The following is a 230,686-nucleotide window of genomic DNA, read 5'->3' on the forward strand; positions in this document are numbered from 1 at the left end:
ACGCTTCCTGCTGATCCTGAACCAACCACAACATAGTCATATGCTGATTGTACTGTTCTTCCGTATATGTCGCGCATTTTAAACATCCATATCAATTAATTACGTTCTTTCTTCCATGTATCCCCAAGAGTAAAACCTTCCGGGAATGGATCACTTGCATCCAATACATGTTGATAAAAACCTGTAATCCAAGCGCTACCTGTGATTGATGGAGTAATACTCGTTTGGCCAGCAATAGAACCAATTTCTTCAATAATTCCAGTAAATTTACTGCCAATTACAGACTCATGAACAAACTTTTCATTTAAGCCAATTTGTCCTCTTGCATGCATTACAGCTAATCTAGCACTTGTCCCTGTACCACATGGTGAACGATCTAAACGTCCTGGTGATACAATCACTGCATTCTTTGCAGTTTTTAAACCTTCATTATTTGTCGAAATTGAACCGGCAAATAATGTCTGATTAATAGTATGAATTAACGGTTGCTCTGGATGAATAGCAGGAACTTGTTGTGCTGCCGCTTTTTTAATTCGCTCACCCACTTCAACTAAATCTGCAGCTTCGTCAGGAGTAAGGCTAAAGCCAACTGATTGTGCATCTACGATGGCATATATCATTCCACCATATGAAACATCAACTTTAACTGTGCCTAAACCTTCAACCTCAACGAATTTATCGAGACCAAAAACAAAGCATGGAACATTTTTAAATTTAACATCAATACATTTACCATTTTCACAACGAGCTTCGATTCCCACGAGCCCACCCGGTGCTTCCAAGGTAAACCTTGTAATTGGCTCAACCATCGGAATCATGCCAGTCTCAAGAAGCACTGTTACAGTACAAATGGTATTTGTGCCCGACATCGGAACGTAATATTCCGATTCCATAATCACAAAGCCAGCATCTGCATTAGGATGATTAGACGGTAAAACCAAATTAACGCACTGAGTTACATTACCACGAGGCTCTTGCAGAATGAGTTTACGAATTTCATCCTTCTGCTCTTGTAGGTATGTCATTTTGTCAAACATTGTTTGACCTGGTACGTCGAGCACACCACCAGTAATCACATCATTACGCTCACCGCCTGCATGAGCACCTACAACATTAATCATTCGTTTAAAGTTCATGTAATACCTGCTATCCCAGTTTTAAAGCAATGAACGTCCCTGTTCATTAAAACAATTACAATGTATTTGGTAAAACTGGTGTACGTACGCCAAGTTTAATAAATGTAGATTTTACTTCCATATATTCAAGTAAAGCGTCTACACCATTCTCACGACCATAACCACTTTGTTTATATCCACCAAATGGTAATTGTGCAGCTCCTTCTAAGTAAGTATTTACATACACAGTACCACTTTGAAGTTGCTTAGAAACATTGATAGCTTTATCAATATCTTTAGTCCAAAGACCATTACCTAAGCCATATTCAACATCATTAGCCAGATCAACAGCTTCTTCAATTGAATTAAAGGTTGTCACGGTAAGTACAGGTCCAAAAATTTCTTCTTGAAAAATACGATCTGTACGTTTTACATTGGTAAAAATTGTTGGCCCAACATAATAACCATCATTAAGATTTTCACCTTCAGGTTTAGAGCCATCCAATACAAGCTTAGCGCCTTCTTTTTTGCCAATTTCGATGTATTCAAGTACTTTGTTAAAGTGCTGTTGATGAATTAATGGGCCAATTTGAGTATTTTCATCAAGTGGATGACCAATGGTAAGTTTTTTCGCGCGTTCAACTAATTTTTCAACAAAAGAATCTGCGATAGATTCCTCAATAATTAGACGCGTACCAGCAACACATTCTTCACCTTGATTTAGCATTACACCAAATAAAACACCATCTAGAGCTGCATCAAAATCAGCATCCGCAAACACGACATTAGCCGCTTTCCCGCCTAGTTCAAGTGCTACACGAGTCATGTCATCTGCTGCCAAACGTGCGATTGTTTTACCAACACCAGTAGAGCCAGTAAATGAAATCATTTTTACATCTGGATGACGGGTTAAAGCATCGCCAATAATAGAACCACGACCACAAACAATATTAATCAAACCATCAGGCAAGCCTGCTTCTTTAGCAAGTTTTGCAACTTCTAAAGCTGTTCCCGATGTAAATTCAGAAGGTTTGATAACAACTGGACATCCTGCTGCTAATGCATATGGAAGTTTTTGAAAAAGGCATACTAATGGGAAGTTCCAAGGAACAATAAGACCTACTACACCACGAGCTTCACGTGTAACTAAACCTAGTTTGTTTTCACCTAAATGTGTGTGTGCCTCACCTGGAATTTGCCATGCTAAAGAAGCAGCGAACTTAACTAATTCAGCAGCCCATAGAATTTCGCCTCTGGCATAAAATATTGGCTTCCCTACTTCTTCAGCTTCAATTTTTGCCAAACTTTCAGAATTCTTTTCAATTAAATCTGCGAATTTATTAAGTAGTTTTGCGCGCTCTGAGGCTGCTAAATTTGACCATTGACCAGAAAGATGTAATTCCTGAGCTTTAGCTACTGCAATATCGACATCCTCTTGTCCACTACGTGGAAACTTAGCTAAAGCAGTACCATCTGCTGGAGAAGTTCTCACGATATATTCAGAAGTTGATGGCGCAGAAGATTGTCCATTAATCCAGTTTTGATACTCACGCATCTTGATACACTCCAAATGTAAACGTTTACATTAAGTACCAATCAAGATAAAAAGTCAATAAAAATTACATTCAGTATGGTGAAAAAATATACATATTATAACCTTTACGTTGATCCACCATAGTCGGATTAGACTCATGTTCGGTCTTATGGTGCATCACATTCTTAGACAAATTTAGTCTCTTCTTAAGAGCTTTTTTAGTAGGAAAATATGTACTCAGAGCTAGGTTCATGAACTAAATATTTTAAAGCTATCAATTTAGCACTCTAAGTTATTCAATTTAATTGATATAAATACATGAATTCTTATGAATCAAACTTTAGGTAAACATAAGTTAAATAGAAGATTTGGAAACCTATCATATATAAGGCTCTGGCTACTCTGCATTGTTACTACGCCGTTTATTCTTTACTACAGTAAATTCGCAGCTTAGTATCTGTTGCTCAAGCAACTTACTAGCCCTTAGTGCGCTTAACGATTTAAACTGACTAACCCTATTTCTAATCTTAGCCAGAAAAACACTCTAGGCAGCCTTCTACAAAATGTCATTACATTTTTAATTTGCCCTAGCTAGAACACGTAAGCTACTTATCACCTTTACGGGCTTCATTTTTCGCTACTGGTTACCGCTATACAGATTTCTTTCGTTAACTAGCCTTTTGAGCATTAAAGTTATTAATTTGCTTAGGCTAAATTTCAATACATAGAATAATTTATATCTTATTGAAATTTATAAATATATTTTAAAAATACCCTTTGCAGGCTTAGAAAAACTGATATAGTACGTGCGTACAACTATTCTTTAGATTTCTATCACATCAGCCAGTTTTGATAATTAGTTACAGCCGAATACGCTTCGAAATGTGTTTTCGCAATTCCTCTCATTTTCTAACTAGCTCAGGTTATAATAATGGACTCCAAAAATATTGTTGATCTATTATGAACGCCTCCAATGACCCTTTACACGGCAAAAAACTTGCTGACATTTTGGATGAATTATTGGATTACTATGGTGGATTTGAAGGCTTAAGTCGTAAAATTGAAATTAGATGTTTTTGCATAGATCCGAGTGTTAAATCATCATTGCGATTCTTACGTACCACACCATGGGCACGTGAAAAAGTAGAAAGCTTATATTTGTATGTCTTACGCCAAAAAGCCAAACAGAAATCATAGCTATCAAAACTCTAGCTTCAGTATTTTAATAAGTGGTGGGCTACCACCACTCTTCTAGATGCTTCTCTAGATAGCGTCCTAATAATTAAGCCCTATAAGTTGAATATCTAAACTATTTACTTAAGAAACATATACATCCTTTACATAAATTTTATTTTACCTTTACTATCAATCCCTAACTTCAAGTGATTACATATGACTAAAAGAACAATAAATATTTACGGAGCCAGACAAAATAACCTTAAAAATATTTCGTTAAAAATCCCAAAACATGAAATTGTTGTCTTTACTGGAGTCTCAGGTTCGGGCAAATCTTCTTTAGTTTTCGAAACTATTGGCGCAGAGGCTCAAAGGCAAATTAATGAAACTCAAGATAGTTTTGTGCGCAATCGTTTACAACATTTTGGGGTTGCTGATGTTGATAAAATTGAAAATTTAAATGTACCTGTCATTATTAATCAAAAGCCTTTAACAGGTAACATTCGCTCAACAGTGGCAACAATTACAGATATTTATGCCAATCTTCGCTTATTATTTTCACGCATGGGAGAACCGTTTGTTGGATATTCGAATGTTTTTTCTTTTAATCATCCAAATGGCATGTGTCCACAATGCGAAGGTATTGGTTTAGAACAAACAATTGATATTTATAAAATATTAGATTTAGATAAATCCTTAAATGAAGAAGGCGCTATCAATTTTCCTACCTATCAACCTACTGCATGGCGTTGGACCCGATATGCAGATTCAGGTTACTTTGATTTAGATAAAAAGTTAAAAGATTATAGTGAAAAAGAATGGGAATTATTGTTATATGCCCCTCAGCACAAGCCCTTAAATCCAACAAGTAAATGGAGAAAAACTGCACTTTATGAAGGACTAGTGACCAGATTTGAACGTAACTTTTTAAAAGGTGAAGCGCAAGAAAGAAATCGTTACCGGAATAAACTTGAGGATATTATTACCACCAAAGAATGTTCTTTATGTAAAGGTCAACGACTTAATCAAAAATCGTTATCTTGTAAGATTAACGGTAAAAATATTGCTGATTGTACAGCTCTATCTGTATCAACACTTTTAGAGTTTATAGAATCGATAAAAAGTGAAAAATTTGAAACTGTTCTGCATGAAATTATCAATAAGCTGAACAACTTAAATTTGGTTGGTCTCAGTTATTTAAGTCTTAATCGTGTAAGCAACACATTATCGGGTGGTGAATCGCAACGAATCAAGATGGTTAAACATTTGGGCAATAGTCTGGTTGACCTCCTCTATATTTTTGACGAGCCAAGTATTGGGCTGCATCCAAAAGATTTAGATAATATTATTAAAATTATTCAAAAGATTAGAGACAAGGGAAATAGCGTTTTACTCGTTGAACATGATCCCGATCTGATTAGAACAGCTGACCATGTCATTGATATGGGCCCTCTTTCTGGTATCAACGGCGGTCAAATTATTTACCAAGGAACTTTCGAAGAATTAAAAAATTCATCAGGTTTAACAGGTGAGTTTTTTAGAAGGCCAAATACCTATAAGAAAGAACCACGTATGGGTAATAAATGGATTTCAATTAAAAATGCTCATTTATTCAACCTAAAAAATATTGATGTCGACATTCCCAAGAATTGTCTAAGCGTTATTACAGGTGTTGCGGGCTCTGGAAAAAGTACGTTAATCAGTAAAGTCTTACCTCAACAATATCCTGAAACAAAAGTGATTGATCAATCAGCAATTACTGCAAGCATTCAGTCAAATTTACTGACCTATCTAGACCTTCTGGATCCGATTCGTCAACTATTTGCAAAAGCAAATAAAGTGAGTGCTAAGCTCTTTAGTTTTAACAGCGAAGGTGCTTGTCCTCAGTGTAAAGGATCAGGTATCGAGAAAATTGAACTTGCATTTTTAGATGATGTTGAAATGACATGTGACCTTTGTCACGGCTCAGGATATGCCCCAGAGGTGTTAAAGTATCATTATAAAGATAAAAATATTGCTGAAATTCTAAAAATGACTGTTGCAGAAGCGAGTCACTTTTTTGAAGATCGTAATTTGCAGCAGCAATTTAATTCATTGGTAAGCTTAGGGTTAGACTATATTGCAATTGGCCAACGCTTAAATACCTTCTCAGGTGGCGAGCGCCAAAGATTAAAACTCTCAAAAGAACTTAATGAAACGGATAATATTTTTGTATTAGATGAGCCGAGTACGGGCTTACACCCCTCTGATACTGAAAAATTGATTAGTTTATTAAATAGCTTAGTTGAAAAAGGTAATACGATCATCGTTATCGAACATAATTTAGACATCATTAGTCAAGCAGATTGGATTATTGATATTGGTCCATTAGCTGGTGACAAAGGTGGTGAATTGGTGTTCTCTGGAACAGTCGGCTCCCTACTCTCTGCAGAAAAATCTTTAACAGGTCAATATTTAAAAAAATATCTAGAGCTGTAACAATTTAATTGGCTAGCTTGACACAATCAAATTTTAAATGTGAAAGCCCTCTCGACTCTCACACCACCAATTGCTGTAAGGAATACTCAAGCAACCTCTCCGGTTCATTCATTTGTAAATAGCGTTATGATCGGTACTTAGCCTGAATCATCAGCATGATAATAACGAACAATGAAGGTATAGCCGCAATTACAAATAAATGGGTAATGACCAGAAATTGAGAAAGATAGCCGCCAAATAACGGCCCAATGACTGAACCTAAACGGGCAATCCCAATACTCCAGCCTACACCAGTAGTACGAAGTGAAACTGGGTAATAACTCGCAGATAGCGCATTAATGGCAGGTTGTCCGCCAACAATCGCAAAGCCAGCAATGAAAATAATGATAAATAATAAAACAATATGGCTAACAGCATAGCCAATTAAAGCAACGCTAATCACTGCAACCAAAAAAACAGGAATTAATACTTTATAAAATCCAGTCTTATCGATTTTAAGGCCCATCACAACACTACCAATCGTACCGCCTAATTGTAGAGTAGAGCCAATCATCAATGCCTGATTTAATGAGAGTCCTGACTCTTTAGACAAAGTCGGTAGCCAATTCGCCAGAAAATAGAGACTGATCATATTTAAAATACTAATGATCCAAATAGAATAGGTAAAAAATGCACGCTTATTTTTAAATAACTCAAGCGGTGACTTCTTAACCTGAACTTCAGTCGTATTGATGATTTTCATCTCTGAATTGAATGTTAATGCAGGATAAAATTTATTTAACCAAAACAAAATCTTAGGATTATTTTTACTATTTTCACTTAAAAAATATAAAGACTCTGGCAGCTTAAAGAACGTGATAAAGAAAATAATTAAAGGGACAATCCCGCCAAAATAGAAAATCGCCTGCCATCCTCCCCAAGGAACCAATAAGGCCGATATGCCTCCTCCCAACATTGCCCCGACTGTATAACCACAAGAAATGACCATCATGGTGAAAATACGAGATTTATATGGAACAATTTCGGAGCTATAGGCCATGACATTTGGCATGATACCTCCTAAAAAAATTCCTATAACAAAGCGGATTGCAGTCAATTGCTCAATATTGCCGACATGTGGTGTGACCAGCATCAATATGGAGAACATAAAGGTCGAGATCAGTAATATTGGACGGCGGCCAAAACGATCAGAAAGTAAACTTAATAAAAATGATCCAACAAACAAACCAAATAAGCTGGCGCTAAACACAACGCCTAACATGGTTTTATGAACGCCCCATTCTTCAATAATCATTGGGGCTGCGTAAGCCATAGACTGAATGTCATACCCATCCATAATCATCAGCAATAAACAGGTGAACAAAATAAATTTCTGATAGCGTCCAACTTTCTGTTGATTGATCAAATCACTTAATGCAACTTCTTTCATGGTCATCCTTTCTCCATGTTGCGCTTTAAATTATTCTCATTTTAATTACGATATTCATAATTAATTTACGAATAACGTAAAACAAAAATAACAATATTATTCCCACAAAGTCAAAAGATTATTTTTTGATTTATCGCACGGCGCTCATGGTCTACTCATCACACCATATTTTTAAATTATCCCTTTTCACTCAAATACTTGATTTAAAAAACTGCTCTAGCATGATATTCCTTTCTTTCAAACTTAAATTTCAATCAAGCATCATAGGAAATTGTGTATTTCCCCTGATGCATTTAACTTAAGATGAGATTTTTTTCTTCTTATAAGATAGCTTTTTCACTGCGCCCAAAATGAAGATAAAGAACACGGGAACAAAGAAAATAGCCAGAATCGTTGCCGAGATCATGCCTCCAAATACACCAGTACCTAAAGCATGTTGAGTCTCAGAACTTGCACCTGTTGCAATCACAAGAGGAATTACCCCGCATGTGAAAACAAGAGAAGTCATCAAGATTGGTCGTAAACGAAGTTTGGCTGCTGCAACCGTGGCTTCAATCGAACTCATTCCTTCCTCTTTGAGCATCTTTGCAAACTCAACAATCAAGATGGCGTTCTTTGCGGATAGACCAATAATCGTAATGAGTCCAATTTTGAAGAACACGTCATTCATTAGACCTCTCGACCTAATGGCAATAATTGCACCGAAAATACCAAAGGGTTTTTATAAGAGCTATTAAACTAAAGAATATTCATATTGTTGACATATCAACAATGTTGGTATTTAATGAGCTATCGGATGAAATTTAAACGCATAGGAGATGCTCATGATCGGTAAATACTTAGAAAAATAAAATTTAAGTTATTAAATTAATTAATTTTTATTTTCATCTTTCTAAAAGATGGATAAGGACCTTTATTGCTCTAAAAAAGCTAGATGACAGGATTATCTCCAAACATCGGACCGTTTGGATTGTACAAGGAACAAACAATGTATATTCACTTTAAATACCCTCCATTCATTGCGATAGCTAGCCTTTCATTAGTTATAGCATCAGGACAGACTTTGGCAGCGCCAAATGGTAACCCTACTCTGCCTGGCGGCACCACCCAATTTTTTATTGCTGAATTTCCTCCAATTACTGGAAATTATCTTCAAATTATTTCTAGTTATTCTACGGCGGATCAATTTAATGATCAGAATGGTGATAAAAAATATGATCAAGACCTTAAAGTGGCTGCACAAACTTTAAGACTTACAACTACTTGGGATAAGAAAATTTTAGGATCAGATATTACGATATCTGAGATTATCGGAACGTATGTAGATCTAAATAATAAAATTCAAACACCATATGGAGATGTCAAACTTAACGATGATGGACTCGCAGATGTTTTATTTGAGCCATTAATTCTTCAATGGAATAAAGGACAACAGAAACAATGGCAAATGGTTGCTGGTTTAGGTTTTGTTTTACCCATCGGTACTTATAGTAAAAGTCATGATGTGAATGTTGCAGGCCACTATTTCTCGATCGCACCACGCGTAGCTCTTAAATACAAGTTTGAAAATGGACTTGAAGCAGCCATAAGTCCGATGGTTAATTTTAACTGGAAAAATTCAGATTCTAATTACAAGACGGGTAATGAACTGACTATTGATTACTTACTTGCTTACCACAGCAATAACTGGCGCTTCGGAGCGACTGGTTATTATTACACTCAACTTGAAAATGACGAATTAGATGGCCAAGAAATTAAGGACTCAAAAACGAAATCATTTTCTATTGGGCCCGCTATCCAATATCAATTTATGAATGGAAAAGGTCCACTAGTCAGTGCGAGCTGGATTAAAGATCTGGAGTCTGAAAATAAAGCTGAAGGTCAAACTTTCTGGCTGAGTGCAGCAATCAAATTTTAAAAGAATTAATATTTTTTCAAAGGTACAAAATTATGGAAAATTTTCTTAAAGATCGAAAATATATTGATCTCTCCGTTACTTTAGAGAATAACCCATATACAGACCCTCCTCCTTTATTGCCAAAAATTGAATATATGGATCATCAAGAAGGTTGGCCTGAAATGGAAGCTATGTTTCCCGGTTTAGAGTTAAAAGATTTACCCGGAGAAGAAGCGTGGGCCGCAGAACGTTTAATTATTACCACACATAGTGGAACACACATGGATGCACCTTGGCATTACAGTTCTACAACTGATGGAGGAAAACCTGCTTATGGGATAGATGAGCTACCTTTAGATTGGTGTTTTCGACCAGGTGTAAAACTTGATTTTCGTAATAAACCAGATGGGCATGTAGTATCAGCATCTGAAGTGCAAGAAGAATTAAGCAGAATTGGATATACACTTAGTCCTTTAGATATTGTACTTATTAATACCTCAGCTGGGGCTTATTTTGGACAACCTGAATATTTAGGTAAAGGTTGTGGAATTGGTCGTGAAGCAACTTTATGGATGCTAGAACAAGGCGTTCGAGTAGTTGGTACAGATGCGTGGAGTTGGGATGCTCCCTTTAAATATACAAAAGAGAGATTTGCCGAAACAAAAGATGCTTCTATTATTTGGGAAGGACATAAAGCTGGTCGAGATATCGGTTATGGACAGATGGAAAAATTAGCAAATCTAGAAAGCCTACCTGACTATGGATTTTTAGTCTCATGTTTTCCTTATAAGATTAAACATGCTTCCGCAGGTTTTGTGCGTGCTGTTGCTATCTTATAAAGATTAAAAATAAGATAAATATTAAGGATATATTTTTCTACAAAGTTAAATATATCCTTAGTTTATTGATTCTGTATAATTTCATTCTCTCCTCTAATTACTACGATCATCGAATGCAAAAAATTAATATTGACCGTCATGCAACAGCACAAATCAACATGTTAGCAAACAAGCTTATGTTGAAATCAAGTACCGCTTATACACAAAAATTTGGTATCGGGATGACTGAATGGCGGATCATTTCAGTTTTATCCAGTGCTTCTGATTGTTCAGTACAGAAAATTAGCGATATTTTAGGATTAGATAAGGCAGCGGTAAGCCGCACAGTTAAAAAGCTTGAGGAAAAAAAATATATTGAAGTTAATGGACATTCTGAGGACAAACGCACCTATGTCATTAACTTAACTTCAACTGGACAAGAGCTTTATGACGTAGCTTCAGATTTTGCACTTGAGAGAGAGAAGCAACTTCTTGAAGAACTGGAAGAGTCTGAAAAAGACCAATTATTCAATTTATTGAAGAAACTTCGTAACAAAGTTGATCAAATGTAAAATATAAAAAAGCTTTGTAGATAGTTATTCTATAAAGCTTTTTTTATAAACTAAGCGACCATTATTTTTAATAGATACTATTTAAAATTTAAGCTAGTCATCATGAACAAGGAATAAATTTAGTTTTAATAGCTCCAAAAATTGATTTCTTACTTTTATCGAAGACATTAATTTCGATGGTTTCACCATATTGAATAAATTCACTTTTGGCAGCCCCATGTTCAATGACTTCCAAAGCAATTTTTTCGGCCAGACAAGCAGAACCGGTATGTTTTGCATCTTTATTTGATACAGTGCCTGAGCCAATAATGGTGCCCGCCTTAATATTACGGTTATAAACTAGGTGAGAAATAAGATCGCTAAAGGAATAATCCATCTCTTTTCCATTCGGTGCTCCAAACCAATGATCATTCCGTTTAACTTCAATATTTAAGGCAATTTTTTCATTTTCCCAAGCTTTTCCAAGCTCATCAGGTGTAACGGCGACTGGGGCAAAAATAGTGGCAGTTTTTGCTTGGATAAAACCAAATCCCATTTTTATTTCACGATTTAAAATACCCCGCATGCTGACATCATTTAAAATCATGACTAACTTGATGCTTGATTTAATTGTGTCTTTTGAGCTTCCCATTGGAATATCTGAAACAGCTACAGCGAATTCTGCTTCAAAATCGCACAGATCTCTTGTCGAAGGAAAAGCATAATCATCTACACCTGAGCGGAAATCATCACTTTGGCGTTGTATTAAAATCGGAATCCCTTCCGGTTCTTCATTTTTAATTTTGTAGGCTTCTTTCATAATTCGGCCATGATTTAAAAAAGCAGAGCCATCTACAAACTGATAGCAGCGTGGTAAGGGCGCTAAAGTTTTTTGTGTATCAAATACAAATCCATTTTGATCAGGGTTGTCATTAAATAATTCATAAGCTTCATATAGCTCATTTTCCCACTCATCCCATTGTTCTAATAGTTGCAGCATGGTTTGTGCAAATTCTGGAATAGGTCGAGCAAATTTTAGATCACGGCTTACAAAAACTAGTTGACCGTCACGAGTTCCATTTTTTAATGTGGCAAACTTCATGTTTCACCTCTATTCTTTCAAAAATTTAGCCCAAAGATCTTGCACTTCTTCGGGCCAGTTTTAAGTTTTAAGCCTTAAGCGGCTGTGTTAATGCTTCAAATGCTTTAGTTGCCAACTCTCGATGCTCAACAGGTGAGCCATTACTCATCTCAATTTCACCTAGACGAGTCGAGACACTAATAACCATTTTTGCTCGATCAAAATGTCGTTCTTGATAATGATTTAATGCATCTTCCAAAGGCTGATCTTTTGCTAACTCTTCACTTAAAAGAATCGCTCCTTCAATTGCAAGACCCGCTCCTGAAGCAAGATGTGGAGTAGTTGAATGCACTGCGTCACCCAATAGAACAACACGACCTTTATGCCAAGACTCTTCAACAAGTAAGGTGTGTAATGGACGATAAAGAATATCTTCTGCTTTAATTTTTCCTTGATCGATATCAGCTTTTACTTCCTGAACAACGCTACCAAATTCAGCTAATAAACCAGATAACTTTTCAGGCCATAGATGCTGTTCAATAAAATCATCACTTTCATGACGGTCTAATACGCACATATAGCTTTGTGAATCACTAATAGGACTAAAAGAAGCCTTAAGCGTTTTACCAATCAACATTGAAAAGTTATTAAAATATTTTGGCACTACAATTCGCCATGCCCCTTGGTGGGTAAAAGTACTTTCAGGTAATTCAGGAAAGACCAGATGGCGTATTTTTGAATGTATGCCATCAGCTCCGATCACTAAATCAAATTGTTGCTTCTGCCCATTGGTAAATAGAACCTTGACGGAATCTTTGTTATTTTCCAACTTGTCTACAGTTGTACCCAAAATAACGTTTACGCCTAACTCACGTAATTTATTTTCCAATACTTCAGCAAACTTGGTCCGCATCACCCCAATACTATTTGCAGCTAAATCTTCTGCACCAATAGCTGGCTTAATGGGCGCTTCGGCAATCTTATGACCATCTGATGTGTACATATCGAATTGTGAAAACTGACCAGATACTTTAAATAACTCTTGTACGACACCAATTTCTTTAAGTGCGCGAAGCGTTGCTGCATTTAAGGTAATACCAGCACCTATGGGCTTAAGCGTATCTTTAATTTCAATTAAAGATACGTTTTTTCCAAGCTTCTTAAGTTGGATGGCTGCGCACATGCCACCTATGCCACCACCGATAATGGCAATATCTACGATCCCTGTCATATTATTTCTCCAATTTACTTTGAGGTTCTACCGCCTAAATGTTCTGCCAACCAATCCGCAATATACGCACCGGCATTTAAGGGATTATCAATTGAACTGTGTTCAACGCCTCCCATCTCATCATCAATCACCAATAGCTCTTTATCTGGCGAATTAATCAATTGTTCATAAGTTTCGTAAGCATATTTCAATGGAATCTGGCGATCCTTTTCACCATGAGTCACTAAGAAAGGCACTTTAATTCGGTCAAGAACCCCATTGAGGTGCATATTCTCTGCTATCTCAAAAAATTCTTTCTGGTCTTTAGCCCCAAATACCCATTCCACATGTTTCCAATAATGAGGAACTGGGTTCTCGCCTTCACGTTTTAGACGAGCTTGTTGAACTGCTCGCCAATCATGATTTGCACCCCAAATTGCCGCACAACAAAAGCGAGGTTCAAAAGCAACAGCTCGAGGGCAATAATATCCACCTAAAGAAATACCAAAAGCAGCAATTCGATTTTGATCAATTTCTGGTTGTTCACATAACCAGTCAACAATTGGAGTAGCCCATATTTCAGAGTTATAGACAGCACGTAAATCTTGTAAGCGAATCGCCTCTCCTGTACCCGGTTGGTCAACCATAAGTACTGATATTCCACGCTCTACGAGTTCATCAGCTAAGGGACTGTAAGACATTAATTCTTTAGTAGAATCAAGCCCATTCATCATGACAACAATGGCCTGCTTTTCATCTGTCGTTTTTCCTTTTGCATAAATCGCGCTTAGATGGCTATTTTGATAAGGAATTTCTACACGCTTAACATCATCTTTTTTATATTTTCGGTATAGCTCAGCTAACTCTAAATAGCGTTTATATACTTTTAAACGCTCAGGATGACCTTGTTCTTGCATGCGCTCTGCAATTAAATAATATAAGGCAGCACGATAATATTTTTTCGCGGCAGACAATTCTCTGTTTTTCTCAAGATCTTGTTCAGCCATCTTAATCAGCTTATCTGCACCGCCAATCCACGCATGAAGAAACTCGACAGTGCCGACATCTGCATCATCAGAAGACTTTTCTAATAATGGACGGCAAAACTCATCAATTTCACCGATACTTCCACCATGTGTTGCAGCAATAACGGTGGACATACTCCAAACATAGTTTTTTGGAAAATAAACAAACATAAAAAACCTCTTAATCCTTAAGATTGATTAAACTTTTCGATTCAATATAAATCTCACCATCTATTACGTGATGCTGAATCTTTCTTAACTTTTTCCCTTTACATGGGCCTGCAAAACACTCTCCAGAAACTTTGTCAAAATGTGCAGAATGTGCATAACAAACAATATGTTTCCCATCAGCCGATAAAAACTTATCCTTTTGATATTCCAGTGGACGATGGTTATGTGGACAGTCATTTACCCATACCGCTACTTCTGTATCTGTCATAACCAAAAAAAGCTGATCATTTACTCCGTCTAGTGAAATTCCTTTCGCAGTGCTTTGACTAAGTTCCGAAGTTTTTGCGATAAAAATATTTTTATTTGACATTATTCTCCTGGTGACCATTTTTTACGTTGATCAAATAAGAAGACTTGTGAGGCGTCACTTCCCATTGGCATTGCACGCGGTGTCCAATTGTGATCATGCAAGTCCATATCTGCATCAAACTCCATCGTTCCACCAAATGGGCTATTGAAATACCAAAAGAAATTACTTCCCATAATGTGGCGGCCTGGTCCCCAGAAGCTCTTATATCCTTTCTGAGCAAATTCCCAACCATTTCTTAAAACCTCATAACCTGATCCGAAATGGAAAGTAAAATGGTTTACACCCACCATATGTGGATTAAAGCTTTGAATTAGAAATAAAGAATGGTGTTCATTTAAGCCAGCTGGACGCATAAAAGGTCCAATATTGATAAAACGATCAGTCGTGATGAAACCGAGTCGATCGGCATAAAAAGCTTCAGCCTTTTTATGATCTGGAACGAAATAAACGACATGGGAAAGAGATCGTGGTGTTTTACTATGACCTTCAAGCAATACGCCACATTCATTAATGGCACGCCCAGGTTCTTGACCCGGTACATTTATCCCTACATGAGGGGCGACTATTTTACGTTTACGTGTAATACGAAATGCGATTGCAAATCCACTATCATCAAAAGAATGGATTGTTCCTTCATCGTCAATATTCACTTCTCTATCTTTAGAAAGTTCTGCTGCAATAAGATCTAATTCATTTTGATCAGCAACGCCGTAGACTGTTTCACGGATATTAGGTGCTGGAGCATTCGCTTTTGGTAAAGATGGGTCTGTATCTAATTTAAAAACAACAGTACCACCATCTAAAGCTTCGTAAGTTCCCCCACGTTCATTTTTTTCAACAAGATTTAAACCGTAATCTAGCAAGTACTGGTGACACGCATCTAAGTCTAATACTCCAAAAACCAGACTTTCTAAACCAAGAATGTTCATGCATTCAACTCCATTTGAGAAACTTCAAACTAAAAACTCAAAAGCTTCTAATTCATCTGGAATTATTAAAATACAAATTTCGTTGATGTGTCAACAATTATTGTTGACACATCAACATATTTCATCTTATCTTTTATTTAGGATGTTTTTTGTCCACTCATACAATGTTGAATTAAGAAAAAAATCTAATCTTTAAAGGAATTATTTAAAGGAATAAGGATGATGCATAAAATCGAAAGTAAGCGAGGAATGCTTGCGCTCATGACGTCTCACTGTGCAGGTATGGTTGATTTGGTTGCCTTACCAATCTGGATAGGCACACTCATTGCGAATTACCATTTTGGTTTTCAACAAGCGGGGGGCCTAGTCACCCTGTTCTTATTAGGAGCAATGCTGGCAAGTTTAATATTTGCGCCTATTTTTAACCGTTTTAATCCTAAATGGCCCGTGTTTATTGGATTTCTTTCTGCTTGCTGTGCTTTTTACTTAGCCTCTAAAAATACTCATTTCTCAGTATTAGCAATATTACATCTCGTAGGTGGCTTTTCTGCAGGCCTTGCTTTGAGCTTTACGCATGGCACCATGGGAAGAAGTATAAATCCTCATAGAATATTTGGGTTTGCTGGGCTAGCCCTTGGCATTTTTGCTATTTTATTTTTAGCAGGTTCTTTAAATTTAATTAGGAATTTTGGCGGCTCTACACTATTTTTGATTCTTGCCTCAATTATGGCTGTTGCAGCGTTTATTGCTTTTTTATTCTATCCCCAAGTCAATAAAAAACAGGACAATATTCAATTTGAAGCGTACCATCGTCCTAAATTTTCAAAATACATTTGGTGCTGTATTTTTGGAATATCTTTATTAGCCATGACAAATTCTATGAATATCAGCTTTTATGAACGTATTGGAATTGCACGTGGTTTTGGAGAAAGTTCTGTTGCACTGACATTAATTATTTACGGTATTGTTTCTATTTTTCCAGCACCGATCGCGGCTTTCACCCAAAAGTATTTAAATCCACTCGCCGTTATTTGTATTGGTCCCATTTTTCAAGCCATATTTTCATTAGTGCTTACGCATAGTCATAACTATTTTCTTTATACGGTGGCTGGGTCATGTATGGTTTTCACTATTTTATTTACTCATACGTATGCTTTTGGATTACTCGCCAGACTTGAGCCAACAGGACGAGCTGTTGCCGGAACTCCTGCCATGTTAATGTTCGGTGCAGCCTTAGGACCAATTTTAGCGGGGACTTTAGTTCAATATATTAGCTTTGAAGCTATTGGGATCATGGGCTGTATTTTGGTGGTTGTTCAATTGATTTTATTTAATATAGTTAGAGCCTATTACACTAATCATGGTATAGCTCAAAATGCTTAATTTTTAAAATATTAAAGTAGCTCTTCTCGAATTTTTAAAAAGCTCTCTGTGAGGGCTTTATTTATAAATTACTAGTAATTCTTCCTAACTTATCTTCTTTGATATGTAAATACTCATATTTGGAATCATTGTTCTCGGCGCACCTGTTTGGTTTCTACTAATCGTTCGGCTTTTTTATTCCATCTGTTATGATGCATATAAGTTTTGGGGCCAATAGGTAGGCCTATAAATGTTTGCAGTTGACTCATCATGACTTGTCCTATGACGGTACTTCTATGTTTTTAATGTATAAAAAAACCACATTCGGAGAAAGGAATGTGGCAAAACAGAAAATTTAAATTTTTGCATAATTTGAATTTTTCTCACCGGTACTAACAAATATTCTTTAATTTTCAGCCAATGCTTGATTAAAAACGCCAGGATTTTGACCAGTAATATTTTTAAACATACGGCAAAAATTGGATGGAGATTGATATCCAAGATCATATGCAATATTCGTTAAAGTTTTATTTTCTGACATCTGTATTAAACTAATTTTAACTGCTAAATATTGCTTCCAAACAATAAACGTTACACCTAAATCTTTTAAAATCAACCTATTTAATGTTTTACTAGACATATAAAAATAGTCAGACCAATATCCTATTTTTTCTTTTAAAAGTAAATGATTGTTTGTTATCATATTTTCAATTTTTATCAACCTTTCTGCAGTGGGAGTCGGAATAGAATACCGTATTTCTTCTGCAATTTTTAATTCATGAATAATAATATCCATGATTTTCCCATCAACACTATTCATATCGTAATTAATAGGTATTAAAGTAGCTCTTTCTATAAGTTCTTTTAAGAAACTTCCAACTTTCAATAACTTAACATTCCCCCTGATAATATCATTACTTATTTCTTTTTTTATATAGAGTGTTCTTAAGCTAATATCAGTAATTGCCTGCATACTATGTAATGTATTCCCAGGAATAAACAAAGCTGTTTTAGGTGATAAAATCCATACTTGCTCGTTCACATAAACCTCCATGATACCGGAAATTCCATAAACTAGCTGAGCACGCTCATGATAATGAGGAGAATTAAAATATCCTTTAATAAACTCTTTGGGCATTGCTCCAATATTACTTTGAATATTTTGGTATTCTTCTCGGTCAGTACTTTTATTAGCTAAGAACATATAAATTTACTCAAGTTAAGAGATATTGACAGCTTCCTTTCCTTTCAATCCCAAAATTTGACGAGCTTCATCTGGTGTTGCAACTTCAAAACCTAGCTCTTCAATAATTTTTCTAATTTTTTTAACCTGACTAGCATTACTTTCAGCAAGCTGTCCTTTAGATAAGAATAGGCTATCTTCCAAACCAACTCGAACGTGCCCTCCAATTAAGGCTGAATGCGTTACCATCGGCATCTGGGTTTTCCCTGCAGAGAGTGTTGACCAGTTTAAATCATCACCAAATAGTTTTTGAGCAGTATTTTTCATAAATACAAGGTTATCAAGGCTAGCACCGATTCCACCAAGAATACCAAATACACCCTGTACAAATAGAATCTTGAAAGTACCCTTGGCTCCTAAAAAATGCCAAATTGTAAAGATGACTTAAATCATAACATTCATGCTCAAATTTTATATTTAGATTTTTCGTTAAATTATAATTCTTTTCAATATCATGAAAGGTATTTCTAAAGATAAATGCATCACTATTACGAATGTATTCCTCTTCCCAATCGAATTGCCAATCTTTAATTTTATTAGCTAAAGGATGAAAACTAAAATTCATTGATCCCATATTCAAAGAACACATTTCTGGCTGAAATTCTAAAACTGCGGCTAATCGTTCCTCTGGCGTCATATTAGGACTACCACCAGTAGTAATATTAATGACAGCATCAGTATTATTATAAATAGAACCTAGAAATTGTTTGTATATATTAATATCACCTGTTGGCTGGCCAGTTGCAGGATCACGCGCATGTAAATGTAAAATAGAAGCTCCTGCCTCTGCCGCTTCTATTGCCTGCTGCGCAATATCATCTGGTCTATAAGGGAGATATGGCGATAATGTCGGAGTATGAATACCTCCAGTAATTGCACACGTAATAATAACTTTATTTTTCATCTTCACATCCTTTATGAAAATACATAGAATTATTTGATATATATGCAAATTTTGTATATTTAAAACTACATATATACCAATCGCATTTATATTTATAACGGATTATTTAAATTTTATATTTCCACAAATGGACAAGATATATTCTTTTTAGGACAAGATTTTAGAGATTAAAATAAAAAAAACTCTAGGGAATGAAATTTCCTAGAGTTATACTAATAATATCTTTATTTAGGGTTGTGTCATATCACCTGGTCCACCATAGGCTGTCCATCCCCCATCTACACTTAAAATACTACCTGTAATATAACTAGCCATATCCGATATTAAAAATGCAGCAGCTTTAGCAATATCTTCTGGTTGACCTAAACGTCCTAAAGCAGTCCGCGCCGATAATTTTGCAATATCGACTTTGCCTTCTATATTAAGCTTCTCGATCATAGGGGTATTTACATAGCCTGGTGCTAGAGCATTCACACGAATACCTGAACGCCCCCATTCACAAGCCAAATCTCGAGTTAACATCACCACAGCAGCTTTAGCAGGACTATAGCCATATCGAAATGGTGTGCCCATAATACCCCAAATTGAAGCGAGATGAACAATCGAACCTTGCTTATTTCCTAGCCATACTCGCGCAGCTGCACGGGAAATAGCAAATGCTCCACGCAAATGGGTGTCAACAACTCGCTGCCAATCATTTAAATTAATATCTAATGCAGGACCAACTTTATCACTTATACCCGCACAATTAACTACAGCATCAATGGTATCACATACTGTAATGGTATCTGCGATCATACTATTACAGTCGTCTTCATTGGAAATGTCCCCCCTGCTAAAGCCTTTTGCACCAATCCGCTGGGCAATTTTTTCTACATCATTATTTAAATCTGAAATCACTACTTTCATACCCATCGCAACAAGTAATTGGGCTGTGCTTAAACCGATTCCACTAGCTCCTCCTGTAATTAACACAGATTTATTTTGAAGATTTAAGATATCTTGCATAGCTAAATTACTCCTTTTTATAAATAATATTCCTAATATGGCTGAATCAAGAATGCTGCTGTTGCAATAGAAAAAACCAATAGAAAAGCAATAAAGGTATAAGGTAATATTTTTTGAAACTTGAGTTTAAACGTAGCCAAAAATGCCAATGCCCAGAATGGTTGAATAAAATTTGCCATTTGAGAGCCAGTGCTATAAGCATTGATTACATGTTCAACAGGTACGCCTAGTTGCTGACCTGCTGGAATAATAAATGGAGCTTCAACGGCAAATTTAGATCCACCTGATGGAATAAAGAAATCCATAATCACTGTATAAACCATAACAATCCATGAATAGGTTTCAGGAGTAGAGATATATAAAAAAGCTTCAGTAATCGAATGAGAGAGTCCAGAGAAAGATATTATTCCAAAGATCCCTGCATATAATGGAAATTGAATCATCACCCCATAGGTAGTTCCAACGCCCTTTTTAACAGCAGACATAAAGTTCAAAGGAGTTTTTTGCAATAGTAAAGCTAGCGCAAAGAATAAATAGTTTAAAAAATTAATATCGACTTTTCCAAACCCTGAAACCCAAAGTGTTTTACCAACCCATACGAGTATTGCTATTGCAATTAAAGTTGGAAAAATACGTGAGCGTTCCCAACGCTCAGCTGGACGAAGTGACTTTACTTCATCGGCACTTTCTACATTTGAAATAGGCTGTGACAATGCTTTCCATGTTTCTTCATCAATTTCGACAGCTTTCTCTTTTTTCGGATGAATAACTAAAAAGAAAATAATCAATGCAATTAATTGAGTAACAACAAGTGTCAATAGGAATGGAGAAAGTGCTGTAGATGTTAAGGGAACTAAATGCCCTATTGTCTGTTCAAGAAAGTTTCCTGGGGTAGCAGCAATAAGAGGTGCTGATTGAGCAGGACCATTCGCTCCTACTAAAAATGTACAGTAACCCGCTGCAGCAAGTAAAGCATAGTCTAATCCTATCCCCTTTTTCCGGATAGCAATTTCCCGTCCCAACAGCATTGCGAGCATATAACCCATACCCCAATGCAACCAACTAAAAATAGCTACTATCAGGCAATATATTATTAACGTAGCAGTAACTGTTTTAGGTATATCTATTAATTTAATCAGATGGCCTTTGACAAATTCAGATTCAACAACAATAAAGCCAGTAATCATTAATAAACTTAATTGCATTGCGAAGGTTAATAGTACCCAAAATCCTTGGGCATAATCATCAATCAGCTCTAATGGACCTCTATCTGTTATGCCTAATGCCAACAGATATACGATAACTGTTAGGGCTAAAACAAATACCATGGAATCAGGTACCCATTTCATACTCCATTCTGTAAAACTATCAATAAAGCTGTATTTTTTTATATCATTTTCTTTATTAGACATAATATTCCCTATTATATAATCAACCGATCAGTTCCTAAAATTTCTTAGGGCTTCCTAAACTACATGTCCTGTTTTTAACAAAATATCTAGTTGTACTTTTAATACCTAAACCGATACTTCTGCTTTAACATGATTGATGAGTTCATCAAATTGACTTAGATAAGAAAAATTATTAACCCCTTTTCTGCGCTCGGCTGACTTAACTAATTCAATCACTTTGTCATTAAATGGAGTACTTATGCCTAAACTTTTTCCCACTTGAGAGACAACACCATTAATAAAATCTATTTCACAAGGTCGTTGTTTTTCTAGGTCTTGTAACATGCTAGCTTTAGATCGACGGTGTACGCCCCACACCTTTTGATAAATGGGTAATTTATTAACGATATCTTGATAAGAATATAGCTCTAACTGCCCCATATTTATGCCATTCATTTCAACCATGTCGTATCCTGCCGCATGGCATACTTTAACTGTCTCATCAGCAATGTATGAAAGGCAAATCATGGCACGATCATTATCCAACACCTCACCAAAGGTACACCCCAAAGCAGCAGACATACCGCTAAATGTTGCATTCATTAGAAGTTTAGACCAACGAATCCCCATCAAATTCGGTAAAATTGTTGTGTGTCCAATTAAACTTAATATCTGTTGGATTTTTTGAATGCGAGGAGTAATTTGTCCATCAATTTCACCTATTTCAAAAGCAAAATTCTCGACAACTTCGGCAGTCGACGTCAGTTCTGAAACACCTGGAGACAACCATGTGGCACCAAAGCCAACAACCCCTCCTACTGTTTTATTCTGTCCTATAATTTTTGCAATTGAGGGTTCAGGAATACCATTTTGCAAGCTACAAATTACACTGTTTTCATGTAGATAAGGTAATAACTTAGGTATTTCCTCTTGATTCGTCGTTTGTTTAGTAAGCAAAATAATTAAATCATAGCAATCAGTTAACTCATCTGGGGTAAAAGCCTTCACTGCAACATGAACATCCATATTACCTGTCACTCTTGCACCATTTTTTTTTAATGCTTCAACATTGATAGAGTATGGGTCAATTAAATCAACCTCATAGCCTTGCTTCGTCAATAATGCTCCAATAATTGTTCCTAACGACCCAATACCATAAATTGCTGTTTTCATCATGAACTCCTTTCATGAATTTGTTGGAAACCTTCACCAAGGCCTCAAGCATAAAACGATTCATATAATAAAAATTCATCTTTTATAGACAAGAAATATTCTTTTTTGGACAATATGGTCCTATACTCGTACCAATCCTTTCCTCTTTACTACGGTTGCGGAACAGCTATAGGGTCGTCAATAAAAAATATCTAAAAATTAGGAAGATATTAAGGAAGGTTTGTCTCTGCCAAGGAAATTTTGGTCATATAAATCTATAAATATCGGAGAAAAATTGGTTAAAAGTCAGACTTTGGCCTTCATCGAACAAATAAAAGTATATCTTTACTAATAATGTCCTAGAGATAGGTCAGAGCGGAGCTATGCTCCGCATGATTAAGGTGTGCCAGCGTGCTTAAGTCTCACTTAATGTTTATATGCTGGACTTTAATCTCCTTTTTTCTGCTATATGGATATTATCGCTCCCCCTACTATCGGCTTAATAACAACTCATACATCTTCCACAATCGGATTTTTTATAATATGCAAGCTTATGTAATCACTGCTTTGATTCCTGTAATCTTTGTTAAAGATCGTATGTATGACCCACAAAGTACATAATTTGAAAAACTATAAAATTTAAATAGAGATACATTAGTTTTTTAGGTTCATGAAGCTATAAAATTAAAGAATTCATTTTTTATAATTAAGTTTATGAAAATACTTAATTTTTAAACTTAAAATTATATGAATCAAACTTTAGGTAAACATAAGTTAAATGGAAGATTTGGTAACCTACCATATATAAGACTTCGCTTCGCTATGTTGTTGTTGCTTCACTACTACTTCTTTACTGTGATGAATACTTAGCTTGATTAACTGTATGTGTTGTTCTAGCAAATTACTAAACGCCTAAGCTGGTTCTATTGGATGCTTATGTATTAAACCCTATTTCTAATCTTAACCAGAATAATTTTCTAGACAACTTTCTGTAAATTGTCATTAAACTTTTATATTTACCCTAGTGAGCTGAGCTACTTACTAAATTCACAAGTTGTATTTGCAACTACTGTCTTCTATATAGATTTCTTTTTCTAAATCGCCTTTTAAGCCTCAAAACTTTTAGCCTGTTAAATTATAAACTGAAACCCAAACCATTATTTATATTATTGAAATTTAAATAAAATATTAAAAAATTCCCTTTGTATATGTGAAAAAAACGATATAGTACGTGTACACAGCTGTTATTTAATTTAGCTCACTGGTAGATCTCACTTCATATACAATATAGCCATACAATTAGAAAATAAGGTGCTAATTAAGGCTACCTTTTGACCTTTTCTCTTTAAATTCTTATTTAAATGTCATATCTAATCTATGCCAGATTTATAAAATCATTTTTATAATTTAAATAATGGATAATTAAATATGGATCGTTTTAAAACTATTTTACTTGTTGCAAGCACATGTTTAACAACAACTATTTATGCCAAACAACAAGTCGTTTGTGTGTATGACCCAATTGGTAAATCGGGAGATGCTTTCGCTTTAGCCAAAGATTATGCACTTGAAGCCAAAAATTGGGGAGCAGATCTATCTTTAAAAGCCTATGTTGATGAGCGCGTTGCGGCTGAAGACTTAAAAGTTGGAAAATGTGATGGGGCTATTATTAGTGGTTTACGTGGCCGTCAATTTAATAAATATACAGGATCTTTAGATGCGGTTGGCGCATTAACAAATATGAAAACGGCGATTAATGCCTATAAGCTGTTGTCCTCGCCTATGGCAGCAAAAAACATGGTTGTAGGCCCTTATGAAATTGCAGGTTTAGGCACAATTGGACCTGCCTATTTATTTGTAAATGATAGAAGCATCAATACACTCGCTAAAGCTGCCGGTAAAAAAATTGGGGTATTTAAATATGATGAAGCCCAACCAAAGCTTGTGCAACATGTTGGAGGTCAGGCTGTATCGGTAGACGTTACCAATGCTGGTGCAAAATTTAATAACCATGAAATTGATATTGTGCCCGCTCCTATTGTGGCATTTAAACCTTTTGAACTACACAAAGGTTTAGGTGAGAAAGGAGCAATCGTTCGTTTTCCTTTAACTCAAATTTCAGCAAACTTCATTATTCGTAAAGACCAGTTCCCAGCAGGTTTTGGGCAAAAGTCGCGGACTTGGGTAGCCAGCCAATTAAATAGAACCTTTGGCATTATTGCCAAATATGAAAGTGATATTCCTTCAAAATATTGGATGGATATTCCTAAAAATGAACAATTAAACTATATGAAAATGATGCGCGAGGCTCGTATACAGCTAACCAAAGCAGGTATCTACGACCCTAAAATGATGAACTTTTTGAAAAAAGTGAGATGTAAAGAAAACCCAAGTAATTTCGAATGCGCGTTAAACGATGAATGAACACTCAAAATATATGCACCTCTTAATTTAAAGGTTCTAACCTTAGTTATTCATTTCCTCTCGGGCTTGTTGTGGTGTTTTACCCGACCACTCTTTATAAGCCCGTGTAAATGGGCTGTGCTCGGCATAACCTAACAGCTAAACATATTACTTACTAATATCATTTCAATATTAAGATAAGTTAACTTAGTGCTATCTTTGACTTAAAGCTATTATGATGAAAAGTGCTGTGCTTTTAATACCTAATTTCTAATAGAGAAAGCGTTTTATGAATGTTTCGCCAATCATTGTACTTGATTTCGAGACCACAGGAGTCAGCCCTGAGGCAGGTGATCGTATTACAGAAGTCGCGGCTTTACGTATTGTAGAAGGTGAAATCACAGAACGTTTTGTTTCACTAATAAACTGTGGTGTAAATATTCCATACTACATCACAAAGTTGACTGGCATTACTCAAGATATGGTTAATCATGCTCCTTTAGTGGAAGAAGTCATTCCTTCTCTATTGGACTTTATTGGAACAGATCCTTTACTTGCTCACAATGCAGGATTTGACGAGAAATTCCTAAAAGCAGAAAGTATTCGACAGGAGTTAAGTCCATCACACAATGGACTGATTTGTTCTTTGAAACTTGCTCGCCGTATTTTACCTCATCAACCCAGTTATCGACTTGGGGCAATGGCAGACTTATTCAATATTAAGTTTAATGGCACAGCTCATCGTGCAGAAGCAGATGCTGAAGTTACGGCTCAATTATTTAACTATCTTTGTACGAATATTTGTCACACATATGGCTTCAATAGCATTGATCAAGATTTATTGTTAGCCATTAATAAACTTACTATATCGAGAGTACCGAAATACCTAAAAAATATCGCTGCCCAATCCTTACTTCTTAAATAACAATCCATAGGCGATATTCCCTGCTAATTTACAGGTGTCCTCATGACAAATTTCAGATCTTATTTTCTACGTAAATCATGAATAGAAAATTAATCAGTACTATTGTTCTCATTTCTGTATTTGGAGTTACTGCTTGTAGCAAGGCATCAAATGAACAAACAAAGGTAGATACTACTGAGAAAAGCAGCTCTCAAAACGTAAAAACGGAATTATCTGCAAGTGATAAAGCGATTTTGGATAGATATGACTCTATCACAAACGAAGTTGTGACCGCTGGTGAAGATGAAAAGATAAAACAATCTTTAGCGCCTTTAATACCTGAAATTAAGAAAGTTACTGCCAAGAAACAAAGAGAAATGGCATTGATGAATATTTATATGCTGTCTGGTATGTATAAAGAGGCTTATGAGTTAAATGAGCAACAAATCAAAGAGAAACCCTTGCCTCAACGGATAATGTTTAGATGTACATTGCTTGAAAAATTAAATGAGGCCAAAGTAAAAATTCAACAGTGTCACGAAGCTTCTGCCCAACTAATACAAACCGAATTGAGTAAATCATCTAGCAAAAATGATCCCCAGTACAGAGACGCCGAATTTGTATATTTAACTGAAATGTATAAAGCTGGTCACAATGACTATAAAGCTAAAATACAGAAATTTATTGATGAGACTAAAGATGTCGCATCAAAAGATAGATATAAGTCTTTGTATGATAGCGATATTGAGTCATTTTATGGTACTGATTCACCAAATTATGTACCAGAATCATTAAAGTAAAACTTAAATAAAAAAAGCCCCGAATATTCAGGGCTTTTTTTATTTTTTTACGTCAATAGAGACATTTACTTTACACCTCATTCCACTAAAAAATGCCTCTAAAACTATCTCATCAACTTCATCCAAGGTTGTGGGCCATCTTCTAAATTTCACTGTAGTTGTATATGCATTTGGATAGTTATTTATATTTTCAAACAAGCTTTTTATAATAAATCGCTGTACCATCATAGTTTCCATTTGAGCTTTATGATATTAGTTTTTCCTCATAATTAGTTTTTAACTCTGCTAAAGCATCCATCAACTCCTCTATTTTAGAAATATTATTTTTAATATTTCTAACTTCTTTATCTTCATCGGACTGGTCGCTATAAAATCTACCTAATAAATTTTCATAAGAATCTAGCTCTTCAAACTCTTTGATGAGATCAGAAATTTCTTTATTATCAGCTTCAGTTATAGCATATCCTTTGAGAATACAATTCCTTATCAAGAACCTTGATGCTTTATCAAGTTTGAGTGCATAACTATACCAATAATCTGGACTACTCTGATCTATAGTACTTTCTACATTTCTGAAATCTCTTAAACCTGAGTAGAAAGCATCATCATTATCTAAATTTAATTTCTGTAATGTTGAAATTAAAGATTCTGTATTTTTGAAACTACTATGGGAATAGGACTGCTGATAGCGAAATTCCCACAACTTAAAAATAGTATCTCTGATATCGACAGATGCTATATGCTTTTCTTCAGGAGAGGTAGATAGATCATACCGTTTAAATAATTCTGCTAAATAGTGAAGCATCCATTGAGATAATGTATCGGTTCTATCTTCTAACTTAAATTCTTCTACTAGTCTTTTCCCTAGTTCGATAAGATTTTCAGTAGACATACATATCTCCATTCTTTTTCATTAAATAAACTCTTTTACTACTTGGTAAATACTCATCCAGTCCTTTTGAATCTTGTTTTGATTGATAACTACCATATTTATATCTACGATCTATATCTACGGAAATAACCATATCCATGTTAATTTTATTAAGAAGATCGAAAATAAATTTTTTATTTACTTTTAGCTTATAACCATTTGAATACTCATAATTTTCATTTTTATATTCTCCCCAAATAGTGAGATTTATAACTTTTTCATTTTCACAAAACCAATTTTTACTCAAAGAATCAGAATGTAAATTCATTAAAGAGATAATCTCTTTTGATGGCTTAATTCCCTTATGTCTCAAGGAGGCTCCCCATAAATCATCATCAAAATTTGATAGATCAATTTCTATATCAGAAATCCATCCTTTTAATTGGAAATTATCTTCATCAAGTTCAAACTGTTCATCACCTGCACTAGGTAAATGATAAGAATGACTTGATTCAGCACTTTGTAAACTTCTCCAAAGCGCACTGGACGTTTCTGGGCTCACTAAGCTTGAGCGGATACGAATGTCTTTTGCCTGATCGAAATTATTTACTTCTGACCATCCTCCCCACAAACAAAGTTCTATATCGCTGAGATGAATTGCATCCTGATAGTCAACTAGGGAGCAACTGTAAGACCAATTTAAAGAATTCTTTGTATCTCTTTGAGGCCACTCTGTAGTTATTCGAGGACATGGATCCCTAAAATCACTTAGCCAATAGGGTTCTAGACAGGATAAATCATGTCTTTTAATCCATTCATCAAAATCTCTCCAGCAATCTTCACTTATAAGTAAGGGTCTTGTTTGCAGTAGCTTATCAGCTATAATCATCATTGCATGGTAAGACAGATAAAAATCTAAATCTTCGACTTTAGGGCTAGATCCATGATCATGATTTGTTTGCTTCCAGTTATAAATTTCCATTTTTTGACGCATATCATTGAGTCTACGATTCTTCTCAGCAAAACCAATGTCATTCATTAAAGTTTGTGTCGTCTCAAAATAAATATGTGAGGGATGTAGCCCAAACATTTCCCCTAATGGATTAAGCCAATAAGGACCAAAATCAATACCAAAAGAATCAACATTTTCTTGATTGATATTTGAGTAATTTGATAGATCCACAGTTTCTCTTTTGACTTTACTAAAAGTGGATTTACCAACTCCTTGATAGGCTTTAATTTCTTCTTCATTTAGGGTTATAAGCTTTAAACTAAATAGATTTAGAAGAATTTTTGAAGCAAGAAGTCGAATCATCAAATGTGGTCGATTTGGATCTACTAGCTGCTTAAATATTTCAACATATTCAGCCAAAAAGTTATTAGGGCTATATGACACTTTTAATAAAGCATTAAGTAACCATTGAGTAGCAGAGTATTGATAAAATTCAAATTTATGATCATAAAAACTTCGGTAATTTTTATCACTAATAAAATTAATTAAATTAGACAATAATTCTCTTTGCTCAAAATCACAAAGTAACTTAACAGTATGTGCCGCTTGCCATTTAACAGTATTGAAAGGAGATGCTAGGCCAGACCAAATATAACCTGATATAGATTTTATTATATTCCCTGGTGGTGCCAATTCCTCACGCCATTGCCCATCTGCGATATCTGATCCCAAATCACTTTCCAGTAATCCTAGACCATATTCCAAAACCTCACAGGATTGATTAGGTGCAATCATAGGTGTAAGTAAATGAGCTATCCTAAATAAGCTTTCACTTTCTAAAGTAATAGAGCTTTCACTCATACCTTCTAAGAGAGATCGAATATAATCAGTCTTAGGTTTCCCTGTTAACTCACTTAAAATATGTAATTTCAGATTGCTTCCATAAGTATCTATATAAAAATCAGAATGATGTGTTTTTAAAAATTGTTTTATGCTCGAATCTAAAACTGCTAAAAATGACATTCTCCTTTTAAAGCGAGATGGTATAGCTTTTAAAAGATCATCTAAGTCATACATTCCATTTCTAGGATTATCGAACCACCAATTGATCAATGATATTGCTTGTGACGGATTTATTTTTTGAAAAAGCTGTACATAAAAAGCTCTTTTAATCCAATGCTTATTTTCCAATTTCTGAAAATCATTAAAAGCTGAATTAAAATCGACACTTCGATTTGAGTCAGTATAACTTTCAAAAAACACATCCCAATCAAACTTTTCTTGGTCGTAGGTTGAAGAGTGAGGTTCTTCAACTTGAACATAAAACTCAGAATTACTGAGAGATATGAAAAAGTCTTGGACAGTTTGTTCTGTTATATGAAATGCCTCAACCAAATCTCTAAGGCCACTAATATGTTTTTCTGATGGATTTGGTACAACAATGTAAAGATAGAAGCTTTGTAAAATCTTTCTTTTTAATTCATCTTCTAAATTTAATGATTTAATGGAATTTAATAAATTATCTAAATCATATATACCTCCCATTGCTTTAAAAGCCAATGGTATCAAGGGTGAGATAAGTTGTTCTTTAAGCAACTTATCTACCAAGTTACCCAATATTCTATCTTCATCTCCAAATCTACGATCACGCCAACGACTAGCAATAGCAAATGCTGAATTAGGATCTAAATCATAAATTGCATCAACTGTGTAATCCCATGGAAAATGTTTATCTCTATGTACATATTTATATGTCAATTCAGCACATTGACTAAAACGATAGCATAGTTGTGGTTTTCTATTATTTTGCTCCTGTCCAGCTCTTACGCCATAGCAAAGTAATGCATTCCATCGTTGTAGATTTTCTTCGCCTAGTTTACTACTTACCTCTATTGCTTTACTTAATATTGCAGAAGCTTCTTCTTGATCTAGAGGAAAAATTGATTGTGCGATTGACATATAATCACTAACCAATATTTCTGCATGATCATCACTAGTTTCAAGAGTTTCTAAATTTTTTTCTATATTTTGATAACAATAATTTTCCAATCCATATTGTTTCTGCAAAGCCAAAATAAACGTGAAATGATTACGGGTTTGAGGATAAATTTTTTCTTTGAAATTGTTTTCTATCTGCGGGTAAGTTTCTTGGCTAAGATGATTATTTAAAATTAAAATATCAAACCAAATTTTTGCAATTTCATTCTCAAGATGATTTCCATATTCTCTGTAAGAATATCCTTGAGCCTTATTTGAATCTAATTTAGCTTGTTCAATCAATGAATCGATTTTTTCAGGCAACATTGGCTCAATGATTGAATGAGCATATAATTTATACCACGGTAAAACTGCTGCAACATCTCGTTTTAATGTAGTAATTTCCTCTGATGAGCTATAAGACGTATCCTTTAAAAATTCCTCTTTTAATCTTTCAGTTACTAAATCAATTAGTTCTAATGACTTATTATTCCATGCTTTATGTAAAGCATAAGCTTTCATGTAGGTGGCTCTATCTGAGTTTCCAAAACGATCTGTAATTTCATATGGTATTTGAGCAGGCAGATATTTTGATAAAATTTGATATGCTTCAGTTGAAGAACAAAGAGCTTTCTTAAAAACTACTTCTAAAAAACAAAGAATTGGAGATAGACCAATATCAAGCTTAACTTTATGGTAACTAAGCAAATTTAAAATTCGTAAAAAGTTTTTTGAATTGATATCACTATGATTAAAATTTAATATTTCGACAGTACCTAAAGTTAAAAATATATTATTACCTGATGTATCTAAGATTTGTTGTATAACATCTTTTTTATTAAGTTTAATTAAATCTTTAGTTATCAGTTTAGCTACATCATAACTTACACTTTTTGGATGCCATCTACGAAGCCAATTAATCGCATAGTCAACTCCCTCTAAAGTGATTAAGGTAATAAAGTAATCACTAATCTCTTTAGATTCTATTTCTTGATTATGTTTTTGATCTTCTGGAAGGTTAAACCAACTAGTTAACCATTCATTGGCTATACGAAGTTTACTGCGAGATTCTCCATGGAACTCTTCTCGATATGAGAGAAGTTTAGCCTCAGTAATGTATTTCGAGCCGTGCCATGAACCACCTTTAAATACTTTTTCAGAGATTAACTCTAAAATTTGATTATCACTAAAAGTTGTACCGACTAGGTCTATATTTTCTTCCAGTAATTGATGTTGCCTAGTCTCTGCGGCAACCTCTCCACCAGCTTTTAATGACAACTTAGCAACGTCTGTATATTTACCAAGTTTTAGGCCAGCTTTAATTGCAAATTGTAGGCGTTGCAATTCGACCTTTCTTTTTTCTAAGGTCGAATTAGTTGGCAACATTTCAGAATTCAAAGATAGTTCAACTAATTCCTCAAACTTACCTGCGTCCATCAAGATTTGAGGTAGTACAGAAGCAGCATATACAGAATTTACAGAGAGAGGTTTAAGCTTCTGAATAAATTCATTCAGTATACTAATATCTTTTGGCTTGTAAATTTCACGGAACCAAGATTCAGTTGGCTCATCAACAAATTGAATATTATTGTCGCTAAGACGAATTGGATGACCACCTATATCAGAGATAATACTTCTTATTTGATCAGCCCTGATATTAGTTAAATCAGATAAAATTTGCAGTGGAATTAATGGACGCAAAATAGCAATTGAAGTGAGCAGTAAATCAACTTCTTCTGATTCGGAGTAGTTTTGTTCTTTGAAAGTAGAAATTGCCTTGTCTAACAAATCTTTAATTGTATCTTCTACGCTTTTTGGGGTTCCTCCAAAGAATGAAAGAATTTCATTCAAAGTTAAGTTCTGTTCTAAAGCAATGCTTTGGACTCGTGGGTTTCCACTAGTAAGTCGATGAAATTCTATGGCGTCTTGTGTTGAAACCTCAGTGTAGTAGTTAATTAAATGTTGTTTAGTTTCATCTTCTGTAAAGCCTATTAGATCAAGAATTTCAACATCTTGTTTAGGCATCAGAAGATTAACTCTGTAAGGCCTTGATAAAGCAATTATTTTAATATTTTTTGGTAAAATTTCTTGCAAAAGGTCAGTTATGAAAGATCGACCATAATTGAATTCGTCTGCTGCCATTTGTGAATTATCAGCAGCATCAATCACTATAAATAACTGAGCTTTATCAAGAGAGATCCTTTCAGATACTTGTTTTAATCTAAACAAAAATGCTTTGATATATTCACTAGGACCTGCATTTGTAGTTGGTATTAATGGATGACATAAACCCAATCCAGCTAGCTCATTAGCAATTTGAACTAAAGCAACTTTATGAGAATGTCTAGCTGATGAAGATTGTCTGTAATCTCCATTACCAAAACAATCATAGATAATTGATAAAGATCCAGATGGGATATAGTTGTGAATTTGCGTACTTAATATTGATTTACCAACGCCACCTTCGGCTTGAATAATAAATTTTTGACTACGTGATTCAGTGATAGTATCTACTAACGTTTTTACAATAGGTCTATCTACAATTCTTTCTAACTGTTTTATTAAGTTCTTTACAGGAAACAAATCATCTGGGTTAGTTTTGAGTGCACGAAGTACATCGTATCGTGTAATTTCTGGTGTTTCTTGGTTTTCACTAAGGGCTTTACGAGTGATAAGTTCTTTTAATTCATTAGGAGCATTAATATCATCCCCTGATAAGTAACCCGAAACTTCCTGAGCTAGAATTTCACGCTGAGCTATATAATTTGGCTCTTGTGATGGGAATTTTATTAACTTAACAAATTCTTCTAAATCTTGACCATTTAACTCTGTATAATTTTCTAATTTTCTTAAATTTTCAATTTTATTAACTTGTCCAGTTTCTTGTAATTGTTTGATTGATTCATAGAAGTCAGTACTAATCGCTCTATTGGAAACAAAATGGAATTCAACTTTTTGAAGAACTATGTCTTTAGACGCTATAGTTAATAACTTACGAAATCTTTTTGAAAATCCTTCTATTGTATTTTTTAGACTACTAGGTGGAAAATTTTCATTTATTTGTACTGTTGAATGTTTAAGTTGGGAGTAAATAATTTTTGAGGCATCTATAAAACTGTTCGATCCATAATATTCACCCACATCGACAATTTCTTCACCTTCTTCAACCGCTTCAATAAATTCACATTTACTAGGACCTTCAATAGTCAGAGTATGTAGTCCAGATAAGGGATTTAAAAGTAGAAGAGCTTTTCTTGCTGCCCATAAGTAGTGAAACTGATCTCCATCTCTACTGGCTCTAACTAAATCCGCATTTCCCATAGCTGTACCTATTTTACTGAAGACTAAAATTTCTTAATTAATATATTTTTATAATTTTATCATAAGTTTAATTTTTATAAAGTTCTAAAAAATCTTACTTATTTACTCAGAAGAATAGGTCTCTAACTCTTACCTACCTAGTTAATGCGTCAACTTATGACGCAATACAGACCTTTCTATATAGATAAATTTTAACTTTTTTGTTTAGATAAAGACCCATTAATAAATTGGAGATTACATATGGAGTGGGTTAAACTAATTATTGAAGTATTATTAGGACTTGGCTTTTTAGGCACAGTTATTAAATGGTTTTTTTTACCAAGATTTCGTATTGAATTAAAAAAGAAAAATTTCAAAGAAGATAAGTTGGAATTGGATAATTACTTAGATGCATGTAATAAATTCAACCAAGATGACAATTCATTGCAACCTATACAATTTCAATATATCACTAATCAATTTTTGGGAACAAATAGATATCACTATAGTTTGTTTAATAAAAGAATTAATAATCTATGGAATTTTAATAAGATTTTTTCAGATTTAAATTTTAGTTATTTCTTTCTAAAGCAAACTATAGAAAATAATCAAGCACATTTAGAGTATATATTTAAAGAAAAAACGATCAAGAAAATTAGATCAATCTCAATAACTATACTTATTTGTGCTGCGATTATATATCTAGGTTTCGTAACATTTGAATTATTTTTCCTTAAAGAACTTATTTTAAATGAACGAATCGATAAGGATGTATATTCATATTATAAAGTTCTTTGTGGCTTAGTATATATTGTTCTTTTTATAGGAGCATCATACTTTGGTGGTAAAGCAAGTACGGCTCTATATTTGAAAGATATTTTTGATATTAGAGATAAAAATATCAAACTTGAAAATCAAAGATTAACTATAGGTTTAGATAGTAAAGTTCAATAGGTTTATAAACTTAAAAACAGTATTAATATTATTTATGACTTAAATTAACTATTGATCAAAATTAAATTGGGTCAATAGTTAATTTTAATAAAATTACAAACCCGAATTTTACTACTCACCCCATCCCCCTCAAAAACACCTCAACCACTCTCTCATCAACTTCACCTAAACTTAACCGCTGAATAATTACGCCTTCGATTAGATATAAAAATAGTTTGGCATCGGTAAAAGAAGCATCACTGTTAAGTGCTCTAAGCAAACTATATATTTCATTGATGAGCCATGTTCTATATCGCACGGCGGTTATGTACGCTTTTGGATGAGTCAGTTTTGTTTCAAAAATAGCTTTAAATAATAAGTAATACAGTCCGTCTAGGTCTGCATGCAAAAGATAGAGCTTTTTGAGTTTATGCATTGCGTTTGTGTTACGGTCATATTCAACCACTGAAACCACTTTTTCTTTTAGGCGTTCTTTTTGCACAATCAGGCAGATTTCAATCAACCGTTCTTTAGAGTGAAAGTAGTTATAAAAAGTCGCTTTGGTAACTTCACACTCTTTCACAAGTCTGTCGATGCCGACCAGATGAAATCCGTTGTAATGAAATAACTCAATTGATTTATTTACGACTTGTACTGCACGTGTTGGGAGAACTATTTTTGGCATATTTTTACCATTATAAAAAATTATTGTTGTATATAAATGAGATATAAAAACCGCTGCCTTTGGGAGAAAAAAGGCATAGCAAAGCCGTAAAGACTATGCGCAGCACATCTCAAGGTTTAATTGTCTAGGTTGTAAGTAATAACGAGCTAAAGCCTGAAAAAGCCTTACGGCGATCAAGCTGCGTTAAGTGTTTTAAGCTGTGTTGTTATAGCTTTTGGCAATGGCTGCCAAGAAATAATGGATGTACAAAGCCAACTCCTTATATATGGAGTTCTGCCAAAACATTAGAATTATGGTGGCAGAACGAAAGGGGTTCGCAGACTGGCTTCAAGACCCAGCACACCCGAAGGTGTCCCCCTCCGTTCCGCCATAGAGGGGGCACGAGGGTATACACACTAAAAGAATAATCTTTTAATGCTCTTGAAGAACGGTCTGCGACAACCGACTGGCAATGTAGGCCAGCCCGCAAATGGTAATCTCCAATATTTGAAGTGTCAATGTGAAATTGGCTAGAAATTATTTAAATAATTATTGTTTTTCATTTAATTACATAATTAAGGAAATTCTTAAGTAATATTTTTAATCTCCCCTTATATCATTAAGTTAAAATTTAAAATTTCAAAAACTTAAAGTCCGAATTGTCCTAACTCAACTAAAAATGAATACATAAAAAGAGACACTACTATTATTAAGAGATGTTTTTAAGAGTCGCTATCCAGTATAAAATTATGACTTAAGCGACCCATCTCACAAATTAGGCCGCGTCATATACTTAAAGTGATAAGAGCAAAAAATGACTCAAAATAAAATTGAATTAGCAGAGAAATTGTCAAAAGAATCGCATCAAGGTCAAAAGTATGGTCCTCATGATTACTTTGATTACCATATTAAAGGTGTGGTCAATTCATTAATTGAGCACCAATTTTCAGAAGTCTATATTATTACAGCTCTTCTCCACGATAGCGTTGAAGACACACCTCTTACCCTAGCCAAAATCGAAAATTTATTCGGTAAAGAAGTCCGTGATGCAGTAGATGCATTAACTAAACGGGAAAGTGAAACACGCGACGAATATTTAATTCGTTGTGGTTTGAATCCAATTGCTCGAGTCGTGAAACTTCATGATGCAGCCTTTAATGCGCATAACTCACATAAAGAAAATAATCAATCACGTGTAGATTATTATCTTCAAACCATGTTAGCTGTTTCAACGGCGCAAGATAGGTTGGAATGAAAAGACAACGAAATGAATCCGTTGCCTTTTTATTTTTAATATTGTGCAAATGCCCAAATATCTTTTGAGGCAACTGTGTCAGATACGAGTCTAAAACTCATAGGTTCTAAGTCTTCATCTACCACAACATAACCTTTTGAGTTGTTTTTTAGCGCATCACACTTGTTATCGGTCAGTTGATAATTTGCTGTGTTCGCTAATGCACTTTCAGTAATAACACCTGTAAACACACAATTTGGGTCTTTCGAGACAATTTTGCCTTGTGCATTCACTTCGGCATTTACCGTTGTTCCATCTGGAAACGATAAATCGTAGGTGCCGACCAATTGATTTAGCGTAATTTTCTGGTCATCAATTTTTTCATAATGTGCCAATTCAACGGTCATTGCTTGGTTAGACTGATTGCTTTGCCAAGCTTTGGTTTTTGTGTCATAGCTCATCACAACCTTGGCACGGTTCTCGTCATCATCTAAAACCAATAATTTAGAACCATCTGCGCCAGAATAGTATTTACCCGCCATCGGTAACTCTTGATCCGTTTCGGTACTAATAATATAAGTACCGACATCTAAGCTCGGCGCTAAGGCAGGTTTTTCAGTCGAGACTTGGTCATCATGATCATTGTCATTACAAGCTGCCAATCCAAGCCCAAGAAGTAAAACCAATAAACAACGTTTCATGGTCTTTCCCCTTACTTGTTAAATAAGCTTTTTAAACGAATTTTGAGCCATTGTTGAGCTGCTGGTCGCTGGTCATAAGCCACTTGCATTGCAGTTACAGCAATTTTGCTTTGCATGACGGCGCTTTCATCCGACATTTGCGCGGCTGTTGGAGCCGATGGTGCCGCATCAATTCCGAGGCCAAACTGGTTATTGCCTTTATTGTCTTTGGTTACTTGGAACTTTAATTTATATAAGTCATAAGTTCCAATTTTTGAAAAAGCAAACGGCGTGCTGGTTGTTAAATTTTTAGGGAAATTCACATTTAGGGTGATGCCTTTGGGCAACAATTGGCCCTTACCTGCCTTAGCTTGTAATTCTTTTAATAACACTACGGTTTGTTTTGCCACAATCGCAGAGTTAGGGTTGTTTAAAGTTTTGTCATCTACCGTGTTTGTATCGGCGCTTAAGGCAATAGATGGAATCCCACGTCCTGCCGAAAACTGTACATTGCCAATCGTGCCAGAGTGCACCACGACTTTTCCGACATTTTGACCTTCATTCGGGCCAGATAAAACTAAGTCTGGCGCTTTACCCCAGCGTTTTGGTGCAACCACGTCTAGCCCATAAACTGTTGCCATCACTGGTGTGCCATGCGTGTAGTTCCAGTCACCATTGGTATAACCCGCTTTGGTAAAGGTTCCAGCAGCAGGTGCGCCAATTGGTGCTGCACCATTGTGACAACCATTTTCAGCCGCAATTTGCTTATCATTATCCGCGGTAATCGTTGTTGAGCTGTACATCACGATTGCGCCACCGCGACCACTTTGTGGTGAACACGGTACAGACACAAGCACGTTATGACCATTTGCTTTTAATTCATCATAGAGTGCTTTGACATTGCTGGTTAGACCGTCATCGTTAACCAATAAAATATTTAGTGCAAAAGCTGGAGTTGTACATAAAGACAGAATAAGGCCACCCAATAAACTTTTTTTCATCACTTAACTACCATGTTAATAAATTTCGATTTGTATAGTAGTTGCGCTATATGTACGTTTAGTGACTACGCATCAATAAAAATTAAAATAATTTTCCATTAAAAATTAAATAATTATATTATAAATTATTGCTATATTTTCTTTTATAAACTGATCTTCAACTTCCTTGCTCGTATTCAAAATGACAAAACCCACTTCCGTGGGCTTCATTCAAAGTATCACTTCAAGCTTTAAATTAAATACGTCCAACCTCTAAGTATGGAATCAAGTTTTTATCAAAAAGTGGTCTTGGGTCGCTTTCATAACTAATAAAACCATGCATGCCTGTTAAGCGTTCACCTTTATAAAACTGATTTAACTGATAGCGCGGGTCTTTATGCGAAAGCGTAAAACTCACCACACCAACACCCTGCTGTTTTGACTTGTTATAGGCATCTTCAAGCATTTTATGATGCAAAGCTAAATCTTGTGGATGGCACATAAGCGTATGTAGCACATGGTACTGAATAGAGTCACCAAGTTTAGGCAAACGCATGCCCTTAGTAATTGGAATCAACAAGTTATAAATAGGTCTAAAAACTCCAATAACTGAACTGTAATGCAAAATTTTAGTTTGCTTAATACTGTGCTGATCCCATAAACCAAACATGCCCACCAGTTTTTCACCCTTAAAGTAAATTGAAAAGTCTGAGAGTTCTATACCTGAAAAATACTGATGCCCTTGAGCCAGTTCTTCAAAGTTATAGGCAGGAATAAAGTTATAAAACTCGGCCATGTCGCTAATAAACTGGTTCATTGCAGCTATGTGCTGAGCCTCTGCAACGCAAGTACGGATCTCTTGAAGATCACTCTGTTTATCAACTTGCTTTAAAAAAGCCGTGATTTTCCGTTTTGCGCCAGTACTCGTCAGGCTTAATGTCTCTATAAGCCCTTCGTCATAATAATCAGGCATTCCCGTTTTGCCCGTTTGAATGGCAGCGCGTGCGGCATGGTTATCATCAAAAATAATCATTTGGCTATAGTTCGGTTCATGCATGGTTTGTTTTACATGCTTCGCCAAAACCTTCACCAGAGATTTACCACGGTAGTTGTGATCTACTCGTAAATCACCCGCGTACCGTAAGTTTTGAATGTTTCGATCGACATAACATGGGCGGTAACCATTGCTATAACAAGCGACATTCTTTTGACTCTCTAGGTCTTCAATCACCACATGCAATTTATGTCGATAGACAATGTCAGACGCTCTAAAATAACTCGGTTCGCGCTGAAAGCTAATTTGTATGCCTTTGGTGGTCATCGGTACGGCAATTAAGTCTCTTAAAGCCTCGTCATCTGTCAGAGTTGCTTCTCGGGTAATGAGAGTATTATCAGCCAATGGTGGGTTTGTTTTATTCATTATTCACCTGTTGTACGGTCTGTGTGGGAACCAAACTGTTTAAACGCCCCATTTGGTCGAGTAGCTGATAGACAAACACCACTTCGTCTTGGTCATTCACGGTTTTTTGGGTTTGTACATCGAGTAGCTTTTGCTCGGTATTGAGCAAATCAAATGTAGTTTTGGTTCCAACATCAAACTCTTTACGTGTGTAGACAAAAGCAATAGACGCTGCCTCTATCGCATTTGCCAGTGCTTCTTTATTTTGTCGAATGGTCTGAAGCTGTGCATAGGTGGTACGGGTTCGCTTATTCAAATCTAGTTCAAGACTTCGCGTTTTTTGGTTAGCCAAATCGATATCGGCCTGTGCTTTTTTGACGTTGGCGCGATTTAAACCATCGTCATAGAGCGGTACATTAAGCTGCACCCCAACCATATAGTTATTGCTTTCAGAACCAATATAGCTTGCTTCATCTTGCTTTCCAGCACGGCTGGTGAGCATGACCGTTGGCCAGAGTTCGCGTTTGGTTAAAGCGTATTGTTTCTCGGCAGCCTGCTTTTCGTATTTGCTCCGCATCAAAGCGGGATGGTTCTTGGTTTGCGCCAAAATTTCATCTAAGCTCGCGGGAATAGAAGGTAGATGTTTAATGGCAGCAAGGTTTTCAGGCATTACACCCGTTACTTGATAAAACTGTGCTTCACTTACAGTTAAGTTAGATTGGGCCTGTGTAATATCAGCTTGACCTTGAGCAACTTGTGCCAAAACCTGAGCCAAGTCTGCACGGGTAATCATTCCCACGTCAAAACGGCGCTTAGATTCATATAAAGACCGTTGCAGATTTGCCATGGTCTTTTGTCTGAGTTCTAAAATGGCCTTCTTTTTTAATACGTCGGTATAGACCATGACCGTATTTAAAATGGTTTCCGACCGTTGATCTGATAAACCTTGGTTTTGTGCAGAAAGCTGACTTTCGGCAACATCAATTCCTAAACGGTGTCGACCAGAGGTATAAATCGGATAATCAGCTTGCAATTGCAAACTTCGACCTTTACGGTTTCCTTCGGTTGGAAACAAAACGTGTGAAGGCGTATTTATTCTTTCATAGTCCAGTTGCCCGACTAAATTGACTTTAAGTCCATTGCGCTGTTTGGCTTGTTCAAGCATAGCGGTAGACTGGTTTACGCTTAAACGGCTGACTTCAAGCTGACTTTCATGCCTTAAACTGGCAGACAACGCCTCGTCTAAAGTCATAGCGTGTGTATTGGACACAACCAACACGCCTAAATACAAGGCGTGTAGAAGTGTTAAAAACCGAGTATTAAATGACTTCATCCCTTTCATAGTTGTTCCAAACTATTCAGGGTGACTTTTTTGAGTGGCTCAGGTTTGATATTGCCTTCAATAATGCCATCAAACATGACCAGTTTTTTATAGGCATTCCAGCCATTATTGGCTTGGCGAATTTGAGGCTGGTCGAGCTGCCCCAAGTTTCGAGCAAGTTCGTAATGGAAGTTTTGACGCAAAATACTGTCGATATATTCATTGTTAATGCTGTGATGGATTTCGCCTTCAAAAAGCACGCAATAAAATGGTTTAACCTGTTGCTGAGTATCAATTGCGAGTAAAGAAATCGCTTTTGACTCGGTTTCATTCAACTGAGACAACAACTGTTGAGCAGTTTCAGGTGCTAACTTTTCACCGACCAGATCCACACCAAAACGGCGGCCTTGGAACTCAAAACACGGAATTTGCTCTATAAAGCCTGTTACCCGTAAGCAATCATCCAGACAGTAACGGAGCAAGCCATTACCCGAGGTAATTAGCGGGCTGACCAAATCACCTTGTTTAAGTTGCCACGATGGAACGATTTGACCTTGTTTATCGCCTTCTAAATATTCAAATTCATAGAAGTGACTTTGATATGCGAGTGGGTATTGGTCATTATAGGGAATAGTCACTACACCTTCCGTCGCCCATAGTCCTTTGCCTTCAAACTGAACACTGGGTAATTTCTCTTTTAATTTTTCTGCCCAAGCTTTTGAACCTGCGGTGTCCCAACTCGACACCAGACTTAACTTTGGCCAGAGCTTTTTAAAGTCGATCTGTGTGCCGTTTGAACTTGCAATTAAGGCTTGAGCACTTTCAGGGCTATGCGGTGCAGTGACTTCTTTTAAGGAAGCCTGACGGTTACCCCATGAACCACTTTGTAAAACCTCAAGCACGTCTTGTTGTAGCAACTCCAAACGTTCCAGCAATTGCAGCACAAACGTTGGGCTCCACACCGAAATCATGGCTAAGTTACGGTTTGCGACCAAATAACAAATGGTGGCAAAGAGTGCATCATCGGCATTGGCGGCAAAGGCAACATTACTTGGAACCGCTTGGGTAAACTTAGATAAAATGCGCTTACCTACACCAAGTAGCGCACTGTCATCATTTAGGTTTTTGTCTTTTAACACTTCACGCTGACTTTCAGGCAACCATGACACCGACCAATAATGTGTGCCCGAGCTGAGCTCTGGGCATTTGCGGTATAAACTCGCCATCCACGGCGCAATTGCATGGTCAAGCTCATCTAAAAATAACTTGGTGTATGGAATAAACTTGATTTGTTCACTCGAACCACTGGTCGGCTGGAAACGAACCAGTTTACTGCTCGAGAGTGAAAGCTTTTGTTCACGGTAACGCTGAATGTCTTCTCGCCAAGCGCCGTAACGTGTCGCAGGAAATGATTTTACAAACTGCTCATAGTTTTGAACCTTTTTATCTTGGGCAAAGGTCGAGGTCTGTAATATCGTATGCAAAATTTGACGTTGCGTGGTCTCTAAGGCATTAAATTGTTTTTGAAAATTATGGTCAGTTGCATCACACCATTTTTTTAAAATCAGATGCGAACCCAAAGTTAGCCATTCATTAGTTTTCATTGGATGGCCTCTCTACGTTTTGTTTTATGAGTTACGCATGCTTCAAACTTTCCTTTACTGGTCGGTTTAGTCATCAGCTTTACAGGGAAACGGGCTATGTCTTTCCAGCCAAGACGACCAATACACGGTAGTTCTGTGCCTGCTTTCCATGTTGGATTCATCTGCTCAAAGAAATGAATATTTGGGTTCTTTTCTCTCATTTCGGCAGTAATTGGTGCGACTTCACCTTTTAATGGTTGATAGTCATCACCAAAATTTAAAAGGCCTGCTTCACGGTCGTAGTATTCACCAAAGAATTTTTCACAGTAGTGCTCAACCACTTCCGAGAGATGCTGGTTTTCATCTTTAATATTTGGGTAATAGACATAGTAGTTATTCGCGAGCAGTAAGTAGGTTTTATAACCTTTAGAAATGAGGAGCCAATAGAGTTCGTTAAATGGATATTTGATTCGAAGCTTAATCATAAGCTTGAGCATAGTACTTTGTAGACTACGCGTACCCCAAAACTTCTTCAAAATGACCGTATCACCACTAAATAATACGGTGTAGTCCTTACCGTTTAAGTAGAAATGCTGCACCACAACGGTAGAGAAGCCTACAATCTCATTTGTTTGTGAATCAAAAATTAAGATTGCACCGCTTTTATTTTGAAAATCATCTACGAAAATAGAAAATCTCGTATTTTCATAATACTGTTCGTAAATGGAATACATCACTTTTAATCGCTCAGTATCGATTTGCTCTTTTTCAAAATATTGACCATAAGTCGTGTTTTTCAGGTTCAATTTTGAAATTAGTTTATACGTTGTATTAATCATAATCCTTTAACCTTCCACCTCTAATTTGCGAGTTCCCCGATCTCATCAACCGATTTTAGAAAACTCACCTCAATGTTCTTTTTCTATGAAGGGATACGTTTTGATATGCCCTATTGTTTTTCATTCTTTGAAAGCTGCCTTTATTTTTTAATATCTACATATTCATTTTCCTCCCCCGATCCATAAAGATGGTTAAAAATGCAGTCACAAACATGATGATTGCGAGCATGCGTAATAGATCATTAAAGCTAGAGGTCAGTGCCTGAAAATGAGTGTCGCGATAGATCACGCTGAGCGCGATTTGCTGTGCATTTGAGCCGACTTCTTGATATTGCGCCGTGAGCTGATCGAGTCTTTCTGTAAAAATCCAGTTTTGCGGTGTCATCCCCTGATTAATCTGCGTGACATGTAGCGCAGTGAGCCAATCTAAAGATGAGTTAATGAGAGCTAGTCCAACCGCGCCGCCAATATTACGCATCAGGTTATAAATACCGCTGGCATCGGCTACTTTACTGAGTGGCAATGTACTCATAGCCAAATGTGACACTACAATCAGGCAAATCATGAGGCCAATACCACGGTAAATTTGCGGCCAAAACATAAAGTCGTAATCGCTATGAATGCTGAGGTGCGAGTTGAGCCAGACACCAAAGCCAGCCAGAATCATTCCAACAAATACGGTTTTTCGGGTATCAAAATTGGGAATAAGCCATGCAAGGAACGGCGCGAAGCAGAACATGACAATGCCTGTCACCATCATGACGTGACCAATTTGGCTACTGTTCATTTCACGGACTTGCCCAAGAAACACCGGAATCATGTAACCCAAGCCATAGAGCGCCATGCCAATTACAAAAGTCGTGATAGCACTTAAGGTAAAATTTTTGTTTTTAAATACGGATAAATCGAGCAAAGGCTTAGGCTGGGTAAAACTTCTAGAAAAGAAAATCATGCCGCCCAAAACGCAGATCATAAAAGCAATCCGAACGCCTGTGTCTGCAAGCCAGTCATGCCGTGCACCTTCATCAAGGAAATATTCAAGCCCACCCAAAAACATCGCCATACCGACTAGGCTAAACCAGTCCATGCTTTTAATGAGTGAATAGTTGGCACGGTCGATATTTGGACCGGAATAAATGACCGTAGCAATAATAATTCCCGGAATAATATTGATCAGGAACATCCAGTGCCATGAGAAGTTATTGGTGAGCCAACCGCCAATGGTTGGGCCAATGGCCGGCCCCAAAGTACTGATCATGCCAAACATCACTAAAGGCAATGAACGTTTTGGTTCTGGAAAAAGTAAGTACAACGCCGTCATGGAGGTCGGAATCATACCGCCGCCCATAAAACCTTGTATGCCACGAAAAACCAATAAACTTTCTAAGTTCCATGCCAAGGCACAAAGTAAAGAACTCACCGTAAAACCAATTGCACAGATGGTGTAATACACCCGTGTTGAAAGCACCCGCGAGACAATACTCGACATGGGAATTGCAATAATCTCGGCAATTAAATAAACCGTTTGCACCCAAGTGACTTCATAACGACTTGCACTCATACCAGCTTGAACTTCGTTTAGAGAACTCGCCACAATCTGAATATCAAGAATCGCCATAAAGTTGCCAAAAATCATGGCAGCAAAAATTGCCCACGCCGTTTTTGCGGGAAATTTCCACTCGGCTTCAAGGTGCTTATTCATTTGTTATTACCTAAAATTTTATTATTAAGTTCTTAAATCAACGGTAGCGCTGACTGACATTCCAGGTTTTATCAAATCAATATGCGGGCTTGAATCTATGGCAATACGTACAGGAATACGCTGAACAACTTTGTTAAAGTTTCCAGTTGCATTGTCCGGTGGCATGAGTGAAAAAGTTGCGCCTGAAGCTGGTGAAAAACTCTCAATTTTTCCGCTATAGGTTAGGCTTGGATAGGCATCAAGTTTTAATTCAACTTTCTGACCAATGTGCATTTTTTCAATTTGGGTTTCTTTGAAGTTCGCTTGTACATACAAACTATTTTCAGGAATGATCGCCATTAAACGAGTTTGTGGAGAAACACGTGAGCCTTTCTGAATTGCAAGACTACCGATTTTGCCGTCTACAGGACTGACTACTTTTGATGAAGCCAGATCGACCTGATATAGGTTTAAGTTTGCATTGGCACTCTGAATATCTGCTAAAAGCTGCGCGCGACTCGCTTGCAAGCTCCCCAACTGAGCTTCTGCCGCATTGACGGCGGCATGTGCCTTACTGAGTTGTGCTTGAGCTGTTAAATATTGAGATTGAATGCCTTCAAAGTTTTGACGAGTAATCACCCCATCTTTTAATAAATCTTGATAACGTTCAAAATCTTTTCTTAAACGAGTTAAATCAGCTTGTGCTGCCACTACACCACTATGAGCTTCAATAATTGAAGACTTGGCAGACTTTTCATTTTGTTGTTGTACACCCAGTGCGGCCTCTTTTAAGCTGACCACAGAACGAGCCTGATCATAACGAGCTTGATAATCGCGGTGATCTAATACGGCTAAAGTTTCCCCTTTTTTTACCACCTGATTATCGTTAATTAATAGCTCAATCACTTCGCCTGAAATCTTTGGCATGACCCAAGTGACATCGGCTTGCACATAAGCATTATCAGTAGATTGATAAAATCGGTATACAAAAAAATAATATACGATACCAGCAATTAAAAGTAATAAAAGGACGCTAAAAACACCCCAAGTTATTTTCTTTCGACTTTGGAAATTAGTGTCAGTTTCTAGCTGAGCGACGTTATCCATATTCATTCCGTTTATTTGTAATATTCGATTTTTTATTTACACCAATAAACTATTAGCGTCTTTTTTACGTAACTTTTCACTTGGTTTATTTAATGAATCGTGACAGCGTAAAATTTGGTGCAAATTATGGTTCTTAAGCTAATTAAATATCATTGACCTCTTTGACATATATTTTTTCTATTTACGTCAATACGCGTATGCTATAAAAAATATGTTTAAAAATTATGTAATACGAATTTGTCTAAATTTTCGATATAAATTTACTTTAAAAAATCATACACAAATAATTGTTTTATAAATAAATTATCACATAGCACATATAGTTTTTTAAAGTTATTAAATAGCCTTTTATTGCAGTATTATTAAATATAATTTTAATTATGTAATATTTAATTATTATTAATTAAAATAATATGTAATTTAAAAATTGATTAACAATTTAAATTGTTATAGTTATACGAATAAGATATATAAGTTATAAATATTATATTTCTTTAAATTAACAATAGTAAAACTGACAGAATGTTTAATCTTATAAGTAATGATTGTTTAATAAATAAGCCGTTACAACAAGTAAAATAGCTTATTATTTTTAGATAAAACAATCTTACAAATAAGTTTAAACCTACTATTAAAAGGCGAACAAACCTTCAAAAATAGTGATTTAGGTGGTTTTTTTATTGATTTAAAACCTTAAAAATTTCTTCTAAAGTTATTCCAATCGCAAGTATTTCACTATCTTGCTGAGGTAAACCATCGATTTCTAATCTGACTGTATGCTCTTCTATAACATACCTATAGAAACTTTAAACAGTTTTTACAACAACAAATTTGAAGATTTAGAAATAAAATCGCTTGATGAAAAAACAAAAGTACTTTTTACAAAATATTATGTAGAAATAAAAAAGGACCCTAAAGTGCTTTTAAAAATTCTTTTTCTTATCAATAAATTTGAGAATTTAGAAGTTTAGCTTTTGCTATTTATTTCTTACAGACAAAATGAGCTAGGTCACTTTTACTTGAGCCTTCTACTAAGTCAAACCACTTGGTAGGATTAATTTTTATAGCTTTTATCGATCCCTCTCCAGTTCCAATTTCACGCATTTTCATAGTCTTACAGTTTGTCTCCAAGCGAGTATAATCTGTAGTTTCTACACCAATGCGTTTGTGAAGTGTAATAATAATATCGCCTTGTTTTTTCTTCTCAATTAAATAATATTTTCCTTTATCGCCTTGAACGCTTCTTGGAATAAGGGTATCTGCATTTGTAAAATTAGAAATGCCTAAACCCAATACTATAGTAAAAATAATCTTTTTCATAAATTAACTCCTTATTAATAATTAGTAGTTTCAATCTGCCATAACAATCAATAAAACAAATACCATCCAAATAAAGCTTATCCACCGAGCTGTACTAGAATAACCAGATCTTAAAGTAAACCATGCAAAGATGTACGGCATCCAAAAGATCCCAAAACCGAGTAGAAATGAAACACTTCTGTTTGGTGGCATTCGAGAAGTCGAAGTATTAATAAATGGTTGTGGTTGGTAGCTATTTAATGGAGGTGGTGCTTTTTTCTTATGGGAAATAAAATTACTATATGACAAACCTGTTCCAGGAATCCCCACAGTAGTGCGTGTTCCTTTCTTACTGAGATTTACACGAGCGCCCTTGCCACCAATAGAAACGCTAGAGATTCCTTTTTTGCCAACATTGAGCCGTAAACCCGGTGCAATCTTAAAACTCTTTCTAAAGTTAAATCCCATAGCCAAACCTATCTAGTACAAATTTTCTTGGAACCACTTATTGAGCCATCTTTACAGACGAATTTACTACCATCGCAGTGACTAACCCCTCCTTTACTACCTGAACATGGTTGGCGACCTCTACCAGCTTCTGTAATGCTTATAGAATTTAAAAATAATAGAGTTATTAATGTAATCTGTTTCATTATTTTTCACCGTTTGTTATAAATTAACTCACTGTAACAAACTGTTTACTAATTGTCACTTAGAAAATTTTAATGTAATTTTTAATAAATATTATATAAATTAATATTTTACGTCATCTAAGTTAGATTGGATTTATAACTTATACTTAAAGGCTTAAATCTATGGCTATAGAAACCACTTATTTTGGCTTAACAAATATTGATCTTTCTTTTTGGTCAATGATTGGTACTTGGTTAGCCTCTATTGGAACTTTAGCAGCAGTAATTACTTCACTATATTTAGCCCGTAAGAATGAAAAAGTAAATTTGATAGTTACTTCCAACTTAATTTTTTTGTTTAGCGCTAATCATGGATATAATGATGATGACCATTATATAAATATTGAGATTACAAATAATGGAAATCGACCCGTAACTATTCAAAGTGTAAGCTGGCGCATGGATAAGAAAAAAGCTTTTGTAGTTCCTATAAATCCTAACCTTATTAACACTCCTCTTCCTAAAATGCTTAATTATGGTGAAGTAGCTAGATGGGCAATTGAAGTAAATGCAGTCAAAAATATATGGGCACCTGATTTAATAAATCAAGGTATAAAAAGGAAAGCTATCAATAAGTGGAAAATAATTATAGCTCTTACCACAGGCGAAAGGATTTTAGTTAAACCTAATAAAAGAATTATTGAACTGATACAGAATTGTTTACCCAACTAAAAAAGCACCCTAGGATGCTTTTTATTTTAAGACGTTACTTTATTCTCATGATATCTAAGAATACTAGCAACCTTTTGAAACAGATAGCCCACCAAGAACCCATTAAAAACTATACCAATACCCGTAATAACCATAAGACTTGACCATACAGTCTCAGTTCCATAATAAGTTCGCGGCACTTCAACTCGACCAAACACAAGGATAAATATAAATCCAGATATAACACCTAGAACAATTAATCCCCATCCAATAGCATTACAAACATCACTTTCTTTCATGCCTTGATTTTCTGCATTCATCTCAATCAACCTTATTAAAGTTCTTCAAAACTTTGTAAGTGATATCTTGATTAGTAGCTTCAATTACTTCTAATAAAGCGCCTTTATATCCTATTTGCTTAGATTGGCTTAAATCATATTCAACATCATTATTAAATGCAGGACGCGCTTGATTACTTGAAAATTCACGGTAGCCTACATTAATTTTATTTCCAAATTTTCCACTATAAATTAATGTTTGTTGGAAGGAATTATCTGATGCAATTGCTACAGTCTTCATAGTAGCTTGATGTTTATCAGTACAGTTTTTTGCATTAAATACTGTTACTACACAGAGCTTACTTTCATTATCAAGCATAACTACTTTAAATGGGTCAGCTAAAGGGTTTTTCTGAACCATACCCCCACCGCTTACAGTATTGAATGACTGAAAATATTGCCCTTTTTCATTTTGGCCTGTTTTTAAGTAAATGCCCGAAGTAAGTGAATAGGCAAAGCTAATTTTAATATTTTCAGGTACATTTAGAACTTCACGATCAACCACTATACCTTGTTCAAGCATTTGATCCCCTACAAATGCTTTATTAACTGAGCCAATTGGTGGCTTGCTTATATTTTTAGGGACGGCTTGATAGTTGTAGGCTGGAGAAGCACAACCAACTATACCAATACTTAAAATTAGTAAACTAATATTCTTTTTCATGATTTAACCAGTTTTATAAAGTTCACATAATCTAACAAACTGGTTACTAATTGTCACACATAAAAATAAATAGTAATCTTAAGAATTGCTTAATTTAAAAAATTTATTTATTGAATCAAAATTTTATGCTTATTACTTCCTTTAATAAAAAATTTTTAATAACGATTTGTAGTTCATTAATTGTAGGATGCGCTGCAAATTCAGGTATTTTACCTATGGGAAATAATACTTATATGGTCTCACGACAAGCTGCTACTGGGTTTAGTGGAATGGGAACGCTTAAAGCAGAAGCAATGAGGGAAGCATATCAAGAATGTCAAAAAACAAATAAATTCGTTAATGTCCTAGAAACTATTGATGCAAAACCACCCTATATTTTGGGTAACTTTCCTAAAACTGAAATCAGATTTAAATGTATAAATGAAGAATAAATTGAGTCATAAAGAAGTCTCTTATCTTTTTGGACCACAATTGTTTCATGGGAAGGTAAAGAGATTACCAGAACCAAAAATGAAACCCACTCATTGAGTGGGTTTTTTATTGCTAACCGTTTTGCCTGAGGTGATCTTGGAACTCTTGGTCGTGTATTTTGTTGTAATTAACAGGGTCGTAGACACATCCAGTTAAAACAACAATTACAGTAAGTACAGCAACCAACTTTTTCATTGAAACAGCCTTTCTTTTAACGCAAAAGATTTGCTTTAAGTATACTCCTAGGTGATCACTTTGATTGGACATAATTAAGGCAAACGATTGTTATTTTTAAATTATCGCCGTGCTTTAGCATATCATTTGATTTTTTTAACAAGTTCAAATCAAGGACGTTATACAACTTAAGCCTCAGTCGCTAAATACCAATTTTTCCAAGAACTGGTTCCTCTCGTTTCAAGAGGCACCGTTGGAATCAGTTTCTCTTTTAATATTTCGGTTTGTTTAACCGCTTTGGCAAGTCTTGCTTTGACCGAATGAATACATTCACGGTCACCAAATTCACAGCGGTCTAAAGTTGTTCCACCGCAAGGACCATTGGCTAAGCCTTTTGGACATGTTTCAGGGCAAATATATAAAGTGTCACCTAAACGGCACTGACCACAGCTTTCACAGCCGACTAGGCTATGTTTACTCAATACTTCTGTTTTGAGTAATGCTTTAGCAACCACAGAATTTTCCCAAAAAGGCGCTTTAAAAATAAACCGCCCAACGCCTTTGGCAATTTTTGATCCAAACATTGCTTCATGCATAACATGTAGCTGACGATATTTAATGATTTGTTTAGATGTTGGCTGACGTGAAAAACGAGCAATTTCAGGAGTAAACTCTTTGCCTGTCTTGACTTGCCAAAGTGAACTCCAAAGCTCTTCTAAGGCCTTAAGGTTAAGATGTCTGTATTGCTCGATGTAACTTTCAAGCAGCATTTGCTCTTCTGGCTTATGACAAGCAGATAAATGAATACCCGCAAATCCTGAGTGTTTACATATTAAAATCTGTAAAGCGCAGCGCAAATAAACACGGTCTGTATGCCCTGCCTGTTTTTCCTCTGCCAAGACTTTTAGCATGTGTGGAGTAATCACAATACCCGCAACTTTATGCTTTACCATGTAGTTGGCACGGCCTAAAGTCAGTGGCATGACGCAAGCTAGTATTTGCTGCGAATAATTGTTCTTGGTTAAAAATGATTTGGCTTGTTTTAAGGCTTCAATGTCATAGCCCAATTGGGTAATGATAAAGTCAGCACCTGCTTTAATCTTCTTATGCAGTTTTAAATACTGTGCATCACGCTCAGCTTCGACATATTTAAATGGATTAAAGGCAACGCCAATACGAAAACCACCATGCTGCTTGGCAGCCATTACGGCGTTTACAGACTCTAGGTATCGGCTACGAAGCTGTCCGTCTCGACCATTATGATGCTCTTTAAGTTTGTCGCCTGTAAGCAATAACAAGTTTTGAACATTGGCAGACTTGGCTTGTTCTAAAAAGAACTCGAAGTCTTGTATGTCTCTCGCTTTACCTGAAAAGTGTAAGACTTTCTCTATTGAGTCAGGGTAACTTTTACTGGCTTCTAGCGGCGCGATATCATGATCTGAATGTACACGATCTGCCAATGTCATTGCAGCCGGATACCCTGCAAACTCACGTCTTACAGGATAAATTTCATGTAGTGAAGTGAGATACTCCACCAACACAAAAAACTGGTTTTGCTGGAAGCAGGGAGAAAGGTGTGACATAGGCAAAGTGCTGATCAAAACATGACATCAATCATAAGCGCGGCATTATAAATCAAAGTGTATCAAGATGCGCTAGTCAGAAAGCTCATTGTTTTGCTTATCTTCACCCTCTTTATTTCTAGGTAATTCGAGTGAACGAGGAAATATAAAATCAAAAGAATCGAGTGCATAGCGGTAAAGCTGAGCTGGTCGTTTGCCTACAATTTTACTCTGGTTGGTTTCTTCAACTGCGCCTGCTTCTATCATACGGCGTCTAAAAGCTTTTTTATCTAAGGATTGCCCAAGAATAATTTCATAAATAGTCTGTAGCTCGGTCAGTGTAAATAACTCGGGCATGAGACTGGCTGGCAAAGCGGTATAGCGAGTTTTATTGGTGAGACGCTCTAATGCCAAGTTAAGCAATTCATTATGATCAAACGCCAATGCTAAATCTTTTGCTTTTGCTACAGGCACCCATTCGCTGTATTCAGCCAAAGCTTGGTGTTGATAGGCATTAAAATCAATTAATGCAAAATACAAAATGGTTACGGCCCAACCACGCGGGTCACGTTTCGCGTTACCGACCGAGGCAACTTGTTCCAAGTAAGGTGATGCAATCCCTGTTTTTTCGACCAGCTTACGATAAGCCGTGGCCATCAAATCTTGATCGTGCTTTAAATCGGCAAAACCACCCGGTAAGGCCCATTGGTCTTTGGCTGGAAAGTTGGGGCGCTTAATCAGTAATACCTGCAACTGACCATTAAATACCGAGAAAATAGCCATATCGACAGTGAGTAAAGGTGCGTCATAATCTCGGCGATCATAACTGGCAAGGAATTCTTGTTCAGTTTGAATAGTCACGTTCAGTCTCTCAATAAAAATGATGAGCCGATACACACGCAACGGCTCATCTAAACTCAGTTATGCGATGGATAAACGCTCACGTATTTGATCCAAAGTACACTCATATTGAAGTCTACCATTTTCAAAGACGGTTTTTAGTGCTCCGCCTCGTTCTTGTTCCGCTGTTTGCTCATCAAACAAGGTAAAACCATTGTCATTTTCTTCGATACGTAATAGACCTTTCGCAGATTTTTTTATACCTGAGTCAGTAATTGGGTCTTTAAACAGCTCTCGACCTACACCATTCACCTGTCCCCAAGTTGCTTTCACAGCAAACCCAAAAGTATCGCGAGTTAAGTAGTTATAGGTAAAACTGCCTATACCAAATACCAAGTTGTTTGAAGCAAAACCTTTGGCTTCTAGTCCTTCCAAAATGCGCTGTGCACGGTCTAGGGTAATTGAGTCACCGTAAATTAAACCGACACGTTCATTAAGCACTTTATAGCCTTGGTCTGTGGTTGTACCACCAAACACTTCCCATAAACATTCAACTGCGCCGTTGTAGGCTGGGCTGCCGACTTCGGCATCTGGGTCACCACAAATAATTTTAACTGGGTCACCAGAGTCTGGACGGAAAACCAATTTGGCTAAGCCTAAAGCATTCGGTTGTCGCGCCAAAATTTCAGGTTTTAAAGCCACCGTAAATTCTGTAATGACTCGCCAAAAGTCCCAAGTATCAGACACAATACTGACAACACCCGACGGATAAAGCTCGCAAATTAAACGCTTAAATGTTTCTAGCTCACTGTCTTCAGTGCCCATACACATCACGCTGTGTTCGGTCGCTGGTACAGATACTCCAATCACACCTGTGGCATTGTAATATTCTTCTGCGTAGTCAATAGAAGCAACTGAGTCTGTTCCAATAAAACTGGTTAAATGCCCCACACCCGATTGTGCCGCATCATACATTCCACTCATGCCACGGCTACTAAAATCATGTCCTTGCACAGGTACAAAATCGAGTGGTGCGCCAGTTTTTACGGCATATTGAATTAATAAACGTTTGTACTCGTAGGCAATCGTTGCTGTAGTGCAGCTTTTCCAAAGTTCAGCACTTAACACGGTTTCAATATAGTTGGTGAGCCAAAAGAAACGCGGGTCGGTATTAATGACGGTAAGCACGGGTACACGCATATTGACGCGACTGCCTTCTGGCAATGCTTTAATCCGTAAAGGTAAATAGCCCAAGTCATGTAATGCTTCAATGTGATCGACTGGTACAGCACCTTCACCTAATGAACTATCCATACGGCGTTTATATGCAGCTACCACTTTGTCTTTAGGTTGCTTAAAAAAGCCTTCATTCCATGTATCGATTAAAAAGTGTTTGATAAAACCCTGAAGACCAAAGAACACAACTTTATCGTCAAAGTCAGGCAACATTTTAGCAAGTCGAGATGAACGCGGTGTAAAGTTTGCGTACACGTACTCTGTACCTGCTGGATACTGACGTCTGTGATCGGCTTTATAAAAATCGATAGCGTTTAATGGATTAAGTTTAATCGTCATCTTTGTTCTCTTTATTCTGCTGCAAAAGCAATTACTGAAATTTTGTCTGATGGTTGTTGTGGAAAGCTGTCTGAGGTAAATAGTTGATCTAACAGTCCATCAAAAACCTCTATTCCTTTACTAAAAATACCGTGGGTCACGTATAGAACGACCTTATGGCAATTGAGGCGACGCAGTTCTTTGGCAATACCAATAAAGGTTGCACCGCCGTCGCAAATATCATCGGTAATGACCGCTGTGAGGCCTGATAAATCAGTCGCATGTACATGCGTACCTAAAATTTTGCCAGTTACTGGGTCACGTTTTTTATCGCACTGAACAATAGTGATTGGTTTTTTGCGCTCAGAATTAAAAGCATCTGCAACCATTTGTGTACGTGCTTTCGCGCCTTTGTCTGGGCAAATCAGTACTGTTTTTTCATCTTTTAATAATGTGCTTAGCGCTTCACTCTTTTCGATGATGTCGACTGAACTCACATTCACAACTTCACTAAAAGAAGTATTGGCAGCAAGCAAGGCTGTTGTTACTTCACTATGACAGTCCCAAACAGTGATTTTGCCTTGTTTGCCCGCTTTTTTGTCGGCATTGATGTTAAGTAGCTTCGTCATCACATCAAGTGAAAATGCTTGGCCTACTGCACAAATACGATCCTGACGTGCATATGGAAAATACGGAATTTCTAGGTCAACGGTTAAGCCTTGAGTCAGCAATATATTTTCAAGTAACAAATAGTCCATCACATCGTGACTTGAGGTCATTTTGGCGCGAACCAATACGTTGCCAGATAGTGAGTTCAATGTTTTCTCATCAATTTGAACATGACGCTCTCCACCAGAAAACTGCGTGAATTTCACTGGAATTTCATTTCTTGCCGCATCTAAAAGCTGGATAGCCATATCATTCTCTTTTTGTCTGATGACCTTCGATGAATATATAGTGGCATAAAGCCACTATATATTGCAAGTCTAATTTTTAAACTTTTTCCAAAGCCATTTAAGACATAAAATTTGCAGTTTTAGAGCATTTTGAGATTCGATTTTTTAAGAGAGATTATTCTTCAATTAATTGAAATAAAAAATTAATTTACAAAAAGCATGACGAGTAAAACTATTATTAAAAGTAGCGGATATAACTTTGCCCGCCATAAATCAGGTAGTTTTGAAATAAATTTTTCTGAAAAATATAGTCCGATCCATGTTCCAGCAACCAAGAATAAAGCAGCTTCAAACCAGATTAGTCCGATAAATCCGTTGGGTGTAGATTGCCAAAGTGACAATACGCAATAGGTCAGCGTTGCAGTTAAAGACAAAGGCAACGTGAGGATGTTTGCAATAGCCGCAGCCTCTGCCATAGAACTACACCGCCGCCGTAATAAAGGAACCGTCATTACACTTCCTCCAACACCTAAAAGTGCTGCAACCCAACCAATAATGCCCCCTTTAATGAGTTCACTGTTTTGACCATAGTGTTGCTTTTGCCTTGAGGTCACTATAAACCCTGGTCGGTAATAACAATCTAGAATGGTTATGAATACATAACCCATAAATATCCAGCGAAGCCAATTTCCATTAAACAATGAGGCCATTACCGCACCGACAACTCCACCAAGTGCAATACCACCCCATAAAAAGCGGATTTTTTGCCAATCTATATGTCCAGACCGGAAGTGTCGAAAGGTTGCAAAACTTGCCGAGCAGAGCATGACAAAAGCTGATGTGGCAACTGCAATTTGCATCGCATGTATGCCGACACTGCTTTCATTGCCCCACTTTTGAATAATGACTGTATAAAGCAAAGGCACAGCAACAAAACCTCCGCCAAAGCCAAATAACCAAGTGGTTACGCCTGAAAGTAGTCCAAATAAAAATAGCTCATATAGCATCGTTATCTTCCTCACGTTTATAGAGGCATGATATAAAATAGCTCTGTGGCAAACTAACGTAGAAAAGCCATCTTTTTATTTGTTTCAGCCAAAAAATATGCGTAATATTCCAATTAACGAGGTAGACCATCTACCACAAGCAGTTCTAGCGTTAGGGTCAGATTATCCTGCTGATACCTTGTTAGATACGCATAGCCATCGCCGTGCTCAGTTCTTATATGCACCCGAAGGTCTCATGAAAGTTGAAACTGAAGATGGTCAATGGCTCGTTTTACCATACAGCGGTGTATGGATACCCGCAGGCAAACCACATCGGGTATGGCTATCTAAAGTCAGTACATATAGTTTGTATATAGAAGTGAGTAATGCCCCAAGACAAGCAAACTATTGCGAGGTTATCCAAGTCTCGCCTTTGTTACATCAACTGCTCATTCAGGCAAATCAGCTACCTGTTGACTACCAACGCGCAGGCCGTGATGGTTCTCTTATCGATTTATTGTTATATGAACTAGAAGCTGCACCAGCCCTGCCTCTGTTTATTCCGCTGCCTAACAACACATTACTCTCTAAACAGTGTGCTGAGTTTATGCAGCATCCTGATATTCATAGCAGCCCTAAAGATTGGGCACATGACCACAATAAAAGTGAACGAACTTTTCATCGTTGGTTTAAGTCTGAAACTGGCTTGTCCTTTCAGGCTTGGCGTAATCGAGTCTGCATTATTTATGCTTTAAATGCCTTAAAAGCGAATATCTCAATTACGGAAATTGCCTTTAGTTTGGGCTATGAACACTCGGCAGCTTTTACAGCAATGTTCAGTAAAATTATGGGTTATCCGCCTACCCATTTTCAAAAAAGATTTCATGCGCATGATAAAGCGCTATAAAGATTTACTCATATGAATGGTGTCATAGGTATCGATCCATTCCCGTTGAATAACCTCAAAACCTTGTAGAGTCCAAAACTCTTCAGCCGCCGGTAAAAATGGATGAGTATGCAAATACAAAGTGGTAATTTTATTCTTCTGTGCATGACTAAATAAAATGTTGCATAGCTGAGTTGCAATGCCATTACGGCGGTATTCAGGCAATACAAACAACTTAACGACCTCAACCGTATTAAGCGGCAGATTTAAATCAAAACGGTGGTCATACGCCCGATAAGCAATCGTACCAATAATACGATTTTGATCTTTTACAGTAATGAAGCAACCCAATGAGTCATGGACATAAAATTGTTCAAAATTTTTTAAATCTTTGGGAGTTTGCCCATGATAGATTTCTGGGAATAACAGTTGTCTTGTATAAAGTGCAAACTCTACCGCAGATGCATAGTCTGATTTGTCTACTAACTGATAATTCAACATATTCACAGCCAAGAATGATCAGGAATCACAATGGTTTTGTCTTGAATCATGGCTTCATGAAACTCAACATCATAGACACTTTTTAAAAACTTCGGATCGGTGATACGTGTTTGAGACTCAGGCTTAACCACTTCGTGTTGGCGCATAAAAAACAAATGGTCTGCAAATAAAAAAGCTAAATTAGGATCATGCATAATCGCAATCACCGTAAAATTTTGCCGCGACAACTGACGCAACTTTTTCATTAAATAAGATTGATAATAAACATCGAGATGGTTGGTTGGTTCATCAAGCAAAATGACTTTCGGTGCTTGCACTAAAATACGCGCAATCATAACTAATTGCCTTTCACCACCCGATAACTCAGTATAAGGACGGTCACGCAAATGCTCGATGTCTAAATCAAGTAAGGCTTGATCTACATGTTCCCAGTCTGACTTTGAAGGATGATATCGGCTAAAAGCAGCACGCCCCGTAATCACCACATCTTTAACCAAAAATGGAAATACTGTTTTATGAAACTGCGGTAAAAAGCCGAGTAAGGCTGCCCGATCTTTCCCTTTAAAGTCCGATAGTGGTTTTCCAGAGTAACGAATCAAGCCATCTTTTACAGGTTCTAGGCCAGCCATCAATTTAAACAGTGTCGATTTTCCGCAGCCATTACGCCCTAAAATCACTGAAAACTGATTTTCAGGAAACTCCAGATGAATGTTTTTGAGAACCTGTTTGTGCCCATAAGCATAATTTAACTGATCAATTTGAATCATGCCCAATGAGTCCTCTGTGTTTTCATTAATAATAAGAAAAATGGCGCACCAAGTAACATGGTAAAAATACCAATTGGTATTTCAAACGTCAGTAAAACCCGAGAAAAATTATCAATCAACAGTAGAAAACTGCCGCCCAACACCATATTGGCAGGAATACTGTAGCGATGGTCTGGCCCAACCAACATTCTCACAATATGCGGCATAAACAACCCATATAAACTAATAATGCCAGCAGCTGCCACAGAAGTTGATGTACATACGGTCACCAGTACAATTAAAAGAAGTTGTTCCCACCTTGGGTTAACACCAACCGCCTGCGCTTCTTCGGCACCGAGTGCCATTAAGTTTAATCGCCAACGTATCGCAAACAATCCGGCAAGACCAATACAAATCGGTAGCACGGCGTATTGAACTTTTTGCCAAGAAGCCTGATGTAAGTTGCCCATCGTCCATTGCACAATTGCTTGCAGTTTAAATGGATCACTTAAGTATTGAATAACTGTAAGTCCTGCCAAAAACAGCCCCGAAACAATCATGCCCGATAAAATTACCATCACTAACGACGTCTGGCTTTCATGTTTTTGATGTGCAAATAAATATGTTAAGCCAACAGCGCACACACCAAAAATAAAGGCTGATAGATTTGGCGAAAGCCAACTTAAAGAAAGTGCTAAAGCTGCACCAAACGCCGCACCAGATGAAATACCGAGTACATATGAGTCAACTAAAGGATTACGAAACAATGCCTGTAAACCATTTCCCGCCGTTGCTAGCGCAGCCCCCACCATAAAGGTCAGTAAAATTCTGGGTAATCTGACATTTACGAGAATGTTTTGCATCAGTGTAAATTGTTCCGCATCAAAATACGGTGTACCAAAAACTGCTTGCACACCCCACCGCAAATAATCCCATGCACTCAATGTCTGCGTTGGCCCAATAAGCAATGAGATAAAAATCATCACGAACGGTAACGGGTAAAACCAATAATATTTCAGCTTTTCCATATTCATTGCACCAACGCTTTGGCAAGGTGCTCACCATACAACTTAGTTAAAATACGCTGTTGTAAAGCACTTACAGGTAAATCGAAGTTTTCGGGATAAATACTGTGATTTAGATAAATCGCCGTAATAATGATTTTGATGGTGTGCGGGTTATATATAAATGCAGGACTCAAATTAAATACCTTTCGGTTTTGTACAGCGCTTAAGTCTTGTAATTCTTTTCGTTCATAAATCAGTTTAGGGTTGGTATTCCAAAGCACAATATTGTCAGGGTTCCATTCAATGAGGGTTTCGGGGTTTACGTTGGGTTGGTTAGCAGCGGTCTGAACAATATTGTACGCACCCGCTAGCTCAATAAAATCATTGGTAATCGACTGACGTCCCGAGGTAGAAAAAATACGCCCTCCTGACCATGCATAGTAAATCGATTGTTTATTTGGCTGACGAGCCGTTTTGGCTGCGACTTCTGCCACAATTTCATCAGAGAAATTTAAAATTTCCTGAGCTCGCTTTTGGGCTCCGCTCAGAATAGCAATTCCAGAAAGTTCTTCTTTCACTTGTTTGTAGGTGCCTGACTCCATGACATATACGGCAATGCCAAACTGCCGTAACAGTTCAATCGTTTGGGTCTGCCCGCTTCCTACGATTACCAGATCAGGTTTTAACAGCACCAGACTTTCAATATTGGTTGCATTTACCCCTTGTGAAGGCGTAGCAAGCTGTTTATTGGCAATACGTTGATCTATTTTTGAGTAGGCATTAAATAATAAAGGTTGGATGTATACTTCGGCTGGTATGCCAATCACTTTATGACCTTGCCCTAGCATATATAAGCCATCTAAACCTGACTCAAACAGAGAAACAATTCTTTGGGCAGGTTTGGCTACACAGACTTTTGTATTTGTACTATCAAAAACGCATATTGAATGAGAGGATGAGTTTTCTTGAGTTTTTCTATTTTGTTCAGATGAAGAACATCCACATAGAATGAGTAAAGTAAGTAATGAAGCGAATAACTTCATTATGGCACCTTTTGCACAAATAGAGTGCGTAATAAAAAGATGCGTTTATTTAGTGCACTTTTCATGTGAAAAACACACCATAAGAGAGCAAGATGGCTTGAAACATAAGCTATAGAATTATCAAATAAAGTTTGGTAGATAAGATCTTAAATACTAAGCAAAAAAAGCGCCAATTTTACCAAGCAATAAAAATTGTCTAATTATTAGGCTAAGCCCTCTACCTAAGCGCTATTCAAATAATTTAATAGCGCTTACAACTCAATCAACATCAATAGAAATAAATCGCTATAATCCGCCCCAACACCTGATAGACACTCTTTTCTGATGCTGACTCAATCATCCTTCTGGCGTAGTCTTTACCGTTTAATTCATATTTATGCTGGTATTTTTATTGCACCATTTATCTTGTTTGCTGCAATTACCGGTTTACTCTATGCAATTACGCCTCAACTAGAACAAGCCATTTATAAGGATGTTCTATACGTTGTTCAGCCGTTTGATCAACCACCACATAAGCTGAGCCAGCAAATTGAAGCCGCAAAGCAAGTAATGCCTAAGTCTGCTCAGGTGATTGAAGTTAGACCAGCACCAAGCGCTGATCAGACAACTCGTGTCATTTTCTCAGACCCTATCCACGATTTTACAAGTGAAGCCGTTTTTATTGATCCTTTTACACTTAAAGCTCAAGGCCATCTAGCGGTCTATGGTACGAGCGGGGTTCTACCGTTTCGAACTACGCTCGACCAGTTACATAGCAATTTATTATTAGGAAAATGGGGGCGCTTTTATAGTGAACTGGCAGCAAGCTGGTTAGCTATTTTGACTTTAACTGGACTGTATAATTGGTTGAAACGGCGTCAAAATCTTAAAATCAGACAGACACAAAAAAATAAATTACTAAGATGGCATAGCACGCTTGGTTTAGTTTTATTTCCACTTTTATTAATCATCGCCATTACGGGTCTTACATGGTCCGAGTGGGCTGGAGATAATATTCGAGTTGCTCGTCAGTGGCTCAACTGGCAAACCCCAACTTTAGCAACTTCTCTTCAAACAGATAATTTACCTACAGTGATGCACCATGAACATCACGAGATGCCTCATAGTGAAAACCTTAATTTAAATATTGTCTCAAGTGAGTACGATAGCGTTCTTGCAATAGCCAGAGCACATGGGATTGACGCGACACAAATACAAATCAAACCACCCACCAGCGGAAATCAAGCTTGGGAAGTAGCCGAGATTCAGCGTAAATGGCCAACTCAAGCAGACAGTATCGCCATTGATATAGAACAACATAAAGTTATCGATCAACTTGCGTTTAAAGACTACTCACTGGTGGCAAAGCTTACTCGTTGGGGAGTTGATGCGCATATTGGGGTTTTATTTGGCTGGATAAATCAATTGGTACTGGCACTTTATGCTTTCGCACTGTGCATTATGATTATTTATGCATATAGAGCTGCGTTTAAAAACTCAAATTTAACACTCATGACCACCCACTTTGTTGGTCAAAGCTTATTCATTTGGAACCATGCAACTGGGCCACAAAAAATAGGATTAATATTGGTGAGTCTCGTGTTAGGACTCAGCTTACCTATTTTTGGTTTTAGTATTTTGTTTACGCTATTTATCTTTGCTATGCGTAAATATATTCCTTCTAAATCATAACATCCGCATTTATTCTCACCTCATATGCTGTGCATACCGCTAACAGTATGCACAACCGCCGAAATAAGTTCTAAATTAATCTTCTGATAACGTTTTCATATCAATCACAAAACGATACTTCACGTCGCTCTTTAGCATACGTTCAAAAGCTCCGTTAATGTTTTGCATGTCAATCATCTCTACTTCAGACACAATATTATGCTCACCACAAAAATCGAGTAGCTCTTGTGTTTCTTTAATTCCACCAATGACCGACCCTGCAATTGATTTTCTTCCTAAAATCATAGGTACTGAATTTGCGCTAATTTCACCTAAATAACCAACTAACACAATGGTTCCATTTAAAGCTAAGGTTGGAATATAAGGCTTCAAGTCATGGTTATAAGGCACCGTATCAATAATCAAATCAAATTGATTTAACACTGATTTCATTTGAGCTTCATCTGTTGATAACACAACATGATGCGCTCCGAGTTGTTTTGCATCTTGTTCTTTGTTTGCTGAACGAGTAAATAGTGTCACTTCAGCGCCTAGAGCATAGGCAAGTTTAATCGCCATGTGCCCTAAACCACCTAAACCAACTACCGCGACTTTACTGCCTTTTCCAACATTCCAATGACGCAGCGGCGACCATGTGGTAATGCCAGCACAAAGTAGTGGTGGTACAGCTTGAGCATCCAGATTTTCAGGTACTTTTAATACGAAATCTTGGCTACAGGTAATGCTTTGTGAATATCCACCATAAGTTGGGCGTTGGTCATGGCGATCTACGCCGCCATAAGTCTGGATATTACCTTCTTCACAATATTGCTCGAGTCCTGAATGACAGGCAGAACATGTACGACATGAATCGACCATACAGCCAATGCCGACTAAATCACCAACTTTATATTTTGTGACTTTGGGGCCAATCGACGTTACACGACCTACAATTTCATGGCCCGGCACTATCGGATAAGCACTAAATCCCCAATCGTTTTTAGCTTGATGTAGATCGGAATGACAAACACCACAGTATTCAATTTGAATGACAACATCATCTTCACGTGGGGTTCTACGTTCAAACTTAAACGGAACTAAAGGAGTTTCTGATGACAGCGCGGCATAACCTAAAACTTCAATTGTCATATTTTTTCTCTCATGCTTAATGTAAATAAAGACGATTTTTTCGTTGAACACTCAGCGAGGGCTACAGGTTTTTAAACTCATAAACGTGTTTTAAAAGGTGTTGACTCAATAGGTTGCAACTCATCATCTTTTCGCCATGTTTCTCAGTATAAAAATGAAAGCTATAAGGTGTTGTTCTATTCCTCTTACAGATTTGCCTAATCCTCCGAACTGTTGCACTTCTCACTATTTTTCTTATTTGAAATGCCTACAATAAAAACACAGAGGGTAATCGGTGGAATCTGAATGGCGAATAGGTCTCTAGACAGTAATCAAGAATTAGCTCAACTTGTCGATCAATGGACCCGAGAAAAAGGTACATTCGAAACACCTATTACGGGACTGACTTTATATCGCGCAGAAACATTGACCCAACCAAGTAGCAGTATGATGGATGCAAGTCTATGTATGATTGCTCAAGGTAAAAAACAGGTGATTCTGAGTGAAGAAACCTATACGTACGACTCTAACCATTTCCTTTTTACTGCAATTGACCTGCCTGTCATTGCGCAAGTTCTGGAAGCTTCAGTTGAACGACCTTATCTTTCAATCGTCTTACGCCTAGACCCGTATGTACTCGCCCAAATCATGCTTGAAGCCCACATACCTTTTAAAGATGTAAATACTGAGAAAAAAGGAATGGCTGTTGGAGTAGTCAATTCAGAGCTGAATAATGCTTTTATACGGTTAATAAAACTACTGGATACACCACAAGACATCCCCGTCTTGTCTCCTCTTATTATTAAGGAAATTTTTTATCGTTTATTGATGAGTCCGCAAGGCGATCGACTTAAACGAATTGTAGCGGCAGGAACGACAGGCCATCGAATTGTGAAGGCAATTGAATGGCTAAAAACAAATTTTGCAAAATCTTTTAGCGTTGAAGAACTGGCAAGCACGATGGGGATGAGTGCATCAAGTTTTCATCAACATTTTAGGGATATAACCTCAATGAGTCCCTTACAATATCAAAAAAGAATGAGACTAACTGAAGCTCGCCGTTTATTAATGACCGAAGAATATGATATTTCATCTACCAGCATGCAAGTCGGCTATGAAAGTTTGTCGCAATTTTCCAGAGAATATAAACGTTTTTTTGGGGTGCCACCCTCGGTAGATATTAAGAATATATAAAAGCAATAAACGTGGACTATTAAAAAATTAGTACCATAAAAAAAACGGTACCTGATTATGTCTATTTATCAAGTACCGCTAAATTTAAAGCAATATTAAACTGGGTTCATTCGCTCAAGTTCACGAATTAAACCAGAATGGTCAAGTTCACCGTCTCCAGCAGCAAGCATATTTTCAAATAACTGACTCACTTGTTGGGCGACGGGTAAATTCAATTCAAGCGATTTTGCATAGCTAACGGCTGTATGAATATCTTTATGCTGATTTCGAGCAGTGCCACCCGGTTTAAAATCTCGATTTAACATACGCTCGCCATGCTGCTGTAAAATTGGAGAATCGGCAAAACCGCCTGTGAGTGCTTGTTTGAGCTTAATAGGGTCGGCTCCTGCTTTAGTCGCAAGCAATAAACCTTCACTCACTGTTGCAATGGTGGTTGCTACAATCATTTGATTTACCAGTTTTGCGAGCATTCCACAGCCAGCCCCGCCCACTAAAATTGGGCGCCCCATCGCACTTAAAATAGTTTCACCCTGTGAAAATGTTTTAGCGTCACCGCCCACCATAATAGCAAGACTTGCATTTTGGGCGCCTTTTTCTCCACCAGAAACAGGAGCATCTAAATATCTAAGTCCTCGTTCTCTACATTTGTCACCTTGTACTTTTGCAACTTCAACGGGTATCGAACTCATGACAATAACCGTACTTTCAGGTTTTAACTGAGAGATTGCACCCTGTTCTTTAAACAGGATTTCATCACAGGTTTTTCCATCGCTGAGCATACAAATCAGAAATTCTACATCTTTTCCGATTTGTTTAAGTTCAGAGCAAACTTGGGCACCAGCTTCTTTTAAACTATCTGCTTTAGATAAAGTTCTATTCCAAACCTTAATGTGATGGCCTGCTTTGAGTAAATTCATAGCCATCGGCATTCCCATAATGCCTGTACCGACAAATCCGATGGTCGCCATTATTTCATCTCCGCAGCTGTTCGAACTTTAAGTTGCTGTTGTTCTACTTTTAAGCTATTCGATTTTAACTTTGCTAATAGCAATAGTCCTAAGCCGCCCATCGCTACAAAGCCTGCAATAGCAAGGAATGCCACTGTATAGGTGCCTGTGGTGGTATATAAATATCCAGTTAAATATGGACCAGTAAAACCACTTAAATTACCTACCGAGTTAATCAATCCAATTCCGGCTGCGGCACCCACTCCCGTTAGAGTTTGCCCAGGGATAGTCCAGAAAATGTTAATTGCGCTAAATACACCAATCGCAAGAAGAATAAAGCCGACAATAATGGCCCAAGGCTGATTCACAATAAGTGCAATCGCAATTGCTAATGCAGCCATAAGTGCAGCGCAAGCACCGTGTTTATAACGTTCTTGTTTACGGTCAGAACGACGGCTCCATAAAACCATCCCAACAGCTGCAAATGCATATGGAATTGCGGTGAGTAAACCATTTTGAATAAGGCTAATTTGCATACCAAATGTGTTACGGAATGACTCTAAAACACTTGGTAAGAAGAAGAACATCGCATTTGAACCAGAGGTAATACCAAAATAAACAACCGCCATAATCCAAACCAAAGGATTTTTAAACACTTGTTTAATGAGTTCACCTTTAGTTAAAGCAGCATCGGCAGATTGCTCTTTTTCTTTTTCTTCACGCTCTAGTGTGGTCATTAACCATTGACGCTGCTCAGCTGTTAACCACTCTGCTTCTTTTGGGTTATTGGTTAAATATTTAAGGCAGATTAGTCCTAAAATAATGGATGGGATCCCTTCTAGCACATACATCAAACGCCAACCTTCATAGCCAATGGTATTACCCCATTGCATGAGCCCGACTGAAATTGGTGCTCCAATAATTTGAGCAATTGGCAATCCAAGATAAAACGTTGCAAAAACTCGGGCACGATATTTTGCAGGAAACCATAAGGTTAAATAAAAGATCACACCAGGAAAGAAACCTGCTTCAGCAATACCCAGTAAAAACCGTAAAACAATAAACTGCGTACCGCTATGAATAAAACCCATGAGTGCTGCAATAATGCCCCAAGTAATCATGATTCGGGCAATCCAGATCCGCGCTCCAAAACGATGAAGCAAGATATTACTTGGAACTTCTGCAATAAAATAACCTAGAAAAAATACACCCGCACCCAGACCAAAAATGGTTTGAGTAATTCCAAGTGCATCATTCATATGTAACGCAGCAAAACCAATATTGGTCCTGTCTAGAAATGCCATAATGAATAGAATAATGAGAAACGGGATAATTCGGTTCGAAATACGTTTAATTGTCTGCTCTTCGAGAGCAGTTACATTTTTGATATCTTCCATAATAACTCTCACATCAACTGGCGATCACTGCCATTAATTTTGGGTATCTTCTATATGTGCCTGAATCACGCTTTCAAAATTTTTATCTGCTTGGAAACCTAGAGATTCGGCATATTCAGCTTTCACCTGAACAGGCCAACTTTGAACAATACGTTGAATGGTTTTGTCTTCTTGCCATTGCACCAAATCAGTTGCTTGTTTGCCCGCAACTTTTTCAAGCGCCTCAAGCATTTCTTTAACCGTGACTGTTAATCCGGGTAACGGAATAATTCGGTTATCTTGAAGTACATCTGAAGAAATTGATGCCGCTTTAATCATTGATTCAACACAACGTCGCGGTGAAGTAACAAAGACTGGAGTATCTGACGGTACTGGGCAAATGGCCGTTTCGCCTTTTAATGGTTCTCGGATGATTGAGCTAAAAAATGTCGATGCCGCTTTATTAGGTTTACCAGGACGAACCACAATAGTCGGTAGTCTTAAAATACGGCCATCAATAAAGCCTTTTCTTGAATAATCCGAAACCAACAATTCTCCTACTGCTTTTTGCATGCCATAAGAAGACTTTGGTGTAACCACTGTTTCATCTGTCACAACTTCTGGTAATTGACCACCAAATACAGCACAGCCGCTAGCAAAAATGACTCGAGGCGTGGTTTGTTTCTTTCTTAATTCTTCTAATAAATTTAAGAGTCCATACAGATTAACATCCATACCTAAATCAAAATCAGCCTCCGCTGCCGAGCTCACCACAGCAGCCAAATGCCAAACGACATCAATATTTTCTGTAATATGAGCAACTGTAGTTTTATCGGTAATATCACCGACAATCACTTCAATTCTCGGGTCTTGCGGCAAATCATCGCCTGCAAATGCATCAAACAGAATAATTTTATCGATGGGTTCAGGTTTATTATCATCTAAACTCAAACTGCCAGATTTTAAGATCTCTTTAGCAATTTGTTTTCCAATAAAACCTGTTCCACCAGTGATTAGCACATTCATACAGAGGTCCTTTCCTAGTTTTTATTCACTTAAAAACTTTTGTAATTGTCGTGAATTAAACGATAAGGAGTCCCTGCAATAATTTCCAATGAATAATTTCTAAATATTGATAACTTTTTAATATCAGTTTTATGTTTATAAATTTACTCAATAAAGCAAGTTGTCTTTCAACTTGAAAATCTCAAACCGCTCCATGGCTTGAGGCTGAATACTTTATTTACGTTTCGCATTTTTAAGTAAGATATTAATAAATGCTGCTGCAATATCAGAAACTGGTTCATCCTTGCGCGTCAAAATTCCATAATCCTGCGCATCTAAAATCAAATCCGTTTCTAAAATCTGTAATTGCCCCTCTTTTACCTGATCGATCACCATGGCTTCGGGCAACATTCCTACCATAGGCGCACCTTTTAAGATCTGCAAAAAGGTCTGCATCGACATGGTATTGACTGTATTTAAGGGAATTTTAACTTTAGCTCGCGCAAATGCGCCTTCCATACGTTGACGAATTGGCGTGCCTTTAGGATAAAGTACCCACGGCCAATTTAATAATTCTTCTAATGTACAAAACTTTTTCTTGGCACATGGATGAGCATTATTTACAACAATACAAAACGGCTCTGGGCCTAAAGGTTGAAAATCAAAAAACTGACTTTGCGTCACATCTGTAAAACGGCCAATAGCTAAATCTAAAGTGTGTTCACTTAGCATTTCCATTAAATGGTCACTGGTCTGCTCAACAACATCAATAGAAAGTAGCGGCCATTGTTTCTTAATCTCAATAATTGAGTTTGGAATCACCACAGCGGTTGCGGCAAAGATACCTCCTACTTTTAAAAAACCGTGACCACCTAACCGTAAAATTTCAATGTCTTCGACAAAATGCTTTGCATCATTTAACACACGCTGGGCATAACGAATGACATGCTCACCCAATGCCGTTACGGGCATATTTCGGGGCAGTCGCTCAAAGACCTGAAACCCAAGCAGACCCTCAATTTCCTTTAGCATTTTACTCACCGCAGGCTGACTTAAATTCATCTGCTCGGCAGCTAAATGCATGTTATTGGTTCTCGCCAAAGTTTCTAATAGCACCAAATGTTTAAATTTCAACCAATTATTTAAGCTTGTGTAAGTCAAATCTGCCATTTATAAAAATCCTTTTCGATAACTTTTCGTTATTAATAATTAAATTATTACGATTGGTGTTTATTAAATAAGAAACATATCATGATTTCAAATAAAAGAAGGATGCTTTAAATGAACTTTACGTTAAATTCCCAGAACTCATTACCAGACGACGCTACCCAAGGATGTTTAATTGGTCGCGCGTGGATTCCAAATCAGATTTCTGGTCCATCTCCAATTCTTTTAAAAGATGATCAGGTTTTTGATATTTCTGAAAAGTTCCACACGATTTCTCAGTTACTTGAAAGTTCGGATCCTTTAAAAGCTTTAGCTGAAATTGAAGGAAGACTAGTTGGCTCAATTGATGAGTTGTTTGCCAACACAGTCGCTGAACCAGATACCAACAAGGCATATTTTTTAGCCCCTATTGACCTGCAAGTGATTAAAGCGGCAGGTGTTACTTTTGCCGCAAGCATGTTAGAACGAGTGATTGAAGAGCAAGCGGGCGGCGATGCACAAAAAGCCCAATCCATCCGTGAAGTTGTACAAGGGGTAATTGGCGATAATTTAAAAACAATTGAACCCGGTTCTGAAAAAGCGCTACAACTCAAAGAATATTTAATTGAACAAAAAATGTGGTCTCAATATCTTGAGGTGGGTATTGGTACCGACGCTGAAATTTTTACCAAAGCACCTGTTTTAGCAGCCGTAGGAACGGGTCAAAATATTGGTATTCACCCAAAGTCTGAGTGGAATAATCCAGAACCAGAAGTTGTATTGGTTGCAAATAGCCACGGTAAAATTTTAGGTGCGACTTTAGGTAATGATGTGAATTTACGGGACTTTGAAGGCCGTAGTGCCTTACTGTTGAGTAAAGCCAAAGATAACAATGCATCTTGTGCAATTGGACCGTTTATTCGCCTTTTTGATCATACTTTTACTTTAAATGATATCCGTGCTTGCGATGTTGAACTGAAAATTGAAGGGACAGATAACTTTGTGCTTAATGGTGTGAGTTCTATGTCTCAAATTAGCCGTGACCCGGAAGATTTAATTCAACAAACACTGAATGAAAATCACCAATATCCAGACGGTTTTGTTTTGTTCTTAGGTACTTTATTTGCACCTACTCAAGATCGAGAACAAGCTGGGGCTGGCTTTACCCATAAAGTTGGAGATGTGGTCCGTATTCATTCACCTAAACTCGGCACTCTATACAACACGGTCATGACCAGTGACAAAGCAACGCCGTGGAATTTTGGAATAAATGCTTTGATGCGTAACTTGAAGCAACGTGAATTACTATAATTTTCACGTATTATCGATCGTTTGAATTGCAAAATTCATCTCGTGAATAAACTAAATTTCAAAAAGTATGAGTGAAAGGATCAAAAAATGAATGATCAAAATAAACGGATTTTTTTACGTAGCCAAGAATGGTTTGATGATCCTGAACATGCCGACATGACAGCACTTTATGTTGAGCGTTATATGAATTATGGCCTGACCCGTGCCGAGCTACAATCCGGCCGCCCGATTATTGGGATTGCACAAACTGGCAGTGATTTAACTCCATGTAACCGTCACCACAAAGAACTTGCTGAACGGGTTAAAGCGGGTATTCGAGACGCGGGCGGTATTCCAATGGAATTTCCCGTCCACCCGATTGCGGAACAAACCCGCCGTCCAACTGCTGCACTTGACCGCAACTTAGCCTATTTAGGTTTAGTTGAAATCTTACATGGTTATCCACTTGATGGCGTGGTGCTGACTACTGGCTGTGACAAAACTACTCCTGCATGTTTAATGGCAGCCGCAACAACAGATTTACCAGCCATTGTTTTATCTGGCGGGCCAATGCTAGATGGTCATTTTAAAGGTGAGTTAATTGGTTCCGGTACTGTGCTTTGGCATGCAAGAAACTTACTTGCCACTGGTGAAATTGACTATGAAGGGTTCATGGAAATGACCACTTCTGCTTCACCTTCAGTCGGGCATTGCAACACCATGGGCACTGCACTTTCTATGAATGCTTTGGCAGAAGCTTTAGGTATGTCTTTACCGACATGTGCAAGTATTCCGGCGCCATATCGTGAACGTGGGCAAATGGCCTATATGACAGGCAAAAGAATTTGTGAAATGGTTTTAGAAGATTTACGCCCTTCTAAAATTATGAACAAACAATCATTTGAAAATGCTATAGCGGTAGCCTCAGCATTAGGTGCATCAAGTAATTGCCCTCCTCACCTCATTGCAATTGCTCGTCATATGGGGATTGAGCTGAGTTTAGAAGACTGGCAACGTGTTGGGGAAAGCATCCCGCTCATTGTGAACTGTATGCCGGCGGGTAAATATTTGGGTGAAGGTTTCCACCGTGCGGGTGGTGTTCCTGCCGTTTTACACGAATTACAAAAAGCTGGTGTATTACATGAAGACTGTGCATCAGTCAGCGGTAAAACAATAGGTGAAATTGCTAAAAATGCAAAAACCTCAAATGCCGATGTCATTTTTCCTTATGAACAACCTTTGAAACATGGCGCTGGTTTTATTGTGCTCAGTGGTAATTTCTTTGACAGTGCCATTATGAAAATGTCTGTAGTGGGCGAAGCATTTAAAAAAACCTATTTATCAGATCCAAACAATGAAAATAGCTTCGAAGCACGCGCAATCGTTTTTGAAGGTCCCGAAGACTATCACGCACGTATCAATGACCCTGCCTTAAACATTGATGAACATTGTATTTTAGTCATTCGTGGCGCAGGTACGGTGGGTTATCCGGGTAGTGCTGAAGTGGTAAACATGGCTCCTCCCGCAGAGTTAATTAAAAAAGGCATCGATTCACTGCCTTGCCTAGGAGATGGCCGCCAAAGCGGTACATCTGCCAGCCCTTCTATTTTAAATATGTCGCCCGAAGCGGCGGTAGGCGGCGGCATTGCTTTATTAAAAACCAATGATCGTTTGCGCATTGATCTCAATAAACGTTCTGTCAACGTGCTTATTTCTGACGAAGAGTTAGAACAACGCCGCCGTGAATGGAAACCGACGGTCTCTGCCTCTCAAACACCTTGGCAAGAAATGTATCGCAACATGGTGGGGCAATTATCAACAGGTGGCTGTTTAGAGCCTGCAACTTTATATATGCGAGTCGTAAATCAAGACAACCTTCCAAGACACTCTCATTAATTTCAGGATATTTGTTATGACCATTATCGGACACAACTTTATTGGTGGTTCACGCAGCGCACAAAGTTCCACTTTACTAAAAAGTGTGAATGCAACAACTGGCGAAACTTTGCCTTATGAGTTTTATCATGCAACCGAGCAAGAAATTAATCAGGCCTGTGAAGCGGCAAGTCAAGCGTTTAAGACTTACCGTCATACGTCTCCGGAACAGCGCGCTAGATTTTTAGAAAATATTGCCGATGAACTCGATGCTCTAGGTACAGATTTTCTTGAAATTGTCTCACAGGAAACTGCTTTGCCACTTGCACGTTTGCAAGGTGAACGTGGTCGTACCAGTGGACAAATGCGCCTGTTCGCTAAAGTGTTACGCCGTGGTGATTTTTTAGGTGCCCGTATTGATACCGCTTTACCTGAGCGTCAACCTTTACCACGCCCAGACCTGCGCCAGATTAAAATCGGTGTTGGCCCTGTGGCAGTCTTTGGGGCAAGTAACTTTCCTTTAGCATTCTCAACTGCGGGTGGTGACACTGCTTCTGCACTAGCGGCTGGTTGCTCTGTAGTGGTGAAAGCCCATAGTGGACATATGGCGACAGCAGACTTTGTAGCGCAGGCGATTGAACGTGCAGTCGAAAAATCCAATATGCCTAAAGGTGTATTTAACATGATCTACGGCAATGGCGTAGGTGAGCCTTTGGTGAAGCATCCCTTAATTCAGGCTGTGGGTTTTACCGGTTCACTACGTGGTGGTCGTGCTTTATGTGATATGGCCGCAGCCCGTCCACAACCGATTCCGGTATTTGCGGAAATGAGCAGTATTAACCCGATGCTGATGTTGCCAGAAGCATTAAAAAACCGTGGTGACAAAATTGCACAGGATTTGGCTGATTCAGTGGTTTTAGGCTGTGGCCAGTTCTGTACCAATCCGGGTTTAATCTTGGGAATTAAATCAGCTGAATTTAGTCAGCTCATTAGCAACCTGACTGAAATTATGGGGGCTAAGCCTGCGCAGACTATGCTCAATGCTGGCACCTTAAAAAGTTATACCGCTGGTCTTGAGCACTTGACCCAGCATCAAGGCATTAAGCATTTGGCAGGCCAAACTCAGCAAGGCAATCAGGCACAGCCACAACTGTTTAAAGCGGATGTTAAACTTTTATTAGCAGGCGACCAGCTTCTGCAAGAAGAAATCTTTGGGCCAACCACAGTCATCATTGAAGTTGAAGATAAAGCCCAACTCATTCAGGCCCTACAAAGCATGAATGGTCAGCTGACTGCGACTTTAATTGCTGATGAAGCAGACTTAACTGAGTTTGCAGATGTAGTTCCTGTATTAGAAGAAAAAGCTGGTCGATTACTTATAAACGGCTACCCAACGGGTGTGGAAGTATGTGATGCCATGGTACACGGCGGACCATACCCAGCAACTTCAGATGCCCGAGGTACTTCAGTCGGAACCTTGGCCATTGACCGTTACTTGAGACCTGTGTGTTACCAAAACTATCCACAGAGTTTATTGCCGGAAGCCTTAAAAGACAGCAATCCGTTGCAGATTTTAAGACTGGTCAATGGTGAGATGACCAGAGAAGCGATCTAAAAATAAAAAGAGACTACAAGTTGGTCTCTTTTTAAATTTCTGCATTAAGTTATTGTTGGTAAAACAAATAAAATCAACTCTGGCGATAATTTATATTTTTCAAAAATAATTCAACTGCATACCCTACCCAAGCACCAATTTCACTATCTGATATTATGTAATTAGGATGTGTAAGACACTTAAGATGCGCATCACTTCTTAAAAGCGATAAAAATATATTCGCTGCAATTTCCGAAGAAGAAGTTAATTCAATTTCTTTATTTTTTTGAGATTTTTCAAGATACCCCGCAATAATATTTGCAAGCTTTTGCGGGCCTACTTCAAAGAATTTTTCAGATAACTCGGGAAATCTAACTGCTTCTGCAATACAAACTCTAAAAAATGCCAATCCTGAATGCGACAATATAAAACACAGATAGGTTTTCCCCATCTCAGTTAAAGCCGAGCGTAAATTTTCAGCTTTTGTCTCGACTAAAATAATTTGCTCTTGCATGTTTCTGCATTGTCGTTCAATCACAGCTGCAAACATTGCTTCTTTATTTTTATAGCACCCATACATCGTTGCTTTTGAAACACCCGCTTCTTTTTGAATCATATCTGTCGTTGTGCCACTAAAACCATGAGTCAAAAAAAACTTAGTTGCCGCATCCAGAATTTTTTGATCTTTTTCATTGGTTTTAGTTGTAACAGACATATTGACCTTATAAAAATTTTAGCGATTTCGTTCTAAGTGTAACTCATCGAAAAGTTCAAAATCGAGAATTGACGGAAATTTAATTAAAGAGTAGAGTACCGATCGGTACAGTACAGTAAATATCTACTCCGTGCAATGAATTGATGTTTAAGATTTAAGGTAAAAGATGAATACAAAACCACTCATCGGTTTAGCAGGTGCAATATTTGCTGCAATGACTGTTGAATTTAACAACCGAATCACGAGCATTACCTTAGTCGACATTCGTGGCGCGATGGGAATTAGTGTCGACTCTGGTTATTGGGTCAGTAGCATTTACGCAAGTGCCATGATTATTGGCATGATTTTATCCACCAGTTGGGCCGTTATTTTTTCAATGCGCAGAGTCCTGCTTTTTGCGATCGGACTTTGCCTCTTCTCTAGCGTTTTAATTCCTTTTAGTCCAAATATCGAAATCTTTTATTTATTGCGTGGCTTACAAGGGCTCGCCAATGGTTTAACCATTCCTTTGCTCATGGCCTGTGCGCTTAGATTTTTAGGACCTGATATTCGACTATGGGGCTTAGCCTGCTATGCATTAACTGCGACGTTCTTTCCTAACTTAAGTGCTGCACTCTCAGCTTTTTACTTAGATGTAATTGGCTGGAAAATGATATTCTTCCAAACCATTCCTTTTTGTGCGCTAAGCGCTGCACTGGTGTATTTTGGTATTCCCCAAGACCCATTAAATTATTCAAGAATAAAAACTTACGATTGGATGGGTGCCATTTTAGCGATTATTAGCTTAGCCAGCCTGAGCACCATGTTATTGCATGGCAACCATTTAGATTGGTTCCATTCTCAATTAATTTGTGTATTAGCCTTAATTAGTGCAATTACTTTACCTTGGTTTTTTATACATGAATGGCGTTATCCATCGCCCTTAATTAAGCCGCAAATGCTCGAAATACGAAATTTTGCATATGCTGTTTTCGCTCTCTTTTGCTTTGTCATTATTGGTATGTCCACAAGCACATTACCACTCAATTACTTAAGTGCTGTACATGGCTATAAACCCACTCAGACCATGTGGATTGGCTTACAAATTGCGGCACTGCAATTTATCTATATTCCTATTGTTGTGAAGCTTTTAAATCAAGCTTGGGTGGATAGCCGATATGTACACGGATTTGGTTTACTTCTGGTCATTGCTGGTTGCCTAGGTGCAAGTCAACTTGATACCACATGGAATCAAGACCAATTTTATTTTTGGCATGCAATCTCATGTTTAGGGCAAACCTGTGTCGTGCTCTCGCTCTTAATGATGGGGACAAACAGTGTTCACCCAACTATGGCAATTTATGCATCCCCTATGATTAATACCCCGCGTGCTATTAGCGGTGTACTGGGTGTTTGTATTTTGGACTGGGTCAATCGAGTGCGCGGTGAATATCATTCAACCCGGCTGATTGAAAATACAGCCCAACATGTTTTTCAAAATATTCAAGGTCCTGTTATTAATCCTCTTACCCCGCCTGTGCTGAGTGCAGATGGTACCGAACGTGTTTCCGGTGGTTTATCTGCCTTAAATTCTGCGATTCAAGCGCAACAATCAGTTTTAGTTATTAGCGATCAATATCTGATTTTAGCTGGCCTTACCGCTATTTTGTTCATTGTGATGTTGATTTTGCCAGTTCGAACTTATCCGCCACGTATTGCTCTCATTAAGTTAATGAATAGTCATAACTCAGGAAAATCTTTATGAGTACTCTCGAAGCCCAAGATACCACCAACACCGAGCCACCCAAGTTAACCAAAGTGCAATTTCTCAAAAAGCATTGGGTTATGGCTATTGCATTTATTATTGTTTTAGCATCCATTTTATGGGTTTTAAAACTTATATTTTTACCCTCTTCAATTGTTGAAACAGACGATGCGCGTGTGGATGTCGAGTACTCAACCATTGCCCCTAAAGTATCTGGCAATATTGAAGAGATTTATATTAAAGATCATCAGACCGTAAAAAAAGGCCAACTTCTAGCGCGGATTGATGCACGCGATTATCAAGCTGCTTTGGCTGAAGCTGAATCTAATTATGCAAAAGCACAAGCTGACGTGAGTGAAGCGATGCTCGCAGTGGAGAGACAACCGACTGTTATTCGAGAAACAGAAGCACAGCTAAGAAAAGTAGAAGCTGGAATTAAACTCACAAAAGATAATACGGCGCGTTATGAGCAACTACAGGCACTTGGGGCCGAGTCTAGATTGATTACGCAACAGTCAAAAACCACATTGACTGAACAATATGCTGACTTAGACAGCAGTAAAGAAAAAGTGATTGATGCACAGTATCAGCTCAACCAATACAAGATTCAGGTACAAGCCAAACAAGCGGCTCTTAAACAAGCACAAGCGGCGCTTGATAAAGCAAAACTGAATTTGAGCTATACAGAAGTTCGTGCACCTATTGATGGCATGATTGGTCAAAAGTCAGCTAATGTAGGTAACTTTGTGAGTGCTGGGAATCCACTCATGGTGGTTGTTCCTTTAGATCAGGTTTATGTAGAAGCTAACTTCCGTGAAATTGAGTTAAAACAAATTAAGATCGGCCAGCCTGTCACTGTTTATGTCGACGCTTACAATGTTGAATTAAAAGGTGTGGTAGACAGCTTCTCTCCATCTACTGGCGCATTTTTCTCTCCGATCTCTGCAACCAATGCGACTGGTAACTTTACCAAGATCGTTCAACGCCTTCCTGTACGCATCAAGCTCATTGAAAATCAAAAAGATGTTAAATTATTACGTCCTGGTTTATCTGTTTTAGTATCAATAGATACGACTAAATAGTTAGTCTAAATCTTGGAACATGAGAGAAAAAAGAGACCATTTACGGTCTCTTTTTAATTAATCTAAATTCATGGCAACCGCTCTGGTTGCTTTACGCTTTCGCGTGACGAACAACCCACAAACCACCACAAGCGAAGTTACACCTAAAGATAAAGTGGTTTCATAACTATAGGCTGGTGAGAAGAACATATAAGCCAATACACTTAAAATAATAATAATCACAAACCAAGTAAGCCATGGGAATAACCACATTTTAAATGGTATTTCCGCTCCAGCTGCTTCTAACTTATGTCTTAAACGTAGTTGGGAGAAAGCAATAACCAAGTACACCAGTAAAGCAATTGACCCTGTGCTTGAAAGCAATAAACCAAATACTTTTCCAGGGAATACATAGTTAATAACACAACACACTAAACCAATAAAAGTTGAAGAAAATACTGCAATTGCAGGTACACCCGCATAATTGATTTTAGTTACGGCGTGTGGGGCTTCTCTACGGGTACCCAAACGAAATAACATACGAGAGGACGTATAAATCGCAGCATTCATACAACTCGCAACGGCGATAAACACGACCGTATCAATGATGAGTTTAGTGCCCGGTACGTTCAAGCTCATTAAAACGTATTGGAATGTCCCGTACTTCTGTAAATCTGGTGAACGCCAATCGACAAGTGAAACGGCAATGAACATTGAGACTACAAAGAAAAGAATAATGCGGTACAACACGAGGTTCGTTGCACGTCTAATTTTCTGTTTAGGATTTGATGATTCTGCTGCTGCAATCGAGACAATTTCTACGCCAAAAAATGAGAATGCAGTAATTAAAATTGCCGATAAAATGCCTCCCATACCGTGCGGCATAAAACCAGCATTGTTATATAAATTGGCAACACCGCTAACATTTTTAGCTAAAGGCCAAATACCTGAAATTGCCAAAATACCAATAATAATGAAACCAACAATGGCCACTACTTTGACTAAAGAAAACCAAAACTCAAACTCACCAAAACTTTTGGTACTAAAAAAGTTGGCCAAGCTTAAGAACACAATAAAACAGAACGCATAGATAGAAACTGAAACGTTCGGAAACCATGAATGTAAAATTTCAGCACCTGCAATGGCTTCAACTGGAATTGCAAGCACCCAAAACCACCAATATAACCAACCAATGGTAAAGCCTGCCCAAGGGCCAATCGCTTTACGGGCATATGTAGAAAATGAACCAGTGTCCGGCTCTAAAACGGCCATCTCACCCAACATTCGCATCACCAGAAATACCATAATGCTGGTAATCAGGTATGCAAGAATCACCGCTGGGCCTGCCTTGGCAATTGCAGAAGATGAGCCTACAAATAAACCTGCACCAATAACACCGCCAATACTAATCATTGTGATATGGCGATTTGAAAGTCCTTCGCCTAATTTTTTTGTTCTATCATTATTCATATTTCAATCCTTAAAAATATATCCATATAAAAATCTATTACATGTTTGAAAATCCTACGGTAATGAAAAAGGGAAAACTGATGTCTTCCCCTTGCTGCAATAATTAATTTAGAGTTGGCATTGAAAATTGTTTTGCTTCACGGACTTGTGCAGATGGCCAGCGTTGCGTAATGGTTTTACGGCGTGTGTAAAAACGGACACCATCTGGACCATAAGCATGTAAATCACCAAATAACGAACGTTTCCAACCCCCAAAACTATGATAAGCCACAGGTACAGGTAAAGGCACATTAATACCCACCATACCAACTTGAATATGACTGCTAAAATAACGTGCGGCTTCCCCATCACGAGTATAGATACAAGTACCATTGCCATATTCGTGATCATTAATGAGTTGCATTGCTTCTTGCATCGTGTCAACATGCATGACTTGTAGTACAGGCCCAAAAATCTCTTGCTGGTAACTGGTCATGTTTGGTGTGACTTGATCAATTAAAGTTGGTCCAACAAAGAAGCCTTTTTCATAGCCTGCTGGTTTCGCATCACGGCCATCTACCACAATTTTTGCGCCCTGCTGTTCTGCACTTTGAATATAGGCCTGCACTTTGTCTTTATGTGCTTGGGTAATCAGCGGACCAAAATCATTGCTTGCATCTGCATAGTTGCCGAACTTCAATTTTTTCATTTCTTGAGTTAGCTTATCAATCACGACATCAGCAACTTCGTCACCAATAGCAACTGCTACTGACAACGCCATACAACGTTCACCTGAAGAACCAAAAGCTGCACCTAACAATGAAGTCACCACGTTATCAATATCGGCATCTGGCATAATAATCGCGTGGTTTTTTGCCCCACCTAATGCTTGGCAACGTTTGCCCGTGGATGTTGCAGTACGGTAAATATATTCAGCAATTGGTGTTGAACCCACAAAGCTAACCGCCTGAATACGGGGATGATGCAATAAGGCATCTACCGCTTCTTTGTCACCATTCACCACGTTAAACACGCCGTCAGGTAAACCCGCCTGCTTTAATAATTCTGCAAGGTATAAAACCACAGAAGGTGCTTTTTCAGAAGGTTTTAAAATAAAACAATTACCGCAAACCAGTGCCATTGGGAACATCCATAACGCCACCATGGCTGGGAAGTTAAACGGTGTGATCCCAGCGACAACACCTAACGGTTGGAACTCGCTCCATGAGTCGATATCTGGACCGACATTTTTTGAATATTCCCCTTTTAAAAGCTCTGGTGCGCCACAAGCATATTCAACATTTTCAATACCACGTTGCAGCTCACCTTGAGCATCATGAGAAATTTTACCGTGTTCTTCTCCAATCAAAGCACAAATCTTTTCGGCATTTTGTTCTAATAATTGTTTGAACTTAAACATGACGCGCGCACGTTTAATGACTGGTGTATCTCGCCATGCAGGAAATGCTTGCTCGGCTACCTGAACTGCTTCATTTACCGTTTGAGCATCTGCAATTTCGACTTCTTTACTAATTTCACCCGTCGCAGGATTGTAAACTGGCTGTTTTCTTGCCGTTTTAGATACAATTCTTCCTTGAATGAAATGCCCTAGCATTTTTTTGGCTTGTTCACTATGCGTACTATTTTCAGTTGAAACTTCTTCATAGCTAAAATCTTCTAGGCCATTTGTCATTGTTGTTACTCCTTACTACAATTAGTTTTTAGATCAAACTGTATTTTTCATTTGGTTTTTAAAGAGCATCTATAGACTTTACCGATGCTCTTAAAATGTCTATAAGCCTTAATTCACTTGATAAAGTGCGTCGCCCACGGCATTCATTAAGCGGTCAATATCTGCTTCTGTACTGTTAAACATTGGGCCAAACTGAAGCGTGTCGCCTCCAAAGCGGACATAGAAACCTTCTTTCCAGAGTTTCATACCGAGTTCAAAGCCTCGAATGGTGGCGTCGCCATCACGCGGAGCTAACTGCAAAGCACCAATCAAGCCACAGTTACGAATATCTAAAATATGCGGTGCACCTTTTAAACCATGCAGCATTTTTTCAAAAGTTGGTGCTAACGCCGCCGATTGAGCTAACAAGTTTTTCTTTTCTAAAACTTCAAGCGCAGCTAAAGCGGCCGCACAAGCAACCGGATGTGCCGAATAGGTATAGCCGTGGGTAAATTCAATGGCATGTTCGGGTAGGTCTTGCTGCATAAAGGCAGAATAAATTTCATGACTTGCCACCACACCACCTAAAGGAATGGCACCATTGGTCACTTGTTTCGCAAAATTCAAAATATCTGGTGTTACCCCAAAGTATTCTGCCCCTGTCCACGTTCCTAAACGCCCAAAACCTGTAATCACCTCATCAAAAATTAACAAGATGTCATGCTGATCACAGATCTCTCTTAAACGTTCTAAATAGCCCGTTGGCGGTACAATACAACCTGCTGAACCAGAAATAGGCTCCACAATAACAGCTGCAATATTTGAAGCATCATGTAGCTCAATTAACTTAAGCATTTCATTGGCAAGTTCTACTCCACCTGTTTCTGCACAGCCTTTGGTAAAAGTTAAATTCGGCTGCAAGGTATGCGGTAAATGGTCTACATCCATCAGTTGACCAAACATTTTACGGTTGCCACCAATACCGCCTAAGCTTGTTCCCGCAACGTTTACCCCATGATAGCCACGTGCACGACCAATCAATTTGGTTTTGCTCGGTTTACCTTTAATACGCCAATATGCACGCGCCATTTTGATCGCGGTATCTGCCGACTCTGAACCCGAGTTGGTAAAGAAAACGTGTTGTAGTTTTTCAGGCATATGCTGAACAATTTTATCTGCCAACTTAAAAGACAATGGATGACCAAACTGAAAAGCTGGCGAGTAGTCGAGCTGACCTAATTGTGCACTTACCGCTTGTTGAATTTCGGGTAAAGTATGGCCTGCACCACATGTCCATAGGCCGGAGAGTGAGTCGTAAATTTCACGGCCCGAATCATCAATCAGATAAGATCCTTTGGCACCCACAATCATGCGCGGATCTTTAGCAAAGTTTCGATTTGCAGAGAAAGGCATCCAGTGTGCTTGATAATTTATGTGCATATTATTATTAGTTTGAACCGCATCCAAAGTATGCTCTGAGTCGCTGAATTTATCCGTATCAAACATAACCATTCCTGTTTATTCTCAAATTATGGTTTGAGTGTACATAGCGAGATAAGTTTGATAAATTCAAATTATCTTGAGTTTAGATTTAAAAAAACAAAACTAAATGAAACCTAAAAAATTAAATCAAGTCACTGATTTTGATATTAAATTACTTAAAATATTTAAAACGGTTTGCGATTGTCACAGCTTTACATCTGCCGAAAGTATTTTAGGTATTAGTCGTTCTGCAATTAGTTTGCATATGAGTGATTTAGAAAATCGTCTTGGCATTCGACTATGTCAACGTGGTCGTGCAGGCTTTGCCCTGACCGATGAAGGACGGGAAATTTTAGAATATATCGAAGTGCTCACAGCAGCGATTGAAGACTTCCGCTCTAAAGTTAACCAAATGCATAACCGTCTTAAGGGTGAGTTTAATATCGGCATTATTAACAATCTTGTGACTATGCCTAGAGGATATATCACCAATACGTTGACCCAACTTGCAGAGGAACATGCTGAGGTTATTATTAATATCAGTATGAGTACTCTGTCAGATATTGAATGCCGCGTACTCGATAACCGTTTACATGCAGGTGTTATTCCACTTGTTACGCCTTTGTCTGGTCTAGACTACTTCGATTTATATAGCGAAAGTTCATTTTTGTACTGCGGTAAAAATCATCCGTTGTTTAGCCAGTGCAGCAACATGAATCTAGATGAGTTAAAAACATGGCAAGCGGTTCTCCCTAATTATGCCATCACACCAGAAGCAGCAAAGTTGCACCAACTTTTAGACTGTAAAGCGACAGCAAGTGACCGCGAAGGCATCGCATTTCTGATTTTAACTGGAAAATTCTTGGGTTTTTTACCCGACCACTATGCAAAAAAATGGGTTGAAGATGGTTTTATGCAAGCTGTTTCAAAGGAGAAAATGCATTACAGCACACCTATTTGTTTAATTACTCATAAGGGCAAAAATCATAATATTATTTTAAAAACTTTTATGGAGATGCTTGAGAAGCGGATTGTTGCAGGTTAAAAATCTTTGTTTTTTAATTTATTGAGCTCAAACATTGCATTTTTATATTCAAGGTATGGCTTTTCGCTGATTAGAACTAAAGAGTCTTTCTCTCTCAACAGCAACCTCTTTCATTTATCAAAGTACTTAAAATATGAAGTATAGCCTCATTATTAGTATGCTTTACGACCAACAATGAGACCTATATTAATTTCAATCTTAAGCTTGTATTACGCTTCTATCTTTTTGTCTTTACTACTTGAATAGATAAAATATAAAGCAATCCCTAAGCAAATTAATGCACCTAATCGATACGGTGAAAAAGAAAGCATTTCATTACCAAACCAGCCAAAGTTATCAATCAAGATACTCATCAAAAGTTGCCCAAAAATTACAGCTACCGTAGCAACCGCAGCTCCAATTCTTTGCACGGCCAGTACCATAATAACAATATAAGGCACTCCACACATGGCACCTAACAACTGCCATTTGGGAACATCTAACAAGGTTAAGGTTTGTTTTGGTTCAAAGTAAAAAATAAGGAGTGCAGTAATTAGAGCACCGACTGAGAAAGTCAAAAAAGCACTACGAAATACGCCAACTTTTGCTCCAAGTTGACCATTAATTGCGGCCTGTATACTCAATAAAGCACCACCAATGACGGCGAGAATAATCATTAAAATTGTCATGCGGGTCTCCTATGCTTTTGCGACAAGTACCAGTGCAGCAACAATAAAGATGAGTGCCAAAATTCGTTTACGGTCTACCTTTCGGAGCGGAGTCCCCAACAAACCATAGTGGTCGATGATCAGACTTTTAGACACCTGACCCGCTAAAATGCCTATCATCGTCATGGTAATGCCAATAATTGGAGTGGTAATGGTCAAAATAATGACGTAAGCAGGGCCTAAAATACCACCGAGTAATTGCCAAGATGGAAGTGTAAAAAATGAAGGGCTATTGCGTGGGCTAAAAAACAACATGAGTAAAAAAGTAAGTGCTGCACCCACACCAAAAATACTAAACGTGGCCCACAACTCACCTACTTCCTTTCCTAACGGCCCTAAAAGCCCAGCTTCGACTGATAGCCCCATTCCCCCTAAAATGGTTAGGAGTAGTAATAGAATTTGCATCTACATTGCCTCATCTGTATCTAGGCAACGAATACTAAGGTAGCCAATTCATCAGAAAAACAGCATAATTCATGAATCACTTTTGCAGAAATTGCACAAATGGATTTAACAAATTCGATTGATATCCGCACGCTTCGCTTCTTTATTAGTGTTTACAAAGCTCAAAACTTCTCGAATGTAGCACGTAAAGAAGATGTGTCTGCCTCCATGATTTCTCGAACCATTCAACAACTTGAAGATGCGTTGGGGCAACAACTTTTCTACCGAAATACACGAGCAATCACACCCACCGAATCGGGCAAATTATTTTTTGAATATGCAAAAAGAATTACCGAACAATTTGATGAAGCTCAAAAGGCTTTACAAGATAAAACCATAGAGCCATCGGGACTCGTCCGCATTAATGCTCCTGTATTTTTTGGTCAACGGCATATTGCGCCGTGGTTGGCGGGTTTATCAGAACGTTATCCAAGGCTTTTAATAGAGCTAATTCAAACCGACGAATTTATAGATCCGTTACGCGAAAGCACCGATTTAATATTTCGCATTGGAACGCTAACTGATTCATCATTTCATGCACGTATTTTTGCTACACAAAAGTATCATTTGGCCGCCTCTCCTCAGTATGTTGCCAAATACGGTACGCTTGATCAGCCTAAAGATCTAAATCAGCACAAATGCCTAGTCTATAAAGGTTTTGAAGGTCCTAACCGTTGGTTAGTGAGAAAGCCTGATGAAGAATGGGTACATTACCCCCTTACTCCTTTACTTTCATCGAATAATGCCGAGAGCTTAATGACGGCTGCGCTTCATGGCATGGGGATTGTTTTATTTCCTGATTGGCTGATTGGCGAAGCTTTAAAACAAGGTGACTTAATAAAGCTTTTACCTGAATATGAAGTCGCGATTAAATCACAACTCCAACATATCGCAGCCATTTATCCCAATGTCCGCCATCCACCACTTAATATTAGAGCAGTGATCGATTATTTTGCTGAAATCTATGGTGAGCGGCCGTATTGGCAGAATTAGTTTTCTTATCAATGCCAGCAAAGTATTCCAATATCGACATACTTTGCTGGTATCTCACCATAGATAAAAATAAGATTAAAAACTTGAAATAAATAAGAATTTAATTTGCACTCAAACTTAAATTATCAACTTGTTCTGATTTTTCTTTTTTAATGAGATAACCCAATATCAATTGCAAAATCACGCCAATAAACGCACAACATGACATTAAGAGAAAACACCAGATATACCCCTGATGACTATGCCAACCACCAAAGCTCGTAAGCAAATATCCCATAATAATCGGTGCGACTGCCCCACCTATATACTGAGCAACTGTAATTAAACTATTTGCAGTTCCAATTGCTCCGGCTGGTGCATAATCTGATGCTGTCGCATAGAAAATAGGCCAAATTGCGTTGGCAGATAAACCAAAAAACAGTTGAATTGCAATGACAGAAACTACGCCTGAAGTTAAACAAAAACTTGCAATGCTGACCGCCATCCAACAACCACATAAAATCAATGTGAGTCGTCTGCCAATCTTATCGGACAAAGTCGGCCAAATAATTTGCCCCATCATGCCGGTAATTGTAAATACAGCGCTCAAGCCAGCCGATTTCGCCAGATCTAACCCGACAATATTGTATAAAAATGCAGGAAAGATAGTTAAAAAACCAATATAAACCACATGGGTAATTAAAGTACTGGCTGCGGTAAACACAATTCCTCGAGAACTTAGAGTTTGTTTTAAACGTTCCCATGTACTATGAGTACTTGTTTTCTCTTCTCCTTCATCGTGCACAAAATCTGTTGGTGGCGTGAATTGATTATCTACACAAGATTGGTGAAACTCTGAATAACGTTTACGAGTGGAATAAATCGCCCAAAACGTTAATGCCGGTACAGCAAATATAATTCCAAGAAAAAAGGCATAGCGCCAATTTTGCGGACCAAAATAGGTAATGATGGTAGCCATTGCAACACCGCTAAGTAGTGCGCCAACCGGATAACCTGAGTGATGAGCACCTATGGCAAAACCGCGATGTTCCTTAGGCCACCATTCTGCGGTATTACTCACCCCAACTGGCTCTGCCACCCCACAACCCAAAGAAACCATAATACGTAAGGTTACAAACTTATAGAAACTTGAACTTAAAGATGTAATGCCTGAAAGCAACGAAATAAAAGTAAATCCGATTACTAAGGGCCACTGAAAAATTCCTCGCTTCCAACCGGACGCATGTTTATCACTTAAAGCAGCAACCGGAATACTAAGAACGGCCAAAGAAAGTGTAATTGCAGCAATGGTATATCCCCATTGCGTTGGAGATAAATTAAATTCATTACAAATCATATTGGCTGCGCGGAAAATCAACTCTCGGTCATATGCAACAACCACCCAGATAATCCAGCAAATCACTAATGATACCCAAGAGTGGCGATGAACTTTTTTTAGGCTCATTTCTAATTCCTTTTTAATTAAAATGCATCCACATGCTTTTACGTATAACGTTATGTCATTTGTTCACTCTTAAACTATCAAGTCGATTTAGAATTACTAATGATATTTCTACACCACGCAATAACTTATATTTATCAATTTAGTTTTTAGCTATTTATTTCCATACATTTTTAATTCTCAGGACCAATAACAATCCTTTATTAGATAAAGAAAAATTTTCATTGGTTTTTATATTTAGCTTTCATTAATTTAGTTTCATCGATGAGTGACTGAATAAAAGGACTAAAAAAGGAATTATGGAAATTAAAGTACTGGTAGATGTAAAAACAAAACTTGGAGAATGCCCAACTTGGGATGCTGTTCGCCAACGCCTATTTTGGGTAGATATTGTTGATGGACGATTATTCTGTTGTGATGAATTCGGTGGAAATATACAGGCGTGGGAAGTTCATAAAAAAATAGGTTCTTTTGCTTTACAAGAAAATTATAACGGCGCAATTGTTGCGCTCGAAGACGGGTTATATCAACTCGACTTTGAAACAGGCAATTTAAAATTTATTTGTAACCCTGAACCAGACCTACCCCAAAATAGATTAAATGATGGTCGTGTTGATCGGCAAGGTCGATTCGTTTTTGGCTCTATGAATCGCCTCGAAGATGGAAATACCGCATCTCTTTATCGATTAGATGCAGATTATAAAATAGAAAAATTAGAAAATAATATTAATACTTCAAATAGTATTTGCTGGAGTCCTGATGGTACTAAGCTCTATTTTGCAGACACATGGCAAGGTGAAATCTGGTCTTATGATTATGATCTTGAAACAGGCCAAATCTCAAATAAAACTATTTTTTGTAAGATAGATACATCAGACGGTGGTTCAGCAGACGGCTCGACAGTAGATCGTGAAGGTTATTTATGGAATGCAAAAGTATATTCCGGTCAGTTAGTACGTTATCATCCTGATGGACAAATCGATCGTATTATTGAAATGCCTGTAAAAAAAATTACCAGTGCAGTTTTTGGTGGAAAAAATCTTGATGTCTTGTTTGTTACATCTATGTCGCAACCGCCTCTTCCGAGATTCCCTGATGACAACCAATTGCGAGGCAGTGTTTTTGCCATTTATGGGCTAGGCATCCAAGGATTAGCCGATGCTCGATTTATGGGGTAATGACTCACTTCCTACAAGAAATACTTAACCATAAACGGTAGTGAACCAGCTCTGCAGCTTAATAAGGAAATCTTTATTAAGCTGCATAAAGAATTAATTAATTGTTATTTCATAATGAAAATTATCGGCCAAACCATAAGACTCACGGTATTCGACCGCTACACCTTCAAGATTTTTTGCAATACGGCATACCTTCACTAAAGGGTCTTCAAGGTGGTTATTTAAATAGCTATCTTTAATATTTTTCTCAAAAGTTAACCGTTCTGTTGCAGAAGAAACAAATTGACCGCAGTGCTGATAATAAAAAGGATAAAGTAAGTTACCAAACTCAGCGATTGGAATTTCTTCCAGATTTTTAAATAAGCGTTCAGGTAGCCAGATTCTCTCACTTAATACAACGACATCTTCATGCTTACGGACACGCTCGATATAAAGCAACTTGTCAGTGTGCCCAAGCCCTAACTCGGCGTTTACTTCCGGTATTGCATCACACACTTCTACTTTTTTAATTTGTCCTTGTGGCTGAATGAACTCGCCCTTTTTATTACGTAATCTAAAAAAACGAATGAGCGAATTTTCAAAATTAGGTTGTTTGAGGAAAGTTCCTTTTCCTTGCTGTTTAACTAATAAGCCATCTTCAACCAGCCCTTCAACCGCTTTTCTAACGGTTCCTACCGATACGCTATACATTTGCGCAAGTTCTTGTTCACTTGGAATAGGCTCTTCGACTGTCCATTTTGACTGGATCAGTAGTTTTTGAAGTTCCCAACGGACCTTTTCATATCTTGGCAATTTAAAATTTTTAAATGCAGTCTCATCAAGCATTTGCGTTAAACATTATGAAATCGATTTGACAATATTAGCATAGTTCTGTGTAATACAAAAAACCAAACATATATATGTTTAGATGTTTATATATTTATCAAGGAAGATAATATGACTGCATTGATGTTGATGGCTTTAGCCGTATCGATAGGTTTAGGTTATAAAACGAAAATTAATATCGGATTTTTTACGATAGCGTTTGCCTACCTGATTGGTTGCTTTGGCATGGGTCTAAAACCTTCCGAAGTTATTGAATTATGGCCTGTCAAAATTTTCTTTATTATTTTATCCGTTACTTTGTTTTATAACTTTGCTTTGGCAAATGGCGCACTAGAGAAGCTTGCCAGCCATCTTTTATATAAATGCCGTAAGTTTCCTCAGTTTTTACCTTTAGCAATTTTTTTCGCAGCAACCATTATTGCAGGCCTAGGTGCTGGTTTTTATACAGTACTTGCCTTTATGGCACCGATTACATTGCTGCTGTGTAAAAAAACCAATATGAATATGATTATTGGTGGGATGGCTGCAAATTACGGCGCTTTAGCTGGCGCAAATTTTATGACATCGCAAAGTGGCATTATTTTCCGAAGCTTAATGGAAAATACTGGCATTAGCTCACAAACAGCTTTTTCATATAGCAGTGGAATTTTTGTCTTAACTTTAATTATTCCAATTGCGGTGTTGGGAATTTATACCCTCTGGAATAGAAAAAGTAATTCAATTGTGATTGAAGATCAAAAGCCTGAACCATTCGACAAAAAACAGAAACAATCCATCTTCCTTATTATTTTAATGATGTCGATTGTTTTAGTTTTTCCAATCTTGCATCTTGTTCTTCCCGATGTAAAAACGATTAGCTTTTTAAACTCCAAAATTGATATTGCCTTTCTTGCGATTACCTTCTCGCTCATTAGTTTACTTATGAAACTTGCAGATGAGAAAAAGGTCATTGCACTTGTGCCTTGGGGCACACTGATCATGATTTGTGGTGTCGGTATGCTCATCGCATTAGGGGTGAAGCTTGGCATTATTACTACCCTGTCTGAATGGTTAGCAAACAATGTTCCTGTGTGGGTCATTCCCGTACTGTTATGTCTGATCAGTGCCATTATGTCTGTATTTTCAAGCACTCTAGGTGTGGTTGCTCCTACCTTATTCCCAATTGTTCCGGCGCTTGCACTTACCTCTGGCCTAAACCCACTAGTGCTATTCATTTGTATTGTGGTTGGCGCTCAGTCTACAGCGATTTCTCCTTTCTCGTCTGGCGGTAGTCTCATTATGGCTTCAGCACCAGCAGACATCGACAAAACCAAATTCTTTAATCAACTGTTATTTAAAGCAATTCCTGTAGGAGTCATTGCCGCTTTAATCGCTATTTTTGCTTTAAAATTTGTAATGTGAGATGAAAATGAACTGTATAGATACACATGCACATGTTTTTTCGACTCAGGACCAAAGTATCGAAACAGCACGTTATGCACCTGATTATGAGGCAACTGTACAAAGTTTTATCTCTCATCTTGATGAACACAATTTCACGCATGGCATTTTGGTTCAACCCAGCTTTTTGGGTACCAATAATCAAGCGATGTTAAACGCAATTCAGCAATATCCTGACCGTTTAAAAGGGATCGCCGTCGTTCAACATACGACGACTTTTGATGAGCTAGTGAATCTCAAGGCACAAGGCATCGTTGGTGTTCGCTTAAATCTATTCGGTCTTAACCCTCCTGCGCTAAATACGCCTGACTGGCAAAAATTTTTACGAAATGTGGAAAGCCTCAACTGGCAAGTTGAGATACACGCACCGCCGAAATATCTGGTTCAGCTTTTGCCACAATTGGATGAATACAGCTTTGATGTCGTAATTGACCATTTTGGCCGAGTTGACCCTATTAAAGGGATTGAAGATCCAGATTATCAGAAATTTTTAAGCTTACTTAACGTAAAACAGCACTGGATTAAAGTATCCGGTTTCTACCGTTTGGGTGCTACACCCAACAACATAAATATAGCCCAACAGGCATATAACATTTTCAAAGAAAAAGGTTTTTTACACAAACTCATTTGGGGAAGCGATTGGCCGCATACCCAACATGAATCTTTAATAACTTATGAGGATGCATTTAAAACTTTTAAACAGATTGTGTTTGATAAACACGAGCAATGTTTAATTTTAAATCAGAACCCGACCAAGCTGTTTGATTTCTCACGTACATAAGGAGTATGTATGAAAAATGATATATCTATATCGGAAGTAGAAAAGTCAACGATTCGTAAACTTTCTTTTCGTATTCTTCCCTTCCTCATTCTTTGTTATTTCATCGCTTATATTGATCGGGTGAATATTGGATTCGCCGCTTTAACCATGAACCAAGAAATTGGTTTAACTGCTACCGCCTTTGGTTTCGGTGCGACATTATTCTTTATTGCCTACGTTATATTTGAAATTCCCAGCAACATGGCAATGGAAAAGCTGGGAGCACGTATCTGGATTGCCAGAATCATGATTACTTGGGGAATTGTGGGCTGCTGTACCGCCTTCATTACCGGCCCGATTTCATATGCAATTTCAAGATTTTTACTCGGCGCTGCCGAAGCTGGTTTTTTCCCGGGCGTACTACTGTATTTAACGCTCTGGTTCCCTAAACGATATATGGCTCGAATTGTTGCTGTATTTATGGTTGCCATTCCTTTATCTAACTTTATCGGTTCGCCGTTATCTGCCTTACTGCTAGGCTTACATGGTTTACTTGGGTTTAGCGGATGGCAAGTGCTTTTAATTCTTGAAGCATTACCTGCAATCCTTCTTGGTTTGTTGTGCCTTGTATGGCTGCCGAATACCGCTAACAATGTGAAATGGTTAAATCAAGAAGAAAAGGAATGGCTCTCAAACACCTTAACTTTTGAAAAAAACCAGTTGTTAAATTCTGAAAAACAAGACAGTGCTGAGCAGAAAAAGAGTAAGTTTAAGCTTCTTATGACCAATAAATATTTATGGTTCTTCGCAATTATTTATGCAGGAAGCTCAGCAACCAGCAATATTTTGTCGTTATGGATGCCTCAAATACTAAAAGCTTTCCATCTGACAGCCATGGAAACTGGTCTCTTAAATATGATTCCGTTTGGCTTAGCTGCAGTTTTCATGATTGTTTGGGGCGTACATGCCGATAAAAGTGGCAATAAGAGCTTAAATACAGCGATTCCATTATTTGTGACAAGTTTGGGTTTGCTTCTTACTATTTTTACTTCGTCTTTAACCTTGAGCTTAGTTTTATTCTCTATTGTTTTGATGGGTAACTATGCAATCAAGGGTCCTTTCTGGGCGTTGGTTTCTGAACGCCTACCACCGACTCTGGTAGCTGTAGGCATCGCAGCGGTTAATACCATTGCACATATTGGTACGGGTCTTATGAACACTATTATGGGCATAGTGAAAGATTATTCGGGTAGCTTCCCTATCTCTCTTTTACCGTTATGTATGCTTACATTTACGGGTGCCATGATCGCGCTGTATTTGGGAAGAAAACCGTCGTTACCAAAAGCACAGAAGGTTCAAAAGTTGGTTTAGGTTTTAGAAATAAAAGATTTAATCAAAAGAGACCATTAACTGGTCTCTTTTGATTTATAACAAATCTTAAAGACTAAGATGTATCAATGTTTTCCTATTCTTATACGAAAACTATGAGGACTTACATCCGTAATTTTAATCGTATATAGATATTTAAGCTTTTCTTGATCTTTTCTCATATCAATTTCAACTATTCCATCAGCTTTTTCACCAGTTATATCAATCTTATAAGAGTAAGCTGGTCGCTTAGGGCTAGAATAATGGTCCGATCCAAAACTACGAATACTATAACTTTTAATTTCTCCAAATTTCTCACTTATAGTTTTATCGGTATATATCACGGATTCAACTCTTTGAATATTTCCCTTATTGTTAACAACTAAATACCCACCACTAAAAATAAGAAAAGCTATAGTTAGTAGAGCAATGTACTGTTTTTTCTTTAAATTTTTAAATTCTATAAACATGTATTTTTATCAATCTTTAAGAAAAAGTATTCTATCAAAATTTCAAGAACTTATATTAATTTTTAATATCAAGTGTTTTTAAAATTTACTTAATTATTATTAGGAGTTGAAAAAGTTTTCAGTGATATTAGATGAAAATAGAAATTTAAGTGATTTATCAATTTAAGAGTACCTCACTAATCATTAGCAAGGCACAATATACAGACTATTCTGTATTTAAATTTAAACAAAAAAAATGCTATCGCATTTATGAAATTTAATTAATAAATAAATGAAAAGCCATTTTCATAAATTTTATCTGTAGGAACATAGTAATATCCATAACATTCATCTGTTGCATCATCTAATGCCCCAAGCGAAAGAATACCACTAGCAATAGTGAGAGCAGTAAAAACTGGCCCACCACTATCACTACGACCACATGTATTTGTATTTACTTTAACCCAAAAATTTCCGGGATAGTTTGGATCACCAATAGATGTCCCAACTGCTTCAACCGTACCGCAGCTATATCCAGTTGATAGACCATAATGGCATACACTGTCACCTATTTTTGTTGCAGATAACGTTCGTCTGCCTGTTAAGGTTCTAGTCGTAGTTGGTCCTACATAGAATTTATTGGTGATATTGGCTGTTGTACTATTCCACTGGAAATCATTAGACTGCGCAAATGGAATCTCACCTACAAATGTATAGGGTGTACCATCTGCTTTACTCTTGAAGTTATTTGGACAATGCGCTGCTGTACTCATGTATTTTGTGCCAGCAGAATTTTTTATGCCAAATGCAGTTGTACAATCACCATACATTGTTGGACTGATTTGTCCTGCAACGAAAGTTCCACCATGAGCGTCAACCAAAGGTTTGATAGTCCAATTAACGAATTTAATTTCTATTGGTAGATTTGGATTATTCCAAAGAGATTGTATTTCATCAACCTTCTTTAAATTCTCAGTGGTACTTTTCCCTTTAACTTCAACAACTATACTCCCACTTTTTTCATTGTAACTAACTGTTTGAACTTTAGAAAAATATTTACTAGCAATTTTTGCAACTTTATTCAATTGCCCTTTAGCAACCTCTCTAGTCTCTTTAGCTCCATATTGAATTTCTATAGGCAAATTACTTTTTGAAATAGTGTTCCCTACAGCTATATTTCTTTTCTCATTCCGGCCATAACCTTTGACTCTGACCACAATTTTATATGTAGGTGAGTTTTCTACATAAATACCAGCTATACGTCCTTTAAACTCCTTTTCAATAGCATCTAATGCAGAGTCTCGATTAGCTTCTAAAAATAATGCTTTATTTGCTTCTGCTGTACTAACACCATGCAATAAAGAATAACTACGGATATCTTGTTCAGCTCCGTTATTTGATGCAGCAAAAGCACAAGACGATGAAATTAAAATTGTTAGGGTTAATATTTTTTTCATTTTTTACCTTCTAGTCAAAAAAATAAGATTTAAATATAACGATATATTGTTTATTTAAAAACCAATCAAAATATAAGGGTGAACAGTATATCCATAGGTATTTTCGCAACACACATTCATTAAGTATAATATTTATAATAGAAAATTAAAAAATTACAATTTATAAAACAAAATATTATTAACCGTTATTTTTTGTTTATTTTCTAAGTTAGCCGCACATACCAGCTATTATTCTTTTTGTTTTTGGATCGATAACTATAGTGACTCTGTCGGGGCGAAATTCTTCTGTAACTGGCTCCCCAACATAAGCACTTCGATAAACTCTCGCATTAGTAATCGAAAGAACCTGTTTTTCGGTTAAGTCAGTTTTGCCTACAAGTTTCTTCGCTTTAACTGGGTCGCAATCAAAAGACGGATCCCATTCTTTACTTGTGTTAGGCACTAGAGTCTTAGATTCTATCTCTTGTTGTTGTCCTTGAGCTGGTTTAGAAGCTTCTGCGTTTAATACATTATTTGAACAAGCTGAAAGCAGGCTCATCACAAGCCCCCAAAAAACATATTTTTTCATATTTCTAAATACTAATTATTTATTTAAAACCAATATATCATAAGTTAAAAATGAGAAGTCACTTAAGGCGTCTATATAACTTTAGAACATAAAACAATTAAATTTATTAAAGCTATCACAACAGATGTTTATAACTCTGCTTACCACATTCATAAGGAGTACCTTTTAATTCTTCTAATTCCTCTTGTAATTTTTGTCGATCAAGTGGAAAAACAGTCATAACATCCTGATCTTTTAAGCCAAACCTTTCTCTATTTAACTCCATAAATTCAATCATTAGTTTTTGTGCTTTTCCAACATCGCATAAAAGATCAGTTATTCTCATTTGATGTTTAAAGCTAACTTGTCCCACCGAATGAATTCCGCTTAAATAATTTTGTAAGTTTTGTTCAGCATTTCGGGAATTTTCTATCAATCCTAGAAAAAACTTCATCCTCTCTCTTCCTAGTTTTTCAGCATGTAAGCAAGTAGAACTTAAACAAAACAAGATGAGAATAATTGAAGATGGTTTCATTTTCATAGAACGTAAAAATTCTTTGGATTTAAATTATAAATCAAAAATTCTAGTCTCAATAAACACCACTATAATAAAAAAGCCCATCTTCCGATGAGCTTTTTATTTAATTAAGATTATCAAATGTATTAGGCTTTAAATTCTGCTAATACAAAGTTTTTTACTATTTCATCAAAATTAGGTTTCAGAAGAGTTGGCTTGCTATCTTTTATAGTTTTATACCAATAACTCGCTGCAACTCCCATACTAATCAAAGCTAACAATTTCATTGCTCACCTCACTTATTGGGAAGAGTGAAACTTAAAGTATCATTCGTGTTTGTAGCGTTCCAACTCGTTTTAGGGAGGTTTCTGTATATTTTTTAAGCAATGTGTAATAAAAAAAGCCCATATTTTTGTGATGCTTTGGTTGGCTTCCTCAACTACAAAAAATTTATCTGTATCGTTTCAATCAAATCATCACCGATCACTTCAAATTTTTTAATTTTTGCTGAATGAGTGTTCATTAAAGGATGATTTAAAGATATTTCATCTAAATTATCTAATGCACGCAATTTATTAATCACATGAATTTCAAGTGGCAATAAAGTAAACGGAGGGTTAATGAATTTTGGAGGATATTTACGTAAATTATTATCTATTAATTCTTCGCAGTGTAAATTTGCTATATCTATGAGTAATGGTTCTAAAAATACTGAGTCACATGACCAATTATCTATCAAATCTTTAAATTTTCCATCTATTTTTGATTCTAATGTAAATTCTTCATTAATCCATTTGTAATAAGCCCATAATGAAAAATAGTCATAACTTAAATGAAAATCAGATAGAAATTTTTGTTGTAAGCAAAACTCCACTTGGCGTGCTAATTTCTTTGCTAAATTTTTATTATTTAATAGAATCGCCCAAAAAAGTAGTGCAGAAAATTCTGAAAAATATTTCTTTAATTCATGTACATTCATTTTATCTAGAGGCTTTCTTTTAAAATCTTTTAATTGTAATTCTCTTCCTACTTCTGCATACATCAAGGCAAGATTTAAACTATTTAAAGCATCTATATCTGTATTATTATTTTCAATTTTTAAGAATGCCAACTGGGCATAAGGTATAGACATACCCACTATATGATAGGGAAAAAGTATATCTTTTCCATCTAAGGTATCTAGTATATGTTTTTGATAAAATTTTAATGAATGAACCAAACTTTCAATACTATATGTTTTATAACATTTTAATAATTTATTTAATTCTCTTATTGCTTTCATAAAATAACCTTATTGGCTTTCTATCCATTCAAAACGATTATAAAGATTTGATACTTTTAACTTTACTTTAAAATTAGCTTTATAAACTATAATTTATCTTTGTGGAATTATTTATTTAAGTTCCCCAAAAAACCTCCCCACCACCACATCCCTTTCATCCAAACTGTTTGAGCTTAAAATTTGAAACATCAAGCCATCAATTATGTTTAAAACCATGTCGGCACTTGGTTTTAACGCATGGGTGTCCAAACTAAAAACCAGATCAAAAAGTTCTTTAAGCAGCCATTTTCTATATTCAAGCGCTATACGGTAGGCTTGCGGGTAAATCTGTTTAGTTTCAAAAATGGCTTTGAGTAATAGATAGTACAGGCTATTAAAATTGACATGTAAAACAATAATCTCTTTGAGTTTATCACTTGAGGTTCGGTAACGGCTTGAGTAGATAATTGCCAGCACTTCTTCTTTGAGTTTGCTTTTTTGAAAGGATAGGCACATTTCAATAAGCCGCTGTTTTGATTGAAAGTAGTTATAAAAAGTGGCTTTAGGAATTTTGGATTTTTTGACAATTAAGTCCACGCCCGTATTGTGAAATCCATAGATATTAAACAGCTCTATTGCGGTATGAATAACCTGTAATTTTTTGGAAGATCTTTCTAAAGTTGGCATCGTTTTACCGTTATAAATTCTTGTTGTTGCTAAAAGAGATAAAAAAGCCTGTGCCTTTTCTGGGAGAAAAAAAGGCACAGCAAAGCCGTAAAGACTGTGCTTGGCACATCTCAAGTTTTATTGTTGCTAAGTTTTAGACGTAATGATTTAAAGCATGAAAAGCCTATAGGCAATCAAACTGCTTTAAAGTGATTTAAGTTGTGTCGAGATAGTTTTTGACAGTGACTGCCAATAATTTATGAATGTACATAGCCAACTCCTTCTTTTGGGAGTTCTGCCAAAGCATTATAAATTATGGTGGCAGAACGGAAGCAGGTTGACGGACTGGGTAAGACTCCAGCACACCCGAAGGTGTCCCACTCCCGTCCTACCGCTACGGGAGGGAACGGGGTGTGCACATATGAGTATCCCTCAGAAGGAATGGCTCTGATGTGGTCTTACAAACTCGGTCCGTCAAAACCGACTGGCAATGTAGGCCAGCCCGCAAATGGTAATCTTCAATATTTGAGCTGTCAATGTGAAATTGGCTAGAAATTATTTAATTAAATTATTGTTTTTCATTTAATTAAATAATTAAGGAAAACCTTAAATATTGGCTTAACAATTTACTTTTATAACAGCACTCTAACGCTTTCTTTTTATTATGACTGCGCTTGCTCGGCCATAAATATTTTAAATTTTGAGTCTAAAAAGGAGGTGTTGGCCTCCTCTTTTAATTCAACCTATAAACATCTGGTGATAGTTAAATACCTTTATCTGTCCGATATTATTGAAGATTCTTTGAGTACGTTTTGGTTGATATTTGCGTGATCTCTTTCTTTTCTAGACGATTTAATAATGTGCCAAAGATTGCTGCAACAATGTACATAAATAATGAGTAAACTGCTGCTGGCATAGCAGCCATACTGCTTGCCATTACTGTAAAAGCAATGGTCATGGCTAAGGTACTGTTATGAATTCCAATTTCAAACGCGCAAGCTTTCGCCTGAAAGCTATTTACACCCAATAATCTTGGAACAAAATAGCCAACCATTAAACTACACACGCAGAACAGCAAAGTTGCCAATCCAATTTGCCCAATATACGTCATCAGATTTTGATAATCTCGCGCAACTGCCAATATGATGATCGATACGAGAAAAACGATAGCAAAGATACGTACAGGTTTATTGAGCTTTTCGGCCGTATGCGGCGCAAAATGACGGACTAACATCCCGATCCCAACGGGCACTAAAATAATAAGAAAAACTTGTATGATTTTAGAGAATTGCAATCCTACATTTTGCCCATTTTCCATAAAGTGTTGTATTGCAAAATTCACGATTAACGGAAGCGTAAAGGCAGCAATGACCGAATTTATAGCCGTTAAAGTAATATTTAAAGCAATATCGCCTTTATAGAGATAACTAAATAAATTAGCTGTTGGCCCGCCCGGTGACGCAGAAAGGAGCATTAATCCAACAGCAAGCATGGGTGGTAAAGCAAGAACCTTACAAATAATAAATGCAATACCGACTAAAATAACCAGTTGGCAAAATAATGCGATAAACACGGCTTTGGGGTGTTGTCGTACGCGTTTAAAGTCATTTATGGTCAACTCTAGACCCAAACCAGCCATAATAATTGCGAGTGCAATTGGTAAAAATACGGTAATTAATCCTGAACCCATAATCTCATTCCTTTTTTCATTTATTTATGGAGCTTCTAGTCCCATACACTTATGTTTTTAATTAAAAGTTCTTATTAAACTTTTAGTTCTTTTCTTAAAATTTTACCCACGTTCGACTTGGGTAATTCATTGATAAATTGGATATGACGGGGTTGTTTATATCCTGTCAGGTTTTCTTTTGCATAGTTTTGGATTTCTTCAACCGATAAAGAGTCATCCTTTTTGACAATAAAGGCTTTAGGCACTTCACCCGACTTTTCATCTGCAATCCCAACCACGGCGACTTCCAAAATTTTTGGATGTTGGGCTAAAACTTCTTCAATTTCGTTCGGAAAAACATTAAAGCCTGACACTAAAATCATATCTTTTTTACGGTCAATAATTTTGGTATAGCCTTTTTCATTCATAAAGCCAATATCACCCGTTCTAAAGAAACCATCAGCAGTCATGATCGCTTTCGTTTCTTCAGGTAAATTCCAATAACCTTTCATGACCTGCGGGCCACGAATTGCAATTTCACCAGTTTCACCGGGCGCTAATTGGTGACCTTCATCATCCAAAATAGCAATATCCGTGCTCGGTACAGGAATACCGATCGTGCCACTAAAAGTATTAGAGATTGGTGGGTTAAAGGTCGCCACAGGTGACGTTTCTGATAAGCCATACCCTTCACGGATAATACGTCCTGTCAGTTTTTCCCATCCATCGGCAGTGGATTTCAAAATTGCCATACCGCCGCCTGTAGTAATTTCTAAACGGCTGTGATCCAATTTATTAAAGCCTTCATGATGAAGCAGTGCATTAAATAAAGTATTTACAGCAGGAAAAACCGTAGGACGATATTTTTCAAAACAATGTACGAGAGCGTCTAAATCACGCGGATTTGGAACCAAAACAGTGGCATAACCTTTATTCATTGCACTGTGCAATAAACAGACAGTAAAACCAAAAATATGATAAAGCGGTAAGGCACAGATCGCTATTTCATCTTCAAAAGCATCTCGATCACCAAAGTAGCTTTTAAAAACCACATTATTTTGTAATAAGTTAGCGACAATATTTTTATGTGTTAATTCAGCACCCTTTGATACACCTGTTGTTCCGCCCGTATATTGTAAAAGCGCAGTGTCCTCAAGAATAAGCTTAGGACGTATATAGTCTTGGGCATTTGCCTTCAATAAAATTTGCTTAAAAGCGTATTTTTTAGAATCTAAGGTGCCTAATTCAATAGGTTGGTCGACTAACATTTCAGTCATCGTGGTGGTAATAATCTGCTCAACCGACACTTGCTCTTTAACCGCCTCATAAACAGGTAAAAATTGTTCTAATATAAATAAGACTTTTGCGCCTGCATCATTTAATTGATGCTTTAACTCGCGTGCTGTATAGAGGGGGTTAATATTGACCAGAATATAACCTGCACGAATCACGGCAAGTGAAATAATTGGATACTGAATAATATTGGGCATCATCACGGCAATACGTGTACCTTTTTCTAGCCCTAAACTTTGCAAGAAAGTTGCTACTTGTCGACTATATAAATCAATTTCAGCATAAGAAAAAGATTGATCTGCAAATATAAATGCCTTTCTTTGCTGGAACTTATTAAAACTGTTGTCCCATAAATCGAGAAGTGAAGTGTGTTCATCCGGCAATGTAATCGTACTTTCTATATTCCATTGCTTATATTCATCTAACCAAATCTGATTTGTCATCTTATTGTCCTTTTATGAGAGGGAGAAATGGAACTGTTCCTACTCCACTTTTTATATTTTCTTTAATCTCTTAATCTGCTTACTCTCGTGCAGAAATAAACTGTTTATATAACTAAGCGATTCATCAAATAGTTGAATTAAAATTTATAACCAATTTTCAAACCGTAACCGATTGAATAGTTATTTTTATATTCACCCACATAATATTCACTGCCTGCCTGAGCACCAAGCTGTCCTTTGGCATCACCGAGCCATAGATACTTCATTCCACCTGAAATAAAGTATTTTGAAGTTGGACTATATTGCGCACCAAGACCAACACTGTAATAACCTTTAGCTGGCCCACCTGTGGACACCCGCTCACCTGCTCCCGAGTCCCAACCTACAGAAACTGAACCTGACCATTTATCGCTTAGGCGTTGTCCAATTCCAAGATTGGCAGACCATTGATCATCATAATAACGAACCAGATTAAAACCGTTTGGACGACTTGGTGTTGATAGAACCCCAACAACTTCTGAGATTTCACCAAAACGGTATGGTTTAAACTCAAAATCATTCCAGTGAACCCAACGTACATTACCGAACAATAAAGTACCTTTGCGTAATCCGGTCTGAAATTCCAAATTCACTGACTCTGGCGCTCTAAACTTAGTTGAGCCTGATGTGCCTGCTTCGGGTAAGCCCGCAACAATACGATTGAGTGCCTCCTTACGAGATTCAGTGAGTTGTCCTATAGAAACCATATATGCCAAATGCTGATCAAGAAAATCACGGCCTTGCTGCGTACTCAACATATCAACCAGTGGCGCATTTTCATTAGCAGTCACTTCATGCATAATTTCTGAACGATAGGTCAATGAGGCTTTAATGGCTTTTTCGGGAATTTGATAACCAAATCCTGCCAGCCATCCCCAATCTCCAACCTCTTTGGCATTAAAGTCATAGCCATTATATACACTGAAAACTTGACCTCTTAAATTGACGTTACTTTTAAACGTCTGATAAACAGGACCTGCATAAAAATTCCAGTTTTTATCCGGTTGATAACCAAAAATCAGACTAAAATTTTGCATAACAAAATTCGATTTGGTGTTCCCTGTTACGACTTCTCCACCAGTCTTTTGGGCAAGTGTTGCTGAATCAATGCCCGGTACTAAAACCGTATCACTCGGCTTAGCAACAAAGCTGTTATTTCCATAATATTCAGAGTCGGAAGTAAATGGCTGATCGTAAAGAAAACCAAATGAGAACTGAGGTGCTAACTGTAATTTTAAAGCTGCACTGGGACGATAATCTGAGTTTGCAATATCAGAAATACTATTACGCGTTGGGTTTGTACCCGCTTCTTGTCCTTCTAACGAAGTGTCTGAAACAGATAAACTTGCCTCAAAATAATTACCAGGTTGTAGAAATGCAGAAATTGATTGTCCTGTTCGATCAAATGCTGCTGCATAGAGTGGGCTCGTACAAAATGAAGCCATGACCATGACCAATGTTTTCTTTTTCATCTTTTAATCCGTCCTAGATTTTTATTTTTACTTATTAGGGCGCTCTTTACTGAACGCCTGATGTTTGTTTTACATAGTGATTCTTATTAGGCATTTTCTATAAAATCGGGTTGTTCTCCTTTCCTTTCAAACAGCGCGTTTAAAGAATGGTTCTTACTAGAACCATTCTTCTGACATATTGAGTGGAGTCGTTTCTACTGGATCAAGTACCGCTAACCAACTTATAATTTTCGGCATTTCCCAGCCAAAGAAATAATCACACGCTGCAAGCTTCCCACGCAGAAAATCGGGGTCTGTTGAGTTCGGCATGAGTTTATGAATGACTACCGCTTGATCAAGCCATAACCATCCCACTACAAGATGTCCAAAAGCCTCCAGATAATTGGCGGCATTTGCCAGTTGAAGTTCTACATCAGTTAAGGCATGCAATTTCTCTGTTACATTTCGGATGAGTTGCCACTTTTGGTCTAATTGATCTGCATGATCTTTTAAAGAAGGCTCTGCGTTGGCTTGTTCAATCGTATTCATGATTTTTTCATGTAATAGCTTCATCGACAGTCCCTGATTAAGACGTGTTTTTCGTCCTAATAAATCGAGCGCCTGAATGCCAAATGTTCCTTCATGAATTGGGTTGAGTCGATTGTCCCGATAAAACTGTTCAACATTATATTCACGGGTATAACCGTAGCCGCCATGAACTTGAATGGCTAAATCATTTGCTACAAGTCCCCATTCAGAAGACCAGCTTTTCACTACTGGCGTTAATAGATCAAGTAATTGATGGGCTTGATTGCGCTGCTCGGCATCTTCAAGCGAGTGAATATCATCGGTTAATCGGGCTGCATATAAGCACAGTGCCAACGCACCTGAGACATATGCTTTTTGCGCCAAGAGCATACGGCGAACATCCGCATGTTGAATGAGCGGAATTTGTGGAGAACTTGGATTGCGTTCACTACGAGAGCGACCTTGTACTCGAGTTTTAGCATAATCTAAAGCATGAAGATAACCTGTATATCCTAATGCTGCTGCCCCAAGTCCAACCGAAATTCGGGCTTCATTCATCATATGGAACATATAGGCCAGCCCTTTACCAGCTTCGCCGACTAGTTCACCAATTGCGCCTGCTTCTCCTTCGGGTGTGAAACGACCTTCCCCAAAATTCAGCACACAATTCACTGTTCCCCGATAACCCATCTTGTGGTTAATTCCAGCTAATACCACATCATTGCGTTCACTTGGCTGTCCATTTTCATCGAGTAATTTGCGCGGTACGGTAAACAGAGAAATGCCTTGCACACCTGCTGGTAATTGTCCATTTTCATCTGGAATTTTTGCCAGAACCAAATGAACAATATTGTCAGAAATATCGTGCTCGCCGCCTGAAATCCACATTTTGTTTCCAAACAAACGATAACGTCCATCTTTTGTTTTAATCGCACGTGTACGAATATCAGCCAGACTTGAACCTGCTTGTGGTTCAGATAAACACATCGTTCCGAAGCATTTGCCTTCTATCATGGCGTTGACATAGGGTTTAACTTTTTCAGGTTCTCCATGAGCCATTAATAAATTTGCATTACCAATGGTTAAAAAGGCGTAGCCCGCTGTTCCCGAATTGGCACCAAGTAGATATGCCATACCTGCACGCTCGATGGTATTGGGTAAGTTCATCCCATTCCAATCTGACGGAAACGCTGCACTCATCAAACCTGCATCAGCAAAGGCCTTAAGCGCTACCCCGACTTCAGGATTGACAGTTACACGCTCACCATCAAAAACAGGTTCATTACTGTCATTTTTTTTATTATGAGGAGCAAATAAATCGGTTGCCAAAGCCTCGTAAACGTTTAAAACAGACGTATATTCAAAACGGTCCTGTCCTGCAAAAGTTTCGCGTTGGCTGAGTTCTTCAACTTTTAGCCAATCGAATAGCAAAAAATCGACATCACGGCGAGAGAGAATTAATTCATTGCTCATGGTTTATTCCTATACATTTACAAGTGTAAGCCACTCGGCCACAAGTGCTGGTTTTGCCTGATCTTCGATTTCAATCGTGACTTCCATGATCAACTGATAACTTCCCTCATTTTTTTGGGAAACATTTTTTAAGTGAAAATTTCCACGCACCCGCTTACCGCTATGTACAGGACTAATAAAACGCAAATTATTGATGCCATAATTCACGCCAGATTTCTGCCCCTGTACAGTCGGCAAGACTTGAGCGGCCATCGCTGAAAGTAAAGAGAGTGTTAAAAAACCGTGGGCAATCGTGCCACCAAAAGGTGTCTGACGAGCAGCTTCTTCATCCACATGAATAAATTGATGATCTTGTGTGACATCCGCAAAGGTATTAATCATGTTTTGATCAATGGTCATCCATTGCGAGCTACCTAATTCTTGACCTTGCAACTCAACAAGCTGGTCGATGCTTAATGTATTTTTTGTCAAAATTACTCTCCTGCCATTAATGAAGCTTTTTTCAGCTCAAGCTCACCTTGAGCGCCTCCTCTGACAGGCACAAACTCACCTGTTCGGTCTGCAACATCAGCTAAACGTTGTGCTAAAACATGCGGAACCTGTTCATCCGTACCTAAATAAATTCCTTGAGTAAGGGTAATGTGGGCAGCTTCAAAATTACCTGCGCCCGCACAAAGAATCATACGAGTCGGTGCATCTTCGCTAACCAAAGTCGCGATTGCAGGACTGACCGCACTTGGAGCAAGAGCTTTAAGGGCTTCTTTGGGTAATAAACCTTCAAGCATACGCGTTGCAGCTGTTGGTGCTAGACAGTTCACCCGAACATTAGATTTTTCACCCTCTAAAGCCAGTGTCTGCATGAGCCCAACCAATGCCATTTTTGCAGCACTGTAGTTGGACTGCCCAAAATTGCCATATAGACCAGAGGATGAAGTCGTCATAACAATACGACCATATTTTTGCTCGCGCATGATATCCCATACCGCTTTAGTGCAATTTACTGCCCCCATTAAGTGGACATCAATCACGGTACGAAAGTCATCTAGTGACATTTTACTAAAAGTTTTATCTCGAAGAATTCCAGCGTTATTAATTAAAATATCTACACGTCCCCAACGGGCGATTGTTTCATCTACCATCTGTTGAACTTGTTCAATATCAGTGACTGAAGCACCATTTGCCATCGCCTCACCACCAGCCGCAATAATTTCATCCACGACTTTTTGGGCCGCCATGGTTGAACCACCTTTTCCGTTTACATCGCTACCAAGATCATTCACGACCACTTTTGCACCCAAACGAGCCAGTAACAATGCATGTTCCCGCCCTAGACCTGCGCCTGCACCTGTAACAATAGCCACTCGATTGCTTAAATTAATTGTCATGATTTTTTCCTAAATATATGAATAAGATGTATTTAATAAATGTTTTAATAAGCTGTTACGCCGCCATCAATTGCAATGGCTTGACCTGTGAGATATGAGTTTTCTTTGGCACACATCATCAGCATCATTGCCACCACTTCGCTTGGATGGCCAAGACGCTTCATTGGCGAGGCCTGCGCTAAAAAGTCTTGTTTCTCTTTGAGTTCACTGTCGACCACCATCGGGGTGGTTGTATAAAATGGACAAATTGCATTAACTCGAATGCCTTTATTTGCATATTCAATCGCTGCTGTTTTGGTTAATCCCACCACAGCATGCTTTGCCGCAGAATAGGCAGCCAATTTGGGAGCCGCACCTAAACCTGCAACAGAAGCAACATTCAGAATAATGCCACCACCTTGTTGCAACATCTGACGAATTTGATGCTTCATTCCAAAGAACACACCTTTGGCATTGACGGCAAAACTCAAATCCAGATCTCCTTCATCGGTATCAATAAAGCTTTTCATAGGCGGACTCATACCTGCATTATTGATCCCGACATCGACTCTACCAAACTGAGTAACTGCACTTTGCACCAAAGCCTGTACATCTGCTTCACAGCTGACATCACACACTTGCGCAACCACCTCTACTCCTGCTTGGCGTAGCGGTTCAACTACAGTATTTAACCCTTCAATATTCAAGTCACCCAACACTAATTTTGCACCATACTTTGCCAGTTGCTCTGCTAGCAATGCACCAAATCCACTCGCCGCACCTGTGATTAAGACCACTTGACCTGAATAATGTTCGTACATTGCTATTCCTCCCTAAATAGTTAAACCGCCATCAACCACAATACATTCACCATTCGTATAGCTCGCAGCATCTGACACTAAATAAAGTACAGTTCCAGCCATTTCACGTGGTTCTGCGTGACGGCGTAATGGAATTGTGTCCATCCAGCTTTTATAAATATCTTCATTTTCAAATAGTGCCGAAGCAAATTTGGTCTTGGTAAGACCCGGCAATAAAGCATTCACTCGAATACCCAATGGTCCACATTCTTTTGCAAAGGCTTTGGTCATATTCACTACCGCAGCTTTGGTAATAGAATAAATACCTTGTCGGTCTCCGGGTTGTAGGGCATTTACAGATGCGGTATTAACAATTGCACCGCCACCCTGTTCTTTCATTAATTTACCTGCCTCGACAGACATGAAGAAATATCCACGAATGTTGACTTCAACCGTTTTGTTATAGGCCCCAATATCTGTATCGAGAATATGACCAAAATAAGGGTTGGCAGCTGCATTATTGACTAAAATATCTAAACGCCCATGTTCTTTACGAATATATTCAAAAATTTCTGTAATATCTTCTAACTTCCCCACATGGCAAGCAAAAGCCTCCGCTTTACCATTTGCTGCAATAATTTCATTAGCAACGCGTTGGCAATCTTCAACTTTCCGACTAGAGACAATTACATGTGCACCTTGTTTTGCTAAAAGTTTGGCAATTTCCTCACCAATGCCGCGACTTGCACCTGTAACTAAGGCTATTTTTCCAGTCAAATCAAATAAATGTGTTGCCATATCATTTCCTTATGTTCATAGGTTTTATAAAAATTAGTTGTAATCAACGCTTTCTAAATGTTGTTGCCACAAGCGCTACATTCAAAATTCACGGTTTTAATCACTCTATTTCTTACACTATTTCCTGACCATATCTAACTTGTTACAATGAATAAAATGAATTGTTTGAATAACCAACTATGAATGAAATGAATAATAATATTGCCTCTCTTGCTCGTATTGACCTGAATTTATTTCGTGTATTTGTGGCAATTTATAAAGAAAAAAATCTAACACGGGCCAGTGAACAACTTTTTCTAAGTCAACCTGCTGTTAGCCATGCATTAGCTCGTTTACGTGATCATTTTAATGACCCATTATTTATTCGAGATGGGCACGGTGTTGTTCCATCACCTTTAGCCAAACGTTTATGGCCTAAAATTGAACAGTCATTACAACTTATGCATCAAGCAATTCAAAGCACGCATGACTTTGTGCCAGCACGAGATTTAAAGCATCTCACAATTGCTATGAATGATGAGTATGAAGGAATTTTTTTACCCTCTATTATTCAGCATTTAACTCAATTTAATCCTAATTTGCAGTTAAATAGCGTACGCATTGATCGTAAAAATTTAAGACATGAGCTTTCTACTGGGAAAATCGATTTTGCGATTGATGTTCAACATTCGGTTGAAGAGAGTATTGGTTATGAATGTCTTACTAAAGATCAGTTTGTAGTAATAAGTCGCAAGCAGCATCCCTTATTATCTACAACAAAACTAACCAAAGAAATTTATTTAGAAGCTAAACACATTACAGTGTCCTCTCGTCCCACAGGTCGTGTTTTTGAAGATTTTTTCTTATCTAAACAAGGTATCAAAAGAACAATTAGTTTCCGCTGCCAACAATATGAAACGGCAATCCGATTAATTACACAAATGGACCATTTACTCACGATTCCTCAATGTCAAATTGCTCATTTTAAAGATACATACCCTCAAATTAAGGTTCATCCGCTACCGATAGATATTGTTGGATATCAAATGAATTTATATTGGGATCAACAAAAGTCCCATGAACACCAAATCCTATGGTGTAAGAGCCAAATATTGCAGCTTATGAATAGTTTATAAAATAGTAAATTTATGACAGTAAAATTCTATTACGCTTGCGCTGCTCATATTTTTATGTATGATTGAGTAATCACTCAATTAATATTTTTGTATATGGCTCGTCCTCGAAGTGAAGATAAACGTAATGCAATTTTAAGTGCTGCTATCGAAACATTGGCAGAGCTTGGCGAGCGCGCGTCTACCTCAAAAATTGCCAAAGTTGCTGGCGTGGCAGAAGGTACTTTATTTACTTATTTTAGCAATAAAGAGGAACTGCTGAACCAGTTATATCTTTCGCTAAAGGCCGAACTACGTCAGGTGATGATGCTTAGTTACCCCACTAACGCTGACCTGCAAACGCAAATGTCACATATTTGGCAAAGCTATTTGGACTGGAGTCTAGAAGCTCCGCTTAAACGTAAAGTGATGGCGCAGCTTTCGACCTCGGAACAAATTACTGAGCAAAGCAAACAAATTGGCATGCAAACCTTTTGTGACCTCACCCAAAACATTCAAGAATGTATTAATGACGGAAAATTAAGGGATTACCCACCGTTATTTATTGCTTCAATTTTAGGTGCGCTTGCCGAAGTTACACTCAATTTTATTGCCCAAGACCCTTCTCAAGCCGAGCGTTACCGCAAATCAGGTTTTGAAGCCTTTTGGCATGCAGTTTCAATATAGATAAAAGATAAGGATGCGCGGCATCCTTATTTTTGAATGAATTAATGAGTGAGTAAATACTCATTTAAATAAATCGAAATAAGCACTTAGCTCAAGTTCTTATTTGTACATATAGGTTTGTTCCAATAAGGAAAAACAAGATGACTATTTCAAATACAAAAGACTTGCCTGCTCCCTTAATGCCATCACAGCAACATAATGGCAAATTTAGAAATACACGCCAGAACCAACATAAGCCTTCATTTGGTAAAACGCTCCAGCTCATGTGGAAGTTTCTATTTAACAAACCGAAAGACACGGTTCCAAACAAAGAAATTCCTGTTTTAAGCTTGTCAAAAGAACAACTATTAAGTGCGCCTGATCGTTCTCTATATCGTTTGGGCCACTCAACTATCTTACTAAAACTGCAAGATGAGTTTTGGTTAACAGACCCAGTTTTTTCGGAGCGTGCCTCACCTTTTCAATGGCTTGGACCAAAACGTTTCCATCAGCCGCCGATTAGCATTGCCGAATTACCATCCATCAAAGGCGTGATTTTGTCGCATAATCACTACGACCACCTCGACTACCATGCAGTCATGCAACTTAACGATAAAGTTGAACATTTCTTAACACCGCTTGGTGTGGGTGACACACTCATTAAATGGGGAATTCCAGCAGAAAAGGTTCAACAACTTGATTGGTGGGATACTACCCATGTGGATGGGCTAAAATTGGTGGCTACCCCTGCTCATCATTTTTCAGGCCGTGGTATGGGTGATAGCAATGCTACGCTTTGGGCTTCGTGGGTGATTATTGATAATGACTTACGTGTATTTTTTAGTGGAGATACGGGCTATTTTGAGGGGTTTAAAGAAATCGGACATCGTTATGGCCCTTTCGATCTGACTATGTTAGAAACGGGTGCTTATGACCCTGAATGGCCTGATGTTCACATGCAACCAGAGCAAACTTTACAAGCACATATCGATTTAAAAGGTCGTCATTTGTTGCCTGTGCACAATGGTACTTTTGACTTGGCACTTCATGCTTGGGATGACCCGTTCGAACGTATTGTCGGTTTAGCTAAAGAAAATGCGTTAGCGATTAGCACACCGCAAATGGGTGAACTCTTGAATCTTAATGAACCAAATGTCGAAAATTATTGGTGGCGTTCGTAAGTTTTTCGATAATTTTCTAAATTATTTATATCCTTCAATTTTACTTTAAAGGTATTTAAATTCAGTTATATATCCTACACATCTAGCCTCAATACCGCTTCCAAATAAAACTAGGACTAACTTTGTCTTAGTTTTATTATTGACTTAAAACGCAGACTACATTAGTCTGTGTTTGTAGTTGATCAATTATGAAATTAAATGGCTTATATCACTAGTAGCGTCGAGTATGCGATTCACTGTCTTCTTTTTCTTGTGAACAATGAAGATAAACCTTTAAGTAGTAAGGATCTTGCCGAATTACAAGGAGTCTCTCCGAGTTTTATGGCCAAGATTTTTCCTAAACTTGAAAAGGCTGGTCTTGTATTTGCTCAAGAAGGTGTTCGTGGTGGATATTTACTGGCTCGATCTGCTCACGAAATCAGTTTTTTAGATATCGTGAATGCAATTGAGGGTGAAAAACCGCTTTTTGAGTGCCAAGAAGTCCGTGGAAAATGTGCGGTCTTTAACAATGCTCCACCCGATTGGGCAACCAGTGGTGTATGTGCAGTACATGCTGTCATGCTACAAGCCGAAAAAGCTATGCGAGACGCTTTAGGTGCTCATACACTTGGCAATATTGCAGACCGTTTTGGCCGCTACGCACCCGACGTATTTTTTAGTGATGTAAATGGCTGGATCAATGAACGCATCGAAGGAAGAACAGCAAAAATGCGTAAAAGTAAAATATCGCGGGATACCCCCGACTAATGAACTGATAGGGTTCGCACCCTAACATAAAATTCCCTTAATTCTTTTTAAACACCTTCTCAGATTTTTCGGACAATCAGAGAAAGGATTCGCTCACCCTAAATTTTGTGATGAGCAGGAATGTGTTGTCCGAAAATCTATCAAAAGGATAATCAAATGAGTAAGCGTATTATTATTGCAGGTTCTGGCTTTGCTGGCTTATGGGCTGCACTCGCGGCCCAACGAGCAATTCATTTAGCCTCGCAAGAACAAAACATTGAGGTGCTGATGGTTTCCCCTAGCCCGAATGTTGGGATTCGTCCTCGTCTTTATGAAGCTGTGCTTGAAAACATGAACCCTGATATTTCAGAGTTATTAAGTGTGGTGGGAGTTAAATTTCTGGCAGGTTGGGTAAATAAAATTGACTCAAACCAACAGACCATCAAAGTTTCAACCACCAATGGCAACAAACAATCCTTAAGCTATGACCGTTTTATTCTAGCAACGGGAAGTACCACTTTTATCCCCCCGATACCAGGCCTTACCGAATATGGATTTAGCGTAAGCACCCTAGAAGATGCTGAAGAATTAGATCAACATCTTAAAAACTTAGCCCATAAACCTGCAAATGCAGCGCGTAACACTGTAGTTGTTGCTGGTGGTGGGCTTACTGGTCTAGAAACTGTCACTGAGATGCCTGAACGTCTGCGTAGCATTTTAGGTGAAACTGATGTTCGTGTGGTTTTAGTTGATTCCTCAACAGAAATTGGTGCAGCAATGGGTGACCAAGCTGCTACTGTTATTCGAGAAGCCCTTAACGAGCTGGGTGTTGAAGGTAAAGCTGGACTACGCGTGACTGCACTTGATGCAACTGGTGTGACACTTTCTAATGGCGAAAAAATTGAAGCAGAAACCGTGATCTGGACTGCGGGCATGCGAGCTAACTCACTCACTTCTCAAATTGCAGGTGAAAAAGATAATTTAGGCCGTTTGATTGGAGATGCTTATTTACATGCACCTGAAGCAAAAAATATTTTTGTGACGGGCGATACTGTAAAAGTTCCAACCGATGATTTAGGAAATTTTAATGTGATGTCATGTCAGCATGCCATGAGTCTAGGCCGTGTGGCGGGCTACAACGCTGCGGCAGAATTAGTGGATTTACCCCTTCACGCCTATAGCCAACCGAAGTATGTAACTTGTGTTGATTTAGGTCCTTGGGGCGCACTCTATAGCGAAGGATGGGATCGAAAAGTTCAATTTGTACGTGAGGAAGCGAAAAAAATTAAACAGGAAATTAATACTGTATGGATTTATCCACCAGTGGCAGACCGTGAAGCAGTTTTTGCAATAGCAAACCCTGATTTTGTGATTGTTCCTTAAGCTTAATTTTTTGATCAATCCATTTATTTAAAAACCCTAAAAGCAAGCCCATCGCTGTTTTGCTTTTAGGGTTTATATTTGAATCATTAAATTATGACTTTTCTAGCTCTTCTATTATCGCTAAAGCTGTCTTTTTAGCTGAAAACGGATTTTGACCCGTAATTAACTTACCGTCTTGAACGACATATGGCGCAAAAGGAATAAAAGCCTTTTCATAACGAGCACCATATTCTTTTGCTAACTCTTCGGCATTGTATGGCACTTTTTTCGCCACCCCTGCCAAAACCTCTTCACTCCATGCAAAGCCTGTTAATTTTTTGCCTGTTATAAGTCGTTCACCATTTGAGAGCCTGACATTGAGCAAGCCACAATAGCCATGACAAACACTTGAAACAATGCCTCCTTTTTCATAAATGTTTTTGGTGATTTCTTGAAGTTCAGGGTTATCTAAAAAATCCCACATCACACCATGACCACCTGTGTAATAGATCACGTCATAGTCTTGCCAATTAATGTCGGAAGGCTTAAAGGTATTTGCCAGCAGCGTAATAAAAGCTTGATCTTTTTCTCGGTCTTTAACAGATTTATCTGCCACTAAAGGCACAAGCGATTTTGGTTCAATTGGAGTTTTTCCACCATTTGGGCTGACAATATCTTGCACATAACCTTGCTTTTCAAACTCATCATAAGCATGAGTGAGTTCGCCTAACCACAGCCCTGTTGGTTCATCGACATTCTTATAGCGTGAAACATTGGTCACGACATGTAATATGCGTTTAGACATTTTCTCACCTCATTCTTCATATTTATAATTCTATCTTTTATCTATCACAACATAGAAAGCTGTTACTGAAAGTGTGCGCTTAGTAAAGTTATGAACCTTGCTTTTACATTACTATAAGTCTAAAGTTAACTTTAATGTCAATAGAGTATGTGGCTATGAATATTAGCGAGTTATCAAAACTAAGTGGTTTAAGTACCCCTACAATTCGTTATTACGAGCAAATCAAACTCTTGCCTAAAGCAAAAAGAAAATCGAATGGCTACCGTGAATATACTGATAATGATTTGAAACAACTTTCTTTAATTCAGCAAGCCCAGCAAGTTGGCTTTTCTTTAGCAGAAATTAAATCATTTTTACCGTCAAAGGTAACTACTTGGAACCATGACACACTCATCCAAACACTTGAATCTAAAATTCAGGAAATAGAACTTTTAGAACAGAAATTAAAAGTAAGTAAGCAAAACTTACGTACCATGATTGAAGCAATTAATAACAAGCCAGATGAGATTACTTGCGAAGAAAATGCTGAGCGACTCATGAATCTCTATTATGACAAAGCAAAAACACCGTAAATTTTTAATTAAGAAGTCTATTGACCTTAAAGTGAACTTTAAACATACGATTGACTATAGGTGATTGATGAGGAGCCTGTCATGTTTAAAGTTTGGGATTTTCAGCGTTGGTTAACAATTATTTTTGCCATTTTTTTAACTTCAAATGCGGTACGCGCCGCAGAATCAGATAAAACTCATAATTCTGCTAAAGCCAACGGAAAAATTTTAGTCGTAATGACCAATCACTCGGCTTACCCTTCCCGTTCTGATAAAACAGGACTTTGGCTGACTGAACTCACCCATTTTTACGATGTCGCTTTGGCTGCTGGCTATGACATGGATTTCGTAAGTCCTTTAGGTGGTCAGGTTCCCCTTGATGAGCGTAGTTTAAAGTCCATTTACTTAGATAAATCAGCGCGTCATCATTTAGCCGACCCAGCATTTATGCAGCGGTTAAAAACAACATTAGTCCCGAGTGCAATTAATCCATCACAGTACAAAGCCATTTACTATACTGGTGGTCACGGCACCATGTGGGATTTCCCAAACAATAAAGCCTTACAAAACATTAGCGAACAAATTTATCTCCAAGGTGGAGTTGTTTCAGCAGTATGTCACGGCGTAGGCGGTTTATTACCTCTACAGAATGAAAATGGTAAACCACTAATTGCGGGTAGAACTGTTACTGGTTTTGCAAATATTGAAGAAACTTTATCGGGTATTAAGTCTCAAGTTCCTTTTTCTTTACAGAATGAACTCATTGAACATGGGGCAAACTACAAACAAGCATTTATTCCGTTTACCTCATATGTGGTTTCAGACGACAGAATTATTACTGGACAAAACCCTCAGTCGAGTAAAGAAATTGCAGAAGCAGTCGTTAAGCGTTTAAGTAGCATTCAATAAATCTAAAAAGACGAATTACAGCCCCATTCTGTAATTCGTCTTTTCCATATAAATACTATAGAAAAAATCAGCCAATCTTTTGATAGTGAAGACCTATTGCACCTGAAGCAAAAGTTTTATTTTCGATGAGTTTAAGATTGGTCTTTTCCTGAATACCTTGGAATAGTGGCAAGCCACTACCAATCAGCACAGGCGAAACTGTAATTTTGTATTCATCAATTAAACCAAGCTGCATCAAATAATGCGCAAAACGAGGACTCCCCAGAATTACCATATCCTTGCCCTGCTTTTGTTTGAGTCTATTAAATTCTTCTTCAACATGGTCTTTTACAAGTCTGGAATTATTCCACTCCACCGTATCTAAGGTGGTTGAAAAAACCACTTTTTCTGTCTTTTCAATCCACTCCGCATGATTTCGTTCATGCTCCGAAGCTTCTGGATTTGAAAGCATGGTTGGCCAATAATTATGCATCATTTGGTAAGTCGCACGTCCCCAAATCACAGTGTCGGCAGCACTCAAAATTTCTTTTGCATGATTTGCCAAATCGGTATCGTAAGCAATCCATCCTATGTCCATTGCCCCATTTGGACCTTCCACAAAACTATCTAGCGATGCATGTAGAAATAGTACGAGTTTTCTCATTATTTTCATTCCTTTGTTTATAAAAAATATGTACTACATTTCAGTATATTCAATTTGAATTATTTCTTATGGAGTGTTTTGTTTTCTGTTTTTCTTTCATCCATATAAAGCTGTATTTACTTGAAATATTTAAAAATAACCCGAACAAGAATGACTCCTTATTCGGGACTATATAAACATGCTGTTTTAACAAAGGCTTAATTAATAACCAATGGACCAGAACCCGGCAACTCAGTCACTAGCTTGTATCCCATCAATTTTGCTGGCGTATATGTACCACCTTTCACGGTATTTTTGAGTAAATAATTCACCACAATCAGTGAGCCATTTACGGTAAGGCTATAAGCGTTTTCAGTTTGGATACGGGCAGTTTTGATTTCCCCACGCGTATTTCTTGCTTCACCCCAAACATAGGTAGGTACTTTCGCGCGAAGTTCCTCATTTGGTCCCACAACCGTTTTTTCAATACGCGACTTAATAAACTTCTGCACAGCATTAATTTTTAATACTGGGCGTAAATAGTTCATCATTTTGGCACCCATAATCATTTTAGGAAATGCAGGTACAAACACTTCAATGTTTGGAATGCCTGTTGTATAAAACGCTGTAGATACGTCTCCCCACGGAACACTCATGGCACTTTTTTTACCGTCACCAAAATCAATGGTTCGAACATAATGTGCTAATGGAACGGTGGTAATTTTTCCATTTTTACGAATTTTTCCGCCTTCGGCCATGCCTTCTGTACTTGTTTTAGCTGTACCCGGCGAAAACCCTGTTCTAGAGTCAAAACCAAGCGCTAAATGGGTCGCATCTGGCAATGCTTCTTTCAGTGCAGCGGCAACACAATCTGTCGGAATCACATCGAAACCAACACCCGGACAAACCACAATATCGGCTTTTTCAGCTTGGCTGTTAAGTGACTGTGCCAACTCAAATACAGCGATTTCACCCGTAATATCTAGATAGTGAGCACCTGCATTTATACACGCTTCCATCATGGGTTTTGATGTTGCTGAAAATGGCCCCGCACAGTGCATGACCAATTTAAAGCCTTGCAGTTGCTCACTTACCGCATTTACGTTATCCAGCCCAAAAGCTTTATAGTCGAGTCCCAACTCTTGAGCTAATGTTTCAACCTTAGCTTTGTTACGACCAGCCAAAGTTGGTTTTAGACCTTGGCGTACAGCTTCACGAGCGATTAACTCGCCCGTGTAGCCATTTGCTCCATAAATTATCCAGTTTGAATCATTCGGATTTGTCATAACACAACTCACTTATTAAGAAGCAAATGTATAGTCACGCATGCCCTTTTTGTATTGGCGGGTACGGCATGACATCGCTGATTGTTGCAAAATTAAAGCCCAAGCTGGTGAAACATTTGGTTTTGTTTTTTTACCAGCGCTTAAATTACGTAACTGGAATTTCACTACAGCCATATTGGCAAGTGAAGCAAGTGTTTTGTTTTTCCAAGTAATTGGTTTTAACTCTGGTGTAAAATTGTGCCCTTGTTTCCAAGCATTTGGCAAATTAGGTTCAATTGCTAAAGCTGTGGCAATACCAACCATATCTACACCACTTTCAATCACTTTCTCTGCCACTTGTTTACGGCGTATGCCACCTGTCACCATAACAGGCATTTTGGCAACTTTACGAATTTCTTGTGCAAATTCTAAAAAGTAAGCTTCACGAGCAAGTGTACGGCCATCACGTGCTTGACCTTGCATGGCAGGTGCTTCATAGCTACCGCCTGAAAGTTCAACCAAATCTACAGCGTGTTCATTTAGCATTTTAACTACTTGTTGAGCATCTTCAGCGCTAAATCCACCGCGTTGGAAATCGGCTGAGTTCAGTTTTACTGCAACAGTAAACGTAGGCGAAACGACTTTACGAACTGCTTCCACAATCTCAATTAAAATACGAGCGCGATTTTCTAAAGAACCACCCCACTGATCTTGGCGTTTATTGCTGAGTGGTGAAAGAAACTGGCTTAATAAGTAACCATGTGCTGCATGAATTTCTACACCAGTAAACCCAGCTTTTTCACCTAGACGCGCTGTGTTTGCAAAACGCTGAATCACCTCTGCAATCATAGATTCAGTCATTTCAATTGGTGTATTAAAGCGATTTGACATTTTGCCAAGATCAAGTGAAATAGCCGATGGCGCCCAAGTCTGCTGACCAAGGTTTGCTTGCATTTGACGCCCCGGATGGTTAATTTGAAGCCAAATCTGAGCGCCTTTTGAACGACCAATTTGTGCCCATTTTTTAAAAGTATCTAGATGCTTTTCATCTTCAAGCACGACACCGCCCGGTCCCGTCATTGCTCGGCGGTCTACCATCACATTTCCGGTAATGATTAGACCTACGCCACCATTTGCCCAAGCCTGATATAAACGCATTAATTCTTCTGATGGTGCATGGTTTAAATCAGCCATATTTTCTTCCATTGCTGCTTTAGCAATACGGTTCGGAACATATGAGCCATTTGGGAATACTAATTTTTCGAACACTTTCATTGGTATGACCTCATTCAGTATGGCTTCACTTTAAGATTAAAGCTAACTTTAATGTCAATACCTTTTATTATCCCTATATTTATTACTTTAAATTTCAGTTATTTATAAATAAAAAAGAGGCACTTAACGCCTCTTTTTTAAAGTTTGAATATTTTTAATTATTCACGGATAAAAGCCAATAAGTCAGCATTAATCACTTCGTGATTCACAGTTAACATGCCATGAGAATAACCTGGGTAGATTTTGAGTTGGCTATTTTGAAGCAACTCAGCCGATTTCACGCCAGAGGTTTTATAAGGCACGATCTGGTCGTCATCACCATGCAACACTAAAACAGGAACCGTGATTTTCTTTAAATCTTCGGTGAAGTCAGTTTGTGAGAACGCCACAATACCATCGTAATGTGCTTTTGCACTACCCGTCATACCCTGACGCCACCAGTTAGAAATGATACCTTCAGATGGTTTCGCATCAGGGCGGTTAAAACCATAGAATGGACCAGATGGCAGGTCACGGAAAAATTGCGCACGATTTGTAAGAACTTGATTTTGAAGGTCATCAAAAACTTCTTTTGGTAAACCTTCGGGATTATTTTCAGTTTGAACCATTAGTGGAGGAACTGCACTCACAAGGACTGCTTTGTTAACATTTTCCTGACCATGACGTGCAATATAGCGGACTACCTCGCCACCACCGGTTGAGTGTCCAATATGAATTGCATTTTTAATGTTCAGATGTTTAACCACTTCTGCAACGTCATCTGCATAATGATCCATATCATGGCCATCCCAAACCTGACTCGAACGCCCATGTCCACGTCTGTCATGAGCCACAACACGGTAGCCTTCTTTAAGGAAAAAAAGTAATTGTGTATCCCAATCATCTGAACTTAAAGGCCAACCGTGATGAAAAAATAAAACTTGGGCATCGCGTGGCCCCCAGTCTTTATAGAAAATGTCTACGCCATCTTTTGTGGTTACATATCCCATCTTTGTACTCCTGCTGAAAATCTGCTTTTAGATTCGTTATAAAGGTCTGAATATTTATCGTAAGATTAAAGTTAGCTTTAAGGTCAACCGTCTCAATCTTATTTTTAAAATAAAATTTATATGAAGACTCTACTGTACTCTGTATCTTTTAATCTTTAATTGTTTTTTATTTTATTTCTTTTAAATGTCAAAGACTTTACAGCTAGAAATTAAAGTCTTGACTTTAAAGTGAACTTTAATCTTATAGTGCCGACATTGGCTATAAATTAACACGTCTTGATAAAGGCAACCGTAGCTACTTGGTCAGTTAATGTTAAAGGTAAATACTCATGAATATAAAACAACAATTTACTGAGGTTGAATTTGGGCAACAAAAAGTCAAAGTACCTAAAGGAGGCTACTATGACCGTTTTAGAATGCATCCAAATCTAGATGAAATTGCCCAAGATCCAGCTGCTGGCAACATCGATTTTTTCCGTCATATTCCTAAAAAAATTGTGGAGTCACGTGTTGGTCCTGTTTGGGCGCCGAACTTTTATTATCGTAGTGCAAATGTTCAGCTATTAATGCTTGCTCCCATTAAATATATTAAGGCAAAACTTCCCGATGCTTTAACGCCCTTACAACCATTTCCGGGTTATGGGTTAGTCGCGGTCACTTTTTTCTCTTATTCGGTTTGTGACAATGATTCCTATAACGAAGTGTCGATTGCGATTGTTGTACGCAAACCCAAGGCTCGTGGGCCACATATCGTAGAGTTAATGAAATCGATGCGTCAACGCCACTTTCATGCACATGTTTTAGCTTTACCTGTAGATACAGAAATTGCTAGAGTCCGTGGTGTATATGGTTACCAGTTACCAAAATGGTTAACTAAAATTGATATCGGTATTAGTTCAAAAGAGGTTCAAGCCAAAATTTTCGATGTTAATGGAAAATTAGATTTAAGCTTAAAAACCCTTGTACCGACTTTAAAACATGTCGATTCTGAAACACATATTAATAAAGCAACCATGCTACATATTGTTGACGGAAAATGGCACCAAACAGACGTTCAATCAAACGTTCTTTCTTTTGCGCAAAAGCTTTTTCCAAAGAAAGTACAATTTGTGAAAAATGAAGGCCCTTTGACAAAGTTGCTAAATGAACTTGGCGCTTCAAAAATTCTCCGCTTAGATGTTATTCAAGATGCTCAGGTAGTACTTAATTTGCCTACTTCGCTATAAATTTATTGTTAAAAATATCACTATTTTTGAAAATATATTAAGAAGCCTTTTGTTAGAGCTTCTTAATATATTGAAATAAAAATATATTTTCGATTTCTAACTTAATGTTAAAACCAAATCCATATTTCTAACTTGTTTACCCGCACTCATTAAAACTTCCTGAACCACACAGTCCTGATCAGCTTTTATAGCAAGCTCCATCTTCATCGCTTCAATGGTAAATAAAGTATCGCCTTTCTTGACAGACTGTCCCAGTTTCACAGGTACTGTACTGATCATGCCCGGCATCGAAGCGCCGATATGTTTCGGATTTGTCGGGTCAGCCTTCGGGTGAGTAGTTAGTTCTTTCTGGCTTGCCTGTTTAATCTGAACCAGACGCAACTGACCATTCAGCTCTACAAACAGATCAATCACACCATCTTTGGCTTCTGAACGGCCCAGCAGTTTTATTTCCAGTGTCTTGCCGCGTTCAAGCTCAATTTCAACTGGACTTTGCTCTTTTAAACCATAAAAGAAGGCTGAAGATGGAATACTTGATACCGTGCCATACTTCAGTTTGTGCTTCATAAAGTCGTTAAAGACTTTTGGATACATAAGATATGACGCCAGTTCCTGTTCGGTCAGTTGTTTACCAAACATATTTTCAAGCATTGCTTTTTCACCGTTCAAGTCGACTGACGGCATCACTGCTCCAGGACGATCACTTAACGGGGCTGCACCCTTTAACACCTTGTGCTGTAACTCTTTTGGAAAACCATGTGCTGGTGTGCCTAACTCACCTTTAAACAGTGAAACCACCGATTCAGGGAAATCAATCTCAAGCTTCGGGTTTTCAATATCTTCTGAATTCAGGTGATTCGACACCATATATAAAGCCATATCACCCACCACTTTAGAGGTTGGGGTAACTTTCACAATGTCACCAAACAATAAGTTGACTTGTGCATAGGCATCGGAAACTTCCGACCAGCGTTCTTCAATGCCAAGGGAACGAGCCTGTTCACGTAAGTTGGTATATTGTCCACCCGGCATTTCATGGTGATAGACATCGGCCGTACCCGCACGCATATCTGCCTCAAACGGTGCATAGATATGGCGTACACCTTCCCAGTAAGTAGAAAGCTGTTGTAGGTTGTTAGGGTTGAGTCCTGTGTCCCGATCGGTATTTTGCAAGGCTGCAACCACTGAACCCATGCTAGGTTGTGACGTTAAACCACTCATGGCATCCATGGCGGTATCGACTGCATCAACACCAGCATCGATGGCAGACAAAATGCTGGCCGCGGCAATACCGCTGGTATCATGGGTGTGAAAGTGTATCGGCAATCCTGTTTCTTCTTTCAATGCCTTGATCAGCTCACGCGCTGCGGCTGGCTTACAAATACCGGCCATATCCTTAATGGCAAGGATGTTCGCCCCTGCTTTTTGCAGTTGCTTTGCCATATCGACATAGTAGTTAAGGTTATATCTGCGGTTGTTGTCAAAGATATCACTGGTATAGCAAATTGCTGTTTCACACAGCATGCCTGACTCTCGAACTGCATCAATGGCAACCCGCATGTTATCGACTGCATTGAGTGAGTCAAATACACGGAATAGATCAATCCCACCTTGTGCGGCCTGCGTAATAAAGTGACGGACGACATTATCTGGATAGTTGGTATACCCTACAGCATTAGATGAGCGAAGCAGCATTTGGAATAGAATGTTTGGCACAGCTTGGCGAAGTTGAGCCAGACGCTCCCATGGGTCTTCTTTTAAAAAGCGCATCGACACATCAAAGGTTGCCCCGCCCCAACATTCCAGTGAAAACAGCTCACTGGCCATATGAGAATAATAAGGTGCAATCGCCAACATATCTGCGGTACGCATTCGTGTTGCAAATAAGGACTGATGGGCATCACGCATGGTGGTATCAGTAACCAATACCCGCTTTTGATCTAGCATCCAGTTTGAGAAACCCTCTGCACCCAGCAACTTAAACTGGTCTCGGGTTCCACTCGGAAGGGGCTGGTTTAAGTTAAATGTCGGTAACTGTGCCGGAACTGGTACAGTTTCGGGAAGTGAACGCCCTTTGAGTTCGGGTTGTCCATTAACGGTAATGTCACCTAAAAACTCCAGTAACTTAGTCGCACGGTCCTGCTTAGGTTTAAGGTTAAATAGTTCTGGTGTGCTATCAATAAATCGGGTGGTACAGGTGCCTTGTGTAAATAAAGGATGAGTCACCACATTTTCTAGAAATGCCAGATTATTTGAGACACCGCGGATACGAAACTCCTGTAATGCTCGCAGCATACGGGCATTGGCTTCATCACCACTTGCACCGCGAACCGTGACTTTAGCCAGTAATGAATCATAATATGGCGTAATGACTGCACCGGTATAGGCAGTACCACTGTCTACCCGCACCCCAAAACCGGTTGCGCTACGAAATGCAGTGAGACGTCCATAGTCCGGCATAAAGCCATTTTTAGGATCTTCTGTGGTGAGTCGGCATTGCAGTGCATGGCCTAATAATTTAATCTGCTCTTGTGGCGGAATAAAACTACTGCCATCTCCGACCGCAGCTCCCTCAGTCACCCGAATTTGTGCCTTAACAATATCAATGCCAGTAATTTCTTCAGTAACCGTATGTTCAACCTGAATGCGCGGGTTAACTTCAATAAAGTAGAAGTCCTCTGTTTCGGCATCCATTAAAAACTCAACCGTACCCGCATGGGTATAATCTACCGCACGAGCCAGTCTTAAAGCAGCGTCACAGATTTTACTGCGTTGTATTTCAGACAAATAAGGTGCAGGTGCACGCTCGACTACCTTCTGGTTACGTCGTTGTACGGTACAATCCCGTTCAAACAGATGTACGATATTGCCATGAGTATCACCCAAAATCTGTACTTCTACATGGCGGGCATGGCGAATCAGTTTCTCTAGATAGACTTCGTCATTACCAAATGCAGATTTGGCTTCACGACGTGCAACTGTAATTGCATCTTCGAGTTCATTTTCATTTTCAACTACACGCATACCACGACCACCACCACCCCAGCTCGCTTTAAGCATGAGTGGATACCCCACTTCAGCCGCTAGTAATTGGCAGTCTTCAATACGTTCCGGTAGTGCCGATGTAGCAGGAACAACAGGCACACATGCAACCATTGCAACGTTACGCGCCATTACCTTATTGCCTAACTGACGCATCACTTCCGGTCTTGGTCCGATAAAACGGATTCCCGCTTGGCTACAGGCCTCGGCAAACTCAGGGTTTTCAGACAAGAAACCATAGCCCGGATGAATGGCATCTACCCCTGCCTCAAGTGCAATACGGATAATATCTTCAATATCCAGATAGGCCGCGATTGGCTTTTTGCCAGCGCCTACCCGATAAGCTTCATCTGACTTAAAGCGATGCAGGGCAAATTTATCTTCTTCTGCATAAATTGCAACCGTGCGGATGCCCATTTCTGTGGCAGCACGCATGACTCGAATTGCGATTTCACCACGGTTGGCAATTAGTATTTTTTGAATAGGTTTAATCATCTCTTTAACCATCAAATTTATAAATCTCTATGAAAATCTTTTGAGATAACTTTTTAGAAGTTATAGAAAAATAAAAGATTCAACAATCTACTCCACCCTTGGTCATCCCCTTGGGCAAAAGAGTCTGCATTTCCGCCTATAAACGGATCATTTTTCCCGAGCATGTATTCCGCAGCCACAGAAAAATGCCCTTTATCTGCCTGAACACCGATAATATTTCGAGTAGAGGTTTTAAAATCTTTAGTGTCCTTACGCAAAGCGCTATATGTTGCGTAAGGAGTTAAAGACCACCCATGGGTTACATCTTTAAAAACGTAATTGATGTCAGCAGTATAAAAATCGCCTTCATTAGCTAAGTTATAAGAACTATCAAATGAACCGATTACGGAATAATCACGACCTAAAAGATCATGATTAGAAACCTTATTTTTGCCTGCAGTTAGCGTAATATTTGCATTCTTATAATTTATCTTACTAAACAGAGCCCAAGCATTTCGGTGGCCAGTTTCAGAGTTATCTTTATTTTCAATATCTGAATACCAGTAAGATGACCCTACATTTAGCTTTAAATCTGGATACACAGATAAAGGAACTTCTTGTTGTACCCGTACAATAAACATATTTTTTTCTTTTACATATGGGTCACTGTCATTATCGGGATCAACATAATTAGCCGAATAACGGGAAGAATCTTTACTATTACCCGTATAATTTCCCGCATCACGTGCAAAAAATGCTGCATCAAGTTGGGTAGTCGTAAAAGGTTTTGTTGAATAGCTAATTCCCAGATTATGTACATCTTCTAAACCAGCATTAATTAAAACACCACCATACCAACTCGTAGACCAGCCACGCCCAGGACCAAAAGGTATTTCCTGAACACCTAAGGTAACTCTATTATTTTCATTGAACTTGTATCCTAAGTTTGCATCAACAAGTGATGAAAAATCGCATAATTTATCGAATTGATAACAACGATATTCAAAGTTTCCGAATAAATTCTTAGCATCGTATTTAACAGCTATTTTTGCTGCGTCAAACTTTAGTTTGTGCTCATTATCAGAATAGTCTTTATCCTGAATATTAGCCCGTAACCAACCGGAAACTGAGACCTCACCAGAATCAGTATTTGCGTCCCCAAATTTTAATGTGTCTGCAAAAAGATGAGGTGAAAGTGTAGATAAAGCTCCGCCAAGAAGAAGATTGATTCTCCATTTTAACATTTCATATTTCCTTTAATATCAAGATTATTCTCTTCTTTAATTTCCTTTTTAAAGAAGAGAGATGGGTGCTTAGACTTATTTAACTCTACATAGGGAAAGCATTTAAGCTATTTTACGACTGCTGTTTTTTTTTACAGAAACTGACTTTTCAATAGATGGTGTTATTAGGGAGGCTTTTTTCTGATCAGCATATTCCTCCCAATAAGTCGCATTTTTAATACCTACTTCTCTCGGGTCAAACACCGGATCTTTTCCAGCTTTGCGTTGTCTGTCGTAATCTTTTAATACTTTCAATAATGGTTTACTTAACAAAATTAAAGCAATTAGATTGACATACGCCATGCTACCGAAAGTGATGTCACCAAGTGCCCACATTGTTTCGGTACTTGAAATACTGCCCAAGAACAATGCAGTAAGACTAGCAATTTTTGCAATTGTCTTAAAAATTGGATATTTATTTTGACGATCAAAGTAAGCGATACCCGATTCAGCAATATAGTAATAGGTCATTAATGTTGTGAAAGCAAAAACTAGAATTGCTAGAGAAATTAACCAAGCACCCGCATCATGAAATACGGTTTGGAGTGCCATAGAAGTCCATTCTGCACCTGCTGCTACGCCAGGTACATGTTCAACTAATGGTGATGTACTACCAGGAGGTGTAACGTTATACATTCCGGTAATTAAGATCATTAACCCAGAGCTAGTTAAAATTAATGCTGTTTCGAAGAAAATAGAGAATGCTTGAATTAGACCTTGTTTAACAGGATGGGAAGTCATCGCAGCAGCAGAAGCAAATGTTGACTCACCAGCACCTGCGGCACTTGCAAAGACTGCACGGCGTACACCCCAATTTACAGCTTGACCAATAATCGCACCAAAAACTGCATCCATACCAAATGCACTTTTTACAATTAAAACAAAAGTTTCAGGAATCTGATCATAGTGCGCAATAAGTAAAACTACTGTAGCCAAAACATACAGACCTGACATGGTCGGTACAATTTTCTCAGCTGCACGAGCAATACTTTTTACACCACCCCAAATAATTAATCCGATCCCAACAGTTACTACAATCCCAGAAATATATGGCGGCACATGGAATGTAGATTTAAAGGTGGTTGCAATAGTATTCATTTGAATACCAGGCATCATAACAGTATAAGAAATAATTAATACAACTGCGGCTATAGCTGCAAAAGGCTTAAGTTTTAATCCGCGATCAATATAATAGTGAACACCACCATAATATTGATCGCCCTCTTTAAACTTATATAACTGAGCTACTGTAGATTCACTGAAAGCTAATGCACCTGCAAGGAATCCCATTATAATCATCCAGAAAATTGCACCTGGACCGCCCATACCAACAGCTAAAGCTACCCCTGCAATATTTCCAACACCAATACGTCCAGCTAATGCCATAAATAGTGCTTGTCTTGGCGATATTCCCGAACTATCTTCTTTTTTCTCACGTATTACACGGAACATTTCGCGAAAGTACCGAAATTGAACGCCTCGAGTAATAAACGTAAAATAAATGCCAACACCAAGCGCCAAATAAACTAGCGTATCGCTCCATAGATATCCCACTATGGTATGTATTAATTGTTCCATTTCCGTTACCTTATTCCATTTCCTTATACGAATTAAGCAAGGTTCAGTTTTTTAAAGACGCAAGAACCCTACATAATGCATGTATATGTATTTGATCTATATGCCATAATTACTATTTAGTAGAACTAAAATGGCATAATTGAAAACTTCCTTATCTAGTCGCTATATCCTTCTTATTCTTTTTAGCTCCTGAAATACTCTTCTAGATTTAGGCCATGACAAAATAGTCTTAAGACTTTTGCAGAGGTACTTACTTGGTTTGAAGAATGAAGAACCCAATTAAAAGTGATTATTAAATTTAATAATCGCTTTATCTGCTCTTTCATACATATAGATAAATTCTTATTTGAAAAAATCAGAAGGTCTTGTTTGGTCGTATAACCAGCTATCCCTACTATTGATCTTTTTAAACGTAGTAGATTTTGTCTCATAATTATTCCCTTTATGACTAATCCAAGCTTCGTATCTCAAATTGATATGTGTACTTGAATGCATCAAATGCTTTTGAAATTTCACTATTAGACTCATCCCAACAGCTAACTTTCTATATGTACAAACTTAGTTTTTCATCCATTTTAAGTTGTGTACAATATTGCATACATTAAAAATATAACGAACTTTATTACTTGTCAATGAAAAAAGATAAAAAATAAACAAATAAAAATATTGATTAAACTTATGTTTTTTAAATAAAAAAACCAATAAAGATCATCATAAAACAATCTTTATTGGTTTTAACTATTAGGTAGATTTGCTGATTATTTTTTAAGTTGCTACGCTTATCTGATCGATTAAGTTTTCTTTCATGTGTTCCATAAAACGATCTCTAAACAGCAAGGTGTGAGCATGTGCCTCACTTTCAGCTTTATCCAGTTCTTTATTAGCTATCGCCTCTATTAGGCTTAAATGATCACTTTCTAAATTATCAAAACTAGTCGATTTAGCTAGATGATCAAAATGTAAATAGAATAGTCGTTGGCCCTCTTCTAATAGCCGCTCATAATATTCAATTAAAAATGGATTTCGTCCTGCTTTAGCAATCTCAAGATGTAATTGCTTATTTTGTTCAAGCATTAGTTGATAGTTACCTTCTCTTGCTGCTTGCACATAAACAGTATCAACATCTTTAATTCTTTGTATATCATCTTCAGTACAATTAGCTGCTGCCAAACGGGTTACAGCACGCTGTAAGAGGTCTAATGCACTAATATATTTTGAAAAATCTTGTAAGTTAAACGGCCGAACAATAGTTGTTCTATTCGGCAGAGTCATTGCTAAACCTTCAGCAACAAGACGTGCAAGCGCATCACGAACGGGCGAACGTGAAACCTCAAACCTTTCAGCAAGTGAAATTTCGTCAAGTTGAGTATTCGGTCTTAGCTTTAAAGTTAAGATTTCTTCACGGAGTTGATCATAGACATATTTACCATTATGTCTCTTCTTTACCCCGTCTGTTTCTTTTTTTACTAAACTATTCATAGGCTAGGCCTTATCCAATTCTAACTTTAATTTAATTATATACCTTCTCCCCATGTATCACTTACCATAAAACCTTCTGATAATGGATCTGTTGGGTCAATACCAAGTTGATGAATACCATATAACCATGCACGGCCAGTAATATTAGGGATAATCGCAGATTTATCACCAATTTGTACATTACTCGCATACTTCACTTTAAACTGTCCGCCAATAATTGATTGTGAAATTAATTCATCCCCTGGTTGGACAAGTCCACGTTTTGCTAAAGTAGCCAAATTAGCCGAGCTGCCTGTTCCGCAAGGAGAGCGATCTACACGGCCTGGTGGTAAAGTTGTACACGTCTGAACTGTTTTTTCATCTAATCGATTTCTAAACATAACGTATGCAATTTCATTAATATCAGAATAAATAGGATGTTGAACATTAAACTGTTGATTAATGAGCTTTCTAAGCTCGATACCTAGTGTGGCTAATTTACGAGCATTATCAGGTACAATCGTTAGATTAACTTGATCAACATTAATAAGCGCATAGTAAACACCACCAAAAGCGATATCGAATTTGATTTTCCCGAATGGTTCGACATCTATTTCAGCATCTAACTGTTCTACAAATGCAGGCATCATTTCTAAGGTGACACTTTCACAGCGCCCATCTTTACACTGAGCTCTTGCAGTAACTAATCCGGCTGCTGTATCTAAAACAACATTTGTGACTGGTTCCTGCATTTTTACCATACCCATTTCAAGCAATGCAGTTGTCACACAAATACAATTACTACCAGACATTGGGTGAGTCTTATCTGCTTGAAAAATTGCAAAGGCAGCATCTGCGTTGGGAACTGTAGGAGGTAGCAATAAATTTACAGATATCTGTAAACATCCTCTAGGTTCTTGGATAACAAAGCGGCGTAAACTATCATCCACCTCGTTCAAGTAATTAACTTTTTCAACCATGCTATTACCTGGGATATTTAATACCCCTCCAGTAATCACTTTTCCAACCTCACCTTCACAGTGAACATCTACAAGTTGAATCGTTTTTTCCCAACGCATGTCATCACTTCCTTATTGAATATACCAAGCCCATGGTTCTTGACTGTCGTAACTCGTAATTTGTTTAACTTCTAGATAATTTTCAAGCCCCCAAACTCCTAATTCCCGGCCAATGCCACTTTGTTTATAACCGCCCCACGGAGCTTCGGTAAAAGTAGGTTGAGAACAATTAATCCAGATAATGCCAGCTCTTAGTTTTCGAGCCACACGATTACAGCGCTCTAAATCCTTCGACATTACTGCACCAGCCAATCCAAATATAGAGTTATTTGCAGACTTGATTGCTTCTTCTTCAGTTTTAAATGAACGAATACTCACAACTGGACCAAAAATTTCTTCAGCCCACAATGGGTGATCTTCTGGAACATCAGCAAAAATGGTTGGTTCTATAAAATAACCTTTCGTAAGATCTTTAGGCGGTTTTCCACCACTTAAAAGAGTGATGTTATTTTCAATACCACACTGAATTGCATCCACAACATTTTGATATTGTTTTTGGTTAACGAGTGGGCCAAGCTTCACGCCTTCATCAAAACCATTTCCGATTTTAATTTTTTGGCTCTCTTCTACTAATCTTTCCATAAGTTTTGGATAGATGCCTTCTTGTACCAAAACTCGAGATGTCGCTGAACAAACTTGTCCTTGGTTCCAGAAAATACCAAACATGATCCATTCAACAGCAGCTTCAATATCACTGTCATCAAATACAATAAATGCAGATTTTCCACCAAGCTCCAAGCTAATATTTTTAACATTTGAAGCCGCTGATAGCATAATTTGCTTACCTACAGGTACACTACCTGTAAATGCAACTTTATCAATATCAGGATGTTCTGTTAAATACGGGCCGATTTCTCGCCCATATCCAGTCAAAATATTTAAAACACCTTTCGGTAAACCCACCTTTTCAGCAATACGCCCTAATTCAACAGCTGTAAGTGAGGTTGCTTCAGCAGGCTTAAGAATCATTGTACAACCTGCAGCCAATGCAGGTGCTACCTTCCATGCAGCCATTAATAGTGGGTAGTTCCATGGAATAATTGCACATGCCACCCCTACTGGTTCTTTTGTTGCTACGCAACTAAAGCGATCATCACTCAGCTCTATTTTCTCTTCACTCTTTTCATCCAGTGATTCAGCTAAATTTGCATAAAAATCGAAGCAACCTGCAGCATCACTGATATCCCACTCAGCTTCTGGGTAAGGCTTACCATTATCTTTAACTTCTAAAGACGAAATTTCTTTTAGATTATCTCGAATTTCTTGAGCAATTGCTCTTAGATAATGCGCTCTCTCTTTACCAGATAACTTCGACCATGAACCATTATCAAATGCTTCTCGCGCTGCACGAACTGCAAGCTCGGCATCTTCTACTGAAGCACAAGCAACATGAGCAATAACCTCTTCAGTACTTGGATCGATACTTTGGAAAGTATTTCCTTTTCGTGTCGGAGTCCATTTTCCATCGATATATAATTGATCGTAAGTCATATCTATTTATCCTTATTAGTTCAATAATTAAAATCTATTTGCTTTAAATGGTGTGAGGTCCACTTTGGTAGGTTGCTGACATAGCATCTCTGTGACTAAACGTCCTGTAGTCGCACCTAAAGTTAACCCAAGCTGCCCATGGCCAAAGGCTAAGGCAACATTTGGTAAACGTGAGCTCATATCAATAATTGGCTTTGTATCAGGCAAAAACGGTCTATAACCAACACCAAATTCCATTCCTTCAGTATTTAATTGAGGTAAAACTTTTTTAGCTTTATCCAAAATAATTTCAGCACGTTTCATATTGGGTTTTGCGCCAGCTGCAGCAAATTCAATCGTTCCACCAATTTGCAGACCTCTGCTCATTGGTGCAAAACAAAAGCCACCTGACGCATAGATAGTTGAATGCTTAATTTCGACTTCAGGTTTTGGCAAAACGACTTGATAACCCGCAATGCCTGCTAAAGGTGGGTCTATACCGAGTTGTTTTGAAAATAGTTGTGAACCAACACCTGCAGCAACCACTGCATAGTCAACTTCAATAATTTGATGATTACTTAAAAGAACTTGGCGCAATCTATTATTTTCTTCACGTAATTCGACAACTTCTGCACGTATCCTTTCACCACCCTTTGCAATAAAACTTTCAGTGAGTGCAGCAATAAAACCTTTAGTATCTTTTACAGCGGTCCAATCATTAAATAACAAACCGTGTTTGAATTTTCCTGTAAAAACAGGTTCTAAGTCTGAAATTTCTTTTTCATTTAGAATTTGATGTTTGAAACCAAAACTTTGTCTTAACTCCAAATATTTCTTCTCATGTTCAATATCATCAGCACTGTCAAAAAGCTCTAAAATAGGTCGTGTGCCTATTAAATCTTTGTCTGGACAGTCTTCCAACAATACTGCATAGTCTTCATAGACATGTTGAGTTAATGAAGCCAAAGAGCTAGCAATCTCATTTATACGAGACTCTCTTGCACAATTTAAAAAACGTAAAAACCATGGAATAATGCTTGGAAAAGCGGATGGTCTTAATGCTAAAGGTCCCTGTTGATCTAGTAACCAACCAGGAATCTTCATTAAGATCCCTTTTTTTGAAAGTGGAATAATTTCACTCACGGCCATCTGTCCACAGCTCCACTTCGCGGTGCTTTCACCAGCTTCGGATGGGTCAACAACAGTGACTTTAAAACCTTTTTTTTGCAGATAAAGAGCGCAACAGATACCCACTATACCGCCACCAATTACAACAGTATTTTTTAAATTAGATTCTATAGACATTTTTACATTCCATTGATTAATTGAGGTTTTATATTGATGAGATATAATAAAAACCTATCCTACTCTTTTAAAAAAACTTTATTCAACCTATGAGCCTTTTGACTCATAGGTTTCAAATTTACTTACTTATCGATTGCATCAAATGCGCGTTTAAATTCAGCTTTTTCTTCTTCAGTTAAAGGTAATAATGGCATACGTGCATTACCAACTTTAAATCCAGCCAATTCACAACCATATTTAACTTTTTGAACGAATTTACCTGATTCCATAATTGCCATAACTGGGAATAATTGACGCATAACATCCTGAGCGCCTTTAATATCACCAGCATTATATTTATCGATAATTTCAACGACTTTGTTTGGGAAACAGTTAGCCGGACCACAGATCCAACTTGTTGCGCCCCACAAGAAGAAATCCAATGCCTGATCATCTGAACCACATGAAAGCTGGTAGTTATCTTTATACTTTCCACCAATTTCAATAGCACGTAATAAATTACCACTACTTTCTTTAATACCAATAACACGTGGATGGTCTTTAAAAGCTTCAAGTACTTCGTACCCAACTTCTACATTTGTACGAACAGGATAGTTATATAGAACAATATTAATTTGTGGAAAAGCATCTAAGATTGCATTGTAGTGAGCAATCAACTCTTCTTGAGATGGCAAAGCATAATAAGGAGGTGCAATTAAAAGGTTTGTATATCCAAGATCAACTGTTTGCTGAACCTGTTCTAAAACTTCACGTGTACACGAACCATTTGCACCAGCAATTAAAATACCTCGATCGCCAACTGTGTCTTTTACTACCTTAAGAATTTGACGACGCTCTTCATTAGTTAGTGCGTAATACTCACCAGTAGAACCTAATGGTACGAAACCTTTAACACCTGCTTTTAATTGATATTCAATAATATCAACCAACGTTTTATAGTCGACTTGGTTATTTTCATCAAAAGGTGTTACTAGAGCAGGAAGAATACCTTGCAACATTTTAAATTTCTCCATAAAAATTTTTAAATCTGAATTTCCCTATCTCGTACAAAATTAAGAAAATAACTAACGTTATTTCAATAACTTAAAATTGAAGATTTAGTATTCAATTCCAGATTATTACATTGTGTACAATATTGCATACACAAACAATATCTGCAATTTTTTTAGATGTCAATCATTCATGAGAAAATTAATTTACTTATAAAAAGAATAGATTTTTCAAAGATATATTTTTTAAGAAAATGATTTTTCATATTTAACTCATCTTATTTTTAATTAAGATTTAAATTGCGAGATATCTTTTAAATAGAATTATTAGAAATAATTAAGATATTTAAGCCTCTAAATAGATTTTTGTTTTAATTGAATATTTCTCTTTTCCAAACTAAATCTTGTCCGAATGTTAGAAATTTAAATAAAAAAACTTTTTTGAACTGATTGACATGATAATTTTTATCTCTTAATCTCATTGCATACAATATTGCATACATTTCAAATTCTACATTTTAATGTATTGAATTTTTAGTTATTTAGCTCGTCATGCTCATCAGATGAATAATAGAAATATTGGATTTGCTGAGTTAAAGCGATTACTTCGCTAACCATTTTCATAGGAACGATTATGGATATGTCCTCAATCAGTCATGTATCAACCATCGATAACGATGATGTTTACGCAATGGATCGCAAATACGTATTCCATTCTTGGTCAATCCAAGGCAATTTAAATCCTTTAGTTATTAAATCTGGTAAAGGATCGAAACTGTGGGATTTTGATGGTAATGAATATCTGGATTTTAGCAGCCAATTGGTGAATACAAATATTGGCCATCAACATCCAAAAGTAGTTGAAGCAATTGTTAAACAAGCTCAAGAATTAATGACAATTGCCCCTTCAACTGCAAACTTAGCAAGAAATGAAGCTGCAAAAAGAATTGTAGAATTAGCGCCTGAAGGCTTTAATAAAGTTTTCTTTACAAATGGTGGAGCAGATGCCAACGAAAATGCTATTCGTATGGCTCGACTATATACAGGTAAAACAAAAGTTTTATCTTCATACCGCTCATATCATGGCAATACAGGTTCAGCAATTGTAGCAACCGGTGATGCTCGCCGTATTCCAAACGAGTATGCACGTGGTCACGTTCACTTTTTTAGTCCCTATCTTTATAGATCAGAATTCCATGCATCAAATGAAGTGGAAGAATGCGAGCGTGCTTTACAACATTTGAGAAGAATTATCGAAAGTGAAGGACCATCAAGTATTGCTGCAATTTTACTTGAAAGCCTTCCAGGCACCGCTGGAATCTTAGTGCCACCTAAAAATTATATGCAAGGTGTTCGTGAACTCTGTAATGAATTTGGCATCATCATGATTTTTGATGAAGTCATGGCTGGTTTTGGTCGTACAGGCAAATGGTTTGCACTTGAACATTATGGCGTTATTCCAGATTTAATTACCTTTGCTAAAGGCGTAAATTCTGGATATGTGCCAGTAGGTGGAGTGATTATTTCTGAAAAAATTACCCAGTACTTTGACACTACTTTCTTCCCTGGAGGTTTGACTTACTCAGGTCACCCTTTGGCAATGGCTTCTATTGTGGCAACTATCGATGCTATGAAAGAAGAAAAAGTTCTAGAAAATGTGGAATACATCAGTAATGAAGTTTTAGGACCTGGCCTTAAAAAGCTTGCTGAGAAGCACAATATTATCGGTGAAGTACGTGGTGCTGGTGTTTTCTGGGCAATTGAATTAGTTAGCAATCAAAAAACAAAAGAGCGCGTTTCAGCTCAGACTATGACTGAAATTAAGAATCTTTGTGCACAAAAAGGTCTTTTAACCTTCCTTGCAGATAACCGCATTCATGTTGTACCTCCATGTATCGTTACTAAAGAAGAAGTTCTAGAAGCTTTAAAAATCTATGATGAAGTTTTAACAGAAATTGGTTGCCATTAATTTTAGGAGATAATAAATGAGCGAGTTGAACATTGTTGGTCATTTGATCAATGGTAAAAAAATTCACGACACTCAAAGAACACAGGATGTTTTTAACCCATCTACAGGCAAAGTTTCTAAACAAGTTGCGTTAGCTTCAAAAGAAACTGTAGAGGAAGCAATCGCTGCTGCTCAGGCCGCTTTTCCAGCATGGAAAAATACACCGCCCTTACGTCGTGCACGTATTATGTTTAAGTTTAAAGAGCTACTTGAACAAAATGCTGAAAAAATTGCTCATCTTATTGGTGAAGAGCATGGAAAAATTTTGCATGATGCAAAAGGTGAATTACAACGTGGTATTGAAGTTGTTGAATATGCATGTGGTGCCCCTGAACTACTAAAAGGTGAATTCACTAAAAATGTAGGTCCAAATATTGACTCTTGGAGCGATTTTCATCCTTTAGGTGTGGTAGCTGGCATTACACCATTTAACTTCCCAACAATGGTGCCATTATGGATGATTCCAATGGCTCTAGTTTGCGGTAATACATTTGTTTTAAAACCTTCAGAACGTGATCCAAGTTCGACCATGTTTCTTGGGGAATTACTCTATCAAGCTGGTTTACCTGAAGGTGTTTTTAACATCGTTAATGGTGATAAAGAAGCTGTAGATGTTTTATTAAGTGATAGTCGTGTACAAGCGGTAAGTTTTGTAGGTTCAACCCCTATTGCTGAGTATATCTATAAGACTGCTGCTGCAAATGGAAAACGATGCCAAGCTTTAGGTGGTGCAAAAAACCATGCGATTGTAATGCCTGATGCTGATCTTGATAATGTTGTTAACTCATTACTTGGTGCTGCATTCGGGTCATCAGGTGAGCGCTGTATGGCCCTATCTGTTGCTGTAACTGTAGGTAAAGAAATTGGTGATCAATTAATTGAAAATCTTTCTAAAGCTATCGGCTCTTTAAAATACGGCGCTTATTCAGAAAATAGTAACGACTTTGGCCCAGTTATTACTAAAGCCCATAAAGATAAAGTTGTTAGCCATATTACAAGTGCAGAACAACAAGGTGCAAAAGTTGTCGTTGATGGCCGTGAAGCAAAAGTTGCAGGTCACGAAGATGGTTTCTACGTTGGTGCAACTTTAATCGACAACGTTACGCCTGAAATGGATAGCTATAAAGCTGAAATTTTTGGTCCAGTATTGCAAGTTATTCGTGTTGAAACTATGGAAGAGGCTTTAGAACTCATTAATAAACACGAATATGGCAATGGTACATGTATCTATACTCGCGATGGTGAAGCTGCACGTTATTTCTACGATAACGTACTTGTAGGTATGGTTGGCGTAAATATTCCTCTTCCTGTGCCGGTTGCTTATCACAGTTTTGGTGGGTGGAAACGCTCCCTATTTGGTGATCTTCATGTTTACGGTCCAGATGGTATTCGCTTCTATACTCGCCGTAAGACAATTACTCAACGTTGGCCATCTTCAAGTGTTAGAGAAGGTGCTCAATTCTCAATGCCAACATTGTAGTTGTTTATAAATATAGCGTTAGAATCAGCCCATTCTGATTTTAACGCTATTTATCTTTTCTAAAATACTCAATATTTTACTTATATAGTTATATGTCTATGAACACTTATCTAAGTGAACCTAATTTAAGTCATAATGATATAGAAAATATATTTATAAACTACAATGCTTTTGATTGTTCAGAACCAAAAAATGGTTTTGGAATTTTCATCTATTGTTATTCCAAAAAATCAAATGTCAGTATAGGTTCATCATTAATTCAAGCACCTCCCTCATATGGTACTTGGATACCAACAAAATATTTAAATGAAAGAATTACTATCAATTCTCAAGAATATTGTGTCATCAGGATCCCCAACGAATTCGCTAATACATTACCACTTGTTGTAAGTACAGTTATTTGCAATTCCATAACAGATTCAATTTTGAGGCACTGTAAAGAGAAAACCATTTCATCGATAAGATCTGAAAAAGATAAGCACCTATATCAAGTATTGTTAGATCAAATTACAGATTCAGAATATTCAAATAGTTTTCTTCCTCTCACAAATCATCCAAAGCTCGCGGCTATACTTCAATATATAAAAGACCACTCTTCTCAAAACATTAATATATCGGCTTTAGCAAAACTATTTGAAGTAAATGAAAGAACCTTAAGTCGACAATGTAATCATGAGTTAGGAATGAGTCTCATAGAATGGAAACAACGATTAAAGATCCTAAATACAATTTCCTTATTAGATGAGAATTCTTCAATCGATAATATTGCTAAAAACTTAGGTTACTCCACAACCTCAGGTTTTATAACTATGTTTAAACAGTGGACAGGATTAACACCTAATAAATATAAAAAAGAAATACTATCCAGATTTAACTAAATAAAATTTTATACTTCAATTTAAACAACAAGTTACACCTTAAAAGAATTTTGCTTAACCTTTAATTTTCACTGCTTACATTAACTTAAGGAAATCTTAAATGAAACTCTCTTTAGAAGGCCAGAATATACTGGTAACTGGTTCTGAAAATGGTATGGGTAAATCAATTGTAAAGAAATTATCCAGTGAAGGGGCTAACATTATTATCCAATTTGAAAAGGATAAAAAATTAGCCGAATCATTGCTTAGGGAAATTGATAATAAAGGCTGGATTATTCAAGCCGATTTATCTGCTCTAGACGGGCCGTTTAAATTATGGGAAAAAGCGCTCATAGAAGCAGGTCAAATACATGCGATAGTTAATAATGCCAGTATTCGAACTGAACTAAGTATAGATTCACCTTCTGAATCTTGGCAGGCAATATGGAGAAAAGAGTTTCAAATAAACTTCTTTGCTGCCGCAGATCTTTGTAAAGAAGCGATTGCCCATTTTAAATTAGCTGGTAAAGGTAGAATTATTAATATTACAAGCCGTGCAGGACAACGAGGTTATGTAGCAGAAGCTTTACCTTATGGTTGCAGTAAAGCAGCACTGATTAATCTAACAAAATCTATCGCACGTTCTTTCGGAAACGACGGTATTACTGCTGTTGCGATTGCTCCAGGATGGGTTCAGTCTGAACTCGATGAAAACTCAATTTCTAGCAATGCACAGCAATCCGCCTTGGCTGAAATACCTATTGCTGAAATGGTAAAGCCTGAAGAATTAGCTGAATTAGTTTCTTTCGTTCTTATACCTTCACAACTTTCTTTAAATGGCTCCACTATTGATATCAATGGTGGTAGCTATATACGTTAATTTTCTCCCAATTAAGAATTGACAAATTTAATCATTAAATATAAATTGTATACAAAATTGCATGCAATATATAAAGTACTAATAACAACCATTTAAAAGGAAATAAAATGGCTAGATTCATTGGTAAAACAGCTTTAGTAACGGGTGCTGGTGGTGGTATTGGCTCAGCAACTGCTCGTCGTTTAGCAGAAGAAGGTGCTACAGTTATCGTGGCAGATGCCGTATATGAGACAGCAGAAAAAACTGTAAGTAATATTATTAAACAAGGTGGTAAAGCGGAAACTTTAGTATTTGATTTGACGAATGGAAATGCATGTCGTCAGGCGATAGCAGATGTAGAAGCTAATTATGGGCATATAGATATATTAGTTAATAATGCTGGTGCAATGCGTCGTGGTGATTTACTGCATACAAGTGAAGCTGATTGGTTGTTAAGTTTAGAAGTGAATGTGAATGCCCTCTTTCACTTATGCCAAGCAGTATTACCCAAAATGATTGTTGCTGGTGGTGGAGCAATTGTAAATACAGCATCTCAATGGGGTTTAACACCTGCTCCAGGTCATATCGCTTACAATGTAAGTAAAGCAGCCGTAGTCGCTTTTACTAAGAGCTTAGCTCGTGATTATGCTCCTCATAAAGTTCGAGTAAATGCAGTTTGTCCTGGTGAAATACATACACCGATGCTTGAAAAAGGTATTGCAGAAAAAGGGAAAACAATTGCAGACTTAGATGCAATGGTTCCATTTGGGCGTATTGGCAAACCAGAAGAAGTTGCAGCATTAATCGCTTTTTTAGCATCAAATGAAGCAGCATTTACTTGTGGCGCATGTGTAGAAATTACTGGTGCTCAAGCTGTAGCGTAAGGAAATACTAATGACAAATACTGCTCTAGATCTACAAGATAAAGTTATCTTGGTTACAGGTAGTTCACGTGGTATAGGCTTGGCTACAGCAAAGCTTCTTCATAAGCGAGGAGCTAAAGTAATTATTCACGCACGCTCTTCGACATCTCATTTAGATGAACTATTAAATCAGTTAGGTGAAAATGTTCGTTTAGTATTGGGTGACTTAAGTAGTATAAATGGTGCAGAGAATGTTTGGAGTAAAGCCATTAGTTGCTTCGGGAATATAGATGTATTAGTTAATAATGCAGGAGCTTGGTTACCATCTGATATCAATTCTAGCCAAGCTTGGCGTGAGGGATGGGAAAGCAACATTGCTATTAATCTTGCAGCTCCTGCTGAGTTATGCCGTTTAGCTTTATTACACTTCAAGCAAAGACATGGCGGCATTATTATCAATATTACCAGTCGTTCAGCGCATCGTGGTGATGATGCAGAGCATTTAGCTTATGGAGCAGCTAAAGGCGGCTTGCTTGCTTTGACAAAAGGTATTGCCAGAGGATATGGTCGTGACAATATTCTTGCTTATGCAATTGCACCAGGATGGGTTGCAACAGATTTAGCAGAGGGTGCAATTGAGCCTTCTGTATTAGAAAATCTGCCTTTAGGTGAAGTTACTCCTGCGAGTGATGTTGCTGAAATGGTAGCCTTTTTAGCTACTGGTCTTTCCCGTCATACGACTGGAGCAACGATCGATATTACAGGAGCAGATTACGTTCGCTAAAATAAAGTTATTTGAGTATTGGGTCTTCCCCCCCAATACTCTTATTCTAAAATTTAAATTATCTGTTGTTTAGTGTCTTTAAGAAATAAAAAATATAGAAGAATTATTGATAATAAAGTTATACAACCCATTACTCCATAAAGATTTTGCACGGAAGTAATCGGGATTAATAGACCTGCAATTGGACCAATTAATAATAATGCAATATCAAAAAAGGCTGTAAATACACCTAAAGCTACACCTTTATTTTGGTCATTAAACTTTTTCATTGCTTCAACACCCATTGCGGGAAAGACCATAGAAAAACCGGTGCCGACAAGAAATGCTCCCACATAAGCAATTATGCGGTCTCCTGATTGCCAAATTGTTAAGAGGCCGATAGCTTCGACAAAGAATGCGCATAGAGCCACATTCTTACCACCGAAAACTTGAATAGTATTAGAGAAGATAAATCTTACACCTACAAATCCAATACTGAATAAGCTCAAAGCCAGTGCTGCATTACTCCAACCCTTTTCCAAGAAAAATAAAGCAACAAAGGTTGAAAGTACACCGAAACCAAGAGTACCAACAGCTTGCCCTAAACCGAAAATCCATACTTTAGAAAGTACTGATAAAATTGGTAGACTTACAGGTCGAACATTCCCAGTCCGTATTGCTGTCTTTCTATATGCAAGAAAAAATCCAACAATAGCTAAAATTATAGTCAAAATGGCAAAGCCGAATTGACCAAACTGCGCATTACAAAAGACTCCTAATGGAGCCCCGATTGCCATAGATAGATATGTTGCTGCGCCATTCCAAGAAATTACCCGTGAAGTTTCTGTGGGGCCAGCTAGCTGCATTCCCCAAAGTGTTGCACCAGTACTGCAGTAGCTTTCACTACTACCTAAGAATAGTCTTGAAATTGCGAGCAAGGAAATACTTACTAGTGGATATGAAACTAACAGAAGTGCTAAAAAAGCGAATACTCCACTTAATCCACAACAACTTAACCCTAGAAGAACTACATATCTGGAGCCCTTTCTATCGACAAGTTGACCAGCACTATGGCGAGTCAATAGCGTTGCTAAATATTGTAAACTGATAATTAAGCCAACCAAAAAAGGTGCAAAATTAAGGTCTTTTACAATAAATTTTGGTAAGACTGCTAATGGCAACCCTACCGATAAATAAGCAAAAGCTGTAAAAATAACGACTGAAATGATTTTCCTTGTCACGTCTAAATTAGACTGTTTCCCTAGAGTCAATGCTGCCATCTTTTTTACTCACTTAAAAAGCCCCGTAAATTATTTTACGAGGCTTAACCAACTCATTTGATGAAACATATTTAGACAGAGTGAGTGATGCCTCCATCTACACGAATATTTTGTCCCGTAATGTACGCAGCCCCTTGGGAAGCCAGGAAGCTAATAGTTGCAGCAATTTCCTCACTGGTACCATATCTTTGTAATGGTACAGATTTGCGACGCTCTTCTGTTTCAGGAAGACTATCTATCCAGCCAGGTAGAATATTATTCATACGAATATTATTCACTGCATATTTATCAGCGAAAATTTTAGTAAAGGATGCTAAGCCAGCACGAAAAACAGCTGATGTCGGAAACATATCGCTTGGTTCAAATGTCCATGCACTAGAAATATTAATAATTACGCCTGAATTTTGCTTCTCCATAATTGGAGTCACTAAACGAGTTGCTCGAATGACATTCATGAGATAAGTATCTAGACCTAAATGCCATTGCTCATCTGTAATCTCTAAAATAGGAGCTCGAGGACCATGACCCGCACTATTAACTAATACATCAACTCTTCCCCATTTTTGATAAGCTTGGTCAACAAGGTTACCTATGTCTTGAGTTGATTGGTTTGTTCCCGTCACACCAATACCATTAAGCTCTTTGGCAATATCTTCTCCTTTCCCAGAAGAAGAAAGAATACCTACATGATAGCCATCTTTATTTAATTGTCGTGCAGCAGCCGCTCCCATGCCACTACCACCCGCTATAATTAGCGCTACTTTTTCTACAGTCATATATGCTATCCTTTAAAAGTGCTAAAACCATGCACACCTTAATATTTTGAATAGAATATCATGGTGAACTCTTCAGCTGACTTTAACTTTTCTCTCCATTGAATGAAGAAAAACTACAGTATGAATCAGGCCAATCGTTTACCCTCATTGAATGCACTAAAAGCTTTTGAGGCAGCAAGTAGACATTTAAATTTTAAACTCGCAGCAGAAGAGTTAAATGTTACTCAAAGTGCAATTGCTCAACAAATTCGTAGTCTTGAAGAGGAGCTAGGTTCAAAATTATTCGAGAGACATTCTAAAGGCGTAACTTTAACTCCAAATGGTAGAAGTTACTCTCATATCATTACTCAAGCTTTTAATTTAATTTTTGAAGCAACTCAGTCATTTCGCCATTCAAATAAACATATTACTATTAGCGTAACTCCAACATTTGCATCTAAGTGGTTAATTCCTCGGCTCAACCAGTTTACTCAAACTCATCCTGATATTGATTTACAGATTTTAGCTACAGAAAGAATTTCACATTTTCAAAATGATGGGGTCGATTTAGCAATCCGTTATGGTAAACCTCCTTTCGGTGCTGGTCTTCATACAGAGTTACTCTTACAAGATTCTTTTATCGCTGTAGCAAGCCCTCACTTAATCCCTTTAAAAAATCAGCCTTTAGATTTAAATGATTTATATAAATATACTTTACTACATGATGCTAATAATCTTTGGCCCCACTTTTTAGATAAATTAGAAGTAAAAAAAACTAAAAACCTATTTAAAAATATCCGTTTTAATCAAACCTTATTGGCTATTGATGCCGCAGTTGCTGCACAAGGTATTACATTAAGTAATCCCATATTTGTCAGTTCCGACTTAGAAACAGGAAAGCTCATTAAAATTTTTGAGCAAGACTTAAAAATGGAAACTGGATTTTATTTAGTTACTCCTCGATATTCTATAAATGCTGAATCTATTGCTAAAGTTCGTAAATGGCTATTTGATCAGTTCAATTGAAAATAAAATATTTCATTTATAACTTTATTCTTAATAAGGACTTTCAAATTAATTTTTTCTTTTAAAATTATTTCACAATCAACTATATGTTTGATAAATTTAGTTTTATATTGCTCAAAAAGCCACCAATATGAAGCTCAAACAACTACAGCAAATTAGCAATACTGATATAAAGCTTTTAAAGATTTTTAAAACTGTTTGTGAATGTGGCAGCTTTACATCTGCTGAAAGTATGTTGGGTATTAGCCGATCTGCAATTAGCTTACATATAAGTGACTTAGAGCAACGAGTGGGATTCAGATTATGCCAACGAGGTAGAGCTGGCTTTGCTCTGACAGAAGAAGGAAAGGAACTATTAGAATATAGCGAGATACTTTTGGTATCTATTGAAGATTTCCGCGTAAAGGTCAACCAAATCCATAATAAGCTCAAAGGTGAATTTAATATTGGCATTATCAATAACTTAGTTACAATGCCAAATAGTAATGTTACTCATACATTAAGGCAGTTAAGTAATGAACATCCTGATGTAAAAATAAATATTAGTATGAGTACTCTTTCAGATATTGAGAGTAAAGTATTAGATGGACGTCTACATGTTGGAGCTATTCCATTTGTTGCTTCCCTATCTGGACTCAATTACTTTGATCTATATGAAGAGAAGTCTTTTCTCTATTGTGGTAATAAACATCCTCTATTTTCTTCAACCACTTTATTATTAAAAAATGATTTAAAAAAATGGGATGCTGTAACACCTAACTATAATATAACCGCAGAAGCTATTAATTTACATCAACTTCTTAACTGTAAGGCAACTGCTACAGACAGAGAAGGCATAGCATTTTTAATTTTGACAGGAAACTTCCTTGGATTTCTTCCGGATCATTATGCTTCTAAATGGGTACAAGAACAGAAAATGAAATCTATATTTAAATCAGAAATTACTTACAACACTAAAATTTGTTTAATTACTAAAAAGAGTAAAGCGAATAATATTATTCTTAATTACTTTTTAGAGATAATCCGTCTTAATGCTAAATGACTATATATTTCAACCTATTTCTGGGATTTCTAGTGTAACTTTTACTCGATCAAGTACAACAGTAGTTTTAAACCACTCAACATTAGAATTATTGTGAAATAAGTCATCACAAATTTTTTGGAAACGGTTCATACTAGGCACTAATAATACCAGCATAAAATCAGCCTCACCAGTAACGTAGTAACATTGTTGGACTTCTGGACCAGAAAAGCTTTCTTTCAAAGCGTTTAAATCTGTAACATGAGTTTTATTAACTCGTATTTCTACAAGTATTGTAATTACCTGATTTAATTTATCGGGATCCAAAACAGCAATATTTCCAACTATATAGCCGTTTTCACGTAGTTTTTGGATACGGCGTTGTACAGATGCTGTAGACAAATGAACAATATCTGCTAGTTCACGCAAAGGAATAAGACAATCTTTTTGTAAAAGTTCAAGTAAGGCTGAATCAAATTTATCTAATAACATTCTAAACAATAGTGTGAGAAATTTTCTCATTTATGGTAGGAAAAACAAGGCTAATTATCAATCAATATGAAATAAAATATTTTCATGGATTTCTTACAGTTTTAATTATGCTTAATAATTCAAAAACATTACTTGGTATAATCTTGAATGTGATTGCTTCAATTTTATTTGCTTCAATGTTTGCCTATACATCTTTGCTAGATTCTTTGAAGGGCAATGAAATGTATGGTTGGAGAATATTACTGACTTTGCCTTGTTTAACTTTATTCATTATTTTAAAAGGAAATTGGTATCAAGTAAGTTATATATACAAACGCCTATTTCAAGATCGTTATTTCTTTTTAACACGAATACTTTCTTCATTTCTTATCGGTTTACAACTTTGGTTATTCATGTGGGCCCCTACTAATGGTTATGGGATAGATGTATCTCTTGGATATTTTATAATGCCCATCACCATGGTTATTGTAGGCCGAATTGCATTTAAAGAAGAAATGTCAAAATTACAAAAGATTGCCTGTATCTTTGCAATATTGGGCATTATCAATATGGTAGTGGTAGCAAAGACACTTACTTGGCCAACTTTACTTATATGTTTAGGTTATCCGATTTATTTCTGGTTAAGACAAAAGACAAATACCAATAATATTGGTGGGCTATGGTTTGACATGCTTTTGAGTTTACCAATTAGTCTATACTTTATTTTTAAGGGAAATATTGGTTCATCTGAATTAATGAGTGATCCCGAAATAATTTGGTTAATATTAGGGCTTGGCTTAATTAGTGCACTTGCATTAGGGTTTCAATCTCTTTCAACCCCATATTTGAATTTAACTCTTTTTGGTCTTTTAGTATATGTCGAGCCAGTGTTCTTATTAGCTGTATCAATCTTGCTTGGCTATTCAATTCAAACTGCTGAATGGCCTACTTACATAGCGATATGGCTGGCTGTATTGGTACTCATAATTGAAGGAATAAGAAATATAAGAATAAGGATAAAAAGTTTATAAGATTTTAAAACTATAAAGATGGTAGTCTTTAAATTGAATCAAAGACTACCTTTCACTAATTTATTAAACAGTTTTGGCAGAAACTTCTTTTTTTCTCATTGTCATATAAAGAAGTATTGTCATAAAGGCTGCTAAAAAGAGAATACATCCCATAATCATAAATCCACTTGTGAAGGAACCGGTTGCTGTTTTCAAATACCCCATCAGATAAGGTCCAACAAAACCTCCAAAAGCGCCAATTGAATTGATTAAAGCAATCCCACCTGCTGCTGCCTCTCCAGATAAAAATTTACCTGGTAATGTATAGAAGATTGTTTTCGCTGAAATTGTACCAACTAAAGCGAAAGTAATTCCAATCAATGCGGGAATTAAACCAGACAAGTTCAAAGCAATAATCAGTGCGATCCCAGCTAACACTAGTGCAACCACAAGATTACGAATAGGTTTACCTGTTCGATCGACATGTTTAGCCCAGATTAATAAACCAACTGTTGAGAAGAAATACGGAATAGCGGCAATCCAACCAATTAAGTTTATTTCAACGCCCTGAGCCTTTAACATCTGTGGTAGCCAAATACCAATTCCATAAGTGCCTAGCGTAAAACTAAAAGTAATAGAGCCTAATATCCACACTCTAATATCTTTCAGTGCATCTTTAAAATGATGATTACCTGCTGCTTTTTGCTTTTCATTTGCTAACACGTTTGTTAAAGCGTTACGCTCATCATTGGTTAACCAATGTGCATCTTTAGGGCTATTCTTTAGTACTTTATAAGTGATAACACCTAAAATACACGCAGGTAGTCCTTCAATTAAGAACATCCATTGCCAACCGTCTAGACCCATATGACCATGCAAACCTAATAGCCATATAGATAAAGGTCCACCGACTAAGAATGAAATGGGAGTAGCAATCGTAAATAAAGCCAGAATATGGGTTCTATACTGAGCTGGAAACCAGATAGTTAAAAAGAAAATAACACCAGGAAAAAAACCAGCTTCTGCTATACCTAATAAGAAGCGAATAAAATAAAAACTATATGGTCCAACCACAAATGCTGTAGCAGCAGCTGCGATTCCCCATGTAATCATGATTCGGGCCATCCAGACTCGTGCACCGAATTTATACATTGCCAAGTTACTTGGAACTTCACATAAACAATAACCTACAAACATGATCCCCGCTCCTAACCCAAATTGAGCTGCGGTTAAACCAAGGGTGTCAGTCATTTGTAATGCGGCATATCCCACACTTGTGCGATCTAAATAATTAAAGAAATATGCAAGGGCTAGCAGTGGAATAAAACGCCAAGTTGCCTTTTTGATTGCGCTATCACATGCCACTTGTTGCAAATTGATAGTATCATTTGAAAAGTTGTTTGAAGAGTTCATATATGCAGTCCTTGCATAAAACACGAATTAAAGAACTAATGCTCAAAGCATTAGTTCGATTTAATAATTTGCGAATCTGTTAGTTCTTTGATTTTCGCTTGGTCATAGCCTAAAGAAGCAAGAACTTCAACAGTATCTTCACCTACTTCTGGCACATTCTCACGGACACCGAAGCGTTGACCATTCATCGTAAATGGCAATAAAGGAACCTTTACTTGCTTACCATTTTCTAGAACTACGTTCCCCATCCCTCCTGACTGATTTAAATGAATATCATCAAATAAATCTTCTGGACGTTGAATCGGAGAAAAAGGTAAACCCGCCTGTTCACATAGCTCCATTACTTTTATTTTGTCTAATTGGCTAAGCGTCTCACGAATAATAGGATGGATTTGCTCACGTGCTTTTACACGTTGATTATTTTGAGCAAAATCTGAATTATTTTTTAGAGTTTCTAAGCCAAAAGCATCACAGAATGCAATCCACTGCGAGTCAGTAACTACACCAATAAACACTTGTTCGTTGTTTTTAGTGTTGAAAACGTCGTATACAGCCCACGCTGAAACACGATTTGGCATTGGAGCGACGGGCTTATCTGTCACTGCTCTTTGCATCATGTGCTGTGCAACCAAAAATGCAGAGTTTTCGAATAAACCTGTTTCAACAAGTTGACCTTGACCAGTTAATTGACGTTGGTATAAGGCTGCCACAATTGAATAAGCACAAAACATTCCGCCCATCACATCATTAACAGATGCTCCAGCACGTAATGGACGTCCCACAGGACCCGTCATATACGCAAGCCCAGTCATCATTTGTACGACTTCATCCAAAGCAGTTCGATGTTCATAAGGACCGGGTAAAAAACCCTTCATTGAACCATAGATAATATCGGGCTTAATTGATTTAACCCCTTCATAATCGAGTCCTAGTTTTTTCATCGCCCCAGGTCTAAAGTTTTCAATTACTACATCAGCAGTTTTGATTAAGTCCTTGATAAGCGACATCCCTTTTTCGCTTTTAATATCAACTGACAAACTTTTTTTATTACGGTTATATGTCATCCAGTAACCAGCACCAGACCCCATAAGTCTGCGTGTGTTATCACCTTGTGGTAATGGCTCAATCTTAATAACTTCAGCGCCAAGATCAGCCAGTAGTAAACCACAAGCAGGCCCCATAACCATATGTACGAATTCTAAAACTCGAATCCCAGCCAATGGAAGTTTCTTTTCATCGTTCATGTTACAGGTCCTTTGCATATTTAAAATTTTTACCTACGCCTGCATCTGGAATAAATCCGTATAGTGGCTCTCCCGGTATTCCTTGCTTCAACCACTCTCGCGCTTCAACAAGTCGATCTATATCAATACCAGTACGTAGTCCCATGCTTTCTAATAAGTAAACTAAATCTTCAGTAACAATATTCCCTGATGCACCAGGGGCATATGGACAACCACCAATACCACCTTGTGAAGCGTCAAATGTGGTCACACCCACTTCAATCGCAGCTAAAACATTTGCCAGACCTTGCCCACGCGTATTATGGAAATGGGCACTGCCTGCTAAATTCCCGACTTCCTGTTTTAATTTTTTAAAAAGACTGCGGACTTGGACAGGATTTGCATATCCAACCGTATCTGCTAGACCAATCTCATCTACGCCTAACTTTGCCATTCGATGAGCCATCGATAGGACTTCATTTTCTGTAACAACACCTTGAATTGTGCAGCCAAAAACTGTGGATAGGCCTGCCTCTATTAATATTCCAGGATATTTTTCATTTCTAAGCTGAATAATTGAATTTACTTCTTCATAAACTTCAGCATGGTTTTTATGGATATTTGAGAGTGAATGAGGTTCACTCACTGAAACAGGGATCGTAATTTTTTGAACCCCTGCGTTAAATGCATTTTCAGCACCCTTTAAATTTGGGACTAAAGCTGCAACGAATACATCTTTTAAAGTCAAAGAGTGTTTAACCAACTCTCCGCAATCCGCCATTTGTGGCAGCAATTTTGGAGATACAAAAGATCCAACTTCTATTTCAGTTAATCCTGCTTGAGCTAAAGCTGAAATCCATTTTTTCTTCATATCGGTTGGCATGGTTTGTTTAATACTTTGCAAACCATCGCGAGGTCCGACCTCGCTCACCAATATATCGATGTCCTTTGAATGGCTCATAAGCTGACATTTCCTATTGTACAAGAATAATTTCACATATAACGCCAATAGCGTTCTATCTAATAGAACATAGTTCTATTTTTAATGCAAATTAAAATTTTGATAGCTCAACAATAAAATTCGAAAAATTTAAAAATACTTGACAGGACTAAAAATAATCTAAAAAATAGTTATAAATAGAACATTGTTCTGTAGAATAGAACAGCAAGGATACTTGTATGAGTCTTTTCGCACCACCGAAAGAATTACAAACTCAGGTTTTTAGTCAAATTCCTGAAGTTTTTTTAAAGCATGTTGAATCAGACTGGGGGCGTGCTAATAAACCGGGACAAAAAGTAATGAGCTTTTTAGAAGGCCCATCTTTCGATAAGCATGGAAATTTATTTATTACTGATATTCCATTTGGACGAATTTTTAAAATATCTCCAGAAGGTCAATGGGACCTTATAGCAGAATATGACGGCTGGCCGAATGGTCTAAAAATACATAAGGACGGTCGAATTTTTATTGCTGATTATAAAAATGGAATCATGCAATTAGATCCCAATACAGGTGTGGTTAGCCCATTTTTAACACATCGCAAAAGTGAAAGTTTTAAAGGGGTAAATGATTTATTTTTTTCTCAAGATGGGAAGCTTTATTTTACAGATCAGGGCCAGACAGGCATGCACGACCCAACAGGACGTGTATTTAGCTATGACATGAATACAGACCATCTAGAATGTCTTATTAATAATGCTCCAAGTCCTAATGGTTTGGTCATGGACTATGAAGAAAAAGCTTTATTTGTCGCAATGACCCGTGGAAATGCTGTATGGCGTTTACCAATCCAAAAAGATGGCTCTACCACAAAAGTAGGAATTTTTACTTCACTCGCTGGAGGTTTAAGTGGTGCTGATGGCCTGGCATTAGATGCCGATAAAAATCTATATGTTTGTGATGCGGGCCAAGCATGTGTATGGGTATTTAACCAATATGCAGAACCATTTTATCGCATTAAATCGTGTGCTGGCAGAACGATTACCAATCTAGCTTTTGGTGGTCATGAAAATAAGCAATTATTTATTGTCGATTCATCTACTGGCTCTATCTTAACTACACATTTGGAACATTCGGGTAATCCAATGTTTTCTCATCAATAATTCCTACTTAAAATTTATTTCTTAAGTAAATCAAGGATTGATTTATGTTAGTCTTTTTAAGTTACAGCATGATCGCTGTATTTATGTACGCTGTAATGTCTAAACGATTATCCGCGCTTACAGCTTTAGTACTTATTCCAGTAATTTTTGCACTCCTGACTGGTCATGTAGCAGACATGAGTAGCATGATGATTGATGGAATTAAGTTACTTGCTCCCACTGGTATTATGATCACCTTTGCAATTTTGTATTTTTGCATGATGACAGATGCTGGCCTCTTTAATCCACTCATCCAATTCATCATTAAAATTGTTAAAGGTGACCCGTTAAAAATTGTTGTGGGCACCGGTATTCTTGGAATTTGTGTCGGGCTAGATGGTGACGGTGCAACGACTTATATTATTGTCGCAACAGCCTTATTACCTTTGTACAAAAAAGTGGGAATTCGACCACAAGTCATGGCAACTATTCTATTACTGTCAATTGGGGTAATGAATATTTTACCTTGGGCTGGTCCATTCTCTAGAGCTGCGAGCGCGCTTAAAGTCGATCCAACTGGACTCTTTTTACAAATGTTGCCAGTAATGTGTGCCGGTCTTATTTGGGTAATATTTGTCGCTTTTTACTTGGGTTTAAAAGAAAGAAAGCGTTTAGGTATTCATGAAATTAAACCAGATAACGATCTTATCCATCATGAGCAAAATACGAAAAGCTGGAAATCATGGTTCAATCTGATACTTACTATTCTTCTCGTTTTTTCAATGATTAAAGGTTATTTACCTTTAGCATCTCTATTCATTTTGGCGTTCTGTATCGGTTTAGTGGTTAACTTCCCAGAACTTTCTGAACAGAAAAAATTAGTCGCGAAATATGCAGATAGTGTTTTAGCAGTTTCTTCTCTGATCTTTGCTGCGGGTATTTTTGTAGGAATCATGACAGGTACAGGAATGATTGAAGCTATTGCTCAGCATCTCATCTCAATTATTCCCGAAACTTCTGGATCTTATCTATCATCGATTACTGCTTTTATCAGCATGCCATTTACCTACATTTTGACGAATGATGCGTTTTATTTTGGAATTCTACCTATTCTTGCTGAAACTGCCTCACATTATGGTATCAGCGCAAATGAAATGGCTATCGCAAGTTTAATCGGTCAACCTATTCACTTGTTAAGCCCAATGGTTGCCTCTACTTATCTATTATGTTCTTTAACCAATGTAGATTATGGTGAGAATCAAAAAGCATCTATACTCTGGTGTACTGGAACTTGCATAGTGATGTATATTGCCGCTATAGCTATCGGCCTTATCTAAATTATAAAAAGTGCTTTCAATATTTGAAGGCACTTTTTATATTCTTCTATGTTTTATCTCGCCACGTACTGACATTCACTAAAAAATCTATTTCATCTTTTAAATTACAGCTATACTTACTTATTCCTGAAACACTTAAAATTAATTGAGTTTTTATATTTTTGTATGACGAAATCAACACAAGATCCTGATAGCCAAATGGATAAGCAAAATTCAGGTGTAGCTGCCGTAGATAGAGCATTACTTATTTTAGATGCTTTTGATATAGATAGCCCCGTCTTATCTCTCGCAGAAATTTCACGCCGTACAAAGCTATATAAAAGTACTATTCTTAGATTATTGAGTTCATTAGAACGTCATGGTTATGTTGTTAGAAATGAAGATGGCCAATTTTCTTTAGGCATTACACCGTTAAAACTATCAAGAATTTATCAAAATTCTTTTAAGCTTAAAGATGTGCTTTACCCGGTATTAGAAAGAATTACAAAAGAAACAGGTGAAACGTCTTCATTTTATATTTTAGATAACGATAAGCGCGTGGTTCTGTTTCGCATTGAACCCGCTCGATCTGTAAAGGTTTCTATCTCTGAAGGAGATACTTTCCCAGTCAGTGTTGGTGCTTCGGGTAAAATTCTTCGCGCATTTTCTCAAACTGATGTAGATGAGAATCTACAACAAATCCAAAATCAATTTTGGGCAAGTTCCTTTGGAGAACGTGATCCAGAAACGTCCTCTTTGTCTGTCCCTGTATTTAGCAATGGTAGACAGTTACAAGGGGCGCTTACCATTTCAGGCCCTTCTGAACGTTTAACACAAGAAAAAATTGCCGAAAATACTTCGCTTTTACTTGAATGCAGTATCCAAGTTTCAAAGTATTTAGCAGGAAGTATTTATGGTTTAGAAGATGCTATTAAACGATTATCAATTTCTAGTTGATGTATAAAAATATTCATAATAGCTCTTCATATCTCTAAAGAGCTATTATGATTGTTATCATTATATAGACAACAATTAACAGCTGAGAATATGCCAGATCAGATTAAGGAACAAGTTAAATCTGAAATTGAGCGCCAACTTGCGAAAGGAACACTCGTTAATGATTGACTCAAACATGATGGCAGTAAAGTAATCGAAATTGATTTTCAAAACGTATTCATTAGAAAGTCTTTGTATCAATAAAATTCAAACCATCCAGCAAAAATAGCCAAGCTATGGAGCTATTAAATATTACCATATAAACGAACACTTACTGATTTTTGGAACTAAATGAACTTTTAACGTTGGTTGAAATTTCACCATACGTGTGCTCTACCTATATTTTCTGCCTTGTAGGGAAAATCCCACCTGCTAAAAATAAATAATTTACTTCAAAAAAAAATTACTATATAACATACCAACCGAACGGTATGTTTGCAGGATAAGTTACATGAACAATCTTTTATTTGCTTATGGACTTCTTGGATTAGCAATAATTTCAGAAGTTATAGGGAGCACTTTTTTAGTAAAGTCAGTAGGTTTCACAAAATTATTTCCAAGTTTAATGGTGGTTATTCTTTTTAGTATTGCTTTTTACTTGTTATCTCAAGTGATTAAAATCATTCCGTTAGGAATTGCATATGCGATTTGGGCAGGTGTAGGAATTATATTAACTGCCATAGTTGGTTATATTATGTTTAAGCAAACTCTAGATACACCAGCTTTAATTGGAATAGCTCTAATTGTGGCTGGAGTATTAGTTATTAACTTATTTTCTCAATCTACAGGTCACTAAATGCAAAAAATACAGCAACCTAAAAAGCAGCCTGAAATCATTCGAAAGAATATTATTGAACAAGCCATTATTCTTGCCTCTGAAAAGGGTACTTCAGGCGTTTCTATACAGAACGTTGCAAATGGTGCTGGAATTACTAAAGGTGGAGTCTTTCACCACTTTGCAAATAAACAAATTTTAGTAGAAGCAATGATTTCAGAGATTATCTCTCATCTGGATCGGAAGGTTGAGGCTTTAATTGCCGAAGATGACACACAACATGGAAAGTTTACTAGAGCATATATAAATACTGCTTTCATGTCTCAAATAGATGGTCTTGTCTCCCCTTGGTCTGCTTTAAATATGACAATGATTAGTGACCAAACATTTAATACAATGTTTGGTACATGGCTTAAAGAAAAACTAAAGCAATACTCAAGTACAGATAGTCACGATGAATTAGAATTCATTCGCTTAGCAAGTGACGGATTATGGTTGCAGACGATTACAGAAATTATAGATATAGAAACTTCTTTAAAATATAAAAATAAACTAATAGAAAGAACCTATTTAGCTTGATGTTAGCTGAGCCAGACAGTAATTTTCTCAGCTCGGCATTAATTTTTTAGCTGGTAACTATAAAATTTTAAATATTATAGATCTTATCAGCAAAATAGCTCCATATATATTCTCTATGGTCAATCTCATCATTTATAAGCGACTGGATAATAGAACTATCAATGATATATATAAGTAATCTCGCTTCTTCAACAGAAGCACTACTTTTAATATTTAATAATATTTCTAGTATTGTATTAACTAACCATTCTCTATATTTAATAACTACTCGATAAGCTTGAGGATACATTTTTTCTATTTCAAATATAGCCTTAAATATTAAATGGTAGTAACTTTTTAAATCAGCATGCAAAAAATAAATTTCTTTTAACTTATCTAAATTCTGGCTTTTTAGGTTTGTACTTAAGATTGAATTTACTTGTTGCTGCAAGGTTTCCTGATGAAACTCAAGACACAACTCGATTAGTTTCTCTTTACTTTTGAAGTGTTTATAAAAAGTCATCTTACTAACATTTGACTCTTTAGAGATACGGTCTACTCCCACATTATGAAATCCATGTTGATCAAAAAGATATCTTGAAGTATGAAGAATCATTGATGAACTAAAGGGAATTTCCATATTTGACATAAATAAACCGCACTATAAAAAGATTGAAAAAATATATGTAAGAACTTCATATATTCCATATTTATAATTATAAAATATAAAAATTATAAAAGTCAGCTAATTAATGTTTATTTTTAATTAACTTGCACTTCAAAATTAATACACAAGTACCTTAAATATAAAATATAAATTCTTATTATTTATTTAATTTTCATTAATTTAAATTTAACTCACTATCAATCCATGACTTTTTCTCATGCATTCATGCAAATTAATCCTTTGAAAATAAGCTAATCACTACCTAATTTAAATATAACGTTCACTATACCTCCTTTCTATATGAGCAAAGCCCAAGACATTCTCAACACTGCCGAAAGACTTTTTGACTTTCAAGGCTTTCATGCAACTGGAATTGATCAGATTGTTCGTGAAGCGGAGGTAACTCCACGAACTCTTTATCGATATTTTCACTCGAAAGAACAATTGATTTTAAAAGTACTCGAGGAAAGAGAATTACGCTTTTTTAGAAAGCTACAGCAATGCATTGAGAATAAAGAAAACTCTATCCCAAATTGGGTAGCTGTTTTTAATGAATTGGAAAACTGGTTCAAAGAAGAAAGTGATAGAGGATGTTTATTTTTACGTGCTCTAGCTGAGTATCGTCATAAAGAGACTGAAATAGTGCAAACCGTGCTTATTCATAAACAACGCACACTTGATTTTTTAATGGGCCAATTTGCTAAAACTTCATCTGACCATTTTAAAGATAGAGCTGAAAGTTTGATGCTCATCATTGAAGGTGCCGTTGCCTTAGCTCCTGTAATCGGTGGTAAAGCAGCAATTCAAAGAGCCAGTAAGTTAGCCCATCAATTATTACAACCTACAACCCACCCACTACTTCACTAGGAGAAACATATGGTACTGCCTACTAAAATGCATGCTGTGCTATTAAAGGGACACGGTGGTCTTGACCAGCTTGAATATCGTACTGATGTAACAGTTCCTACCCCAGCAGATGATGAAGTTTTAATTCAAGTTTCTGCAGCTGGTGTAAACAATACAGATATTAATACTCGTATTGGTTGGTACTCAAAGACCAACGAACAAGCTACAAACACTGGTGGTGCTAAAGGTCTTGAAAGTATTAGCGATGATGATGCCTCTTGGTCAGGTACACCTCTTAAATTCCCATTTATTCAAGGTGCGGACTGTTGCGGAAAAATCGTCGCAGTTGGTAAAAATGTGGACCCATCTCGTGTAGGCGAACGAGTCATTGTCCGCACTATGTTACGTGCTTACGTTGATTATCGTCCTTATGAGTGCTGGACTTTCGGTAGTGAATGTAACGGCGGTTTTGCTCAATTTGCTACAGTTAAATCTGCCGAAGCTTACAAAATCAATTCAGATTGGACAGATGAAGAATTAGCTTCTATTCCCTGCTCTTATTCAACAGCTGAAAATATGCTACACCGAATTGGATTAGGTGCAGAAACTGTATTAATTACAGGTGCATCTGGTGGTGTAGGTTCTGCAGCAGTACAGCTTGCAAAACGCCGTGGTGCTCAAGTTATTGCTCTTTGCTCATTATCTAAAGCTGATGAAGTATTAGCTTGTGGTGCAGATCGTGTAATTGACCGTAATGCTGACTTAGTTAAAGAGTTAGGTAAAGAATCAATTGATGTAGTCATTGATTTAATTGGTGGACCACAATGGCCTTCTTTATTAGAAGTCTTACGTAAAGGTGGACGCTATGCAAATGCTGGTGCAATCGCTGGGCCTATTTCGCAGATCGATCTACGTACAGTGTATTTGAATGATTTGACTTTGATGGGCTGTACATTCCAAGAAGATGAAGTGTTTACCAACCTCATTTCATATATCGAGAAAAATGAAATTCGTCCTTTAGTGGCTAAGACTTATCCCCTCAATGAAATCGCTAAAGCTCAAGAAGAGTTTCTGAGCAAGAAACATCTGGGCAAGCTCGTTTTGACTGTTCCATCAGTTGAGGCATAGATCAGATTTAAGTGAATGGTGTTACTTATGCTTCTTTCTAATCAATAAGGAAGTCATCAGTAACACCAAGAATAAATAGTCTTAAAGACAAGGATATATTCATGAAAATTAAGCGTATTGAGCTCTATCAAATCGATCTACCTTACTCTGGTGGTGTATATCATCTTTCGGGTGGCCGTGAATATCGTAGCTTCGATGCTTCCATCGTAAAAATTATTACAGATAACGGGTTAGAAGGCTGGGGAGAAAGTACGCCATTTGGTTCAACATATATTGCATCTCACGCTTTAGGTGCACGTGCCGGTATTGCTGAAATTGCGCCTCACTTATTAGGTAAAGATCCACGTCAAGTCGATCGTATTAATGAGACCATGGATAATGCTCTTGTTGGGCATAACCACGCCAAATCAGCACTTGATCTAGCGTGTTGGGACCTATTTGGCAAATCGGTAAATTTACCTGTATGTGAATTATTAGGTGGTTCAACTGGTCGTAGATTACCTGTGATTTCTTCTATTCATGCCGACACCCCTGACGCAATGCGTGAAAATGTGGCTAAACATCGTGAACTGGGTTATTTAGGCCATTCAGTGAAAATTGGTGCAGTCGATAGCGAAGGTGGTCCGGTCCTAGATGCTGAACGTATTAAAGCAAGTCTGGCTGATCAAAAACCAGGTGAATTTTTTATTGTTGATGCGAATGGTGGCCTTACACCAGAAATGGCATTAAGAATTTTCCGTTTACTCCCTAAAGGTCTCGACTTTGTTTTAGAAGCACCATGTAAAACATGGCGTGAAACCAAATCATTACGTCAACGTTGTGATGTCCCTTTCTCTCTTGATGAACTGATCCAACAAGATGAAGATTTAATCCATGCAATTACTGAAGATCTCATTGATGGAGTAGGTTTAAAAATCTCCAAAGCTGGGGGATTAACTCATTCACGCCGACATCGTGACATTGGTCTTGCAGCTGGGCTTTCTCTAAGCGTTCAAGAAACCGTAGGTTCAGATATTCCATTTGCAGCAATTGCTCATCTTGGAGCAACGATTCCTGAGAGAAACCTACGATGTCTTTTAGATACACGAGGGATGGTAAGCATTCACACAGCAGAATTTGATGCACCGATTGTTGATGGCGGTGTGATGGTCCCTAACAAACCTGGTCTTGGTATTACTGTTGATGAAGATTTATTGGGTTCACCAGTCGCTGTTTGGGGTGACTAAACAGGATTTCATTTAAATAAGGCAAGCTCAAGAAACTATACATTTATGACTGTTTTTAAAAATTAAAACAGTCATCCCTATGTACGTTTTAAGCCAAATTTTAAGACTTCAAAGTTATCTAGACATTCATTTCTAATGAGTGTTATAGCCTTCTATTGTCTTAAATATACCTACTCAATGGAAGAATTAATAACGCTCAAGGACTAACAAAGATGGCGCGAAAAGGATGAAGTATGAGGAGTCACTTTATTCAAAAGTACTCCTCAATCGCCCATAAAAACTAAAGCAAGTACATATATACAAGAAAGGAAGATACACAAGGAGCGTATCATGAATCAACAACAAGTGGTTTCCCCACCTCAGTTAATTTCCCAAGATCAAATAGCACGTCGCTTTATGACAAAACTCGCTTGGCTCATGGCAGGCGGGATGTTTATTGATGGATTTGTTTTAGGTTATTTAGGGGCATTAATGCCCTCTATTACAGCCGATTTGCATTTATCAACTACATGGCAAGGCTTAATTGGTGCAGCCTCACTCATTGGAATTTTCTTTGGTGCTCCAATTGGCGGATATTTTTCAGATCGCTTTGGTCGTAAACCCCTATTCATGATCGACCTTTTTATATTCTTCATATGTTCAATTGGACAATTCTTTGCATCTGATCCCTACACACTTTTTATAGCTCGTCTATTAATGGGTGTCGCGATTGGAATTGAATATGCAGTCGGTTGGCCGATGCTTGCAGAATTTGCTCCAGCTCGCTTAAGAGGTAAATTATTGATTTTGACTGAAACCTCTTGGTTTGTTGGATATCTTGTCTCGTATACCCTAAGTTTTATTATGATTGAAAATCATATTGCGAGTTGGAATGTGATTTTAGGAATTAGTGCAATTCCCTCTTTAATCGTTTTATTAATGCGTAGTGGTATTCCAGAATCTCCTCGTTGGCTCATGAGTAAAGGACGTAAAGAAGAAGCTTCTAGAATTGCACATAAGTATTTTACTGAAGAAGACAAGAACGATATTTTAAATCAGAAGCATGCAAATGTTGGACAAAAGACAAGCTTCTTTGATTTATTCAAAAGTAAAAATATCAAAGGTACAACTTTAGTTTCTATATATTTTATTGGTACTTCCGCACCTTATTTCGCAATTGGTGTATTTATTCCAATGATTTTAGAAAAATTAGGTTTACAAGACGGTATTAAAGGAGGATTGTTCCTTAACACATTTGCTGTATTTGGAACACTTGCAGCTGTATTGTTAATTGAAAGAGTGTCGCGCCGTAAAATGGCAATTCTTCCAATTCTTGTGTGTACTATTGCGTTAGTCGTTGTGGCTTTAGCAGCAAATCATCCCACATGGATTCTGATTGGTTTCTTAGTTTTCGCATTTGCTAATGCTATTACTGCAGGGATGATTTCAGTTATCCCCGGAGAAGTTTTACGCCCAGAAATAAGTTGTTCAGGTACAGGTTTTGCAGCAGCAATGTCTCGTGTTGGCGCCGCTATAGGTGTGTTTTTGATGCCTATGTTTGTTGCAGCACATGGAGCAGCATTAGCAGTTTGGATCGCTGCTGGGGTGTGTTTGATAGCAACAATAATTACCTACCTATTTATGCCTGAAACCAAGGGTAAAACAATGAGTGAAATTTTTCATTAACTCAAACTTACTGAATAAAAAGCAAAATACTTTCTCTTAAAAAAGAGAGTATTTTGCTTTGAGTCTTTATTTTAAATTGCTCATCAAGAGCAGAAATCGCCTCAATCTATGATTAAAACTCATCATATCTTGAAAATATATCCATTGAAGCGAAGCGTACATTTCACCTATCTTGAACCTGATTTAGTCAGGGAGAACTACAAATGAATCAGTGGAATTATTCAAATGCCAGAGCACAACTTACTATGATTATGGATCAAGCTGTCGCTGGGCATCCTGTAGAAATTACTCGCAGAGGTCGAGAATCTGCTGTTGTTATTAGCAAAGCATCTTATGAGGCTTACAAGAAAGCAGAATATGATGTTGCTTATTATAAAATTTCAGCATCAAAAGAAAATTCAGAAGCTTAAACCCTCTCAAAAAAACACTCTTTATTCATGCAGCAAGGTTCCATGAAGCTCAATATTTCTTTAATTCAACTTGGTGCCTTGTTTGCATTTATCTCTGCATTTCTTTTTAGCAGTAAAGCTATTTTCATAAAACAGGCATATAGCCTTACTCCGTCATTAGATGCCATTACTCTAATGGCTATCCGAATGGGCATTGCTCTACCCTTCTTTTTAGTTATCTGTTGGTTTTGTCGCCATCAAAATCGCAATATCAAGCTAAAAGATATTCTATATTTACTTTCTGTTGGCTTATTAGGCTATTACATTTCTAGCTGGCTCGACTTCTATGGACTCATGTTTATTACGGCGTCACTAGAACGAATCATTTTATTCTTATATCCAACCATGACCGTTTTGGTGTCGAGTTTTATACTCAAGCAAAAATTAAGTTCAAAAACGTTATTTGCACTTATCTTAAGTTACGGTGGAACAGTCATTGTGATGCTCCAAGAGCAAAAAACGCTTCCAGATCAACATAACTTCTGGTTTGGAGCAAGTTTAGTATTTGCTAGTGCAGTTGCTTTTGCTTGCTACCTCTTACTTACCCCACCATTAATTAAAAAATTTGGTTCATGGAACTTAACGGGACTATCTTTATCAGCAGCTTGTATTGGCACACTTATACATTTTCTAGTTGTAACTAGTCATCCTATACAGCTACTTACCTCTTTACCTATACAAGTTATTTGGTACGGAATCTGTTTAGGTTTATTTGTTACGGTTTTACCCACACTCTTATTAATATTAAGTATAGAGTACGTAGGCGCAACGCAATCTGCTATTATTTCATCCATTAGCCCAATTGTTACTATTCTGTTTTCAGTCTTTCTTTTAGGTGAGCATTTAAATACAATCCAGTGGCTAGGCTGTTTTCTTAATATTTTTGGTGTGATGCTTATTACACTTAAAAGAAAATAAAACGACTAATTAAATTATAAAAAATATATTTTAAGTATTTTCATTATCTATTTTTAATGATGATAAAAAGTCATGAACTCATGATTATTTATCGTGCTCGACTAACTATTAAAGCGCCCATTTAAAAATTATGATTAATTTTTTAATCGGGTCTATCGTATGAGCCGCCAAATCTCAACCTTAATCGGTGTTTCAGCTTTATTACTTTGGTCCACTTTAGTTGGCTTACTCAGGCTTTCTACAGAAAGTTTTGGTCCTATCTATACAGTGACTTATGTATATACCATCAGTGCTATTATTTTATTCTTAACATATGGTCTGCCCGATTTAAAAAAGGTTTCAAAAAAATTTCTTATTTTATCTAGCTTGCTTTTTGTCGTTTTTGAACTGTGCTTTGCCTTTTCAATTACTCTAGCAAATTCATCAGAAAAATCGATTGAAATGAATATTATTTTTAATATGTGGCCGACTTTAATTATTATTATGTTGGCAGTATTAAAAGAAGAAAAAGTAAACTTATTGACTATATTAGGAGTAATCGTAAGTTTTGCAGGGATAGTTGTAATCAACTATCATCCAAATCTAAACTTTATTGATAACTTTTCAAAAAATCCGATTAGTTACTTGCTCATTTTTTTAGCAGCTATTCTTTGGGCTGTTTATTGTATCTACACCAAAAAGCAAAGTAATGGAACTAATGCTGTTTCGCTTTATTTTATCTTAACAGCTATAGCCTTATGGATTCTTACTCTCTCTACTCAGGGTTTCCATCTACCTCATACGCATGGCATTAACGGCTACCTGTTTGTCTTTATCAATGCTGTTTTTTTCTCTATGGGCTATCTAGCGTGGAATATTGGTATTATCAAAGGCAATATGCCCGTTTTGATTATGCTTTCTTATTTTTCTCCAATTTTCTCATCGGCATTTTCAGCTTTTGTTTTGAACTCCGATTTAACAATCAATTTCTGGTATGGCGCATTAACGGTTACTTTCGGGTCATTGATCTGCTGGTTCTCAATTCGAAAAAACCATGTTCACCATAACCAAGCGAAATTAGCTTCTTAATTTTTTAGTCACAGCCATACTATTTTGGCTGTGACTTTTTACTTTTATCAAACTTTATCAAACTTTATCAATCAAACGTGTAACACCATTTACAATCATATCGACTGCGATTGTTCCAATTAATAAAGAAGCCAACCTCCCTACAATATCAAAATAACGATCAATATATTTGGCATGGCTATAACGTAAGTGATCATGAGAAAATTTCATTGCTATTAAAACACTACAGCTCACAAATAGTACTAAGGCGATCACTATAGCCGCCTCTACAAGAGACATACTCATGCCTGTCACTACAGCTGCGCTAATTGTTCCAGGACCAATCATAAATGGCATAGCGACTGTCCCAGCTAAATGTTCGGGTGCTCCTCGCATTTCACCAATGGTATCGGCACCCTGAAATACATATCGATATCCAATCACTAGAAAAATCAGACCACCAAAAATTAGAAATGATTCAAACCTTACATTTAAATACCGATTAAAAATTGCCTCTCCACCCCATGCAAATAAGAGAAAAACTACATATGCAATAAGACCACCTTGAATCAAAGCCTTATTAAATACTTTAGTATCCGTATGACGAATTAGTCCAATCATATAGATGCTCATGAGGAATGGATTAAGTAGTGAGAAAAACAAAATGAATGTACTAATAAATGGTGATGACATTTTTATTATTCCTAAACGACTTCAGGAAGTTTTTAAACTTCCTGAAAATTGATAAATAAAAAACCCCAAGCAAACTTTTAGAAGCTATAAATCAACATTAGATTGAGAAGTTTGTTCCATTCCCCATCATCGCCTGCTGCAAGAGAACTACCATTGCCACCAACAAACGGATCGTTTTTACTCATCACATATTCGGTATATAAAGAAATATTTTTATAGTCCCATGCCACACCCACAATGTTGCGCTGTGAGTCGTCAAAGCCTTGTTCTTTTTTATTGAAACCACTAAACACGACATAAGGCGTTACGTTGAGTGAGTCTCGTACATTCTTAAAGATATAACTGGTATCTACCGTGTAGAAATAACCCTTATTGGCAATATCGTATTCACCGTCAAAAGAACCGAAAGTTGAGCTAGTTGGACTCAATGCATCTTTATTACTAATCGATTGTCGCCCTCCAGTAAGCACGACATTCAGATTTTTATAGTTAATACGGTTAAATAGAGCCCAAGTGTTTCGATTTCCATCAGCAGAAGTTTTTTTATTCTCAATATCTGAATACCAATAACTTCCCCCAACCGATACCTTGAGATCGTCTGTACTTAAAAACTTAAGATCTTGATCTACACGTGCCATCCACATGTTTTTTTCATTCAAGTTTGTTTTGAGTGGATCAGATGAGGTGACTACATTAGCCGTATAACGCGCTGAGTCTTTGCTGGTCCCGTGATAGTTACCACCATCAGTTGGGAAATAAGCCAAATCCACTTTAGTCGCAGATGGTAATTCAAAGTGATAGTTTGCACCTAGATTAGAAGCATCCTGCAAACCCATAGTGTTGTTAATACCAGCGTAAAAGCTGCTATCCCAAAAACGACCTGGACCAAAGGGAATGGGTTGCACACCTACAGTAATATGATCTGTTGCGTTTAAATGGTAGCCAGCATAGCCATAAACTAGAGTCGAGAAATCACAGAATTTATCGTATTGATAACAACGATATTCGACTTTTCCAAACCAGTCGGGTGACTCATAACCTAGTCTTAAAATAGCTGCATCAAATTTTATTTTCTGGTCTGATGCAGACTCGCCGTAATCCTTATCTTGATAATTTCCACGTATAGCACCTGAAATTGTTAAAGCACCCGTATCACTTTTAGGATCTCCAAAAGTTACTCCAGCAAAAGCAGGTAATGTCATTCCAACTGAAATTAACCCAAATCCAAGTGTTAAATAGACTTTGCTCATTTACAAATCCTTGTTTAAATGAAGATTTGCAGAAAACCTTTCCTGTCCTCTGCTTATTTTTTCAGACAACACTTCCCTGTTCAGGAGAAGCTCCTGAAATTTAAAATTTTCGTTAATCTGTACTAGCCCTAATTCAGAGCTACGTTCTCAGAAAGAATAAAACGACCCACATTATTCTTTTCCTGAACAATATGGGTCGTTTCTTTTATGCAATTCCGTGCAATTCTTTCCAGTTACCTGGATGTACTACATAACCAAATACCGCATGTCCACCATAAATGAGTTCGGTTCCTTCAGGAATCCACAACATTTGTCCTGGACGAACTTCATATTTGTGACCGTTAGCAGTAAGTTCAAAACAGCCTTCAATTACAAAAATGACTTCGTCATAAAGTAATTTCCAACTTACTTCCGCGCCTTCCCAGCGTGCAAAACCAATACCCATGTTTGGGGAAACATCAGCTCCTAATGCTCTTGCCACATAAGCTGTACCATCTGGTGTTTCACCACGTAAATTAAAATCAAGTTGAGCGCTATCAACTAACTTTACTTCTTTCATTTACTTCTCCCGCTTACAATTCACTACGACTGCGCCATTTTTCAAATCTAATACGTGTTCTGACACCTAAACCTAAGAACGGTTCTGGTGGATTTAAGCTAGGCATACCAGTGACATACTGAATATCTTTTAAAGCTTGAGAATCTGAACCAACAACGAGGTCAGCCAATAACGTTCCAGAAATTGTGCCCCATGCTGCTCCTACACCATTGTCACAAGCACTTGCATAAACGCCGTCTTCTAACTCACCAAAGAAGTTAGTGAAGTTACGAGAAATAGCGTAAACACCTCCCCATGTATGGGTAAACGGAACATTTGCCAAATCTGGATAACGATCTAAAAATGCTTTGCGATGATCTTCTTGTATCCAGCGACGATTATCATCGTTTATGTTTGCACCGTATTTAGGTACATGCTTATAAGTATTACGAATTAGAATACGGCGATCAGCCGTCATTCTTAACGTTGTTCCCGCATGATCAGCTGGAGTAAGCCCCCAATCTAACTCACCACGATAAACTTTCATTTCCTGATCAGTTAATGGACGTGTCCAGCTCGCAAAAGTCATGACTGGTAATAAACGGTTCTTCAAGTAGCCAAATTCACGCGTAAAAATACTCGTCGCAAGTAGAACTTTTGGTGTTGTGATTGACCCTTCATCGCCTTGTAAAAGCCATTGGTTATTGCTTTTTTGCAAACTACGAATTGGAGATTGCTCTAATAACTCAACGCTGTCTGGTAAATTGTCACCCATACCGCGTACTAAAGCTGCTGGTTGCATCAAATATGAACCAGGAGTAAAAATCGCCCGGCTATAAAAATCGGTACCTAAAACTTTTTTAAGTTCTGCTTTTTCGACCCAACGATATGGTTCACCTAAATCTTTCATTAGATGCTCGAAATGATTGAGATGCGCTTCACCACGCTCACCTACAGCACCTTGATATTTACCGGCGGCAGACCATTGGCAATCAATGTTATGGCGCTCCACCAAGCCTTGTAATTGAGCAATTGCCGATCGGTTCAGACTCAATAATTTTTGCTTATGCGAAGGATCAGGATGTGATAAAGCAAATTTATGCGGTAAATCAATTACAAACCCTGAGTTACGTCCTGAAGCGCCTTCTGCTACACGTTGTGCATCAACTAAAATAATACGGGCGTTCGGCTTGAGTTCAGCTAATCTTCGAGCTGCTGCTAAGCCTGCAAAGCCTGCTCCGATAATGGCATAGTCAGCTTTTTGTGGACCTATTAACTTTTTAGCAGGACCTGCTGGAGGTAATGCCGCATACCAACCACAGGTACTATCATCATTTGGTAAAGCAATCATTTTGTTATTCCCTTAACTTAAACTGTGGATGGACACGAATTTAGTTTTTCAAGCCACTCGCTACGATGGTGCTGTAATTGGCGACCAAGTAAGGCAAAGCCTGTTAATTTGCCTTGTTCATTGTAAAAACCTGCAGCTAACTCGCCGTCATGTTGTTCCACTTTCCACTCACCTGTTCCCATTGCTGGCAAGACAGACAATGGCAAAATTGGTGTTTTTACTAAAACAGGTGTTGATTTCAGATCTGCGTCAGTTGATTGACCTAAAAGATTATTCACCAAAGCTGGTAATGCTTGAGTGATTGGGTTGATATAAGGTGCCCATTGTCCGTTCACTTCTGCACAGTCACCTAATGCAAAAATAGAAGGATCACTACTACGATGATCGAGACCAGTACAGATACCACGTGCTGTCTCTAGACCTGCTTCTTGAGCAAGAGCAATATTTGGTCTCAGTCCTACGGCACTTAATACCAAGTCAGTCTCAACACTTTGACCGTCTTGGAGTGTTAACTGGTAGCGACCGTTTGCAGATTGAATAGAACGGATACTATTTTGTAATTTCCACTCTACGCCTAACTGGCTTAGAGCATTTTGTAGAGCATGACCTAAAGGTTCTGGAATAAGACGTTCCATTGCCCATTTACCAAGCCCGACAACTGTAACTTTGATACCATGTGCAGCTAAATCATTGGCAAATTCACAGCCGATCAGACCATCACCAAGAATTGTGACATGCTCTTTATTAGATAATTGCTGACGGAAACGGCGATAATCCGCTAGATCATTTACACTTAGTGTTGCTGTCGAATCACCATCAATTGGAATTACAACTGGTGTTGCCCCAGTAGCGAGCACGAGTCTACCGTAAGGATAATCACCAATAGTGGTTTGAAGCTTCTTATTGGCACGGTCAATATGAGTTACTTTCGTATGTGGATAAACGCGGATATTTAAACGTTGTTCCCAACTTAGAGCAGACTCACGAACTAAACTATCTCCGTCTTTACCTAATGCTAAAGCATTAGATAAAGCTGGTTTGCTATATAAAGCACCGTCATCAGCAGTAAATACGGTAATAGACAAGTCTGGAGATTGTGCACGTAAAGTCGAAGCCACTTGATAACCAGCATGGCCGCTACCAATAATAACAACTGGTTCAATGACTGCAGCGGCTGCTACTTGAGGGATTTCGTCCTCTTCAATATCTGTGATATCAAGCATTTCGAAGTCAGCTTTACCCACCTGACACTCTGGACACATCCAGTCATCTGGAATATCTTCCCATTTTGTTCCTGGTGCTATCCCGTCATCAGGCCAGCCTTTAGCTTCATCATAGATCCAGCCACAGACAATACATAACCACTTTCTCATCTTGTCTATTTCCCTTATTTTTTACAAATTACACGCTATGTTTCAAACGGATACCGATATTGCGAGTTTGAACATAACTGTAGATGGCTTCCTGCCCTTTTTCACGACCAAAACCAGATAAGCCCACACCACCAAATGGTGTTTCGATACCGCCAGCAAACCATTCATTAATAAAGACTTGACCGGCAATAAGACGGTTTGCTACTCGAAGTGTTTGATTCAGATTTTCACCAAATATACCTGCAACAAGTCCAAAGTCCGTACCATTTGCGATTGCAACTGCCTGGTCTTCGTCATCGAATGGCATGATCACCATTACAGGTCCAAAAACTTCTTCTTGAGCAATCGACATATCATCTTTTGCTTCAATAATTGTTGGCAGGACGAAGTAACCTTCTAGATCTGCAGCTTTCCCACCTGTTAAAACATTGGCACCTTCTTCACGTGCCTTATCAATCATGGCAAGAATCTGTTGTTGCTGATCTTTAGATACAACTGGAGTAAGTTCAGCATTACTTTCGCCAATACCTACCGTTAAACTCTCTGCAAGATTAACGACTGCTGCTTTAACTTCTTCATAGCGACTGCGGTGAACCAATAAGCGAGACATCGCTGAGCAAACTTGACCAGAGTTATAGAAAATTCCGACTTTAACGCTACGTAGTAATTGCTCAAGATCAACATCAGCAAAAGCAATTGCAGCTGACTTACCGCCTAATTCCATTACTGAAGGTGTTGCACGTTCAGCTGCATCTTTCAAAATGCGTTGGCCTGTTGGAACTGAACCAGTAAATACGATTTGATTCGTATCTTGATGTTTAACCAGATGAGTACCAACTTCTGAACCTTTACCACAAAGTAAGTTCACTGCACCTTGTGGAAAACCAGCTTTCTCAATAGCTTTGATGAGTAAAATCATTCCTAAAGGTGAAACTTCAGGTGACTTAATTACAACCGCATTACCAGCAGCTAAAGCAGGTGCTAATGAGCGTGCACAGATCGAAACAGGAAAGTTCCAAGGTACGATTTGAACCGATACACCCATTGGAATATATGAGGTGAAATCGACATAATCTTTACCTAAAGGTACCGAGATACCTTCAACTTTATCTGCCATTCCAGCGTAGTATTCAAAATAGCGAGCAGCTTCATCGAACTCTTCACGCGCAGTATCAATATTTTTGCCATTTTCACGACACAGGATTAATGCACCCTCTTCAGCAATTTCACGAATCGCTTCTGCAGCTTTTAACATCCATGCTGTGCGCTTTGCAGGACGCACATCTGTTAATGCTCCACTATTTACACATCGACGTGCTGCCGCCATTGCAGCATCTGCATCTTCGATACTTGCACGAGCCACTGTTGCAAAAGCTTTATCAGTTGCTGGATTGATAACTTCCAATTGGCGAGAAGCATCTCGCCATTGGCCATCAACGTAGTTGAGGTAATGTTGCATATTATGCCTCCAAAGCTTTTTTAGCTTGAGTCGCCAACCATTTTTGGAAGAAGTGAGTCGGTAAATCCATCTCTGGAGAGAAAACTCCACCACCAAAACCAGGTGAATGACGACCTTTTTGCATGGTTTCTACTGCAAATACATCTTCAGCAAATACAACTTTCCATGATTCTAAAGTTGCTTCACGGCATGCATCATATTTAGGGTCAAGTGACTCATCACCAACGTAATAGAGGCGTAATTTTTCAATTGTTTGTTCTGGAGCAATTGGATCAATCATCATTGCAAATGCATGATCAGCTTGAATACCTAACAATACGTTCGGGAACACAGCTACATATTCTGCATGACGCAATTGATCTTCTGGCCAGCTTGGGAATTTTGGTAAATGCGTACCCGCTGTAGCTGACAAGTTATATTTATAACTGCCCTGACCAGCAAAGCGATCTTCGAACATAATGTTGTAATGATCTTCAAGTTTTGAATACGTATTTAATGCTGGGTGTACCCATGGTAAGTGATAAGCTTCGCAATAGTTTTCAACTGTAAGTTTCCAGTTACTTTTTACAGGTAACTCAAAAGTTGAACCTACTTTACTGCTACGAATAAGCTCTAAACCATTTTCACCCAAGAAAGGCTTCCAGCGTTCAACCAACGGCGCAATATGCTCTTCAAAAGTTGGTGCATCACCAGAGATATTGACGAAAACCATATCCATCCAGATTGCTGAACGGAGAGCTTTTAAACCATGTTTTTCACATTTAAAGCGTTCATCTTTATGTTGGTTAATTCCGCCAACATGTGGAGTACCTTTTAAGTTACCGTTTAGGTCATAACTCCAAGAGTGGTATTGGCAACGAATCACACCTTCAATAGTGCCTTCTTCTTGCACCAAAATCATACCGCGATGGCTACAAACGTTATGGAAAACTTGGATTTCCCCTTCGCGGTTGCGCATCATTACCAAAGGCATGCCCATAAAATTAACAGGCTTCACATAACTCTTTTTAGGTAAATCTGAAGCAAAACCAATACATACCCAAGTTTTACTTAAAATATTGTCACGTTCAAAATTAAAATATTCGTTACTGGTATATGCTAAATTTGGCATACCATTTGATTCAGTAATAGGATTCAAAACGTTATCGACTTGCTGAACCGTAATTAATTGCTGGCTAACTCGACTATTCATCTGATGATCTCCATATATTTAAAACTAACGCAGAACTCCCTGCGTTGAGATGATTTGCACACTCTGCTATTTCTTTAGAGATTGTGTTAAATATCGAATCGTCCGACAAACGACTTTTTAGCTAGGCATTTATGAGTTTTTCTCATACGTTAAAAACGGCTTTAAACAAGACGATTTCTTATAAAAAAATTGCTATCCATGACTAAAACTCACTAGTCGGTGAGAATAAATCAGTTGAGCAATCTTCTCCCACCTCACTACCCTGTATTATTAGTATTAAGCAGCTAATCGTTTTTTAGCTGTTGGAAACGCATCCAAGGAGTAGTTATGCGTACAACAACAGGAGTCATGAAAGGGCTTAATCCGACTGTTACTATTGTCTCGAAGTTATTACTCTTCATTTTTATTGCTTTTTGCATTTTTAAGGAAAAACAGGCAGGTGAATATTTTCAACTGATATCAAGTGCCTTATTACAAAATGCAAAATGGTATCTTCTACTTTTAGCAACTTTCTTATTAGGATTTATTATCTATTTATGTATGAGCCGTTATGGCCATATTCGTTTAGGAAAGGATGACGAAAAACCCGAGTATAGTAATATTGCCTGGATCTGCATGCTCTTTTCATGTGGGATGGGTATTGGCCTGATGTTTTGGTCAGTAGCAGAACCAATCAGCCACTATGCAAGTAATCCATTTACCAAAGGACTTTCAGATGAATCTGCCCGGATGGCGATGCAACTGACATTCTTTCATTGGGGATTACATCCATGGGGATTATTCTGTTTAGTAGCGGTTGCTTTAGGATATTTTGCTTACCGTAAAAATTTACCTTTTGCCATGCGCTCAATTTTATACCCATTAATAGGTAATAAAATTTATGGACCGGTAGGTAATATCGTCGACATTATAACCATTGTAATTACTGCTTTCGGTATTTCACAATCATTAAGTATGGGAATACTTGAACTAAATACTGGACTCAACCACACCTTTGGTATTAGTGTAGATGTCAAAATTCAGCTTGTAATGGTAGTCATTCTTTGTGCTTTAGCGACTATTTCTTTGTTATCTGCGATTAGTAAAGGCTTCAAGATCATTGCTGAAGGCAACATGATCATTTCTTATTTATTGGTCTTTATCATTATTTTCATTGGCTCAACTCACTATATTTTAAATACCTTCTTTGAAGGAATAGGTGATTATTTACAAAATATTGTAGGTATGAGTTTATGGAGTGATGCACAAAAAGATTCAGGTTGGCAAAACTGGTGGACAGCTTACTATTGGCCATGGTGGATGACTTGGGCACCTTTTGTGGGTCTTTTCATCGCTCGTATTTCTAGAGGCCGTACGATTCGTGAAGTTATTCTAGGCTCACTTGCCGCCCCCACACTTCTAACTTTCCTCTGGATTGCTGCATTTGGTGGTGCTGCACTCAAAATTGAAAAAGCAAATCATCAACCAGCTGCTCAAGAAGTTGTTGTGACCACTTCTCATATAACCCCTCCTCCAGTAACTCCCGCTCATGAAATGACTATTGCAGAGGCAACTAAAAAGGAACCAGCACGAGCTGTGTTTGTATTTTTTGATCATCTTGCTTCAAGTCATAACACCAAAGTATTCTTGAGTGCTCTGCTCTGTCTATTACTAGCTATTCACGTCATTACGCTAGTTAACTCAGGCACACTTGTGCTCTGTTTTCTGGATTCCAACGGTGCCACTAACCCATCTGTAGCTATTAGGCTCATTTGGAGCATAATCATTCCATTGATAGGCGGAGGGCTACTATTAACTGGTGGGCTATCAGCTATTCAAACGGCTTGTGTCATTGCTGGTTTCCCGATATCAATTCTTTTGGGAATTACCTGTATTTCACTGATTAAAAGCTTAAGGGAAGATCCATTAGCTTGGGTCATGATGCCAGAACATGTCCGCCCCGATTCGTGCAAAACTGAGCAAAAACCTGTTAAAAAACCCAAAGAGAAAAGTTTAAAGGAAGCAGATAATCAATTTGTTACTGAAACTTAAAATCTGGTTTTAAAAAAATAGGGATGATTAAATCCCTATTTTCATTATTATATTTTTCTAAATTTTTATTAATTATTTGAGTTAATAAATAATTAATCTTGCCTCATTAAAAATAAATCAATCTATGACAAAAACTCAGTCATTAGTGAGAATAAATCGGTTGAGCTAACTTTGTACTCCTCATTACTCTGTAAATACAAATTCAACAGCTAAAGGTTTAGCTGCTTGTAGCGCATCCAAGGAGGAGTTATGCGTACAACAACAAAAGCCCTGCAGGGGCTTAATCCAACTGTTACCATTGTTTCTAAAGTACTGCTCTTTATCTTTATCGCCTTTTGTATTTTTAAAGAAAAGCAAGCAGGCGAATATTTCCAGTTAATTTCAGACGTGCTTTTACAGAATGCAAAATGGTATCTTCTGCTCCTAGCTACTGCGTTACTAGCTTTTCTAATTTATTTATGTATGAGTCGTTATGGTCACATACGCTTAGGAAAAGATGACGAGAAACCAGAATATAGTAATATCGCGTGGATCTGTATGCTCTTCTCTTGCGGAATGGGTATTGGTCTTATGTTTTGGTCCGTAGCAGAGCCAATCAGTCATTATGTAAGTAATCCTTTTACAAAAGGACTTTCAGATGAATCAGCTCGAATGGCAATGCAATTGACTTTCTTCCACTGGGGATTACACCCATGGGGACTATTTTGTTTATCAGCCGTAGCGTTAGGTTATTTCGCTTACCGTAAAGATTTACCATTAGCTTGTCGATCTATTTTACATCCTTTTATTGGCGATAAAATTTATGGACCTATTGGCAACTTTGTAGACATCATTACTATTGTAATTACTGCTTTTGGTGTCTCCCAAGCAGTCAGCATGGGAATTTTAGAACTAAATGTGGGTTTAAATCATAGTTTTGGTATTAATATCGACGTTAAGATCCAATTAGTTTTAGTCCTTGTTTTAGGCGTCTTAGCAACTCTTTCTTTATTATCTGCAATTAGTAAAGGATTTAAATTTATTGCTGAAGGCAATATGGTTTTATCTTATCTCTTAGTCATTGCTGTTATCTTGATCGGCTCATCAAGATTTATCTTTAATACATTCTTTGAAGGTCTAGGCGATTATTTCCAAAATATCGTAGGTATGAGTTTGTGGAGTGATGCACAAAAAGATTCAGGTTGGCAAAGTGGGTGGACAGCTTACTACTGGCCATGGTGGATGACATGGGGTCCATTTGTAGGTTTATTTATTGCCCGTATTTCTCGTGGCCGCACTATTCGCGAAGTGATTCTAGGTTCTCTTGCCGCTCCAACATTACTTACCTTTATCTGGATTGCTGCATTTGGTGGTGCTGCGCTCAAAATCGAAAAAGCAAATCATCAACCAGCTGCTCAAGAATTAGTTGTTCCTACCACACAGTCGACTACTCCTGTAGAGAAAACAACTAAACATGAGATGACGATTGCTGAAGCAACTAAAGAAGATCCTGCACGTGCGGTATTTGTATTCTTTGACCATATCTCAACCAATCATACAACTACACTGTTTCTTAGCGCGTTACTGTGTTTATTGTTATCTATCCACATTATTACTATAGCCAACTCCGGAGCTCTAGTTTTATGTTTCCTAGATACAAATGGTTCAACCAATCCCTCCGTAACTATTCGCTTAATTTGGGCCACTATTATTCCCTTAGTGAGTGGCGGATTGCTTTTAGCTGGTGGGCTATCAGCAATTAAAACTGCCTGTGTAATAGCTGGTTTTCCTATCTCTATTTTGCTTGGAATAATGTGTGTTTCTCTTATGAAAAGTTTACGGCGTGATCCTCAGGCTTGGGTCATGATGCCAGAACATATTCGTCCTGATTTCTGTAAAACTGCAACTCAGAATAAGGATGAAAAAACAGAACAGAAAGTTCCACTCGTGATTGAAAATTAAGTACCAAAAAAAGAGCTCTATTGAGCTCTTTTTTTATTTCTTAAATTTTAATTTAAACCCTTTTGCCCAACTTGGCCTGGTAATTGATCTAGCAGCCAACTGCGGAAATGCTTAACACTAGAAGGAATAACTCCCCTATCTGCTGGTTCCAGCATACTGAAATTTGCTTGAGTACGAAGAACAGTCTCAACAGGTCTAACTAAAGCACCACTTTGTAAATAATCATCCACGAGTGAACCCCACGCCAAAGCCACCCCCTGACCATTAATTGCCGCCTGTAAAAGCATTGGATAGTTATTGATATTCACCCTATTTTTTGGTTTTACAATAGGATAATTTACTGCTTCAAACCACTCTGACCAAGTAATCCAATCTTTTTGAGCATCATCTAGATATAATAGAGCTTTTCCAAAAATCTCTTCTGGAGAACTATCTTCTTTAAATTGAGCAAGATAATTTGGACTACAAACAGGAAAAACCTCTTCAGGAAATAAAGTAGTAACTCTCATACCTGCTGGAGGAACACGGCAATAAAATAATGCCAAATCGAAGTCCATTTTGTGCAGATCTGAAATATTGTCTGTCGTTAAAATTCTTAAATCTACCCCCTCATTATTCTGTTGAAAAGCAGCCACTTTCGGTAGTAACCAAAGAGCGGCCATAGCATTGGTCGTAGCCACAGTTATTTGATGCTCTCCTTGCCATTTCTTGATTTCAGCAGTAGCCTGAGCAACATCTAATAAAGCACTATAGATCGTTTGATAGTATTGGAGTCCGGTAGGAGTTAGGGAAATATTTCGATTAGCTCTTAAGAATAATTCCTTACCTAGGTATTCCTCGAGCTGTCGAATTTGTCGACTGATAGCGCCTTGAGTAACATTCAATTCATTTGCAGCTTTTGTAAAACTGAGGTGGCGTGCGGCTGCCTCGAATACAATTAAGCTGTTCATTGGCGGCAATGGCTTAATTTTCATGGACACTCCTAATTTGTCCCATTTCCTTTAAAACTCTTTTCCAATTCGAGTTCTTTTATCCAGCTATTTACTATAAAAACAAACTTTTGAACATTGTAATAGTAAGTAAGCCAGATATTCTCGTCACAAATGGTGTGAATTTCTTCAATTATGATCCATTTCTCAGGAAAGCCCTAAAATCTCATAAATATAATTTAATAAAAAGTGAGTAAAAGTATTCAATCTATGAGTTTTTCTCATTTGAATTTTGACAATAGAAGGTATTGTTAAAGAAGTAGCTCCTTAATGATTTAAAATTTTAATAAACTTTAGAAATTTCAATCACTTATTCATTAGTACATTAAATTTACTCTCTTGTTATCGTTTAAAGAAAATTATCTATTTAATTTAAATTTTTCTTTAGAAGTATTGCTAAATAAACTTATGAAAAGAACCAATTTATTTTAACTTTTAAGTTGTCGTAATGAATAATTTACTTATTACTCTTAAAAACAACTATACATTCTATGTTTTTTTACTCTAGATAAGTTTTCTACAAATTAGAAAAATACAAATATTTCATCTTTTCTAACCTTATTTATATATAAAATCTACGCTAGATAATTCTCCGCTTAGATGTTATCCAAGATGCTCAGGTAGTACTTAATTTGCCTACTCCGCTATAAATTTATTCTTCAGAATATAAAAAAGAGACCAGTTTGTGGTCTCTTTTTTTAATTGATTAGATAGCTTCTCTGGTCATCTCACCATTCACAAGTCTTAAAATCTGTAATGGATTACTGTCTTTTAAAGCCTCTGGCAATAAACTCTGCGGATAGTTTTGATAACAAACAGGGCGTAAATAACGGTCAATGGCCAAGGTTCCAACTGAGGTGCCTCTTGCATCAGAAGTCGCTGGGTATGGTCCACCGTGCACCATGGCATCACACACCTCAACACCCGTTGGATAACCATTTATGAGTAAACGGCCTGCTTTTTCCTCTAAAACTGGAACCACATCTGCAAATTCTGTTAAGTCTGCTTCGTCGGCAATTAAAGTCGCAGTCAGCTGCCCATTCATGCTTTGTAGTGCCTGAATGAGTTGGGCTTTATCTTCAACCTCAATGATGACAGTCGCTGGTCCAAAAACTTCTTCTTGCAAAAGTTGGTCACCCGCCAGTAAAAGCTCAACATCAGCTTTAAACAGTTGCGGCTGTGCCTGATTGCCTTGTTGAGCTTGACCTGCCAAATGCTTAATGCCTTGATGCTGGGTCAAGTGCTCAAGACCCGCTGCATAACTTTTTAAGGTTCCGACATTCAGCATAGTCTGTGCAGGCTTAGCACCCATAATATCGGTTAGGTTGCTAATGAGCTGAGTAAACTCGGCTGATTTAATTCCCAAGATTAAACCCGGATTGGTACAGAACTGACCACAGCCTAAAACAACCGAATCTGCCAAGTCCTGTGCAATCTTTTCACCACGGTTTTTTAAGGCTTCTGGCAACATCAGCATCGGGTTAATACTGCTCATTTCAGCAAATACGGGGATCGGCTGTGGACGGGCTGCGGCCATGTCACATAGAGCACGACCACCACGTAGTGAACCTGTAAAACCCACAGCCTGAATTAAAGGATGCTTAACCAATGGTTCACCCACGCCATTACCGTAGATCATGTTAAATACACCTTTTGGCATACTTGATTTTTCTACGGCACGTTCGATTGCCTGCGCTACAAAATCTGCTGTCGCCATATGTCCACTATGGGCTTTCACCACTACAGAGCAACCAGCCGCTAGTGCAGAAGCAGTGTCACCACCCGCAGTTGAGAATGCTAAAGGAAAGTTACTTGCCCCAAAGACTGCCACAGGGCCAACACCGATTTTAATCTGGCGCAGGTCTGGGCGTGGTAAAGGTTGACGCTCAGGTAAGGCAGTATCAATACGGGCACCTAAAAAATCACCACGGCGTAATACTTTGGCGAACAGGCGCATTTGTCCACTGGTCCGGGCACGTTCACCTTGTAGGCGTGCAAGTGGCAAAGCAGTTTCCTGTGAGACGATTTCAAGAAAATCTGTACCTAGAGCATCGAGTTCATCGGCAATATTTTCTAAAAAGGCAGCACGCTGTTCAGGTGAGGTATGGCGGTAAGTCTTAAAAGCTTGGCTAGCTGCTTCACAGGCCTGATTAATTTCCTGTTCGGTTGCATGGTGAAACTCATAAGGCAAAGCCTCACTGGTTGTTGCATTCACACTTTTCAATAAAGTTGTACTTTGTGCGCTGCGTGAACCACCAATAAAGTTGTGTCCAATGACCATTTTTATATTCCTTAGAGAGTAATAACTGAACCGATCGGTAATTCGGGTTGCATATGAGCAAGTTTGTTTTTAAGGGGAAGACCGAATTCTTTCATTTCGATTTCAAACTCATCGTTGACTTGTGCCTGAATACCATCGGCAAAAGATAAAGTGGCTGTACCGAAGTAGTGAATATGAACATCCCCTGCTTTTAAGAATTGTTGATACTTAAAGTGGTGATACTCCAGATTTGCCAAGCTATGACACATATTGTCCTCACCCGACAAAAACTCTTTTTCCCAAATAATTTGTCCATCACGGCGCAAGCGGCTGGTTCCGACTAAATGTTTTGGTAACTCGCCTGTCCGTAAAGCTGGACCAAAACTGCAAAAACGCAATTTTGAATGGGCCAGATATAAATAGTTACGGCGCTCCATCACGTGATCAGAATATTCATTGCCTAGCGCGAACCCGATTCGGTAAGGCTTTAAGTCTTCTCCAATAACGTATAGGCCTGCGATTTCGGGTTCTTCGCCGCCGTCTTCGGCAAATGGAGGTAAAGGCAACTCTGCTCCCGGTCTTACCACAATTGAACCATCGCCTTTATAAAACCATTCCGGTTGCGCACCGATCTGACCTTCTGCTGGACGGCCCTTTTGTAGCCCCCATTGAAATATTCGCATGGTGTCGGTCACCGAGCTGTCATCGCTTAAATTTTGTTGATGCATTTTGTCGCGTGCAGATGCAGAACCTAAATGGGTTAAACCTGTACCGGAAATTAAGCAGTGCGTTGGATCTGGATGATCTAAAGGCGGTAATACCTTTAAGTCTGCTAATAAAGATGAATAATCATAAGTTTCGGACTCAAACCCTAACGCCTCAACTTGTTGTTCCAGTGAAACTTTATTGCGGATTGCTAAAAGTGCTAAATCACGAACCGATTGAATATTTTTAACCGGATATGCCATGTTGCCTTCTACTTTGGCAACAGCACGTTGATTTACACGATTTTCAAATTGAATAATTTGCATGTTTTATTCCTTACAAAGGCTTTTGAATATTCACTGTTTGTGTTTTTTGACGTTCGAGCTTGGCATAGACGATGTAAGTCAAAATCAGGCCAAAAAGCATAACGATAGATAAGAAATACAAACCAGCAGCCATATTTCCTGTGTATTCTTTTAAAAGTCCGATGCCAAATGGACCGACATAGCCACCTAAATTTCCAACAGAATTGATTAAGGCAATGCCAGCCGCTGCACTTGCGCCTGTTAAGAAACGGCCCGGTAATGTCCAAAACACAGCAGTTGATGAAAATAGGCAGAACGCAACTACAGCCAAAGCAGCTAATTGCATGACTGGAGAATTTAGCCAACCACTCAAAAACATTGCGCAAGCGCCTAGGGCGTAGAGAAAACTTAAGTGTCCGTAACGATCGTTCAGGCGGTCAGTACTACGTGGAATAATTAATAATCCAATAATTCCAAAAACGTAGGGAATGCTAGATAAGAACCCAATTTGAAGATCAGTACCGCCTCCAAATTGCTTGATAATAGAAGGCAACCAGAGATTTAAACCGTAAATACTTAAAGTCACTGGTAAGTAATACAATGCTAATAAAAGTACGCGTTTGTCTTTTAAAGCATGTAATGGATTGGCATGTCGGGTTTGGTCATATTCGGCTTCATCTTTAACGAGTTCATTTTTAAGCCATTGTTTTTGTTCAATGCTTAACCATTTCACTTTATCAATGTTATCGGGCAGCCACAAAAATGTAGGTAAAGCTAATAAAACTGCGGGCAAGCCAACTGCAACGAACAACCATTGCCAGCCGTGTAAATTTGCAATGCCATCCATTCCAAGTAATAGACCAGCTAAAGGCCCTGCAATCATCATGGCAATCGGTTGTGAAAGCACAAACATTCCCATGATTTTTCCGCGATGCCGCACCGGATACCACTGCGTAATTAGGTATAAAACACCAGGGAAAAAACCCGCCTCTGCTACACCGAGTAAAAACCGTAAGAGATAAAAACTTTTAGGGCCTTGAATAAGCGCCATGGCCATGGTGATGAGGCCCCATGTTAATAAAATGCGGGTAAACCATTTACGAGCACCAAATTTGTCTAAAAGCAAATTACTTGGAACTTCAAAAAGAAAATATCCAATAAAAAATAAGCCAGCTCCTAGACCATAGGCAGCATCACCAATTCCTACATCGGCCCCCATATGCAAATGGGCAAATCCGACAGCGGCACGGTCGATGTATGCCACCAGATATAGTATGACTAATGCAGGTATCAGCTTAAACGTGACCGTCCGTATTACATCCTTTTCGAAATCCATCTTCGACTCCATTTCCTATTATTTACTTATAGAGCATCTTGCTCGTAAATTATCCTTTCAATTTAAAATATAGTAATACTATTTAAATTTCAAACCTTTTAAAAATAAAATTTATGGTGTATTTTTAATTTAATTAATTCCAATAGTAATACTATATAGGGAAATTTGTATGAATAACAAACAAGTTCTTCGTTCGGCTGCCTGGTTTGGTACAACGGATAAAAATGGCTTTATGTATCGCAGCTGGATGAAGAACCAAGGAATTCCAGATCATGAGTTTCAAGGCAAGCCCATCATTGGGATTTGTAATACGTGGTCTGAACTCACCCCATGTAATGCGCATTTTCGAAAAATTGCCGAACACGTAAAAAAAGGGATTTTAGAAGCGGGCGGCTACCCTGTTGAGTTTCCTGTATTTTCAAATGGTGAGTCGAATTTACGTCCTACTGCCATGTTTACCCGTAACTTAGCCAGTATGGATGTCGAAGAAGCGATTCGTGGTAACCCTATTGACGGTGTGGTGTTACTGACAGGTTGTGATAAAACCACCCCTGCATTATTAATGGGAGCTGCAAGTTGTGATATTCCTGCCATTGTAGTGACTGGTGGACCAATGCTGAATGGTAAACACAAAGGTAAAGACATTGGTGCAGGTACTATCGTTTGGCAAATGCATGAAGAGTTAAAAGCAGGAAAAATTGATTTAAATGAATTTTTATCTGCCGAATCTGGTATGTCACGCTCAGCTGGTACATGTAATACCATGGGCACGGCTTCTACAATGGCGTGTATGGCTGAAGCCCTAGGCACTTCTTTACCCCACAATGCGGCCATTCCAGCTGTAGATTCTCGACGTTATGTGTTGGCTCATCTTTCTGGTATGCGTATTGTTGATATGGTCCATGAAGATTTACGTCTTTCTAAAATCTTAACCAAAGAAGCCTTTGAAAATGCGATTAAAGTCAATGCAGCTATTGGTGGTTCAACCAACGCCGTGATTCATTTAAAAGCAATTGCTGGACGCATTGGGGTTGATTTACAACTCGATGACTGGAACCGTGTTGGCCGTGGCATGCCAACCATTGTTGACTTACAGCCTTCAGGCCGTTTTTTAATGGAAGAATTTTATTATAGCGGCGGTTTGCCAGCCGTGATTCGTCGTATGGGTGAAGCCAGTCTCTTACCACATCCACAAGCCTTAACCGTAAATGGTCAAAGCATTTGGGAAAACTGCCAGCAATCACCTATTTATAACGATGAAGTGATTCGGAAAATAGATAACCCAATTCGACAAGATGGCGGTATGTGTATTTTACGCGGTAATTTAGCGCCTAAAGGTGCGGTGCTTAAACCTTCTGCTGCAACACCTGAACTGATGAAACACCGTGGTCGTGCAATCGTATTTGAAAACTTCGATGATTATAAAACCCGCATTAATGACCCAGACCTTGATGTCGATGAAACTTGTATTCTAGTCATGAAAAATGCCGGCCCTAAAGGCTACCCGGGCATGGCTGAAGTTGGAAATATGGGACTACCGCCAAAGGTTTTAGCCAAAGGCATTACCGACATGGTTCGTATTTCCGACGCACGTATGAGTGGAACAGCGTATGGCACCGTAGTTTTACATGTTGCCCCTGAAGCCATGGCAGGTGGGCCTTTGGCTGTAGTTCAAAATGGTGACTTTATTGAACTTGATGCCTATGCTGGAAAACTTCATCTAGAAGTGAGTGATGAGGAACTTAAGCAACGTCTTGAGAATTTAGCGCCTCCAGCTCCGCCAAGTTTTATTGGCGGCTACCGCAAACTCTATGTAGAACATGTTTTACAAGCCGATGAAGGTTGTGATTTTGATTTCTTAGTCGGTTGCCGAGGCTCGGAAGTTCCACGTCATTCTCATTAATATTTATTCTTGAAAAAGATGATCTTGTTAAAACACAAGGTCATCTATACCATAGGATATTCAACATGTCGTAATAGTGAAATATGAGTAAAGCTGACTATAAAAATCCTATTCCAAGCAAAAGCCAACATGCATTAATTGTTCAACAATTGGGATTAAAAATTGTTTCTGGAGAAATCTCAGAAAATGAAAAGCTCCCAAGTGAAGTAGATTTATGTGAGGAATATAAAGTCAGCCGCCCTGTCTTTCGCGAAGCTATACGTGTTTTAAATGCGAAAGGCTTAACTTATTCAAGGCCCAAAATCGGAACAGTAGTTCGACCTAAAGAAGAATGGCATTTACTCGATCCGGATGTATTGTTTTGGCTAATTCAAACGACGCCTGAGCACGAGTTTTTTAAAACACTTTCTACCGTACGACGCGTTTTAGAACCGGAGTTAGCCTATATTGCGGCAAGTACAGCAAATGAAGAAGATATTGAACGTATTAAACATGCTTATGATGGGATGGAAAAAGCGACAACAGTTGAAGAATTTATAGAACCAGATATTCAATTTCACTTAGCAATTGCTAAAGCAACGCATAATGACTTATTGGCTTATATGTCAAAAATGCTGGTTTTACCTTTACAACAATCAATTCAAGTCACCAGTCTACGCCCGAATTTACAGGGCCATTCGTTACCTAGACATAAAGCGATTTTAACTGCAATTGAAAATAAAGATCCACTTTCTGCTCGGCATGCTTCACTTGTTCAGCTGGACGACACCAAAATGGCTTACGATTTAATTAAAAAATAATTTTTATATATTTTCTATTTAAAGCCTGATCACTCAAAATAAAGTCATCAGGCTTTTTTATTTATAAATTAGAATACCTTTTTAACTGAGACAGTAAATGTCGAATCAATCGGATTTGAAATAGGCGCATCTGATTCACCATTACTATACTTTTTATAGAAACCATCTTTATCCCAAGCTTTGGCATACGCTAAACCAGTAGTCCAGCCATCCCCTAAATCTTTAATTAGCTCGATTTTCATATCTTGAAAATTAGCTTCCGAGAAATTTTTAATTTTTTCATAGCCATAGTGGGCACCAAAAGTCCAAGACTCATTGATAGGCTGAGTAAAAGTTAGATCTAGATAAGTTGTTCCTCGTGAACGTTTACCTGCTGGGCCACCCATCGTATCTGAGTTATAGCCTGCATAATCTGGAGTGTAGGTAATAAAATATTTAAGAGTCAAAGGCCCATAACCAATTTGAGGCACAATTTCGCCATAGTTATAACTGGTACTTCCCGTTTCAGGCGTACTTTTAGCTCCCGGATAGTAGTAATAAAAAACCGTCATTCCAGCTGAAAATTTATCAAAAGTTTTGATATAACCTGTATAAAAATCCCACTCAACTGAAGCATCACGGAGATAGTTAGAACTTACATTCGATGCCCAAGTTCCCACAAATAATCCATTCGGATTTGCATAGTCGAAACCAATTTGTAATGCAGGCTTGCCCCAAGTTTGTTGAAAACCACGTGAAATATACTGACTTGCAAAAGTCACATTCGCACTATACGGAGAAATTTGTTCTTGTTCATTTAATTGTTCAGCATGTACAACACCTGTAGACATAATGAGAGAAGCTATCCCTAAAATTTTTCTCATTCAATAATTCCTTTTAAATATTACCTATAGGTTTAAAGTTTTAAAATAACATGATAATTCAATTTAAAACGTATTAAAAAGTTATAAATTTAAATTTCTGGACACTTCTTCTTGGCTATAGATCTCTTCAATACAGTCTAAAATTTTAGGAATGTATGAACTTTGGTCCATGTTACGCATAGATAGAGAAATGGGACTATAGGCTTCTAAATCTAAGATATTTAAATAAGTTAGATTCTTCATTCCAATGTCACAGGCACTTTCTGGAATAATACAAATACCTTCTCCAGATGCCACCAAGCCAAGTGCCATATGAATTTCGCGGACTTCAGTCAGTTTGGCAGGAACAAGACCTAATTTGGTAAATAAAGCTTGAATAGTGGTCGAAAAATTTGGTTTAGGTGTTGTGGGATAAGAAAAAATTGTCTCATTGATAATTTGAGATAAATAAATTCCTGATTCTTGGAACTCACTTAAAGGATGTTTTTTATGAATCGCGAGTTTTAATTTTTCTTTTCTAAGTAGAAGTCGCTTAATGGCAGGATCACTAATCGGCAATCGACCAAAACCTAAATCGATTTTGCCTAACTTTAAAGCTTCGACCTGATCTCGTGTACCACATTCAATAAGCTCGACATGAATATCAGGATTTTTTTGTCTAAATAGATAAATGACCTGTGGTAATCGCCCATAAAGAAGCGAACTTACATAGCCAACTTTAACAACATTCTCGACCAGTTTCATTTTTTTAGCCATAGAAGCGGCTTGAGCTGTATGAGTCAAAATTTGTACCGCATGCTGGTAAAAAAACAGCCCTGCCTCTGTCACTTTTAATGGACGTGAGCCTTTCACAAACAAATCAATACCTAATTCTTCTTCTAGTTTTTTGATTTGACGCGTGAGCGGTGGCTGAGCAATAAAAAGCTTTTCTGCGGCTTTCGTCAGACTCTGTTCTTCCACAACGGTAACAAAATAACGTAGATGTCTTAATTCCATTAATATACCTTTTTAGTATCTTAAAATACCGCTCTATATCTATTTTAGGCTATTACATTCTTCTATGGTATGTAAACAAGTTTGAAATAGTTGAAACTTCATGTATAGAACCATAGAAACCATACTTGTGGATATTCCAACTATCCGTCCTCACCAGCTGTCTGTCACTACCATGCGTACTCAGACTTTGGTGCTCGTTAAAATTACGACCACGGATGGTATTGTCGGTTGGGGTGAAGCGACCACCATTGGTGGACTGAACTATGGTGAAGAAAGTCCTGAAAGTGTCAAAGCCAATATTGATACTTACTTTGCACCATTACTCGCATCAGTTAAAGATTTAAATGTGGCTCAAACACTAAAACTGATTCGTAAGAATATTAATGGTAACCGTTTTGCGAAATGTGCCATTCAGACTGCCCTACTTGATATTCAAGCAAAACGACTAGGCTTACCGTTAAGTGAAGTTTTAGGTGGCCGTTTGCGTGATAGTTTACCTGTACTTTGGACGCTCGCCTCTGGTGACACAGAAAAAGATATTGCTGAAGCTCGCAAAATGATTGAGCTAAAACGTCATAACACGTTCAAACTCAAAATCGGCTCACGCCCTTTACAACACGATGTTGATCATGTGATTGCAATTAAAAAAGCACTGGGTGCAGATATTAGTGTACGTGTTGACGTAAATCGTGCATGGTCAGAGCTGGAATGTATTCAAGGTATTCAACAGCTACAAGATGGCGGGATTGATTTAATTGAACAGCCTTGTGCTATTCAGAACACTGAAGCTCTTGCGCGCCTAACACAGCGTTTTGATGTCGCAATTATGGCAGATGAAGCTTTAACTGGTCCCGACAGCGCATACCGTATTGCAAAAAGTCATGGTGCAGATGTATTTGCCGTAAAAATTGAACAGTCTGGTGGTCTGATCGAAGCATGTGAAGTAGCCAAAATTGCAGGCTTAGCTGGAATTGATCTTTATGGCGGCACTATGCTTGAAGGCCCTGTAGGTAGCATGGCTTCTGCTCATGCGTTTGCAACCTTTGAAACATTAGCGTTTGGTACTGAATTATTTGGTCCGTTATTGCTTACCGAAGAAATTTTAAAAGAGCCACTACGTTACGAAAACTTTGAATTGCACTTGCCAACGGCTCCGGGCTTAGGCATTGAAATTGATGAAGATAAAGTTGAAAAGTTACGTCGTTAAGGCAACAGGATAAGGAGTTTCCCATGTTATTTCATGTACGTATGGATGTGCATATTCCACTTGATATGCCAGCCGACAAAGCGAATGAAATTAAGGCTGTTGAAAAAGCCTATTCGCAAGACTTACAGCGACAAGGTAAATGGCGCCACATCTGGCGTATTACAGGCCAATACTCAAACATCAGTATTTTTGATGTCGAGAGCAATGAAGAATTGCACAATATTTTACAAGGTTTACCTCTCTATCCATACATGGACATTGAAGTGATGGCACTTAACCGTCATCCATCTTCTGTTCGTGATGATGATTCGTAAATAGAAAGAATTTTTTAAATGCGATCTCTGAAGTCCATTTAAAAACCAAGCAGATTATTCAGAAGGTAACAAGGAACGTGGCAGCAACCATTCGCTAGCAAAATAAAATGCCCGCAACGCTGCCACCCAAAACCGTATTGCATACTTAAGGAGCTTTAGTATGAACCGTCAACAAATTGATGCGCTTGTAAAACAAATGAATGTCGACACTGCAAAAGGCGAAGTTGATGCACGTGTTCAACAAATTGTGGTGCGCCTTCTTGGGGATTTATTTCAAGCCATCGAAGACTTAGACATCCAACCTTCAGAAGTATGGAAAGGTTTGGAATATTTTACGGATGCAGGTCAAGCAAATGAACTTGGTCTTTTGGCAGCAGGCTTAGGTCTTGAACATTACCTTGACTTACGTGCAGATGAAGCAGATGCCAAAGCTGGTGTTACGGGTGGCACACCGCGTACCATCGAAGGCCCACTTTATGTAGCGGGTGCACCTGAATCTGTTGGTTTTGCGCGTATGGATGATGGTACTGAAACAGGCAAAATCGATACCTTAATTATTGAAGGAAAAGTAACTGATACTGATGGCAATATCATTGAAAATGCCAAAGTTGAAGTATGGCATGCTAACAGTTTAGGTAACTATTCATTCTTTGATAAGTCTCAATCTGACTTCAACTTACGTCGTACTATCTTGACTGATGCTGATGGTAAGTATGTTGCATTAACAACTATGCCTGTAGGTTATGGTTGCCCGCCAGAAGGTACAACTCAGGCCCTTCTTAACAAATTAGGCCGTCATGGTAACCGTCCATCTCACGTTCATTACTTCGTTTCTGCACCGGGTTACCGCAAGCTGACTACTCAATTCAACATTGAGGGTGATGAGTACTTATGGGACGACTTTGCTTTCGCAACGCGTGACGGCTTAGTTGCAACAGCAGTTGATGTAACTGACCCAGCTGAAATTCAACGCCGTGGTTTAGATCACGCTTTCAAACACATCACATTTAACATTGAACTTGTTAAAGATGTTGATGCTGCACCGTCAACTGAGGTTGAACGTCGTCGTGCTAGTGCTTAATTGAAAGTATATGTGAGTTAAAAGTTCGCTTTTGACTCACAAAACCTATTCCATTTATTACTACCATTAAGAATTTAAATAAATTTTTAGCGGTAGTAATACATCACGTTACCTCATGCTCTAAGGTTTCTCACATGATTGACAAAAGTAAGTCCTCACTAAGCGAGGTTCTATCGCAGATTAAAGATGGTGCAACCATTCTGATTGGTGGTTTTGGTACCGCAGGACAACCCGCTGAACTCATTGACGGTCTTATTGAACTCGGTGTTAAAGGCTTAACCATTGTCAGCAACAATGCCGGTAATGGCGATTATGGTCTGGCAAAATTGCTGAAAGCCGGTTCGGTTAAAAAAGTGATTTGTTCTTTCCCACGCCAATCAGACTCTTATGTGTTTGATGAACTGTACCGTGCCGGAAAGGTCGAGCTTGAAGTGGTTCCGCAAGGTAATCTGGCGTGTCGTATTCAAGCTGCGGGTATGGGATTAGGTGCTGTGTTTACCCCAACAGGCTTTGGAACACTTCTAGCTGAAGGCAAAGAAACCCGTGAAATTGATGGTAAAGACTACGTACTTGAATATCCGATCAAGGCTGACTTTGCTTTGATTAAAGCCTACAAGGGCGATCGCTGGGGCAATCTGGTTTACCGTAAATCTGCACGTAACTTTGGCCCAATCATGGCGATGGCTGCTGATGTCACCATTGCTCAGGTTTCTGAAGTGGTTGAACTCGGTGGTTTAGACCCTGAGCACATTATCACCCCGGGTATTTTTGTACAGCATGTTGTACAAGTAGCGCCAGCACAGTAAGCAATAAGGAGAAATAACATGAGCTACCAGAAACTCAGCCGTGACCAGATTGCACAACGTGTGGCACAAGATATTCCAGATGGCGCCTATGTGAACCTAGGCATTGGTTTACCGACCAAGATTGCAAGTTACTTACCTGATGATAAAGATATTTTTCTTCATTCTGAAAATGGCCTATTGGCTTTTGGCCCACCGCCAGCGGCAGGTGAAGAAGACCCTGAACTGATTAATGCGGGTAAAGAGTTTGTGACCATGCTCGAAGGCGGCAGCTTTTTCCACCATGGCGATTCATTTGCGATGATGCGTGGTGGTCACCTTGATATTGCAGTACTCGGTGCATTTCAGGTTGCAGCGAATGGTGATTTGGCGAACTGGCACACGGGGGCACCGGATGCGATTCCTGCGGTAGGTGGTGCGATGGATTTAGCTGTGGGTGCCAAGAAAGTATTTATCACTACAGATCATGTGACCAAGCAAGGTGAACCAAAGATTGTGGCTGAGCTGAGCTATCCGGTTACGGGTAAAAAATGTGTTGATCGTATTTACACCGATCTTTGTGTGATTGATGTAACTAAAGATGGTTTGAAGGTGATCGAGAAAGTTGAAGGTCTTAGCTTTGATGAGCTACAGGCTTTAACAGGTGCAACTTTGATCGATGCGACTCAAGGGTAAGGTTTATACAGCAAAGACCTATTCCACAGCGTTCACTATCGTGACAGGCGACATGGATGTCGCCCGTTGGAAAGGGAGGCAAGGAAGCCTCCTCTGTTCAACAAAGGTTTTTGTTACTTTTGACCTTTCAAAAGTAAGGTATCGCTTATGCAACAGACCTATGGATATCACAGTAAATTACAGCCGTGATGTTATCCGTTGATATGAAAATTTATAAATCATCACAACGGGGTCTTATCTGTTTAAGCCAGATGCCACCAGCTAATTCGTGTCACTTTTTTAAAAAAGTAACCAAAAACCTTTGTTACTCAGACACAACTTCCATGTTGTGCTGAGTAACGAGGCGACATCCATGTCGCCACCGTGAAATACCTACGGAGAATGGCTAAAAAGGCCTGAAGTAAAGGACAAAAGTTAGAATGAAAAACGCTTATATCATTGATGCCATCCGTACTCCATTCGGCCGTTATGCCGGTGGCCTTGCTCCTGTCCGTGCCGATGACCTTGGCGCTGTGCCGATTAAAGCGCTCATGCAGCGTAACCCGAATGTAGATTGGGAACAGGTCGATGATGTGATTTATGGCTGTGCCAACCAAGCTGGTGAAGATAACCGTAATGTTGGTCGTATGTCAGCACTGCTTGCGGGTTTACCGTATCAGGTACCAGCAACCACCATTAACCGTTTGTGTGGTTCTTCACTCGATGCGATTGCTATTGCTGCCCGTGCTATTAAAGCAGGTGAAGCGAACTTAGTCATTGCAGGTGGTGTAGAAAGCATGAGCCGCGCACCGTATGTGATGGGTAAGTCAGACAGTGCCTTTGGCCGTAGCCAGAAGATTGAAGACACCACCATGGGTTGGCGTTTCATTAACCCTAAACTTAAAGAATTGTATGGTGTAGACACCATGCCCCAGACTGCCGAAAACGTGGCTGAACAGTTTAACGTCAATCGTGCAGATCAGGACCAGTTTGCCTTGGTGAGCCAACAACGCACCGCAAGCGCGCAAGCCAAAGGCTTTTTTTCTAAAGAAATCGTGGCAGTTGAAATCCCTCAGCGTAAGGGCGATGCTGTTGTGATTGATACCGATGAACATCCACGTGCATCAACCACGCTTGAAGGTTTAAACAAACTTAAACCTGTTGTCAAAGCAGATGGCACTGTCACTGCGGGGAATGCTTCAGGCATTAACGATGGTGCAGCAGCTCTACTGATTGCTTCTGATGAGGCAGTTCAAGCTTACAACCTAAAACCACGTGCCAAGATTATTGCTTCAACAGCAGTGGGTGTAGAACCACGCATTATGGGTTTTGCTCCGGCACCAGCGATTAAAAAATTACTGAAACAAGCCAATCTGACTTTAGATCAGATGGATGTAATTGAACTCAATGAAGCCTTTGCTGCACAGGCTTTGGCAGTGACCCGTGATTTAGGCTTGCCAGATGATTCTGACAAAATAAATCCAAACGGTGGTGCCATTGCATTAGGTCATCCACTTGGTGCATCAGGTGCACGTTTAGTCACTACAGCCCTAAACCAGCTTGAACAGACAGGTGGTCGTTACGCTTTGTGTTCAATGTGTATTGGTGTAGGTCAAGGCATCGCATTGATTATTGAACGTGTTGAAGCACTTTAAGGAGAAACAAATGTCATCTTTTCAATCTGCCGATGCACAAATCAACTATCAAACTTTTGGTGAACCGTCTTCCCCTGCTCTGGTGTTTTCCAACTCTTTGGGCACCAATTATGGTATGTGGCAAAAACAGTTTAATGAGTTAAAAGATCAATTTTTTGTGATCTGCTATGACACACGTGGTCACGGTTCATCCTCTACACCTGACGGTCCATACACTGTAGAACAATTAGGTGAAGATGTTGTCCGCTTACTGGATCATCTGAATATTAGCAAAGCTGCTTTTTGTGGTATTTCAATGGGTGGTTTAACCGGTCAATGGTTGGCAATTCACTACCCTGACCGTTTTAGTCATGTGGTTGTGGCAAATACTGCCGCTAAAATTGGACAAGAACAAGCATGGCTTGACCGTGCAAAATTAGTACGTGAGCAAGGTTTACAACCGATCGCAGCTACAGCAGCTTCGAGATGGTTTACAGATCCCTTTATCCAAAGTCATGCGTCAATCGTCAACAACCTGTGTAACGACTTAAGTGCTGGCAGCGCAATGGGTTATGCCAATTGTTGTGAGGCTTTGGCTAAAGCGGATATCCGTGAGCAGTTAAAAGACATTAAAATTTCTGTATTGGTGATTGCTGGAACTCAAGACCCTGTAACGACAGTTGCAGATGGTGAATTTATGCAGCAACGTATTCCGCAATCAAAACTTGTAGAAATAGATGCCTCCCATATTTCTAATGTAGAGCAACCCGAAGCTTTTAATAAAATCTTAAAAGATTTTTTAGTGAACTAATTTCGCTCTCAATAAACTTTATTCATTTCTAAAAAGGCCAATCATGGCCTTTTTTATTTTCTCAAAATAGAAAATTAAATAACTTGTTCGAGAAGGTATAAATATATACCTCAAATGTAATGGAAAATTACATGGATAAATAACAGTATTTTAAACTCATGAACAGGGCTTGTTCATCCGTGACGTGAATCTAAGAAGATTCTTAAATCGCTCACTTCTACATCATAATGAAAGTAAGGATATCTAAATTGAACATATCTATGCTGAACTCTCGGCCTCACCCTACACGCCCTTTAATTAAATATGGAACATTACTTTTAGGTGCGCTTTTAGCGGGTTGTAATTCTTCATCAAGTTTAGAGCCCACACCGACACACAAGCAGATCACAATTAAGCGCGATAAATTCGGTACTCCTCATGTATATGCAAATGATACCTATGGACTTTTTTACGGTTATGGCTATTCGGTAGCGACAGATCGATTATTCCAGATGGAAATGTCGAAACGTACAGGACAAGGTACAGTTGCTGAGGTACTCGGTCCCGACTATCTTCAATATGATATTGCAACACATAGCCGTTTTAACCCAGAAAATATTAAGCAACAACTCACCGCACTCTCACCAGAAGACCGAGCAATTTTTGAAGGTTATGCCGCAGGTTTTAATAAGCGTGTTAAAGAGGTTTTAGCAGATCCAGCTCTTATGCCTAAAGAGTTCACAGATCATGGTTTTAAACCATCAACATGGCAACCAGAAGACATTGCTATGGTTTGGGTGGGCTTAATTTTAAATCGCTTCTTTTCAGCAAGTTCGGAAGTATCAAATTTAGATTTACTCACGCAACTGCAAAAAGAAAAAGGTCAAGAAGAAGGTCTCAAAGTCTATCAACAATTACGTTGGCTAGATGACCCAAGTGCCCCAACCATTATTCAATCTGCACAAAAAACACAGCTTATAGCGCGTCAAGAGCAAATACTTAAAGACATTAGCCCTATTTCAAACAAAACAGCCAAAACCTATCTAGCTCAAGCTCGCATTGCTTTAGGCAAAAGTGTGATAGACGGCGTACCTACCGCCAGTAATGCATGGGTCTTAAAAGGCGATAAGACCATTGAAGGCCAAGCAGTTTTATATAATGGTCCACAACAAGGGTGGTATACGCCTGCAATTACCTACGGTATTGGTTTACATGGAGCTGGCTATAATTTGACAGGCATTACTCCTGTTGGCTTACCTGCAATTTTATTTGGAACCAATGGCAAAATCGCATGGGGCTCTACGGTAGGCTCACTCGATACTAACGATGTTTATCAACTCACCTTAAACCCAAGTAATTCAAAAGAATATTTATATAAAAGGAGTTATATTCCATTTGAACACAAGCAAGTAAAAATCAAAGTTAAGAATCAAGCCGACCATGTTTTAGATGTTTATAAAAGTAAACAAGGCTTTGTAAGTACATGGGATGAAAATAACCATACGGCGTATGCGCAAAAACGTAGCTGGGAAGGCGTAGAAATTGAAACTTTATTAGGATGGGCAAATGCAGCGAAAGCCTCAAATTGGGATGAGTTTCTTGCTCAAGCCAAACGTATCGCAGCCTCTATTACTTGGTTCTATGCCGATACTAAAAATAATATCGGTGTGGCTGCTTTAGGTCGTTTACCTATTCGCCCTGAAAACCAGCATATTCAGCTTCCAGCTAAAGGTGATGGTTCAATGGAGTGGCAAGGTTTTTATGACTTCTCACACAATCCTAAAGAATACAATCCGCAAAAAGGTTATGTCACAAGCTGGAATAACAAAGCCTATGCAGGTTTACGCTCAGATTCGTCAAACTTTTCTTATGTAGATCGGGTGAATGAACTACTTGAACCTTTAGAAAGTAAACCCAAACTGAGTCAGCAAGAAATTTGGGAAATTAATAAAATAGCAGCATGGTCTGATTTAAATGCGCGCTATTTTGTTCCTTATATGATTCAAGCTGCTCAAAGCCCTAAGGCATCACCGTTAGCCAAAAAAGTCGCTCCGTTACTTGCCAGTTGGGATCTTAAATTACGCCCTGATAGTGAAGCAAAATATTATCAAGGTGCAGCACCAGCAATTACACGTGCATGGCTTAATCAAATGATTGAACTGGTACTCAAACCAAACCTTTCAGAAAATATTTATAAGCGCTATACCGATACACTTTATCCGGTAAATAATGATCCGCGTAGTGCCCAGCCAGCGAGTGCATCAAAATTAATCTGGAATGCCCTACAAGGAAAACAGGCAAGCGTTCCTCAGAATGTTGATTTCTTAAAAGGACAAACAGCAGATGAGGTCGTATTAAAAGCTTTAGAAAATGCACTGACTGAACTTTCAAATCAATATCACTCTACCGCCCCGAATGACTGGAAAATTCCGGTCGCAACCATGGGCTTTTCCAGCAAAAATTCGGTAGGCATTCCTTGGGCTGATCCATCACATGAACAACACCTTAGTACTTATGGAAATACAGGAAGTGCTACTTTTAGAGTGGTCTTAAATCCAAATCAAGTCACCATGTGTTCGATTTTGGCCCCAGGACAAAGTGGTTTTATCAATCAAAATGGAAAACCTGATGCCCACTTTGCAGATCAGCTCTCTTTATTTGAAAGTTATAAATGTAAAGATGATGCGGTGAGTCAAAAAGAAATCGACCAATCAACTCAACAAAGCATCACTTTAAACTACTAACTTTTTAGCCCAATTTTTATGTTAAAAGCCGAGGTTTGTTATTGATAAAATGACAAACCTCCTTATTGGCTTAATACCGAATCATGACTGATTTTAATTCGGTGTAATCTTCGATAAATGCATCTGAAAACTCTCTGCCAATTCCCGAAGCTTTTACCCCACCAAATGGAACTGATGGATCTAAGAACGTATGCATATTGACCCACAAGGTACCTGCTTCAATTTTAGGAATTAAACGTAAAGCTTTAGATAAGTCATTTGTCCAAATACTTGCGGTTAAACCAAAGCGCGACTGATTCATAAGCTGAATAAGCTCTTCATCAGTTTCGAATGGCATTACTCCGACCACTGGACCAAAAGTTTCTTCTGAAAATAAAGGATCATCCGTATTTTTAAAGGAAATTAAAGTCGGCTGTACAAAATATCCTGTCTGATCTAGAGCCTCACCCCCTGCAATAATCTGGTTGTTGGCTTTTGCTATATCTAAATAATGTTTTACTTTATTAAAATGTGGCTGATTAGAGAGTGGACCAAACATACTTCCTTCATCCATAGCCGATCCAATTTTAAAACTAGAGAGTGCTTTAGAGAGTTTCTCGACCAGTTCATCATGTTTTGTACGGTGTACAAAAAAACGTTCTGGGGATGCGCAAACTTGGCCTTGATGCACAAAAGTTGCTTGCAATAAAGTCGGTAAAATCTCATCAATATTTGCATCAGCCAAAACAGCTATGGCATTTTTACCGCCCAGCTCTAGACTTACACGGGTTAAATCACTACTCATCGCAAGTTTACCGATGGCAATACCTGTTGGTACTGAACCTGTAAACGAGACTTTCTTAACGAGTGGCGACTCAATTAAATATTGCCCTGTATCGCCTTTACCCGTAACCACATTAATTACACCGGCAGGAATACCTGCCTCAATCGCAAGTTCAGCTAAACGTAATAAAGATAAGCTGGCAAACTCACTTGGTTTAAGCACAATGGTACAGCCAGTGGTTAAAGCTGAACCGATTTTCCAAACACCAATCATGAGTGAAAAATTCCAAGGCACAATCCCTGCAACCACACCAATCGGTTGTCTTAAAGTAAAGGCTGTATATTTCTCACCTTGCATAGAAGGAATAGAGGGTTGCATAGTTTGACCATTAATTTTAGTTGCCCAACCAGCAAAATATCTCAAGAAAATAACAGATTGTGCGACTTCAAGATGCCGTGAAATATTGATAAGTTTTCCAGTAGATAACGACTCGAGCTGTGCAAGTTCTTCACCATATTGCTCAATTAAATCGGCTAGCTTGTTCAGTTTAACGCCACGTTCATACGGCATTGTTTCAGCCCAAGCATTTTGAAAAGCATGTTCAGCACTTTTTACCGCACTTTCGACATCTTGTTGACTACCAATACTAATTTGAGCAATCACTTGTTCAGTCGATGGATTTACAATATCCACTTTATCCAAATGTTCAGCAGCAACTAACTTTCCATCAATAAAATATCCATGTTGACGTGCCATAAATTGCTGTACGCTTTCTAAAATCTGAACTTCACTCATTTTTATTTCTCTCAATTCATTTAAAAGGATTTATTAATAGATGTATTGCAGAATCAACTGCGCATACACATTGGTCTTGTCATCGTAGTTTTGAGTACCACCACTATGGATATCGTGTTTTGGTTTATAGAGTCCCGCTAAAGGAATAACGTTGAATTTTTTATTGATCGACCAGACCGAAAAGACATCCAGTTCATGTCCATCTACATTGGTTAAAGACTTATTTACTGTTTTGAACTTATAGGCCAAAGCACCCAACATAAAATTTTCTTTCAAGTTCATCATGTAAGAAACTTGATGAATATCTGCATTTTTATTGAATGGACCAGCATAGTTTCCGGCAACTTCGCCCTGAAACCATGTACCAAAGCCGACGGTATTTCCATAAAACATCGTGTCATATTGGTCTGAAAAATGACTAAAACGGTAGCCTAATGAGGGCGTATATTTTGAAGATAAAAAGTTATAGTTCAGCGCTAAGTAGCCAGCATTTTCGTGGCTATCTTTTTTATCTTGCACAACAAACTCAGTTTTAACTTGTAGCTTTGGTAAAGGTTGATAATTCAAGCGTAAAGCATAATTTTTAAGGTCTTCTCGCCCGGAAACGTGTTCTGTATCTTCAAGGTCTAATACATTTAAGTAAGTGAACCCAACGCCCTTATCTTTAAGCTGATACATCAGATCAGTCACAAACAGTTCTGGGGAAAATTGTGCTTTATTATCCGATTTTAAATAAGCCAACTTTAGGGTTGTATTCTCTTGCGGTTTGTATTGAAGCAAACTTGTAAAATCAAAGCTTCGACGAGCTGCCAGATAATATGCTCCGCCCCGATCTAGTGTGCCGTCCGCAGGCGCTTTACCGAGATTTAATGCATCACCCGCAATGAAGAACCCATCACCAATCATGATATTTTGTCGACCAATACTTAAATCATAGGCCGTTAACTCATCTTTATTAGTGCCGTCTTTAAAACCAATGATCCATTCATTCACATCTGTTTTACGTTCTTTGCCATTACTATTTTGGCCTGCGTCTCCATCACCAAATGTTGCCGAGCTAATACCGCTCAAGCTTGCATAGATCTGATTGTTTTTAAAGGTGTATTGTCCTTTAGCACCATATTTAAGATGGCCTTCTTGCCAATTGATTCTTTCATCATCTAGGTTTTCGCCGTTATAGCTTTTACCGCTACTAAAAGCTCCAAAAGTTGCTTCAAAAGTTGGCTTAATTTCAAGCTCACCAGCATGCACAGTTGAAAAAAATGAGACAAAGAGAGTCCCTCTCATAACCTGAGAAAATAAATTTTTCATTGAGAAATTCCTTTTTTGCGAACGGTCTAACCGTGCTCAGGTATGGGTAACCTATTCGTTACCCATTCTGGCTTATTCACATTTTTATTGATGGTCGTGCTGTGTGTTTTGCTCTTCTTCACCCAAGTTTAAAGTCGGGGTGCTGTCAAAGAAGTTCCAAGGTTTGATGAGCGTATTCACCCATTCTGTTGGCATAATTGGCCATTCTTCAGCACGTGCCACATGGGTTGTGCCTGTTGTCATCCACACCACAAGATCTTTATTTTCAATATTCTCATTGTTGCCAATGAACTGTCCTAACCCTGTGTCATGAGTCGAACGATTTGAATATTTCCCTTCAGGATAGCGTTCGTCTGGATTGTACTGAGTCACCCAAATTTGCTTATCCATAAAGTTCAAACGTTTAAATAACCATTCATCTTTAGAAAAATTGGCTCCTTTTGCCACAGGGTGTGTTCCACCTGCAAAAGGAATGAGTTGATAAGAAACAGGATTGCCTAATTTATTTTCCTTGTTGAAATTCGTGAGTAAGCGAATAGTGGATGGATCAAATTTTTCAGCTGCATTTTGCTCATTCGTAATGACTTTACTGTCAATTTGCATTGAGCTTGTACGAACACCGCCTTTGTCATTGGCTTTCACCACAGGGTCCATATGCATAAAACTGTTGTTTTCCCCATCTACATCCATGTCTAAGCGAAAGTTATAAATATGTTGATGCGTTGTACCCACAATATTATGGTCAATTAAAGTTCCATATTTGGTGTCTTCTTTGGCGGTACTGTCATGCATGGTGCGTGATTTAACGCCTTTAACAGCTTCAATACCCGTTGCACCCGCATTAATTCCAATTACACCATTTTGAGCAAATACCCAGTCAAACATGTAATCGTAGTTTCCAACCGTACTAATCCAGCGTACCACAAGTTCACGGCGGGCTTCACTCGCATCTTGATTGCCAAAAATTTCGTGATGTTTATATTCAGGTCCTGCATAACGTTCAAACACAGCAATGGCATTTGGAATCACTTGAGGCTGACCTTTATAGTCTGCAATCACAGCATCAAGTAAAACAGCGTTGTCGGGTGCATCTGTTCCCGGAAGAATAGATGATGTGAGTGTTCCCATACCATATTCGCCAGAGTCCAAATAAGATTTGAAGTACCAACCAATATCAGGGTCGCCATATGGAACTACCATTCCACCCAAGTTGCCTTCATACATGACTTTACGCTTTACGCCCTTATCTTTGTAAGTCACGGTTGAAAGCTGCAAGCCAACACGAGAATCTAAGGCCACATGCAAACACCAGTTCCCCCAATGTATGGTTTGGCCAGTAATGCTAAAGTTTTTGCCCTCAGGTTCAGTAATATTAAGTGGTTTTAGCTTACTTGCTACTGGCTCATTCGACATATAAGGTCGATTTGCCATTGGCACAGGAATGATCGCACCTTCTTCAATCTTGATAATTTTTTCTTTATCTAAATCGACTACAGCAACTAAATTTTCAATAGGATGCGCCCAGTAGTTACCATCGCCTACATCGAGATAAGCGACGACTTTTAATATATTGAGTTGTTTATCCAGACCATCTTTACCGCCAAAATATCCAACAGTTAGTGGTGTAGCAATCACTTTCTTCACATCGGTAATGCCACGTTTCCGTAAAGCTTCCTGATATTCTTTACTTGTCTCAATTACACGCTGTACGGCTTCAAAATTATCGAGCAACACCATTCCATGAGTGTCTTTAAGTACATTCCATTTTGTGACTTGTTGAGTATTAAGATTAACTTCACCTTCAATCGCTTGACTCCCCTTTAACAAAATAAATGAGGCCATACGATCTTCTTTAAATTCTTTGTGATTAATAAAGTAATCCCAAACTTTTGCTTTTTCAGGTTCTTTAAGCTTTAACTCGGCAAAACGCATATTTTTATAGGCGTATTTCGAGCGGTTAATCACATCAAATGTCTTTTTAATTTCGTCGGAATTTAAGCTATTGAGTGGATGAAACGTATTTTCAATTTTAAAAGTTTGATCTAACCCAGACTGGAATACTTCATTAAAAAAATCTTTTCCAATAACAGGTTTACCATCTTTGATTAATAAAGGCACGCTGAGCTTAAAAGGTTTGCCGTTCACCAAAACCTGATCTGAATTAGGTTTAGCTCGAACCACCATAGAACCTTTGGTGATCATATAAGTATTGGTAAAATCATCTTTGACAACTTTAGCGCCTTGCTCACTCATGTTTTGATAAAGTGAGACCATTTCGGCCTTGCCACCATGCGCAAATGCTTGAGTATTGAGTCCCCAAAAGCTTGCAGCGATTGATAAGTTAAGTGCCAGTATTTTTTGTATGTCATTCAATAATCGTTGTTTACGCATTGGTTTCATCCTTTTCATCTATCCCTGAACTATCTGAATCAGACAGTTAAAATGCACTTCCTGTGAGTGAAATTTATTAGACCAACTTAATAGTTTTGTGGTTATTAAGCTTATCTAACCTGCTCTAATGAATTTAATTTCAACACAGTTACATAGGGCTAGCTTGTTCAAGAATGACGTCGAATTTGTCTAAAAATGACATTGAGAGATGAAAGAATTAAACCGACATACCCTCTCTAAATTCTTTAGGAGAGATACCATAAGTCTTTTTAAAAATCTTTGAAAAATGAGCGCCATCCCAAAAGCCCCATTTCAAGGCAACTTGGGTAATTGAGCTTTGTTTGTTCTTTTTATCAAGCAAATCTGCTTTGACTTTTTCTAGGCGTTTTAACTGTATGTATTTGTTAATAGATAAATTTTCTTGCAGAAATAAACGGTAGAGATGTCGTAGTGATACCCCAATATGCTCTGCAATTAATTTAGGGGTTAGATCTGGTTTTGCTAAGTTTTCTATAATATATCGCTCGGCTTTTTCCATCAGATTATTGGAGCTATGAACATTTTTATAATTGATTGTGGGTTTGATTAAGGCGATCAGCGCATCTTCAAAAGCATTGCCATCCTCGGTTGCGTACCAAAGTTTGATGTTTTCAGCAGACATATTTTTCAAAATATTTTTGAGTAAAAAACCACTCATATTTTGAGTAATCAGTTTTCCAAAATATTCAGTACTAATATTTTCTTTCAGTAATTTTTCACGCGACAGATGGACTGAAATCTGACTTACCAAACCTTGCGGATACATCGAAATTGTTTCGACTGGGTCCACCAACACAATATCGCCTTCATTTAGGCTTAAGGTTTCATTTTTATATTCGAGCAGCATTTTCCCCGAATACTGCAAAATCAAAAAACAAAAACGATTATTCACTCGATCGATTTCATCGGCTTTTCGGACAATCTTATTGGCATTGTTTTTAATAAAAGCAATTTCGGTATCACCCAATAAAAAGCACTGAACTTCACCAATGAATAAATTACGGGTTCCGTCAAAATCGGTTTCAAAATTGCCGCACACACTTTTAATATGGTGCGTCCATGTGAGTAATGCATCGCTTACATATTGGTTCATCCCTTACCTCTCTATACATGTGCCACCGCTCAAAACTTTGCGTTTGTGATGGTGCACTGTCTTGGCTTATTTGCAATCTTGTTTTATTGATAAACAAATTGTGTGCCAAAAATTCCTTATCCTTGGAATTGTTTTGATGATAGTCAGCTAGATGTAAAGAAGCTGATAAATCAATTTAATTTATCAGCTTAATGGGGCTTATGCTACTCCTGCAAAGTCTCGCAGCATGGTTATAAAAATATCCTTTTGCTCATCAGAATACTTTTTAAACACCTCATTTTGGTGGCTATCGGCAATATCAAACAAATACTGCGCCGTTTGTTTACCTTTCTCGGTCAGTGCATACAAATTATCGTGGTCAACCAATAGCCCTTCAAATTTTAGAATTTCAGCCGATCTTTCAACTTCTTGCATTGGCATAGCAATATCACGCGGTAAATCTTCCTTACTTGAAGCAGTACCACTGGCCAAAACGAGCAAAAGACGTGATTCACTGGTCCGGAAACCAGAAGCCATTTGCTTAGGAATATAGTCGGTTTGATAAGCTTTAAAAGCACGACTCATCAAATAGCAGACATTGTTATATAAGTGCCCATAATGTGTTTGGTCTACGCCGCTCTGTTCAGTTTGCTTAACTTGAAGGCTCGGATGCGGCATGACACAAGAATATGCACCTTGATGGTAGACCAATGGGCTTCGACCTTGGTCATGGAAACGAACCACCTTACCAATAATAATCCAGTGATCACCGCCTTCAATAACCTGATAGCGTTCGCACTCAAACACCGCAGAACAATTTTCTAAAATGGGAGCGCTTCCTGCACCAAGTTGAAAATTGGTGTCTGCAAATTTATCAATATTGCGTCTCGAGAACTTATTAGACAGCTCAATTTGCGTGCCTGATAAAATATTGACTGCAAAATGTGTTGCTTCTTCAAATACTGAAAAACTTGACGATTTTTTATCAATGCTCCACAAAATAAGCGGTGGATCGAGTGACACCGAGTTAAAACTATTTGCGGTTACACCAACTTTCTCACCTTGTGCATTTTGTGCAGTCACAATGGTAACGCCTGTTGCAAAATTTCCTAATGCTCGTCGGAACTGTAGTGGATCGACCGTAAACTCATCTATTTGTTGTAATACATTCATCATCTTTCTCCTAAACCTTCTCTTACATCCATATAAATCGCGAGAGCATTAGATATCTAAAACTAATCTCGGTGTTTTAGAGCGTGAACAGCACACTAATATCTGCTCATTGCTGGCTTTTTCTTCGTCAGTAAAATAAACATCTCGATGATCAGGTTCACCTTCAATTACATCGCACATGCAGGTTCCGCATACGCCTTGCTCGCAAGACATTTCAATCTCGATGCCTTCTTTAGCCAAAGCCTGCAAAATGGTTTCGCCAGCTTCAACCATAATGATTTTTCCGCTACGCTCAGCCACCACCTCAAATGAATCTCCCGAGGTGTCAGTTTCGACTTGGAAATACTCTTTGTGGATTTGCTGCTCAGGAAAATCGTGAGTTGTGGCGAGATTAATCACCCAATCCATGAAACCGACTGGACCACAGGTGTAAATATGGCTCTCAAGGTCAATATCTTTAATGGCAGATTCAAAAAATGCTCGGTGGCTTGCACCTTCGGATTTAAAATGGAAGGTTGTGTATTTTGCTAATTCACCATTTTTAATTTCATCAACAAAAGCACAGTTTTCTGGGCTAGCGCCACAGTAGTGAAGCTCAAATGATTCACCTTCATGTGCAAGTTGGTACGCCATCGTGATTAACGGCGTAATTCCGATACCACCGCCAATCAATACACTGTGTTTGGCTTTTAAAAGTGGAAATAAATTTTTTGGTTCACTGACCTGAATTTGCATACCATCTTTAATTTCATCAAAAGCGGATATTGAGCCACCACGTGATTCAGGGTCACGTAAAATTCCAAGGCGGAACTTTCCTTCGTCATTTGGATTTTGACAAAGTGAATATTGGCGCACCATACCATTCGGTAAGTGCACATCAATATGTGCACCCGCTTCAACTTTTGGCAATGTTGCAGAAGTTGCAGATTCAAACTCCATAACTGCAATATTCCCACCTTCCACATGGCGATTTTTAACGACAACATCATAAAGTGTAGTCATGATTTAACTCCCTTTTCATGCGTAAGCTCGTGGCTTAGCGCATGAATAAACCACCGTTAATATCCCATGTTGCACCAGTCACAAACCCCGCATTTGGACTCGCAAGCAACCCACAAGTTTCAGCAATAAAATGCATACTTCCTAAGGCTTTAACCGGAATATTCTGGATGAACTGTTCCATTTTTTCGTCTGGCACCACACTATGAACGATTGGTGACTCCATTGGTCCCGGTGCAACTGCATTGACCGTAACACCTTTTGCCGCAAACTCTTTGGCAAAAATTTTGGTTAACGTCACAATCGCCCCTTTGGTTGCCGCGTAGTGTGCACCCGTTGCAGTACCGCCGTTTTGTCCCGCTAACGACGCCATATTAATGATGCGCCCATAGCCTTTTTTCGCCATATATTGGCCAATAATTTGGCAAGCTTGAAAGGTGCCGCGTTGGTTAACTTGGGTCACCCAATCAAAATCGGCTGCGGTAATTTCTAATACAGGCGTTGCTTTGGTGACGGTGGCATTGTTAATCAACACATCAAGTTTAGAAAATTTCTCTTCAATCCATTGCACTGCTGCATGAAAATCTGCCTCAACTGAAATATCTAATTTCAAGGGAAACATATTTTGGGCATACTGACTTTGTGCCTTGGCATTTTCGGCTTTTTCAAGGGTACTTGCCGATAAAATCACTTGATGGCCTTGGCTCGCAAAATATTCAGCAATGACATTACCGAGTCCAGAAGCAGCACCTGTCACTAAAACAACCTGTTTCATGTTACCGCTCCTAAAGAATGTAGCTAATACCAGCTAAGGTATCGGTTGAGTTAACCAAGTTAATGATTTTACGGTTAATCTTAAAACCTGTAGCCGCATCACGAGTTAGATGGTACGTAATATCGGCCGTGTAATGCTTGAGATTTTCTTTACGGAATTCACGCAAGTTTTGAGCACAACGCAAAACGATTTCATCATCTTGGTCTTGAACAATACGTATACGAGAAACACTACGCACAGTATTTGCTTTAGGCGCTGTAGAAATCGCTTCACCATTTTCAAGACGCTGTACACGTAAAGTACGCATATGATTATCGTCATAGGCATAATTTAAGTTGTTTTCGTAGTCAGTGAGATTTGGGTCAATCGGAATGATATAAACACCCTTTTCATTCCATAAATTAAGCCATTCACGGTACTCACTGTGGTCTAACATATCTGCTTCAGCCCAGATGAAAGCAGTGACTTCATTTAATAATTGCAGATTCATATTCATTGCTCTCTCCTTAAGCCGTCATCATCTTTTTCCACTGCTGATATGCTGCACGCATACCTGTTTCAGCACTGACATCACTTTTTAAACCATCTTCGGTTTTGACTTCGCCCGGTAAACCGCGGTTGAGCATAATCCATAAATCATTACCCGCATTTGCACCGTGTTGTACTCGTTCCCAAGCCTCAGAGTCATCTGGTGTACCAAAACCAAATGGACCTTGGAAATGCTCATGCAAACGTAAGCGATATTGGTTGGCAATTTGCGGACCACCGTCCATCGTAATCACCGAGTGATGAATTTCTGTTTCAGCAACTGAGATTGGCTGTAACACACGGAAGAACGCCATTGAACATGCAATATTCGGGAATAAATTTAAGTTAAATCCAGAACCACCGACTGCACGAACAATACGGCGTACTTCTAACTCTTCATGGCCTTCGTCGCGCAAAGCTTGAGCCAAGTCTTCAAAGCGCTCTTGAATTGGTCGCTCCATAAGCTCTTCGTCTAGATCAACCAGTTCAGGAATCATCACCATAACACTGTGACCATTACCTAAGTCTTCAACAAAGCCCGGTTGGTTTTCGAAGTTAAAGAGTTCTTCTGTTTTTTCATCTACAGAACTTAAGAATGACTTATGAACTAATGGGAAGTGATATGCATCGGTGGTATTTTCAAGCTGGATTTTCCAGTTACCCGGGAAACGGAAACGGTGTTCACCTAACACTTTAATTGGATAACCCGCTCCTTGTTTCATAAACAGGTCAATCCATTTTTTTGCTGGCCCAAGGAACTCTTCAAGCGGTTGAATGTCTTCTTTAAATGAAGCGAAGATCATGCCGTTATATTCTTCTACTCGTAGACTCACCAGTGGTAATTCTGATTTATCTAAACAATCGCCGTAACTTTCCGGAGATGGTACACCACGTAAACTACCGTCAAGTGCATAACTCCAACCGTGGTACGGACATACAAAACTATTAGTTTTTCCTTTTTTATGTTCGCATACGGTCGCTGCACGGTGACGACAACGATTTAAAAGTACATGGACTTTCTTTTTACGGTCACGCACCACAACCACAGGCTGTTTACCGATATTAATCGTTTTATAGCTTCCGCCTTCCGGAATTTCGCTGGCATGCGCAACCCACACCCAAGTGCTATAAAAGATTTTTTCCATCTCTTCATCAAAAATGCGTTCATCTTTATAAAGAGAGGTATGGGCACGGTCACTTTGAACCAAAGCATCGTAATCAATGCCAATGTTATGCGTTGGGATAATACTGTTCATATCAATAGTCCTTTTAAATATGTCCTGGGTCATTCCTGGGAAGGTACCGGCAACTCGGCTTCACTGTGCCAATGCGATACCGGACGACTGAAAATATTCTGTGTTTGGAAATGTTTAATTTTCCATGTTCCATCTGCTTGCTTCTGAAACTTCACCTTGAGCTTTGCTGCATTTAGATGACTACGGCCATCTTGAAAAGTTGAAGTTTGCAACATCAGCCATGAAGCATTTGCATCATTTTGATTTACATAAATTTGTTCTGAATTCACAAAGTGTGCATTCATGACAAAGTAAGATTCTTTTTGTGTATAGCGTTTGAACATGTCGTAAATCGACTGCCAAGAATCATAACGGCCAAAAGATTTGGCATATTTCTCGCCAATACCTTCCCAAATACAGTCCTGATCAAAAAGATTCATTAGCTCATCAAGGTCTGTATTTGCATTAAGCTCGTCACAGATTTCCATATAACGGTTCAGGCAGTTACGAATCGCGTTGTGCTCTTCTAACTGTTCTAGCCGCTCTATGATTTCTGCCATATTCACTTTGTCATTCATTGCCATCGCCTTAACGTTGGATAATCAATTCACGCCCAACACGAGCTTCAACTTTGCAATATTTCCAAAGTTTGTATGGCCCTTCACCCACCACGGTCGTTCTAAACAAGTTACAAGCGGCATGTACGGTTTCAATATCCGGAACATCAGCAAGCAAATAAGTGGTCCAAGGCCAACCTGCACTTGGGCCAACCATGCTTTGGTCATCATCAAGATTTCCAAAAACATGCACGCCCGGTAAGTCATGAATGCCATTCCACATTTCACCAAACGCTGCCCAAACTGCTTTGGCTTCAGCAGGTTCTGCATCAAAAAAGTTTTGGTTAATACCCATGCAAAACAACACGCGTAATGATTTTTTAGCTTCCATCTCAATATCCTTTTTAAAAAATTAAAACTTATAAATAACCTGGGGTTGGCTTTAACCCGAAACTGATTGAGCCTGCATTTTGTAAAGTTGCATCACCCATAAAGGCATGCTGAGTCACCACGTTGGTGTCATTCACAAAACGGCTAAATGGATTGTTGGTATAGATCGCTGTCATGCCCGCGAGCATTTGCATTTTTCGGGTCACTTTGGCGCAAACTCGCGCTGCATGGGTACATGCCAAACGCATATCGCTAATCTGTTCAGCAGTTGCTTCACGACCAACAATAATTTCATTCCAAACAATGTCCATGGTTTGATAAAACCAAGACTTTGCAGCCTGAAACTCTGCATCAGCCTGAGCAAACTCATATTGAGTCACGGGGCGGTTGGCAATTTCTGACCCACCCGTAATAGATGCTTTACCCGGTGCTAATTTTTCAAATTCTTCTAATGCGGCAGCTGCAACCCCAATACCCACCACGGTTAATACTTGAGTCGCTAAAGACAGTGATGGATATTTAAAAAATGGCTCGCTGAGTTTTGAAGGTTCGCCACGTACAAAGGTCCATTTCTTTTCGACCAATACATCTTCAACCACCAAATCATGACTTCCGGTACCTTTTAGGCCAACAGTGTCCCATGTCATTTCAATTTTGGCTTTGTTGGCAGGCATCACGGCCATACGTGGTAAGCCTTGCATTTCATTATTTTTAAGGGGTGAAATTCCCACGCCAACAATGTCAGCTCCCATGCAGCCGCTTGAGAATTTCCAACGTCCACGAACTACGACACCTTCATCGGTAATTTCGGCAGGCTGTGGCGGAAAAATACCTCCGGCAAACACCACATCTGGGCCGTTTTGGTACAACTCTTTCAGTGTTTCTTCAGGCAAACTTCCTAAATAAGCAGGGCTCATGCCGAAACTTGCCACCCAGCCCACAGAACCGTCAGCTTTAGATAAAGTTTCGATTAACTCGCAAAACTGCCGTGGTGACCATTCTTCGCCACCAAAACGTTTAGGAACTAATGCACGGTAAACACCAATTTTTTTAAGTTTTTCGATAATGTCTTGGCTCACATACGCTTGATTATCGAATTCACCTGTACAGGCACGCTCACGAATTTCTTGACACAAAGCATCTAACTCAACTGCTTTGTCTTGAGAAGCAAACTCCATTTTAGACAACTTATTCATCATCTAACTCCTTGTAATTTATTGCATTGCATCAATACAAAATTTAGCTATAGCGCATAATTGCTCATCTTTTTGATGCTTTGATACGATCTGTAAGCCCACTGGTAAACCTTCACTGGTTTCAAGTGGCACTGAAATCGCTGGATGACCTGATAAATTAAATGGTCGAACTAAACCTGTAAGATTCAAAAAAGCGACAGTGTTTTCAGCTTCAGAAACTTTCGGTGGAATTTGCGGAAGTGTCGGTAGAACCAATGCATCATATTTTTCTAATAAAGCATCGAGCTCTTGAGTGAGCTGCGCTTTCACAACTTCAGCTTGCTTTACTAGCTCTAAAGTTGTTGCGGCAGCTTTTAATAAACGACCATTTACATCAGAACCAACTAAGCCTGTTTGAGTTAACTCACCAAAAGCTTGCCAATTTTCATAATTAATAATCTGCATACCTGCATCATAAGCCGCTTCAAAATGTTCAACTTTTTCTAAAGTGGTCTGTAAATTGGCTTTTCGAATTGCTTGATAAATACAGTTCCAAATAATCTCATCTGCTTTGACATCCAGAACCGCAAGTTTTGGTGCACTAGTAAATTCAGTAGGCTTAAAAGTTAGATCAATAATTTGCATGGCTTTTTCAATCATATCGACTGAATTTGCAAAAGGGCCAACACAATCTAAAGAACTCAACGGCGGATATACGCCTTTTCTGCTAACACGGCCAAAAGTCGGTTTTAAACCAAAAATGCCACAGCACGCAGCGGGCATACGGATAGAGCCACCCGTGTCGGTGCCTAGAGTAAAGTCAGCTTGTTTTGCAGCGACGGCTGCAGCTGAACCACTCGAAGACCCACCTGGAATAAGTTCAGGATATTTAGGATTGATAGGTGTACCAAAAGCATGGTTAATGCCCGTAATTCCAAAAGCCAATTCGTGCAAATTTGTCTTGCCAATAATTTCGCAATCAGCTTTTAAGATGTTTTTAACCACCTCTGCATCATCGTGCGCAGGTTCAACTTCTAATAAAGCTCTACTGCCAGCAATGGTTTTTAGACCTTGAATATCTATAGTGTCCTTCACCATCACCTTAAGTTTGCCGCTTCCTTTGTGCACACTTTGGCTAATAATATTCATTCACTTTTCCATGTATTTTTATCCATTAATTAAAATATCAGAAAATTTAATGGAATTGTCAAGTAATTTTTCTAATGTGTGTTCAAGGAAATATGCAAAATTTTGTTTATAATAGAATTACCCTTTTTTTACTAAGTTATTGCTTAGCTATGCTTGATCATTTAGAACAATTTCTTCCCAATAAAGAACCGTCGAGTATTCAAAACTTCCCCTTTTTCTGGATTTCCCAAGTTAATGGTAAATATTCACAACTGATTGAAAAATCTATAAAGAAACTTGGCATTGATAATACTCGCCGCAAAATTATTTTAAGTACCAATGCGCTTGGGGAAGCCAGTATCACTGACATTGCCAATCTTTCTACTTTAAAACTCACCACAGCAACAAAGGCTGTATATCGTTTGGTAGAAGATGGAATTGTGGAAGTCTACTCTTCTACCGCTGATGAACGGATTTCGATGGTGAAATTAACGGCCAAAGGTGTTGAGCTGGTTGAACAGATTAACCAAATTAGTGTGGTTACCTTAGCGGGGATCCTCAATGCTTTTTCAGAAGATGAGTTGCACAATTTAAATTCTCAGTTAAAGAAATTGTTTGATCTTATGCCATCAAGTTAAATATTTCTTTCAATGCAAATTAGCCCTTTTGAGCAGTTAAAACTTTATCTTATTTAACTGCTCTTTTATTAAAATAAATAGAATCAGATTATTACTTCATTTAAATGTTCGTATATTTTTACTTAACATACTTTTTAGGTATTCTAACATACTCAATAAGTAATGGAATTTTACATATAAAAAGAAAATAATAATTCCATGATCTTATAAGCCCAATTATTTTCTAATTGGATTTAGCCACTCTCTTCCGGTCTGTACGAGACCAAATTACTCATTTCTAGCCTATTTATTATTCTTATCTAAAAGGGGGAAATATTGAAAACTTCAGAGGAATAATAAAAGTTAGATATCAATTTCTTTAAAGCGTTTTATACATAAGGATTAAGTGTATGAACCAAAGTAATATCGCTGTTGAAAGGACCCAGAAGAAAAGCAATGCCTATGCATGGTATGTGGTCATACTTTGTATGTTGGCATATATATTTTCATTTATTGACCGCCAAATTCTGGCACTGATGATTGAACCCATCAAAGCAGATCTCCAACTTTCAGATACACAATTTAGTTTGTTACATGGACTGGCCTTTTCGCTGTTTTACGCAGTGATGGGATTACCACTCGCCTATATTGCTGACCGTTTTTCACGACCAAAACTGATTTCAATCGGGATTATTGTTTGGAGTCTAGCAACGGCAACTTGTGGTTTAAGTAAAAACTTTATTCAACTGTTTTTAAGCCGTATGGCGGTAGGTGTAGGGGAAGCTGCGTTATCTCCAGCTGCTTATTCAATATTTAGCGACATGTTTAGTAAGGACAAACTAGGCCGTGCAGTTGGGATTTATTCAATTGGTGCTTTTTTAGGTGGTGGTATTGCCTTTTTAGTTGGCGGTTATGTGATTAACCTGCTTAAAGGCGTGACACTCATTGAAGTTCCATTATTAGGTGCACTTAAAGCATGGCAAATTGCCTTTTTAGTGGTGGGTTTACCCGGCATTATTATTGGTTTGCTATTTATTCTGACCGTTAAAGACCCTGCACGTAAAGGCCAGCAACTCAACCAAAATGGACAAGTTGACCAAGTTAAATTCACACAATGTCTTCAGTTTATTAAAAAACATTCGAAAACATTTGCTTGTCATTATTTAGGTTTTACCTTTTATGCAATGGCACTCTATAGCCTAACTAGCTGGACACCTGCATTTTATATTCGTAAGTTTCAACTCGCGCCGACTGAAACAGGCTATATGCTTGGTACCATTCTGTTAGTCGCAAATACATTAGGCGTATTTTGTGCAGGTTGGTTAAACGACTGGTTTATTAAAAAAGGTCGTCAAGATGCCCCGATGTTCACGGGTGTAATTGGTATTGTTGGCCTGATTATTCCAATTGCATTTTTTACCCAAACAGATCAGCTTTGGCTTTCAGTTAGCTTACTGATTCCTGCAATGTTCTTTGCATCTTTCCCTCTAGTGATTTCAGCAACTGCTTTGCAAATGTTAGCCCCAAACCAGTTTAGAGCACGCCTTTCTGCCCTCTTCCTTTTGGTGAGTAACTTAATTGGACTCGGTATTGGCACAACACTGGTAGCCATTATTACAGATAAAGTTTTTGGTAGCCCATTAATGGTGGGTTCTTCTTTATCTATTGTAGGTGGTTTGTCTTGTGTACTGGCTTTAATTCTGCTTTTCAAAGGCTGCAAATTCTTTAGTGAAAGTATGAAGCTTGAAAAATTAAATTAATAGATCTCACAAATTGCAAAAATGTACTCTCTAACTAAACGCTTAGAGAGTACCGAAATATTCAAAATTACGTAGTGCCGAGGACTGGCATACATCTGGGAAATGGATTATGGAATTATTTCACCGTTTTAAACCACGCACTTTAGCTGTTGCCACTTTAATACTTATGTGTAGCAACTCATGGGCCGCAAATCCAAATCAGCAAACTGAAGATGAATGGAAATTCACTTTAAAAAATGCCTATATCAACCGTGATTTTGATAATGATGCCCTCAAAGACACAGGCAGTTGGTCTCAGGCAGCATCATTATTTTATAAATCGAAAATGCATGACACTCCCTTAATCATAGCAGATAAGCCAATCACGATTGGGGCTGATGCTTCTGTTCAATACGCCGTGCGTTTAAGTTCTGACAAACATGTCGCCGATACAGTTTTGCCTTTTAATAAAGAAACCCAGTCACAAGCGTCAGACTATCTAAAATACGGCGCGTCCTTAAAACTCGGCTATGATAAAACTCTTTTGAGTGTTGGTGAACTCTGGTTAGATTTACCTGTAACGGCAGTCGATGCCAGCCGTCAGTTACTTACTTCATATTGGGGAACCAACTTAAAATCACAACTTTCAGATCAGCTCTATGCAGAAATTGGTCGGGTTGAAAAAGTATCACCACGAAATGAAGAAGACTTTAAAAAGTTTTCGTTCACCGCAAATGGAATCACCAAAGAATCTGATGGTTTGAATTATATTGACTTACGTTATCAATTCACGCCGTCTTTAAAAGGCGAGTACTACTTTGGTAATTTAGAAGACCTCTACAACAAACACTATGTTGGGCTAGAACACACGTGGAAGCAGCCAACGTTTGCCTTAACATCTAAGTTTAAATACTTCAATGCAAAAGATGATGGCAACACTTTTGATATTGATGCTCAAAATATCGGCGTACTTGAAACTGTCAAGGTGAAAAACCATACCTTTGGTTTAGGTTACCAACAGATTATCGGTGAGTCAGCCTACCCACTACCAGATGGATTCTTACCAGAGACGTATTTCATTAACTGGAATGCCACGGGCTTCTTTAAAGAAGATGAAAAGTCTTACCATGTGATGTACGGCTACGACTTTAAAGATTATGTTCCGGGCTTAAATGCGATGGTGAAATATGTTTATGGACATGACTTTAAAGCAGCCAATGGCGACAAAAACCATGAAACTGAGTCGAATGTAATTTTAAATTATGCGTTTCAGCAGCCATTCTTAAAAGGTGTTGCTCTGCAATACATTCGTATTGATTACAACGTAAAACATGGCAATGACTTTGGTGAAGACCGTTTATTTGTGAATTACACCAAAAAGTTTTAATTATCAAAAAATTACCCCCTAAAATTTAGGGGGTTATTTTTAGCCTAATTTATTGACTAACCTTAAAGGTAAGACCTTCATGGCAATACTCATTGGTAACCATGGCCACTGCGGCACATAAGCTTTTACAGGTTGCTTTTCGATGGCTTTGACCAAAGCTTTACATCCCGTTTTGGCATCTACTTCAAAAGGAAGATGTTTAGCACCCTCATTTATTTCAGTACGAATGTAGCCTGGGAAAATGGTTGAGACTTTAATTGGCGTATCCAATAATTCAGCTCGAATACCTTCAGCCAAATGAGCAACCGCGGCTTTACTTGCCGCATAGGTCGATAAATGCTTTGGTAATCCACGCATCGCACTCATGGATGACATCACCACCAAGTGACCGGCGTTTTGTGCTCTGAAAATTTCAACCGCAGCTTCACACTGCGCTAAAGCAGAAATAAAGTTTGTTTCAGCTGTGGCTCTGTTAATTTCAAAATTACCTTTACCAATACGACGGCCATTTCCGACTCCCGCATTTACAATAATTCGGTCTAAAGAGCCAAATTCTTGTTTAAAGGCGCGAAATACTTCAAAAACCTGATCGTAATTGGTAACGTCCAGACTTTTTGCAATGACTTTAATACCATACTCATTTTCAAGTTCAGTTTTTAAAGTCTCTAATCGATCTAAACGGCGTGCACAAATCGCTAAGTTATAACCTTTGGCTGCAAATTCATGCGCCATACCTGCGCCCAATCCAGAACTTGCACCTGTAATCAAAATTGTCTTTGCCATGTTTTTATCCTTATTTTAAATCCATGTCAGTAAATCTGGCCGCTCAGCTTTTATAAAATGATGTTCATTTAAACTTAAAACCTGAGCTTCATTTCCAACCAAACGCAAAGTTGTGAGGCTTGTATTAGCAATTGCCCAATTCAATGCAAAAGTTCGATTGGGACTCAGTTCAAGCAATTTTCCAATTGCTACAGAAATCACACCACCAGAGGTAAAAACAACTGCATAACGAGGCTTAGTTTTCGCTAACTCATCACAAAGTTGCTGCAATGCTGTTTCGACTCTTTCTTTAAAGTGCGGCCATGACTCATCATATTCATGATGAAAATCACCATCAGTCCATCGTCCAATGGCACCTTCGAATATTTTGGCAAGATAAGCGCGTGGGTTCTGTTCCTGTGCTACGTCGGCTTTTAACAGTTCAGGTTGTTCAAAACGTGGTTCATAGCGTGCAAAAACCTGTTGATGGTTAAACTCATTCCATAAATTATTATGATGAATTACTGCATCTGGAAAACATTCATTGAGTGCGAGCTTTGCAGTTTGCTCATGGCGTTGCATAGTTCCAGCAACCACATACGGCTGTTCTTTCAATATTTGCTTAAAATAACAACCTAACAAAGTCGCCTGAGCTTCACCATTTTCAGACAGCTCATCATAGTTACTTTTACCAAATGAAGCCTGTCCATGTCTTACCAGATAAATTGTGGTCATCTTCTTAAAATACCCTGTATTTTCTGTATAGATTGCTGAGCAAATTCTGATTCTTGCAATTTTTGCTGTGCGATAAGTTTTAAAGCTCGCACATGTAGGGCATGAATCACTATCCAGAAATCTTTAAAAGCAGGATTTCGGGTTTGTTTATGGTAATAACGGTAATAAATTTGCTGGGCAATCACGGCTAAACGGAATACACCAAATACTTCATAAAAAGCCCAGTTTTGAGGTTTTAGACCTGTTTTTTGCAAATAATATTCAACGACTTCTTTGCGAGAGAACATTCCCTTTAAGTGAGTCGGCTGACGGCGTGTCGATCTAAAAATCATATTATCCGTTGGCTCAACCCAATAAGCCAAAGCACTGCCCAAATCCATTAATGGATCACCCAAGGTCGCCATTTCCCAATCCAACACCCCAATCACATCTGTTGGATGCTCTGGATCTAAAATCACATTATCAAAACGCCAATCATTGTGAATAATACAAGTCGTCGAGTCTTGAGGGATATTATCATTTAGCCATTTTCGGACATATTTAAATGAAGGAACGTTGATTGTACGGACTTTCTCATAGCGTTTATCCCAACCTTCAACCTGTCTACGGCAATATCCTGTTCCTTTGCCTAGTTCAGCTAAAGGCGTGTTTTCATAAGGAACTTGATGTAACTCAATCAACTTATCAATAACATTTACACAAAGTTGATGGACATCTTCTTCATTAAAGCCAAGCTCAGGCGGTAATTTTGCACGAGGAATAATACCTTCAATGCGTTCCATGACATAAAAATCACAGCCAATGACCGATTCATCCTGACAAAGTGCAACCATTTTAGGAAGCACTGGATAATAAGGCGCAAGATTTTTCTGCACCATATATTCACGGGCCATATCGTGGGCTGACTTCGCTTTTGTTCCTTTTGGGGGACGTCGCAAAATTAAATCGGTATTTTCATACTTTAAACGATAAGTCCAATTCGACGCCCCGCCCGTATATTGAGTAACGACTGCTGGACCAACCAACTCAACACCTTGGTTTTTTAACCAGTTCTCAACTGCCCCAATATCAAGCTCTTCACCTTCACGTACTTCACCGCCTACATCAATTACCGACATATTCACTTCCTTTAAACTTATACTTTCTTATGACGACCATAACCACGTTTGGCCAACTCTAATTTGGCAATCATGCCTTTATGCACTTCATCCGGACCATCAGCTAAACGTAAACTGCGTGCTTGAGCAAAGAAACCTGTTAATGGCGTATCTCTTGAAACGCCCGCACCGCCATGTAGCTGAATTGCCATATCGACTACTTTTTCTAAAACGCTCGGAGCGACTACTTTAATTGCAGATATTTCTGTTAAAGCAGCCATATTTCCTAAAGTATCCATTTTATAAGCAGCATACAAGGTTAAAAGTCTAGCTTGATCTATGGCTACTCGCGCATCGGCTACACGCTCTAGGTTTCCACCGAGTTTTAGAATTTCTTTGCCAAACGCTGTTCTAGACATGCCTCTATCAATCATAAGCTCTAGTGCTTTTTCAGCAGCTCCGATACAGCGCATGCAATGGTGAATACGCCCCGGCCCTAAACGACCTTGTGCAATTTCGAAGCCTTGCCCCGCTCCACCAATAAAGTTTTCAATAGGCACTCGAACATTATTAAAATGAACTTCGCCATGTCCATGCGGTGCATCGTAGTCACCAAATACAGGTAACATACGTTGAATTTCAACACCTGCCGTATCAATCGGTACTAAAACCATAGAGTGCTGATGATGGCGGTCTTTAGTTTCATCTGGTGTATGTGCCATAAAAATAATGACTTTAGCATTTGGATCACCTAAACCAGACGACCACCACTTTTTGCCATTTAAAACAATTTCATTACCATCTATAAGTGCAGTCGCTTGCATGTTGGTTGCATCGCTTGAGGCGACATCAGGTTCAGTCATGCAAAAAACCGAGCGAATTTTTCCGTCCAATAAAGGCTCTAACCATTGCTGTTTTTGCTGCTCACTGCCATAGCGCCATAACACCTCCATATTTCCCGTATCTGGTGCATTACAGTTAAAAACGGTTGGTGTCAATAAACTGCGGCCAGTCAATTCAGCAATATGTGCATATTCTTGAACAGTTAACCCAGCACCTAGCTTTTCATCGGGTAAAAACATATTCCAAAGACCAGCTTGTTTAGCTTTAGATTTTAGAGTTTCTAAAAGCTCGGGCCACTGCCATTTTTTCCAGTTTCCATCTGGATTTAACTCATGAACTTCTTCCCAAAATTTTGCTTCGACAGGTTCTATTTCTTCTAAAATAAATTTTTTAGTTCGCTCAGCAAAATCTTGAGCTTTCTTGGAGAGTTCAAACATTCTTTTTCCTTTACATCATTCTCTATTCTTTACATCAACATAACTTGAAACTTAATATGAATGAAATGATTTTATTAAATAATGCATCATGAATAATATTCATAACCTACATGGCTTAGACTTAAGTTTTTTTCACCGAATCGATATCAATTTATATCCGCTATTTATTGCGATTTATGAGCAAAAAAGTATTTCGAATGCCGCAAGTAGCCTTAATATTACGCAGTCAGCGGCAAGTCATGCTTTACAAAGATTACGCCAGCAACTTGAAGATGATGTATTCATACGAGTAGGCAATAAAATGTCAGCCACTCCTTTTGCAGAACAGATTTATCCAACTGTGAAACAAGCACTTTTAACCATTCAAAATATTAGCCAGCAGAAGCATGTGTTCGATCCAACAAGCTTAAAAAACTTAAAAATCGCCGTGCATGATGAAATTGAGCCAATTATTCTTCCAAGGTTAGCTCAACATTTTCAAAATCTTAATTTAGATTTGCAGTTTGTGAGTATGAAGCTAGATCGAAAACACATCATGGCGGACTTGGCGACACAGCAGCTCGATTTCGTGATCGATCTAGAACAATACTTATCTCCAAAAATTACCTTTGATCATTTGGTGACAGATGAATTTGTCATTTGCAGCCAACTGAAAGAAGTCGATTTAGCTAGTTATATTAGTGGTCGACATATTGGTGTTTCGTCACGCCGTACGGGCGCTTTACTTGAAGATATTTATTTAAACCAACACCAAAAAATTTCAAGAAATGTATTTATGCGCTGTCAAAACTACTCAACAGCGTTACAAGTTTTGGGAGCTCAAGCCGATGCAATACTTACGATGCCTCGTATGATTTTGCAGCATTTGTCTTATAGTCCTGAAATTTGCTTACATTCTCTGCCTTTTGAGATAACCAATATTAAAATGGGTATGTTTTGGCACGAAGATTTAAGGGATAATTTAAGACATCAATTTTTGCGACATGAAATTATTAAACTTTTTCAGTAAAGCGAATTGATCTATTAAGCTTCTATCGTACAAGGATCAGTAATGAGTAAAGATGAACGGATAATCCAGAATCAGGACAATAAAAAAACGATTCGTCATGAAGATTACATTGCTGGCATCGGTAAAGGCATGTCAATTTTAGATAGCTTTAGCAGTAATCAACATCGTTTAAATATTTCTATGGCGGCCGAAAAAACCGGGCTCACCCGAGCGGCAGCAAGACGCCATTTATTAACTTTAGAATATTTAGGTTATCTTGAGTCAGATGGTCACTATTACTATTTAACCCCGAAAGTTCTTAAATTTTCAGGAGCTTATTTAGGTGCAGCACAGCTTCCAAAAGTATCCCAGCCTTTATTAAATCTTCTAACTAACCAGACTTCCCTTATTTATTCAGTGATGGTACTTGATGGTTATGAAGCCATTACCATTGCCCGTAGTGCGGCCCACCAACAAACTGACCGTGTAAATCCATACGGTTTGCATTTGGGTAACCGCCTGCCTGCTCATGCGACATCGGCGGGTAAAATTTTACTTGCACATTTAAGCCAAGAAGAACAATTAGATTGGCTTCAAAAATATCCACTTCAGCGTTTAACTAAATATACACATGTCGAAAATGATAAATTTTTAGAGTTACTACAAGAGATTCGAGAACAAGACTGGTGTTATTCACGTGAAGAACACGAATTAGGAGTTCATGCGCTCGCCGTACCGATTTATGGACAAGACTTTAAAGTGGTTGCTGCTTTAAACATTGTTTCTCCAACCATGAGAACAACTGAAGAATATTTAATTCAACATATTTTGCCGCTATTGCAAGAGACTGCGCGGGATTTAAGACAAGTTCTTTAAATCTTACTTAGGCTATTTTCATAAGATTAATTTTATTTTTTGCTTAGGCTATTTGAATAAATAAAATGGTCGGAATGTATGCTTAGGCTATTTCTAAAAGTAATTAAATGGGATTTTTAAATAGCGGATGCCATTCGCTTCAGGTTCCGGAAAATTTCCACCGTTCATATTAATTTGAATTGAAGGCAGAATTAATTTTGGCATTGCCAAAGTAGCATCTCTTTCTTGACGCATTTTTATGAATGATTCTTTGGAAACTCGTCGATTTAAATGGATATTGCTTTGTTTTTGAGTTTTTATATCTGTTTGACAGATATATTCATCACGGCCTTCGGGCTTATAGTCATGGCATAAGAACATACGCATGTCGTCGGGAAGTGTATAAAGTTTTTGTACCGAATCATAAAGCTCAGCAGCACTTCCTTTAGGAAAGTCACATCTGGCCGAACCATAATCAGGCATAAATAAAGTATCCCCGACAAAAACAGCATCACCAATCACATAGCTTAAACAAGCAGGTGTATGCCCTGGTGTAGGAATGTTATAGGCTTCTATCTCCCCTATTTTGAAATGTTCATAATCTTCAAAAAAATAATCAAAGGGCTGATTTTCATTAACTTTCTTAAAATCAAAATTATAGATAGCTGCAAAAGTTTCTTGTACTACCGAGATTTTTTGACTAATCGCAATTGTACCGCCCAATTTAGATTTTAAATATTGAGCCGCGGTCATATGGTCCGCATGTACATGGGTTTCTAAAATCCATCGTACTTTGAAGTTTTGAGCCAAGACATAATCGATAATCAGATCAGCATTGGTTGTTTTTGTAGTGGCCGATGCGGCATCGTAATCAAGCACGCTATCAATAATAGCGCATTGAAGAGTCACTAAATCCGCAACAACATAGCTAAAAGTATTGGTGTTTTCATCAAAAAAATCTTTTATTAGAGGTTGTTGCATAGACTTAATTTCCTTTATTTAAAATTCGGTAAATAAACATTCCTAATAACATTGCCACAATAAAATAAAGCGCTTCAAAATGTCCTAATCCGATAAGCGTTAAAGCGGGCGCTGGACATATACCTGCTATTCCCCAGCCTATACCGAAAATAAAAGCTCCCACAATTAACCTTTGGTCAATCTGTGTATTCGTTGGTAATTGAATTTGTTCATTAAAGAGTGTTTTAGGGCTTTTTATAGCCTTTTGAAAAGGGATAAATGCCACAGCAATAGCCCCCAACATTACAAACATTAAGCTGATATCCCATTGCCCAAAAATATCTAAAAAACCTAATACCTTTTCTGGATTAGACATGTCAGAGATCATTAAACCTAATGAAAATAAGCTACCAAATAAAAAAGCAAAAATGTTTTTCATAGGATTACCCCATCACATGACGAATGATATAAACCGTTAACATGCCAGCAAACATAAAAACTGCTGTCGCTATCATCGAGCGTTTTGATAACCTGCTCATACCACAAATACCATGGCCACTTGTACAACCCGACCCTAACCGTGTTCCAAAGCCTACAAGTACACCTGCTAGAATAAGTGCAAATGTATTAGCTTTAATTTCAATTTCAGGCTGATAAAAGTAACCATATATGAAAGGTGTAATCACGAGTCCCGCAATAAACCAGAATGTCGAACTCTTAAAGGTGTCTTTAGTAGGCTTAATGATTTGAGCGAGCAAACCACTAATTCCAGCGATACGGCCATTTATATATAAATATCCAACTGTTGCGATGCCGAGTAATAAACCACCCAAAAAGGCATAGACAATATTTGACATATAACCACGCTTTACAATATACATTTTTATAATATGTATTATACGCTGATTTGTTTAGGAATACTTAAAGTAAAACTTTTAAGTTTATAATTCTTCTTAACAAGAAAAAGCCCCAAGATTTTGGGGCTTTTATCATTAAATTAGATCTTTAATGCCTAATTGTTCAGGCAGTTTTTCCATTACTTTGTTCAATCTATTATTCGCAGGAGACATACAACCTGTGTAATGGCTTAATTTAGTTTCTGTGCCATTAGGTTGAATCCAAGTAATGTAATAGCTAGACATGTCGGTCGCTGTTTGCTGGCAACCCGCAGTTTTTGATTGTGTACCTGTTTCAGGGCGATAAGTTTTTAGATCATCTGCAAGTTTTTTATAATCTTTTACGCTACCTTGAATTTCTTTAACACCTATAGCTTTAGTGTATTGTTTACCTTCAAAGCGAATTAAACCTGTAGGTGTTACTTCTACAGAATAAATCGGACAAGCGCCAAAGCATGGGCTAGAAGCATAACGAATTGTCTCTTGTGTATTCGGTGCCTGCTGAACAGAAGCACAACCCATCAAAGCTAAACCAGATAAAGTTGCAAGAACCAAAAATCTCATTACATCACCTATTATTATCAAGTGGCTTTAATTTAACAAATCATATACTTCTTGTCATTAAAGACTATTTTTTGTGATTCTCATCGGCATTTATTCGCTTAATTTTACTTAGGCTATTTTAATAGTAATTAAAAACAGCTTTCGTCATGTCATAAAAAAAGGCTCATCTTGCGATGAGCCTTAAGCTAAAAAGAGCTTAAATTCCTGAAATACAAATTATTACTGGATAGTAATAACCTGCGACGACCATTCTAACGCAACCCAATAAATTATATAAATATAATATAAGTATATATTTACGCTCATTTTTCCAACAAAAATAACCTAAATTTTTCTATCAAAAACTTGATAATGTTTATTTCTAATTAAAATTCACAACGTTAAGTTAAACAAAACTTAATAAATACTTGTCTTTTATTTATAGGTAAAACATTATAAAAAAATGCTTAATAGTTCGACTGTGTCTAGTGTTCAAGATGAATTACTTTTAAGAATATTTTAAGTTTGACAATAACTTCAAGCACTTTTTTACTATTTGGTAAAGCTATCTTGTTAAAAATGTAGAGTTTACTTTTATACATTTATATAAAAAATATATTAAAGATAAAGGCAAAAGAGAAATTCTCTCTTTTGCCTCATTTAATTATTGCTCTAAAGTATAAGCGATCACATAATCGCCATGATCTGGTGATTGACGTGCTCCACCCGCGGTAACAACCACATATTGTTTACCCGTTTTAGGTGAAACATAGCTTATTGGAGTACCTTGGCTACCTACTGGCATGCGTGATTTCCACAGTTCTTTACCTGTAGATGAATCAAATGCACGTAAATAGTAGTCTTGTGTTGCAGCAAAGAAAACCAAACCACCTTGAGTTGCCATCGGACCACCAATGGTTGGCATACCGATCGGTGCTTTTAAGCCCATCTTAATTCCCATAGGTCCAGTATCTTCAACCGTACCGAGTGGTACTTGCCATGCAATTTGACGAGTTTTCAAATCAATCGCAGTCATGGTACCAAATGGTGGTTTTTGACAAGGAATACTTAAAGCAGACATAAAGCGGTTTTTATTCACTTTATACGGTGTGCCTTTCATTGGTACAGCACCCATACCTGTGTTTACTTTCTCTCCACCATTTGCCTGAATCTTAATGTCCTCTGGAGTTTGTTCCATCAATTGAATCCATAAGCCAAGGCGCATATCGTTCACGAACATATAACGATGAGTCGGGTCAAAAGCGATGCTACCCCAGTTCATACCACCCAAAGAACCTGGGAAGCTTAATGAAACATCAGTACCCGGTGCAGTAAAGAGGCCTTCGTAACGCATTGACTTAAAGTTAATACGACACATCAGTTGATCGAACGGCGTTGCACCCCACATATCTGATTCAGTTAAAGTCTGATTACCAATTTGAGGCATTTCAACTGAACGAGGTTGAGTTAAGCTGTATTGTTCACCCGGAATATTGGCAGGTTTAACTGGTTGTTCAATCACTTTAGTCAGCGGTTTACCCGTTACACGGTCAAGAACAAAGAATTGGCCTGATTTGGTTCCAATAACAACAGCTGGTTTTGTCGTACCATCTTTTAATGGGAAGTCGACTAGACTCGGTTGCATTGGTAAGTCAAAGTCCCATAAATCGTTATGAACAGTTTGATATACCCACTTCTCTTTACCTGTTGTCGCATCAAGTGCTAACACAGAAGTATTATATTTATGATCTAACGGATTACGGTTACCACCCCAAATGTCGACAGATGAACTACCCATAGGTAAGAACACCGTATTCATTTGCGGATCATATGACATTGCAGCCCATGAGTTTGCCGAACTACGTTTATAGGTTTCACCCGGTTTAAGTACATAGTTCGGGTTTGGATTGCGCGGGTCAAATGCCCAGCGAAGTTTACCCGTAATCACGTCATAACCACGAATAACACCGCCCGGCATATCTGCGGCTACGTTGTCGGCAATACGACTCCCCACCACAATGGTTGTACCAGCAATAGTCGGTGCAGAAGTCACTTCAAAACGTGGCGCTTTTGTTCCAGCCCCAAGACCTTCTAGCAAATCAACCGTTCCATTTACACCAAAATCAGCACAGCGCTGACCGTTATCTGCATTGACTGCAATTAAACGACCATCAGGTGTATTGGTATATACACGGCGTGGACATGCTGTATTGGTTGCAACCACAGTTACTGCATTTGCACCCGCTAAAGTTGGTTGTACAAGCGGTTTAGTTGAATCAAAGTATGCAACACCACGGCAGCGTTCCCAAGCATCAGCTGTAGAGTTCACCTCAGCTTTCCAGAGTTGTTTGCCCGAGTCAGCATCTATCGCAAAAATATTGTTATGTGGTGTACATAAAAAGACTCTATTTCCAACCTGTAGCGGGGTCATTTGGTCTTCAGCACCATTACCACTACCCGTTGTAAAATCACCTGTTCTAAAACGCCAAGCTTCTTTTAGTTTATGAACGTTATCTCGGTTAATTTGATCGAGAGCAACAAAGCGGCTACCGCCTGCATCATTACCATAATTTTCCCAATTTACCTGTTTTTTAGCAGGATCAACTGGTACTAAAGGTAGTTTTTCACCTGAACTTGCTACTGTTGGATGCGGTTGGAACATTTGATAGAGCGCAATCAACATACCCACAACAACTAATCCACCTACAGCATAAGATGAAGATGCCAAGCTCGTTTGAAATTGGTAACGTCGAATTGAAGGTAAGGTAAATAGCAGTGCGGCAAAAAGACCAGCAGGAAACATTAACCGCGAGAATAACGGCCAAAATTCCCATCCTGCATCAACAAATGACCAGATTACGGTACCAACAAAAACAGCTGCAAAAATCCAGACGCCCAGCGCTTTTTTTCGGAAAATACTAATTGCTGAAATGGTTATAAACAGTCCTGAGATAAGGAAATACCAAGAACCACCGAGAGATACTAGCTTTCCACCGCCCACGATATAAAAAATACCAGTAGCCAATAAAGCTAAACCTAAAATAAAACACCATATTTTGAATAAGATATGAAACTTAGAATCTGACTCAGACATAGATCCTACTCCACATATACTGAACCCGAATAGTTCAAGCATTTGGGCCAGTTAAACTATGTCTAACCAGCCATCAATATTATTAAAAATTAACTTTTACACTCAGGCCTGCCACCCAAGCATCATCGACTTCTTTCACACCAGCAGGTTGATGGATATATTGAATGTTTGGACGTAACATGACGGCCGGAGACCATTGATAGGTATAGTTCAACTCGACATTTAACTCGTCGTCTTGAATTGGAATATAGTCAGATGCAATCGAATCATAACTGTAATATCCATGACTTTCATTTGTCGCGATCTGTTTATCTTTAGCACGATCATTGACTACATAATTGGCAATACCAAAACCAATCGAATCATTTGGACGGCTATCAAACGGTCCCTTATACCAAAGAGCAAGTTGTTGTGTACTTTGAACAAATGTCGTTGCTTTATCATTTACAACGCCATTAAAACTTACATATAAACCGCGTTTCGGATCTTGGCCGGCATGGCTAAGTTGTTGCTGTGCATTAATCCAGAAGCTTTGTTTTCCGTCATGCACTTTACCCGCAGTTTTAATATCATTTGCTTCTGCGGTTGAGTACAGCGCACCTACTTTATATTCACCCGGTAAACCATTAAAAGCAGCAAGTTTTGGTTTCCATGCAAGTTCAACCGGTATGGTTGCACCCTTGACGTTATTCATATCCAGATTAAAACCATCACTGTTTGATTCGGTTTTAATATTGTCTGGATTGACCTCATACACACCAACACCTAAAGTCCACTCAGGTGCAAACTGATATTTAACGTTTGTCGCCCAAACACCGACTGGTGAGTTATACCAAATTGAACCAATTGATTTTCCTAACTGCCCACCGCAAAGCAATAAGTTCTGAAACTCACATTGAGAACTATTAAAGTCCTCTGACATTCCCATACGACCAAATTTGACCTGTACAGTATTATCAACAAAGCCCTTCTTCACCCATGCTTGGGATAAACGCCAAATTTTCCCGCGACCATAAATTTCTTGAGCATTGCCCAATTGGCTAGAACGTGGGTCTTTAATACGCTCAAGAGTTAATGCATTGCCGTCACGTTTAGTCACGACTAGGCTCGCTGTTGTATCTTTCCAACCAGCAATTTTTTCTAAATCGAAGTTGGCACCTAAAGAAAGTTGTGCAGCATTTTCAAAAGTATTGCTGTCGTTGTAACCACCATCTAAATTGGTGGCGCTTTGGCTCATAATTGAAGCCGTAAATTTATAGCCCTGCTGCTCTAATTGCTGGCGTTTTCCATTCCAGTCGCCTAGCAACCATTGACGGTCTTGTGACCAAGGCTCATTAGCAAGCGCAAATTGGCTACCTAATGCAGCAATTGTTAGCACACTCAGTTTCATTACATTTGGCATTTCAAGTCCCTTTTATCATTTCTATATTTCTATGCTGCGCCTCGGTTTGAGGCGCTTTCTTATTGTTATTATTTAGTTTGCACGGCCGAACTAAGTTCAGACGTCGCTCCAAAGCGATCAGTAATATTCGCTGTAATTGAGGCAACTTTTACAGACGGCTTCCAATTTGCTTTTGCGATCCCTTGTGCATCTGTAGCAACAGTTATTGCTCCTAAATATTGCTCAGCTTCTTTTGATGCCGCATTTTGATTACCAAAAAATTCAACTTGGTAACGTTGATTTGGTAAACCATTAATTTCTACAGCCAATGAACCTTTGTTCGCAGTTAATTTAGGAGCTTTAATACCCTGATTCGGCTGAGCATTACAGCCTTGTTCATTTGGCTGAGTACATGTTTTTTGCTGTTTAGATGGGTCAACAACTACACCACCGCCACGAGAACCTACAAATCCGGCATGCTCAAGTGCAGGCACAGCAAATACAATTGCACCTAAACGCTGATCTGGTACACATGAACCACCGGCTTCACAGCGTTTAATATCTTTACCATTGTCCCAAATCAGGTTTTTAGTCAATGTAATTCTTGCATTTGCATCTTTTTCCGAACGAATAGCAACACCAATACGATTACCATGCACTCTATTGCTATCAAGAATGTTGCCATCGCCTGTCATGTTGAAACCAATCGAGTTATTGGTCATTTCGTTGTAAGCGATATAGTTACGCTTACCCCAGTTAATCTGTAAGCCATCGGAGTAGTTTTCGAATTTATTACCAACTACGGCATTATCATTACCCCACAAAATTTCAATACCTTGCGATGGTTCAGGATTTGCTTTAGTTGAAACAAAATGGTTATTCGCAATTAAGTTAAATGCTGCACCACGTGTCAGTTCTAAGCCATCACCATTGTCTTGGAAAATGTTGTCTAAAACTTTGTTGTTATTGGTGGTGGTTGCAGTTGGGTTACCTTTACCATCATCACCCGTCAACATAACACCAGCACCACCATAGTTATTACTAATACGGTTATGTTGAATCAGGTTATTGCTTGAACGGTTAATCAATACACCAATACAGAAGCGATGAATGTCCAAACCTTTTAAAGTGACATTGTTGACGTCACGCAATACCAACCCCGGTAAAGTCATAGTACGTACATTGGTGCCGTACTGCTCAGGGTTTGCACCTGGACAAGCTTTTGCACCTTCGCCTTTAATATAGTTCGAACCATCAATTGCGATATATTCACCAGTTTTATCCCACTCTGTACCAATGATTTTGACAGGTGCTTTAATTTCAGGAAGTGCACTATTTAATTTAATCGCATAAGGCGCTTTGCCTACTGCTTGAATCAAAATTTCGCTAGCTTCGCCTGGGTTTGCATTAGCTTGTTCAATTGCCCAGCGTAAAGAGCCTTTATTGCTATCGTCTTGATAACGGTCAACCACATAAGTTTGAGCCGCAGCTATGCCTGAAACCATCAAACCTAATGCAAGAGTAGTTAAACGTAATGTATTCATTTCATCATATCCTTATGATTTATGGGTTTGTTGGTTGAACTGTTTGTAAAATCTGTTTGAGCTTGGTCACATCAATTTGACCCGGTGCAGAAGCCTGACCAATCATGCCAAAGCTATAACTTCCGCCCATATTGGCAGTCGCAACACGAGAAATCGTACCAAGTTGTCCCATCGACATCGTTAACAATGGTTTAGTGGTTTGCTGACTTACTTTTAAAGTTGCGTTCATTAAAGTGAAAACATCTTGTTTAGATTTTGGCATTACAGCAATTTTGAGAATATCTGCACCCATTTGATCTTGTTTTAATAAGCGTTTTTCAATTTCATCTTGGCTTGGTGTTTTTTGGAAGTCATGATTAGACATAACAATCAGCACTTTCTTTTGATGTGCTTTTTGAACAATTTCTGAAACTACTTTTTGATCACGCAACATTTCAACATCTAACCAATCCATGAACGGATTCTTTAAGTAAGCCTGATAAGTCTTACCATAATCCACATCACTAATTTCAAGCTGGCCGCCTTCGTTTTTGGTACGAATGGTGGCAATCATTGGCTTATTGCCCAAAATCTTTTTCAACTCATGGCCCAAGGCAATCACTTGTTTTGTATCACTCGCAAAACTAAGTAAATCGATACGAAACTCTGCCAAATCAGCATCTGCTGTATTTGCAATGACTTGAGCTTGTGCCAAAGCTTGTTCTTTGGTTTTTGCGGTAATCGGAACAATCGTTTTAACTGCTGTAGTCGCAGGTTGTGTTTGAGTAGCTAAAGCAACAGGTTCAGCATTTACCTGTGCAGTAAAAAATGGGAGTGCAAGCAAACTTAGGCTTAATAATGTTTTCATGTTCATATCATTCATCCTTAAAAAGGCTACACGCCTCCTTGAATAATCAGGTGTAGCCTTAGGTGTTTCTTAAATATCAAAAAATACAGTTTCCTCATCGCCTTGAATACGAATATCAAAGCGGTAAACAACCTCACCATTTTCTTCAAAACGTTTCGCAATAAGTGTTTGACGACGTGGTGCCCATTCAATGCTATTTAGAATTGGGTCGTTAGCATTTGCTTCAGCTTCATCTTCAAAATAAACACGGGTATGAAGACCTAAGTTAATACCGCGAGCGAAAATGACTAATGCAATATGAGGTGCTTGAGTTGAACCTTTGCGACCTGCTGTTGCACCTGGCTTAATTGTATTAAAGCTCCAAACGCCTGTTTCAAAGTCGGCACCTGTACGGCCCCAACCTTGGAATGCTGGGTCAGCTTTTTGCTCACGCGTATCTGCCTGACTTGGATAAATACCGTTCGCATCAGCTTGCCAAATCTCAATCAGCACATCGCGTAGCGGTAAACCCAATCCGTCAAACACTTGGCCTTCAAGACGAATACGCTCGCCTTTAGTTTGGTCTTGTACTAACTGGTTATTAAAGTTATTTTCAAACACTTCAATATTTGCTTGTTGTGGCAATAAGCCAATGTGAACGTAAGGACCACCTGTTTGAGATGGAGTTTCTTTTAATTCCTGAAAATTCCAGTTGTTCATGCTCATGCTCCCGATTAAGTCAATTCGTTTTCGAAGTAAGTCGCTCGACGGCCACGTAAGGTGATGTCAAAACGGTAACAACGACTATCAGCTTCGATAAAGTTGTTTTTATCTTCTAGTGCAATTAAGGCACGACGTTGATCTTCAGAAGGAATCGTTTTTAAAATCGGGCAAGTATCAATGAGCGTATCGCCTTCAAAATAAAACTGCGAAATCAGACGCTGCGCCCAACCATCAGCAATTAAAGAGAAGTGGATATGAGCTGGACGCCATTCATTAATACGGTTACGCCATGGATATGGACCTGGTTTAATGGTTCGGAAAATATAAAAACCGTTTTCATCAGTTAAGGTACGACCACAACCACCAAAGTTAGGGTCCATTGCACCAATAAACTTATCGTTTGGATGACGGTAACGACCAGAAGCGTTGGCCTGCCATACTTCTAGAAGTGCATTTTTTACAGGACGACCAAATTGATCACGAACATAGCCATGAACAATGACACGCTCACCAATTGGCAAACCATCTTTGGCATAGTTCAAAATCAAATCGTTATCTTTTGGGCCAAACAGATTTGAAGAAAAATGCGGCGCAGTGACTTCTGTTAAAGTCTCATTAATTGAGATCAATGCATTTTTTGGCGAACGTAATACACTTGTTTTATAACCTGGCGTATACGCTGGTGGATGATCATCTGTATTACGTTGGGCGTAAGCACCCCAGCTATGTTGTGACATCTTTATCTCCTTAATCCTGTTCTTTCGCTGCAATTGGGTTTACTTCTATCCCCAACTCTTTAAAGACTTCTTCAGCCATATGCATTGCAGCGTTTGCAGCAGGTAAACCCGCATAGAGTGAACTGTGTAAGATCAGCTCTTTTAAATCTTCTTTATTTACACCGTTGTTGAAACAAGCACGTAAATGCATGCGTAGTTCATCTTCACGGCCCAGTGCCAATAAAATTGCGATAGTCACTAAACTACGGGTATGACGTGGTAAGCCTGGGCGAGACCACACTTCACCCCATGCATAACGGCTAATAAAATTTTGGAAATCTTGGTTAAAGTCATTTAGGTTCTGCAAAGACCGACCAACATGTTTTTCACCCAAAACTTCAGTCCGCACCTCAATGCCTTGTTTATAGCGTTGTTCATCATTCATTGTGATAGACCTCTATTAAGTTGCATCGGTATGCGCAACAATTGATTTAATAAATACCGCAACAGCAGCAGCGGTCGCTGGAATGAGTAATAAACTAAGAATGGCGGTAAACGACCAATCATTGCCGAGTAACACAGCTCCAATCCACGCACCAAATACCGCACCAAAACGCCCAATACCCGTCATCCAAGACACACCTGTTGCACGGCACTGAGTTGGATAGAAGCGTGCACTTAACGCCGGCATCGAAGATTGCGCACCATTAATGGCGATACCCGCACACAGTACCAATACTGCAAGTAAGGTTGAGTTGCCTAAGCTTTGACCGACAGCAATTGCAAATAGACCTGCGGCAAAGTAGAAAATAGCGATGACTCGGTTCGGGTTGAATTTGTCCATTGCCCAACCAATAAACAGTGCGCTCACCACACCACCGAACTGGAACAAACCGCCAATAAATGCAGCGCGCTCCATCGAAGCACCTGTTTCACGCATAAGTGTTGGTAACCAACTTGTTAGCAAGTAAACAACCACGAGTCCCATGAAGTAAGTCACCCAAAGCAAAACCGTACCTTTGGCATATGGCTTAGAAAACATAATTCCAAAGACATTTTTCTTTTGAACAACTTCTGTTTTTTCTTCAGGCACATGAAATGCTGTCGCATTTTGAATCTGCGCTGGTGCAATATGGTTTAAGATTTTGCGTACTTTTTCTGGATTCTTACCTTTCACAATTAAAAAGCGGTAAGACTCAGGTAACACCAAAATCACTAAAATCATTAAAATTAAAGGTGACCAGCCGCCAAGTAAAAACAGACTGTGCCAACCATAAGTCGGGATCAGCCAGCTACTAATAAAACCACCTGTTGCCATACCCAAGTTGTAACCACAGAACATACATGTCACCAGCAGTGAACGAATACGTGTTGGACAGTATTCAGAGAATAATGTGGTGGCATTTGGCATCGCTGCACCCAAGCCAATACCTGTCAAAAAGCGTAAAACGACAAGACTATCTAAGTTGGTTGCATAAGCAGATGCTAAGGTGAACCCACCAAATACAAGCATCGAAAAAGCTAAAACGATTTTGCGACCAAAGCGGTCAGCTGTCGGGCCAGAAACTAAAGCTCCAATAATCATCCCACCAAGTGCAGCACTCATCACTGGTCCTAACTGAGAGCGGTCAACACCCCAATCTTGGGCCAAAGCTGGAGCGATAAAACCCATTGCAGCAGTATCAATACCATCAGTAAAAATAATTAAGAAACAGATGATTGCGATCATCCATTGATACTTACTGAGTGGAGCATCATTAATTAATGCTTGAGCATCGATACTTTTATTTGGTGCAGCGTAATCCTGAGACGCCATATTTGCCTCCTTAAGGCCAATTCCTTTTAAATTACTAAGCGATTAGATTTGCTGAATAAATCTAGTCAATTCCTGAGTAAATCTTTGTGGTTGCTCAATATTAGAAAGATGGGATGCTTCGAATTTTGCAAGCTGGCTATTATTAATTGCTTTCTGCATAAATTCGGCATCTGCTACTGTCGTTACCGGATCTTCTGTTCCTGCAATCAGTAGCGCTGGAATTTGGATTTGTGCAATTTCATCTCTTAAATCGGCATACGCTAAAGCACGACATGCATTGGCATAACCTTGTGCTGGTGTGTTTGCGAGACTTTGAATCGTTGTCTGTGCAACCACATTATGCTGATAATCAAATTTTTCACTGAACCAGCGGGTATGGGTAGTTTTAACTAGCTCGGCTAAACCATTTTTTTCTACCGATTCAGCACGACTTAACCAAGCCTCGGTTTGACCAATTTTGGCTGCTGAGTTTGCAACTGTAATGCTATTAAAACGATTTGGATGATGAATACCCAACCACAGCCCTGTAATTCCGCCCATTGAAATGCCGCAAAAATGAGCTTTTTCAATATTCAAGGCATCTAAAATATCAACAACATCTTCAGCTAAGTTTTGCAATGTGGTGTCACTAATTACATCACTTTCACCATGACCACGTGTATCGTATGTAATGACATTAAAATGACTTTTTAATTCATTCAGCTGAGGTTGCCACATACCATGGTCTGTTCCTAATGAATTAGAAAACATAAGCACAGGAGCATCTTTTAGACCATCTGTATAAACTGCTAACTGTTTTCCTTGACGATTGCTAATAGTCTGTTTCACTTTGACTCTCCTTGTGCTTCTTTCAAAACCGCATCAATCTGTTGCTGAATATTGCCTAAATAGTTTTCTGGTTTGAAAATATTCCTTATCTCTTCTTGGCTAAACTGCCCTTTTACTTCATCTAGTTGGCTAACAACATCAAACAAATGCTCATTTTGTGCTACTGCTGTTTTACATGCAGCTTCAACTAAATGATGAGCATTTAAACGACCAATTTTGGGAGCAAGTGCCATCATCACCGCTTCTGCCATAATTAACCCGTTGGTACACTCAAGGTTCTGTTGCATATGCTCAGCATTAACTTCAAAACCTTGTAGAACTTCACCAGTACGGCTTAATGCTCCAGCACAAAGCTGAAAGATTTCTGGAACTGCTAACCATTCTGCATGCCATGCACCTAAGCTACGCTCATGTTCCTGCACCATACTTTGATAGATGCTAGACATAAGTGCCGGTACACGATTCGCCGCAGCTAATACGGACGCTGCCGCAACCGGATTACGCTTATGCGGCATGGTCGATGAACCACCACGTCCCTTCGCAGTTGGCTCAAACAACTCTGCAATTTCAGTTTGCATCATCAGTGACCAATCACGTGCCATCTTGCCCGTATTCCCGACAATCATGCCAAGCACACTTGCGATTTCTACAATACGGTCGCGCTCACCATGCCATGTACTTGTCGGTACAGTCAGATTCAGCTGCTCCGCAAATGCACTGACCACAAGCGAACCTTGATCTTGCAAAGAAGCTAAGGAACCCACAGCACCACCTAACTGAGCAGTGAGCACACGTGATTTCATTGCTTGAATACGGTCTAAATCACGTTTAAATGCAGAAGCCCAACGAGCGAGTTTATGCCCTAAAGTAATTGGCAAAGCTTGCTGTAACCAAGTACGCCCAATCATGACTTGATGGCGATATTGCTTAGCTTGCTGTAATGCAGTCGCATAGCATTGTTGAAGTTGAGCTTCCACAATGTTCATGGCATCGCGGCATTGCAAAATGCAAGCTGTGTCTAAAATATCCTGACTTGTTGCGCCCCAATGCACATAACGTGAAGCATCTTCATCTACATCTTTAACAATTGCCGTAAGCTGCTTTACAAATGGAATTGCAATATTTCCAGCTAAACCAGTTGCTACCGCCAAAGCGGAAAAATCAAACTTGTCTAGTGCATGCTCAGCTACTTGGGCAATGGTATTAGCCGCATTTTGAGGAATCACACCAACTTGTGCCTGC

At 38.1% G+C, this 230,686-nt stretch carries 206 protein-coding genes and 3 pseudogenes (1 of these 209 cut by a window edge); 73 read left to right on the plus strand and 136 right to left on the minus strand.

Annotation, left to right across the window (positions count from 1 at the left end; translation table 11 throughout):
* Nucleotides 1–95: 95 nt before the first annotated feature.
* Nucleotides 96–1,136, minus strand: coding sequence for a proline racemase family protein (locus tag KTI79_RS00005; protein WP_024437091.1), 1,041 nt, complete (start codon nt 1,134–1,136; stop codon nt 96–98).
* A gap of 55 nt (nt 1,137–1,191) precedes the next feature.
* Nucleotides 1,192–2,670: an aldehyde dehydrogenase family protein gene (locus KTI79_RS00010; protein ID WP_086376297.1), complete on the minus strand. Its 1,479-nt coding sequence runs from the start codon at nt 2,668–2,670 to the stop codon at nt 1,192–1,194.
* Between the two features lie 939 nt (nt 2,671–3,609).
* On the opposite strand from KTI79_RS00010, the gene KTI79_RS00015 reads away from it, so the two are divergent.
* Together KTI79_RS00015 and KTI79_RS00020 are read left to right on the plus strand one after the other, a co-directional pair.
* Nucleotides 3,610–3,846: a VF530 family DNA-binding protein gene (locus tag KTI79_RS00015; RefSeq protein WP_003651786.1), complete on the plus strand. Its 237-nt coding sequence runs from the start codon at nt 3,610–3,612 to the stop codon at nt 3,844–3,846.
* 195 nt (nt 3,847–4,041) lie between these two features.
* The gene (locus KTI79_RS00020) at nt 4,042–6,303 is read left to right on the plus strand and encodes an ATP-binding cassette domain-containing protein (protein ID WP_199937073.1); all 2,262 of its coding nucleotides are present in this window, start codon (nt 4,042–4,044) and stop codon (nt 6,301–6,303) included.
* 124 nt (nt 6,304–6,427) lie between these two features.
* On the opposite strand, the gene KTI79_RS00025 is transcribed toward KTI79_RS00020, so the two are convergent.
* A complete protein-coding gene (locus KTI79_RS00025; RefSeq protein WP_086376310.1) occupies nt 6,428–7,732 on the minus strand; it encodes an MFS transporter in 1,305 nt (434 codons plus the stop codon).
* Nucleotides 7,733–8,030: 298 nt separating this feature from the next.
* Nucleotides 8,031–8,450 (minus strand): annotated as a pseudogene (locus tag KTI79_RS00030) (efflux RND transporter permease subunit); the annotation flags it as partial.
* 270 nt (nt 8,451–8,720) lie between these two features.
* Here KTI79_RS00030 and KTI79_RS00035 point away from each other — a divergent pair.
* The 3 genes from KTI79_RS00035 to KTI79_RS00045 all read left to right on the plus strand — a co-directional run bounded on the left by KTI79_RS00035 (nt 8,721) and on the right by KTI79_RS00045 (nt 11,019).
* Complete coding sequence (locus KTI79_RS00035; RefSeq protein WP_086376295.1) at nt 8,721–9,650, plus strand: transporter; 930 nt, start codon at nt 8,721–8,723, stop codon at nt 9,648–9,650.
* 32 nt (nt 9,651–9,682) lie between these two features.
* The gene (locus tag KTI79_RS00040) at nt 9,683–10,468 is read left to right on the plus strand and encodes a cyclase family protein (RefSeq protein ID WP_057076305.1); all 786 of its coding nucleotides are present in this window, start codon (nt 9,683–9,685) and stop codon (nt 10,466–10,468) included.
* A 113-nt stretch (nt 10,469–10,581) separates the two neighbouring features.
* The gene (locus KTI79_RS00045) at nt 10,582–11,019 is read left to right on the plus strand and encodes a MarR family winged helix-turn-helix transcriptional regulator (protein WP_001169554.1); all 438 of its coding nucleotides are present in this window, start codon (nt 10,582–10,584) and stop codon (nt 11,017–11,019) included.
* Nucleotides 11,020–11,119: 100 nt separating this feature from the next.
* Here KTI79_RS00045 and KTI79_RS00050 read toward each other — a convergent pair whose 3' ends face one another.
* The 5 genes from KTI79_RS00050 to KTI79_RS00070 all read right to left on the minus strand — a co-directional run bounded on the left by KTI79_RS00050 (nt 11,120) and on the right by KTI79_RS00070 (nt 15,784).
* A complete protein-coding gene (locus KTI79_RS00050) occupies nt 11,120–12,100 on the minus strand; it encodes a fumarylacetoacetate hydrolase family protein (protein ID WP_086376294.1) in 981 nt (326 codons plus the stop codon).
* A gap of 67 nt (nt 12,101–12,167) precedes the next feature.
* Nucleotides 12,168–13,310: an FAD-dependent oxidoreductase gene (locus tag KTI79_RS00055; RefSeq protein ID WP_086376293.1), complete on the minus strand. Its 1,143-nt coding sequence runs from the start codon at nt 13,308–13,310 to the stop codon at nt 12,168–12,170.
* 14 nt (nt 13,311–13,324) lie between these two features.
* Nucleotides 13,325–14,449, minus strand: coding sequence for an alpha/beta hydrolase family protein (locus KTI79_RS00060; protein WP_228148546.1), 1,125 nt, complete (start codon nt 14,447–14,449; stop codon nt 13,325–13,327).
* A gap of 46 nt (nt 14,450–14,495) precedes the next feature.
* Nucleotides 14,496–14,855, minus strand: a complete 360-nt coding sequence (locus tag KTI79_RS00065) for a Rieske (2Fe-2S) protein (protein ID WP_086376291.1) — start codon at nt 14,853–14,855, stop codon at nt 14,496–14,498.
* Complete coding sequence (locus tag KTI79_RS00070) at nt 14,855–15,784, minus strand: VOC family protein (protein WP_086376290.1); 930 nt, start codon at nt 15,782–15,784, stop codon at nt 14,855–14,857. The genes KTI79_RS00065 and KTI79_RS00070 overlap by 1 nt, the downstream gene beginning before the upstream one ends.
* A 282-nt stretch (nt 15,785–16,066) precedes the next feature.
* On the opposite strand from KTI79_RS00070, the gene KTI79_RS00075 reads away from it, so the two are divergent.
* Nucleotides 16,067–17,167 carry an MFS transporter gene (locus KTI79_RS00075; RefSeq protein WP_228148545.1) on the plus strand — a complete coding sequence of 367 codons (1,101 nt, stop codon included), beginning with the start codon at nt 16,067–16,069 and terminating at the stop codon, nt 17,165–17,167.
* Between the two features lie 385 nt (nt 17,168–17,552).
* Here the strand turns inward: KTI79_RS00075 and KTI79_RS00080 are convergent, their stop codons facing one another.
* The 6 genes from KTI79_RS00080 to KTI79_RS00105 form a co-directional block, all read right to left on the minus strand.
* On the minus strand, nt 17,553–18,350 hold the full coding sequence (locus KTI79_RS00080; RefSeq protein WP_086376288.1) for an AraC family transcriptional regulator: 798 nt from the start codon (nt 18,348–18,350) through the stop codon (nt 17,553–17,555).
* Nucleotides 18,351–18,365: 15 nt separating this feature from the next.
* The gene (locus tag KTI79_RS00085; protein ID WP_410374437.1) at nt 18,366–18,656 is read right to left on the minus strand and encodes a 3-keto-5-aminohexanoate cleavage protein; all 291 of its coding nucleotides are present in this window, start codon (nt 18,654–18,656) and stop codon (nt 18,366–18,368) included.
* Between the two features lie 19 nt (nt 18,657–18,675).
* Nucleotides 18,676–19,293, minus strand: a complete 618-nt coding sequence (locus KTI79_RS00090) for a 3-keto-5-aminohexanoate cleavage protein (RefSeq protein ID WP_262468184.1) — start codon at nt 19,291–19,293, stop codon at nt 18,676–18,678.
* A 228-nt stretch (nt 19,294–19,521) separates the two neighbouring features.
* Complete coding sequence (locus KTI79_RS00095; protein WP_086376287.1) at nt 19,522–20,301, minus strand: SDR family NAD(P)-dependent oxidoreductase; 780 nt, start codon at nt 20,299–20,301, stop codon at nt 19,522–19,524.
* Between the two features lie 32 nt (nt 20,302–20,333).
* Nucleotides 20,334–21,713, minus strand: a complete 1,380-nt coding sequence (locus KTI79_RS00100) for a TIGR00366 family protein (RefSeq protein ID WP_086376286.1) — start codon at nt 21,711–21,713, stop codon at nt 20,334–20,336.
* A gap of 105 nt (nt 21,714–21,818) precedes the next feature.
* Complete coding sequence (locus KTI79_RS00105; RefSeq protein ID WP_086376285.1) at nt 21,819–22,865, minus strand: ketopantoate reductase family protein; 1,047 nt, start codon at nt 22,863–22,865, stop codon at nt 21,819–21,821.
* 1,407 nt (nt 22,866–24,272) lie between these two features.
* On the opposite strand from KTI79_RS00105, the gene adeT1 reads away from it, so the two are divergent.
* Complete coding sequence (gene adeT1, locus KTI79_RS00110; RefSeq protein ID WP_086376284.1) at nt 24,273–25,268, plus strand: putative multidrug efflux protein AdeT1; 996 nt, start codon at nt 24,273–24,275, stop codon at nt 25,266–25,268.
* 42 nt (nt 25,269–25,310) lie between these two features.
* On the opposite strand, the pseudogene KTI79_RS00115 reads toward adeT1, so the two are convergent.
* Nucleotides 25,311–25,406 (minus strand): annotated as a pseudogene (locus KTI79_RS00115) (hypothetical protein); the annotation flags it as partial.
* Between the two features lie 130 nt (nt 25,407–25,536).
* Here KTI79_RS00115 and KTI79_RS00120 point away from each other — a divergent pair.
* Nucleotides 25,537–26,172, plus strand: a complete 636-nt coding sequence (locus KTI79_RS00120; RefSeq protein ID WP_086376283.1) for a PolC-type DNA polymerase III — start codon at nt 25,537–25,539, stop codon at nt 26,170–26,172.
* Nucleotides 26,173–26,249: 77 nt separating this feature from the next.
* On the plus strand, nt 26,250–26,951 hold the full coding sequence (locus KTI79_RS00125) for a hypothetical protein (RefSeq protein ID WP_086376282.1): 702 nt from the start codon (nt 26,250–26,252) through the stop codon (nt 26,949–26,951).
* Between the two features lie 244 nt (nt 26,952–27,195).
* Here KTI79_RS00125 and KTI79_RS00130 read toward each other — a convergent pair whose 3' ends face one another.
* Entirely contained in the window at nt 27,196–27,843 is a 648-nt protein-coding gene (locus tag KTI79_RS00130; protein WP_086376280.1) for a hypothetical protein, read from the minus strand.
* Nucleotides 27,833–34,072 (minus strand): hypothetical protein, encoded by a 6,240-nt coding sequence (locus tag KTI79_RS00135; RefSeq protein WP_086376279.1) that lies wholly within the window; start codon nt 34,070–34,072, stop codon nt 27,833–27,835. Before KTI79_RS00135 ends, KTI79_RS00130 begins: the two co-directional genes overlap by 11 nt.
* A 240-nt stretch (nt 34,073–34,312) precedes the next feature.
* Between KTI79_RS00135 and KTI79_RS00140 the strand changes: the two genes are divergently transcribed.
* Nucleotides 34,313–35,005, plus strand: coding sequence for a hypothetical protein (locus KTI79_RS00140; RefSeq protein WP_086376278.1), 693 nt, complete (start codon nt 34,313–34,315; stop codon nt 35,003–35,005).
* Nucleotides 35,006–35,120: 115 nt separating this feature from the next.
* On the opposite strand, the gene KTI79_RS00145 is transcribed toward KTI79_RS00140, so the two are convergent.
* Nucleotides 35,121–35,669 (minus strand): TetR/AcrR family transcriptional regulator, encoded by a 549-nt coding sequence (locus tag KTI79_RS00145; RefSeq protein ID WP_086376277.1) that lies wholly within the window; start codon nt 35,667–35,669, stop codon nt 35,121–35,123.
* A 793-nt stretch (nt 35,670–36,462) separates the two neighbouring features.
* Between KTI79_RS00145 and KTI79_RS00150 the strand changes: the two genes are divergently transcribed.
* On the plus strand, nt 36,463–36,903 hold the full coding sequence (locus KTI79_RS00150; protein ID WP_086376276.1) for an HD domain-containing protein: 441 nt from the start codon (nt 36,463–36,465) through the stop codon (nt 36,901–36,903).
* A 35-nt stretch (nt 36,904–36,938) separates the two neighbouring features.
* Here the strand turns inward: KTI79_RS00150 and KTI79_RS00155 are convergent, their stop codons facing one another.
* The 11 genes from KTI79_RS00155 to KTI79_RS00205 all read right to left on the minus strand — a co-directional run bounded on the left by KTI79_RS00155 (nt 36,939) and on the right by KTI79_RS00205 (nt 48,424).
* A complete protein-coding gene (locus tag KTI79_RS00155) occupies nt 36,939–37,583 on the minus strand; it encodes a hypothetical protein (RefSeq protein WP_086376275.1) in 645 nt (214 codons plus the stop codon).
* 11 nt (nt 37,584–37,594) lie between these two features.
* Nucleotides 37,595–38,566 (minus strand): 5'/3'-nucleotidase SurE, encoded by a 972-nt coding sequence (gene surE / locus KTI79_RS00160; protein ID WP_086376274.1) that lies wholly within the window; start codon nt 38,564–38,566, stop codon nt 37,595–37,597.
* Nucleotides 38,567–38,798: 232 nt separating this feature from the next.
* Nucleotides 38,799–39,962 (minus strand): hypothetical protein, encoded by a 1,164-nt coding sequence (locus tag KTI79_RS00165; RefSeq protein WP_086376273.1) that lies wholly within the window; start codon nt 39,960–39,962, stop codon nt 38,799–38,801.
* Nucleotides 39,955–41,283: a TolC family protein gene (locus KTI79_RS00170; RefSeq protein WP_199937078.1), complete on the minus strand. Its 1,329-nt coding sequence runs from the start codon at nt 41,281–41,283 to the stop codon at nt 39,955–39,957. The genes KTI79_RS00165 and KTI79_RS00170 overlap by 8 nt, the downstream gene beginning before the upstream one ends.
* On the minus strand, nt 41,280–42,866 hold the full coding sequence (locus KTI79_RS00175; protein ID WP_086376271.1) for a GH3 auxin-responsive promoter family protein: 1,587 nt from the start codon (nt 42,864–42,866) through the stop codon (nt 41,280–41,282). The genes KTI79_RS00170 and KTI79_RS00175 overlap by 4 nt, the downstream gene beginning before the upstream one ends.
* On the minus strand, nt 42,863–43,651 hold the full coding sequence (locus KTI79_RS00180; RefSeq protein WP_171304915.1) for a hypothetical protein: 789 nt from the start codon (nt 43,649–43,651) through the stop codon (nt 42,863–42,865). The genes KTI79_RS00175 and KTI79_RS00180 overlap by 4 nt, the downstream gene beginning before the upstream one ends.
* A 187-nt stretch (nt 43,652–43,838) precedes the next feature.
* Nucleotides 43,839–45,386 carry a DHA2 family efflux MFS transporter permease subunit gene (locus KTI79_RS00185; protein ID WP_086376269.1) on the minus strand — a complete coding sequence of 516 codons (1,548 nt, stop codon included), beginning with the start codon at nt 45,384–45,386 and terminating at the stop codon, nt 43,839–43,841.
* A 24-nt stretch (nt 45,387–45,410) separates the two neighbouring features.
* Nucleotides 45,411–46,472, minus strand: a complete 1,062-nt coding sequence (locus KTI79_RS00190) for an HlyD family secretion protein (protein ID WP_086376268.1) — start codon at nt 46,470–46,472, stop codon at nt 45,411–45,413.
* Nucleotides 46,473–47,453: 981 nt separating this feature from the next.
* A complete protein-coding gene (locus KTI79_RS00195) occupies nt 47,454–47,792 on the minus strand; it encodes a hypothetical protein (RefSeq protein WP_086376266.1) in 339 nt (112 codons plus the stop codon).
* Between the two features lie 30 nt (nt 47,793–47,822).
* Nucleotides 47,823–48,239, minus strand: coding sequence for a DUF4236 domain-containing protein (locus tag KTI79_RS19165; protein WP_086376265.1), 417 nt, complete (start codon nt 48,237–48,239; stop codon nt 47,823–47,825).
* An 8-nt stretch (nt 48,240–48,247) separates the two neighbouring features.
* Nucleotides 48,248–48,424, minus strand: coding sequence for a hypothetical protein (locus KTI79_RS00205; protein ID WP_125276387.1), 177 nt, complete (start codon nt 48,422–48,424; stop codon nt 48,248–48,250).
* A gap of 162 nt (nt 48,425–48,586) precedes the next feature.
* On the opposite strand from KTI79_RS00205, the gene KTI79_RS00210 reads away from it, so the two are divergent.
* Entirely contained in the window at nt 48,587–49,135 is a 549-nt protein-coding gene (locus KTI79_RS00210; RefSeq protein WP_086376264.1) for a hypothetical protein, read from the plus strand.
* A 26-nt stretch (nt 49,136–49,161) separates the two neighbouring features.
* On the opposite strand, the gene KTI79_RS00215 is transcribed toward KTI79_RS00210, so the two are convergent.
* Both KTI79_RS00215 and KTI79_RS00220 read right to left on the minus strand, forming a co-directional pair.
* Complete coding sequence (locus KTI79_RS00215) at nt 49,162–49,434, minus strand: hypothetical protein (protein ID WP_086376263.1); 273 nt, start codon at nt 49,432–49,434, stop codon at nt 49,162–49,164.
* A 1-nt stretch (nt 49,435) separates the two neighbouring features.
* Complete coding sequence (locus tag KTI79_RS00220) at nt 49,436–50,116, minus strand: hypothetical protein (RefSeq protein ID WP_086376262.1); 681 nt, start codon at nt 50,114–50,116, stop codon at nt 49,436–49,438.
* Between the two features lie 125 nt (nt 50,117–50,241).
* On the opposite strand from KTI79_RS00220, the gene KTI79_RS00225 reads away from it, so the two are divergent.
* Complete coding sequence (locus tag KTI79_RS00225; protein ID WP_199937079.1) at nt 50,242–50,547, plus strand: hypothetical protein; 306 nt, start codon at nt 50,242–50,244, stop codon at nt 50,545–50,547.
* Between the two features lie 112 nt (nt 50,548–50,659).
* Here KTI79_RS00225 and KTI79_RS00230 read toward each other — a convergent pair whose 3' ends face one another.
* From KTI79_RS00230 to KTI79_RS00255, 6 genes are all read right to left on the minus strand, one after another.
* Entirely contained in the window at nt 50,660–50,782 is a 123-nt protein-coding gene (locus KTI79_RS00230) for a hypothetical protein (protein ID WP_000737387.1), read from the minus strand.
* Between the two features lie 167 nt (nt 50,783–50,949).
* Nucleotides 50,950–52,344, minus strand: a complete 1,395-nt coding sequence (locus KTI79_RS00235; protein ID WP_199937080.1) for a methylenetetrahydrofolate reductase C-terminal domain-containing protein — start codon at nt 52,342–52,344, stop codon at nt 50,950–50,952.
* Nucleotides 52,345–52,416: 72 nt separating this feature from the next.
* Complete coding sequence (locus tag KTI79_RS00240) at nt 52,417–53,184, minus strand: NUDIX hydrolase (RefSeq protein WP_086376261.1); 768 nt, start codon at nt 53,182–53,184, stop codon at nt 52,417–52,419.
* Nucleotides 53,185–53,244: 60 nt separating this feature from the next.
* Nucleotides 53,245–54,738, minus strand: a complete 1,494-nt coding sequence (locus KTI79_RS00245; protein ID WP_086376260.1) for a nicotinate phosphoribosyltransferase — start codon at nt 54,736–54,738, stop codon at nt 53,245–53,247.
* Between the two features lie 11 nt (nt 54,739–54,749).
* Nucleotides 54,750–55,634: a phosphoribosyltransferase family protein gene (locus tag KTI79_RS00250; RefSeq protein WP_086376259.1), complete on the minus strand. Its 885-nt coding sequence runs from the start codon at nt 55,632–55,634 to the stop codon at nt 54,750–54,752.
* Between the two features lie 182 nt (nt 55,635–55,816).
* Nucleotides 55,817–56,620, minus strand: a complete 804-nt coding sequence (locus tag KTI79_RS00255) for a sulfite exporter TauE/SafE family protein (protein WP_086376258.1) — start codon at nt 56,618–56,620, stop codon at nt 55,817–55,819.
* A gap of 97 nt (nt 56,621–56,717) precedes the next feature.
* On the opposite strand from KTI79_RS00255, the gene KTI79_RS00260 reads away from it, so the two are divergent.
* Nucleotides 56,718–57,506: an AraC family transcriptional regulator gene (locus KTI79_RS00260; protein WP_086376257.1), complete on the plus strand. Its 789-nt coding sequence runs from the start codon at nt 56,718–56,720 to the stop codon at nt 57,504–57,506.
* Here KTI79_RS00260 and KTI79_RS00265 read toward each other — a convergent pair.
* Genes KTI79_RS00265 through KTI79_RS00280 form a run of 4 tightly spaced genes read right to left on the minus strand, consistent with a single transcriptional unit; the run spans nt 57,501 to nt 60,782 of the window.
* Nucleotides 57,501–57,992 (minus strand): GNAT family N-acetyltransferase, encoded by a 492-nt coding sequence (locus tag KTI79_RS00265; RefSeq protein ID WP_086376256.1) that lies wholly within the window; start codon nt 57,990–57,992, stop codon nt 57,501–57,503. The two genes, KTI79_RS00260 and KTI79_RS00265, sit on opposite strands and share 6 nt — an antisense overlap.
* Nucleotides 57,989–58,753, minus strand: a complete 765-nt coding sequence (locus tag KTI79_RS00270; RefSeq protein ID WP_086376255.1) for an ABC transporter ATP-binding protein — start codon at nt 58,751–58,753, stop codon at nt 57,989–57,991. The genes KTI79_RS00265 and KTI79_RS00270 overlap by 4 nt, the downstream gene beginning before the upstream one ends.
* Nucleotides 58,750–59,760: a FecCD family ABC transporter permease gene (locus tag KTI79_RS00275; protein WP_086376254.1), complete on the minus strand. Its 1,011-nt coding sequence runs from the start codon at nt 59,758–59,760 to the stop codon at nt 58,750–58,752. Before KTI79_RS00275 ends, KTI79_RS00270 begins: the two co-directional genes overlap by 4 nt.
* A 2-nt stretch (nt 59,761–59,762) precedes the next feature.
* Entirely contained in the window at nt 59,763–60,782 is a 1,020-nt protein-coding gene (locus KTI79_RS00280) for an ABC transporter substrate-binding protein (RefSeq protein ID WP_086376253.1), read from the minus strand.
* Nucleotides 60,783–61,106: 324 nt separating this feature from the next.
* On the opposite strand from KTI79_RS00280, the gene KTI79_RS00285 reads away from it, so the two are divergent.
* Nucleotides 61,107–62,453 (plus strand): PepSY-associated TM helix domain-containing protein, encoded by a 1,347-nt coding sequence (locus KTI79_RS00285; protein WP_086376252.1) that lies wholly within the window; start codon nt 61,107–61,109, stop codon nt 62,451–62,453.
* A 75-nt stretch (nt 62,454–62,528) separates the two neighbouring features.
* Here the strand turns inward: KTI79_RS00285 and KTI79_RS00290 are convergent, their stop codons facing one another.
* Nucleotides 62,529–63,581: an NAD(P)-dependent alcohol dehydrogenase gene (locus KTI79_RS00290; protein WP_086376251.1), complete on the minus strand. Its 1,053-nt coding sequence runs from the start codon at nt 63,579–63,581 to the stop codon at nt 62,529–62,531.
* Nucleotides 63,582–63,866: 285 nt separating this feature from the next.
* Between KTI79_RS00290 and KTI79_RS00295 the strand changes: the two genes are divergently transcribed.
* A complete protein-coding gene (locus KTI79_RS00295; RefSeq protein ID WP_057074828.1) occupies nt 63,867–64,754 on the plus strand; it encodes an AraC family transcriptional regulator in 888 nt (295 codons plus the stop codon).
* 95 nt (nt 64,755–64,849) lie between these two features.
* Here KTI79_RS00295 and KTI79_RS00300 read toward each other — a convergent pair whose 3' ends face one another.
* From KTI79_RS00300 to KTI79_RS00315, 4 genes are all read right to left on the minus strand, one after another.
* Nucleotides 64,850–65,722 carry an NAD(P)-dependent oxidoreductase gene (locus KTI79_RS00300; RefSeq protein WP_057074827.1) on the minus strand — a complete coding sequence of 291 codons (873 nt, stop codon included), beginning with the start codon at nt 65,720–65,722 and terminating at the stop codon, nt 64,850–64,852.
* A complete protein-coding gene (locus KTI79_RS00305; RefSeq protein WP_086376250.1) occupies nt 65,722–67,098 on the minus strand; it encodes an MFS transporter in 1,377 nt (458 codons plus the stop codon). Before KTI79_RS00305 ends, KTI79_RS00300 begins: the two co-directional genes overlap by 1 nt.
* Before the next feature lie 33 nt (nt 67,099–67,131).
* Nucleotides 67,132–68,103, minus strand: a complete 972-nt coding sequence (gene denD / locus KTI79_RS00310; RefSeq protein WP_086376249.1) for a D-erythronate dehydrogenase — start codon at nt 68,101–68,103, stop codon at nt 67,132–67,134.
* Nucleotides 68,104–68,316: 213 nt separating this feature from the next.
* Nucleotides 68,317–69,252, minus strand: a complete 936-nt coding sequence (locus KTI79_RS00315) for a LysR family transcriptional regulator (protein WP_086376248.1) — start codon at nt 69,250–69,252, stop codon at nt 68,317–68,319.
* A 111-nt stretch (nt 69,253–69,363) separates the two neighbouring features.
* Between KTI79_RS00315 and KTI79_RS00320 the strand changes: the two genes are divergently transcribed.
* From KTI79_RS00320 to KTI79_RS00330, 3 genes are all read left to right on the plus strand, one after another.
* Nucleotides 69,364–70,539, plus strand: coding sequence for a fumarylacetoacetate hydrolase family protein (locus KTI79_RS00320; protein ID WP_086376247.1), 1,176 nt, complete (start codon nt 69,364–69,366; stop codon nt 70,537–70,539).
* 87 nt (nt 70,540–70,626) lie between these two features.
* Nucleotides 70,627–72,414, plus strand: coding sequence for an IlvD/Edd family dehydratase (locus tag KTI79_RS00325; RefSeq protein WP_086376246.1), 1,788 nt, complete (start codon nt 70,627–70,629; stop codon nt 72,412–72,414).
* 16 nt (nt 72,415–72,430) lie between these two features.
* A complete protein-coding gene (locus KTI79_RS00330; protein WP_086376245.1) occupies nt 72,431–74,008 on the plus strand; it encodes an aldehyde dehydrogenase (NADP(+)) in 1,578 nt (525 codons plus the stop codon).
* 73 nt (nt 74,009–74,081) lie between these two features.
* Here the strand turns inward: KTI79_RS00330 and KTI79_RS00335 are convergent, their stop codons facing one another.
* Nucleotides 74,082–74,702, minus strand: coding sequence for a TetR/AcrR family transcriptional regulator (locus KTI79_RS00335; protein ID WP_057075164.1), 621 nt, complete (start codon nt 74,700–74,702; stop codon nt 74,082–74,084).
* Between the two features lie 166 nt (nt 74,703–74,868).
* On the opposite strand from KTI79_RS00335, the gene KTI79_RS00340 reads away from it, so the two are divergent.
* Complete coding sequence (locus KTI79_RS00340; RefSeq protein WP_086376244.1) at nt 74,869–76,446, plus strand: MFS transporter; 1,578 nt, start codon at nt 74,869–74,871, stop codon at nt 76,444–76,446.
* On the plus strand, nt 76,443–77,528 hold the full coding sequence (locus KTI79_RS00345; protein ID WP_086376243.1) for an HlyD family secretion protein: 1,086 nt from the start codon (nt 76,443–76,445) through the stop codon (nt 77,526–77,528). Before KTI79_RS00340 ends, KTI79_RS00345 begins: the two co-directional genes overlap by 4 nt.
* Before the next feature lie 57 nt (nt 77,529–77,585).
* Here the strand turns inward: KTI79_RS00345 and KTI79_RS00350 are convergent, their stop codons facing one another.
* The 3 genes from KTI79_RS00350 to KTI79_RS00360 form a co-directional block, all read right to left on the minus strand.
* Nucleotides 77,586–78,977, minus strand: a complete 1,392-nt coding sequence (locus KTI79_RS00350; RefSeq protein WP_086376242.1) for an amino acid permease — start codon at nt 78,975–78,977, stop codon at nt 77,586–77,588.
* A gap of 103 nt (nt 78,978–79,080) precedes the next feature.
* Entirely contained in the window at nt 79,081–80,649 is a 1,569-nt protein-coding gene (locus tag KTI79_RS00355) for a CoA-acylating methylmalonate-semialdehyde dehydrogenase (RefSeq protein ID WP_086376241.1), read from the minus strand.
* 108 nt (nt 80,650–80,757) lie between these two features.
* Nucleotides 80,758–82,140, minus strand: a complete 1,383-nt coding sequence (locus tag KTI79_RS00360) for an aspartate aminotransferase family protein (protein WP_086376240.1) — start codon at nt 82,138–82,140, stop codon at nt 80,758–80,760.
* Between the two features lie 97 nt (nt 82,141–82,237).
* On the opposite strand from KTI79_RS00360, the gene KTI79_RS00365 reads away from it, so the two are divergent.
* Nucleotides 82,238–83,155, plus strand: a complete 918-nt coding sequence (locus KTI79_RS00365) for a LysR family transcriptional regulator (protein WP_068527443.1) — start codon at nt 82,238–82,240, stop codon at nt 83,153–83,155.
* Here the strand turns inward: KTI79_RS00365 and KTI79_RS00370 are convergent.
* The 3 genes from KTI79_RS00370 to KTI79_RS00380 all read right to left on the minus strand — a co-directional run bounded on the left by KTI79_RS00370 (nt 83,152) and on the right by KTI79_RS00380 (nt 84,267).
* A complete protein-coding gene (locus KTI79_RS00370) occupies nt 83,152–83,259 on the minus strand; it encodes a prevent-host-death protein (protein WP_086376239.1) in 108 nt (35 codons plus the stop codon). The genes KTI79_RS00365 and KTI79_RS00370 overlap by 4 nt on opposite strands.
* Before the next feature lie 105 nt (nt 83,260–83,364).
* Complete coding sequence (locus KTI79_RS00375) at nt 83,365–83,823, minus strand: DMT family transporter (protein WP_086376238.1); 459 nt, start codon at nt 83,821–83,823, stop codon at nt 83,365–83,367.
* Between the two features lie 9 nt (nt 83,824–83,832).
* Nucleotides 83,833–84,267 carry a DMT family transporter gene (locus tag KTI79_RS00380; protein ID WP_086376237.1) on the minus strand — a complete coding sequence of 145 codons (435 nt, stop codon included), beginning with the start codon at nt 84,265–84,267 and terminating at the stop codon, nt 83,833–83,835.
* 99 nt (nt 84,268–84,366) lie between these two features.
* Between KTI79_RS00380 and KTI79_RS00385 the strand changes: the two genes are divergently transcribed.
* Nucleotides 84,367–85,299: a LysR family transcriptional regulator gene (locus tag KTI79_RS00385; protein WP_086376236.1), complete on the plus strand. Its 933-nt coding sequence runs from the start codon at nt 84,367–84,369 to the stop codon at nt 85,297–85,299.
* Nucleotides 85,300–85,399: 100 nt separating this feature from the next.
* Here the strand turns inward: KTI79_RS00385 and KTI79_RS00390 are convergent, their stop codons facing one another.
* Nucleotides 85,400–86,743 carry an MFS transporter gene (locus KTI79_RS00390; RefSeq protein ID WP_086376235.1) on the minus strand — a complete coding sequence of 448 codons (1,344 nt, stop codon included), beginning with the start codon at nt 86,741–86,743 and terminating at the stop codon, nt 85,400–85,402.
* 296 nt (nt 86,744–87,039) lie between these two features.
* Here KTI79_RS00390 and KTI79_RS00395 point away from each other — a divergent pair, with 296 nt between their 5' ends.
* Entirely contained in the window at nt 87,040–87,918 is an 879-nt protein-coding gene (locus KTI79_RS00395) for an SMP-30/gluconolactonase/LRE family protein (protein ID WP_086376234.1), read from the plus strand.
* A 93-nt stretch (nt 87,919–88,011) separates the two neighbouring features.
* Here KTI79_RS00395 and KTI79_RS00400 read toward each other — a convergent pair whose 3' ends face one another.
* Nucleotides 88,012–88,743 carry a GntR family transcriptional regulator gene (locus KTI79_RS00400; protein WP_000883494.1) on the minus strand — a complete coding sequence of 244 codons (732 nt, stop codon included), beginning with the start codon at nt 88,741–88,743 and terminating at the stop codon, nt 88,012–88,014.
* 111 nt (nt 88,744–88,854) lie between these two features.
* Between KTI79_RS00400 and KTI79_RS00405 the strand changes: the two genes are divergently transcribed.
* The 3 genes from KTI79_RS00405 to KTI79_RS00415 are packed head-to-tail and all read left to right on the plus strand — an operon-like array spanning nt 88,855 to nt 92,314.
* Nucleotides 88,855–90,144 carry an SLC13 family permease gene (locus KTI79_RS00405; protein ID WP_086376233.1) on the plus strand — a complete coding sequence of 430 codons (1,290 nt, stop codon included), beginning with the start codon at nt 88,855–88,857 and terminating at the stop codon, nt 90,142–90,144.
* Nucleotides 90,145–90,151: 7 nt separating this feature from the next.
* Nucleotides 90,152–90,964 (plus strand): amidohydrolase family protein, encoded by an 813-nt coding sequence (locus KTI79_RS00410; protein WP_086376308.1) that lies wholly within the window; start codon nt 90,152–90,154, stop codon nt 90,962–90,964.
* 9 nt (nt 90,965–90,973) lie between these two features.
* Complete coding sequence (locus KTI79_RS00415) at nt 90,974–92,314, plus strand: MFS transporter (protein WP_086376232.1); 1,341 nt, start codon at nt 90,974–90,976, stop codon at nt 92,312–92,314.
* An 83-nt stretch (nt 92,315–92,397) separates the two neighbouring features.
* Here KTI79_RS00415 and KTI79_RS00420 read toward each other — a convergent pair whose 3' ends face one another.
* From KTI79_RS00420 to KTI79_RS00490, 15 genes are all read right to left on the minus strand, one after another.
* Nucleotides 92,398–92,781 carry a hypothetical protein gene (locus tag KTI79_RS00420; protein ID WP_262468201.1) on the minus strand — a complete coding sequence of 128 codons (384 nt, stop codon included), beginning with the start codon at nt 92,779–92,781 and terminating at the stop codon, nt 92,398–92,400.
* Nucleotides 92,782–93,041: 260 nt separating this feature from the next.
* Nucleotides 93,042–94,217 carry a S1 family peptidase gene (locus KTI79_RS00425; protein WP_228148544.1) on the minus strand — a complete coding sequence of 392 codons (1,176 nt, stop codon included), beginning with the start codon at nt 94,215–94,217 and terminating at the stop codon, nt 93,042–93,044.
* Between the two features lie 208 nt (nt 94,218–94,425).
* Nucleotides 94,426–94,785, minus strand: coding sequence for a hypothetical protein (locus tag KTI79_RS00430; RefSeq protein ID WP_171304914.1), 360 nt, complete (start codon nt 94,783–94,785; stop codon nt 94,426–94,428).
* A gap of 115 nt (nt 94,786–94,900) precedes the next feature.
* Nucleotides 94,901–95,305, minus strand: a complete 405-nt coding sequence (locus KTI79_RS00435; protein ID WP_228148543.1) for a hypothetical protein — start codon at nt 95,303–95,305, stop codon at nt 94,901–94,903.
* Between the two features lie 122 nt (nt 95,306–95,427).
* On the minus strand, nt 95,428–95,568 hold the full coding sequence (locus KTI79_RS00440) for a hypothetical protein (RefSeq protein ID WP_000770264.1): 141 nt from the start codon (nt 95,566–95,568) through the stop codon (nt 95,428–95,430).
* A 152-nt stretch (nt 95,569–95,720) separates the two neighbouring features.
* Nucleotides 95,721–96,563, minus strand: coding sequence for a hypothetical protein (locus tag KTI79_RS00445; protein WP_086376229.1), 843 nt, complete (start codon nt 96,561–96,563; stop codon nt 95,721–95,723).
* 111 nt (nt 96,564–96,674) lie between these two features.
* A complete protein-coding gene (locus KTI79_RS00450) occupies nt 96,675–97,229 on the minus strand; it encodes a TetR/AcrR family transcriptional regulator (protein ID WP_199937090.1) in 555 nt (184 codons plus the stop codon).
* 766 nt (nt 97,230–97,995) lie between these two features.
* Nucleotides 97,996–98,898 carry a bile acid:sodium symporter family protein gene (locus tag KTI79_RS00455; protein WP_000534580.1) on the minus strand — a complete coding sequence of 301 codons (903 nt, stop codon included), beginning with the start codon at nt 98,896–98,898 and terminating at the stop codon, nt 97,996–97,998.
* 74 nt (nt 98,899–98,972) lie between these two features.
* On the minus strand, nt 98,973–100,613 hold the full coding sequence (locus KTI79_RS00460; protein WP_086376228.1) for an AMP-binding protein: 1,641 nt from the start codon (nt 100,611–100,613) through the stop codon (nt 98,973–98,975).
* Nucleotides 100,614–100,750: 137 nt separating this feature from the next.
* The gene (locus KTI79_RS00465; RefSeq protein ID WP_086376227.1) at nt 100,751–102,124 is read right to left on the minus strand and encodes a long-chain fatty acid transporter; all 1,374 of its coding nucleotides are present in this window, start codon (nt 102,122–102,124) and stop codon (nt 100,751–100,753) included.
* A 156-nt stretch (nt 102,125–102,280) separates the two neighbouring features.
* Nucleotides 102,281–104,104 (minus strand): acyl-CoA dehydrogenase, encoded by a 1,824-nt coding sequence (locus tag KTI79_RS00470; protein WP_086376226.1) that lies wholly within the window; start codon nt 104,102–104,104, stop codon nt 102,281–102,283.
* A 9-nt stretch (nt 104,105–104,113) separates the two neighbouring features.
* Nucleotides 104,114–104,575, minus strand: a complete 462-nt coding sequence (locus KTI79_RS00475) for a MaoC family dehydratase (RefSeq protein WP_000164993.1) — start codon at nt 104,573–104,575, stop codon at nt 104,114–104,116.
* A 2-nt stretch (nt 104,576–104,577) separates the two neighbouring features.
* Nucleotides 104,578–105,489: an SDR family NAD(P)-dependent oxidoreductase gene (locus KTI79_RS00480; RefSeq protein ID WP_086376225.1), complete on the minus strand. Its 912-nt coding sequence runs from the start codon at nt 105,487–105,489 to the stop codon at nt 104,578–104,580.
* A 44-nt stretch (nt 105,490–105,533) separates the two neighbouring features.
* Nucleotides 105,534–106,289 carry an SDR family NAD(P)-dependent oxidoreductase gene (locus KTI79_RS00485; protein ID WP_086376224.1) on the minus strand — a complete coding sequence of 252 codons (756 nt, stop codon included), beginning with the start codon at nt 106,287–106,289 and terminating at the stop codon, nt 105,534–105,536.
* A gap of 12 nt (nt 106,290–106,301) precedes the next feature.
* Nucleotides 106,302–107,066 carry an SDR family oxidoreductase gene (locus KTI79_RS00490; RefSeq protein ID WP_086376223.1) on the minus strand — a complete coding sequence of 255 codons (765 nt, stop codon included), beginning with the start codon at nt 107,064–107,066 and terminating at the stop codon, nt 106,302–106,304.
* 179 nt (nt 107,067–107,245) lie between these two features.
* Here KTI79_RS00490 and KTI79_RS00495 point away from each other — a divergent pair, with 179 nt between their 5' ends.
* The 5 genes from KTI79_RS00495 to KTI79_RS00515 all read left to right on the plus strand — a co-directional run bounded on the left by KTI79_RS00495 (nt 107,246) and on the right by KTI79_RS00515 (nt 112,113).
* Nucleotides 107,246–108,181: a LysR family transcriptional regulator gene (locus KTI79_RS00495; protein WP_086376222.1), complete on the plus strand. Its 936-nt coding sequence runs from the start codon at nt 107,246–107,248 to the stop codon at nt 108,179–108,181.
* A 93-nt stretch (nt 108,182–108,274) separates the two neighbouring features.
* Nucleotides 108,275–108,844, plus strand: a complete 570-nt coding sequence (locus tag KTI79_RS00500) for a TetR/AcrR family transcriptional regulator (protein WP_000113715.1) — start codon at nt 108,275–108,277, stop codon at nt 108,842–108,844.
* A gap of 140 nt (nt 108,845–108,984) precedes the next feature.
* Complete coding sequence (locus KTI79_RS00505) at nt 108,985–110,004, plus strand: MBL fold metallo-hydrolase (RefSeq protein ID WP_086376221.1); 1,020 nt, start codon at nt 108,985–108,987, stop codon at nt 110,002–110,004.
* A 198-nt stretch (nt 110,005–110,202) separates the two neighbouring features.
* On the plus strand, nt 110,203–110,751 hold the full coding sequence (locus KTI79_RS00510; RefSeq protein WP_086376220.1) for an RrF2 family transcriptional regulator: 549 nt from the start codon (nt 110,203–110,205) through the stop codon (nt 110,749–110,751).
* 156 nt (nt 110,752–110,907) lie between these two features.
* Nucleotides 110,908–112,113, plus strand: a complete 1,206-nt coding sequence (locus tag KTI79_RS00515) for an NAD(P)/FAD-dependent oxidoreductase (RefSeq protein ID WP_086376219.1) — start codon at nt 110,908–110,910, stop codon at nt 112,111–112,113.
* Between the two features lie 91 nt (nt 112,114–112,204).
* Here the strand turns inward: KTI79_RS00515 and KTI79_RS00520 are convergent, their stop codons facing one another.
* Complete coding sequence (locus KTI79_RS00520) at nt 112,205–112,897, minus strand: type 1 glutamine amidotransferase domain-containing protein (RefSeq protein WP_031994131.1); 693 nt, start codon at nt 112,895–112,897, stop codon at nt 112,205–112,207.
* A 155-nt stretch (nt 112,898–113,052) separates the two neighbouring features.
* On the opposite strand from KTI79_RS00520, the gene KTI79_RS00525 reads away from it, so the two are divergent.
* Together KTI79_RS00525 and KTI79_RS00530 are read left to right on the plus strand one after the other, a co-directional pair.
* Entirely contained in the window at nt 113,053–113,469 is a 417-nt protein-coding gene (locus KTI79_RS00525) for a MerR family transcriptional regulator (RefSeq protein WP_086376218.1), read from the plus strand.
* An 81-nt stretch (nt 113,470–113,550) separates the two neighbouring features.
* Entirely contained in the window at nt 113,551–114,357 is an 807-nt protein-coding gene (locus tag KTI79_RS00530; protein WP_086376217.1) for a type 1 glutamine amidotransferase domain-containing protein, read from the plus strand.
* 67 nt (nt 114,358–114,424) lie between these two features.
* Here the strand turns inward: KTI79_RS00530 and KTI79_RS00535 are convergent, their stop codons facing one another.
* The 4 genes from KTI79_RS00535 to KTI79_RS00550 form a co-directional block, all read right to left on the minus strand.
* Nucleotides 114,425–115,000 carry a dihydrofolate reductase family protein gene (locus tag KTI79_RS00535; RefSeq protein ID WP_086376216.1) on the minus strand — a complete coding sequence of 192 codons (576 nt, stop codon included), beginning with the start codon at nt 114,998–115,000 and terminating at the stop codon, nt 114,425–114,427.
* 197 nt (nt 115,001–115,197) lie between these two features.
* On the minus strand, nt 115,198–116,265 hold the full coding sequence (locus KTI79_RS00540) for a saccharopine dehydrogenase family protein (protein WP_086376215.1): 1,068 nt from the start codon (nt 116,263–116,265) through the stop codon (nt 115,198–115,200).
* A gap of 15 nt (nt 116,266–116,280) precedes the next feature.
* Nucleotides 116,281–117,519, minus strand: coding sequence for an NADH:flavin oxidoreductase/NADH oxidase family protein (locus KTI79_RS00545; protein ID WP_086376214.1), 1,239 nt, complete (start codon nt 117,517–117,519; stop codon nt 116,281–116,283).
* Nucleotides 117,520–117,677: 158 nt separating this feature from the next.
* Complete coding sequence (locus KTI79_RS00550) at nt 117,678–118,508, minus strand: alpha/beta fold hydrolase (RefSeq protein WP_086376213.1); 831 nt, start codon at nt 118,506–118,508, stop codon at nt 117,678–117,680.
* 329 nt (nt 118,509–118,837) lie between these two features.
* Between KTI79_RS00550 and KTI79_RS00555 the strand changes: the two genes are divergently transcribed.
* Nucleotides 118,838–119,734 carry an acetoacetate decarboxylase gene (locus tag KTI79_RS00555; RefSeq protein WP_086376212.1) on the plus strand — a complete coding sequence of 299 codons (897 nt, stop codon included), beginning with the start codon at nt 118,838–118,840 and terminating at the stop codon, nt 119,732–119,734.
* A gap of 96 nt (nt 119,735–119,830) precedes the next feature.
* On the opposite strand, the gene KTI79_RS00560 is transcribed toward KTI79_RS00555, so the two are convergent.
* The 8 genes from KTI79_RS00560 to dapA form a co-directional block, all read right to left on the minus strand.
* Nucleotides 119,831–123,271, minus strand: coding sequence for a pyruvate carboxylase (locus tag KTI79_RS00560; protein WP_250621137.1), 3,441 nt, complete (start codon nt 123,269–123,271; stop codon nt 119,831–119,833).
* Nucleotides 123,272–123,324: 53 nt separating this feature from the next.
* Nucleotides 123,325–124,494 (minus strand): hypothetical protein, encoded by a 1,170-nt coding sequence (locus KTI79_RS00565; protein ID WP_086376211.1) that lies wholly within the window; start codon nt 124,492–124,494, stop codon nt 123,325–123,327.
* A gap of 102 nt (nt 124,495–124,596) precedes the next feature.
* Nucleotides 124,597–126,111 (minus strand): alanine/glycine:cation symporter family protein, encoded by a 1,515-nt coding sequence (locus tag KTI79_RS00570; protein WP_086376210.1) that lies wholly within the window; start codon nt 126,109–126,111, stop codon nt 124,597–124,599.
* A gap of 765 nt (nt 126,112–126,876) precedes the next feature.
* The gene (locus KTI79_RS00575; protein WP_086376209.1) at nt 126,877–127,590 is read right to left on the minus strand and encodes a GntR family transcriptional regulator; all 714 of its coding nucleotides are present in this window, start codon (nt 127,588–127,590) and stop codon (nt 126,877–126,879) included.
* A 35-nt stretch (nt 127,591–127,625) separates the two neighbouring features.
* Nucleotides 127,626–128,648: a proline racemase family protein gene (locus KTI79_RS00580; protein WP_001267163.1), complete on the minus strand. Its 1,023-nt coding sequence runs from the start codon at nt 128,646–128,648 to the stop codon at nt 127,626–127,628.
* A 12-nt stretch (nt 128,649–128,660) separates the two neighbouring features.
* Nucleotides 128,661–130,139 carry an aldehyde dehydrogenase family protein gene (locus KTI79_RS00585; RefSeq protein ID WP_086376208.1) on the minus strand — a complete coding sequence of 493 codons (1,479 nt, stop codon included), beginning with the start codon at nt 130,137–130,139 and terminating at the stop codon, nt 128,661–128,663.
* Between the two features lie 27 nt (nt 130,140–130,166).
* Nucleotides 130,167–131,423: an NAD(P)/FAD-dependent oxidoreductase gene (locus KTI79_RS00590; RefSeq protein WP_171304913.1), complete on the minus strand. Its 1,257-nt coding sequence runs from the start codon at nt 131,421–131,423 to the stop codon at nt 130,167–130,169.
* A 122-nt stretch (nt 131,424–131,545) separates the two neighbouring features.
* Entirely contained in the window at nt 131,546–132,421 is an 876-nt protein-coding gene (gene dapA / locus KTI79_RS00595; RefSeq protein ID WP_005110707.1) for a 4-hydroxy-tetrahydrodipicolinate synthase, read from the minus strand.
* Between the two features lie 625 nt (nt 132,422–133,046).
* Between dapA and KTI79_RS00600 the strand changes: the two genes are divergently transcribed.
* The 6 genes from KTI79_RS00600 (at nt 133,047) to KTI79_RS00625 (ending at nt 139,263) form a co-directional block, all read left to right on the plus strand.
* Nucleotides 133,047–134,381: an aspartate aminotransferase family protein gene (locus KTI79_RS00600; protein ID WP_086376207.1), complete on the plus strand. Its 1,335-nt coding sequence runs from the start codon at nt 133,047–133,049 to the stop codon at nt 134,379–134,381.
* A gap of 16 nt (nt 134,382–134,397) precedes the next feature.
* A complete protein-coding gene (locus KTI79_RS00605) occupies nt 134,398–135,900 on the plus strand; it encodes a CoA-acylating methylmalonate-semialdehyde dehydrogenase (RefSeq protein ID WP_199937087.1) in 1,503 nt (500 codons plus the stop codon).
* 98 nt (nt 135,901–135,998) lie between these two features.
* Nucleotides 135,999–136,778, plus strand: coding sequence for a helix-turn-helix domain-containing protein (locus KTI79_RS00610; RefSeq protein WP_086376206.1), 780 nt, complete (start codon nt 135,999–136,001; stop codon nt 136,776–136,778).
* 100 nt (nt 136,779–136,878) lie between these two features.
* Nucleotides 136,879–137,637 carry an SDR family NAD(P)-dependent oxidoreductase gene (locus KTI79_RS00615; protein WP_086376205.1) on the plus strand — a complete coding sequence of 253 codons (759 nt, stop codon included), beginning with the start codon at nt 136,879–136,881 and terminating at the stop codon, nt 137,635–137,637.
* A gap of 107 nt (nt 137,638–137,744) precedes the next feature.
* A complete protein-coding gene (locus KTI79_RS00620) occupies nt 137,745–138,500 on the plus strand; it encodes an SDR family NAD(P)-dependent oxidoreductase (RefSeq protein WP_086376204.1) in 756 nt (251 codons plus the stop codon).
* A gap of 10 nt (nt 138,501–138,510) precedes the next feature.
* Complete coding sequence (locus KTI79_RS00625; RefSeq protein ID WP_086376203.1) at nt 138,511–139,263, plus strand: SDR family NAD(P)-dependent oxidoreductase; 753 nt, start codon at nt 138,511–138,513, stop codon at nt 139,261–139,263.
* A 53-nt stretch (nt 139,264–139,316) separates the two neighbouring features.
* Here the strand turns inward: KTI79_RS00625 and KTI79_RS00630 are convergent, their stop codons facing one another.
* Both KTI79_RS00630 and KTI79_RS00635 read right to left on the minus strand, forming a co-directional pair.
* Entirely contained in the window at nt 139,317–140,522 is a 1,206-nt protein-coding gene (locus tag KTI79_RS00630; protein WP_086376202.1) for an MFS transporter, read from the minus strand.
* A 71-nt stretch (nt 140,523–140,593) separates the two neighbouring features.
* Nucleotides 140,594–141,298: an SDR family oxidoreductase gene (locus KTI79_RS00635; protein ID WP_086376201.1), complete on the minus strand. Its 705-nt coding sequence runs from the start codon at nt 141,296–141,298 to the stop codon at nt 140,594–140,596.
* A gap of 120 nt (nt 141,299–141,418) precedes the next feature.
* Here KTI79_RS00635 and gcvA point away from each other — a divergent pair, with 120 nt between their 5' ends.
* Nucleotides 141,419–142,303 carry a transcriptional regulator GcvA gene (gene gcvA, locus KTI79_RS00640; protein WP_086376200.1) on the plus strand — a complete coding sequence of 295 codons (885 nt, stop codon included), beginning with the start codon at nt 141,419–141,421 and terminating at the stop codon, nt 142,301–142,303.
* A 130-nt stretch (nt 142,304–142,433) separates the two neighbouring features.
* Nucleotides 142,434–143,345, plus strand: a complete 912-nt coding sequence (locus KTI79_RS00645) for a LysR family transcriptional regulator (RefSeq protein ID WP_086376199.1) — start codon at nt 142,434–142,436, stop codon at nt 143,343–143,345.
* Between the two features lie 9 nt (nt 143,346–143,354).
* Here the strand turns inward: KTI79_RS00645 and KTI79_RS00650 are convergent, their stop codons facing one another.
* Nucleotides 143,355–143,816, minus strand: coding sequence for an Lrp/AsnC family transcriptional regulator (locus KTI79_RS00650; RefSeq protein WP_005110689.1), 462 nt, complete (start codon nt 143,814–143,816; stop codon nt 143,355–143,357).
* A 107-nt stretch (nt 143,817–143,923) separates the two neighbouring features.
* On the opposite strand from KTI79_RS00650, the gene rarD reads away from it, so the two are divergent.
* On the plus strand, nt 143,924–144,826 hold the full coding sequence (rarD, locus tag KTI79_RS00655) for an EamA family transporter RarD (RefSeq protein WP_086376303.1): 903 nt from the start codon (nt 143,924–143,926) through the stop codon (nt 144,824–144,826).
* A gap of 63 nt (nt 144,827–144,889) precedes the next feature.
* On the opposite strand, the gene KTI79_RS00660 is transcribed toward rarD, so the two are convergent.
* Genes KTI79_RS00660 through KTI79_RS00670 form a run of 3 tightly spaced genes read right to left on the minus strand, consistent with a single transcriptional unit; the run spans nt 144,890 to nt 148,402 of the window.
* Nucleotides 144,890–146,218, minus strand: coding sequence for an MFS transporter (locus KTI79_RS00660; RefSeq protein WP_086376198.1), 1,329 nt, complete (start codon nt 146,216–146,218; stop codon nt 144,890–144,892).
* A 50-nt stretch (nt 146,219–146,268) separates the two neighbouring features.
* A complete protein-coding gene (locus tag KTI79_RS00665) occupies nt 146,269–147,462 on the minus strand; it encodes a CaiB/BaiF CoA transferase family protein (protein ID WP_086376197.1) in 1,194 nt (397 codons plus the stop codon).
* A gap of 1 nt (nt 147,463) precedes the next feature.
* Nucleotides 147,464–148,402, minus strand: coding sequence for a hydroxymethylglutaryl-CoA lyase (locus KTI79_RS00670; protein WP_086376196.1), 939 nt, complete (start codon nt 148,400–148,402; stop codon nt 147,464–147,466).
* 218 nt (nt 148,403–148,620) lie between these two features.
* Between KTI79_RS00670 and KTI79_RS00675 the strand changes: the two genes are divergently transcribed.
* The 5 genes from KTI79_RS00675 (at nt 148,621) to KTI79_RS00695 (ending at nt 153,189) form a co-directional block, all read left to right on the plus strand.
* Nucleotides 148,621–149,544 carry an SMP-30/gluconolactonase/LRE family protein gene (locus KTI79_RS00675; protein ID WP_086376195.1) on the plus strand — a complete coding sequence of 308 codons (924 nt, stop codon included), beginning with the start codon at nt 148,621–148,623 and terminating at the stop codon, nt 149,542–149,544.
* 44 nt (nt 149,545–149,588) lie between these two features.
* The gene (locus KTI79_RS00680; protein ID WP_086376194.1) at nt 149,589–150,860 is read left to right on the plus strand and encodes a CitMHS family transporter; all 1,272 of its coding nucleotides are present in this window, start codon (nt 149,589–149,591) and stop codon (nt 150,858–150,860) included.
* Nucleotides 150,861–151,025: 165 nt separating this feature from the next.
* Complete coding sequence (locus KTI79_RS00685; protein WP_005110673.1) at nt 151,026–151,796, plus strand: IclR family transcriptional regulator; 771 nt, start codon at nt 151,026–151,028, stop codon at nt 151,794–151,796.
* Between the two features lie 490 nt (nt 151,797–152,286).
* Entirely contained in the window at nt 152,287–152,631 is a 345-nt protein-coding gene (locus tag KTI79_RS00690; RefSeq protein WP_086376193.1) for an SMR family transporter, read from the plus strand.
* Nucleotides 152,632–153,189, plus strand: a complete 558-nt coding sequence (locus KTI79_RS00695; RefSeq protein ID WP_086376192.1) for a TetR/AcrR family transcriptional regulator — start codon at nt 152,632–152,634, stop codon at nt 153,187–153,189.
* Between the two features lie 67 nt (nt 153,190–153,256).
* Here the strand turns inward: KTI79_RS00695 and KTI79_RS00700 are convergent, their stop codons facing one another.
* The gene (locus tag KTI79_RS00700) at nt 153,257–153,817 is read right to left on the minus strand and encodes a TetR/AcrR family transcriptional regulator (RefSeq protein WP_086376191.1); all 561 of its coding nucleotides are present in this window, start codon (nt 153,815–153,817) and stop codon (nt 153,257–153,259) included.
* A 318-nt stretch (nt 153,818–154,135) separates the two neighbouring features.
* Here KTI79_RS00700 and KTI79_RS00705 point away from each other — a divergent pair, with 318 nt between their 5' ends.
* The 7 genes from KTI79_RS00705 to yddG all read left to right on the plus strand — a co-directional run bounded on the left by KTI79_RS00705 (nt 154,136) and on the right by yddG (nt 161,135).
* A complete protein-coding gene (locus KTI79_RS00705; RefSeq protein ID WP_086376190.1) occupies nt 154,136–154,702 on the plus strand; it encodes a TetR/AcrR family transcriptional regulator in 567 nt (188 codons plus the stop codon).
* Between the two features lie 9 nt (nt 154,703–154,711).
* Complete coding sequence (locus KTI79_RS00710; RefSeq protein ID WP_057070256.1) at nt 154,712–155,809, plus strand: alcohol dehydrogenase family protein; 1,098 nt, start codon at nt 154,712–154,714, stop codon at nt 155,807–155,809.
* Nucleotides 155,810–155,910: 101 nt separating this feature from the next.
* Nucleotides 155,911–157,035, plus strand: coding sequence for a mandelate racemase/muconate lactonizing enzyme family protein (locus tag KTI79_RS00715; RefSeq protein ID WP_086376189.1), 1,125 nt, complete (start codon nt 155,911–155,913; stop codon nt 157,033–157,035).
* A 330-nt stretch (nt 157,036–157,365) separates the two neighbouring features.
* Nucleotides 157,366–158,700: an MFS transporter gene (locus KTI79_RS00720; protein WP_086376188.1), complete on the plus strand. Its 1,335-nt coding sequence runs from the start codon at nt 157,366–157,368 to the stop codon at nt 158,698–158,700.
* Nucleotides 158,701–158,903: 203 nt separating this feature from the next.
* On the plus strand, nt 158,904–159,110 hold the full coding sequence (locus KTI79_RS00725) for a type II toxin-antitoxin system Phd/YefM family antitoxin (protein WP_086376187.1): 207 nt from the start codon (nt 158,904–158,906) through the stop codon (nt 159,108–159,110).
* A 42-nt stretch (nt 159,111–159,152) separates the two neighbouring features.
* The gene (locus tag KTI79_RS00730; RefSeq protein ID WP_199937088.1) at nt 159,153–160,067 is read left to right on the plus strand and encodes a DMT family transporter; all 915 of its coding nucleotides are present in this window, start codon (nt 159,153–159,155) and stop codon (nt 160,065–160,067) included.
* A gap of 159 nt (nt 160,068–160,226) precedes the next feature.
* Nucleotides 160,227–161,135, plus strand: coding sequence for an aromatic amino acid DMT transporter YddG (gene yddG / locus KTI79_RS00735; RefSeq protein WP_086376185.1), 909 nt, complete (start codon nt 160,227–160,229; stop codon nt 161,133–161,135).
* A 57-nt stretch (nt 161,136–161,192) separates the two neighbouring features.
* Here the strand turns inward: yddG and KTI79_RS00740 are convergent, their stop codons facing one another.
* From KTI79_RS00740 to KTI79_RS00775, 8 genes and pseudogenes are all read right to left on the minus strand, one after another.
* Nucleotides 161,193–161,807: a MarC family protein gene (locus tag KTI79_RS00740; protein ID WP_086376184.1), complete on the minus strand. Its 615-nt coding sequence runs from the start codon at nt 161,805–161,807 to the stop codon at nt 161,193–161,195.
* Nucleotides 161,808–161,884: 77 nt separating this feature from the next.
* Nucleotides 161,885–163,057 (minus strand): hypothetical protein, encoded by a 1,173-nt coding sequence (locus tag KTI79_RS00745; protein ID WP_086376183.1) that lies wholly within the window; start codon nt 163,055–163,057, stop codon nt 161,885–161,887.
* A 205-nt stretch (nt 163,058–163,262) separates the two neighbouring features.
* Complete coding sequence (locus tag KTI79_RS00750) at nt 163,263–163,616, minus strand: ethanolamine utilization protein EutQ (protein ID WP_003650499.1); 354 nt, start codon at nt 163,614–163,616, stop codon at nt 163,263–163,265.
* A 13-nt stretch (nt 163,617–163,629) separates the two neighbouring features.
* Nucleotides 163,630–164,946 (minus strand): NAD(P)/FAD-dependent oxidoreductase, encoded by a 1,317-nt coding sequence (locus KTI79_RS00755; RefSeq protein WP_086376182.1) that lies wholly within the window; start codon nt 164,944–164,946, stop codon nt 163,630–163,632.
* 17 nt (nt 164,947–164,963) lie between these two features.
* On the minus strand, nt 164,964–166,169 hold the full coding sequence (locus KTI79_RS00760; RefSeq protein WP_228148548.1) for an NAD(P)/FAD-dependent oxidoreductase: 1,206 nt from the start codon (nt 166,167–166,169) through the stop codon (nt 164,964–164,966).
* Nucleotides 166,158–166,319: pseudogene (locus tag KTI79_RS00765) on the minus strand (rubredoxin); the annotation flags it as partial. The gene KTI79_RS00760 and the pseudogene KTI79_RS00765, both read right to left, overlap by 12 nt.
* 28 nt (nt 166,320–166,347) lie before the next feature.
* A complete protein-coding gene (locus tag KTI79_RS00770; RefSeq protein ID WP_086376180.1) occupies nt 166,348–167,778 on the minus strand; it encodes an aldehyde dehydrogenase family protein in 1,431 nt (476 codons plus the stop codon).
* Nucleotide 167,779: 1 nt separating this feature from the next.
* A complete protein-coding gene (locus KTI79_RS00775) occupies nt 167,780–168,970 on the minus strand; it encodes an aromatic ring-hydroxylating oxygenase subunit alpha (RefSeq protein WP_044103498.1) in 1,191 nt (396 codons plus the stop codon).
* Nucleotides 168,971–169,297: 327 nt separating this feature from the next.
* Between KTI79_RS00775 and KTI79_RS00780 the strand changes: the two genes are divergently transcribed.
* Nucleotides 169,298–171,001: a BCCT family transporter gene (locus KTI79_RS00780; RefSeq protein ID WP_086376179.1), complete on the plus strand. Its 1,704-nt coding sequence runs from the start codon at nt 169,298–169,300 to the stop codon at nt 170,999–171,001.
* A 249-nt stretch (nt 171,002–171,250) separates the two neighbouring features.
* Nucleotides 171,251–172,942 carry a BCCT family transporter gene (locus KTI79_RS00785; RefSeq protein ID WP_086376178.1) on the plus strand — a complete coding sequence of 564 codons (1,692 nt, stop codon included), beginning with the start codon at nt 171,251–171,253 and terminating at the stop codon, nt 172,940–172,942.
* A 47-nt stretch (nt 172,943–172,989) separates the two neighbouring features.
* On the opposite strand, the gene KTI79_RS00790 is transcribed toward KTI79_RS00785, so the two are convergent.
* From KTI79_RS00790 to abaQ, 4 genes are all read right to left on the minus strand, one after another.
* Nucleotides 172,990–173,916, minus strand: coding sequence for a LysR substrate-binding domain-containing protein (locus tag KTI79_RS00790; protein WP_000695009.1), 927 nt, complete (start codon nt 173,914–173,916; stop codon nt 172,990–172,992).
* 721 nt (nt 173,917–174,637) lie between these two features.
* The gene (locus tag KTI79_RS00795) at nt 174,638–176,212 is read right to left on the minus strand and encodes an aldehyde dehydrogenase (NADP(+)) (protein ID WP_086376177.1); all 1,575 of its coding nucleotides are present in this window, start codon (nt 176,210–176,212) and stop codon (nt 174,638–174,640) included.
* A gap of 11 nt (nt 176,213–176,223) precedes the next feature.
* Nucleotides 176,224–177,222 carry an AraD1 family protein gene (gene araD1 / locus KTI79_RS00800; protein WP_086376176.1) on the minus strand — a complete coding sequence of 333 codons (999 nt, stop codon included), beginning with the start codon at nt 177,220–177,222 and terminating at the stop codon, nt 176,224–176,226.
* Nucleotides 177,223–177,232: 10 nt separating this feature from the next.
* Complete coding sequence (gene abaQ / locus KTI79_RS00805; protein WP_017402766.1) at nt 177,233–178,537, minus strand: multidrug efflux MFS transporter AbaQ; 1,305 nt, start codon at nt 178,535–178,537, stop codon at nt 177,233–177,235.
* Between the two features lie 169 nt (nt 178,538–178,706).
* On the opposite strand from abaQ, the gene KTI79_RS00810 reads away from it, so the two are divergent.
* Both KTI79_RS00810 and KTI79_RS00815 read left to right on the plus strand, forming a co-directional pair.
* A complete protein-coding gene (locus KTI79_RS00810; protein ID WP_086376175.1) occupies nt 178,707–180,440 on the plus strand; it encodes an IlvD/Edd family dehydratase in 1,734 nt (577 codons plus the stop codon).
* Between the two features lie 83 nt (nt 180,441–180,523).
* Nucleotides 180,524–181,240, plus strand: coding sequence for a FadR/GntR family transcriptional regulator (locus KTI79_RS00815; protein ID WP_002113901.1), 717 nt, complete (start codon nt 180,524–180,526; stop codon nt 181,238–181,240).
* Nucleotides 181,241–181,308: 68 nt separating this feature from the next.
* Here KTI79_RS00815 and KTI79_RS00820 read toward each other — a convergent pair whose 3' ends face one another.
* Both KTI79_RS00820 and KTI79_RS00825 read right to left on the minus strand, forming a co-directional pair.
* Nucleotides 181,309–182,103, minus strand: coding sequence for a TorF family putative porin (locus tag KTI79_RS00820; protein ID WP_032053839.1), 795 nt, complete (start codon nt 182,101–182,103; stop codon nt 181,309–181,311).
* An 81-nt stretch (nt 182,104–182,184) separates the two neighbouring features.
* Entirely contained in the window at nt 182,185–183,099 is a 915-nt protein-coding gene (locus tag KTI79_RS00825; RefSeq protein WP_016140852.1) for a LysR family transcriptional regulator, read from the minus strand.
* 100 nt (nt 183,100–183,199) lie between these two features.
* Here KTI79_RS00825 and KTI79_RS00830 point away from each other — a divergent pair, with 100 nt between their 5' ends.
* From KTI79_RS00830 to KTI79_RS00865, 8 genes are all read left to right on the plus strand, one after another.
* A complete protein-coding gene (locus KTI79_RS00830; RefSeq protein WP_032053840.1) occupies nt 183,200–184,306 on the plus strand; it encodes a muconate/chloromuconate family cycloisomerase in 1,107 nt (368 codons plus the stop codon).
* 23 nt (nt 184,307–184,329) lie between these two features.
* The gene (gene catC / locus KTI79_RS00835; protein WP_000897235.1) at nt 184,330–184,620 is read left to right on the plus strand and encodes a muconolactone Delta-isomerase; all 291 of its coding nucleotides are present in this window, start codon (nt 184,330–184,332) and stop codon (nt 184,618–184,620) included.
* Between the two features lie 160 nt (nt 184,621–184,780).
* A complete protein-coding gene (gene catA / locus KTI79_RS00840) occupies nt 184,781–185,701 on the plus strand; it encodes a catechol 1,2-dioxygenase (protein ID WP_032053842.1) in 921 nt (306 codons plus the stop codon).
* Nucleotides 185,702–185,835: 134 nt separating this feature from the next.
* Nucleotides 185,836–186,507, plus strand: coding sequence for a 3-oxoacid CoA-transferase subunit A (locus KTI79_RS00845; RefSeq protein WP_005069060.1), 672 nt, complete (start codon nt 185,836–185,838; stop codon nt 186,505–186,507).
* 18 nt (nt 186,508–186,525) lie between these two features.
* Nucleotides 186,526–187,179, plus strand: coding sequence for a 3-oxoacid CoA-transferase subunit B (locus KTI79_RS00850; RefSeq protein ID WP_023187869.1), 654 nt, complete (start codon nt 186,526–186,528; stop codon nt 187,177–187,179).
* Nucleotides 187,180–187,598: 419 nt separating this feature from the next.
* Nucleotides 187,599–188,813: a 3-oxoadipyl-CoA thiolase gene (pcaF, locus tag KTI79_RS00855; RefSeq protein ID WP_032053843.1), complete on the plus strand. Its 1,215-nt coding sequence runs from the start codon at nt 187,599–187,601 to the stop codon at nt 188,811–188,813.
* A 10-nt stretch (nt 188,814–188,823) separates the two neighbouring features.
* The gene (pcaD, locus tag KTI79_RS00860) at nt 188,824–189,603 is read left to right on the plus strand and encodes a 3-oxoadipate enol-lactonase (RefSeq protein ID WP_032053844.1); all 780 of its coding nucleotides are present in this window, start codon (nt 188,824–188,826) and stop codon (nt 189,601–189,603) included.
* Nucleotides 189,604–189,863: 260 nt separating this feature from the next.
* Nucleotides 189,864–192,326 carry a penicillin acylase family protein gene (locus KTI79_RS00865; RefSeq protein ID WP_032053845.1) on the plus strand — a complete coding sequence of 821 codons (2,463 nt, stop codon included), beginning with the start codon at nt 189,864–189,866 and terminating at the stop codon, nt 192,324–192,326.
* 70 nt (nt 192,327–192,396) lie between these two features.
* Here KTI79_RS00865 and KTI79_RS00870 read toward each other — a convergent pair whose 3' ends face one another.
* The 13 genes from KTI79_RS00870 to KTI79_RS00930 form a co-directional block, all read right to left on the minus strand.
* Nucleotides 192,397–193,884, minus strand: coding sequence for an NAD-dependent phenylacetaldehyde dehydrogenase (locus KTI79_RS00870; RefSeq protein WP_032053846.1), 1,488 nt, complete (start codon nt 193,882–193,884; stop codon nt 192,397–192,399).
* 33 nt (nt 193,885–193,917) lie between these two features.
* On the minus strand, nt 193,918–195,135 hold the full coding sequence (locus KTI79_RS00875; RefSeq protein WP_079284207.1) for a hypothetical protein: 1,218 nt from the start codon (nt 195,133–195,135) through the stop codon (nt 193,918–193,920).
* Nucleotides 195,136–195,279: 144 nt separating this feature from the next.
* On the minus strand, nt 195,280–197,595 hold the full coding sequence (tynA, locus tag KTI79_RS00880; protein WP_079284184.1) for a primary-amine oxidase: 2,316 nt from the start codon (nt 197,593–197,595) through the stop codon (nt 195,280–195,282).
* A 208-nt stretch (nt 197,596–197,803) separates the two neighbouring features.
* Nucleotides 197,804–198,718 carry a transcriptional regulator FeaR gene (feaR, locus tag KTI79_RS00885; protein ID WP_032053850.1) on the minus strand — a complete coding sequence of 305 codons (915 nt, stop codon included), beginning with the start codon at nt 198,716–198,718 and terminating at the stop codon, nt 197,804–197,806.
* Nucleotides 198,719–198,916: 198 nt separating this feature from the next.
* Nucleotides 198,917–199,873, minus strand: coding sequence for a p-hydroxyphenylacetate 3-hydroxylase reductase component (locus KTI79_RS00890; protein ID WP_079284185.1), 957 nt, complete (start codon nt 199,871–199,873; stop codon nt 198,917–198,919).
* 45 nt (nt 199,874–199,918) lie between these two features.
* A complete protein-coding gene (locus tag KTI79_RS00895; protein ID WP_032053852.1) occupies nt 199,919–200,872 on the minus strand; it encodes a PDR/VanB family oxidoreductase in 954 nt (317 codons plus the stop codon).
* A gap of 34 nt (nt 200,873–200,906) precedes the next feature.
* A complete protein-coding gene (locus KTI79_RS00900) occupies nt 200,907–201,644 on the minus strand; it encodes an SDR family NAD(P)-dependent oxidoreductase (RefSeq protein ID WP_032053853.1) in 738 nt (245 codons plus the stop codon).
* Nucleotides 201,645–201,654: 10 nt separating this feature from the next.
* Complete coding sequence (locus KTI79_RS00905; protein WP_032053854.1) at nt 201,655–202,140, minus strand: aromatic-ring-hydroxylating dioxygenase subunit beta; 486 nt, start codon at nt 202,138–202,140, stop codon at nt 201,655–201,657.
* A gap of 10 nt (nt 202,141–202,150) precedes the next feature.
* A complete protein-coding gene (locus KTI79_RS00910; RefSeq protein ID WP_005069110.1) occupies nt 202,151–203,428 on the minus strand; it encodes an aromatic ring-hydroxylating oxygenase subunit alpha in 1,278 nt (425 codons plus the stop codon).
* A 29-nt stretch (nt 203,429–203,457) separates the two neighbouring features.
* Entirely contained in the window at nt 203,458–203,991 is a 534-nt protein-coding gene (locus KTI79_RS00915) for a nuclear transport factor 2 family protein (RefSeq protein WP_079284186.1), read from the minus strand.
* A 4-nt stretch (nt 203,992–203,995) separates the two neighbouring features.
* The gene (locus KTI79_RS00920) at nt 203,996–204,355 is read right to left on the minus strand and encodes a hypothetical protein (RefSeq protein ID WP_000387554.1); all 360 of its coding nucleotides are present in this window, start codon (nt 204,353–204,355) and stop codon (nt 203,996–203,998) included.
* 28 nt (nt 204,356–204,383) lie between these two features.
* Complete coding sequence (locus tag KTI79_RS00925; protein ID WP_086376302.1) at nt 204,384–205,532, minus strand: acyl-CoA dehydrogenase family protein; 1,149 nt, start codon at nt 205,530–205,532, stop codon at nt 204,384–204,386.
* Nucleotides 205,533–205,568: 36 nt separating this feature from the next.
* A complete protein-coding gene (locus KTI79_RS00930) occupies nt 205,569–206,678 on the minus strand; it encodes an amidase (protein ID WP_032053857.1) in 1,110 nt (369 codons plus the stop codon).
* A gap of 149 nt (nt 206,679–206,827) precedes the next feature.
* On the opposite strand from KTI79_RS00930, the gene KTI79_RS00935 reads away from it, so the two are divergent.
* From KTI79_RS00935 to KTI79_RS00945, 3 genes are all read left to right on the plus strand, one after another.
* Entirely contained in the window at nt 206,828–207,295 is a 468-nt protein-coding gene (locus tag KTI79_RS00935; protein ID WP_032053858.1) for a MarR family winged helix-turn-helix transcriptional regulator, read from the plus strand.
* 389 nt (nt 207,296–207,684) lie between these two features.
* Nucleotides 207,685–209,034 (plus strand): spinster family MFS transporter, encoded by a 1,350-nt coding sequence (locus KTI79_RS00940; protein WP_086376174.1) that lies wholly within the window; start codon nt 207,685–207,687, stop codon nt 209,032–209,034.
* A gap of 109 nt (nt 209,035–209,143) precedes the next feature.
* Nucleotides 209,144–210,400 (plus strand): OprD family outer membrane porin, encoded by a 1,257-nt coding sequence (locus KTI79_RS00945; RefSeq protein ID WP_032053860.1) that lies wholly within the window; start codon nt 209,144–209,146, stop codon nt 210,398–210,400.
* Between the two features lie 39 nt (nt 210,401–210,439).
* Here KTI79_RS00945 and KTI79_RS00950 read toward each other — a convergent pair whose 3' ends face one another.
* From KTI79_RS00950 to KTI79_RS00965, 4 genes are read right to left on the minus strand one after another with little or no spacing between them, the layout of a single operon-like run.
* The gene (locus KTI79_RS00950) at nt 210,440–211,183 is read right to left on the minus strand and encodes an SDR family oxidoreductase (protein ID WP_086376173.1); all 744 of its coding nucleotides are present in this window, start codon (nt 211,181–211,183) and stop codon (nt 210,440–210,442) included.
* Between the two features lie 15 nt (nt 211,184–211,198).
* Complete coding sequence (locus tag KTI79_RS00955; RefSeq protein WP_032053863.1) at nt 211,199–211,897, minus strand: histidine phosphatase family protein; 699 nt, start codon at nt 211,895–211,897, stop codon at nt 211,199–211,201.
* Nucleotides 211,894–213,015, minus strand: a complete 1,122-nt coding sequence (locus tag KTI79_RS00960; RefSeq protein ID WP_032053864.1) for a phosphotransferase family protein — start codon at nt 213,013–213,015, stop codon at nt 211,894–211,896. The genes KTI79_RS00955 and KTI79_RS00960 overlap by 4 nt, the downstream gene beginning before the upstream one ends.
* A gap of 17 nt (nt 213,016–213,032) precedes the next feature.
* Nucleotides 213,033–214,274, minus strand: coding sequence for an acyl-CoA dehydrogenase family protein (locus KTI79_RS00965; protein ID WP_032053865.1), 1,242 nt, complete (start codon nt 214,272–214,274; stop codon nt 213,033–213,035).
* A gap of 88 nt (nt 214,275–214,362) precedes the next feature.
* Here KTI79_RS00965 and KTI79_RS00970 point away from each other — a divergent pair, with 88 nt between their 5' ends.
* Together KTI79_RS00970 and pcaU are read left to right on the plus strand one after the other, a co-directional pair.
* Nucleotides 214,363–215,283, plus strand: coding sequence for a LysR family transcriptional regulator (locus KTI79_RS00970; RefSeq protein WP_086376172.1), 921 nt, complete (start codon nt 214,363–214,365; stop codon nt 215,281–215,283).
* Between the two features lie 42 nt (nt 215,284–215,325).
* A complete protein-coding gene (pcaU, locus tag KTI79_RS00975; protein WP_086376171.1) occupies nt 215,326–216,138 on the plus strand; it encodes an IclR family transcriptional regulator PcaU in 813 nt (270 codons plus the stop codon).
* A 93-nt stretch (nt 216,139–216,231) separates the two neighbouring features.
* On the opposite strand, the gene KTI79_RS00980 is transcribed toward pcaU, so the two are convergent.
* The 14 genes from KTI79_RS00980 to KTI79_RS01045 form a co-directional block, all read right to left on the minus strand.
* Nucleotides 216,232–217,098 (minus strand): MBL fold metallo-hydrolase, encoded by an 867-nt coding sequence (locus KTI79_RS00980; RefSeq protein WP_032053869.1) that lies wholly within the window; start codon nt 217,096–217,098, stop codon nt 216,232–216,234.
* Between the two features lie 4 nt (nt 217,099–217,102).
* Nucleotides 217,103–217,516, minus strand: a complete 414-nt coding sequence (locus KTI79_RS00985) for a YeeE/YedE family protein (protein ID WP_032053870.1) — start codon at nt 217,514–217,516, stop codon at nt 217,103–217,105.
* 4 nt (nt 217,517–217,520) lie between these two features.
* Entirely contained in the window at nt 217,521–217,934 is a 414-nt protein-coding gene (locus KTI79_RS00990; RefSeq protein ID WP_032053871.1) for a YeeE/YedE family protein, read from the minus strand.
* A 135-nt stretch (nt 217,935–218,069) separates the two neighbouring features.
* Nucleotides 218,070–218,528, minus strand: a complete 459-nt coding sequence (locus KTI79_RS00995) for a DUF6438 domain-containing protein (RefSeq protein WP_079284209.1) — start codon at nt 218,526–218,528, stop codon at nt 218,070–218,072.
* Nucleotides 218,529–219,180: 652 nt separating this feature from the next.
* Nucleotides 219,181–221,610, minus strand: coding sequence for a glucose/quinate/shikimate family membrane-bound PQQ-dependent dehydrogenase (locus KTI79_RS01000; RefSeq protein ID WP_086376170.1), 2,430 nt, complete (start codon nt 221,608–221,610; stop codon nt 219,181–219,183).
* An 82-nt stretch (nt 221,611–221,692) separates the two neighbouring features.
* Nucleotides 221,693–223,012 carry a carbohydrate porin gene (locus KTI79_RS01005; protein WP_032053874.1) on the minus strand — a complete coding sequence of 440 codons (1,320 nt, stop codon included), beginning with the start codon at nt 223,010–223,012 and terminating at the stop codon, nt 221,693–221,695.
* A gap of 68 nt (nt 223,013–223,080) precedes the next feature.
* Nucleotides 223,081–224,535, minus strand: coding sequence for a nitrous oxide reductase family maturation protein NosD (locus tag KTI79_RS01010; protein WP_032053876.1), 1,455 nt, complete (start codon nt 224,533–224,535; stop codon nt 223,081–223,083).
* A 19-nt stretch (nt 224,536–224,554) separates the two neighbouring features.
* A complete protein-coding gene (gene aroD, locus KTI79_RS01015) occupies nt 224,555–225,382 on the minus strand; it encodes a type I 3-dehydroquinate dehydratase (RefSeq protein WP_086376301.1) in 828 nt (275 codons plus the stop codon).
* Nucleotides 225,383–225,451: 69 nt separating this feature from the next.
* Nucleotides 225,452–226,087 carry a protocatechuate 3,4-dioxygenase subunit alpha gene (pcaG, locus tag KTI79_RS01020; RefSeq protein WP_171073825.1) on the minus strand — a complete coding sequence of 212 codons (636 nt, stop codon included), beginning with the start codon at nt 226,085–226,087 and terminating at the stop codon, nt 225,452–225,454.
* A gap of 8 nt (nt 226,088–226,095) precedes the next feature.
* Nucleotides 226,096–226,821, minus strand: coding sequence for a protocatechuate 3,4-dioxygenase subunit beta (pcaH, locus tag KTI79_RS01025; RefSeq protein WP_000077913.1), 726 nt, complete (start codon nt 226,819–226,821; stop codon nt 226,096–226,098).
* 10 nt (nt 226,822–226,831) lie between these two features.
* The gene (gene pcaC / locus KTI79_RS01030; protein WP_032053879.1) at nt 226,832–227,245 is read right to left on the minus strand and encodes a 4-carboxymuconolactone decarboxylase; all 414 of its coding nucleotides are present in this window, start codon (nt 227,243–227,245) and stop codon (nt 226,832–226,834) included.
* Nucleotides 227,246–227,260: 15 nt separating this feature from the next.
* The gene (locus tag KTI79_RS01035; RefSeq protein ID WP_032043301.1) at nt 227,261–228,616 is read right to left on the minus strand and encodes an MFS transporter; all 1,356 of its coding nucleotides are present in this window, start codon (nt 228,614–228,616) and stop codon (nt 227,261–227,263) included.
* A 42-nt stretch (nt 228,617–228,658) separates the two neighbouring features.
* A complete protein-coding gene (pcaD, locus tag KTI79_RS01040) occupies nt 228,659–229,444 on the minus strand; it encodes a 3-oxoadipate enol-lactonase (RefSeq protein ID WP_032053880.1) in 786 nt (261 codons plus the stop codon).
* Nucleotides 229,441–230,686, minus strand: partial view of a 3-carboxy-cis,cis-muconate cycloisomerase gene (locus KTI79_RS01045; protein ID WP_032053881.1) — the 3' portion only. The gene runs 110 nt beyond the window's last position; the window shows 1,246 of its 1,356 coding nt (coding positions 111–1,356); the start codon falls outside the window, past its right edge; the stop codon is at nt 229,441–229,443. Before KTI79_RS01045 ends, pcaD (KTI79_RS01040) begins: the two co-directional genes overlap by 4 nt.

It is taken from the genome of Acinetobacter sp. WU_MDCI_Abxd143 (assembly GCF_025514195.1).
GTDB lineage: Bacteria > Pseudomonadota > Gammaproteobacteria > Pseudomonadales > Moraxellaceae > Acinetobacter > Acinetobacter pittii_H.

Excerpts from the sequence above, each read along its gene's own strand:
- KTI79_RS00005 (WP_024437091.1), bottom strand. The coding sequence starts at position 1,136 with ATGAACTTTAAACGAATGATTAATGTTGTAGGTGCTCATGCAGGCGGT.
- KTI79_RS00010 (WP_086376297.1), bottom strand. The coding sequence starts at position 2,670 with ATGCGTGAGTATCAAAACTGGATTAATGGACAATCTTCTGCGCCATCA.
- KTI79_RS00015 (WP_003651786.1), top strand. The coding sequence starts at position 3,610 with ATGAACGCCTCCAATGACCCTTTACACGGCAAAAAACTTGCTGACATT.
- KTI79_RS00020 (WP_199937073.1), top strand. The coding sequence starts at position 4,042 with ATGACTAAAAGAACAATAAATATTTACGGAGCCAGACAAAATAACCTT.
- KTI79_RS00025 (WP_086376310.1), bottom strand. The coding sequence starts at position 7,732 with ATGAAAGAAGTTGCATTAAGTGATTTGATCAATCAACAGAAAGTTGGA.
- KTI79_RS00035 (WP_086376295.1), top strand. The coding sequence starts at position 8,721 with ATGTATATTCACTTTAAATACCCTCCATTCATTGCGATAGCTAGCCTT.
- KTI79_RS00040 (WP_057076305.1), top strand. The coding sequence starts at position 9,683 with ATGGAAAATTTTCTTAAAGATCGAAAATATATTGATCTCTCCGTTACT.
- KTI79_RS00045 (WP_001169554.1), top strand. The coding sequence starts at position 10,582 with ATGCAAAAAATTAATATTGACCGTCATGCAACAGCACAAATCAACATG.
- KTI79_RS00050 (WP_086376294.1), bottom strand. The coding sequence starts at position 12,100 with ATGAAGTTTGCCACATTAAAAAATGGAACTCGTGACGGTCAACTAGTT.
- KTI79_RS00055 (WP_086376293.1), bottom strand. The coding sequence starts at position 13,310 with ATGACAGGGATCGTAGATATTGCCATTATCGGTGGTGGCATAGGTGGC.
- KTI79_RS00060 (WP_228148546.1), bottom strand. The coding sequence starts at position 14,449 with ATGTCCACCGTTATTGCTGCAACACATGGTGGAAGTATCGGTGAAATT.
- KTI79_RS00065 (WP_086376291.1), bottom strand. The coding sequence starts at position 14,855 with ATGTCAAATAAAAATATTTTTATCGCAAAAACTTCGGAACTTAGTCAA.
- KTI79_RS00070 (WP_086376290.1), bottom strand. The coding sequence starts at position 15,784 with ATGAACATTCTTGGTTTAGAAAGTCTGGTTTTTGGAGTATTAGACTTA.
- KTI79_RS00075 (WP_228148545.1), top strand. The coding sequence starts at position 16,067 with ATGGTTGATTTGGTTGCCTTACCAATCTGGATAGGCACACTCATTGCG.
- KTI79_RS00080 (WP_086376288.1), bottom strand. The coding sequence starts at position 18,350 with ATGTTCTTAGCTAATAAAAGTACTGACCGAGAAGAATACCAAAATATT.
- KTI79_RS00085 (WP_410374437.1), bottom strand. The coding sequence starts at position 18,656 with ATGAAAAATACTGCTCAAAAACTATTTGGTGATGATTTAAACTGGTCA.
- KTI79_RS00090 (WP_262468184.1), bottom strand. The coding sequence starts at position 19,293 with ATGAAAAATAAAGTTATTATTACGTGTGCAATTACTGGAGGTATTCAT.
- KTI79_RS00095 (WP_086376287.1), bottom strand. The coding sequence starts at position 20,301 with ATGCAAGATATCTTAAATCTTCAAAATAAATCTGTGTTAATTACAGGA.
- KTI79_RS00100 (WP_086376286.1), bottom strand. The coding sequence starts at position 21,713 with ATGTCTAATAAAGAAAATGATATAAAAAAATACAGCTTTATTGATAGT.
- KTI79_RS00105 (WP_086376285.1), bottom strand. The coding sequence starts at position 22,865 with ATGAAAACAGCAATTTATGGTATTGGGTCGTTAGGAACAATTATTGGA.
- adeT1 (WP_086376284.1), top strand. The coding sequence starts at position 24,273 with ATGGATCGTTTTAAAACTATTTTACTTGTTGCAAGCACATGTTTAACA.
- KTI79_RS00120 (WP_086376283.1), top strand. The coding sequence starts at position 25,537 with ATGAATGTTTCGCCAATCATTGTACTTGATTTCGAGACCACAGGAGTC.
- KTI79_RS00125 (WP_086376282.1), top strand. The coding sequence starts at position 26,250 with ATGAATAGAAAATTAATCAGTACTATTGTTCTCATTTCTGTATTTGGA.
- KTI79_RS00130 (WP_086376280.1), bottom strand. The coding sequence starts at position 27,843 with ATGTCTACTGAAAATCTTATCGAACTAGGGAAAAGACTAGTAGAAGAA.
- KTI79_RS00135 (WP_086376279.1), bottom strand. The coding sequence starts at position 34,072 with ATGGGAAATGCGGATTTAGTTAGAGCCAGTAGAGATGGAGATCAGTTT.
- KTI79_RS00140 (WP_086376278.1), top strand. The coding sequence starts at position 34,313 with ATGGAGTGGGTTAAACTAATTATTGAAGTATTATTAGGACTTGGCTTT.
- KTI79_RS00145 (WP_086376277.1), bottom strand. The coding sequence starts at position 35,669 with ATGCCAAAAATAGTTCTCCCAACACGTGCAGTACAAGTCGTAAATAAA.
- KTI79_RS00150 (WP_086376276.1), top strand. The coding sequence starts at position 36,463 with ATGACTCAAAATAAAATTGAATTAGCAGAGAAATTGTCAAAAGAATCG.
- KTI79_RS00155 (WP_086376275.1), bottom strand. The coding sequence starts at position 37,583 with ATGAAACGTTGTTTATTGGTTTTACTTCTTGGGCTTGGATTGGCAGCT.
- KTI79_RS00165 (WP_086376273.1), bottom strand. The coding sequence starts at position 39,962 with ATGAATAAAACAAACCCACCATTGGCTGATAATACTCTCATTACCCGA.
- KTI79_RS00170 (WP_199937078.1), bottom strand. The coding sequence starts at position 41,283 with ATGAAAGGGATGAAGTCATTTAATACTCGGTTTTTAACACTTCTACAC.
- KTI79_RS00175 (WP_086376271.1), bottom strand. The coding sequence starts at position 42,866 with ATGAAAACTAATGAATGGCTAACTTTGGGTTCGCATCTGATTTTAAAA.
- KTI79_RS00185 (WP_086376269.1), bottom strand. The coding sequence starts at position 45,386 with ATGAATAAGCACCTTGAAGCCGAGTGGAAATTTCCCGCAAAAACGGCG.
- KTI79_RS00190 (WP_086376268.1), bottom strand. The coding sequence starts at position 46,472 with ATGGATAACGTCGCTCAGCTAGAAACTGACACTAATTTCCAAAGTCGA.
- KTI79_RS00195 (WP_086376266.1), bottom strand. The coding sequence starts at position 47,792 with ATGAAAAAGATTATTTTTACTATAGTATTGGGTTTAGGCATTTCTAAT.
- KTI79_RS19165 (WP_086376265.1), bottom strand. The coding sequence starts at position 48,239 with ATGGGATTTAACTTTAGAAAGAGTTTTAAGATTGCACCGGGTTTACGG.
- KTI79_RS00205 (WP_125276387.1), bottom strand. The coding sequence starts at position 48,424 with ATGAAACAGATTACATTAATAACTCTATTATTTTTAAATTCTATAAGC.
- KTI79_RS00210 (WP_086376264.1), top strand. The coding sequence starts at position 48,587 with ATGGCTATAGAAACCACTTATTTTGGCTTAACAAATATTGATCTTTCT.
- KTI79_RS00215 (WP_086376263.1), bottom strand. The coding sequence starts at position 49,434 with ATGAATGCAGAAAATCAAGGCATGAAAGAAAGTGATGTTTGTAATGCT.
- KTI79_RS00220 (WP_086376262.1), bottom strand. The coding sequence starts at position 50,116 with ATGAAAAAGAATATTAGTTTACTAATTTTAAGTATTGGTATAGTTGGT.
- KTI79_RS00225 (WP_199937079.1), top strand. The coding sequence starts at position 50,242 with ATGCTTATTACTTCCTTTAATAAAAAATTTTTAATAACGATTTGTAGT.
- KTI79_RS00230 (WP_000737387.1), bottom strand. The coding sequence starts at position 50,782 with ATGAAAAAGTTGGTTGCTGTACTTACTGTAATTGTTGTTTTAACTGGA.
- KTI79_RS00235 (WP_199937080.1), bottom strand. The coding sequence starts at position 52,344 with ATGTCACACCTTTCTCCCTGCTTCCAGCAAAACCAGTTTTTTGTGTTG.
- KTI79_RS00245 (WP_086376260.1), bottom strand. The coding sequence starts at position 54,738 with ATGACGATTAAACTTAATCCATTAAACGCTATCGATTTTTATAAAGCC.
- KTI79_RS00250 (WP_086376259.1), bottom strand. The coding sequence starts at position 55,634 with ATGGCTATCCAGCTTTTAGATGCGGCAAGAAATGAAATTCCAGTGAAA.
- KTI79_RS00255 (WP_086376258.1), bottom strand. The coding sequence starts at position 56,620 with ATGCTATATGAGCTATTTTTATTTGGACTACTTTCAGGCGTAACCACT.
- KTI79_RS00260 (WP_086376257.1), top strand. The coding sequence starts at position 56,718 with ATGCGTAATATTCCAATTAACGAGGTAGACCATCTACCACAAGCAGTT.
- KTI79_RS00270 (WP_086376255.1), bottom strand. The coding sequence starts at position 58,753 with ATGATTCAAATTGATCAGTTAAATTATGCTTATGGGCACAAACAGGTT.
- KTI79_RS00275 (WP_086376254.1), bottom strand. The coding sequence starts at position 59,760 with ATGGAAAAGCTGAAATATTATTGGTTTTACCCGTTACCGTTCGTGATG.
- KTI79_RS00280 (WP_086376253.1), bottom strand. The coding sequence starts at position 60,782 with ATGAAGTTATTCGCTTCATTACTTACTTTACTCATTCTATGTGGATGT.
- KTI79_RS00285 (WP_086376252.1), top strand. The coding sequence starts at position 61,107 with ATGCTGACTCAATCATCCTTCTGGCGTAGTCTTTACCGTTTAATTCAT.
- KTI79_RS00290 (WP_086376251.1), bottom strand. The coding sequence starts at position 63,581 with ATGACAATTGAAGTTTTAGGTTATGCCGCGCTGTCATCAGAAACTCCT.
- KTI79_RS00295 (WP_057074828.1), top strand. The coding sequence starts at position 63,867 with ATGGCGAATAGGTCTCTAGACAGTAATCAAGAATTAGCTCAACTTGTC.
- KTI79_RS00300 (WP_057074827.1), bottom strand. The coding sequence starts at position 65,722 with ATGGCGACCATCGGATTTGTCGGTACAGGCATTATGGGAATGCCGATG.
- KTI79_RS00305 (WP_086376250.1), bottom strand. The coding sequence starts at position 67,098 with ATGGAAGATATCAAAAATGTAACTGCTCTCGAAGAGCAGACAATTAAA.
- denD (WP_086376249.1), bottom strand. The coding sequence starts at position 68,103 with ATGAATGTGCTAATCACTGGTGGAACAGGTTTTATTGGAAAACAAATT.
- KTI79_RS00315 (WP_086376248.1), bottom strand. The coding sequence starts at position 69,252 with ATGGCAGATTTGACTTACACAAGCTTAAATAATTGGTTGAAATTTAAA.
- KTI79_RS00320 (WP_086376247.1), top strand. The coding sequence starts at position 69,364 with ATGAACTTTACGTTAAATTCCCAGAACTCATTACCAGACGACGCTACC.
- KTI79_RS00325 (WP_086376246.1), top strand. The coding sequence starts at position 70,627 with ATGAATGATCAAAATAAACGGATTTTTTTACGTAGCCAAGAATGGTTT.
- KTI79_RS00330 (WP_086376245.1), top strand. The coding sequence starts at position 72,431 with ATGACCATTATCGGACACAACTTTATTGGTGGTTCACGCAGCGCACAA.
- KTI79_RS00335 (WP_057075164.1), bottom strand. The coding sequence starts at position 74,702 with ATGTCTGTTACAACTAAAACCAATGAAAAAGATCAAAAAATTCTGGAT.
- KTI79_RS00340 (WP_086376244.1), top strand. The coding sequence starts at position 74,869 with ATGAATACAAAACCACTCATCGGTTTAGCAGGTGCAATATTTGCTGCA.
- KTI79_RS00345 (WP_086376243.1), top strand. The coding sequence starts at position 76,443 with ATGAGTACTCTCGAAGCCCAAGATACCACCAACACCGAGCCACCCAAG.
- KTI79_RS00350 (WP_086376242.1), bottom strand. The coding sequence starts at position 78,977 with ATGAATAATGATAGAACAAAAAAATTAGGCGAAGGACTTTCAAATCGC.
- KTI79_RS00355 (WP_086376241.1), bottom strand. The coding sequence starts at position 80,649 with ATGACAAATGGCCTAGAAGATTTTAGCTATGAAGAAGTTTCAACTGAA.
- KTI79_RS00360 (WP_086376240.1), bottom strand. The coding sequence starts at position 82,140 with ATGGTTATGTTTGATACGGATAAATTCAGCGACTCAGAGCATACTTTG.
- KTI79_RS00365 (WP_068527443.1), top strand. The coding sequence starts at position 82,238 with ATGAAACCTAAAAAATTAAATCAAGTCACTGATTTTGATATTAAATTA.
- KTI79_RS00375 (WP_086376238.1), bottom strand. The coding sequence starts at position 83,823 with ATGACAATTTTAATGATTATTCTCGCCGTCATTGGTGGTGCTTTATTG.
- KTI79_RS00380 (WP_086376237.1), bottom strand. The coding sequence starts at position 84,267 with ATGCAAATTCTATTACTACTCCTAACCATTTTAGGGGGAATGGGGCTA.
- KTI79_RS00385 (WP_086376236.1), top strand. The coding sequence starts at position 84,367 with ATGGATTTAACAAATTCGATTGATATCCGCACGCTTCGCTTCTTTATT.
- KTI79_RS00390 (WP_086376235.1), bottom strand. The coding sequence starts at position 86,743 with ATGAGCCTAAAAAAAGTTCATCGCCACTCTTGGGTATCATTAGTGATT.
- KTI79_RS00395 (WP_086376234.1), top strand. The coding sequence starts at position 87,040 with ATGGAAATTAAAGTACTGGTAGATGTAAAAACAAAACTTGGAGAATGC.
- KTI79_RS00400 (WP_000883494.1), bottom strand. The coding sequence starts at position 88,743 with ATGCTTGATGAGACTGCATTTAAAAATTTTAAATTGCCAAGATATGAA.
- KTI79_RS00405 (WP_086376233.1), top strand. The coding sequence starts at position 88,855 with ATGACTGCATTGATGTTGATGGCTTTAGCCGTATCGATAGGTTTAGGT.
- KTI79_RS00410 (WP_086376308.1), top strand. The coding sequence starts at position 90,152 with ATGAACTGTATAGATACACATGCACATGTTTTTTCGACTCAGGACCAA.
- KTI79_RS00415 (WP_086376232.1), top strand. The coding sequence starts at position 90,974 with ATGAAAAATGATATATCTATATCGGAAGTAGAAAAGTCAACGATTCGT.
- KTI79_RS00420 (WP_262468201.1), bottom strand. The coding sequence starts at position 92,781 with ATGTTTATAGAATTTAAAAATTTAAAGAAAAAACAGTACATTGCTCTA.
- KTI79_RS00425 (WP_228148544.1), bottom strand. The coding sequence starts at position 94,217 with ATGAAAAAAATATTAACCCTAACAATTTTAATTTCATCGTCTTGTGCT.
- KTI79_RS00430 (WP_171304914.1), bottom strand. The coding sequence starts at position 94,785 with ATGAAAAAATATGTTTTTTGGGGGCTTGTGATGAGCCTGCTTTCAGCT.
- KTI79_RS00435 (WP_228148543.1), bottom strand. The coding sequence starts at position 95,305 with ATGAAAATGAAACCATCTTCAATTATTCTCATCTTGTTTTGTTTAAGT.
- KTI79_RS00440 (WP_000770264.1), bottom strand. The coding sequence starts at position 95,568 with ATGAAATTGTTAGCTTTGATTAGTATGGGAGTTGCAGCGAGTTATTGG.
- KTI79_RS00445 (WP_086376229.1), bottom strand. The coding sequence starts at position 96,563 with ATGAAAGCAATAAGAGAATTAAATAAATTATTAAAATGTTATAAAACA.
- KTI79_RS00450 (WP_199937090.1), bottom strand. The coding sequence starts at position 97,229 with ATGCCAACTTTAGAAAGATCTTCCAAAAAATTACAGGTTATTCATACC.
- KTI79_RS00455 (WP_000534580.1), bottom strand. The coding sequence starts at position 98,898 with ATGGGTTCAGGATTAATTACCGTATTTTTACCAATTGCACTCGCAATT.
- KTI79_RS00460 (WP_086376228.1), bottom strand. The coding sequence starts at position 100,613 with ATGACAAATCAGATTTGGTTAGATGAATATAAGCAATGGAATATAGAA.
- KTI79_RS00465 (WP_086376227.1), bottom strand. The coding sequence starts at position 102,124 with ATGAAAAAGAAAACATTGGTCATGGTCATGGCTTCATTTTGTACGAGC.
- KTI79_RS00470 (WP_086376226.1), bottom strand. The coding sequence starts at position 104,104 with ATGAGCAATGAATTAATTCTCTCTCGCCGTGATGTCGATTTTTTGCTA.
- KTI79_RS00480 (WP_086376225.1), bottom strand. The coding sequence starts at position 105,489 with ATGACAATTAATTTAAGCAATCGAGTGGCTATTGTTACAGGTGCAGGC.
- KTI79_RS00485 (WP_086376224.1), bottom strand. The coding sequence starts at position 106,289 with ATGTACGAACATTATTCAGGTCAAGTGGTCTTAATCACAGGTGCGGCG.
- KTI79_RS00490 (WP_086376223.1), bottom strand. The coding sequence starts at position 107,066 with ATGGCAACACATTTATTTGATTTGACTGGAAAAATAGCCTTAGTTACA.
- KTI79_RS00495 (WP_086376222.1), top strand. The coding sequence starts at position 107,246 with ATGAATGAAATGAATAATAATATTGCCTCTCTTGCTCGTATTGACCTG.
- KTI79_RS00500 (WP_000113715.1), top strand. The coding sequence starts at position 108,275 with ATGGCTCGTCCTCGAAGTGAAGATAAACGTAATGCAATTTTAAGTGCT.
- KTI79_RS00505 (WP_086376221.1), top strand. The coding sequence starts at position 108,985 with ATGACTATTTCAAATACAAAAGACTTGCCTGCTCCCTTAATGCCATCA.
- KTI79_RS00510 (WP_086376220.1), top strand. The coding sequence starts at position 110,203 with ATGGCTTATATCACTAGTAGCGTCGAGTATGCGATTCACTGTCTTCTT.
- KTI79_RS00515 (WP_086376219.1), top strand. The coding sequence starts at position 110,908 with ATGAGTAAGCGTATTATTATTGCAGGTTCTGGCTTTGCTGGCTTATGG.
- KTI79_RS00520 (WP_031994131.1), bottom strand. The coding sequence starts at position 112,897 with ATGTCTAAACGCATATTACATGTCGTGACCAATGTTTCACGCTATAAG.
- KTI79_RS00525 (WP_086376218.1), top strand. The coding sequence starts at position 113,053 with ATGAATATTAGCGAGTTATCAAAACTAAGTGGTTTAAGTACCCCTACA.
- KTI79_RS00530 (WP_086376217.1), top strand. The coding sequence starts at position 113,551 with ATGTTTAAAGTTTGGGATTTTCAGCGTTGGTTAACAATTATTTTTGCC.
- KTI79_RS00535 (WP_086376216.1), bottom strand. The coding sequence starts at position 115,000 with ATGAGAAAACTCGTACTATTTCTACATGCATCGCTAGATAGTTTTGTG.
- KTI79_RS00540 (WP_086376215.1), bottom strand. The coding sequence starts at position 116,265 with ATGACAAATCCGAATGATTCAAACTGGATAATTTATGGAGCAAATGGC.
- KTI79_RS00545 (WP_086376214.1), bottom strand. The coding sequence starts at position 117,519 with ATGAAAGTGTTCGAAAAATTAGTATTCCCAAATGGCTCATATGTTCCG.
- KTI79_RS00550 (WP_086376213.1), bottom strand. The coding sequence starts at position 118,508 with ATGGGATATGTAACCACAAAAGATGGCGTAGACATTTTCTATAAAGAC.
- KTI79_RS00555 (WP_086376212.1), top strand. The coding sequence starts at position 118,838 with ATGAATATAAAACAACAATTTACTGAGGTTGAATTTGGGCAACAAAAA.
- KTI79_RS00560 (WP_250621137.1), bottom strand. The coding sequence starts at position 123,271 with ATGATTAAACCTATTCAAAAAATACTAATTGCCAACCGTGGTGAAATC.
- KTI79_RS00565 (WP_086376211.1), bottom strand. The coding sequence starts at position 124,494 with ATGTTAAAATGGAGAATCAATCTTCTTCTTGGCGGAGCTTTATCTACA.
- KTI79_RS00570 (WP_086376210.1), bottom strand. The coding sequence starts at position 126,111 with ATGGAACAATTAATACATACCATAGTGGGATATCTATGGAGCGATACG.
- KTI79_RS00575 (WP_086376209.1), bottom strand. The coding sequence starts at position 127,590 with ATGAATAGTTTAGTAAAAAAAGAAACAGACGGGGTAAAGAAGAGACAT.
- KTI79_RS00580 (WP_001267163.1), bottom strand. The coding sequence starts at position 128,648 with ATGCGTTGGGAAAAAACGATTCAACTTGTAGATGTTCACTGTGAAGGT.
- KTI79_RS00585 (WP_086376208.1), bottom strand. The coding sequence starts at position 130,139 with ATGACTTACGATCAATTATATATCGATGGAAAATGGACTCCGACACGA.
- KTI79_RS00590 (WP_171304913.1), bottom strand. The coding sequence starts at position 131,423 with ATGTCTATAGAATCTAATTTAAAAAATACTGTTGTAATTGGTGGCGGT.
- dapA (WP_005110707.1), bottom strand. The coding sequence starts at position 132,421 with ATGTTGCAAGGTATTCTTCCTGCTCTAGTAACACCTTTTGATGAAAAT.
- KTI79_RS00600 (WP_086376207.1), top strand. The coding sequence starts at position 133,047 with ATGGATATGTCCTCAATCAGTCATGTATCAACCATCGATAACGATGAT.
- KTI79_RS00605 (WP_199937087.1), top strand. The coding sequence starts at position 134,398 with ATGAGCGAGTTGAACATTGTTGGTCATTTGATCAATGGTAAAAAAATT.
- KTI79_RS00610 (WP_086376206.1), top strand. The coding sequence starts at position 135,999 with ATGAACACTTATCTAAGTGAACCTAATTTAAGTCATAATGATATAGAA.
- KTI79_RS00615 (WP_086376205.1), top strand. The coding sequence starts at position 136,879 with ATGAAACTCTCTTTAGAAGGCCAGAATATACTGGTAACTGGTTCTGAA.
- KTI79_RS00620 (WP_086376204.1), top strand. The coding sequence starts at position 137,745 with ATGGCTAGATTCATTGGTAAAACAGCTTTAGTAACGGGTGCTGGTGGT.
- KTI79_RS00625 (WP_086376203.1), top strand. The coding sequence starts at position 138,511 with ATGACAAATACTGCTCTAGATCTACAAGATAAAGTTATCTTGGTTACA.
- KTI79_RS00630 (WP_086376202.1), bottom strand. The coding sequence starts at position 140,522 with ATGGCAGCATTGACTCTAGGGAAACAGTCTAATTTAGACGTGACAAGG.
- KTI79_RS00635 (WP_086376201.1), bottom strand. The coding sequence starts at position 141,298 with ATGACTGTAGAAAAAGTAGCGCTAATTATAGCGGGTGGTAGTGGCATG.
- gcvA (WP_086376200.1), top strand. The coding sequence starts at position 141,419 with ATGAATCAGGCCAATCGTTTACCCTCATTGAATGCACTAAAAGCTTTT.
- KTI79_RS00645 (WP_086376199.1), top strand. The coding sequence starts at position 142,434 with ATGAAGCTCAAACAACTACAGCAAATTAGCAATACTGATATAAAGCTT.
- KTI79_RS00650 (WP_005110689.1), bottom strand. The coding sequence starts at position 143,816 with ATGTTATTAGATAAATTTGATTCAGCCTTACTTGAACTTTTACAAAAA.
- rarD (WP_086376303.1), top strand. The coding sequence starts at position 143,924 with ATGCTTAATAATTCAAAAACATTACTTGGTATAATCTTGAATGTGATT.
- KTI79_RS00660 (WP_086376198.1), bottom strand. The coding sequence starts at position 146,218 with ATGAACTCTTCAAACAACTTTTCAAATGATACTATCAATTTGCAACAA.
- KTI79_RS00665 (WP_086376197.1), bottom strand. The coding sequence starts at position 147,462 with ATGAACGATGAAAAGAAACTTCCATTGGCTGGGATTCGAGTTTTAGAA.
- KTI79_RS00670 (WP_086376196.1), bottom strand. The coding sequence starts at position 148,402 with ATGAGCCATTCAAAGGACATCGATATATTGGTGAGCGAGGTCGGACCT.
- KTI79_RS00675 (WP_086376195.1), top strand. The coding sequence starts at position 148,621 with ATGAGTCTTTTCGCACCACCGAAAGAATTACAAACTCAGGTTTTTAGT.
- KTI79_RS00680 (WP_086376194.1), top strand. The coding sequence starts at position 149,589 with ATGTTAGTCTTTTTAAGTTACAGCATGATCGCTGTATTTATGTACGCT.
- KTI79_RS00685 (WP_005110673.1), top strand. The coding sequence starts at position 151,026 with ATGACGAAATCAACACAAGATCCTGATAGCCAAATGGATAAGCAAAAT.
- KTI79_RS00690 (WP_086376193.1), top strand. The coding sequence starts at position 152,287 with ATGAACAATCTTTTATTTGCTTATGGACTTCTTGGATTAGCAATAATT.
- KTI79_RS00695 (WP_086376192.1), top strand. The coding sequence starts at position 152,632 with ATGCAAAAAATACAGCAACCTAAAAAGCAGCCTGAAATCATTCGAAAG.
- KTI79_RS00700 (WP_086376191.1), bottom strand. The coding sequence starts at position 153,817 with ATGTCAAATATGGAAATTCCCTTTAGTTCATCAATGATTCTTCATACT.
- KTI79_RS00705 (WP_086376190.1), top strand. The coding sequence starts at position 154,136 with ATGAGCAAAGCCCAAGACATTCTCAACACTGCCGAAAGACTTTTTGAC.
- KTI79_RS00710 (WP_057070256.1), top strand. The coding sequence starts at position 154,712 with ATGGTACTGCCTACTAAAATGCATGCTGTGCTATTAAAGGGACACGGT.
- KTI79_RS00715 (WP_086376189.1), top strand. The coding sequence starts at position 155,911 with ATGAAAATTAAGCGTATTGAGCTCTATCAAATCGATCTACCTTACTCT.
- KTI79_RS00720 (WP_086376188.1), top strand. The coding sequence starts at position 157,366 with ATGAATCAACAACAAGTGGTTTCCCCACCTCAGTTAATTTCCCAAGAT.
- KTI79_RS00725 (WP_086376187.1), top strand. The coding sequence starts at position 158,904 with ATGAATCAGTGGAATTATTCAAATGCCAGAGCACAACTTACTATGATT.
- KTI79_RS00730 (WP_199937088.1), top strand. The coding sequence starts at position 159,153 with ATGAAGCTCAATATTTCTTTAATTCAACTTGGTGCCTTGTTTGCATTT.
- yddG (WP_086376185.1), top strand. The coding sequence starts at position 160,227 with ATGAGCCGCCAAATCTCAACCTTAATCGGTGTTTCAGCTTTATTACTT.
- KTI79_RS00740 (WP_086376184.1), bottom strand. The coding sequence starts at position 161,807 with ATGTCATCACCATTTATTAGTACATTCATTTTGTTTTTCTCACTACTT.
- KTI79_RS00745 (WP_086376183.1), bottom strand. The coding sequence starts at position 163,057 with ATGAGCAAAGTCTATTTAACACTTGGATTTGGGTTAATTTCAGTTGGA.
- KTI79_RS00750 (WP_003650499.1), bottom strand. The coding sequence starts at position 163,616 with ATGAAAGAAGTAAAGTTAGTTGATAGCGCTCAACTTGATTTTAATTTA.
- KTI79_RS00755 (WP_086376182.1), bottom strand. The coding sequence starts at position 164,946 with ATGATTGCTTTACCAAATGATGATAGTACCTGTGGTTGGTATGCGGCA.
- KTI79_RS00760 (WP_228148548.1), bottom strand. The coding sequence starts at position 166,169 with ATGCTTGATATCACAGATATTGAAGAGGACGAAATCCCTCAAGTAGCA.
- KTI79_RS00770 (WP_086376180.1), bottom strand. The coding sequence starts at position 167,778 with ATGCAACATTACCTCAACTACGTTGATGGCCAATGGCGAGATGCTTCT.
- KTI79_RS00775 (WP_044103498.1), bottom strand. The coding sequence starts at position 168,970 with ATGAATAGTCGAGTTAGCCAGCAATTAATTACGGTTCAGCAAGTCGAT.
- KTI79_RS00780 (WP_086376179.1), top strand. The coding sequence starts at position 169,298 with ATGCGTACAACAACAGGAGTCATGAAAGGGCTTAATCCGACTGTTACT.
- KTI79_RS00785 (WP_086376178.1), top strand. The coding sequence starts at position 171,251 with ATGCGTACAACAACAAAAGCCCTGCAGGGGCTTAATCCAACTGTTACC.
- KTI79_RS00790 (WP_000695009.1), bottom strand. The coding sequence starts at position 173,916 with ATGAAAATTAAGCCATTGCCGCCAATGAACAGCTTAATTGTATTCGAG.
- KTI79_RS00795 (WP_086376177.1), bottom strand. The coding sequence starts at position 176,212 with ATGGTCATTGGACACAACTTTATTGGTGGTTCACGCAGCGCACAAAGT.
- araD1 (WP_086376176.1), bottom strand. The coding sequence starts at position 177,222 with ATGCAAATTATTCAATTTGAAAATCGTGTAAATCAACGTGCTGTTGCC.
- abaQ (WP_017402766.1), bottom strand. The coding sequence starts at position 178,537 with ATGGATTTCGAAAAGGATGTAATACGGACGGTCACGTTTAAGCTGATA.
- KTI79_RS00810 (WP_086376175.1), top strand. The coding sequence starts at position 178,707 with ATGAATAACAAACAAGTTCTTCGTTCGGCTGCCTGGTTTGGTACAACG.
- KTI79_RS00815 (WP_002113901.1), top strand. The coding sequence starts at position 180,524 with ATGAGTAAAGCTGACTATAAAAATCCTATTCCAAGCAAAAGCCAACAT.
- KTI79_RS00820 (WP_032053839.1), bottom strand. The coding sequence starts at position 182,103 with ATGAGAAAAATTTTAGGGATAGCTTCTCTCATTATGTCTACAGGTGTT.
- KTI79_RS00825 (WP_016140852.1), bottom strand. The coding sequence starts at position 183,099 with ATGGAATTAAGACATCTACGTTATTTTGTTACCGTTGTGGAAGAACAG.
- KTI79_RS00830 (WP_032053840.1), top strand. The coding sequence starts at position 183,200 with ATGTATAGAACCATAGAAACCATACTTGTGGATATTCCAACTATCCGT.
- catC (WP_000897235.1), top strand. The coding sequence starts at position 184,330 with ATGTTATTTCATGTACGTATGGATGTGCATATTCCACTTGATATGCCA.
- catA (WP_032053842.1), top strand. The coding sequence starts at position 184,781 with ATGAACCGTCAACAAATTGATGCGCTTGTAAAACAAATGAATGTCGAC.
- KTI79_RS00845 (WP_005069060.1), top strand. The coding sequence starts at position 185,836 with ATGATTGACAAAAGTAAGTCCTCACTAAGCGAGGTTCTATCGCAGATT.
- KTI79_RS00850 (WP_023187869.1), top strand. The coding sequence starts at position 186,526 with ATGAGCTACCAGAAACTCAGCCGTGACCAGATTGCACAACGTGTGGCA.
- pcaF (WP_032053843.1), top strand. The coding sequence starts at position 187,599 with ATGAAAAACGCTTATATCATTGATGCCATCCGTACTCCATTCGGCCGT.
- pcaD (WP_032053844.1), top strand. The coding sequence starts at position 188,824 with ATGTCATCTTTTCAATCTGCCGATGCACAAATCAACTATCAAACTTTT.
- KTI79_RS00865 (WP_032053845.1), top strand. The coding sequence starts at position 189,864 with ATGCTGAACTCTCGGCCTCACCCTACACGCCCTTTAATTAAATATGGA.
- KTI79_RS00870 (WP_032053846.1), bottom strand. The coding sequence starts at position 193,884 with ATGAGTGAAGTTCAGATTTTAGAAAGCGTACAGCAATTTATGGCACGT.
- tynA (WP_079284184.1), bottom strand. The coding sequence starts at position 197,595 with ATGAAACCAATGCGTAAACAACGATTATTGAATGACATACAAAAAATA.
- feaR (WP_032053850.1), bottom strand. The coding sequence starts at position 198,718 with ATGAACCAATATGTAAGCGATGCATTACTCACATGGACGCACCATATT.
- KTI79_RS00890 (WP_079284185.1), bottom strand. The coding sequence starts at position 199,873 with ATGATGAATGTATTACAACAAATAGATGAGTTTACGGTCGATCCACTA.
- KTI79_RS00895 (WP_032053852.1), bottom strand. The coding sequence starts at position 200,872 with ATGACTACACTTTATGATGTTGTCGTTAAAAATCGCCATGTGGAAGGT.
- KTI79_RS00900 (WP_032053853.1), bottom strand. The coding sequence starts at position 201,644 with ATGAAACAGGTTGTTTTAGTGACAGGTGCTGCTTCTGGACTCGGTAAT.
- KTI79_RS00905 (WP_032053854.1), bottom strand. The coding sequence starts at position 202,140 with ATGAATATGAATCTGCAATTATTAAATGAAGTCACTGCTTTCATCTGG.
- KTI79_RS00910 (WP_005069110.1), bottom strand. The coding sequence starts at position 203,428 with ATGAACAGTATTATCCCAACGCATAACATTGGCATTGATTACGATGCT.
- KTI79_RS00915 (WP_079284186.1), bottom strand. The coding sequence starts at position 203,991 with ATGGCAATGAATGACAAAGTGAATATGGCAGAAATCATAGAGCGGCTA.
- KTI79_RS00920 (WP_000387554.1), bottom strand. The coding sequence starts at position 204,355 with ATGGAAGCTAAAAAATCATTACGCGTGTTGTTTTGCATGGGTATTAAC.
- KTI79_RS00925 (WP_086376302.1), bottom strand. The coding sequence starts at position 205,532 with ATGGAGTTTGCTTCTCAAGACAAAGCAGTTGAGTTAGATGCTTTGTGT.
- KTI79_RS00930 (WP_032053857.1), bottom strand. The coding sequence starts at position 206,678 with ATGAATATTATTAGCCAAAGTGTGCACAAAGGAAGCGGCAAACTTAAG.
- KTI79_RS00935 (WP_032053858.1), top strand. The coding sequence starts at position 206,828 with ATGCTTGATCATTTAGAACAATTTCTTCCCAATAAAGAACCGTCGAGT.
- KTI79_RS00940 (WP_086376174.1), top strand. The coding sequence starts at position 207,685 with ATGAACCAAAGTAATATCGCTGTTGAAAGGACCCAGAAGAAAAGCAAT.
- KTI79_RS00945 (WP_032053860.1), top strand. The coding sequence starts at position 209,144 with ATGGAATTATTTCACCGTTTTAAACCACGCACTTTAGCTGTTGCCACT.
- KTI79_RS00950 (WP_086376173.1), bottom strand. The coding sequence starts at position 211,183 with ATGGCAAAGACAATTTTGATTACAGGTGCAAGTTCTGGATTGGGCGCA.
- KTI79_RS00955 (WP_032053863.1), bottom strand. The coding sequence starts at position 211,897 with ATGACCACAATTTATCTGGTAAGACATGGACAGGCTTCATTTGGTAAA.
- KTI79_RS00960 (WP_032053864.1), bottom strand. The coding sequence starts at position 213,015 with ATGTCGGTAATTGATGTAGGCGGTGAAGTACGTGAAGGTGAAGAGCTT.
- KTI79_RS00965 (WP_032053865.1), bottom strand. The coding sequence starts at position 214,274 with ATGTTTGAACTCTCCAAGAAAGCTCAAGATTTTGCTGAGCGAACTAAA.
- KTI79_RS00970 (WP_086376172.1), top strand. The coding sequence starts at position 214,363 with ATGAATAATATTCATAACCTACATGGCTTAGACTTAAGTTTTTTTCAC.
- pcaU (WP_086376171.1), top strand. The coding sequence starts at position 215,326 with ATGAGTAAAGATGAACGGATAATCCAGAATCAGGACAATAAAAAAACG.
- KTI79_RS00980 (WP_032053869.1), bottom strand. The coding sequence starts at position 217,098 with ATGCAACAACCTCTAATAAAAGATTTTTTTGATGAAAACACCAATACT.
- KTI79_RS00985 (WP_032053870.1), bottom strand. The coding sequence starts at position 217,516 with ATGAAAAACATTTTTGCTTTTTTATTTGGTAGCTTATTTTCATTAGGT.
- KTI79_RS00990 (WP_032053871.1), bottom strand. The coding sequence starts at position 217,934 with ATGTCAAATATTGTCTATGCCTTTTTGGGTGGTTTATTACTCGGCATC.
- KTI79_RS01000 (WP_086376170.1), bottom strand. The coding sequence starts at position 221,610 with ATGTCTGAGTCAGATTCTAAGTTTCATATCTTATTCAAAATATGGTGT.
- KTI79_RS01005 (WP_032053874.1), bottom strand. The coding sequence starts at position 223,012 with ATGCCAAATGTAATGAAACTGAGTGTGCTAACAATTGCTGCATTAGGT.
- KTI79_RS01010 (WP_032053876.1), bottom strand. The coding sequence starts at position 224,535 with ATGAATACATTACGTTTAACTACTCTTGCATTAGGTTTGATGGTTTCA.
- aroD (WP_086376301.1), bottom strand. The coding sequence starts at position 225,382 with ATGAAAACATTATTAAGCCTAAGTTTGCTTGCACTCCCATTTTTTACT.
- pcaG (WP_171073825.1), bottom strand. The coding sequence starts at position 226,087 with ATGAGCATGAACAACTGGAATTTTCAGGAATTAAAAGAAACTCCATCT.
- pcaH (WP_000077913.1), bottom strand. The coding sequence starts at position 226,821 with ATGTCACAACATAGCTGGGGTGCTTACGCCCAACGTAATACAGATGAT.
- pcaC (WP_032053879.1), bottom strand. The coding sequence starts at position 227,245 with ATGAATGATGAACAACGCTATAAACAAGGCATTGAGGTGCGGACTGAA.
- KTI79_RS01035 (WP_032043301.1), bottom strand. The coding sequence starts at position 228,616 with ATGGCGTCTCAGGATTACGCTGCACCAAATAAAAGTATCGATGCTCAA.